At 64.2% G+C, this 229,181-nt stretch carries 206 protein-coding genes, 7 tRNA genes and 4 pseudogenes (1 of these 217 running past the window's edge); 145 read left to right on the forward strand and 72 right to left on the reverse strand.

Annotated elements, in window-relative coordinates:
• Window positions 1-122 precede the first annotated feature (122 nt).
• From IE097_RS00825 to IE097_RS00835, 3 genes are all read right to left on the reverse strand, one after another.
• Window positions 123-707: a DNA-3-methyladenine glycosylase I gene (locus tag IE097_RS00825; protein WP_308429666.1), complete on the reverse strand. Its 585-nt coding sequence runs from the start codon at window positions 705-707 to the stop codon at window positions 123-125.
• Complete coding sequence (locus tag IE097_RS00830; protein WP_189458252.1) at window positions 682-2,295, reverse strand: methyl-accepting chemotaxis protein; 1,614 nt, start codon at window positions 2,293-2,295, stop codon at window positions 682-684. Before IE097_RS00830 ends, IE097_RS00825 begins: the two co-directional genes overlap by 26 nt.
• A 78-nt stretch (window positions 2,296-2,373) precedes the next feature.
• Entirely contained in the window at window positions 2,374-2,991 is a 618-nt protein-coding gene (locus IE097_RS00835; RefSeq protein ID WP_189458253.1) for a LysE/ArgO family amino acid transporter, read from the reverse strand.
• Window positions 2,992-3,131: 140 nt separating this feature from the next.
• Here IE097_RS00835 and IE097_RS00840 point away from each other — a divergent pair, with 140 nt between their 5' ends.
• From IE097_RS00840 to IE097_RS00870, 7 genes are all read left to right on the forward strand, one after another.
• Window positions 3,132-3,833: an energy transducer TonB gene (locus tag IE097_RS00840; protein WP_189458254.1), complete on the forward strand. Its 702-nt coding sequence runs from the start codon at window positions 3,132-3,134 to the stop codon at window positions 3,831-3,833.
• A 150-nt stretch (window positions 3,834-3,983) separates the two neighbouring features.
• Window positions 3,984-6,158, forward strand: coding sequence for a TonB-dependent receptor (locus tag IE097_RS00845; RefSeq protein ID WP_189458255.1), 2,175 nt, complete (start codon window positions 3,984-3,986; stop codon window positions 6,156-6,158).
• An 81-nt stretch (window positions 6,159-6,239) separates the two neighbouring features.
• Window positions 6,240-6,920, forward strand: coding sequence for a Fe2+-dependent dioxygenase (locus tag IE097_RS00850; protein WP_189458256.1), 681 nt, complete (start codon window positions 6,240-6,242; stop codon window positions 6,918-6,920).
• A gap of 114 nt (window positions 6,921-7,034) precedes the next feature.
• The gene (locus IE097_RS00855; protein ID WP_189458257.1) at window positions 7,035-7,277 is read left to right on the forward strand and encodes an FmdB family zinc ribbon protein; all 243 of its coding nucleotides are present in this window, start codon (window positions 7,035-7,037) and stop codon (window positions 7,275-7,277) included.
• 11 nt (window positions 7,278-7,288) lie between these two features.
• A complete protein-coding gene (locus tag IE097_RS00860; protein WP_229797345.1) occupies window positions 7,289-7,969 on the forward strand; it encodes a DUF502 domain-containing protein in 681 nt (226 codons plus the stop codon).
• A gap of 27 nt (window positions 7,970-7,996) precedes the next feature.
• Window positions 7,997-9,799, forward strand: coding sequence for an aspartate--tRNA ligase (gene aspS / locus IE097_RS00865; protein ID WP_189458258.1), 1,803 nt, complete (start codon window positions 7,997-7,999; stop codon window positions 9,797-9,799).
• A gap of 166 nt (window positions 9,800-9,965) precedes the next feature.
• Window positions 9,966-10,391 (forward strand): hypothetical protein, encoded by a 426-nt coding sequence (locus tag IE097_RS00870; RefSeq protein WP_189458259.1) that lies wholly within the window; start codon window positions 9,966-9,968, stop codon window positions 10,389-10,391.
• 45 nt (window positions 10,392-10,436) lie between these two features.
• Here the strand turns inward: IE097_RS00870 and glnE are convergent, their stop codons facing one another.
• On the reverse strand, window positions 10,437-13,121 hold the full coding sequence (gene glnE, locus IE097_RS00875) for a bifunctional [glutamate--ammonia ligase]-adenylyl-L-tyrosine phosphorylase/[glutamate--ammonia-ligase] adenylyltransferase (RefSeq protein WP_189458260.1): 2,685 nt from the start codon (window positions 13,119-13,121) through the stop codon (window positions 10,437-10,439).
• A 156-nt stretch (window positions 13,122-13,277) separates the two neighbouring features.
• On the opposite strand from glnE, the gene IE097_RS00880 reads away from it, so the two are divergent.
• The 8 genes from IE097_RS00880 to IE097_RS00915 all read left to right on the forward strand — a co-directional run bounded on the left by IE097_RS00880 (window position 13,278) and on the right by IE097_RS00915 (window position 24,845).
• Window positions 13,278-17,111 (forward strand): YhdP family protein, encoded by a 3,834-nt coding sequence (locus IE097_RS00880; protein ID WP_189458261.1) that lies wholly within the window; start codon window positions 13,278-13,280, stop codon window positions 17,109-17,111.
• A complete protein-coding gene (locus tag IE097_RS00885) occupies window positions 17,108-17,911 on the forward strand; it encodes a carbon-nitrogen hydrolase family protein (RefSeq protein ID WP_189458262.1) in 804 nt (267 codons plus the stop codon). The genes IE097_RS00880 and IE097_RS00885 overlap by 4 nt, the downstream gene beginning before the upstream one ends.
• Before the next feature lie 144 nt (window positions 17,912-18,055).
• Complete coding sequence (gene tldD / locus IE097_RS00890) at window positions 18,056-19,492, forward strand: metalloprotease TldD (protein WP_229797347.1); 1,437 nt, start codon at window positions 18,056-18,058, stop codon at window positions 19,490-19,492.
• Window positions 19,492-19,842, forward strand: coding sequence for a DUF3088 family protein (locus IE097_RS00895; RefSeq protein WP_189458263.1), 351 nt, complete (start codon window positions 19,492-19,494; stop codon window positions 19,840-19,842). Before tldD ends, IE097_RS00895 begins: the two co-directional genes overlap by 1 nt.
• Window positions 19,843-19,923: 81 nt before the next feature.
• Window positions 19,924-20,979 (forward strand): enoyl-CoA hydratase/isomerase family protein, encoded by a 1,056-nt coding sequence (locus tag IE097_RS00900; protein WP_189458264.1) that lies wholly within the window; start codon window positions 19,924-19,926, stop codon window positions 20,977-20,979.
• 135 nt (window positions 20,980-21,114) lie between these two features.
• The gene (locus IE097_RS00905) at window positions 21,115-21,795 is read left to right on the forward strand and encodes a Bax inhibitor-1/YccA family protein (RefSeq protein WP_189458265.1); all 681 of its coding nucleotides are present in this window, start codon (window positions 21,115-21,117) and stop codon (window positions 21,793-21,795) included.
• Between the two features lie 108 nt (window positions 21,796-21,903).
• A complete protein-coding gene (locus IE097_RS00910) occupies window positions 21,904-24,207 on the forward strand; it encodes a PAS domain S-box protein (RefSeq protein ID WP_189458266.1) in 2,304 nt (767 codons plus the stop codon).
• The gene (locus IE097_RS00915; protein ID WP_189458267.1) at window positions 24,207-24,845 is read left to right on the forward strand and encodes a response regulator transcription factor; all 639 of its coding nucleotides are present in this window, start codon (window positions 24,207-24,209) and stop codon (window positions 24,843-24,845) included. Before IE097_RS00910 ends, IE097_RS00915 begins: the two co-directional genes overlap by 1 nt.
• 69 nt (window positions 24,846-24,914) lie before the next feature.
• Here the strand turns inward: IE097_RS00915 and IE097_RS00920 are convergent, their stop codons facing one another.
• Window positions 24,915-25,304 (reverse strand): ComEA family DNA-binding protein, encoded by a 390-nt coding sequence (locus tag IE097_RS00920; protein WP_189458268.1) that lies wholly within the window; start codon window positions 25,302-25,304, stop codon window positions 24,915-24,917.
• A 94-nt stretch (window positions 25,305-25,398) separates the two neighbouring features.
• Between IE097_RS00920 and hpnC the strand changes: the two genes are divergently transcribed.
• Together hpnC and IE097_RS00930 are read left to right on the forward strand one after the other, a co-directional pair.
• On the forward strand, window positions 25,399-26,232 hold the full coding sequence (hpnC, locus tag IE097_RS00925) for a squalene synthase HpnC (protein ID WP_189458269.1): 834 nt from the start codon (window positions 25,399-25,401) through the stop codon (window positions 26,230-26,232).
• Entirely contained in the window at window positions 26,232-26,828 is a 597-nt protein-coding gene (locus IE097_RS00930) for a thermonuclease family protein (protein WP_229797349.1), read from the forward strand. The genes hpnC and IE097_RS00930 overlap by 1 nt, the downstream gene beginning before the upstream one ends.
• On the opposite strand, the gene lptM is transcribed toward IE097_RS00930, so the two are convergent.
• Window positions 26,829-27,041, reverse strand: a complete 213-nt coding sequence (gene lptM / locus IE097_RS00935) for an LPS translocon maturation chaperone LptM (RefSeq protein WP_189458270.1) — start codon at window positions 27,039-27,041, stop codon at window positions 26,829-26,831.
• A 55-nt stretch (window positions 27,042-27,096) separates the two neighbouring features.
• Between lptM and cyaY the strand changes: the two genes are divergently transcribed.
• Genes cyaY through IE097_RS00950 form a run of 3 tightly spaced genes read left to right on the forward strand, consistent with a single transcriptional unit; the run spans window position 27,097 to window position 29,348 of the window.
• The gene (gene cyaY / locus IE097_RS00940) at window positions 27,097-27,411 is read left to right on the forward strand and encodes an iron donor protein CyaY (protein WP_189458271.1); all 315 of its coding nucleotides are present in this window, start codon (window positions 27,097-27,099) and stop codon (window positions 27,409-27,411) included.
• A 13-nt stretch (window positions 27,412-27,424) separates the two neighbouring features.
• The gene (locus IE097_RS00945; RefSeq protein ID WP_189458272.1) at window positions 27,425-27,832 is read left to right on the forward strand and encodes a YqaA family protein; all 408 of its coding nucleotides are present in this window, start codon (window positions 27,425-27,427) and stop codon (window positions 27,830-27,832) included.
• Between the two features lie 16 nt (window positions 27,833-27,848).
• Entirely contained in the window at window positions 27,849-29,348 is a 1,500-nt protein-coding gene (locus tag IE097_RS00950) for a beta-barrel assembly-enhancing protease (protein ID WP_189458273.1), read from the forward strand.
• Between the two features lie 20 nt (window positions 29,349-29,368).
• Here the strand turns inward: IE097_RS00950 and IE097_RS00955 are convergent, their stop codons facing one another.
• Window positions 29,369-29,812: a DUF1841 family protein gene (locus IE097_RS00955; RefSeq protein ID WP_229797351.1), complete on the reverse strand. Its 444-nt coding sequence runs from the start codon at window positions 29,810-29,812 to the stop codon at window positions 29,369-29,371.
• A 105-nt stretch (window positions 29,813-29,917) separates the two neighbouring features.
• Here IE097_RS00955 and IE097_RS00960 point away from each other — a divergent pair, with 105 nt between their 5' ends.
• From IE097_RS00960 to IE097_RS00985, 6 genes are all read left to right on the forward strand, one after another.
• On the forward strand, window positions 29,918-30,397 hold the full coding sequence (locus IE097_RS00960; protein ID WP_189458274.1) for a glutathione peroxidase: 480 nt from the start codon (window positions 29,918-29,920) through the stop codon (window positions 30,395-30,397).
• 2 nt (window positions 30,398-30,399) lie between these two features.
• The gene (locus IE097_RS00965) at window positions 30,400-31,788 is read left to right on the forward strand and encodes a C13 family peptidase (RefSeq protein WP_189458275.1); all 1,389 of its coding nucleotides are present in this window, start codon (window positions 30,400-30,402) and stop codon (window positions 31,786-31,788) included.
• A gap of 186 nt (window positions 31,789-31,974) precedes the next feature.
• Entirely contained in the window at window positions 31,975-33,102 is a 1,128-nt protein-coding gene (gene carA / locus IE097_RS00970; protein WP_189458276.1) for a glutamine-hydrolyzing carbamoyl-phosphate synthase small subunit, read from the forward strand.
• Between the two features lie 17 nt (window positions 33,103-33,119).
• Window positions 33,120-36,341: a carbamoyl-phosphate synthase large subunit gene (gene carB / locus IE097_RS00975; RefSeq protein WP_189458277.1), complete on the forward strand. Its 3,222-nt coding sequence runs from the start codon at window positions 33,120-33,122 to the stop codon at window positions 36,339-36,341.
• Window positions 36,342-36,466: 125 nt separating this feature from the next.
• Entirely contained in the window at window positions 36,467-36,949 is a 483-nt protein-coding gene (gene greA / locus IE097_RS00980; protein ID WP_189458278.1) for a transcription elongation factor GreA, read from the forward strand.
• 71 nt (window positions 36,950-37,020) lie between these two features.
• Window positions 37,021-37,464 (forward strand): DUF4149 domain-containing protein, encoded by a 444-nt coding sequence (locus tag IE097_RS00985; protein WP_189458279.1) that lies wholly within the window; start codon window positions 37,021-37,023, stop codon window positions 37,462-37,464.
• 58 nt (window positions 37,465-37,522) lie between these two features.
• Here the strand turns inward: IE097_RS00985 and yhbY are convergent, their stop codons facing one another.
• Complete coding sequence (yhbY, locus tag IE097_RS00990; RefSeq protein WP_189458280.1) at window positions 37,523-37,837, reverse strand: ribosome assembly RNA-binding protein YhbY; 315 nt, start codon at window positions 37,835-37,837, stop codon at window positions 37,523-37,525.
• Between the two features lie 36 nt (window positions 37,838-37,873).
• Between yhbY and IE097_RS00995 the strand changes: the two genes are divergently transcribed.
• From IE097_RS00995 to glmM, 4 genes are all read left to right on the forward strand, one after another.
• The gene (locus IE097_RS00995; RefSeq protein ID WP_189458281.1) at window positions 37,874-38,494 is read left to right on the forward strand and encodes an RlmE family RNA methyltransferase; all 621 of its coding nucleotides are present in this window, start codon (window positions 37,874-37,876) and stop codon (window positions 38,492-38,494) included.
• Between the two features lie 60 nt (window positions 38,495-38,554).
• Window positions 38,555-40,468: an ATP-dependent zinc metalloprotease FtsH gene (gene ftsH / locus IE097_RS01000; protein WP_189458282.1), complete on the forward strand. Its 1,914-nt coding sequence runs from the start codon at window positions 38,555-38,557 to the stop codon at window positions 40,466-40,468.
• Window positions 40,469-40,533: 65 nt separating this feature from the next.
• Window positions 40,534-41,361, forward strand: a complete 828-nt coding sequence (gene folP / locus IE097_RS01005) for a dihydropteroate synthase (RefSeq protein WP_189458283.1) — start codon at window positions 40,534-40,536, stop codon at window positions 41,359-41,361.
• Window positions 41,362-41,446: 85 nt separating this feature from the next.
• Window positions 41,447-42,808 (forward strand): phosphoglucosamine mutase, encoded by a 1,362-nt coding sequence (glmM, locus tag IE097_RS01010; RefSeq protein ID WP_189458284.1) that lies wholly within the window; start codon window positions 41,447-41,449, stop codon window positions 42,806-42,808.
• Window positions 42,809-42,869: 61 nt separating this feature from the next.
• On the opposite strand, the gene pstB is transcribed toward glmM, so the two are convergent.
• From pstB to pstS, 4 genes are all read right to left on the reverse strand, one after another.
• The gene (pstB, locus tag IE097_RS01015; RefSeq protein ID WP_189458285.1) at window positions 42,870-43,637 is read right to left on the reverse strand and encodes a phosphate ABC transporter ATP-binding protein PstB; all 768 of its coding nucleotides are present in this window, start codon (window positions 43,635-43,637) and stop codon (window positions 42,870-42,872) included.
• Window positions 43,638-43,669: 32 nt separating this feature from the next.
• A complete protein-coding gene (gene pstA, locus IE097_RS01020; RefSeq protein WP_189458286.1) occupies window positions 43,670-44,506 on the reverse strand; it encodes a phosphate ABC transporter permease PstA in 837 nt (278 codons plus the stop codon).
• A 15-nt stretch (window positions 44,507-44,521) separates the two neighbouring features.
• Window positions 44,522-45,478, reverse strand: a complete 957-nt coding sequence (pstC, locus tag IE097_RS01025; RefSeq protein ID WP_189458287.1) for a phosphate ABC transporter permease subunit PstC — start codon at window positions 45,476-45,478, stop codon at window positions 44,522-44,524.
• A gap of 102 nt (window positions 45,479-45,580) precedes the next feature.
• Entirely contained in the window at window positions 45,581-46,621 is a 1,041-nt protein-coding gene (gene pstS, locus IE097_RS01030; RefSeq protein ID WP_189458288.1) for a phosphate ABC transporter substrate-binding protein PstS, read from the reverse strand.
• Window positions 46,622-46,788: 167 nt separating this feature from the next.
• Between pstS and tpiA the strand changes: the two genes are divergently transcribed.
• The 29 genes from tpiA (at window position 46,789) to dbpA (ending at window position 72,340) form a co-directional block, all read left to right on the forward strand.
• The gene (gene tpiA, locus IE097_RS01035) at window positions 46,789-47,544 is read left to right on the forward strand and encodes a triose-phosphate isomerase (protein ID WP_229797353.1); all 756 of its coding nucleotides are present in this window, start codon (window positions 46,789-46,791) and stop codon (window positions 47,542-47,544) included.
• A 53-nt stretch (window positions 47,545-47,597) separates the two neighbouring features.
• A complete protein-coding gene (gene secG, locus IE097_RS01040) occupies window positions 47,598-47,927 on the forward strand; it encodes a preprotein translocase subunit SecG (RefSeq protein ID WP_189458289.1) in 330 nt (109 codons plus the stop codon).
• A gap of 36 nt (window positions 47,928-47,963) precedes the next feature.
• Window positions 47,964-48,048 (forward strand) — tRNA-Leu (locus IE097_RS01045).
• A 118-nt stretch (window positions 48,049-48,166) separates the two neighbouring features.
• Complete coding sequence (gene ndhC / locus IE097_RS01050) at window positions 48,167-48,535, forward strand: NADH-quinone oxidoreductase subunit A (protein ID WP_189458290.1); 369 nt, start codon at window positions 48,167-48,169, stop codon at window positions 48,533-48,535.
• 4 nt (window positions 48,536-48,539) lie between these two features.
• On the forward strand, window positions 48,540-49,016 hold the full coding sequence (locus IE097_RS01055; RefSeq protein ID WP_189458291.1) for a NuoB/complex I 20 kDa subunit family protein: 477 nt from the start codon (window positions 48,540-48,542) through the stop codon (window positions 49,014-49,016).
• Window positions 49,017-49,020: 4 nt separating this feature from the next.
• Entirely contained in the window at window positions 49,021-49,614 is a 594-nt protein-coding gene (locus IE097_RS01060) for an NADH-quinone oxidoreductase subunit C (RefSeq protein ID WP_189458292.1), read from the forward strand.
• Complete coding sequence (locus tag IE097_RS01065; RefSeq protein ID WP_189458293.1) at window positions 49,604-50,860, forward strand: NADH-quinone oxidoreductase subunit D; 1,257 nt, start codon at window positions 49,604-49,606, stop codon at window positions 50,858-50,860. Before IE097_RS01060 ends, IE097_RS01065 begins: the two co-directional genes overlap by 11 nt.
• Entirely contained in the window at window positions 50,860-51,357 is a 498-nt protein-coding gene (nuoE, locus tag IE097_RS01070; RefSeq protein ID WP_189458294.1) for an NADH-quinone oxidoreductase subunit NuoE, read from the forward strand. The genes IE097_RS01065 and nuoE overlap by 1 nt, the downstream gene beginning before the upstream one ends.
• 1 nt (window position 51,358) lies before the next feature.
• Window positions 51,359-52,648: an NADH-quinone oxidoreductase subunit NuoF gene (nuoF, locus tag IE097_RS01075; protein WP_189458295.1), complete on the forward strand. Its 1,290-nt coding sequence runs from the start codon at window positions 51,359-51,361 to the stop codon at window positions 52,646-52,648.
• 40 nt (window positions 52,649-52,688) lie between these two features.
• The gene (gene nuoG, locus IE097_RS01080; RefSeq protein ID WP_189458296.1) at window positions 52,689-54,980 is read left to right on the forward strand and encodes an NADH-quinone oxidoreductase subunit NuoG; all 2,292 of its coding nucleotides are present in this window, start codon (window positions 52,689-52,691) and stop codon (window positions 54,978-54,980) included.
• Between the two features lie 13 nt (window positions 54,981-54,993).
• Window positions 54,994-56,046 carry an NADH-quinone oxidoreductase subunit NuoH gene (gene nuoH / locus IE097_RS01085; RefSeq protein WP_189458297.1) on the forward strand — a complete coding sequence of 351 codons (1,053 nt, stop codon included), beginning with the start codon at window positions 54,994-54,996 and terminating at the stop codon, window positions 56,044-56,046.
• A 13-nt stretch (window positions 56,047-56,059) separates the two neighbouring features.
• Window positions 56,060-56,551, forward strand: a complete 492-nt coding sequence (gene nuoI, locus IE097_RS01090; RefSeq protein ID WP_189458298.1) for an NADH-quinone oxidoreductase subunit NuoI — start codon at window positions 56,060-56,062, stop codon at window positions 56,549-56,551.
• A gap of 15 nt (window positions 56,552-56,566) precedes the next feature.
• Window positions 56,567-57,199 carry an NADH-quinone oxidoreductase subunit J gene (locus IE097_RS01095; protein WP_189458299.1) on the forward strand — a complete coding sequence of 211 codons (633 nt, stop codon included), beginning with the start codon at window positions 56,567-56,569 and terminating at the stop codon, window positions 57,197-57,199.
• 21 nt (window positions 57,200-57,220) lie between these two features.
• On the forward strand, window positions 57,221-57,526 hold the full coding sequence (gene nuoK, locus IE097_RS01100) for an NADH-quinone oxidoreductase subunit NuoK (protein ID WP_189458300.1): 306 nt from the start codon (window positions 57,221-57,223) through the stop codon (window positions 57,524-57,526).
• A 34-nt stretch (window positions 57,527-57,560) separates the two neighbouring features.
• Window positions 57,561-59,606, forward strand: a complete 2,046-nt coding sequence (gene nuoL, locus IE097_RS01105) for an NADH-quinone oxidoreductase subunit L (protein WP_189458301.1) — start codon at window positions 57,561-57,563, stop codon at window positions 59,604-59,606.
• A 33-nt stretch (window positions 59,607-59,639) separates the two neighbouring features.
• Complete coding sequence (locus tag IE097_RS01110; RefSeq protein ID WP_189458302.1) at window positions 59,640-61,139, forward strand: NADH-quinone oxidoreductase subunit M; 1,500 nt, start codon at window positions 59,640-59,642, stop codon at window positions 61,137-61,139.
• 19 nt (window positions 61,140-61,158) lie between these two features.
• Window positions 61,159-62,616: an NADH-quinone oxidoreductase subunit NuoN gene (gene nuoN, locus IE097_RS01115; RefSeq protein ID WP_189458303.1), complete on the forward strand. Its 1,458-nt coding sequence runs from the start codon at window positions 61,159-61,161 to the stop codon at window positions 62,614-62,616.
• Window positions 62,617-62,910, forward strand: a complete 294-nt coding sequence (locus IE097_RS01120) for a DUF2818 family protein (protein WP_189458304.1) — start codon at window positions 62,617-62,619, stop codon at window positions 62,908-62,910. It abuts the gene before it with no gap.
• 111 nt (window positions 62,911-63,021) lie between these two features.
• A tRNA-Val gene (locus IE097_RS01125) sits at window positions 63,022-63,098 on the forward strand.
• A 174-nt stretch (window positions 63,099-63,272) separates the two neighbouring features.
• A complete protein-coding gene (gene thrS / locus IE097_RS01130; RefSeq protein ID WP_189458305.1) occupies window positions 63,273-65,171 on the forward strand; it encodes a threonine--tRNA ligase in 1,899 nt (632 codons plus the stop codon).
• A gap of 53 nt (window positions 65,172-65,224) precedes the next feature.
• Window positions 65,225-65,746 carry a translation initiation factor IF-3 gene (infC, locus tag IE097_RS01135; RefSeq protein ID WP_203538601.1) on the forward strand — a complete coding sequence of 174 codons (522 nt, stop codon included), beginning with the start codon at window positions 65,225-65,227 and terminating at the stop codon, window positions 65,744-65,746.
• Window positions 65,747-65,893: 147 nt separating this feature from the next.
• Complete coding sequence (gene rpmI, locus IE097_RS01140) at window positions 65,894-66,091, forward strand: 50S ribosomal protein L35 (RefSeq protein ID WP_018748785.1); 198 nt, start codon at window positions 65,894-65,896, stop codon at window positions 66,089-66,091.
• A gap of 16 nt (window positions 66,092-66,107) precedes the next feature.
• Window positions 66,108-66,467 (forward strand): 50S ribosomal protein L20, encoded by a 360-nt coding sequence (gene rplT, locus IE097_RS01145; protein ID WP_070531169.1) that lies wholly within the window; start codon window positions 66,108-66,110, stop codon window positions 66,465-66,467.
• Between the two features lie 157 nt (window positions 66,468-66,624).
• On the forward strand, window positions 66,625-67,626 hold the full coding sequence (gene pheS / locus IE097_RS01150; protein ID WP_189458306.1) for a phenylalanine--tRNA ligase subunit alpha: 1,002 nt from the start codon (window positions 66,625-66,627) through the stop codon (window positions 67,624-67,626).
• Between the two features lie 88 nt (window positions 67,627-67,714).
• The gene (gene pheT, locus IE097_RS01155; RefSeq protein ID WP_189458307.1) at window positions 67,715-70,069 is read left to right on the forward strand and encodes a phenylalanine--tRNA ligase subunit beta; all 2,355 of its coding nucleotides are present in this window, start codon (window positions 67,715-67,717) and stop codon (window positions 70,067-70,069) included.
• A gap of 20 nt (window positions 70,070-70,089) precedes the next feature.
• On the forward strand, window positions 70,090-70,407 hold the full coding sequence (locus tag IE097_RS01160; RefSeq protein ID WP_189458308.1) for an integration host factor subunit alpha: 318 nt from the start codon (window positions 70,090-70,092) through the stop codon (window positions 70,405-70,407).
• Window positions 70,373-70,732 carry a MerR family transcriptional regulator gene (locus IE097_RS01165; protein ID WP_189458309.1) on the forward strand — a complete coding sequence of 120 codons (360 nt, stop codon included), beginning with the start codon at window positions 70,373-70,375 and terminating at the stop codon, window positions 70,730-70,732. The genes IE097_RS01160 and IE097_RS01165 overlap by 35 nt, the downstream gene beginning before the upstream one ends.
• A 36-nt stretch (window positions 70,733-70,768) precedes the next feature.
• Window positions 70,769-70,845 (forward strand) — tRNA-Pro (locus IE097_RS01170).
• A gap of 106 nt (window positions 70,846-70,951) precedes the next feature.
• Window positions 70,952-72,340 carry an ATP-dependent RNA helicase DbpA gene (gene dbpA / locus IE097_RS01175; RefSeq protein WP_189458310.1) on the forward strand — a complete coding sequence of 463 codons (1,389 nt, stop codon included), beginning with the start codon at window positions 70,952-70,954 and terminating at the stop codon, window positions 72,338-72,340.
• On the opposite strand, the gene IE097_RS01180 is transcribed toward dbpA, so the two are convergent.
• Window positions 72,341-73,861, reverse strand: a complete 1,521-nt coding sequence (locus tag IE097_RS01180; protein ID WP_189458311.1) for an MFS transporter — start codon at window positions 73,859-73,861, stop codon at window positions 72,341-72,343.
• Between the two features lie 63 nt (window positions 73,862-73,924).
• Here IE097_RS01180 and IE097_RS01185 point away from each other — a divergent pair, with 63 nt between their 5' ends.
• The 10 genes from IE097_RS01185 to mltG all read left to right on the forward strand — a co-directional run bounded on the left by IE097_RS01185 (window position 73,925) and on the right by mltG (window position 83,953).
• Window positions 73,925-74,815 carry a LysR family transcriptional regulator gene (locus tag IE097_RS01185; RefSeq protein WP_189458312.1) on the forward strand — a complete coding sequence of 297 codons (891 nt, stop codon included), beginning with the start codon at window positions 73,925-73,927 and terminating at the stop codon, window positions 74,813-74,815.
• A gap of 79 nt (window positions 74,816-74,894) precedes the next feature.
• Entirely contained in the window at window positions 74,895-75,998 is a 1,104-nt protein-coding gene (aroC, locus tag IE097_RS01190; RefSeq protein WP_189458313.1) for a chorismate synthase, read from the forward strand.
• Between the two features lie 5 nt (window positions 75,999-76,003).
• A complete protein-coding gene (locus IE097_RS01195; RefSeq protein WP_189458314.1) occupies window positions 76,004-76,645 on the forward strand; it encodes a DUF4136 domain-containing protein in 642 nt (213 codons plus the stop codon).
• Between the two features lie 57 nt (window positions 76,646-76,702).
• Complete coding sequence (locus tag IE097_RS01200; protein ID WP_189458315.1) at window positions 76,703-77,251, forward strand: hypothetical protein; 549 nt, start codon at window positions 76,703-76,705, stop codon at window positions 77,249-77,251.
• Between the two features lie 9 nt (window positions 77,252-77,260).
• Window positions 77,261-78,097, forward strand: coding sequence for a presqualene diphosphate synthase HpnD (gene hpnD, locus IE097_RS01205; protein WP_189458316.1), 837 nt, complete (start codon window positions 77,261-77,263; stop codon window positions 78,095-78,097).
• Window positions 78,098-78,289: 192 nt separating this feature from the next.
• Window positions 78,290-79,612, forward strand: a complete 1,323-nt coding sequence (gene hpnE / locus IE097_RS01210) for a hydroxysqualene dehydroxylase HpnE (RefSeq protein ID WP_189458317.1) — start codon at window positions 78,290-78,292, stop codon at window positions 79,610-79,612.
• Window positions 79,609-80,361: an SDR family NAD(P)-dependent oxidoreductase gene (locus IE097_RS01215; protein WP_189458318.1), complete on the forward strand. Its 753-nt coding sequence runs from the start codon at window positions 79,609-79,611 to the stop codon at window positions 80,359-80,361. Before hpnE ends, IE097_RS01215 begins: the two co-directional genes overlap by 4 nt.
• Before the next feature lie 222 nt (window positions 80,362-80,583).
• On the forward strand, window positions 80,584-80,910 hold the full coding sequence (locus IE097_RS01220; RefSeq protein ID WP_189458319.1) for a tetratricopeptide repeat protein: 327 nt from the start codon (window positions 80,584-80,586) through the stop codon (window positions 80,908-80,910).
• An 84-nt stretch (window positions 80,911-80,994) separates the two neighbouring features.
• Window positions 80,995-82,950: a DNA repair helicase YoaA gene (yoaA, locus tag IE097_RS01225; protein WP_189458320.1), complete on the forward strand. Its 1,956-nt coding sequence runs from the start codon at window positions 80,995-80,997 to the stop codon at window positions 82,948-82,950.
• The gene (gene mltG / locus IE097_RS01230) at window positions 82,925-83,953 is read left to right on the forward strand and encodes an endolytic transglycosylase MltG (protein ID WP_189458321.1); all 1,029 of its coding nucleotides are present in this window, start codon (window positions 82,925-82,927) and stop codon (window positions 83,951-83,953) included. The genes yoaA and mltG overlap by 26 nt, the downstream gene beginning before the upstream one ends.
• Here the strand turns inward: mltG and hemG are convergent.
• The 4 genes from hemG to IE097_RS01250 form a co-directional block, all read right to left on the reverse strand.
• Window positions 83,935-84,483 (reverse strand): menaquinone-dependent protoporphyrinogen IX dehydrogenase, encoded by a 549-nt coding sequence (gene hemG, locus IE097_RS01235; protein ID WP_189458322.1) that lies wholly within the window; start codon window positions 84,481-84,483, stop codon window positions 83,935-83,937. The genes mltG and hemG overlap by 19 nt on opposite strands.
• A gap of 748 nt (window positions 84,484-85,231) precedes the next feature.
• Window positions 85,232-86,032, reverse strand: a complete 801-nt coding sequence (locus IE097_RS01240) for an amino acid ABC transporter permease (protein WP_229797354.1) — start codon at window positions 86,030-86,032, stop codon at window positions 85,232-85,234.
• Window positions 86,033-86,120: 88 nt separating this feature from the next.
• The gene (locus tag IE097_RS01245; RefSeq protein ID WP_189458323.1) at window positions 86,121-86,876 is read right to left on the reverse strand and encodes a basic amino acid ABC transporter substrate-binding protein; all 756 of its coding nucleotides are present in this window, start codon (window positions 86,874-86,876) and stop codon (window positions 86,121-86,123) included.
• Window positions 86,877-87,147: 271 nt separating this feature from the next.
• Window positions 87,148-90,147, reverse strand: coding sequence for an Rne/Rng family ribonuclease (locus tag IE097_RS01250; protein WP_189458324.1), 3,000 nt, complete (start codon window positions 90,145-90,147; stop codon window positions 87,148-87,150).
• Between the two features lie 551 nt (window positions 90,148-90,698).
• On the opposite strand from IE097_RS01250, the gene IE097_RS01255 reads away from it, so the two are divergent.
• From IE097_RS01255 to motD, 5 genes are read left to right on the forward strand one after another with little or no spacing between them, the layout of a single operon-like run.
• Window positions 90,699-91,646 (forward strand): RluA family pseudouridine synthase, encoded by a 948-nt coding sequence (locus IE097_RS01255; RefSeq protein ID WP_189458325.1) that lies wholly within the window; start codon window positions 90,699-90,701, stop codon window positions 91,644-91,646.
• Complete coding sequence (locus IE097_RS01260; RefSeq protein ID WP_189458326.1) at window positions 91,643-92,299, forward strand: HAD-IA family hydrolase; 657 nt, start codon at window positions 91,643-91,645, stop codon at window positions 92,297-92,299. The genes IE097_RS01255 and IE097_RS01260 overlap by 4 nt, the downstream gene beginning before the upstream one ends.
• Complete coding sequence (locus tag IE097_RS01265) at window positions 92,292-92,660, forward strand: Rieske (2Fe-2S) protein (protein WP_189458327.1); 369 nt, start codon at window positions 92,292-92,294, stop codon at window positions 92,658-92,660. The genes IE097_RS01260 and IE097_RS01265 overlap by 8 nt, the downstream gene beginning before the upstream one ends.
• 20 nt (window positions 92,661-92,680) lie before the next feature.
• Window positions 92,681-93,622: a S49 family peptidase gene (locus IE097_RS01270; protein WP_189458328.1), complete on the forward strand. Its 942-nt coding sequence runs from the start codon at window positions 92,681-92,683 to the stop codon at window positions 93,620-93,622.
• A gap of 2 nt (window positions 93,623-93,624) precedes the next feature.
• Window positions 93,625-94,416 (forward strand): flagellar motor protein MotD, encoded by a 792-nt coding sequence (gene motD, locus IE097_RS01275; RefSeq protein ID WP_189458329.1) that lies wholly within the window; start codon window positions 93,625-93,627, stop codon window positions 94,414-94,416.
• A gap of 51 nt (window positions 94,417-94,467) precedes the next feature.
• Here the strand turns inward: motD and IE097_RS01280 are convergent, their stop codons facing one another.
• From IE097_RS01280 to IE097_RS01290, 3 genes are all read right to left on the reverse strand, one after another.
• Window positions 94,468-94,899, reverse strand: a complete 432-nt coding sequence (locus IE097_RS01280; protein ID WP_189458330.1) for a DUF411 domain-containing protein — start codon at window positions 94,897-94,899, stop codon at window positions 94,468-94,470.
• 79 nt (window positions 94,900-94,978) lie between these two features.
• Window positions 94,979-95,446 carry a cupredoxin domain-containing protein gene (locus tag IE097_RS01285; protein ID WP_189458331.1) on the reverse strand — a complete coding sequence of 156 codons (468 nt, stop codon included), beginning with the start codon at window positions 95,444-95,446 and terminating at the stop codon, window positions 94,979-94,981.
• A gap of 112 nt (window positions 95,447-95,558) precedes the next feature.
• On the reverse strand, window positions 95,559-95,900 hold the full coding sequence (locus IE097_RS01290) for a hypothetical protein (protein ID WP_189458332.1): 342 nt from the start codon (window positions 95,898-95,900) through the stop codon (window positions 95,559-95,561).
• Between the two features lie 117 nt (window positions 95,901-96,017).
• On the opposite strand from IE097_RS01290, the gene IE097_RS01295 reads away from it, so the two are divergent.
• The 3 genes from IE097_RS01295 to IE097_RS01305 all read left to right on the forward strand — a co-directional run bounded on the left by IE097_RS01295 (window position 96,018) and on the right by IE097_RS01305 (window position 100,879).
• Complete coding sequence (locus IE097_RS01295) at window positions 96,018-97,784, forward strand: ATP-binding protein (RefSeq protein WP_189458333.1); 1,767 nt, start codon at window positions 96,018-96,020, stop codon at window positions 97,782-97,784.
• A 113-nt stretch (window positions 97,785-97,897) separates the two neighbouring features.
• Window positions 97,898-99,187 (forward strand): hemolysin family protein, encoded by a 1,290-nt coding sequence (locus IE097_RS01300; protein WP_229797355.1) that lies wholly within the window; start codon window positions 97,898-97,900, stop codon window positions 99,185-99,187.
• Between the two features lie 60 nt (window positions 99,188-99,247).
• Window positions 99,248-100,879, forward strand: coding sequence for a tannase/feruloyl esterase family alpha/beta hydrolase (locus IE097_RS01305; RefSeq protein WP_189458335.1), 1,632 nt, complete (start codon window positions 99,248-99,250; stop codon window positions 100,877-100,879).
• Between the two features lie 3 nt (window positions 100,880-100,882).
• On the opposite strand, the gene lplT is transcribed toward IE097_RS01305, so the two are convergent.
• Window positions 100,883-102,175, reverse strand: coding sequence for a lysophospholipid transporter LplT (gene lplT, locus IE097_RS01310; protein WP_189458336.1), 1,293 nt, complete (start codon window positions 102,173-102,175; stop codon window positions 100,883-100,885).
• A gap of 170 nt (window positions 102,176-102,345) precedes the next feature.
• On the opposite strand from lplT, the gene IE097_RS01315 reads away from it, so the two are divergent.
• The 7 genes from IE097_RS01315 to IE097_RS01345 all read left to right on the forward strand — a co-directional run bounded on the left by IE097_RS01315 (window position 102,346) and on the right by IE097_RS01345 (window position 106,202).
• Window positions 102,346-102,981 (forward strand): DedA family protein, encoded by a 636-nt coding sequence (locus IE097_RS01315; RefSeq protein ID WP_189458337.1) that lies wholly within the window; start codon window positions 102,346-102,348, stop codon window positions 102,979-102,981.
• A gap of 33 nt (window positions 102,982-103,014) precedes the next feature.
• Window positions 103,015-104,085: an alanine racemase gene (gene alr, locus IE097_RS01320; RefSeq protein ID WP_189458338.1), complete on the forward strand. Its 1,071-nt coding sequence runs from the start codon at window positions 103,015-103,017 to the stop codon at window positions 104,083-104,085.
• A gap of 147 nt (window positions 104,086-104,232) precedes the next feature.
• Window positions 104,233-105,456 carry an aspartate kinase gene (locus IE097_RS01325; protein ID WP_189458339.1) on the forward strand — a complete coding sequence of 408 codons (1,224 nt, stop codon included), beginning with the start codon at window positions 104,233-104,235 and terminating at the stop codon, window positions 105,454-105,456.
• A 69-nt stretch (window positions 105,457-105,525) separates the two neighbouring features.
• A tRNA-Ser gene (locus IE097_RS01330) sits at window positions 105,526-105,619 on the forward strand.
• A gap of 39 nt (window positions 105,620-105,658) precedes the next feature.
• A tRNA-Arg gene (locus tag IE097_RS01335) sits at window positions 105,659-105,735 on the forward strand.
• A 16-nt stretch (window positions 105,736-105,751) separates the two neighbouring features.
• A tRNA-Glu gene (locus IE097_RS01340) sits at window positions 105,752-105,827 on the forward strand.
• A gap of 237 nt (window positions 105,828-106,064) precedes the next feature.
• Window positions 106,065-106,202 carry a hypothetical protein gene (locus IE097_RS01345; protein WP_189458340.1) on the forward strand — a complete coding sequence of 46 codons (138 nt, stop codon included), beginning with the start codon at window positions 106,065-106,067 and terminating at the stop codon, window positions 106,200-106,202.
• 131 nt (window positions 106,203-106,333) lie between these two features.
• On the opposite strand, the gene IE097_RS01350 is transcribed toward IE097_RS01345, so the two are convergent.
• Window positions 106,334-106,603, reverse strand: coding sequence for a hypothetical protein (locus IE097_RS01350; RefSeq protein ID WP_189458341.1), 270 nt, complete (start codon window positions 106,601-106,603; stop codon window positions 106,334-106,336).
• A 154-nt stretch (window positions 106,604-106,757) separates the two neighbouring features.
• On the opposite strand from IE097_RS01350, the pseudogene IE097_RS01355 reads away from it, so the two are divergent.
• Window positions 106,758-107,374 (forward strand): annotated as a pseudogene (locus IE097_RS01355) (transposase).
• A gap of 46 nt (window positions 107,375-107,420) precedes the next feature.
• Window positions 107,421-107,855 (forward strand): annotated as a pseudogene (locus tag IE097_RS01360) (IS3 family transposase); the annotation flags it as partial.
• Window positions 107,856-107,868: 13 nt separating this feature from the next.
• On the opposite strand, the gene IE097_RS01365 reads toward IE097_RS01360, so the two are convergent.
• The 3 genes from IE097_RS01365 to IE097_RS01375 are packed head-to-tail and all read right to left on the reverse strand — an operon-like array spanning window position 107,869 to window position 108,788.
• Window positions 107,869-108,252: a DDE-type integrase/transposase/recombinase gene (locus IE097_RS01365; protein ID WP_268247073.1), complete on the reverse strand. Its 384-nt coding sequence runs from the start codon at window positions 108,250-108,252 to the stop codon at window positions 107,869-107,871.
• Between the two features lie 24 nt (window positions 108,253-108,276).
• Window positions 108,277-108,489, reverse strand: a complete 213-nt coding sequence (locus tag IE097_RS19565; RefSeq protein WP_373295728.1) for an IS3 family transposase — start codon at window positions 108,487-108,489, stop codon at window positions 108,277-108,279.
• Between the two features lie 35 nt (window positions 108,490-108,524).
• Window positions 108,525-108,788, reverse strand: a complete 264-nt coding sequence (locus IE097_RS01375) for a transposase (RefSeq protein WP_189458344.1) — start codon at window positions 108,786-108,788, stop codon at window positions 108,525-108,527.
• A 260-nt stretch (window positions 108,789-109,048) separates the two neighbouring features.
• On the opposite strand from IE097_RS01375, the gene IE097_RS01380 reads away from it, so the two are divergent.
• The 4 genes and pseudogenes from IE097_RS01380 to IE097_RS19205 all read left to right on the forward strand — a co-directional run.
• Complete coding sequence (locus tag IE097_RS01380) at window positions 109,049-110,026, forward strand: DUF1852 domain-containing protein (protein WP_189458345.1); 978 nt, start codon at window positions 109,049-109,051, stop codon at window positions 110,024-110,026.
• Between the two features lie 27 nt (window positions 110,027-110,053).
• The gene (locus IE097_RS01385; RefSeq protein ID WP_189458346.1) at window positions 110,054-111,082 is read left to right on the forward strand and encodes a methionine synthase; all 1,029 of its coding nucleotides are present in this window, start codon (window positions 110,054-110,056) and stop codon (window positions 111,080-111,082) included.
• 114 nt (window positions 111,083-111,196) lie between these two features.
• Complete coding sequence (locus IE097_RS01390; RefSeq protein ID WP_189458347.1) at window positions 111,197-111,706, forward strand: flavin reductase family protein; 510 nt, start codon at window positions 111,197-111,199, stop codon at window positions 111,704-111,706.
• A gap of 119 nt (window positions 111,707-111,825) precedes the next feature.
• A pseudogene (locus IE097_RS19205) lies at window positions 111,826-112,710 on the forward strand (transposase); the annotation flags it as partial.
• Window positions 112,711-113,175: 465 nt separating this feature from the next.
• On the opposite strand, the gene IE097_RS01405 reads toward IE097_RS19205, so the two are convergent.
• Entirely contained in the window at window positions 113,176-115,812 is a 2,637-nt protein-coding gene (locus IE097_RS01405; RefSeq protein WP_189458350.1) for an ImpA family metalloprotease, read from the reverse strand.
• A 446-nt stretch (window positions 115,813-116,258) separates the two neighbouring features.
• On the opposite strand from IE097_RS01405, the gene IE097_RS01410 reads away from it, so the two are divergent.
• Complete coding sequence (locus IE097_RS01410; RefSeq protein WP_189458351.1) at window positions 116,259-116,654, forward strand: DUF4280 domain-containing protein; 396 nt, start codon at window positions 116,259-116,261, stop codon at window positions 116,652-116,654.
• A 4-nt stretch (window positions 116,655-116,658) separates the two neighbouring features.
• Here the strand turns inward: IE097_RS01410 and IE097_RS01415 are convergent, their stop codons facing one another.
• From IE097_RS01415 to tssB, 13 genes are all read right to left on the reverse strand, one after another.
• Window positions 116,659-117,198, reverse strand: coding sequence for a toxin-antitoxin system YwqK family antitoxin (locus IE097_RS01415; RefSeq protein ID WP_229797356.1), 540 nt, complete (start codon window positions 117,196-117,198; stop codon window positions 116,659-116,661).
• Window positions 117,199-117,212: 14 nt separating this feature from the next.
• Entirely contained in the window at window positions 117,213-119,228 is a 2,016-nt protein-coding gene (locus IE097_RS01420) for a type VI secretion system Vgr family protein (RefSeq protein WP_189458353.1), read from the reverse strand.
• Window positions 119,229-119,265: 37 nt separating this feature from the next.
• Window positions 119,266-119,904, reverse strand: a complete 639-nt coding sequence (locus IE097_RS01425; RefSeq protein WP_189458354.1) for a hypothetical protein — start codon at window positions 119,902-119,904, stop codon at window positions 119,266-119,268.
• A gap of 46 nt (window positions 119,905-119,950) precedes the next feature.
• Complete coding sequence (locus IE097_RS01430; protein WP_189458355.1) at window positions 119,951-120,442, reverse strand: hypothetical protein; 492 nt, start codon at window positions 120,440-120,442, stop codon at window positions 119,951-119,953.
• A gap of 30 nt (window positions 120,443-120,472) precedes the next feature.
• Window positions 120,473-120,988 (reverse strand): hypothetical protein, encoded by a 516-nt coding sequence (locus IE097_RS01435; RefSeq protein ID WP_189458356.1) that lies wholly within the window; start codon window positions 120,986-120,988, stop codon window positions 120,473-120,475.
• Between the two features lie 59 nt (window positions 120,989-121,047).
• Window positions 121,048-121,605, reverse strand: coding sequence for a hypothetical protein (locus IE097_RS01440; RefSeq protein ID WP_189458357.1), 558 nt, complete (start codon window positions 121,603-121,605; stop codon window positions 121,048-121,050).
• 43 nt (window positions 121,606-121,648) lie between these two features.
• Complete coding sequence (tssH, locus tag IE097_RS01445) at window positions 121,649-124,138, reverse strand: type VI secretion system ATPase TssH (RefSeq protein WP_189458358.1); 2,490 nt, start codon at window positions 124,136-124,138, stop codon at window positions 121,649-121,651.
• Window positions 124,125-125,162, reverse strand: a complete 1,038-nt coding sequence (gene tssG, locus IE097_RS01450) for a type VI secretion system baseplate subunit TssG (RefSeq protein ID WP_268247074.1) — start codon at window positions 125,160-125,162, stop codon at window positions 124,125-124,127. Before tssG ends, tssH begins: the two co-directional genes overlap by 14 nt.
• On the reverse strand, window positions 125,126-126,922 hold the full coding sequence (tssF, locus tag IE097_RS01455; RefSeq protein ID WP_189458360.1) for a type VI secretion system baseplate subunit TssF: 1,797 nt from the start codon (window positions 126,920-126,922) through the stop codon (window positions 125,126-125,128). Before tssF ends, tssG begins: the two co-directional genes overlap by 37 nt.
• Window positions 126,919-127,356: a type VI secretion system baseplate subunit TssE gene (gene tssE / locus IE097_RS01460; protein ID WP_189458361.1), complete on the reverse strand. Its 438-nt coding sequence runs from the start codon at window positions 127,354-127,356 to the stop codon at window positions 126,919-126,921. Before tssE ends, tssF begins: the two co-directional genes overlap by 4 nt.
• Before the next feature lie 24 nt (window positions 127,357-127,380).
• On the reverse strand, window positions 127,381-127,878 hold the full coding sequence (locus tag IE097_RS01465; protein ID WP_189458362.1) for an Hcp family type VI secretion system effector: 498 nt from the start codon (window positions 127,876-127,878) through the stop codon (window positions 127,381-127,383).
• A 71-nt stretch (window positions 127,879-127,949) separates the two neighbouring features.
• On the reverse strand, window positions 127,950-129,431 hold the full coding sequence (gene tssC / locus IE097_RS01470) for a type VI secretion system contractile sheath large subunit (protein WP_189458363.1): 1,482 nt from the start codon (window positions 129,429-129,431) through the stop codon (window positions 127,950-127,952).
• A 12-nt stretch (window positions 129,432-129,443) separates the two neighbouring features.
• Window positions 129,444-130,016, reverse strand: coding sequence for a type VI secretion system contractile sheath small subunit (tssB, locus tag IE097_RS01475; RefSeq protein WP_189458364.1), 573 nt, complete (start codon window positions 130,014-130,016; stop codon window positions 129,444-129,446).
• 275 nt (window positions 130,017-130,291) lie between these two features.
• Here tssB and IE097_RS01480 point away from each other — a divergent pair, with 275 nt between their 5' ends.
• From IE097_RS01480 to tssA, 5 genes are read left to right on the forward strand one after another with little or no spacing between them, the layout of a single operon-like run.
• Window positions 130,292-130,750: a type VI secretion protein gene (locus tag IE097_RS01480; protein WP_189458365.1), complete on the forward strand. Its 459-nt coding sequence runs from the start codon at window positions 130,292-130,294 to the stop codon at window positions 130,748-130,750.
• A 46-nt stretch (window positions 130,751-130,796) separates the two neighbouring features.
• Window positions 130,797-132,122 (forward strand): type VI secretion system baseplate subunit TssK, encoded by a 1,326-nt coding sequence (gene tssK, locus IE097_RS01485; protein WP_189458366.1) that lies wholly within the window; start codon window positions 130,797-130,799, stop codon window positions 132,120-132,122.
• On the forward strand, window positions 132,122-132,880 hold the full coding sequence (locus IE097_RS01490; protein ID WP_189458367.1) for a DotU/TssL family secretion system protein: 759 nt from the start codon (window positions 132,122-132,124) through the stop codon (window positions 132,878-132,880). Before tssK ends, IE097_RS01490 begins: the two co-directional genes overlap by 1 nt.
• The gene (locus tag IE097_RS01495) at window positions 132,877-136,644 is read left to right on the forward strand and encodes a type VI secretion protein IcmF/TssM N-terminal domain-containing protein (protein WP_189458368.1); all 3,768 of its coding nucleotides are present in this window, start codon (window positions 132,877-132,879) and stop codon (window positions 136,642-136,644) included. The genes IE097_RS01490 and IE097_RS01495 overlap by 4 nt, the downstream gene beginning before the upstream one ends.
• 11 nt (window positions 136,645-136,655) lie before the next feature.
• Window positions 136,656-137,735 carry a type VI secretion system protein TssA gene (gene tssA, locus IE097_RS01500; RefSeq protein ID WP_189458369.1) on the forward strand — a complete coding sequence of 360 codons (1,080 nt, stop codon included), beginning with the start codon at window positions 136,656-136,658 and terminating at the stop codon, window positions 137,733-137,735.
• Window positions 137,736-137,815: 80 nt separating this feature from the next.
• Here tssA and IE097_RS01505 read toward each other — a convergent pair whose 3' ends face one another.
• A complete protein-coding gene (locus tag IE097_RS01505) occupies window positions 137,816-138,310 on the reverse strand; it encodes a methylated-DNA--[protein]-cysteine S-methyltransferase (protein ID WP_189458370.1) in 495 nt (164 codons plus the stop codon).
• 172 nt (window positions 138,311-138,482) lie between these two features.
• Between IE097_RS01505 and IE097_RS01510 the strand changes: the two genes are divergently transcribed.
• Together IE097_RS01510 and IE097_RS01515 are read left to right on the forward strand one after the other, a co-directional pair.
• The gene (locus IE097_RS01510) at window positions 138,483-139,214 is read left to right on the forward strand and encodes a helix-turn-helix domain-containing protein (RefSeq protein ID WP_189458371.1); all 732 of its coding nucleotides are present in this window, start codon (window positions 138,483-138,485) and stop codon (window positions 139,212-139,214) included.
• 81 nt (window positions 139,215-139,295) lie between these two features.
• Window positions 139,296-140,216, forward strand: coding sequence for a DMT family transporter (locus IE097_RS01515; protein WP_189458372.1), 921 nt, complete (start codon window positions 139,296-139,298; stop codon window positions 140,214-140,216).
• Window positions 140,217-140,229: 13 nt separating this feature from the next.
• On the opposite strand, the gene IE097_RS01520 is transcribed toward IE097_RS01515, so the two are convergent.
• From IE097_RS01520 to IE097_RS01535, 4 genes are all read right to left on the reverse strand, one after another.
• Window positions 140,230-140,586, reverse strand: a complete 357-nt coding sequence (locus IE097_RS01520) for a RidA family protein (RefSeq protein WP_189458373.1) — start codon at window positions 140,584-140,586, stop codon at window positions 140,230-140,232.
• Window positions 140,587-140,651: 65 nt separating this feature from the next.
• Window positions 140,652-141,776: a Card1-like endonuclease domain-containing protein gene (locus IE097_RS01525; RefSeq protein WP_189458374.1), complete on the reverse strand. Its 1,125-nt coding sequence runs from the start codon at window positions 141,774-141,776 to the stop codon at window positions 140,652-140,654.
• A gap of 100 nt (window positions 141,777-141,876) precedes the next feature.
• Complete coding sequence (locus IE097_RS01530) at window positions 141,877-142,977, reverse strand: patatin-like phospholipase family protein (protein WP_189458375.1); 1,101 nt, start codon at window positions 142,975-142,977, stop codon at window positions 141,877-141,879.
• A 29-nt stretch (window positions 142,978-143,006) separates the two neighbouring features.
• Window positions 143,007-143,789 (reverse strand): 3-hydroxybutyrate dehydrogenase, encoded by a 783-nt coding sequence (locus tag IE097_RS01535; protein WP_189458376.1) that lies wholly within the window; start codon window positions 143,787-143,789, stop codon window positions 143,007-143,009.
• 152 nt (window positions 143,790-143,941) lie between these two features.
• On the opposite strand from IE097_RS01535, the gene IE097_RS01540 reads away from it, so the two are divergent.
• Genes IE097_RS01540 through def form a run of 3 tightly spaced genes read left to right on the forward strand, consistent with a single transcriptional unit; the run spans window position 143,942 to window position 146,851 of the window.
• The gene (locus tag IE097_RS01540) at window positions 143,942-145,237 is read left to right on the forward strand and encodes a DUF445 domain-containing protein (protein ID WP_189458377.1); all 1,296 of its coding nucleotides are present in this window, start codon (window positions 143,942-143,944) and stop codon (window positions 145,235-145,237) included.
• Window positions 145,238-145,263: 26 nt separating this feature from the next.
• Window positions 145,264-146,283 carry a threonine aldolase family protein gene (locus tag IE097_RS01545; protein WP_189458378.1) on the forward strand — a complete coding sequence of 340 codons (1,020 nt, stop codon included), beginning with the start codon at window positions 145,264-145,266 and terminating at the stop codon, window positions 146,281-146,283.
• Between the two features lie 31 nt (window positions 146,284-146,314).
• A complete protein-coding gene (gene def, locus IE097_RS01550) occupies window positions 146,315-146,851 on the forward strand; it encodes a peptide deformylase (protein ID WP_189458379.1) in 537 nt (178 codons plus the stop codon).
• Window positions 146,852-146,908: 57 nt separating this feature from the next.
• Here the strand turns inward: def and IE097_RS01555 are convergent, their stop codons facing one another.
• The 13 genes from IE097_RS01555 to zwf form a co-directional block, all read right to left on the reverse strand.
• On the reverse strand, window positions 146,909-147,466 hold the full coding sequence (locus IE097_RS01555; RefSeq protein WP_189458380.1) for an NADPH-dependent FMN reductase: 558 nt from the start codon (window positions 147,464-147,466) through the stop codon (window positions 146,909-146,911).
• Window positions 147,466-147,981, reverse strand: a complete 516-nt coding sequence (locus tag IE097_RS01560) for a GNAT family N-acetyltransferase (protein WP_189458381.1) — start codon at window positions 147,979-147,981, stop codon at window positions 147,466-147,468. The genes IE097_RS01555 and IE097_RS01560 overlap by 1 nt, the downstream gene beginning before the upstream one ends.
• Before the next feature lie 56 nt (window positions 147,982-148,037).
• The gene (locus tag IE097_RS01565) at window positions 148,038-148,418 is read right to left on the reverse strand and encodes a VOC family protein (RefSeq protein ID WP_189458382.1); all 381 of its coding nucleotides are present in this window, start codon (window positions 148,416-148,418) and stop codon (window positions 148,038-148,040) included.
• A 44-nt stretch (window positions 148,419-148,462) separates the two neighbouring features.
• Window positions 148,463-148,987, reverse strand: coding sequence for a glutathione peroxidase (locus IE097_RS01570; protein WP_189458383.1), 525 nt, complete (start codon window positions 148,985-148,987; stop codon window positions 148,463-148,465).
• A 143-nt stretch (window positions 148,988-149,130) separates the two neighbouring features.
• Entirely contained in the window at window positions 149,131-150,423 is a 1,293-nt protein-coding gene (locus tag IE097_RS01575; RefSeq protein ID WP_189458384.1) for an ABC transporter ATP-binding protein, read from the reverse strand.
• Between the two features lie 12 nt (window positions 150,424-150,435).
• Window positions 150,436-152,163, reverse strand: coding sequence for an ABC transporter permease (locus IE097_RS01580; RefSeq protein WP_189458385.1), 1,728 nt, complete (start codon window positions 152,161-152,163; stop codon window positions 150,436-150,438).
• Between the two features lie 250 nt (window positions 152,164-152,413).
• Window positions 152,414-154,210, reverse strand: a complete 1,797-nt coding sequence (lpdA, locus tag IE097_RS01585; RefSeq protein ID WP_189458386.1) for a dihydrolipoyl dehydrogenase — start codon at window positions 154,208-154,210, stop codon at window positions 152,414-152,416.
• Window positions 154,211-154,301: 91 nt separating this feature from the next.
• Window positions 154,302-155,939, reverse strand: a complete 1,638-nt coding sequence (gene aceF / locus IE097_RS01590; protein ID WP_189458387.1) for a dihydrolipoyllysine-residue acetyltransferase — start codon at window positions 155,937-155,939, stop codon at window positions 154,302-154,304.
• A gap of 92 nt (window positions 155,940-156,031) precedes the next feature.
• Window positions 156,032-158,689, reverse strand: coding sequence for a pyruvate dehydrogenase (acetyl-transferring), homodimeric type (gene aceE / locus IE097_RS01595; protein WP_189458388.1), 2,658 nt, complete (start codon window positions 158,687-158,689; stop codon window positions 156,032-156,034).
• A gap of 72 nt (window positions 158,690-158,761) precedes the next feature.
• Window positions 158,762-160,408, reverse strand: coding sequence for a glucose-6-phosphate isomerase (pgi, locus tag IE097_RS01600; protein ID WP_189458389.1), 1,647 nt, complete (start codon window positions 160,406-160,408; stop codon window positions 158,762-158,764).
• Window positions 160,409-160,481: 73 nt separating this feature from the next.
• Window positions 160,482-161,327, reverse strand: coding sequence for a transcriptional regulator HexR (gene hexR, locus IE097_RS01605; RefSeq protein WP_189458390.1), 846 nt, complete (start codon window positions 161,325-161,327; stop codon window positions 160,482-160,484).
• 123 nt (window positions 161,328-161,450) lie between these two features.
• Window positions 161,451-162,149, reverse strand: coding sequence for a 6-phosphogluconolactonase (pgl, locus tag IE097_RS01610; RefSeq protein WP_189458391.1), 699 nt, complete (start codon window positions 162,147-162,149; stop codon window positions 161,451-161,453).
• 98 nt (window positions 162,150-162,247) lie between these two features.
• The gene (gene zwf / locus IE097_RS01615) at window positions 162,248-163,699 is read right to left on the reverse strand and encodes a glucose-6-phosphate dehydrogenase (RefSeq protein ID WP_189458392.1); all 1,452 of its coding nucleotides are present in this window, start codon (window positions 163,697-163,699) and stop codon (window positions 162,248-162,250) included.
• 372 nt (window positions 163,700-164,071) lie between these two features.
• Between zwf and edd the strand changes: the two genes are divergently transcribed.
• From edd to IE097_RS01655, 8 genes are all read left to right on the forward strand, one after another.
• The gene (edd, locus tag IE097_RS01620) at window positions 164,072-165,898 is read left to right on the forward strand and encodes a phosphogluconate dehydratase (RefSeq protein ID WP_189458393.1); all 1,827 of its coding nucleotides are present in this window, start codon (window positions 164,072-164,074) and stop codon (window positions 165,896-165,898) included.
• A 68-nt stretch (window positions 165,899-165,966) separates the two neighbouring features.
• Window positions 165,967-166,590: a bifunctional 4-hydroxy-2-oxoglutarate aldolase/2-dehydro-3-deoxy-phosphogluconate aldolase gene (gene eda / locus IE097_RS01625; RefSeq protein WP_189458394.1), complete on the forward strand. Its 624-nt coding sequence runs from the start codon at window positions 165,967-165,969 to the stop codon at window positions 166,588-166,590.
• 211 nt (window positions 166,591-166,801) lie between these two features.
• The gene (gap, locus tag IE097_RS01630; protein ID WP_189458395.1) at window positions 166,802-167,806 is read left to right on the forward strand and encodes a type I glyceraldehyde-3-phosphate dehydrogenase; all 1,005 of its coding nucleotides are present in this window, start codon (window positions 166,802-166,804) and stop codon (window positions 167,804-167,806) included.
• Window positions 167,807-168,195: 389 nt separating this feature from the next.
• Complete coding sequence (locus tag IE097_RS01635; RefSeq protein WP_189458396.1) at window positions 168,196-169,332, forward strand: porin; 1,137 nt, start codon at window positions 168,196-168,198, stop codon at window positions 169,330-169,332.
• 244 nt (window positions 169,333-169,576) lie between these two features.
• Complete coding sequence (locus tag IE097_RS01640; RefSeq protein WP_189458397.1) at window positions 169,577-170,821, forward strand: ABC transporter substrate-binding protein; 1,245 nt, start codon at window positions 169,577-169,579, stop codon at window positions 170,819-170,821.
• A gap of 99 nt (window positions 170,822-170,920) precedes the next feature.
• Window positions 170,921-171,820, forward strand: a complete 900-nt coding sequence (locus IE097_RS01645) for a carbohydrate ABC transporter permease (RefSeq protein ID WP_189458398.1) — start codon at window positions 170,921-170,923, stop codon at window positions 171,818-171,820.
• Window positions 171,813-172,661 carry a carbohydrate ABC transporter permease gene (locus IE097_RS01650; protein ID WP_189458399.1) on the forward strand — a complete coding sequence of 283 codons (849 nt, stop codon included), beginning with the start codon at window positions 171,813-171,815 and terminating at the stop codon, window positions 172,659-172,661. Before IE097_RS01645 ends, IE097_RS01650 begins: the two co-directional genes overlap by 8 nt.
• An 11-nt stretch (window positions 172,662-172,672) precedes the next feature.
• The gene (locus IE097_RS01655; RefSeq protein WP_189458400.1) at window positions 172,673-173,761 is read left to right on the forward strand and encodes an ABC transporter ATP-binding protein; all 1,089 of its coding nucleotides are present in this window, start codon (window positions 172,673-172,675) and stop codon (window positions 173,759-173,761) included.
• Window positions 173,762-173,834: 73 nt separating this feature from the next.
• Here IE097_RS01655 and recR read toward each other — a convergent pair whose 3' ends face one another.
• The 3 genes from recR to dnaX form a co-directional block, all read right to left on the reverse strand.
• Entirely contained in the window at window positions 173,835-174,431 is a 597-nt protein-coding gene (recR, locus tag IE097_RS01660; RefSeq protein ID WP_189458401.1) for a recombination mediator RecR, read from the reverse strand.
• A gap of 74 nt (window positions 174,432-174,505) precedes the next feature.
• Window positions 174,506-174,835 carry a YbaB/EbfC family nucleoid-associated protein gene (locus IE097_RS01665; RefSeq protein WP_070531394.1) on the reverse strand — a complete coding sequence of 110 codons (330 nt, stop codon included), beginning with the start codon at window positions 174,833-174,835 and terminating at the stop codon, window positions 174,506-174,508.
• Window positions 174,836-174,871: 36 nt separating this feature from the next.
• Entirely contained in the window at window positions 174,872-176,668 is a 1,797-nt protein-coding gene (gene dnaX, locus IE097_RS01670) for a DNA polymerase III subunit gamma/tau (protein ID WP_189458402.1), read from the reverse strand.
• 16 nt (window positions 176,669-176,684) lie between these two features.
• Here dnaX and IE097_RS01675 point away from each other — a divergent pair, with 16 nt between their 5' ends.
• The 21 genes and pseudogenes from IE097_RS01675 (at window position 176,685) to IE097_RS01775 (ending at window position 197,920) form a co-directional block, all read left to right on the forward strand.
• The gene (locus IE097_RS01675; protein WP_189458403.1) at window positions 176,685-176,927 is read left to right on the forward strand and encodes an oxidoreductase-like domain-containing protein; all 243 of its coding nucleotides are present in this window, start codon (window positions 176,685-176,687) and stop codon (window positions 176,925-176,927) included.
• The gene (gene dacB / locus IE097_RS01680; RefSeq protein WP_189458404.1) at window positions 176,924-178,363 is read left to right on the forward strand and encodes a D-alanyl-D-alanine carboxypeptidase/D-alanyl-D-alanine endopeptidase; all 1,440 of its coding nucleotides are present in this window, start codon (window positions 176,924-176,926) and stop codon (window positions 178,361-178,363) included. Before IE097_RS01675 ends, dacB begins: the two co-directional genes overlap by 4 nt.
• 884 nt (window positions 178,364-179,247) lie before the next feature.
• Window positions 179,248-179,361, forward strand: a pseudogene (locus IE097_RS19570) (PEP-CTERM sorting domain-containing protein); the annotation flags it as partial.
• 170 nt (window positions 179,362-179,531) lie between these two features.
• The gene (locus IE097_RS01690) at window positions 179,532-180,674 is read left to right on the forward strand and encodes a porin family protein (protein ID WP_189458406.1); all 1,143 of its coding nucleotides are present in this window, start codon (window positions 179,532-179,534) and stop codon (window positions 180,672-180,674) included.
• Between the two features lie 40 nt (window positions 180,675-180,714).
• Complete coding sequence (locus IE097_RS01695; RefSeq protein ID WP_229797357.1) at window positions 180,715-182,196, forward strand: undecaprenyl-phosphate glucose phosphotransferase; 1,482 nt, start codon at window positions 180,715-180,717, stop codon at window positions 182,194-182,196.
• 15 nt (window positions 182,197-182,211) lie between these two features.
• Window positions 182,212-183,105 (forward strand): EpsD family peptidyl-prolyl cis-trans isomerase, encoded by an 894-nt coding sequence (locus IE097_RS01700; RefSeq protein WP_189458407.1) that lies wholly within the window; start codon window positions 182,212-182,214, stop codon window positions 183,103-183,105.
• 11 nt (window positions 183,106-183,116) lie between these two features.
• Window positions 183,117-183,881 carry a polysaccharide export protein EpsE gene (gene epsE / locus IE097_RS01705; RefSeq protein WP_229797358.1) on the forward strand — a complete coding sequence of 255 codons (765 nt, stop codon included), beginning with the start codon at window positions 183,117-183,119 and terminating at the stop codon, window positions 183,879-183,881.
• 24 nt (window positions 183,882-183,905) lie between these two features.
• Window positions 183,906-185,285 (forward strand): chain length determinant protein EpsF, encoded by a 1,380-nt coding sequence (gene epsF / locus IE097_RS01710; RefSeq protein ID WP_189458409.1) that lies wholly within the window; start codon window positions 183,906-183,908, stop codon window positions 185,283-185,285.
• A 10-nt stretch (window positions 185,286-185,295) separates the two neighbouring features.
• Window positions 185,296-186,159: a chain length determinant protein tyrosine kinase EpsG gene (epsG, locus tag IE097_RS01715; protein WP_189458410.1), complete on the forward strand. Its 864-nt coding sequence runs from the start codon at window positions 185,296-185,298 to the stop codon at window positions 186,157-186,159.
• Window positions 186,156-187,028, forward strand: coding sequence for an exosortase B (gene xrtB, locus IE097_RS01720; protein ID WP_229797359.1), 873 nt, complete (start codon window positions 186,156-186,158; stop codon window positions 187,026-187,028). Before epsG ends, xrtB begins: the two co-directional genes overlap by 4 nt.
• Entirely contained in the window at window positions 187,025-187,702 is a 678-nt protein-coding gene (epsI, locus tag IE097_RS01725) for an exosortase-associated protein EpsI, B-type (RefSeq protein WP_189458411.1), read from the forward strand. The genes xrtB and epsI overlap by 4 nt, the downstream gene beginning before the upstream one ends.
• Window positions 187,699-189,159: a hypothetical protein gene (locus tag IE097_RS01730; protein WP_189458412.1), complete on the forward strand. Its 1,461-nt coding sequence runs from the start codon at window positions 187,699-187,701 to the stop codon at window positions 189,157-189,159. Before epsI ends, IE097_RS01730 begins: the two co-directional genes overlap by 4 nt.
• Window positions 189,160-189,164: 5 nt before the next feature.
• Window positions 189,165-190,154, forward strand: coding sequence for a glycosyltransferase family 2 protein (locus IE097_RS01735; RefSeq protein ID WP_189458413.1), 990 nt, complete (start codon window positions 189,165-189,167; stop codon window positions 190,152-190,154).
• Between the two features lie 4 nt (window positions 190,155-190,158).
• Window positions 190,159-191,685, forward strand: coding sequence for a lipopolysaccharide biosynthesis protein (locus IE097_RS01740; protein ID WP_189458414.1), 1,527 nt, complete (start codon window positions 190,159-190,161; stop codon window positions 191,683-191,685).
• Window positions 191,686-191,694: 9 nt separating this feature from the next.
• Window positions 191,695-192,726, forward strand: coding sequence for a nitroreductase family protein (locus IE097_RS19210; RefSeq protein WP_229797360.1), 1,032 nt, complete (start codon window positions 191,695-191,697; stop codon window positions 192,724-192,726).
• Between the two features lie 27 nt (window positions 192,727-192,753).
• Window positions 192,754-194,013: a polysaccharide pyruvyl transferase family protein gene (locus IE097_RS01750; protein ID WP_189458415.1), complete on the forward strand. Its 1,260-nt coding sequence runs from the start codon at window positions 192,754-192,756 to the stop codon at window positions 194,011-194,013.
• Window positions 194,006-194,461, forward strand: coding sequence for a serine O-acetyltransferase (locus IE097_RS01755; protein WP_189458416.1), 456 nt, complete (start codon window positions 194,006-194,008; stop codon window positions 194,459-194,461). The genes IE097_RS01750 and IE097_RS01755 overlap by 8 nt, the downstream gene beginning before the upstream one ends.
• A 5-nt stretch (window positions 194,462-194,466) precedes the next feature.
• Window positions 194,467-195,546: a glycosyltransferase family 4 protein gene (locus IE097_RS01760; protein WP_189458417.1), complete on the forward strand. Its 1,080-nt coding sequence runs from the start codon at window positions 194,467-194,469 to the stop codon at window positions 195,544-195,546.
• 14 nt (window positions 195,547-195,560) lie between these two features.
• Window positions 195,561-195,998 carry a glycosyltransferase family protein gene (locus tag IE097_RS01765; protein ID WP_229797361.1) on the forward strand — a complete coding sequence of 146 codons (438 nt, stop codon included), beginning with the start codon at window positions 195,561-195,563 and terminating at the stop codon, window positions 195,996-195,998.
• A 23-nt stretch (window positions 195,999-196,021) separates the two neighbouring features.
• Window positions 196,022-196,471, forward strand: a complete 450-nt coding sequence (locus tag IE097_RS01770) for a glycosyltransferase (RefSeq protein WP_189458419.1) — start codon at window positions 196,022-196,024, stop codon at window positions 196,469-196,471.
• Window positions 196,472-196,576: 105 nt separating this feature from the next.
• Complete coding sequence (locus IE097_RS01775) at window positions 196,577-197,920, forward strand: hypothetical protein (RefSeq protein WP_229797362.1); 1,344 nt, start codon at window positions 196,577-196,579, stop codon at window positions 197,918-197,920.
• 235 nt (window positions 197,921-198,155) lie between these two features.
• Here the strand turns inward: IE097_RS01775 and IE097_RS01780 are convergent.
• The 3 genes from IE097_RS01780 to IE097_RS01790 form a co-directional block, all read right to left on the reverse strand.
• A tRNA-Ser gene (locus IE097_RS01780) sits at window positions 198,156-198,245 on the reverse strand.
• A gap of 44 nt (window positions 198,246-198,289) precedes the next feature.
• Entirely contained in the window at window positions 198,290-199,804 is a 1,515-nt protein-coding gene (locus IE097_RS01785) for a cyclic-di-GMP receptor FimW-related protein (RefSeq protein ID WP_189458421.1), read from the reverse strand.
• 60 nt (window positions 199,805-199,864) lie between these two features.
• Window positions 199,865-201,043, reverse strand: a complete 1,179-nt coding sequence (locus IE097_RS01790) for a pyridoxal phosphate-dependent aminotransferase (protein WP_189458422.1) — start codon at window positions 201,041-201,043, stop codon at window positions 199,865-199,867.
• 127 nt (window positions 201,044-201,170) lie between these two features.
• Between IE097_RS01790 and IE097_RS01795 the strand changes: the two genes are divergently transcribed.
• The 5 genes from IE097_RS01795 (at window position 201,171) to IE097_RS01815 (ending at window position 207,363) form a co-directional block, all read left to right on the forward strand.
• Entirely contained in the window at window positions 201,171-202,775 is a 1,605-nt protein-coding gene (locus IE097_RS01795; protein ID WP_189458423.1) for an ABC-F family ATPase, read from the forward strand.
• A 221-nt stretch (window positions 202,776-202,996) separates the two neighbouring features.
• On the forward strand, window positions 202,997-203,995 hold the full coding sequence (locus IE097_RS01800) for a YheT family hydrolase (RefSeq protein ID WP_189458424.1): 999 nt from the start codon (window positions 202,997-202,999) through the stop codon (window positions 203,993-203,995).
• A gap of 78 nt (window positions 203,996-204,073) precedes the next feature.
• Window positions 204,074-205,435, forward strand: a complete 1,362-nt coding sequence (locus IE097_RS01805) for a phosphomannomutase/phosphoglucomutase (protein WP_189458425.1) — start codon at window positions 204,074-204,076, stop codon at window positions 205,433-205,435.
• Window positions 205,436-205,547: 112 nt separating this feature from the next.
• A complete protein-coding gene (gene nadC / locus IE097_RS01810) occupies window positions 205,548-206,393 on the forward strand; it encodes a carboxylating nicotinate-nucleotide diphosphorylase (protein ID WP_189458426.1) in 846 nt (281 codons plus the stop codon).
• 4 nt (window positions 206,394-206,397) lie between these two features.
• Window positions 206,398-207,363, forward strand: a complete 966-nt coding sequence (locus tag IE097_RS01815; protein ID WP_189458427.1) for a DMT family transporter — start codon at window positions 206,398-206,400, stop codon at window positions 207,361-207,363.
• Here IE097_RS01815 and IE097_RS01820 read toward each other — a convergent pair.
• From IE097_RS01820 to IE097_RS01830, 3 genes are all read right to left on the reverse strand, one after another.
• A complete protein-coding gene (locus IE097_RS01820) occupies window positions 207,294-209,285 on the reverse strand; it encodes a putative bifunctional diguanylate cyclase/phosphodiesterase (RefSeq protein WP_229797363.1) in 1,992 nt (663 codons plus the stop codon). The two genes, IE097_RS01815 and IE097_RS01820, sit on opposite strands and share 70 nt — an antisense overlap.
• A gap of 241 nt (window positions 209,286-209,526) precedes the next feature.
• Window positions 209,527-211,107, reverse strand: a complete 1,581-nt coding sequence (locus IE097_RS01825) for a methyl-accepting chemotaxis protein (protein WP_189458429.1) — start codon at window positions 211,105-211,107, stop codon at window positions 209,527-209,529.
• Between the two features lie 151 nt (window positions 211,108-211,258).
• Entirely contained in the window at window positions 211,259-211,636 is a 378-nt protein-coding gene (locus IE097_RS01830) for a hypothetical protein (RefSeq protein WP_189458430.1), read from the reverse strand.
• A 173-nt stretch (window positions 211,637-211,809) separates the two neighbouring features.
• Between IE097_RS01830 and IE097_RS01835 the strand changes: the two genes are divergently transcribed.
• The gene (locus tag IE097_RS01835; protein ID WP_189458431.1) at window positions 211,810-213,240 is read left to right on the forward strand and encodes an aminotransferase-like domain-containing protein; all 1,431 of its coding nucleotides are present in this window, start codon (window positions 211,810-211,812) and stop codon (window positions 213,238-213,240) included.
• A 3-nt stretch (window positions 213,241-213,243) separates the two neighbouring features.
• On the opposite strand, the gene glmS is transcribed toward IE097_RS01835, so the two are convergent.
• Window positions 213,244-215,043: a glutamine--fructose-6-phosphate transaminase (isomerizing) gene (gene glmS / locus IE097_RS01840; RefSeq protein WP_189458432.1), complete on the reverse strand. Its 1,800-nt coding sequence runs from the start codon at window positions 215,041-215,043 to the stop codon at window positions 213,244-213,246.
• Window positions 215,044-215,240: 197 nt separating this feature from the next.
• Here glmS and IE097_RS01845 point away from each other — a divergent pair, with 197 nt between their 5' ends.
• The 7 genes from IE097_RS01845 to fusA all read left to right on the forward strand — a co-directional run bounded on the left by IE097_RS01845 (window position 215,241) and on the right by fusA (window position 222,965).
• Window positions 215,241-216,254, forward strand: a complete 1,014-nt coding sequence (locus IE097_RS01845; protein ID WP_189458433.1) for a cupin-like domain-containing protein — start codon at window positions 215,241-215,243, stop codon at window positions 216,252-216,254.
• Window positions 216,255-216,284: 30 nt separating this feature from the next.
• Window positions 216,285-217,058, forward strand: coding sequence for a hypothetical protein (locus IE097_RS01850; protein ID WP_189458434.1), 774 nt, complete (start codon window positions 216,285-216,287; stop codon window positions 217,056-217,058).
• An 83-nt stretch (window positions 217,059-217,141) separates the two neighbouring features.
• Entirely contained in the window at window positions 217,142-217,384 is a 243-nt protein-coding gene (locus IE097_RS01855) for an exodeoxyribonuclease VII small subunit (protein WP_189458435.1), read from the forward strand.
• Complete coding sequence (locus IE097_RS01860; protein WP_189458436.1) at window positions 217,381-218,289, forward strand: polyprenyl synthetase family protein; 909 nt, start codon at window positions 217,381-217,383, stop codon at window positions 218,287-218,289. Before IE097_RS01855 ends, IE097_RS01860 begins: the two co-directional genes overlap by 4 nt.
• A 3-nt stretch (window positions 218,290-218,292) precedes the next feature.
• Window positions 218,293-220,134, forward strand: coding sequence for a 1-deoxy-D-xylulose-5-phosphate synthase (dxs, locus tag IE097_RS01865; protein WP_189458437.1), 1,842 nt, complete (start codon window positions 218,293-218,295; stop codon window positions 220,132-220,134).
• A 357-nt stretch (window positions 220,135-220,491) separates the two neighbouring features.
• On the forward strand, window positions 220,492-220,746 hold the full coding sequence (locus tag IE097_RS01870) for a hypothetical protein (RefSeq protein ID WP_189458438.1): 255 nt from the start codon (window positions 220,492-220,494) through the stop codon (window positions 220,744-220,746).
• 182 nt (window positions 220,747-220,928) lie between these two features.
• Window positions 220,929-222,965 carry an elongation factor G gene (fusA, locus tag IE097_RS01875; protein WP_189458439.1) on the forward strand — a complete coding sequence of 679 codons (2,037 nt, stop codon included), beginning with the start codon at window positions 220,929-220,931 and terminating at the stop codon, window positions 222,963-222,965.
• 15 nt (window positions 222,966-222,980) lie between these two features.
• On the opposite strand, the gene IE097_RS01880 is transcribed toward fusA, so the two are convergent.
• Window positions 222,981-223,835, reverse strand: a complete 855-nt coding sequence (locus tag IE097_RS01880) for an alpha/beta hydrolase (RefSeq protein WP_189458440.1) — start codon at window positions 223,833-223,835, stop codon at window positions 222,981-222,983.
• 233 nt (window positions 223,836-224,068) lie between these two features.
• On the opposite strand from IE097_RS01880, the gene IE097_RS01885 reads away from it, so the two are divergent.
• Window positions 224,069-224,890 carry a MipA/OmpV family protein gene (locus IE097_RS01885; protein ID WP_189458441.1) on the forward strand — a complete coding sequence of 274 codons (822 nt, stop codon included), beginning with the start codon at window positions 224,069-224,071 and terminating at the stop codon, window positions 224,888-224,890.
• 48 nt (window positions 224,891-224,938) lie between these two features.
• On the opposite strand, the gene IE097_RS01890 is transcribed toward IE097_RS01885, so the two are convergent.
• The 3 genes from IE097_RS01890 to IE097_RS01900 form a co-directional block, all read right to left on the reverse strand.
• On the reverse strand, window positions 224,939-226,222 hold the full coding sequence (locus tag IE097_RS01890) for an ATP-binding protein (protein ID WP_189458442.1): 1,284 nt from the start codon (window positions 226,220-226,222) through the stop codon (window positions 224,939-224,941).
• Between the two features lies 1 nt (window position 226,223).
• Window positions 226,224-226,916 carry a response regulator gene (locus tag IE097_RS01895; protein ID WP_189458443.1) on the reverse strand — a complete coding sequence of 231 codons (693 nt, stop codon included), beginning with the start codon at window positions 226,914-226,916 and terminating at the stop codon, window positions 226,224-226,226.
• Between the two features lie 105 nt (window positions 226,917-227,021).
• Window positions 227,022-228,038: a GlxA family transcriptional regulator gene (locus IE097_RS01900; protein ID WP_189458444.1), complete on the reverse strand. Its 1,017-nt coding sequence runs from the start codon at window positions 228,036-228,038 to the stop codon at window positions 227,022-227,024.
• A 91-nt stretch (window positions 228,039-228,129) separates the two neighbouring features.
• On the opposite strand from IE097_RS01900, the gene IE097_RS01905 reads away from it, so the two are divergent.
• The gene (locus IE097_RS01905; protein ID WP_189458445.1) at window positions 228,130-228,909 is read left to right on the forward strand and encodes an MBL fold metallo-hydrolase; all 780 of its coding nucleotides are present in this window, start codon (window positions 228,130-228,132) and stop codon (window positions 228,907-228,909) included.
• A gap of 36 nt (window positions 228,910-228,945) precedes the next feature.
• On the opposite strand, the gene IE097_RS01910 is transcribed toward IE097_RS01905, so the two are convergent.
• A protein-coding gene (locus tag IE097_RS01910; protein ID WP_189458446.1) for a pseudouridine synthase crosses the window boundary here: on the reverse strand, window positions 228,946-229,181 show its final stretch. The gene runs 499 nt beyond the window's last position; 236 of the gene's 735 nt are visible here — the last part of the coding sequence; its start codon lies off the right edge, out of view — the gene reads right to left on this strand; it ends in the stop codon at window positions 228,946-228,948.

Here is a 229,181-nt window from a genome sequence, read left to right on the forward strand (position 1 = left end):
CTTACTTTTGTCATTCCGTGTTTGAAATGATCTAAACGACGGATCTGCTGGTGAAACTCGCCAACGGTCTAGTGAAATTACCTACGCCGGTGCCGCAGCGTCTCCCGCGAAGGGGCGCCCGATCAGCGGTGTTTGCAGCAACCGGCGACGTGATCGTCGACGAGGCCGCACGCCTGCATGAAAGCGTAGCAGGTGGTGCTGCCGACAAAACGAAAACCGAGCTTTTTCAGCCGCTTCGACAGCAGGTCCGACTCCATCGTACTGGCCGGCACGTCGGCCAGCGACGCCGGCGCATTGATTTTCGGCGCGCCGCCGACGACGTCCCAGACGGTCCGGGCCAGCGTGTCGCCGCGTGCGTGCAGCTCCAGCAAGGCGCGGGCGTTGCCGACGATGGCCTCGATCTTGCCGCGGTGGCGGATGATGCCCGGATCGAGCACCAGCCGTTCGATGTCATCGGCGCCGAACGCGGCGATGGCGGCAGGATCGAAACCGCAAAAAGCGCGACGGTAGCCGTCGCGCTTTTTCAGTACCGTCAGCCATGACAGCCCCGCCTGCATGCCCTCGAGGCAGAGCATTTCGAACAGCGTGCGTTCGTCATGACACGGCACGCCCCATTCGTCGTCGTGGTAGGCGAGATAGAGCGGGTCGTTCGACAGCCAGCCGCAGCGCGGCAGGCCGTCGTTACAGACGATAACGCTCGACTTCACGGTTCATTTCCCCGGCCAGCCGGTCGAGTTCGCGCGCCGAGTTGGCCGTCTGCTGAGCGGCGCTGCTGCTGGCTTCGGACATCTGCGCGATGCGTTCGACCAGTTGGGCGATGTTGTTGCTCGCCGCGCTCTGCTCGCGGATTGCGCCGCTGATGTCCGCCACGTGTTCGACCACGGCGGTCGAGCCGTTGCGGATTGCGCCGATCGCCGAGCCGGCTTCGCGGGCTTGCGCGACGGCACCTTCGACCTCGGTCACCACGTCGCGCATCCGTTCGACCGCGGCCAGCGCGCCCTGCTGGATGGCGGCCACGGTGCCGGAAATCTCCTGCGTCGATACCGCGGTGCGTTCGGCCAGCTTGCGCACCTCGTCGGCGACGACGGCGAAGCCGCGGCCGGTTTCGCCGGCGCGGGCCGCTTCGATCGCGGCGTTCAGCGCCAGCAGGTTGGTCTGGTCGGCGATGTCCTTGATCACGCCGACGACGGCGTTGATGTCGGCGCTCTTCTCCTTCAGCGCATCGATCTCGCCGGCGGCTTCGCGCACCGTGCCCGAAATGGCATCGATGCGGGTGACGCTGGTGTCGATCACCTGTGCGCCGGTGCTCGCCTGGCGGCCCGATTCGCGCGAAATCTGGTCGGCTTCGGACGCGCGGTCGGCAATGTGGCTGATGCTGACGGTCACTTCCTCGACCGTTGCCGCCATGCTGGTCGCCGCTTCGCTGGTGCTGCCGGCGTTCTGCGACATGCTGCCGGCGGCACGGGCGACTTCGCCGGTGGCGCCGCCGATCGTGCGGATATGGTCCGACATGTCCTTCAGGCTCTGGCGGGTACGGTCGAGCAGGCGGTTGAATGCGGTGACGGTCTGGGCGATTTCGTCATTGCCGCGCACCGGCACACGGCGGGTGAAGTCGAGGCTGGCCTCGATTTCGCCGACGGTCTGCTGCATCGCCAGCAGCGGCTGGCGGATCGAACGGTAGAGCAGGGTGCCGAAGACGGCGAGCGCGATCGCGGCCAGCGCCACGGCGCCGGCGATCACGTTGCGGGCGCTGGCTTCGGCGGAGAGGATCGCGTCCTGCTGCACCTTGGCTTCGTGCTGGTTGTGCGCCTGCATGTCGTCCAGGGCCTTTTCGGTGGCAATGGCGGCGTCACGGCCCTGGTGGGCGATCAGCGTCTGCGCGCCGGCCACGTCGCCGGCCTTGGCCTTGGCGACGATGTCGTCGTAGATCGTGTGAAACGACTGCAGGCTGGTCTTGAACGCGTTGAAGCGCCGCCGGTCTTCGTCGTCGCTGTGGCCTTTCGCATAGTCGGCATTGATCTGCTCGATCGCGGCGCGGCGGCGGGCGATTTCTTCGGTCAGCCCGGCACGGGCATCGGGGTTCTGTTCGACGATGTATTGCGCGACGAGGATCTGTTCGATCTTGTAATTGTTGTTGATGTCGTTGCCCTTGTTCAGCCCGTCGAAAGCGTCATCGACAAGCAGGGCAACACTGGTTTCGACCTGCTTGAACATGACCCCGCCGGCAATGCCGACGACGACGAGCGCTGCGATGGCGGCGACGATCAGGGCGATCAGCCTCTGTCCGATATTCATGGTTTGTATCCTTGGCGTGATTGCAGCTGCTGCGATCCCTTATCGGCACAAATGTGCCGAAATTGAGACCGGGGCGTGTCAGAACGCCGAACGGACGAGCGACAGGGCGATCGCGAACATCATCAGCGCGATCAGCAGGTCAAGGATGCGCCAGGCGCGCGGATCGCGAAACAGCGGCGTGAGCCGTGTTGCGGCGAAGGTCAGGCTGAAGAACCAGATGAAGGAAAAGCCGGCGGCGCCGAGCAGGAACCACGGTCGTGCGTCGGCTGGCTGTTGTGCGCCGATGCCGCCCACCAGCACGATGGTGTCGAGCAGGGCGTGCGGGTTGAGGAAGGAGAACCCCAGCGTCGCCATGAAGACCGCGCGCGGTGTGGCGATGCCGCGGGCCACGTCGGGCGCCAGCGTCGTCGGTCGCAACGCCTTGCGCAGGGCGCCAAGGCCGTACCAGAACACGAATGCCGCACCGAACAGCGCCATCCAGCGTTGCAATCCCGGGGCCGCCGCGAGCAGCGTACCCATGCCGAGAATGCCGGCCCCCATCATCACCAGATCCCAGAGGCCGCAACAGAACGCCGTCAGGAACAGCTGTTGCCGGGCGATGCCCTGCCGAAGCACGAAGGCGTTCTGCGCACCGATCGCCATGATGAGGCTGGCGGACAGCATCAGGCCGTTCAGGGTGGCGGAAAGCGGGGACATGGCGGGAGTTCCGGGGGCAAACGGCCGACGCTATCGCCGTGCGCCGGCGGGCGCCATTGCGGACTTCCCCTGTTGTTTCAGGGTGTAAGGATGTCCCGCATGGCCTTGAAAATGATACCGTTTCTCAATATCATGCGCGAATGGTTCTCAATAACGATTTCAACTGGCGTGCCAGCCCGGTTCTGGTCGGTGTGGCCGGCGTACACCTGCTGGCGCTCTATCTCGTCGTCCGTACATTCGTGGCGACGACGCCACCGCAGATCATTCAGCCGTCGCTGATGTTCGCGACGCTGAGCGAGCCGGCGCCGGTTGCAACGCCACAGCCGGCGCCGCAACCCAAGCCGCAACCGGCCAGACCCAAAGCCGAGCCCGTCAAGCAGCCGGCGGCCAAGCCCGCGCCCAAGCCGGTCGCGAAAACGACGACCAGCGACAAGGCGCTGCACGACAACCGTCCGGCCGATCCGGAGCCCGCTGCCGAGCAGGCCGCGCCTGCTGCGCCGGCCGCCCCCGCCGCACCCGCAGCGGAAAAACCGGCTGCCGCGGCGCCGGTGGCCGAGAGCGCGCCGTCATTCCACGCCAATTACCTGGCCAATCCGCGTCCGCCGTATCCGCCGCAGTCGCGCGCCCTCGGCGAAGAGGGCGCGGTCACGCTGCGCGTGAAAGTCGGCGAGAACGGCATGCCGGTCTCGGTCGAAGTCGCCAAGTCGAGCGGCTTCCCGCGGCTCGACGAAGTGGCGAAGAACACGGTGAAGAACCGCTGGAAGTTCGTTCCCGCCAAGCGCGGCAACGAGGCTGTCGTCGGCACGGTGCTGGTGCCGATCGAGTTCAAGCTCAACAACTAGTTTCCGTTTCCGCAAAGCCCCGTCCTTCCGGGCGGGGCTTTGCTTTGCCCGTGGCGCAGGACGTTGTCCTGAAGCGCGGGCTGGCCGGTGCTCTCGTACCGGTCACGACATCACCAAAACCATAAATCGATACCAGTGGGGCAATACGAAATGAGGGAAATCAACCGCAGCAAGAGCCCGGTGCGGCATCTTGCCAAAGTGCCGGTCGCGGCCGCGTTCGTGTCGGTCGTCGGCGCTGCCGGCCTGGCACAGGCTGCCGACGACGCGACGCTGTCGACCGTACAGGTGACTGCCGATCGCAAGGGCGATCCGAAGGGCACCGCCGATACCTACAACGCACCGGTGACCACGGTCGGCCGCACCGCCCAGGCCGCGCGCGACATTCCGCAGTCGACGACCAGTGTGACGCGCGAGATCATGAACGACCAGGGCGCAAACAACCTCAAGGACGCGCTGCGCAACGTTGCCGGCGTGACCTTCACCGCCGGTGAAAACGGCCGCTCGGGCGACGCGATCTCGCTGCGCGGCTTCTCGGCGACGACGGACCTCTTCCTCGACAACATCCGCGACACCGGCCAGTACAACCGCGACACCTTCAACATCGACCGCGTCGAAGTGCTGCGCGGCCCGTCGTCGATGATCTACGGCCGCGGTTCGACCGGCGGCGTGATCAACCAGGTCAGCAAGACGCCGTTCCAGAGCGATGCCAGCTCGGTGACGCTGGGTATCGGTACCGAGGATTACTACCGCTTCGAAGGCGACATCAACAAGGGTCTGAGCGATACCGCCGGCCTGCGCATCAACCTGATGGGCCAGGACAGCGAATCGACCCGCGACGGTGGCGAAGCCAAGCGCTGGGGCGTGGCGCCGTCGGTCACGTTCGGCATCGGCGAACCGACCGAAGTGACGTTCTCGTATTTCCACATGCAGGAAAACAACATCCCGGACTACGGCGTGCCGTTCCTGCGCGGTACCGACGGCATCAGCCGGCCGTTGCCGGTCGACCCGAAGACCTACTACGGCCTGCCGGAATGGGACTACGAAGACACCAAGACCGACATCCTGTCCGCCAAGGTCTCGCATCAGTTCACCCCGGACATCAAGGTCACCAACAACACCCGTTACGGCCGTTACTGGCGTGAAATCTGGCCGAGCCCGCCGCGCATGGGCGCCGGCGTGACGTCCGCCAACCTGACCGACAATTCGCAGGTCACGCGTTCGCGCAACGGTGGCCGTGAAGGTCTGGACGAGATCCTCACCAACGTGACCGACGCAACGTTCAACTTCGATACCGGCACGATCCGCCACCAGGTGCTCGCCGGGCTGGAGCTGACGCGCGAAACGTCGGACACCACGCGCTGGGGCAACGTCGTGGCGCCGCCGCCTGCGACCGTCGGCAACCCGAACAACAACCCGGCCATGCCGGCGCCGATCAAGAACTACACGACCAACGTGCAGTTCGACTCGAACAACGTCGCCGTCTACCTGCAGGACTTCATCGCATTCACGCCGCAGTGGAAGTTCCTGATCGGCGCGCGCTGGGATTATCTGGATGCCGATTACGACACCAAGACCTTCGCGACCAATACCACGACCAACGTCCAGCGCACCGACAGCGAGTGGAGCTGGCGGACCGGCCTCGTCTACCAGCCGGACGCGATCCAGTCGTACTACGTGTCGTACGGCACCTCGTTCAACCCGTCGGCCGAGGCGTATTCGCTCGATCCGAAGGGCGCGAACACGCCGCCGGAAAGCAACCGCAACTACGAAATCGGCGCCAAGTGGGATCTGTTCGAGGGCGACCTGAGCCTGCGCACCGCGCTGTTCCGCACCGAAAAGTACAACGAGCGCAACACCGACCCGCTGGTCAGCGACCGCTACGTGCTGTCGGGCAAGCGCAAGACCGACGGCCTCGAGATCGAAGTCGCCGGCCGGATCACCGAGAGCTGGAACGTGTTCGCCGGCTGGGCGTGGATGGATGCCGAGATCGTCGAGACCAAGATCGCGGCCGAGAAGGGCAAGGTGCCGCTGAACACGCCGGACTACACCGCCAGCCTGTGGACGACCTACCAGATCGACCAGTTCTGGAAGGCCGGCTTCGGTGCCAACGCGATCGGCGAGCGCTACGCCAACAACACCAACACCACGGTGGTGCCGAGCTATGTGCGCTGGGATGCGATGGTCGAGTGGAACTACCGTGACTACAGCGTGCAGCTGAACGTCTACAACCTGTTCGACAAGACCTACTACGACAGCGTCTACGCCGGCCACGTCGTACCGGGCAACACCCGCTACGCGCACCTGAGCGGTACTTACCGCTTCTGAGCGAACTGCGCTTGATATAAGCGCCGCCAATTGCCGCCGCGCTCGCAAGGGCGCGGCGGTTTTTACATTCAAGGATTTTCCATGCTGCTGCACATCCCGAACGTACTCGACCGCGAAACCGCACTTGCCTGCCGAGAACGGCTGGCCGGCGCCGGCTGGGTCGACGGCCGCATCACCTCGGGCACGCAGTCGGCACAGGTCAAGCGCAACCTGCAGCTGCCGACCGAAGACCCGGTGTCGCAGGACGTGGCCAGCGTGATCCTGCGGGCGCTCGAACAGAACGGCGTGTTCTTTTCGGCTGCGCTGCCGAAGAAAGTCGTGCCGCCGCAGTTCAACTACCACGAAGGCGGCATGCATTTTGGCAATCATGTCGACAATGCCGTCCGGACGATGCCGAGCAGCGGCGAATGGGTGCGCACCGATTTGTCGGCAACGCTGTTCTTCACCGATCCCGACGAGTACGACGGCGGCGATCTGGTGATCGAGGACACCTATGGCCTGCACGCAGTCAAGCTCGAAGCCGGCGACCTGATCCTCTATCCGTCGACCAGCCTGCACCGGGTCGAGCCGGTGACGCGCGGCGCACGGATGGTGGCGTTTTTCTGGATCCAGAGCATGGTGCGCGACGACGCTCAGCGCAGCCTGCTGTTCGATCTCGACACCAACATCCGCGACATTCGCAACCGCCACGGCGAGGATGCGGCAGCGGTCGGCCTGACCAACGTCTATCACAACCTGCTGCGCCAGTGGGTCGAGGTCTGAGCGAACGGCTCGCGGCGACGCTAAGCACTTGATGCCGCAGGCTTAGCGCGCCGTCGCGTCCGCCATCGGCCGCGCTTGCGGTATACTCTCCGGTTTGTTTGCGGAGGGCAGACCATGCCGATTTATGCTTACCGCTGCTCGTCCTGTGGTCACGACGGCGAACACATGCAAAAAATGGCCGATGCGCCGCTCGAGCAATGCCCGAGCTGCCACGCCCAGACTTATCAGAAACAGGTAACCGCCGCGGGCTTCCAGCTCAAGGGTTCGGGTTACTACGTGACCGACTTCAAGAACGGCAGCAGCCCGGCACCGTCCGGCGGCGCCTGCGGTTCGGGCAACTGCGGTCACGCCCACTGACACGGACACCCATGGCCAGCCTGAAAAAATACCTGCTGACCGGCCTCCTGATCTGGGTGCCGCTCGCGATCACCCTCTGGGTGCTCAATCTGATCATCGGAACGATGGATCAGATCGGCGAGCTGTTGCCGACGCCGATGCGCCCGGACTACTGGCTGCTGCAGCGCTTGTCGAACGATCTGCCGTGGCTGGCCGACAAGCAGGCGATTCCGGGTTTCGGTGTGGTGCTGACCGCGGTCGTGCTGCTGATCACCGGGCTGATCGCCCACAACATCATCGGCCGGCAGCTGCTGCTGCTTGGCGAATGGGTGCTCAACCGCATTCCGATCGTCCGTTCGATCTATTCGAGCGTGAAGCAGGTGTCGGACACGCTGTTCTCCGACTCCGGCCAGGCGTTCCGGACCGCGGTGCTGGTGCAGTTTCCGCATCAGGGCACGTGGGCCGTCGGCTTCGTGACCAGCCAGGTCGGCGGCGAAATCGCCGACAAGCTCGGCCACGAGATGATCTCGGTGTTCGTTCCGACGACACCGAACCCGACGTCGGGCTTTCTGTTCATGGCGCAGAAATCCGCCGTGCACGAGCTCGACATGAGCGTCGACGAAGCGCTCAAGTATGTGATTTCCCTCGGCGTGGTGTCTCCCAACGGCAAGCCCGTCGCCGCGCCGACCGCCGCAGCCCAGCCTGCGGCCTGACTCAATACCATCAAGGACTAGACTTCAATGCGTACCGATTACTGCGGCTTGATCGACCAGCGTTACCTTGGCCAGACGATCGTCATTCAGGGCTGGGCCCACCGTCGTCGTGACCACGGCGGCGTGATCTTCATCGACCTGCGCGACCGCGAGGGCATCGTCCAGGTCGTGATCGACCCGGATACCCCGGAAGCGTTCAAGCTGGCCGATTCGTCGCGCAGCGAGTACGTATTGCAGATCACCGGCCTCGTCCGTGCCCGTCCGGAAGGCACGACCAACGCCAAGATGATCTCGGGCCAGATCGAAGTGCTGGCCAAGGACATCGTGATCCTCAACAAGGCCGAGACGCCGCCGTTCCAGATCGACGACGAAAACCTGTCGGAAAACGTCCGCCTGACCAACCGCGTGATCGACCTGCGCCGTCCGGCCATGCAGAAGAACCTGCGCCTGCGCTACAAGGTGGCACTGCTGGTGCGCAACTTCCTCGACAGCAAGGGCTTCATCGATATCGAAACGCCGATGCTGACCCGCTCGACGCCCGAAGGCGCGCGCGACTACCTGGTGCCGAGCCGCGTGCACGACGGCCAGTTCTTCGCGCTGCCGCAATCGCCGCAGCTGTTCAAGCAACTGCTGATGGTGGCCGGCTTCGACCGCTACTACCAGATTACCAAGTGCTTCCGCGACGAAGACCTGCGCGCCGACCGCCAGCCCGAATTCACCCAGATCGATATCGAGACCTCGTTCCTGAACGAGGACGAGATCATGAGCATCACCGAGGAAATGGCGCGGCACGTCTTCCAGGAGGCGATCGGCGTCGACCTTGGCGAATTCCCGCGCATGCAGTACGACGACGCGATGTACTACTACGGCTCGGACAAGCCGGACCTGCGCGTCGACCTCAAGTTCACCGAACTGACCGACGTGATGAAGACCGAAGAGTTCAAGGTCTTCCGCGGTGCCGCCGACATGGACGGCGGCCGCGTCGTCGGCCTGCGCATTCCGGGCGGTGCGACGTTCAGCCGTTCGGAAATCGATGCCTACACCCAGTTCGTCGGCATCTACGGCGCCAAGGGTCTGGCCTACATCAAGGTCAACGACGTCTCGAACATCAGCAACGATCCGGACAACTCGGGTCTGCAGGCGCCGATCGTCAAGTTCCTTTCGAACGATGCGCTGAAGGCGATCATCGAACGTACCGGCGCGCAGAACGGCGACCTGATCTTCTTCGGCGCCGACAAGCGCAAGGTTGTCGACGAGGCGATCGGCGCGCTGCGCATCAAGATCGGTCACGAGAAGGGCGAGGCCGGCGGTTACTTCACCAAGTCGTGGAAGCCGCTGTGGGTCGTCGATTTCCCGATGTTCGAATACGACGAAGACGGCAAGCGCTGGAACGCCTGCCACCACCCGTTCACCTCGCCGAAGGCCGAACACCTCGAACTGCTGAAGACCGATCCGGGTGCGTGCAAGGCGCGTGCCTACGACATGGTGCTGAACGGCTGGGAAATGGGCGGCGGTTCGGTGCGTATCCACCAGGCCGACGTGCAGTCGACCGTGTTCGACGCACTCGGCATCGGCGAGGAAGAAGCGCAGAACAAGTTCGGCTTCCTGATGGACAACCTCAAGTTCGGCGCGCCGCCGCACGGTGGCCTGGCCTTCGGCCTCGACCGTCTGGTCACGCTGATGACCGGCGCCGAGTCGATCCGCGACGTGATCGCCTTCCCGAAGACCCAGCGTGCGCAGTGCCTGCTGACCAACGCACCGAACGCGGTCGACGAGAAGCAATTGCGCGAACTGCACATCCGTTTGCGCAATCCGGTGCAAACCGCCTGATGCCAACGGCATTTGCAACACAAGATCAGGCGCCCGTCGGGCGCCTTTTCTTTGGGAACCATTTTCCTGTAAATTAACCCAACATTACTTGTTTGTTGGGTTGGTGCGACTGATGGACCGATTGAATAGTCGAATGACTTACCGGTGCGGTCATGTTTTGCGGCCGATGTCGAGCTCGTTCGAGCAGAACGAGGCTTACCTGATCCGGGTGGCTTTCACCTGCCCGGAATGCGTGGCCGAGGTGACCCGGCGTGCCGGGCTCGACACCCGCGCCTACGTCAACATGCAGCAGATTTCACCGGGCATGGCCGCTTTCGTCATCGAAGTGAGCCAGACGCACGACGAACTCGGCAAACTGCTGGCCGCCATCGGCTATGCACGACGCGGCAAATCGCTCGACGAGCTGACTCCGGGAATCGAGGTCCTTGAAGACGACGGTTGCGTCTGGCGCAAGGAGCTGTGGTTCGCAACCAATACCGACCCGCGCCACGTCGTTGCGCTGATCCAGCACATCAAGCTCGAGGCCGCCTGGCTGGGCAGTTACCTGCCGCGCGAAATGGCTGCGGTGCAGTACTTCGCCTTCCCCGACTGACTCGGGTTTGGCGGAAGAAAAAACCGGGCCAAGGCCCGGTTTTTTTCATGGTGTCGAGCCGAACAGTCCGGCCCACAGCTCCCGTACCGCAGCGATCGAATCGGCGATGGTCGCCAGTGTCGCCGGGCACGGTCGGGTGCCGTTGAGCCGGCTGGCGTGCTGCAGTCGTCGCAGCTCCCGATAGGCGGTCTGAGCATGGGTTGCCAGCCCGGCGTCGATCAGGCCGTCGCGCGCGGCAAAGCCGAGCAGCGCGATATTGCCGAGATTGCCGGTCAGGTCGGCAAAGCGATGCGCATGCGCCAGGATCAGGTACTGGACGATGAACTCGATATCGACGATGCCACCGCGACAATGCTTGACGTCATCCGCCTTGGCCGGATGCGTTTCGAGCATGCGCTCGCGCATCTTCACCACCTCGTCGCGCAGCGCCACGGTGTCGCGTTCGGTGCGCAGGATGTCGTTCTTGATCGCGTCGAACGCGGCGCCGATCACGGCTTCGCCACAGACGAAGCGCGCACGGGTCAGCGCCTGGTGTTCCCAGACCCAGGCCGATTTGCGCTGGTACTCGGCAAAGGCCTCGACACTCGACACCAGCAGGCCCGAGGTACCATTCGGCCGCAGCCGCAGGTCGATGTCGTAGAGCATGCCGGCCGATGTCAGCGTCGTCAGCCAGGTGACGATTTTCTTGGCCAGCCGTGCATAGTTTTCCGGTGCATCCGGGTGCGGATCGTCGTACAGGTAGACGAGGTCGAGGTCGGAGCCGTAACCGAGCTCCTTGCCGCCAAGCTTGCCGTAGCCGATCGCGGCAAAGCGCGGCACCTCGCAGTGGCGCTTGGGCAACTCGCGCCAGACTTCGGCGATGGTGACCGTCAGCAGCAGGTCGGCGAGTGCCGAGAGATGGTCGGACACGGTTTCGAGCGGCAGCAGGCCGGCGAGATCCTGGGCGACGATGCGGAACACCTGCGTGTGCTGGAAGTGCCTCAGGCAGTCCATCTTCGCCTCGGTATCGTCGCCGAGTTCGGCAATTTCCTGGCGCAGGATCCGGCCGAGGCGTACCCAGTCGGGCGCCTGGTACAGCAGGCGTGCGTCGAGCAGCTCGTCGAGCAGGATGGGGTGGCGGGTCAGGTACTCCGAAACCCACGGGCTGGCACTGTAGAGTTCGGCCAACCGGTTCAGCGTCTGCGGGTGTTCGGCGAGCAGCGCCAGATAGGATTCGCGCCGGCCGATCGCCTCGAGCAGGCCGAGCAAGCGGGACAGCGTGTCGTCCGGATTCGGGTAGCCGGCAGCGACGCCGATCAGCGCCGGCAGGATGTGGTCGACGCGCTGGCGGCAGCGATCGGGCATCTGCTGGTAGCGGTTGCCGCTGGCGAAGGCCGCCAGCTTGCGCGCCATCTCGGTCGCATCACGGTAGCCCTTGGCGGCGAGTGCGTCGGGCGCCTGTTCGCCGTCACGGGCCTGCTGCCATGCGCCGTCATCGGCGCCGCCGGTGGCTTCCTGCGGCAGGCCGAAAATCTGCTCGAACTGCAGCGTCACGCGTTCGCGGTGATGGGCAAGCGCGGCACTGAACGCCGCCCAGTCGGCAAAGCCCATGCTCGTGGCAATCCGGGCCTTGTCGTCGTCATTGCCGGGCAATGTCTGGGTCTGCGCGTCGTCGATGTACATCAGCCGGTGCTCGACGTTGCGCAGGAAGGCGTACGCGGTTTGCAGCTCGGCGACGGTGTCGGCCGGCAGTAGCGCCTGCTGGCCGAGCTCGTCGAGAATGGCGCGGGTGGACCGCTGCGTCAGGGACTTGACCCGGCCGCCACGGATCAGCTGGAACACCTGACCGATGAATTCGATTTCGCGGATGCCGCCGGGTCCGAGCTTGATGTTGTCGATCCGGTCCCGGCGCTGCACCTCGCGGCGGATCTGGCTGTGCAGCTCGCGCATCGACTGGTAGGCGCCATAGTCGAGGTATTTGCGGTAGACGAAGGGCCGGATCAGCTGCATCAGTGCCTCGCCGTCGCCGGTCATCGCGCGGCCCTTGATCCACGCGTAGCGCTCCCATTCGCGTCCCTGGGTGATCAGGTAGTTTTCCAGCGCGGCAAACGAGCAGACCAGCGGGCCCGAGTCGCCGAACGGCCGCAAACGCATGTCGACGCGGAAGACGATGCCGTCTTCGGTCGGGTCGTCGATCAACTGGATCAGTTTCTTGCCGATGCGGGTGAAATATTCGTGGTTGGTCAGCCGGTGATCGCCGTCGGTGTTGCCGTCCTCCGGATAGACGAAAATCAGGTCGATGTCGCTCGAAACGTTGAGCTCGCGCCCGCCAAGCTTGCCCATGCCGACGACGATCAGCTCCTGCACGTCGCCGCTTTCCTCGCCGATCGGCCGGCCGGCACGGGTTTCGTTGCGCGTGGCAAAGGCGAGCCCCTGCTGGACGGCCAGCTCGGCCAGGTCCGACACCGTATGCACCGCTTCGTCGAGATCGGCCAGTCCCTCGAGCTCGCGGGCGATCAGCCGGGCCATGACCGCCTGGCGCAGACGGCGCAGCGTTCGCTTGAAGCCGGCTTCGTCGTCGGCGGGCGCGTTCAGCAGGCGGAGGGACATCTCGGCCCGGCTGAACGGCTGGTACAGGTGGGTGGCGGTCTCGTCGGCGAGATCGGGGTGACGGGTGAAGAGGCGTTGCAGGTAGCGGCTGTGGGCCAGCGCCGGGGCCAGTGTGCTCGATGTCACAGTTTCGCTGCTCATGAGGCGGGTCTGTTCGCGTTAGAATCGACGACTGTTTACGCTAGCACAATCGGCCTGCCAAAAGCGCCCGGCACTCTCCATGTCTGTTGATTTTCGTCATTTCCCGTCCGGCGCCCGTCTTCGCTGTGTACCTGACCGTTCCGCGGGCCGTCGCCGGTGCTGAAACGCCTGCCTGAAGGTCTGTGCCGCGCTGGCCGGCTGTTGCGGCGGGTGCTTCGCTGGCACGGCCGGCTGCTGTTGTGGCTGCTCGGCATTGCCACGGCACTGCTGCTGCTGGCTGCCGCGGCGTGGCAGTTCTATTTCGTGCCGCGGCTTGACCAGTTCCGGCCGCAGATCGTTGCTGCGCTGTCGAGCGCCAGCGGTGTGCCGCTGACGCTGGAGCACATCGAAGGCGGCTGGCGCGGCGGCCGGCCGCGGCTGACGATGGACGGCGTCAGCGTGCTCGACGCCTCGCAGGCACTGGCGTTGCGGCTGGCGCGGCTCGACGTCGACCTGACGTGGTGGTCCTTGTTCGTCGGCAAACTGCATTTCAAGAGCCTGCGGCTCGACGCGCCGCGCATGGTGCTGTCGCGCGACGCCGAAGGCCGGCTGCATCTCGGCAGCCTGGTCCTGCATACCGGACAGGCCGGTCGCGACAACCGTTTTGTCGACTGGCTGCTCGAGCAGGGCGAGGTCCGGCTGAACGGCGGCGAACTGCTCTGGAACGATGCGCTGACGCAGGCCGGTCCGCAACGCTTCAGCGACGTGAGTTTCGTGCTGACGAACTGGTTCGGCCAGCACAAGATCCGGCTGTCGCTGACCCCTCCGGCGGCGATGGCTGAACCGGTCGTGCTCAGCGGCCGGTTCAGCGGGCAGCATCTTTCCCGGCTGGCGAGCTGGCGTGGCACGCTGGATTTGCGGCTGGCCGATGCCGATCTGGCGCAGGTCTGGGCGCAGTTGCCCGAGGCGCAACGGCCGTTTCCGGTGCTGTCCGGCCGGGCCGGCGGGCGTCTGTCGTTCGACTTTGCCGACGGCCGGATCGGTTCGGCGCAGATGAGCCTGAAGGGGCGCGACTGGCGAGCGCAGGTCGGCGGCTCGCCGCTGGAGCTGGCGAGTTTCGACGGGCGCCTCGCGTTCGAGCACAACGCCAGGCTGCGGCGTCTCGACGTCAACATTGCCCGTGCCGACGGTCGGAACGGCCTGCTGTGCAGCGGCTGCAGCCTGAGCTACAGCGAAACGGCCGGGGCGCAACACAGGCTGAACGCACGCGGCTGGCGGCTGGAAACACTGCCCGCCTATCTGCCGATGCTGCCCAAGGCCTGGGCCGAACAGTGGTCGTCGTTGCGGCTGGCCGGCGTGCTCAAGGAGGGCGAGCTGGCCTGGGTCGGCAGCACGCCGCGCGATTACAACGGCCGGATGGTCTTCGGCGACGCGACCGTTGCCGGTGTCGCAGGCTGGCCCGGCTTCAGCGGGGCGGATGTCTGGTTGCAGTTCGACGCGCACCGCGGCGAACTGCAACTGACCAGCCAGCACCTCGGTCTCGACTGGCCGAACGAGTTTGCCGAGCCGCTCGCATTCGACAGGGCTGCGGTCGAGGCCAGCTGGCAGCGGCAAGGCGACCGCTGGCAGATTGATCTGCCCAAACTGGTGTTCGAGAACCGCGATGTTGCACTCGATCTGAAAGCCGGTTACCGCTACCGCACGGCCGACGACGACCTGCTGGAGGTGAACGGCCGGATCGGGCGGCTGGCAGCGCAGCGTGCCTACGCCTATCTGCCGCATTCGGCCGGCGCCGAGACGCTGGAGTGGCTGAAGCACTCGCTCAAGGCCGGGCAGGGGCTCGACGGCAAGGTGACCGTACGCGGGCCACTGGCGAAGTTCCCGTATCCGGACGACAAGGACGGCCGCTTCCAGATCACTGCGCTTGCCCGTGGCGTGACGCTCGACTTTGCCGACGGCTGGCCGCCGATCAGCAATATCGACGGCATCCTCGACTTCCACGGCAACCGGATGGACATCCGTGCCGACCGTGGCGCAAAGGTACTGGAAACCACACTGGCGCCGGTGCACGTCGCGATCGCCGATCTGGCGCACCGGCCGTTGCTCGAGATCGACGGCAGCGCCGAAGGCACAACGTCGGCCTTCCTCGACTTCCTGCGCCAGAGTCCGCTACATGCGCACACGGCGGCGTACATCGACACGCTGAAGGCCGAAGGCAACGGGACGCTGTTGCTCAAGCTGGGGGTACCGCTGGAAAACCCCGACGCGACGAAGGTGGATGGCCGCTACCGCTTTGGCGAGAACCGGCTCGATTTTGGCGCCGGCGTGCCGGTGCTCGGCCGTGCAAGCGGCGAACTCGGGTTTACCGAGCAGCGTTTCGACTTGCGCAATGCCACGGCGCAGGTCCTCGGCGGCGAAAGCCGCATCTCCGGCGCAAGTGGTGCCGATGGCAAGCTGCGGCTGCAGCTGGCCGGCCAGGTGCAACTCGCCGACGTGATGCGCCGTTATCCGTTCCCGCTGGGCCAGGGCATCAAGGGCCAGATCGGCTATCGGGGCCAGCTCGAACTCGGCGAGGACGGCTACGCACTGAATCTGCAGTCACCGCTCGCGCAGGCGACAGTCGACCTGCCGGCCCCCCTGGGCAAGCGCATCGGCGAATCGCGCCCCTTGCGCCTGCTGCTGGCCGGCGACAAGACCGGCAGCCGGATCGAGTTCGGTTACGGCAACCTGCTGGCCGGCGCGCTACGTCTGCCCGATTCGGGGGCGGCAGCCGGGCAGATCGTGCTGGGCAGTGCAACCGCACCGGCACCGGTGAAGCCGGGCTTTGTCGTCAGCGGCGGCTGGCCGGCACTCGACTTGCAGGATTGGGCCAAGCTGATTCCCGCCGGTGGCGGGGACGGGGGTGCGCCGCAGTCGCTGTCCGGCGACCTTGCCTTTGGTCAGTTGAGCGGCTGGGGGCGACAGCTCAACGCCACCCGACTGCGCTTTGGCGGCGACGGCCGCAACTGGCAGATCGACGTCAGTGCCCGCGAACTGGCGGGCAAATTCGGCTGGGATGACCGCGGCAACGGCAAGTTGAGCGCACAGCTGCAGCGACTGGTTCTGCCGCTGGCCGAGGCGCCGCCGGGGTCGGCCGCGCAGGAGCCGGTGCACGTGGTGGCGGCGGGCGTCCGCAAGCTGCCGGCGCTGGACATCTCGGTAGCCGATCTGCGCTACAGGTCGATGGAACTGGGACGGATGGCGGTGCTGGCGACGCAGCAGGGTGATGAATGGCGGCTCGACAAGGTCGAACTCGTCAATCCGGACCTGAATCTGAGCATGAGCGGCAGCTGGAAACAGGGCAGTCACGTCAGTGGCCGGATCGAGGCCAGCACGCCGAGCGCCGGCAACCTGCTGGGCCGGCTCGGTTATCCGGATACGGTCCGGCGTGCGCCGGCCAAATTCAGCGGCGAGCTCGGCTGGGACGGTGCGCTGTTTCCGCCGGACCTGAACACGATGCGCGGGACGATGTCGCTCGACGTCGGCGCAGGCCAGTTCGCCAAGGTTGACCCCGGCGTCGCCCGCTTCCTGTCGGTGCTGAGCCTGCAGGCGCTATCACGGCGGGTGCAGCTCGATTTCCGCGACGTGTTCTCCAGCGGCTTCGAATTCGACGCCATCACCGGTCAGGCGAAAATCGACAAGGGTATCGCGCAGACCGACGACCTGATCATCGCCGGACCGGCCGCGCAGGTGCTGTTCCGCGGCAATGCCAACTTCGTTGCCGGCACCCAGAACCTGCGCGTGCGCATCGTGCCGGTGATCGGCGATACCGTTGCGATCGCGACCGGCATCATCAATCCGGTGATCGGTGTTGCGGCATTTTTGCTACAGCGCGCACTCCGTGACCCGCTCGGCCAACTGGTTGCCTATGAATACGATATCAGCGGCTCGATGAGCGACCCGCAGGTTCGCCCGGCCCGGCAAAACCCCGCTGACCGCTTGCGCAACGTAGAACAGGGGATGCGACGATGAAGACCTTTTCCGCAACGGCCGTCCAGATGGTGTCGACCCCCGATGTGGCCGACAACCTCAAGACCGCCACCGCACTGATCGAGCGTGCCGTCGATGCCGGTTCGGCGCTGGTGGTGCTGCCCGAATACTTCGCGATCATGGGCCTGCGCGATACCGACAAGCTCGCCGTGGCCGAAGCCTTCGGCAGCGGACTGATCCAGGATTTTCTGGCTGCACAGGCCGAGCGGCACGGCATCTGGCTGGTCGGCGGTACCGTGCCGCTCGCGGCGCCAGGCGCCAGACGCATCCGCAACGCCAGTCTGGTGTTCGATCCATCCGGCAGCTGCGCCGGCCGTTACGACAAGATCCACCTGTTCGGTTTCGACAACGGCAACGAGCATTACGCCGAAGCCGACACGATCGAGGCGGGCGAGACCCCGCTCGTGCTCGACACGTCATTCGGCCGGCTCGGCGTTGCCGTGTGCTACGACCTGCGCTTTCCGGAGCTGTTCCGTCAGGCCGGACACGTCGATGTCTGGGCGCTGCCGGCGGCGTTTACCGCAACCACCGGCAGGGCGCACTGGGAGGTGTTGCTGCGGTCCCGGGCGATCGAAAACCAGTGCTTCGTCGTCGCTTCGGCGCAGGGGGGCGTGCACCGGAGCGGCCGGGAAACCTGGGGGCACAGCATGATCGTCGACCCTTGGGGGCAGGTTCTCGCCAGCCATGATGTTGGTGCCGGCCTTGCCAGTGCCGAACTCAAGGCCAGCCAGCTCGAGCGCGTGCGCAAGGTGCTGCCGGCACTGTCGCACCGCCGGCTGTAAACGGACCGCCGTGCCGGCTGGCCGGTGCCCGGGACGGGCGGGAACCGACGCATCGATCCGTGGCCCAACCGGCAAGCGGCATCGTCGCCTTGCTTTGCAACGGCGCTTGACGGATGCTTGAGCCCTTTTTCGCAGGGGATGCCCATGACCGCGCTCCAGACCGCACACAGCATGCTGCTTTCACCGTTCGGCCTCGACGATTCGCGGCTCGATCAGGTGTTCGGTGCGCTGATGCACCACGACCTCGACTATGCCGACCTCTACTTCCAGTACAGCCGCGCCGAGGCGTGGAGCCTGGACGAAGGCATCGTCAAGTCCGGCAGTTTCCACATCGACCAGGGCGTCGGCGTGCGTGCGGTCTCGGGCGAGAAAACCGCATTTGCCTATTCGGACGACATCGGTCTGCAGCCGCTGCTCGACGCCGCCGGCGCAACCCGGGCGATCGGCCGGCAAGGCGGGAACGGTGTCGCCGTGCGCCATCTGCCCGTGGCCGGACACGCGCTGTACCGGCCGGTCGATCCGCTGGCCAGCCTGAACGAGGTTGCCAAGGTGGCGCTGCTGGAAAAACTCGAACGCATCGCCCGGGCGATCGACCCGCGCGTGGTCCAGGTGATGGCCAGTCTGGCGTCCGAGTACGAAGTGGTTTTCGTTGCACGCCATGACGGCCATCGTGCCGCCGACGTGCGTCCGCTGGTGCGTCTGAGCCTGCAGGTGATCGTCGAGCAGGACGGCCGGCGCGAGCAGGGTGGTGCCGGGGGCGGGGGCCGTTTCGATTACGCCCATTTCAGCGACGACGTGCTCGCCGATTACGCCAAGAAGGCGGTCGACCAGGCGCTGCTCAATCTCGAGGCCCGACCGGCGCCGGCCGGCGAGATGACCGTCGTGCTCGGCAACGGCTGGCCCGGCATCCTGCTGCACGAAGCGATCGGCCACGGTCTTGAGGGTGACTTCAACCGCAAGGGCAGCTCGGCGTTCTCGGGCAAGATCGGCCAGCGCGTCGCCGCAGCGGGCGTGACGGTGATCGATGACGGTACGATTCCGGACCGCCGCGGCTCGCTCAACGTCGACGACGAGGGCAACCCGACCAGCCGCACCGTGCTGATCGAGGACGGCATCCTCAAGGGCTATATGCAGGATAGCCTGAACGCTAGGCTGATGGGCATGCCGCTGACCGGTAACGGCCGGCGCGAGAGCTACGCCCACCTGCCGATGCCGCGGATGACCAACACCATCATGCTCGGCGGCGACAAGGACCCGGGCGAGATTCTTGCATCGGTCAAGCGCGGCCTGTACGCGGCCAACTTCGGCGGCGGCCAGGTCGACATCACCAGCGGCAAGTTCGTGTTCTCCGCCGCCGAGGCGTGGTATGTCGAGGACGGCAAGCTGCTGTATCCGGTCAAGGGCGCGACGCTGATCGGCAACGGTCCGGATGTCCTGACCCGGGTGTCGATGATCGGCAACGACATGGCGCTCGATCCGGGTGTCGGTACCTGCGGCAAGGAAGGCCAGAGCGTGCCGGTCGGCGTCGGCCAGCCGACGCTGCGGGTCGATGGCGGCCTGACCGTCGGTGGTACAGCCTGATGCCGATCGCGCAGGACACGCTCTACCTGCTGACGCCGGGTTATGCCGTTGACGATCATGGGCCGCATTTCTGTGCCGATTGCGCGACCGTCGAGGGCTTCCTCGCCTATTACCCGCAACTGGCCGGGCGGTTCGCCATCGAACGGATCGGCTTTTCGCGGCCGCGCCCCGAGCTCGTGCCGCTGCTCGGCGACGACCACCAGGGCTGCCCCGTGCTGATTCTGGCCGCGGCCAGTGAAGCCGGTGCGGACCTGCCGCTGCAGACTGCAAACGGCCTGCGCTTCATCGACGAGCCGAAGGCGATCCTGCGCTATCTCGGTCGCAAACACGGCGTCGGCACGCCCTCCTGAAACGGCAGCTTGCGGACTTTCCCGATGCGGCAGGCAACGACGGCGGCGTAAGCTGCCGTTGTCGTTTTCAGGGAAAGAGGCATGGTCCGTTTTGACAGTATCCGCGCCCGCAACGGTGCACGGATCGGTACGCTGACGCTTGACGCGCCGGCCCGGCTCAACGCCCAGACGCTCGCCATGGTCGATGCAATGCTGGCGCAGCTCGACGCCTGGCAGGCCGACCCCGAGGTCGTCGCGGTGCTGGTCTCGGCCAGCGGCGAGCGGGCATTCTGTGCCGGCGGTGACATCCGTGCGCTGTACGACGCGATGGTCACGCCGGGGCACATCGATCGTGGCGACCGCTTTTTCGCCCGCGAATACCTGCTCTGCCACCGGGTACGACACTTTTCCAAACCGGTCATCGCCTTCGGCTTCGGCGCGATCATGGGGGGCGGCTGGGGACTGTACTCTGCGGCGAGCCATCGTTTGCTCCGCGCCGATGCCCAGCTGGCGATGCCCGAAATTGCCATCGGCCTGTTCCCCGATGTCGGCGCCAGCCGCTGGCTGCATGCCTTGCCGGACGGTTTGGGGCGATTCCTGGCGCTGACCGGCAGCCGCATCAATGCCTGCGATGCGCTGGCCAGCGGGGTGGCGCACGGCCTGACCGGCGCCGTGGGACGGGACGAGTTCACGCACGCGCTTGCCGGACTGCACTGGCAGGGGGCACGCAATCATGACGACGAGATGCTATCCGACTGGCTTGCCGGTTTCGCCCGGCAGCACCGGGCGGAAGGACCCGCATCGCGCTGGTCGCACGAGCGGCATCACGTCGAAGATCTTGTCGGCGGCGACAGCCTCGACGACATTGCGATGCGGCTGCATCGCAGCGCCAAAGGCGACGACTGGCTGGCCCACGGTTGCGCACAGTTCGCCGCCGGCTCGCCGACGTCGGCGACGCTGATCTGGCGCATGGCCGAGCGTGCGCTGCGGATCGACGACGATGCGCTGCTGGCACTCGAAACCGGTGTCGCCTCGTTCTGTCTGCGCCATGGCGACTTCCGCGAAGGCGTTCGTGCCAAGCTCGTCGACCGCGATGGCCTGCCGCGCTGGCAGGCGACGACGCTGGCCGAGGCGGAACGGCAGGCACTGCCGCTCTAGGAGATCCACCACAAAGGCATATTGGTCGCGGCGCGGCGTGCCGGCATACAATTGCTGCCAGGCTTGAAACTTTTTGCCGCCGCATCCATCTTATCGGAGCGGCGTGGCCGCATATCACACATCCGGAGAGACCTCATGCAACTCAACACCGCCCGTTACGGCGGCGAATCGCTCGCCGTTGAGCGTAACCGAGTCCTGCGCAATACCTATTTCCTGCTGGCGCTGTCGATGCTGCCCACCGCGCTGGGTGCGCTGGTTGGCGTGTCGATGCAGTTCGCCATGTCGCCGCTGATGGGGGCCGTGGTGTTCCTCGGCATCAGCTTCGGCGCGTTCTTTGCCATCGAGAAAACCAAGAACAGCGGCATGGGGGTCGTGCTGCTGCTGGCGTATACCGGCTTCATGGGCCTGTGGCTGTCGCAGATCCTTCAGGTTGCGCTGCGCTTTTCCAACGGCGCGCAACTGATCGGTACGGCCGCCGTCGGGACTGCCGCGATCTTCTTCACGCTGTCGGCGATCGCCACGGTGACGAAGAAGGATTTCAGCTTCATGGGCAAGTTCCTGATGATCGGTGTCGTCATGCTGATCCTGGCGTCGCTCGGCAATCTGTTCTTCCAGATTCCGGCGCTGTCGCTGGCGATCTCGGCGATCGCCGTGCTGATCTTCTCGGCCTTCATTCTTGTCGACACCAGCCGCATCGTGAACGGCGGCGAGACCAACTATGTCAGCGCGACGCTGCAGCTGTACCTGAACATCTACAACCTGTTCATCAGCCTGCTGAACATCCTGATGGCCTTCTCAGGCAATAACCGCAACTGACCGTCGTTTTGCCTCAGAACAACGGCGCCCCGGGGCGCCGTTGTTTTTTGCGCGCTGTGGGTTTGGCCCTATGGGGAGCGCACGGCCGGCACGCTATGCTTGGGCGTGATGCGCATTTTTCCCCACCGCGACCGTGGCCAGTGGCCATGGCTTCTTGCCTATCTGGCGATCGGCCTGACGCTGGCCGTGCTGCTCGGCTACGCCGCCTACGATGCGCGGCAGACGCGGCTCGCGCGCGTCAGCACGCTGGCGCAGGACCTGCTTTGGCAGGAACAGGCCATCCGGCTGCATCTGCAGACCAACCAGAACGTCATCGAGAACCTCGCCTACAGTCTGGCTGCGGACGCAATCCGGCCCGCCGATTTTTCGGCGCGTGCCGATGCCCTGATGAAGGCCAACCCGGAAATCATCGCCGTCGAGTACATCAGTCGCGAAGGCAAGCGCCTCGGTGGTCTGCCGGTATACAGCGACCGCCCCAACAGCCTGCCGCCACTGAACGACCCCGCGCTGATCGACGCGCTGGAAGGCGCGGCATCGCTCGGACGGCCGACGTATTCGGCGGTGATCTACCGCAACATTCCGCAAATCGTCCTCGTCGTTCCGTACTTCCGCAGCACGGTGTACGAGGGCGCGGTGCTCGCCAGCTATTCGCTGCCGCAACTGATGCAGCTGCAGGTGCCGTGGTGGATGGTGCAACGCTACGACCTCGTGCTGCTCGATCAGGACGGTCAGGCGCTGGTACCGGCCGACTACACCGGGCCGCAGGACAGACTGAGCAAGGAAGTCGGCTTTGCCTCGCCGGGCAACGGCCTCAAGCTGCGCGCCAGCGTCCGCAGCGAGCCGAGTCCGGCACGCCGGCAGCTGGCGATGCTGGTGGCCAGCGTCGTATTGCTGCTGACGATGCTGGTCTGGGCCCTGACGCTGGTGAAGAAACGCATGAGCGAACGCCAGCGGGCCGAAGATGCGCTGCGCGACGAGATCGGGTTCCGCTCGGCAATGGAAGACTCGCTGACGACCGGCTTGCTGGCAATCGGTCGCGAGGGGGAGCTGATCTACGTGAACCCCGGTTTCTGCCAACTGGTCGGCTGGCGGGCCGACGAGCTGGTCGGACTGGTGCCGCCCATGCCGTTCTGGCCCCCCGAGCGTCTGTCGCATTGCGCGAGCGCCTTTCAGGCGATCCGGATGGGCAACTCGCCGGCAGGCGGGATGCAGCTGCGTTTCATGCGCCGCGACGGCGAACGTTTCGATGTACGCCTGTACGCGTCGCGGTTGATCGACGGCCGCGGCGAACATCGCGGCTGGATGGCTTCGCTGTACGATACGACCGAAATCCGCCGCGAACGCGAGGCGCTGGCGACGTCGCGGATGCAGTTGCGCACGGTGCTCGAAGGGCTGGATGCGTCGGTGTCGGTGACCGATGCACGGACCGGCGCGCTGCTGTACCGGAACCGCGGCCATGCCAGCCGTTTTTCGCTGAATGCCGACGCCGAATGCTGTCTGGTGCCGCTGGGATCGCAACCGCTGCACGATGGCCAGGTCGAGGAGTGCCTCGACACCATCAGCGGCCGCTGGTTTGCCGTGCAGCGGCGTTCGCTCGACTGGGTGGACGGCCGACCGGTCTGGCTGGAGATTGCCACCGACATCACTGCGCGCCGCCAAGCGGCCGAAGAGGCGCGTCTGCGCGACGAGCGGCTGCAGCATACGGCGCGACTGGTCAGCATGGGTGAAATGGCGTCCAGCCTCGCACATGAACTCAACCAGCCGCTGGCGGCGATCGCCGGCTATGCCGCTGCCGGCGACAGCCTGCTCGAGATCGAACCGCCGGCACTCAAGCGCGCACGCGAAACGCTGGGCAAGATCGGCGATCAGGCTGCACGGGCCGGGCAGATCATCCGCGGTATCCGCAACTTCGTCGCCAAGCGGGCGCCGCGCGAGGACGAGTGCCGGATCGACGCGCTGCTCGCCGTGCCGATGGAGCTGCTGGCGCCGCTGGCGCGCAAGGCCCAGGTCCAGATCGTGGTCGAGGTGCCTAGCGGGTTGCCGAGCTTCCGGGGCGACGGGGTGATGCTCGAGCAGGTACTCTTCAATCTGATGAAGAACGGCATCGAGGCGATGGCCACCTTGCCACCGGCACCGCGCCGGCTGACCGTGCACGCCGGCGTGGTCGACGGCGCGCTGGAAGTCAGCGTGAGTGATCAGGGCGTCGGATTCAGCAGTCCGAACAGCCTGTTTCAGCCGTTTTTCAGTACCAAACCCGATGGAATGGGGATGGGGCTCAATATTTGCCGTTCGGTGATGGAACAGCACCGCGGCCATTTGCGGGTGGAAAACCCGCCCGAGGGCGGCTGCCGCTTTGTCTGCCGCTTGCCCCTGACCGATACAAGAACCGATATGACCGAGGAGAACGCCTGATGCGCCCGATTGCGATCATCGATGACGACATCGCCGTGCGCGATGCGCTGTCGCTGCTGTTTGAAACCCGCGAGTGGCCCAGTGCCGGCTTCGAGTCGGCCGAGCACTTTCTCGCCGCCGCCAATGTTGCCGATTACGCCTGTCTGGTCATCGACGTGCGGATGACCGGGATGACCGGGCTCGAACTGTTCGCCGAACTGCAAGGCGCGCCCTATCTGCCGCCGGTGATTTTCCTGACCGGCCATGGCGACGTGCCGATGGCGGTGTCCGCGGTCAAGGGCGGCGCCAGCGATTTCCTCGAAAAACCGTACGACCACAAGGTGCTGCTTTCCAAGGTCGAGGAATACCTGCAGAACGACGTGGCCGCGCGCAGCAGCTGGGAAACCCGGCAAACGCTGTCGGAACGGCTGGCCAGCCTGACACCGCGTGAACGCGAGGTGCTGCGCGAGCTGCTTGCCGGCAAGCTCAACAAGCAGATCGCCGATGCGCTCGACATCAGCATCAAGACCGTGGAAGTCCACCGCGCGCGCATCTATGCCAAGCTGCGGGTGCGGTCGGCGGTCGAGCTGGCGGCGCAGCTGAAGGCGGTACCGATTGCCGAAATCGTCGGCGAGGCCGCGGCGGGCGGCGACAGCTGAACCTGCGGGTTGCCTCAGTACAATCAGCAACGGCGCCGCAGGGCGCCGTTGTCGTTGGGTCGTACCGGATTACTTCTTGGCCGGTGCGCTGGCCTTGGTCTTGCTCTCCTTGGCCGCCGGCGCGCTCGCCTTGGCCTTGGTTTCCTTGGCGGACGGGGCACTGGCTTTCTGTGTCTTGCTGCCGGCGGCTGCCGGTGCTGCAACCTTGCCGCCGACGCTGATGTCGCCCTTGATCTTGTTGAAGGTACCTTCCTTGATTCCCGGCACCTTCATGATGTCTTCCGGCGACTTGAACGCGCCGTTCTTGGTGCGGTAGTCGACGATGGCCTTGGCCTTGGTCGGGCCGATGCCGTTCAGGCCTTCGAGTTGTTGTTCGGTCGCGGTGTTAAGATCGACGGCCGCGAAGACCGAGGCGCACAGCAGGAACATGCCGACGAAAGCGGCGAGCCATTTTTTCATTGCTATCTCCCTTGAGTTGGTCAGGTGGGGCAAACCCACTTGCTGACTATAGCACGCAAAAATCACAACATTTGTCAGTCTGGATTCAGCATTCATGATCAGCGTGACCCCGCAACAATCGGTCGAACATTACGAGAATTTCCCGGTGGCTTCGGTCCTGTTGCCGCGGCGTTTTCGCAAGCCGGTTGCGGCCGTCTACCATTTTGCCCGCCATGCCGATGACCTGGCCGATGAGGGCGAGGCGGGGCCGGCCGAGCGTCTGGCTGCGCTGGCCGATTGCAGCGCCGAGCTGGCCCGGATCGACGCCGGCGACACTCCCGAAACCGCACGCTACCAGGCGCTGGCGGCGGTGGTTCGCGAGTACGGCGTACCGGTATCGCTGTGCGAGGACCTGCTGTCGGCATTTCGCCAGGACGTGACCCAGAGCCGCTATGCCGATTTCGGCGAGCTGATCCAGTACTGCCGGCGCTCGGCCAATCCGGTCGGACGCATCCTGCTGCACATTTTCGGCGAAGTCAGTCCGCGACATCTGGCGATGTCGGACGGCATCTGCACTGCGCTTCAGCTGGTCAATTTCTGGCAGGACGTCGCAATCGACTGGACCAAGGACCGCGTCTATCTGCCGCAGGACGAACTGCAGCGCTTCGGCGTGACCGAGGCGCAGATTGCCGCCGGCAAGGTCGATGCCGGGTGGCAGCGGTTGATGCGTTTCCAGGTCGACCGCACGCGCCGGATGCTCAAGGCCGGGGCGCCGCTGGCCGGTGCATTGCCCGGACGGATCGGATTCGAATTGCGACTGACGGTGCTCGGCGCGGCGACGGTGCTCGACAAGCTCGATGCCGGCGGCTACGACGTGTTCCGTCACCGGCCGGTACTGGGCAAGGGTGACTGGCCGCGCATCGTCTGGCGTGCCTGGCGGCGAAAGTGATGGCCAGGCGCATCGGCCAGCGGGAAGTCCGCGCACTGACGACCTTACTCACCGCACGTACCTGGCCGGCGCGGATCGGTGCGCTGCTGGTCCTCGCCGTCGCGGCGTGGGCGTGGTGGAACGAGGGCAGGGCGGCGCCGGGCATGCTGGCCGCCGGTCAGGCAATCCGCGGCACCGTGGTCGGCATTGCCGATGGCGACACGCTGACGCTGCTCGATGCCGAGCGGCGCGAGTACCGGCTGCGCTTGGCGTTCATCGATGCGCCGGAAAAGGCGCAGCCCTATGGCAATGTCGCCAAGCAGGCCCTGTCGGACCGGATTTACCGCAAGGTGGTCGATGCCGAGGTGATCGATGTCGACCGCTACCAGCGCGGCGTGGCGGTGATCCGCCTCGACGGCGAGGACATCAATTACGCGCAGGTGAAGGCCGGACTGGCCTGGCACTACACGCGCTACGCCGGCAAGCAGACGCAGGGCGATTTTGCAGCCTACGAGGCGGCGTTACAGGCGGCGCGTGCCGGCCGCCTGGGGCTGTGGCAGCAGCCCGGTGCCGAGCCGCCGTGGGACTTCCGCCGCAACAAACGTGCGGCGGAGTGACTACTGCTGTGCCGCCGGTGCGCTGGCCGTTTCGGCGGCCGGCGCCGATGCCGCGGCTTTCGCAGCGGCGGCAGCGCTGGCTTCGGCAGCCTTGCGCTTGTTGTAGTCGGTGCGGGTTTCCGGTGGCGTCCAGCCCGGCGGCGGCAGGTAAAGCGGGCCCTTGAAGCCGCAGGCGGCGAGCATCAGGACAAGGAGCGGGGCAAGTGCGCGCATGGCATGCTTTGGTGGCAAAATCGCTATCTTAACCGACTTGCCGCTGCGACTTGCCATGACCGAATCCGAATTCCTCTCCGAAACCGACCGCATTTTCAGCCGCATCGAGACGGCGCTCGACGATGTCGATTTCGACATCGACGCGTTGCGCACCGGCAATGTGCTCGAAATCGAGTTCGAAGACGGCAGCAAGGTCATCGTCAACCGGCATGTCTTCAACCAGGAAGTCTGGATTGCGGCCAGAAGCGGCGGCTACCACTATCGCCACGATGGCCAGCACTGGAGCAATACCCGCGGCGACGGCGAGTTCTTTGCCGATCTGGCCGCAGCGATCAGTCTGCATGCCGGTGAGGCATTCGCTTTCGGCTGAGACGCGGACTTCGATGGATGCATTGTGGCTGCCGGGGCTGTTTGCCTCGGCCTTCCTCTCGGCGACACTATTGCCGGGGAACTCCGAGCTGGCGCTGGCGGCCTACCTGTATCACGCACCGCAGCACTGGTTGCTGGCGGTGCTGGTGGCGACGCTCGGCAACACGCTGGGCGGTCTGCTGACGGTCTGGATGGGGCGGCGTCTGCCGCGCAAGGAAATGTCCCCGCGTACTGCCTGGCTCACGCGCTGGGGACCGCTGTCACTGAGCCTGAGCTGGGTGCCGGTGGTCGGCGACGCGCTGTGCGCTGCTGCCGGCTGGTTGCGCTGGCCCTGGCGCCAGGTCGTTCCGTGGCTGATCGTCGGCAAGCTGTTGCGCTATCTTGCCCTTGTCCCCCTCGCCCGCGCCGCTGCGGGCGGCTGATGCTGGAGTCGCCTGCTTGTCCGTTCGCCGGTTCAAACGTTCGCTGATCACTGCCCTGATGCTGTGTCTGGCTTCGCCGGCGGGGCTGGCCGACATCACCTATAGCGACCTGCCCGATCTCGGTGCGGCTTCGCGCGAGAGCATGTCGCCGACGCAGGAGCGCGAGCTGGGCGAGGGCGCGATCCGCGAAATCCGTCGCAGTGGCGTGCTGGTCGACGATCCGGAGGTCAACGACTATATCCGCCGGATCGGCGGCAAGCTGGTCGACGCGACCGGCGAAGTCGGCATCGGATTCAACTTCTACGTCCTGCTCGACAAGACGGTCAACGCGTTTGCGATGCCGGGCGGTTTCGTCGTCATCCACAGCGGCCTGCTGGCTGCGACGCAGAGCGAATCCGAACTGGCCAGCGTCATGGCGCACGAAGTCGCCCACGTGACCCAGCACCATCTGGCGCGACTGGTCGATTCGCAAAAGATGACGCCGTGGATGCTGCTCGGCGCGCTCGGGCTGGCGATCATCGCCGCCAAGGCCGGCAACAGCGGGGCGGGCATGGCGGCGGTCGTCGGCAGTCAGGGCTACGCGATCCAGCGGCAGCTCGACTTCACCTACGCCTTCGAGCAGGAGGCCGACCGGATCGGCATGCAGACGCTGCAGAAGTCCGGCTTCGACCCTGCGGCCATGCCGCTGTTCTTCCAGCGGCTGCAGAAGGAAAACCGCCTGGTCGAGGGCGGCGCGCCCGAGTTCCTGCGGACCCACCCGGTGACCTACAAGCGGATTGCCGATGCCGAGGCCCGGCTCAAGGGCGGCAGCTACAAGCAGTATCCGGACTCGAGCGACTACCGTTTCGTCCGCGAAAAACTGCGCGTGCTGCAGATGGGCACCAAGGAAGCGGTCAGCTATTACCGTACCACCCTTGAGCAGAAGCGTTACGCCAGCCTGGCGATGCAGCAGTACGGCTATGCACTGGCGCAATGGCGTGACGGCCAGTTCGACGGCGCCTGGAAGTCGCTGGCCGATGCGCGCAGCGCCTATGGCAAGGCCGATGCGGCGCTGGACTACCTCGGCGGGCAAATCCGCCTGTCGCAACAGAAGTACGATGCCGCGCTGGCGATCTTCCATGACGGGGCACAGCATTTTCCGGCCAGCCGCGGGCTGATCTATGGCGAGATCGATGCTCTGGCGGCGGCGGGGCGCAACGACGAGGCGCTGGCGCACATCCATTCGGCGCAGGAGCTGTATGCCAGCGACGCCAACCTGTACCAGCGCGAGTCCAGGGTCTACGCGGCGATGGGGCAGGTCCAGCGGCAGTACAAGGCCCAGGCCGAATACTATGCGCGGATTCTCGAGTACGGCCCGGCAATCGAGCAGCTGCAACTGGCGCAGCGCAGCCCGGGCAACGATTTCTATCTGCAGTCGGAAATCGATGCGCGTCTGCAGGACATGATGCAGCTGGCCGGGCGCAACGACAAAAAGGGCGAAGCAAGCAAACTCGACGCGTCGGCGCCGCGGTTCTGAGCTGTACGGGTTGACCGGCGCTAGGTCTTGCCGCCGAACTGTCTGACCTTGGTGCGCAGAATGTCGAGGTAGATGGCCGGGTCCGGTGCGCTCTGGCTGCGCTGGGCGTGCCAGATCATCTCGCCGAGGCCATCCATCATCTGGTGTTGTGCCGAGTGCTCGTCGCCACAGGCCGCGCACAGCGCCGTGTACTGCGCCTTGACGCCGAGCGGCTGGTCGATCGACAACTGTTCCTCGATCGCCAGATGCATCGACAGGTGCAGGAAGGGATTGGTCTCGCCGACTTCGGGCGGCCAGTCGCGGTCGAGGTAATCCTCGCTCAGGTAGCGGTGATATTCGGGGTGACGCAACAGCACGGCGACGACGATCCTCTCGAGATCGGCCAGTGGCGCGCCGGCCGTGTGCTTCTGCCAGCTCTGGATGAAAAAGCGCCGGGCTTCGTCGCGCGACGGATTGAACAGCATGGTGAACTCCTGGAACTGTCGGTTCGCTGACACGGAATGCCGTGGACGGGCGAACCATCGTGTACATTGCGATTGTCCCTCAACCCGCCACGCCAAGGAAACGCCATGAGCTCCATCTACGACTTCACGCCCGACAGTCTTGCCGGTCAGCCGCAGGCACTTGCCGACTACCGCGGGCAGGTGGCGCTGATCGTCAACGTCGCCAGCAAGTGCGGTTTCACGCCGCAGTACGCCGGCCTGCAGGCGCTGTACGCGCGCTTCAAGGACCGTGGTTTCGTCGTGCTCGGCTTTCCGTGCAACCAGTTCGGCAGCCAGGAGCCCGGTGATGCGACCGAGATCGCCAGTTTCTGCTCGACCAGCTATGGCGTCGATTTTCCGATGTTCGCCAAGATCGACGTCAACGGCGATGGTGCGCATCCGCTGTACCAGTTCCTCAAGAAGGCCGAGCCGGGCATCCTCGGTACCGAGGCAATCAAGTGGAACTTCACCAAATTCCTGATCGACCGCGAAGGGCGGGTGGTCGAGCGCTTTGCGCCGACGACGTCGCCGGAGGATCTGGTCGAACGGATCGAGAAGCTGCTCTGAGCGTGGCAACGTCCGTTCGCAGCGGGATGATCGCTGCCGGTTCCATGCTGGCGCCGTTGTGGCAGTCGTTGTGCGCGCTGGTGTTCTGTCCGCCGAAGGCGAGTCGTCGCTGGTCGCCCGGAGGTCTGCTGCCGGTCGTCGTCGTCGCGCTGCTGGTCGACATCGCCGGCGGCTACTGGCTGGCCGGCGGTGGCGTGTTCAATCCGGATGCCTTGCCCGGCTGGGGCTGGGTTGGCCTGCTGTTGTTCGTTGCCGGTGCGGCAATCGATCGGCGGGGCAGGCTGGCGTGGCAAGCGGCGACGCTGTTCTTCGGCATCGGGGTCTGGCTGAACCTGCTGTTCTTGCTGGCCTGGTCCGGCGCGATGCACTGGCTCAAGCCGTCCTTGCTCTACCGTTTCGGCTGGGTGATGTTCGCGATCTTGCCGGTGTGGCAGGCACTGGCGCTGGTCCACGCGGTCGTTCGCTCGCGCGGCGGCTGGACCCGCAAGGTGGTCGCAGTCGCAGTGGTGCTTGCGGTCTGCCTGTTTGCCGAGCGCTACTACTTCGCCGACGCAGGGCAATTCTGGTTGCCCGAGCCTGACGAGGAAAATGCGGCAACGCAGCCGGCACCGAAGCTCGCCGACGAAAGCGTGCTCTACACCGAAGCCGACCGGCTCGACGACGCGCTGGCTGCCGTGGTGCCGGGCAAGCCCGGCGTGGTCGAACACTTCGCGCTCATTGTCGGTGGCGATGCGGGGCAAGGCGTGTTCGTGCGCGAGGCGACGTCGATCCGAGACCGCTTCGATGCACGTTTCGGTACCCGCGGACATTCGATTCTGCTGGCGAATCATGACAGCGCGACCGGCGAGCTGCCGATTGCAACGCAAACCAGCATCGCCGCGGCGCTCGACACGCTCGGCGAGCGGATGAACCGTGACGAAGACGTGCTGCTGCTGTATCTGACTTCGCACGGCAGCCGCGATCACGAGTTCGCGCTGGCAAATCCGCCGCTCGAACTGCCCGGCATCACGCCGGCGTGGCTGGCTGAAGCGCTGGCCGAGGCGAAGATCCGCTGGCGGATCGTCATCGTGTCGGCGTGTTACTCGGGCGGTTTTGTCCCGGCACTGGCGGGTCCGGACACGCTGGTCATGACCGCGGCGGCGGCCGACCGGACCTCGTTCGGCTGCGCCGATGAAAACGACTTCACCTACTTCGGCAAGGCGTTGTACGACGCGCTGGGGCGCGAAAGCGACTGGCGCGCGATCTGGACGCAGACGCGCTATGCGGTGGCCCGGCGCGAGGCGGCCGAGCACTTCGAGCCGTCAAACCCGCAGTTTTCCTTCGGTGCGGCGATTGCCGCCAGACTGGCCGGAGACGGCGAGCAGGGGGCGAAACAGCGGCCAAGTCCCTGATGCCAATGGCGAATTCGTCGGGTTGGCAGGGTGGCCGTCAGCGGTCAACCTTGAAGCGATAGGCGATTCAAGGTAAAATTTCAACAATTTTGCACACGCGAAACGGGATAGGGACCACCTGTCCCGTTTTTGTACGTGTAGCGCCGGAAATCCCCATCTTGTGGGCGCAACGCCCAGGAGCCGCCAGTGTCAAAACCCGCCCTTCTTGCGCTCGCCGACGGCACGCTGTTTCACGGTATTTCGATTGGCGCCGATGGTGAAACCATCGGCGAAGTCGTCTTCAATACCTCGATCACCGGCTATCAGGAAATCCTGACCGACCCGTCGTACAACAAGCAGATCGTCACGCTGACCTACCCGCACATCGGCAACTACGGTGTGAACCCGGAGGATGCCGAAAGTCGTGCCGTGTTTGCATCGGGCCTGATCATCCGTGATCTGCCGCTGCTGCATTCGAACTTCCGGGCCTCGATGAGCCTGGGCGAGTATCTCGTCAAGCACGGCGTCGTCGCCATTGCCGATATCGATACCCGCAAGCTCACCCGCATCCTGCGCGAAAAGGGCGCCCAGCCCGGCTGTATCGTTACCGGCGACAACATCGATGCCAAGGCGGCAGTCGAAAAGGCGATTTCCTTCGGCTCGATGGCCGGCCAGGATCTGGCCAGGGTCGTCAGCGCGACCGAGAAGTACGAGTGGAACACCGCCGAGTGGAAGCTCGGCGTCGGTTACACCGTGCAGTCCAACCCGAAATTCCACGTCGTTGCCTACGACTTCGGCGTCAAGCAGAACATCCTGCGCATGCTCGCCGAGCGTGGCTGCCAGCTGACCGTGGTGCCGGCGCAGACGCCGGCCGCCGAGGTGCTGGCGCTGAATCCGGACGGCATCTTCCTGTCGAACGGCCCCGGTGATCCGGAACCGTGCGATTACGCGATCGAAGCGATCCGCGCTTTCCTCAAGACGGACATCCCGGTGTTCGGCATCTGCCTGGGTCACCAGCTGCTCGGTCTGGCGACCGGCGGTGCGACCAGCAAGATGAAGTTCGGCCACCACGGCGGCAATCACCCGGTGCAGGACCTCGATACCGGTCGGGTGATGATCACCAGCCAGAACCACGGTTTCCAGGTCGACGAAACCAGCCTGCCGGCCAACGTGCGCATCACCCACCGTTCGCTGTTCGACGGTACCGTGCAGGGCATCGCGCTGACCGACAAGCCGGCGTTCTCGTTCCAGGGGCACCCGGAAGCCAGTCCGGGCCCGCACGACGTGGCGTATCTCTTCGACAAGTTCATCGCACTGATGGCCGAACGCAAGTAAGGATCAGGTAGACCGCAATGCCAAAACGTACAGACATCAAGAGCATCCTCATCATTGGCGCCGGCCCCATCGTCATCGGCCAGGCGTGCGAATTCGACTACTCGGGCGCGCAGGCGTGCAAGGCGCTGCGTGAAGAGGGTTACAAGGTCATCCTCGTCAACAGCAATCCGGCGACGATCATGACCGACCCGAACATGGCCGATGTGACCTACATCGAGCCGATCACCTGGCAGGTGGTCGAGAAGATCATCGCCAAGGAAAGCCCGGACGCGATCCTGCCGACCATGGGCGGCCAGACGGCACTGAACTGTGCGCTGGACCTGTGGCGCCACGGCGTGCTCGACAAGTACAAGGTCGAGCTGATCGGTGCGACGCCGGAAGCGATCGACAAGGCCGAGGACCGCCAGAAGTTCAAGGCCGCGATGGACAAGATCGGCCTCGGTTCGGCCAAGTCGGCGATTGCCCACACGCTGGAAGAGGCGCTCGCCGCGCAGGCCAACGTCGGCTTCCCGGCGATCATCCGTCCGTCGTTCACCATGGGCGGCTCGGGCGGCGGCATCGCCTACAACATCCAGGAATTCATCGAGATCTGCACCCGCGGTCTCGACCTTTCGCCGACCAAGGAACTCCTGATCGAAGAGTCGCTGCTCGGCTGGAAGGAATACGAGATGGAAGTCGTGCGCGACAGCGCCGACAACTGCATCATCGTCTGTTCGATCGAAAACCTCGATCCGATGGGCGTGCACACCGGTGACTCGATCACCGTCGCACCGGCGCAGACGCTGACCGACAAGGAATACCAGATCATGCGCAACGCCTCGCTGGCGGTGCTGCGTGAAATCGGTGTCGACACCGGCGGCTCGAACGTCCAGTTCTCTGTCAATCCGAAGGACGGCCGGCTGATCGTCATCGAAATGAACCCGCGCGTATCGCGCTCGTCGGCGCTGGCGTCGAAGGCCACCGGCTTCCCGATCGCCAAGATCGCCGCCAAGCTGGCCGTCGGCTACACGCTCGACGAACTGAAGAACGAAATCACCGGCGGCAAGACCCCGGCGTCGTTCGAACCGTCGATCGACTACGTCGTCACCAAGGTGCCGCGTTTCGCGTTCGAGAAATTCCCGCAGGCCAACAGCCGCCTGACCACGCAGATGAAGTCGGTCGGCGAAGTCATGGCCATCGGCCGCACGCTGCAGGAGTCACTGCAAAAGGCGCTGCGCGGTCTGGAAACCGGCATGTCGGGTTTCGACGAAGTCACGACCGACCGCCAGGCGATCGAGTCCGAACTTGCGGCACCGGGGCCGGAACGGCTGTGGTATGTCGCCGACGCTTTCCGCATCGGCCTGAACCAGCAGGAAGTCTTCAACCTGTCGAAGATCGATCCGTGGTTCCTTGCCCAGATCGAAGAAATCGTCCAGCTCGAGAACGGCCTGCGCGGTCGCAGCGTCGACAGCCTCGAGTACACCGAACTGCGCAAGCTCAAGCGCAAGGGCTTCTCGGATCGTCGTCTGGGCGCGCTGCTCGGTTGTGACCAGAACGCGGTTCGCCGTCACCGCCACGGCCTGGGCATCCGCCCGGTCTACAAGCGCGTCGACACCTGCGCGGCCGAATTCGCCACCGATACCGCCTACATGTATTCGACCTACGAGGACGAGTGCGAGTCGCTGCCGACCGACGCCAAGAAGATCATGGTGCTCGGCGGTGGCCCGAACCGCATCGGCCAAGGCATCGAGTTCGACTACTGCTGCGTCCACGCCGCCCTCGCGCTGCGCGAAGATGGCTACGAAACCATCATGGTCAACTGCAACCCGGAAACCGTGTCGACCGACTACGACACTTCGGACCGCCTGTACTTCGAATCGCTGACGCTCGAGGACGTGCTCGAAATCGTCGCGGTCGAGAAGCCGGTCGGCGTCATCGTCCAGTACGGCGGCCAGACGCCGCTGAAGCTGGCGCGTGCGCTCGAAGCCAATGGTGTGCCCATCATCGGTACCAGCCCGGACATGATCGACGCGGCCGAAGACCGCGAGCGCTTCCAGCAACTGCTGAAGGACCTCGGCCTGCGCCAGCCGCCGAACGCCACCGCGCGCACCGAGCAGGATGCGCTGCATCTGGCGCGCGAACTCGGTTATCCGCTGGTGGTGCGCCCGTCCTACGTGCTCGGCGGTCGTGCAATGCAGATCGTCCACAGCGAGGACGACCTGGCCCGCTACATGCGTGAAGCCGTGAAGGTGTCGAACGACAGCCCGGTGCTGCTCGACCGCTTCCTCAACGACGCGATCGAAGTCGACGTCGACGCAATCTGCGACGGCGAAGACGTGCTGGTCGCCGGCATCATGGAACACATCGAACAGGCCGGCGTGCACTCGGGCGACTCGGCCTGCTCGCTGCCGCCGTATTCGCTGTCCGAGTCGCTGCAGAACGAACTGCGCCGCCAGACGGTGGCCATGGCCAAGGCACTCAACGTGGTCGGCCTGATGAACGTGCAGTTCGCGATCCAGGGCCGTGGCGACGATGCCGTGGTGTTCGTGCTCGAAGTGAATCCGCGCGCCTCGCGCACCGTGCCGTACGTCTCCAAGGCCACCGGCATCTCGGTAGCCAAGGTCGCGGCACGCTGCATGGCCGGCCAGTCGCTGAAGTCGCAGGGCGTGACCAAGGAAGTGATTCCGCCGTACTACTCGGTCAAGGAAGCGGTGTTCCCGTTCGCCAAGTTCCCGGGTGTCGACACCATCCTCAGTCCGGAAATGAAGTCGACCGGCGAAGTCATGGGCGTCGGTGATACCTTCGCCGAAGCCTTCGTGAAATCGCAGCTGGCGGCCGGCGTGGTGCTGCCGAGCTCGGGCAACGTGTTCATCTCGGTGCGCGATGCCGACAAGCCGGTCGCGATCGAATGCGCGCGGGCGCTGTCGCAAATCGGCTTCAAGCTGATCGCGACCAAGGGCACCGCTGCGTCGCTCGTAGAAGCCGGTCTCGAGGTGACGGCGGTGAACAAGGTGACCGAGGGCCGTCCGCACGTGGTCGACATGATCGTCAACGGCGAGATCGCAATGATCTTCAACACCGTCGACGAGCGTCGCCAGGCGATCCAGGACAGCTACTCGATCCGTCACGAAGCACTGAAGGCCAAGCTGCCGGTGTACACGACCATCGCCGGCGCGCGCGCCGCGTGCATCGGTCTGCGCGACCTCAAGGAAATGCGCGTCTACGACGTGCAGGGCTTGCACCGGTCGCTGAAAGCCTGATAACGTAAAGCGAAATCGGCCGCCGTCATTCGTGACGGCGGCTGTGCATTTGTATCGTGGCCAAGCCCAGCTTGGCCCTTTGTTTTGTTGGGCGCGCCACGAACCGCGCCGTGGAGAAGAGCATCATGATCAAAGTCCCGCTGACCGTTGTCGGTGCGGAAAAGCTCAAGGCCGAGCTGCAGCGCCTCAAGAGTGTCGAGCGTCCGGAGGTGATCCAGGCGATCGCCGAAGCGCGCGCGCAGGGCGATCTGTCGGAAAACGCCGAGTACGAAGCTGCCAAGGAAAAACAGGGTTTTGTCGAGGGCCGCATCGCCGAGCTCGAAGGCAAACTGTCGAACGCGCAGATCATCGATCCCAAGGATCTGGCCGGCGCGGCCGAAGGCCGTGTTGTTTTTGGCGCAACGATTGCACTCGAAGACCTCGAGGGCGGCAAGCAGGTGACCTACCAGATCGTCGGCGACGACGAGGCCGATCTCAAGGACGGCAAGATTTCGGTCTCGAGCCCGATCGCGCGCGCCCTGATCGGCAAGTACGCCGGCGATGTGGCCGAGGTGGTTGCGCCGGGCGGCATCCGCGAGTACGAAGTCCTCGACGTCCAGTACCTGTAAACCGCGCTGGACTCGCCGTCGCGGCCGATTTCGCGCACAATGCCGGCGGTCTGAACGCGTAGATGGGCATCATGAATCTGGGTACCGGCATCAGGAACATCCTCGCCACGTTGTGGATCGGCGGGATTTGGGTCATCGGCCTTATCGTCGCACCGACCTTGTTCAGGTCGCTCGATACCGCGGTCGCCGGCATGGTGGCGGGGCGCCTGTTCAGTGCGATTGGCTGGGTCGGCATCGTTGCCGGAGCCTATCTGCTCATCTACTGGATCTGGGTCGACGGCCTCTCGGCCTTCCGGACCGGCCGGCTGTGGCTGGTGATCGGCATGCTGGCCTGCACGCTGATCAATCAGTTCGCGCTTTTTCCGCTGATCGCCGCGGTCAAGACCGGGGTCAGCAGCGCTGCGACCGGTGTGTTCGGTGGCGGACTGGCACAGTGGCACACGATTTCCAGCCTGATCTATCTGGTCCAGGCGCTCTTCGGTCTGGCCTACGTCTGGCAAGGGGATTCGCGCTGATCGGCGCCCAGCAAAAAGGCCGGCTTGCATGCCGGCCTTTGCATTTTCGCCGAGGAGTTCAGCCTTTTTTCTTGGCTTTCGGCAGATCGATTTTCGGCTTGTCGCCGTCGCTGGCACGATAGATCAGCAGCAGCTTGCCGATGTGCTGGACTGCCGAAGCGCCAAGCTCGCGGCAGATGGTCTGCAGGAATTCTTCGCGCAGTGCGCGGTCGTCGCCGAGGACGCGGATCTTGATCAGCTCGTGCGCGTCGAGGTTGACGGCAATTTCGCGCAGCACCGCATCGGTCAGGCCTTGGTTGCCGATCATCACCACCGGATTCAGGTGATGCGCGAGGCCGCGCAGGTGGCGGCGTTGATCCGCAGTGAGTTCCATGCTTCAATTCCTTGATTAAACAGGCAAGTTTACCCGATGGCACGTAGCAAGACCAGTAACGCATGGCTGCAGGAACATGTGAACGATCACTATGTTCATCAGGCGCAGAAGGATGGCTATCGCGCCCGCGCCGCCTACAAGCTCATCGAAATCAACGACAAGGACCGGCTGGTCCGTCCCGGCATGTGGGTTGCCGACCTCGGCGCCGCGCCCGGCAGCTGGTCGCAGGTTGCGGCGCGGCTCGTTGGCGACAAGGGCCGGGTGTTTGCGCTCGACATCCTCGAGATGGCCTTCATTCCCGGCGTCGAGTTCATCCAGGGCGATTTCCGCGAGGACGCGGTGCTTGACCAGTACCTGGCGCTGCTTGATGGCCGACAGGTAGACCTTGTGATCTGCGACATCGCCCCCAATATCACCGGTAATGCCGTCACCGACCAGGCGCGCTCGATGCATCTGTGCGAGCTGGCGCTGCAATTTGCCCAGGAGCACCTGAAACCTGGCGGCGATTTTCTGGTCAAGGTATTTCAGGGCTACGGCTATAACGAGTACATGGCCGAAATGCGCACCACTTTTACCCAGGTCCTCACCCGCAAACCCAAGGCGTCGCGGGACCGCAGCACGGAAATGTATCTACTTGGCAAGCAGAAGAAAGCATGAGCGGAGTAGAATCCGCAATGACATCGTCGACCCGGCGCGCATGCAGCAAGGAGTAAGGCCGTGAACAATCTCGGCAAGAACATCGCCATCTGGCTGATCATCGGTCTCGTGCTGATGACGGTCTTCAACCAATTCACCAAGCGGCAGGAAACGTCGAACCAGGTTGCGTACTCGCAATTCATGGCCGACGTCGAAGGCAATCGCATTGCATCGGTCGAGATCGAAGGCAACCCGCTGCGTGGCCAGTGGATCCGCGGCCAGCGTACCGACGGCAGCAAGTTCTCGACGCTGGCGCCGTTCGATTTCCGCTTGGTCGATACCCTGATCAAGCACGACGTCAAGTTCGCAGCCAAGGCGGAAGAAGAACCGAGCCTCCTGATGAGCATCTTCATCAACTGGTTCCCGATGCTGCTGCTGATCGGTGTGTGGATTTTTTTCATGCGGCAGATGCAAGGTGGCGGCAAGGGCGGGGCGTTCAGCTTCGGCAAGAGCCGTGCCCGCATGCTCGACGAAGGCACCAATGCGGTGACCTTTGCCGATGTGGCCGGCTGCGATGAAGCCAAGCAGGATGTCGCCGAAATCGTCGACTACCTCCGTGACCCGAGCAAGTACCAGAGCCTAGGCGGCCGCATGCCGCGCGGCATCCTGATGGTCGGTTCGCCCGGTACCGGCAAGACGCTGCTGGCCAAGGCCATCGCCGGTGAAGCCAAGGTCCCGTTCTTCTCGATCTCCGGCTCGGACTTCGTCGAAATGTTCGTCGGCGTCGGCGCTGCACGCGTTCGCGACATGTTCGAAAACGCCAAGAAGAATGCGCCGTGCATCATCTTCATCGACGAAATCGATGCGGTCGGCCGTCAGCGTGGTGCCGGTCTCGGCGGTGGTAATGACGAGCGCGAACAGACGCTGAACCAGATGCTGGTCGAGATGGACGGCTTCGAAGGCAATTCGGGCATCATCGTCATCGCCGCGACCAACCGTCCGGACGTGCTCGACCCGGCGCTGCTGCGTCCGGGCCGTTTCGACCGCCAGGTGGTCGTGCCGCTGCCGGACATTCGCGGTCGCGAACAGATCCTTGGCGTGCACATGCGCAAGGTGCCGATCGCCAACGACGTCGATGCGTCGGTGCTGGCACGCGGTACACCGGGCTTCTCCGGTGCCGATCTGGCCAACCTCGTCAACGAAGCGGCACTGTTTGCCGCGCGCCGCAGCAAGCGTCTGGTCGACATGGACGATTTCGAATCGGCCAAGGACAAGATCATGATGGGCGCCGAGCGTCGCAATATGGCGATGAGCGAGGACGAGAAAAAGAACACCGCCTACCACGAGTCCGGTCATGCCGTGGTTGCCAAGCTGCTGCCGAAGTCCGATCCGGTCCACAAGGTAACGATCATTCCGCGCGGTCGCGCGCTGGGCGTGACGATGCAATTGCCGGAAGAGGACCGCTACGCCTATGACCGTGGTTACCTGCTGGACCGTATCGCGATCCTGTTTGGTGGCCGCATCGCCGAAGAGCTGTTCATGAACCAGATGACTACTGGTGCGAGCAACGACTTCGAACGCGCGACGCAGATGGCCCGCGACATGGTTACCCGTTACGGCATGAGCGATCGACTTGGCCCGATGGTGTATGGCGAGAACGAGGGCGAGGTCTTCCTCGGCCGTTCGGTCACGACGCACAAGAACCTGTCGGAAACGACGATGCAGCAGGTCGACGGCGAGATCCGCCGCATCATCGACGAACAGTATGCGCTGGCGCGCCGTCTGCTCGACGAGAACCGCGACAAGGTCGAAGCAATGACCAAGGCGCTGCTCGAATGGGAAACCATCGACGCCGAACAGATCAACGACATCATGGATGGTCGTGAGCCGCGCCCGCCGAAGAACCCGCCTGCACCCAAGCTGGCGCTGCCGTCGGACGAAAAGCCGAGCGGCGACGCACCAGCCGCCACCACCACCCCGGCCGCCGAAAGCTGAGCACGCCGGAGTGATCGAGAGGGCGACGCCACGGCGTCGCCTTTTTACTTGCCGAGAATCAACGAATGTCCGAACTGCTGTGTGGCCGCTTCCGGCTCTCCCTTGATCGTCCGCTGGTGATGGGCATCGTCAATGTCACCCCCGATTCGTTTTCCGATGGCGGTCGCTACGACTCTGTTGCCAAGGCGGTGGTACAGGCCGAGCGGCTCGTCAACGACGGCGCCGATATTCTGGACATCGGCGGCGAGTCGACCCGGCCGGGAGCCCTGCGGGTGCCCGACGAGGAAGAGATCCGCCGTGTGGTACCAGTCCTGCAGGCTTTGCAGAGCCTCAACGTGCCCCTGTCGATCGATACCTGCAAAACCGCGGTGATGCAGGCCGCACTCGATGCCGGCGTCGATCTGGTCAACGACATCGCAGCGCTCGAAAATGAAGGTGCGCTGGGCATCGTTGCCCGTTCGCAAGCTGCGGTTTGCCTGATGCACAAACAGGGCGAACCGCAGAGCATGCAGGCCGCACCGCACTATGACGATGTGGTTGGCGAAGTCGAGGCGTATCTGATCGGCCGTCGTGATGCCGCGCTGGCCGCCGGCATTGATGCTCGGCGACTGCTGCTCGATCCGGGCTTCGGCTTCGGCAAGGCCTTCGAGCACAATGTCGCGCTGTTCCGGGCTATGGGGGGGCAATCGGAACGTCTGGGCGCGCCGTTGCTGATCGGCGTGTCGCGCAAGACCATGCTGGGCACGATCTCCGGCCGAAGCGTGCCCGCCGATCGCGTCAGCGCCAGTGTCGCGGCGGCGCTGCTCGCAGCGCAGGCCGGCGCCGCCGTGATCCGGGTTCACGACGTCAGGGAAACAGTGGATGCAATCAAGGTGTGGCGCGCCCTAAAATGAAACCCAAATCGTTCATGCTGCCCCACAGCAACGGACGCCGGCACCGTACCGGATAAACCAACAACATCACAAAAGAGAAACCGCAATGCCCAGAAAATATTTTGGTACCGACGGCGTACGTGGCCTGGTCGGCGAATATCCGATCACGCCGGATTTTGCGATGAAGCTCGGCTATGCGGCCGGCAAGGTGCTGGCCGCGGCCGAAAAACGCCAGCCCGGCGACCACGCCGCCGTGCTGATCGGCAAGGACACCCGCGTGTCGGGTTACATGCTCGAGGCCGCGCTGCAGGCCGGTCTGAATGCTGCCGGAGTCGATGTCTACCTGACCGGGCCGCTGCCGACACCGGGCGTCGCCTATCTGACCCGTGCGTTGCGTCTGTCGGCTGGCGTCGTGATTTCCGCTTCGCACAATCCGTACTACGACAACGGGATCAAGTTCTTCGGGGCTGGCGGCAAGAAGCTGGCCGATGAAGTCGAGCTGGCGATCGAGGCGGCGATCGACGAGATCCAGCCCTGCGTCGGCCCCAAGGCGCTGGGCAAGGCCAAGCGCGTCGGCGATGCGGTCGGTCGGTACGTCGAGTTCTGTAAGTCGACTTTTCCCAACGAATTCGATCTGCGCGGGCTCAAGCTCGTTGTCGACTGCGCGCACGGGGCGACCTACCAGGTTGCGCCGCTGGTCTTCCACGAACTCGGTGCCGAGGTGATCACGATCGGCGACAAGCCGAACGGTTACAACATCAATGAGGACGTCGGCGCGACCCACGTCGAGGCGATCCGCAAGAAGGTGCTCGCCGAAGGCGCAGACTACGGGATCGCGCTCGACGGCGACGGCGACCGCCTGATCATGATCGACGGCGACGGTTCGATCATCGACGGCGACATGCTGCTGTACGTGCTGGCGCGCTACCGCCAGGACCGCGGCACGCTGGGCGGTGGCGTTGTCGGCACGCTGATGACCAATCTCGGTGTCGAGAACGCACTGGTCGAACGCGGCATTCCCTTCGTGCGTGCCAAGGTCGGCGACCGGTACGTGCTCGAACAGCTGGCCGAACACGGCTGGCTGCTCGGCGGCGAAGGTTCGGGCCATTTGCTCAGTCTCGACCGGCATTCGACCGGTGACGGCATCGTCTCGGCGCTGCAGGTGCTCGAGGCGCTGATTGAGCAGGGCAAGCCGCTGTCGGCGATCCGTGCCGAACTGACGCTTTCGGGGCAGGTGCTCAAGAACGTCCGCATTGCCAAGGGGTTCGATCTGGCCGGCTCGACCAAGATCAAGGCCAAGGTTGGCGAGGCCGAAGAGGCGATGGGCCGGGCGGGGCGCGTACTGTTGCGCGCCTCGGGCACCGAGCCGCTGATCAGGGTAATGGTCGAGCATACCCAGGCTGCAGTCGCCACCGACTGGGCCGAGCGGATCGCCGCCGTCGTGGCTGCCGAGGCGGCCGAGGACTGAGTGGCGAAACCCAACAAAAAAGCCACGGCATGCCGTGGCTTTTTCGTTGTGCCCGCTAGGGTCAGCCGAACTTGCCGGTGATGTAGTCTTCGGTCGCTTTCTTCTTCGGCGTGGTGAAGATGCTGTCGGTTTCGCCGACCTCGATCAGCTCGCCCAGATACATGTAGGCGGTGTAGTCGGAGACCCGCGCGGCCTGTTGCATGTTGTGGGTCACAATGGCGATCGTATAGTCCTGCTTCAGCTCGTGCACCAGTTCCTCGATGTGCGCGGTCGAGATCGGGTCGAGGGCCGACGTCGGTTCGTCGAGCAGGAGCACTTCCGGCTTGACCGCGACCGCGCGGGCGATGCACAGCCGCTGTTGCTGACCGCCGGACAGGCCGAGGCCGGACTGCTTGAGCTTGTCCTTCACTTCCTTCCACAGCGCGGCCTTCTGCAGCGCCCACTCGACCCGGTCGTCCATCTCGGACTTGCTCAGGCTTTCGTACAGTTTCACGCCGAAGGCGATGTTGTCGTAGATCGACATCGGGAACGGCGTCGGCTTCTGGAACACCATGCCGACCTTGGCGCGCAGCATGTTCAAGTCGACGTTCGGGTCGAGCACGTTGCGGCCGTTCATGATGATCTCGCCTTCGGCGCGCAGCTTCGGGTAGAGCCCGTACATGCGGTTGAAGGTGCGCAACAGCGTCGACTTGCCGCAGCCCGACGGGCCGATGAAGGCGGTGACTTTGCCTTCGCGGATGTCGAGGTTGATGTTCTTCAGCGCGTGGAAGTTGCCGTAGTAGAAGTTGAGGTTCTTGACGGCCAGTTTCGGATTCAGTGCTTGGGTCATGTCGGATCTCGGTATGGCTGGATTCGGTGCGGTCAGTGCGACTTCGCCGGACGGATGAGGACGCGGGCAATGATGTTGAGCGTAAGCACGAACAGGCCGATCAACAGGGCGCCTGCCCAGGCCAGCGTATGCCAGTCGTCGTACGGGCTCATCGCGAACTGGAAGATCACCACCGGCAGGTTGGCCATCGGCTGGTTCATGTTCGAGAAGAACTGGTTGTTCAGTGCGGTGAACAGCAGCGGTGCCGTTTCGCCGACGATGCGCGCCACGGCAAGCAGGATGCCGGTCACGACGCCGGCCTTCGCCGCACGCAGGCTGACCTGCAGCACCATCTTCCACTGCGGTGCGCCGAGTGCGTAGGCAGCTTCGCGCATGCTGTTCGGTACCAGTCGCAGCATGTTCTCGGTCGTACGGACGACGACCGGAATCACCAGCAGCGACAGCGCCAGTGCACCCGCCCAGCCGGAGAAATGGCCGACTTGCGCGACGTAGACGTCGTAGATGAACAGGCCGATGACGATCGACGGGGCCGACAGCAGGATGTCGTTGATGAAGCGCGTGGCCGGTGCCAGCCAGCCGCGCTCGCCGAACTCGGCCAGATAGGTGCCGGCGAGGATGCCGATCGGCGTGCCGATGGCGACCCCGACCGACGACATGGCCAGGCTGCCGACGATGGCGTTTGCAAGGCCGCCCGTGCTGCCCGGGGCTGGGGTATTCTGCGTGAACAGGGCCATGCCGAGACCGGGCAGGCCGTTGCTGAACAGCGTGTAGAGGATCCAGAGAAGCCAGAACAGGCCGAAAGCCATCGCGGCCAGCGACAGCGTCAGGCTCAGGGCATTGATCAGGCGGCGGCGGAAATAGAGAGTCATGTCGGTGCCCGCGTATCAGGAATGAGCGCCTTCGCCCTTCTGCAGCTTCAGCAGCAGAAGCTTGGAGAGGACGAGAACGACGAAGGTGATCAGGAACAGCAGCAGGCCGAGGTTGATCAGCGAGGCGGTATGCAGCGTGCCGGTGGCTTCGGTGAATTCGTTGGCCAGCGTTGCGGCAATCGAGGTACCGGGATCGAACAGCGATTCGATGGCCTTGTGCGAGTTGCCGATCACGAAGGTGACCGCCATCGTCTCGCCGAGTGCACGGCCGAGGCCGAGCATCACGCCGCCGATCACGCCGTGGCGGGTGTACGGCAGCACGACGTTCCAGACGACTTCCCAGGTGGTGCAGCCGAGGCCGTAAGCCGATTCCTTCAGCATTGGCGGAACGACTTCGAACACGTCGCGCATTACCGAAGCGATGTAGGGAATGATCATCACCGACAGGATCAGCCCGGCGGTGAACATGCCGATGCCCATCGGCGGGCCCTGGAACAGCCAGCCGATCATCGGGATGCCGGCGGTATGCTCGGTCAGCCAGGGCTGGATGTTGTCGGCAAACCACGGGGCGAAGATGAACAGGCCCCACATGCCGAAGATGATCGACGGCACGCCGGCGAGCAGTTCGATGGCGATGCCGAGCGGGCGGCGCAACCAGGTCGGCGAGAGTTCGGTCAGGAAGATGGCGATGCCGAAGCTGACCGGGATGCCGATCAGCAGGGCGATGAACGACGACAGCAGCGTGCCTCGGATCGAGTTCCAGCCCCCGAACTGTTCGGTGACCGGGTTCCAGTCGCTGCCGGTAATGAAGCCGATGCCGAAGGCCTGAATGCTGGGCCAGGCGCCGTGGATCAGCGACAGGATGATCGCAGCCAGCAGGGCCAGGACCATGAAGGCGAAAAAGCGGGTCGAGCCGCGAAAAAACATGTCCTGCAGCGCTTGCCGCTTCAGCCGTAACTCTTGGGGCGTCATGAACGTCTCCGGTTCCAATCAATGCAACAGGAGCCTCGCGGGCTCCTGTCGCTGTTCGGTAGCGGCGGCATTCTATCCGAAGCGCCGGCTACCGTTTGCTGCTTACTTCCAGATCGGCGCGTTGCTGGCGTCGGAAATCTGCTTCCACGAACCGCGGATGACATCCTTGACCGATGCCGGCATCGGCACGTAGTCCATGTCGGCCGACATCTTGTCGCCGTCCTTGTATGCCCAGTCGAAGAACTTCAGCACTTCGGCGCCATTGACCGGCTTGTCCTGCTTCTTCTGCATCAGGATGAAGGTCGCGCCGGTGATCGGCCACGAGTCCTTGCCGGCCTGGTCGGTCAGGACCACGCCGAAGCCCGGCGTACCCTTCCAGTCGGCGCTGGCCGCCGCGGCCTTGAAGGTTGCATCATCCGGCTGCACGAAGCTGCCCGACTTGTTCTGCAGCTGGGTGTAGCCCATCTTGTTCTGCTTGGCGTAGGCATACTCGACGTAGCCGATCGCGCCCTTGATGCGCTGGACGTACTGGGCGACGCCTTCGTTGCCCTTGCCGCCGACACCGGCCGGCCACTGGACCGAAGCGTCGTTGCCGACCTTGTCCTTCCAGTCGGTCGAAACCTTGGTCAGGTAGTTGGTGAAGATCCAGGTCGTGCCCGAGCCGTCGGCGCGATGGACGATGGTGACGCCCAGATCCGGCAGCTTCACGCCCGGGTTCAGCTTGGCGATCGCCGGGTCATTCCACTTCTTGATCTTGCCGAGGAACAGGTCGGCCAGCACGGTCGGGGTCAGCTTCAGTTCGCCACCCTTGACGCCTTCGATGTTGACGACCGGTACAACGCCGCCCATCACGGTCGGGAACTGCACCAGACCCGACTTTTCCAGCTCTTCGGCCTTGAGCGGCTTGTCCGACGCGCCGAAGTCCACGGTCTTGGCCTGGATCTGTTTGATGCCACCACCCGAACCGATCGATTGATAGTTCATGCCGACGCCGGTCTTGGCCTTGTACTGCTCGGCCCACTTCGCATACAGCGGGTACGGGAAAGTCGCACCGGCGCCGGTAATGTCGGCGGCGCTAGCATACGCCGTGAACAGGCCGGCCGCGATGCCGAAGCCGACGAGCAGTTTGCGCCCAAACGTCATGATCGAATCTCCTGAGGATTTTTGGTTGGTGGATCGGTTGACGGGATGCATCGTAGAACGTTCATGTTTCCGAAATATTACAAGTCGGTCACACGGGCGCAGGGCCATTCACAAGCGCCGCGACGAGCGGCATTTCAGGATTTGACGTGGTTTGACGGGGGTAGGGCATGAGCTTAGAATCGAGGGCTTTTCCGGCAGGTGCTGCAACGCGTATGGCCAGGAAGCAAGTCATCGGCAACTGGAAGATGCACGGCAGCATCGGGCAGATCCGGTCTGTTTTGTCTGAAGTTGCCCGGGCCGAGCTGGGTGCCAACGTGTCGGTGTGCGTTGCCTACCCGTATCTGGGTTTGGCCAAGTCCTTGCTGAAGGACACGGCGGTCCAGGTCGGTGCGCAGGATGTGTGCGAGTTCCACATCGGTGCCTATACCGGCGAAGTATCGGCGGCGATGCTGGCCGATGTCGGTTGCGAGCTGGTGATTGTCGGGCACTCTGAGCGGCGTCGCTATTTCGGCGAAACCAGCGAAACGGCGGCGCGGAAGGTGAGGGCGACGCTGGATGCGGGGCTGTTGCCGGTATACTGCGTCGGCGAAACGGCCGAGCAGCGCGAAAGCGGAATCGCCCACCAGGTGATTGCGGAAGAATTGCAGGTGCTGGCCGGCGTGCCGACCAGTCTCTATGCGGTGGCTTACGAGCCGTCGTGGGCGGTCGGAACCGGGGTGATTGCCACGCCGGAGCAGATCGCGGAAATGCACGCGTTCATCAAGCAGACGCTCGATGTGCGTACCCGGGTGTTGTACGGGGGAAGTGTCAAGGCGTCGAATACGGCGCAGGTGTTGGCAGTCGACGGGGTCGACGGGGTGCTCGTAGGTGGGGCTGCACTGTCGGCAAGCGAGTTTCTCGAGATCTGTCGTATCGCTGGCTGATTGCAAAATTCACACTGCGGCGCTACAATTTTCGCCGCGTTAATAGAGCAAATATGGAACTTATCAAGACTCTGGTGCTGATCGTGAACGCGCTCTCCGCGATTGCGGTGATCGTTCTCGTGCTGATGCAGCATGGCAAGGGAGCCGACATGGGTGCGGCTTTCGGTAGCGGCTCGGCCGGCAGCCTGTTCGGTTCGTCGGGCTCCGCCAACTTCCTCAGCCGCAGCACGGCCGTTTGCGCCACTGTCTTCTTCGCTTCCTGCCTTGCGCTGGTGCTGGTGATGACCCCGTCGACCAAGAAGGATTCGCTTGGTGTGATGAGCGGCGTCAAGCCGGTGGCCAGTCAGCCTGCTCAATCCACGCAGAACAAGATTCCGGAATAAGCGTCCGCGCCCGCGACTGCTTCTTCCTTGTGATTGGCCGACATGGTGAAATTGGTAGACACGCTATCTTGAGGGGGTAGTGGCTGCGGCTGTGTGAGTTCGAGTCTCACTGTCGGCACCATCATTTTTGAAAAAACCGGGGGCAACCCGGTTTTTTTTCGAGCGTGGTAACAGTAAACCGGACGTCATAGTCCGGTGTTGTCGTTAGTCAAAATCGTTCAAGAAAAACGGGGATCCGCATGCTAGAGAACTACTTCCCCATTTTGCTGTTCCTGATCATCGGCCTGCTGGTCGGTGTCGCCCCGATGTGTCTGGGGTGGGGGGTCGGCAAAGTGCTGGGGACCAACAAACCCGACGCCGAGAAGCTTCTGCCGTATGAATGCGGCTTCGATGCTTTCGAGGATGCCCGCATGCAGTTCGACGTGCGTTACTACCTCGTCGCCATTCTGTTCATCTTGTTCGACCTCGAAGTGGCCTTCCTGGTTCCTTGGGCGCTGGTGCTCAAGGACATCGGCAGCTTCGGCTTCTTCTCCATGATGATTTTCCTGGCCATTCTGGTTGTCGGCTTCATCTACGAGTGGATGAAGGGCGCCCTGGAGTGGGAGTGATCTGATGCAAGCACAAAACCTTGAGAAGGGCTTCCTGACGACCACGGTTGATACCGTCGTCAACTGGACCCGTACCGGCTCGCTGTGGCCGATGACCTTCGGTCTCGCCTGTTGCGCGGTCGAGATGATGCACGCCGGTGCGGCGCGCTATGACCTCGACCGTTTCGGCATCGTGTTCCGCCCGTCGCCGCGTCAGTCCGACCTGATGATCGTCGCCGGCACCCTGTGCAACAAGATGGCGCCGGCGCTGCGCCGCGTCTACGACCAGATGCCCGAACCGCGCTGGGTGCTGTCGATGGGCTCGTGCGCCAATGGCGGTGGCTACTACCACTACTCGTACTCGGTCGTGCGTGGTTGCGACCGCATCGTCCCGGTTGACGTCTATGTGCCGGGCTGTCCGCCGACGGCCGAGGCATTGCTGTATGGCCTGATCCAGCTGCAGAACAAGATCAAGCGCACCAATACGATCGCGCGGAGCTGACCCGATGGCCACCCTGAATACCCTGATGGAAAGCCTCGAGCGTGTGCTCGGCGACAAGCTCGCCAGCATCAAGTGCGCGCTTGATGAAGTAACGATCGAAATCAAACCGGCCGATTTCATCGCCGCGGCCACGCTGCTGCGCGATCACGCCGAGTTGCGTTTCGAATCCTGTGTCGACGTCTGCGGCGTCGACTACAGCGCGTACAAGGACAGCGTGTGGGAAGGTTCGCGCTTTGCCGCGGTCTACCACCTCAACTCCTACGCCAACAACCAGCGCCTGCGCGTACGCATGTTCGCGCTGGATGACGACTTCCCGGTCGTGCCGACCTCGGTCGACATCTGGCCGGGCAACAACTGGTTCGAGCGCGAAGCGTTCGACCTGTACGGCATCGTCTTCGAAGGCCACCCGGACCTGCGCCGCATCCTGACCGACTACGGTTTTGTCGGTCATCCGTTCCGCAAGGACTTCCCGACCTCGGGTTATGTCGAAATGCGTTACGACCCCGAGCAGGGCCGCGTGATCTACCAGCCCGTCACCATCGATCCGCGCGAAATCACCCCGCGCATCATTCGCGAGGAGAACTACGGTGGCGTCTGAAATCCGTAACTACACCCTCAACTTCGGTCCGCAGCATCCGGCCGCGCACGGCGTGCTGCGCCTCGTGCTCGAACTCGACGGCGAAGTCGTCGAGCGTGCCGACCCGCACATCGGCCTGCTGCATCGCGCGACCGAAAAACTGGCCGAATCCAAGACCTACATCCAGTCGCTGCCGTACATGGACCGTCTCGACTACGTGTCGATGATGTCCAACGAACATGCCTACTGCATGGCGATCGAGAAGCTGCTGCAGCTCGACGTGCCGGTGCGTGCGCAGTACATCCGCGTGATGTTCGACGAGATCACCCGCATCCTGAACCACCTGATGTGGATCGGTGCGCACGGGCTCGACTGCGGTGCGATGACGATCTTCCTGTATGCGTTCCGCGAGCGCGAGGACCTGATGGACGTCTACGAGGCGGTGTCGGGCGCGCGCATGCACGCGGCCTACTACCGCCCGGGTGGCGTGTATCGCGACCTGCCGGACACGATGCCGCAATACCAGGCGTCGAAAGTGCGTAATGCGGCAGCGATCAGGAAGCTCAACGAAAACCGTCAGGGGTCGATGCTCGATTTCATCGAGGACTTCACCAACCGTTTCCCGACCTATGTCGACGAATACGAGACCCTGCTGACCGACAACCGGATCTGGAAGCAGCGGACCGTCGGTATCGGCGTGCTGTCGCCGGAACGTGCGATGGCGCTGGGGCTGACCGGCCCGATGCTGCGTGGCTCGGGCGTCGCCTGGGACTTGCGCAAGAAGCAGCCGTACGAAGTCTACGACAAGCTCGATTTCGACATCCCGGTCGGTGTCAACGGCGACTGCTACGACCGCTATCTGGTCCGCATGGAAGAGATGCGCCAGTCGAACCGCATCATCAGGCAGTGCGTGAAGTGGCTGCGCGAGAATCCGGGTCCGGTCATCACCGACAACAACAAGGTTGCGCCGCCGTCGCGTGAAAGCATGAAGACCAACATGGAGGATCTGATCCACCACTTCAAGCTGTTCACCGAAGGCATGCACGTGCCCGAAGGCGAGGCATACGCCGCCGTCGAGCACCCGAAGGGCGAGTTCGGCATCTACATGGTGTCCGACGGCGCCAACAAGCCGTACCGGCTGAAGATCCGCGCGCCGGGCTTTGCCCATTTGGCCGCACTCGACGAAATGGCGCGTGGTCACATGCTGTCCGACGTCGTCGCCATCATCGGTACGCAAGACATCGTATTCGGGGAGATTGACCGCTAATGGTTACCAGCAATCAGGCACCGACGCTGAGTGCCGAATCGCAGGCGCAGATCGATCGCGAACTGGCCAAGTACCCGGCCGACCAGCGTCGCTCGGCGCTGATGAGCGCGCTGCGCATCGCCCAGGTCGAGCACCGCTGGCTGAGCAACGAGCTGATCGCCGTCGTCGCCGACTATGTCGGCGTGCCGCCGATCGCCGCGATGGAAGTCGCGACCTTCTACAACATGTTCGACCGCGCACCGGTCGGCCGTCACAAGATCACCGTCTGTACCAACCTGCCCTGTGCCTTGTCGGGTGGCTACAAGGCGGCCGACTACCTGAAGCAGAAGCTCGGGATCGGTTTCAACGAAACCACGGCCGACGGCAAGTTCACGCTGAAGGAAGGCGAATGCATGGGCGCGTGCGGTTATGCGCCGGTCCTGCTGGTGAACAACCACAGCATGTGCAACCACATGACGCCGGACGCGATCGACAAGAAACTGGCGGAGCTCGAATAAGATGACCGTTTATGTGAAAGGCGTCGTGTTCGAGGGCGTTGATTTCGACGATCCGAAGCACTGGGGCATTGAAGCCTACATGGCGCGCGGCGGTTACACCGCACTGAAGAAGATCCTCTCGACCGGCATGACGCAGGACGAGATCATCGCCGAGATGAAGACGTCGGGCCTGCGTGGCCGCGGCGGCGCGGGTTTCCCGACCGGGTTGAAGTGGTCGTTCATGCCGCGCAGCTTCCCGGGCCAGAAGTACCTCGTCTGCAACACCGACGAAGGCGAGCCGGGCACCTTCAAGGACCTCGACATCATCGTCGACAATCCGCACGCGCTGATCGAAGGCATGATCATCGGCGGTTTCGCGATGGGCATCACCGTCGGTTACAACTACATCCACGGTGAAGTGTTCGAGGCGTACGAGCGTTTCGAAGCCGCACTGGAAGAGGCGCGCGCCGCCGGTTTCCTCGGCGACAACATCCTCGGCACCAGTTTCTGCTTCCAGCTGCACGGCCACCACGGTTACGGCGCCTACATCTGTGGCGAAGAAACCGCGCTGCTCGAATCGCTCGAAGGCAAGAAGGGCCAGCCACGCTTCAAGCCGCCGTTCCCGGCGAGCTTCGGCCTCTATGGCAAGCCGACGACGATCAACAACACCGAGACGTTCGCGTCGGTGCCGTACATCATCCGCGAAGGCGGGCAGAAGTTCCTCGAGCTCGGCAAGCCGAACAACGGCGGCACCAAGCTGTTCTCGGTGTCGGGCCACGTGAACCGCCCGGGCAACTACGAGATTCCGCTCGGCACGCCGTTCAGCGAACTGCTGGAAATGTGCGGCGGGATGCGCGACGGCAAGAAGCTCAAGGCGGTGATCCCGGGCGGCTCGTCCGCTCCGGTGCTGCCGGCCGACATCATGATGCAGTGCACGATGGATTACGATTCGATCTCCAAGGCGGGATCGATGCTCGGTTCGGGTGCGGTCATCGTCATGGACGAGACCACCTGCATGGTCAAGGCGCTCGAGCGGCTGTCGTACTTCTACTTCGAAGAGTCGTGCGGCCAGTGCACGCCGTGCCGTGAAGGCACCGGCTGGCTGTACCGCGTCGTGCACCGGATCGAACAGGGCCTCGGTCGTCCCGAAGACCTCGATCTGCTGCTCTCGGTCGGCGGCAACATCGCCGGCCGGACGATCTGCGCGCTCGGCGACGCAGCGGTGATGCCGGTGCAGGGGATGCTCAAGCATTTCCGCAGCGAATTCGAACACCACATCGAACACAAGCAGTGCCTGGTTCCGGGCTTCTGATTGGGTTTGGTTAAAAATTTGCCATTGAATCGAGTCGATCATGCTGGAAATTGAAATCGACGGTAAGAAACTGACAGTCCCCACTGGAAGCACCGTGATGGACGCCGCCAATTCGATTGGCGTGCATATCCCGCACTTCTGCTACCACAAGAAGCTGTCGATTGCCGCGAACTGCCGGATGTGCCTGGTCCAGGTCGAGAAAGCGCCGAAACCGCTGCCCGCCTGTGCTACCCCCGTTACCGACGGGATGAAGGTCTATACCCACTCCGACATGGCCGTGAAGGCCCAGAAAGGGGTGATGGAATTCCTGCTGATCAACCACCCGCTCGACTGCCCGATCTGCGATCAGGGCGGCGAATGCCAGCTGCAGGATCTGGCCGTGGGTTACGGTCAGTCGGGCTCGCGCTACGAGGAAGAAAAGCGCGTTGTCGCCAACAAGAACCTCGGTCCGCTGATCTCGACCGACATGACGCGCTGCATCCACTGCAGCCGCTGCGTGCGCTTTACCGAAGAGATCGCCGGCTACCAGGAACTTGGCATGCCGGGTCGTGGCGAGCACACCGAGGTGATGAGCTTCATCGGCAAGACCGTGAACTCGGAAATCTCCGGCAACGTGATCGATCTGTGCCCGGTCGGTGCGCTGACCAGCAAGCCGTTCCGCTACAGCGCCCGAACCTGGGAGCTGTCGCGTCGCAAGAGCGTTGGTGCGCATGACGGTCTCGGTGCCAACCTCGTGGTTCAGGTCAAGAACAACCAGGTGATGCGTGTTCTGCCGCTCGAGAACGAAGCCATCAACGAATGCTGGCTGTCGGACCGCGACCGTTTCAGCTACGAAGCGCTGAACAGCGCAGCGCGTCTGACCCAGCCGATGGTCAAGGACGGCGGTCAGTGGAAGGTCGTTGGCTGGCAGGAAGCGCTCGAGCTGGTTGCGACCAAGCTCAAGGGCATCACCGCCAGCCATGGCGCCGACAGTGTTGCCGCGATCGCTTCGCCGAACAGCACGCTCGAAGAACTCTATCTGCTGCGCAAGTCGCTGGCCGGTCTGGACATCCGCAATCTGGAAGCACGTACCCGCCTTGGCGACGTGCGTTTCGAGACCAAGGCTGCCGGCTGGCTCGGCCAGAGCATCGTCGATCTCGCCGCAAGCGAATCGCTGCTGCTGATCGGCTCGACGCTGCGCAAGGAACAGCCGCTGCTGGCGCAACGTCTGCGCCAGTCGGTGAAGAAGGGCCTGAAGCTCGCACTGATCAACCCGCACGACGACGAGCTGCTGTGCGCGGTTGCCGGCAAGCTGGTCGTGCGTCCGGACCAGTTGGTCGAAGGCGTACTGGCCGTGCTCAAGGCTGCGGCCGACATCACCGGCAAGGCCGTGCCGGCCGACATCGATCTGGCAGGTGTTGAAGTTTCGACCGAGGCGCGTGCGCTGGCCGAACTGATTGTCGCCGGCGAGAAGAAGTCGCTGGTGCTCGGCAATATCGCGCTGCAACACGAACGTGCGGCCGAACTGCACGCTGCTGCGGCTGCGCTGGCCGAGATCGCCGGTGCGACGCTGGGCCTGCTGCGCGACGGCGCCAACAGCGTCGGTGCCGACATCGTCGGTTTCGCCACGAACAAGGATCTGATCACCGCGAACAAGAAGGCCTACGTGCTGCTGCACAGCGAACTGGCCGACCTGAAGCAGGGCGCCAAGGCGGCCTTCGAAGGTGCGGAGTTCGTCGTCGCGATGACGTCGTTCGCCGACGAAGCGCGCGACTACGCCGACGTGCTGCTGCCGGTGTCGCCGTTCTCGGAAACCTCGGGCACCTTCGTCAACATGGAAGGCAAACCGCAGAGTTTCAACGGCGTTGTCCGCCCGCTGGGCGAAACCCGTCCGGCGTGGAAGGTGTTGCGCGTACTCGGCAACATCCTCGGCCTCAACGGTTTCGACTACGACAGCTCGGAAGCAGTCCGTGGCGACGTGCTGAACGGCGATATCGCCAAGGTGCTCGACAACACGCCGGCCAAGGCCGTTGCGGTCAAAGCGCAGGCCACTGCCGGCCTGGTCCGTCTGGCTGAAGTGCCGCTGTACGAAACCGACGCACTGGTCCGCCGCGCACCGAGCCTGCAGGCAACGGTGGATGCCGAATCGGCTGCGCAGCTGCGTGCCAACGCAGCCACGCTGGCGTCGTTCGGTCTGGTTGCCGGCGGCAATGCTTGCGTCCAGCAGGGCGGGGCGTCGGTGACGCTGGCCGTTGCCGAAGATGCGGGCCTGCCTGACCAGGTGGTGCGCGTGCCGTTCGGCCGTGCAACGCTGGCGCTCGGTTCGGGTGCAATCGAAGTGATCAAGGCATAAGGGGGGGACGAGCATGGAATTTCTGCAAACCACGCTGGGCCTCAACGCCAGCCTTGCTTTCTTCCTCTGGACGCTGGCCAAGATCCTCTGCATCGTCGCGCCGCTGATGGGGGCAGTTGCCTATGCCACCTACGCCGAACGCAAGGTCATCGGCTACATGCAGATCCGGATCGGCCCGAACCGGGTTGGCCCGTTCGGCCTGCTGCAGCCGATCGCCGACGGCGTGAAGCTCCTGCTGAAGGAAATCATTGCGCCGAGCGCCGCGAGCAAGGGGCTGTATTTCCTGGCGCCGGTCATGGTGCTGGTGCCGGCACTGGCCGCCTGGGCGGTCGTGCCGTTCTATCCGGGCTTCGTCGTCGCCGATGTCAACGTCGGCTTGCTGTACGTGATGGCGATCACCTCGATGGGCATCTACGGCGTGATCATCGCCGGCTGGGCGTCGAACTCGAAGTACGCCTTCCTCGGCGGCCTGCGTGCCGCTGCGCAGGTCGTGTCATACGAGCTGGCGATGGGCTTTGCGCTGGTCGGCGTGATCATGGTGTCGGGTTCGCTGAACCTCACCGAGATCGTCAACCAGCAGGGTCACGGTATCGGCGGGGGCTCGATCCTGTCGTGGAACCTGATTCCGCTGCTGCCGCTGTTCGTCGTCTACTTCATCTCGGGTGTCGCCGAAACCAACCGCGCGCCGTTCGACGTGGTCGAAGGCGAGTCGGAGATCGTGGCCGGCCACATGGTCGAGTACTCGGGCATGAGCTTCGCGCTGTTCTTCCTCGCCGAATACGCGAACATGTGGCTGATCGCCGCGATGGCGTCGGTGATGTTCCTCGGCGGCTGGCTGTCGCCGTTCCCGGAAAGCTGGCCGATCCTCGGCGCGCCGTCCTTCCTGTGGTGGGTGCTCAAGGTCTTCTTCATGATGTTCCTCTTCCTGTGGTTCCGTGCCACGTTCCCGCGCTATCGCTACGACCAGTTGATGCGCCTGGGCTGGAAGGTGTTCATCCCGGTGACGCTGGTCTGGATCGTGGTGGTCGGCGCGTGGATGCAAACCCCGCTGTCGCTGTGGAAGTAAGCAGGGGATAGACATGGAAAAAATTGCTCATTTCTTCAAGACCTTCCTGCTGGTCGAACTGGTCAAGGGGCTGATGCTCACGGGCCGGCACTTCTTCCAGCGCAAGATCACGGTGCAGTTCCCCGAGGAAAAAACGCCGTACAGTCCGCGTTTCCGCGGCCTGCACGCCCAGCGTCGCTATGCCAACGGCGAAGAGCGCTGCATTGCCTGCAAACTGTGCGAAGCGGTTTGCCCGGCAATGGCGATCACGATCGAATCGGAGCAGCGCCCGGACGACAACACCCGTCGCACCACGCGTTACGACATCGACCTGACCAAGTGCATTTTCTGCGGTTTCTGCGAAGAAGCCTGTCCGGTTGACGCGATCGTCGAAACGCACATTCTCGAGTATCACGGCGAGAAACGCGGCGACCTGTACTACACCAAGCCGATGTTGCTGGCGGTGGGTGACAAGTACGAAGCGCAGATCGCCGCCAACAAGGCGGCAGACGCCAAATACCGTTAACAGGGCCGATTCGCTATGACCGAAGTGATTTTCTATGTGTTCGCCGCCATCCTGCTGTTCGCAGGTTTGCGCGTGGTCACCGCCAAGAACCCGGTGCACGCGGCGCTGTATCTGGTGCTGTCGTTCTTCAATGGTGCGGCGCTGTGGATGCTGATGCAGGCCGAGTTCCTCGCGGTGTCGCTGATCGTCGTCTATGTCGGCGCGGTGATGGTGCTTTTCCTCTTCGTGGTGATGATGCTCGACATCAACTTCGAGGAGCTGCGCAAGGGCTTCTGGAAGTACGTGCCCGTCGCCGGGACCGTGGCCGTGGTGATGGCCGTCGAGATGGCGCTGATCCTGTCGCACCGTGCGGCACAGATCGAAGGTGCGGGGCTGGTCGACCATCCGGCCGGCTACAACAACGCCAAGGTGCTGGGCCAGCTGATCTACACCGAGTACTTCCTGCCGTTCCAGCTCGCTGCGGTGCTGCTGCTCGTCGGCATGATCGCCGCGATCGCGCTGACGCTGCGCAAGCGCAAGAACACCAAGTACATCAACCCGGCCAACCAGATCCAGGTCAAGCGGAACGATCGCGTGAAGATCGTTTCGATGCCGGCCGAAGAACGTCCGAGCGTCGAGGCCCCCAAGGCCGACGACGGTCAGGCGTAAGCGGCGGGAGAGGACAACAACGTGATCACACTCACTCACTACCTTGTGCTGGCGGCAATCCTGTTTGCGATTTCCGTATTCGGCATCTTCATGAACCGCAAGAACCTGATCGTGCTGCTGATGGCGATCGAGTTGATGTTGCTGGCGGTGAACATGAACTTCATCGCCTTCTCGCAGTTCCTTGGCGATACCGCGGGGCAGGTCTTCGTCTTCTTCATCCTGACCGTGGCGGCGGCCGAATCGGCCATCGGCCTTGCGATCCTCGTGGTGCTGTTCCGCGGCCTGCGTTCGATCGACGTCGAAGACCTCGACAGCCTCAAGGGCTGACCCGATAACAAGATCGACATAACAGGTATTGCCAATGGACATGAAAACGATCTACCTGCTCATCCCGCTCGCGCCGCTGTTCGGCGCGCTGGTGGCAGGTCTCTTCGGCTGGGCGATCAGTCGCCGCGCCGCGCACTGTGTGACGATCGCCGGCGTTGCGGTATCGTTCCTGCTTTCGGCCTTCGTGCTGAAAGGCATCGTGCTGGACGGCGTCGAGCCGTTCAACGGCACGGTCTACACCTGGCTGACCGTGAACGGCATCGAGTTCAACGTCGGCTTCCTCGTCGACAGCCTGACCGCGATGATGATGTGCGTGGTGACCTTCGTGTCGCTGATGGTGCACATCTACACGATCGGCTACATGGAAGAAGACCCGGGCTACAACCGTTTCTTCAGCTACATCTCGCTGTTCACCTTCTCGATGCTGATGCTGGTGATGGCCAACAACTTCGTCCAGCTGTTCTTCGGCTGGGAAGCGGTCGGTCTGGTGTCGTACCTGCTGATCGGCTTCTGGTTCAAGCGCCCGACGGCGACGTTCGCCAACCTCAAGGCCTTCCTGGTCAACCGCGTCGGTGACTTCGGTTTCCTGCTCGGGATCGGCCTTGTCCTCGCTTACTTCGGCACGCTCGACTACGCCGCCGTGTTCGCGCAGGCTCCCGCACTGAAGGATGCGACCGTCACGCTGTTCCCGGGCGCAACCTGGTCGCTGCTGACCGTGACCTGCATCCTGCTGTTCATCGGCGCCATGGGCAAGTCCGCCCAGTTCCCGCTGCACGTGTGGCTGCCGGATTCGATGGAAGGTCCGACCCCGATTTCGGCGCTGATCCACGCCGCAACGATGGTGACCGCCGGCATCTTCATGGTGTCGCGCATGTCGCCGCTGTTCGAGCTGTCGGATACCGCGCTGAACTTCGTGCTGGTGATCGGCGCGATCACCGCGCTGTTCATGGGTTTCCTCGGCATCATCCAGAACGACATCAAGCGCGTCGTCGCATACTCGACGCTGTCGCAGCTCGGTTACATGACGGTCGCGCTCGGCGCCTCGGCCTACTCGGTCGCCGTGTTCCACCTGATGACGCACGCGTTCTTCAAGGCGCTGCTGTTCCTTGGCGCGGGTTCGGTGATCATGGGCATGCACCACGATCAGGACATCCGCAACATGGGCGGCCTGCGCAAGTACATGCCGATCACCTGGATCACCTCGCTGGTCGGTTCGCTGGCGCTGATCGGTACGCCGTTCTTCTCGGGCTTCTACTCGAAGGATTCGATCATCGAGGCCGTTGCCGAGTCGCACCTGCCGGGTGCGAGCTTTGCGTACTTCGCCGTCGTCGCCGGTGTCTTCATCACGGCGTTCTACTCGTTCCGGATGTACTTCCTTGTGTTCCACGGCAAGGAGCGCTGGATGGCCAAGGATCATCATGCGCATCACGAAGCGGACGCGCACGACGAGGACGAACACCATCACGGTCTCGGCCCGAACGACAAGCCGCACGAGTCGCCGTGGGTGGTGACCCTGCCGCTGGTACTGCTGGCGATTCCGTCGGTACTGATCGGCTACTTCGCGATCGAACCGATGCTGTACGGCAAGTTCTTCGAAGGGGTGATCTTCTTCAACCACGAAGCCCATCCGGCAATGGAAATGCTCAAGGAAGAGTTCCATGGTCCGGTAGCGATGGCACTGCATTCGCTGCAGACGCCGGTGCTGTGGCTGGCCATCGGTGGTGTCGTGGCGTCCTACGTGTTCTACATGGTGGCGCCGGCCATTCCGGCTGCGATCGACCGCTTCTTCACGGCCATCGGCGTACGCAAGCTGCTGGAAGAGAAGTACTACATGGACCACCTCTACATCGACGGTTTCGCCCGTTTCGGCCGTGTGCTCGGTACGGTGTTCTGGAAGGTCGGTGACGTGCTGATGATCGACGGCCTGATGGTCAACGGCACGGCCAAGGTGGTTGGCTTCTTCTCGAAGGTCACCCGCCGTCTGCAAACGGGTTACATCTACCACTACGCGTTCGCGATGATTCTCGGCGCGCTGGTGCTGATGACCTGGTGGCTCGGTGGCGTGCTGGTCAGCCAGTAAGCTCGGTTTGAATTGATAACAAGTAGGTAAACTATGACGGGTAATCTTCTGAGCCTGACGATCTGGGTGCCGATCGTCGCCGGCCTCGTCGTGCTCGCTACCGGGGGAGACCGCAACGCCAACGCCGCGCGCTGGCTTGCCGTCCTCGGTGCACTGGCCGGCTTCCTGGTGTCGGTCCCGCTCTACACCGGCTTCGACACGCTGCATGGCGGCATACAGTTCGTCGAGTCGACACCGTGGATCTCGACCTTCAACATCAACTACGCGCTCGGCGTCGACGGGCTGTCGGTGCTGTTCGTGATCCTGAACAGCTTCACGACGCTGATGGTCGTGATCGCCGGCTGGCAGGTGATCCAGAGCCGCGTGGCGCAATACATGGCCGCCTTCCTGATCATGTCGGGCCTGATCAACGGTGCGTTTGCCGCGACCGATGCGATCCTGTTCTACGTGTTCTTCGAAGCGATGCTGATCCCGATGTACCTGATCATCGGTGTCTGGGGCGGCCCGAACCGGATCTACGCGTCGGTGAAGTTCTTCCTGTACACGCTGCTCGGCTCGCTGCTGACGCTGGTGGCCTTTGTTTACCTGTACATGCAGGCTGGCGGCAGCTTCGTCATCGCCGACTTCCAGCGCCTGCCGCTGGGCATGGGCGCGCAGGCCATGCTGCTGATCGCGTTCTTCTTCGCGTTTGCCGTCAAGGTGCCGATGTGGCCGGTGCACACCTGGCTGCCGGACGCCCACGTCGAAGCGCCAACGGGCGGTTCGATGGTGCTGGCTGCGATCACGCTGAAGCTCGGCGCCTACGGCTTCCTGCGGTTTGCGTTGCCGATCGCGCCGGATGCCGCACGCGAGTATGCCTGGGTCTTCATCCTGTTCTCGCTGATTGCCGTCGTCTACATCGGTCTCGTTGCATTGGTGCAGACCGACATGAAGAAGCTGGTGGCTTATTCGTCGATCTCGCACATGGGCTTCGTTACCCTGGGCTTCTTCATGTTCGCCGGTGGTACCCAGCTGAATCCGTACGCAGTTGAAGGTGCGATCGTGCAGATGGTCAGCCACGGCTTCGTTTCGGCGGCAATGTTCTTCTGCATCGGCGTGATGTACGACCGCGTGCACAGCCGCAAGATCGCCGACTACGGTGGCGTTGCCAACAAGATGCCGATCTTTGCCGCGTTCATGATGCTGTTCGCGATGGCCAACTCGGGCCTGCCGGGTACGTCGGGATTCGTCGGCGAGTTCATGGTCATCCTCGGTGCGGTGCAAGTGAACTTCTGGTACGCGTTCGCCGCCGCCACCACGCTGATCTTCGGCGCCGGTTACACGCTGTGGATGTACAAGCGGGTGATCTTCGGCGATGTTGCCAACGATCACGTCGCCGAACTCAAGGATGTGAACAAGCGCGAATTTCTCGTCCTCGCCGTGCTGGCCATTGCCGTTCTCGGCATGGGCCTGTATCCGAAGCCGTTTACCGAAGTGATGCACGTGTCGGTCAACGACCTGATCTGGCACGTCTCGCAGTCCAAGCTCCAATAAAGAGTCACCGATGAATATCATGACCTGGTCCAGTCTCAACGCTGGCGTCGCGACCCCGGAGATCTTCCTGCTCTGTGCGACCTGCGCCATCCTGTTGATCGATGTGTTTCTCAGCGATGCAAAGCGCCACATCAGCTACGTGCTGACCCTGGCGGCGCTGGTCGCTACCGGCTGCCTGCTGGTGGCCGGCTACTCGCTCCAACCGCAACTTGCCTTCAACGGCATGTTCATCGCCGACCCGCTGGCATCGCTGTCCAAACTCGGCATGGTGGTGGGCGTGATCCTGATGCTCGTTTACGGTCGCGGTTATGCGGCAGTGCGCGGCCTGTTCCGCGGCGAGCTGTTCACGCTGACGCTGTGTGCGTTGCTCGGGATGATGGTGATGGCGTCTGCCGTCAACTTCGTCGTGCTCTACGTCGGCCTTGAACTGCTGTCGCTGTCGTTGTACGCGCTGGTTGCACTGCAGCGGACGTCGAGCCGTTCGACCGAAGCGGCGATGAAGTATTTCATCCTCGGTGCACTGGCTTCGGGCCTGCTGCTGTACGGCATGTCGATGGTGTATGGCGCAACCCAGAGCCTCGACGTCTTCGTCATCGCGCAAAAGATCGCCCATGACGAAGCCAACCGTTTGCTCACGGTATTCGGCATCGTGTTCATCGTCACCGGTCTGGGCTTCAAGCTCGGTGCCGTGCCGTTCCACATGTGGGCACCGGACGTTTACGACGGTGCACCGACGCTGGTGTCGCAACTGATCGGTTCGGCGCCGAAGGTTGCCGCGTTCGCCTTCATCATGCGCATCCTGGCGCAGGCGCTCGAAGGTTTCGCCTTCGACTGGCGCTCGATGCTGATGGTGCTGGCGGTGCTGTCGCTGGTGATCGGCAACGTGACCGCGATTGCGCAGGTCAACATCAAGCGGATGTTCGCCTACTCGACGATCTCGCACATGGGTTTCCTGCTGCTCGGCATCATGGCGGCGACCCCGGGTGGCTACGCCGCCGCGTTCTTCTACGCGATGACGTACATGCTCACCGCCGCCGCAGGTTTCGGCCTCATCATGCTGCTGTCGCGTGAAGGTTTCGAGGCCGACCAGATCGCCGACTTCCGTGGCCTGAACAAGCGCAGCCCCTGGTTTGCCGCAATGATGCTGATCGTGATGTTCTCGATGGCCGGCATCCCGGTGTTCATCGGCTTCTTCGCCAAGCTGGCGATCATCCAGGCGCTGGTCGGTCTGGGGCTGGTCTGGCTGGCGGTGATTGCCGTGCTGATGTCGGTGATCGGGGCGTTCTACTACCTGCGCGTGGTCAAGGTCATGTACTTCGAAGACCCGACCGACACCGCGCCGATCGCGGCCGGTGCCGATGCCAAGCTGGTGCTGTCGGTCAACTGCCTGCTGCTGCTGGTGCTCGGCATGGCGCCGGATCGCCTGCTGACCGCACTGACCACCGCACTGCAGTTTTCGCTGCATCCCGGCCTGTAAATGCTGGAAGTCATCCTTCTGGGCACGTTGGCGGCGCTGGCCGCCAATGTGCCTTTTGTTTCGGGGCGCCTGTTCGGCGTGCTGCGCGTCGCCAACAAGCACTTCGGCTGGCAGCTGCTCGAATGGGCCGCGTACTACTTTGCGATCGGTGGCGCAGCCTGGTTGCTGGAGTCGCGGTTGGCGACGCCGCATTCACAGAACTGGCAGTTTTTCGTCACCACGCTGGCGCTGTTTGCCGTGCTGTCGTGGCCGGGCTTCGTCTGGCGCTTCTTCTGGCGCAAGCCGGGGCTGTAAAGGTCAGGGTAAAGACCTAGTTGAATCAACGATTTATCGACTTGGTCATGAATTTTCTGCAGGAAGGGCTTGCGGAGTTCCGGTAGCAACGCTAATATGCAGTCCTTCGTTAGGCACGTAGCTCAGCTGGTTAGAGCACCACCTTGACATGGTGGGGGTCGTTGGTTCGAGTCCAATCGTGCCTACCAACGAATTCTGGAGATCAAGTCATGTTGCGAACTCGCACTACTATCCAACACTAAACGGATAGCCGTGCTGGCAAATTGATTTGATCGAGTAAAAAAGTGCGGCCTGGCCGCACTTTTTTTTTGTCCTCACGTATCGTTAACGACCTGTTCCGGTCCAGCTCAAAGGCGCTCACCATGCCCGTCGTCACGCTCCCTGATGGTTCCCAACGCCAGTTCGATGCACCGCTGCGTGTGCATGACGTCGCTGCCAGCATCGGCGCCGGTCTGGCCCGTGCCGCACTGGCTGGCAAGGTCGATGGCCAGCTGGTCGATACCAGCTACCTGATCGACCGCGACGTACAGCTGGCGATCATCACCGACCGCGATGCCGAAGGGCTGGAAGTCATCCGCCATTCGACCGCCCACTTGCTCGCGTATGCGGTGAAGACCTTGTTCCCGGATGCGCAGGTGACGATCGGTCCCGTCATCGACGACGGCTTCTATTACGACTTCAGCTACAAGCGCCCGTTTACGCCGGAAGATCTGGCGCTGATCGAAAAGAAGATGGTCGAGCTGGCCAAGCAGGATTTGCCGGTCGAGCGCTACGAGTTGAGCCGCGACGAGGCGGTGGCCTACTTCAAGGGCATCGGCGAAGCGTACAAGGCCGAGATCATCGAAAGCATTCCGGCCGATCAGGTGCTGAGCCTGTATCGCGAAGGCGAGTTCACCGACCTGTGTCGTGGCCCGCACGTGCCGTCGACCGGCAAGCTCAAGGTGTTCAAGCTGATGAAGGTCGCCGGTGCTTACTGGCGCGGCGACTCGAAGAACGAAATGCTCACGCGCGTCTACGGTACGGCGTGGACCAAGAAGGAAGACCTCGAGGCCTATCTGCACCGTCTGGAAGAGGCCGAGAAGCGCGATCACCGCAAGATCGGCAAGGCGCTCGACCTGTTCCACCTGCAGGACGAGGCGCCGGGCATGGTGTTCTGGCATCCGAAAGGCTGGGCAGTGTGGCAGGCGATCGAGCAGTACATGCGTCGCAAACTCGACCAGCACGGCTACCAGGAAATCCGTACGCCCATGGTGATGGACCGTACGTTGTGGGAGAAGTCCGGTCACTGGGGCAACTACCGCGACAACATGTTCACGACCGAGTCGGAAAAGCGCGACTACGCCGTCAAGCCGATGAACTGCCCGGGCCACATCCAGGTGTTCAATCAGGGGCTGCGCTCCTATCGTGACCTGCCGCTGCGCTATGCCGAATTCGGCTCCTGCCACCGCAACGAGCCCTCCGGCTCGCTGCACGGCATCATGCGCGTGCGCGGCTTCGTCCAGGACGACGCGCACATCTTCTGTACCGAAGAACAGGTGCAGCAGGAAGCTGCAGCCTTCATCGACCTGCTGAAGGAGGTTTACGCCGACTTCGGTTTCGACGAGATCCTCGTCAAGCTGTCGACCCGGCCGGAAAAGCGCATCGGTACCGAAGAGGCGTGGGACCGCGCTGAAGCCGCACTGGCGGCTGCACTTGACTCCAAGGGGCTGGCATTCGAGTACCTGCCGGGCGAGGGGGCGTTCTACGGTCCGAAGATCGAGTTCACGCTGAAAGACTGCCTTGGCCGACTGTGGCAGTGCGGTACGCTGCAGATTGACCCGAACCTGCCTGAGCGTCTCGGTGCCGAGTACGTCGGCGAGGACAACGCCAAACATCGGCCGATCATGCTGCACCGTGCCGTGCTCGGTTCGCTCGAGCGTTTCATCGGTATCCTGATCGAAAACTTTGCCGGTGCGTTCCCCTTGTGGCTGGCGCCGACGCAGTTCGTCGTCATGAATATTTCCGAATCTCAGCGTGAGTATGCCGAGTCCGTCGCAAAAACCCTGCGCGCCAAGGGCTTCCGTGGTGAAGCCGACTTGAGAAACGAGAAAATAACCTATAAAATTCGCGAACATAGCTTGCAGCGCTTGCCTTATCAACTCATCGTGGGTGACAAGGAGAAGGAAGCAGGCTTGGTAGCCGTGCGTAGCCGCAGTGGCGAGGACCTCGGGCAAGTGACGCTGGAGGCGCTGATCGAGCGCTTCAATGGCGAACTGCTCTGAGGTAAATCCCCCGAGACGCACGGTTTTTCTTTTTCCGGATTTGGAGAACTGCAATAGCTGCGCAAGACAAAGAACCGCGGATCAACGGTGAAATCACCGGCCGCGAAGTGCGACTGCAAGGGGCCGAGGGTGAACAACTCGGTATCGTAAGCCTGTTCCAGGCGATGTCGATGGCTGAAGAGGCCGAACTCGACCTGGTTGAAATCGCCCCGAACGCGCAGCCGCCGGTTTGCCGTCTGATGGACTATGGCAAGTTCAAGTTCCAAGAGTCCAAGAAGAAGGCTGCGGCCAAGGCGAAGCAGAAGCAGATCCAGGTCAAGGAAGTCAAGTTCCGCCCGGGGACCGACGAGAACGATTACCAGGTCAAACTGCGCAATCTGGTTCGTTTCCTCGAGGAAGGCGACAAGGCGAAGATCACCCTGCGCTTCCGTGGTCGCGAAATGGCCCACCAGGAAATCGGCATGGCACAGCTCAAGCGTGTCGAAGCCGACCTGACCGAGCTGGCCGTGGTCGAGCAGTATCCGCGCCTTGAAGGCCGGCAAATGGTGATGATGCTCGCGCCGAAGAAGAAGTAGGCGCTAGCAGCACAGAATAACGGCGTGGCGACAGCCGCCGTCGAGTTCCGGAAACGGGATCGTTGTCGCAACAAAAGCGGGGTGGCGGGCTTTAAGTCTCTTTGGAGCGCCTGTTGCCTGATCCAACACAACTTGGAGTGCATATTCATGCCCAAGATGAAAACCAAGAGCAGCGCCAAGAAGCGCTTCAAGGTTCTTGGCGGTGGCGGCGTCAAGCGCAGCCATGCGTTCAAGCGCCACATCCTTACCAAGAAAACCACCAAAAACAAGCGCCAACTGCGCGGCACCTCGATGGTCGATGCGACCAACATGGGCCACGTACGTGCGATGTTGCCCTACGCGTAACTAAAGGAGAAGAAACATGCCTCGCGTTAAACGTGGTGTAACCGCCCGCGCTCGTCACAAGAAGATCCTGAATCTGGCGAAGGGCTATCGCGGCCGTCGCAAGAACGTATACCGCATTGCCAAGCAAGCGGTTATGAAGGCTGGCCAATACGCTTACCGTGACCGTCGTCAAAGGAAGCGTCAGTTCCGTCAGCTGTGGATCACCCGTATCAATGCAGCAGCGCGCGAATGCGGTCTGGCCTACAGCCGCTTCATGAACGGCCTGAAAAAGGCCGGCATCGAAGTGGACCGCAAGGTGCTGGCTGACCTCGCCGTGTTCGACAAGCCGGCTTTTGCCAAGTTTGTCGAGCAAGCCAAGGCTGGCCTCGCTGCCTGATCGGTAAGTGCTTGAAAAGGGAGGCTTTCCGGCCTCCCTTTTTTATTCCTGTCGTTTGGGCGTGTTTTGCCACAGCGACGTTGACGAGACGTGATTCCCGAGCATTCCGACCAGAATTTTCGTGAATCGTTTTTCCTGACCCATCCGGGACCCGACCATGGTTGCGAACGTACAAACCCTTCTTGACGAAGGCCTGGCCGCTCTGGCGGCGACGAGCGACGCGCAAGAGCTGGAGAACGCCAAGGCGCGTTACATTGGCAAGGAAGGTGCGATCACCGCCTTGCTGCGCCAGCTGGGCGCCTTGCCGCCGGAAGAAAAGAAAACCTTTGGCGCGACCGTCAATCAGGCCAAGCAGGCCTTCGAAGCCGCACTGCAGGCGCGTCGCGACGCGCTGACCGCGGACAAGCTCGCAAAACAGCTGGCTGCCGAAGCGCTCGACGTCACCCTGCCGGGCCGCGGCCAGCCTTCCGGTGGCCTGCACCCGGTGACGCTGGTGCAGCAGCGCATCGAGGCGCTGTTCCGTTCGATCGGTTTCGACGTCGCCGACGGGCCGGAAATCGAGAACGATTTCCACAATTTCGAAGCGCTGAACATTCCCAAGGATCACCCGGCGCGGGCGATGGCCGACACCTTCTATATCGAAGGCGAGGCTGGCGGCGAGCCGCTGGTGCTGCGCACCCACACCAGTCCGATCCAGGTCCGCTACATGCTGAACAACCAGCCGCCGATCAAGATCGTCGCGCCGGGGCGCGTGTACCGCGTCGATTCGGATGCGACCCATTCGCCGATGTTCCACCAGATGGAAGGGCTGTGGGTTGACGAGGGCGTATCGTTTGCCGACCTCAAGAGCGTCATCGTCGACTTCCTGCGCCGTTTCTTCGAGCGTGACGACCTGCAGGTGCGCTTCCGTCCGTCCTTTTTCCCGTTCACCGAGCCGTCGGCCGAGATCGATGTGCTGGGCGAGCGCGGCTGGCTCGAAGTCGGTGGCTGCGGCATGGTGCATCCGAACGTGCTGAAGAACGTCGGCATCGATGCCGAGAAGTACACCGGCTTTGCCTTCGGCATCGGCCTCGACCGCTTCGCGATGCTGTATTACGGCGTCAACGACCTCCGTCTGTTCTTCGAGAACGATCTGTCGTTCCTCGGGCAGTTCGAGTAAACCCGGACGGTCCGCCGAACCCCGAATTCCTTTTCCCATGCCTGAATGCAACCGTCGCCCGGCGACGGCTGCACCTTGGAGCCAAGCGATGAAATTTTCCGAACAATGGCTGCGCAGCTGGGTCGACCCCCAGCTCGATTCCGAGCAGTTGGCACACCTGCTGACGATGGCCGGCCTCGAGGTTGAAGAGAACGAACCGGCAGCGCCGGCATTCGACAACGTCTTCGTGGCCGAAGTGCTGTCGATCGCCAAGCACCCGGACGCCGACCGTCTGAACGTTTGCAGTGTCAATGTCGGTGAAGCCGAACCGATCACCATTGTGTGTGGCGCACCGAACGTGGCCGTCGGCCTGAAAGTGCCGTGCGCCCGTATCGGTGCGACGCTGCCCGGCGATTTCAAGATCAAGCGCGCCAAGGTGCGCGGCGTCGAATCGTCCGGCATGTTGTGCTCGGGCGACGAGTTGGGGATTCCTGATGGCGTTGACGGCCTGCTGCTGCTGCCGGCCGATGCGCCGGTCGGCACCCCGATCCGCGACTACCTGCAGCTCGATGACCGGTTGCTGACGCTCAAGCTCACGCCGAATCGTGCCGACTGCCTGTCAATCAAGGGTATTGCCCGCGAAGTCGCCGCGCTGACCGGCGCTGCAGCCAGCCCGGTGCTGCCGCAGGCCGTCGCGCCGTCGATCGACGACGCACGTACCGTTACGCTGCATGCCGCCGATGCCTGCCCGCGCTACATCGGCCGCGTGCTGCGCAACGTCGATACCCGCGCCGCCACGCCGGACTGGATGAAGCAGCGTCTGGCACGCTCGGGCATCCGTTCGATCTCGGCCGTGGTCGATGTCACCAATTACGTGCTGCTCGAGCAGGGGCAACCGATGCATGCGTTCGACCTGGCCAGGATCGAAGGCGGCGTGCAGGCGCGCTTTGCCAAGCCGGGTGAAAAGCTCGTGCTGCTGAACGAGAAGGAAGTTGCCCTGGATTCCGACATGCTCGTCATTGCCGACGACGTGAAGGCGCTGGCACTGGCCGGCATCATGGGAGGGCTGGAGTCGTCGGTTGGCGATGCAACCCGCGATCTGTTCCTCGAGTCTGCCTACTTCGCGCCGGGCGTGATTGCCGGCAAGGGGCGTCGCCTGGGATTCAGCTCGGACAGCTCGCACCGCTTCGAGCGCGGTGTCGATTTCGGCGCCAGTCGTGCCGCGCTGGAGCGCGCCACGCAGCTGATCCTCGATATCTGCGGCGGTCAGGCCGGACCGGCGAGCGAAGCCGTCGGCACGCTGCCGGCGCGTCCGCCGGTGACGCTGCGCGTCTCGCGCGTCGCCAGGGTGCTTGGCGTGCAATTGAGTGCCGAAGAGATTGTCGCGATTCTGGGTCGGATCGGTCTGCCGGCCGAACTTGCCGGTGATGCGATCACCGTCACGCCGCCGAGTTTCCGTTTCGACATCGAAATCGAGGAAGACCTGATCGAGGAAGTGGCACGCGTTTACGGCTACGAAAATATCCCGGTGTCGGCATCGAACGCCAAACTGGCGATGCTGCCGCTGCCGGGCGACGCACGTGGCCGGATGGCGCTGAAGCAGCTGCTGGTGGCGCGCGATTACCGCGAAGCGATCAACTACGCTTTCGTCGAGGCGAAATGGGAAGCCGACTTTGCCGGCAATACCGCGCCAGTGAAACTGATCAATCCGATCGCCAGCCAGATGAGCGTGATGCGCTCGACGCTGATCGGTGGTCTGATCGCCGGTCTCAAGCACAACCTGAACCGCAAGCAGGAGCGCGTCCGTCTGTTCGAAGTGGCACGGGTGTTCAACGGTGTGGCCGCCGATGTCCAGCCGGAACGCATTGCCGCGCTGGCCTGGGGGGCGCGTGCCCCCGAACAGTGGGGTGCCGGCAAGGACAAGGTCGATTTTTTCGACATCAAGGCCGACGTCGAGGCGCTGATCGCACCGCGCGTGGCCGAGTTCCGCCGCGCCAGCCACCCTGCGTTGCACCCCGGACGCTCGGCCGAGGTCGTGCTTGACGGCGTCGCGATCGGTGTTGTCGGTGAACTGCATCCGCAGTGGGTGCAGGCCTACGAAATCGGCCAGGCCCCGGTGTTGTTCGAGCTGGATGTCGCTGCGCTGTTGTCGGTGTCCCGGATCAAGGCCGAGCCGGTGTCGAAGTTCCAGCCGGTCCGTCGCGATCTGGCGCTGGTCGTCGACGAAGCCGTTTCGGTGGCCGAGTTGCAGGCCGCCTTCGCGACCGTGAAGAACCCGCTGGTGAGCAGCGTGGCGCTGTTTGACGTCTACCGTGGCAAGGGTGTCGAGGAAGGGAAAAAGAGCCTTGCTTTCAAGGTGTTAATCCAAGATACTCGGAAAACTTTGACCGATGAAGAGGTCGATGCCGCCGTCAATCAGCTGCTGCGCAAAGCAGAAACGTGCGGCGCGATGTTGAGGGCGTAATGCAGTACGGAACCACCACAATGACGCTGACCAAGGCCGACCTTGCCGACATGCTGTTCGACAAGGTAGGCCTCAACAAGCGCGAAGCAAAAGACATGGTCGAGGCGTTTTTCGAAGAGATCCGCCTCTCACTGGCCGACGGGGATGTCGTGAAGTTGTCCGGATTCGGCAACTTCCAGCTGCGCGACAAGCCGCAGCGCCCCGGGCGCAACCCCAAGACCGGGGAAGAAATCCCGATTTCCGCCCGCCGGGTGGTGACCTTTCACGCCAGCCAGAAGCTCAAGGGCTTAGTCGAAATCCACTATGCAAAGCACCAGCAACGTCGTTCCGACCAATGAGCTGCCGCCGATTCCGGCGAAGCGCTACTTCACCATCGGTGAGGTCAGCGAGCTGTGCGGCGTCAAGCCGCACGTACTGCGCTACTGGGAGCAGGAGTTCACGCAGCTCAAGCCGGTGAAGCGCCGGGGTAACCGCCGCTACTACCAGCACCATGAAGTGCTGCTGGTGCGACGGATCCGCTCGTTGCTGTACGAGCAGGGTTTCACCATCAGCGGTGCGCGCAACCAGCTTGCGCATCTGGGCGAGGGTACTGCCGGCAGCAACGAAGTGACCGCGTCGGTACGGCAGGAGCTGCAGGCCCTGCTCGACTGGCTCAAGCTCTAGCGCAGTCGCTGCGAAGCCGTTATACTTCGCAGCTCTCGGAATGTAGCGCAGCCTGGTAGCGCACTTGCATGGGGTGCAAGGGGTCGCGAGTTCGAATCCCGCCATTCCGACCAGTACAGATAAGGGCTTAGACTTCACGGTCTAAGCCCTTATTGCATTTGCACTCGTCAAGGCCGGCCTGGCTGTGTTGCTGATGGTCGCCAACCTCCGGAGCCCGTCATGAGTTCGACCGCCGCATTCTCCCTGCTGTCCCTGTCGCCCGCTTTCCTGCAGAACCTCGACAGTCTCGGTTACCAGCACATGACGCCGATCCAGTCGCAGGCGCTGCCGGTGATTCTGAACGGTCATGACCTGATCGCGCAGGCCAAGACCGGCAGCGGCAAGACCGCGGCGTTCGGCATCGGCATCCTCAATGCGCTGAATCCGCGCTTTTTCGGTATCCAGGCACTGGTCCTGTGCCCGACGCGCGAACTCGCCGATCAGGTGGCCAAGGAACTGCGCCGGCTGGCGCGGCACGTCGACAACGTCAAGATCATCGCCCTGTGCGGCGGCACGCCGATGGGCCCGCAGATCGGTTCGCTCGAGCATGGCGCGCACATCGTCGTCGGTACGCCGGGACGGATCCGCGATCACCTCGGTCGTGGCACGGTCGACCTGTCGACGATCAGCACGCTGGTGCTTGATGAGGCCGACCGCATGGTCGACATGGGTTTCTACGAAGACATCATGGGCATCGCCAGCGCCTGCCCGAAAAAGCGCCAGACGCTGCTGTTTTCGGCGACCTACCCGGACACGATCCGCAAGGAGAGTGCGCGCCTGCTGCGTCTGCCGGTCGAGATCAAGGTCGAGTCGCTGCACGACGCCAGCCGGATCGAACAGCGCTTCTACGAAGTCGAGCACGAGGATCGCAACGCTGCGGTGGCGATGCTGCTCGACCATTACCGGCCGAAGTCGGCGCTGGCGTTCTGCAACACCAAGATCCACTGCCGCGAGCTGGTCGACGAACTGCGCGAGCGCGGCTTCTCGGCGCTGGCGCTGTACGGCGATCTTGAGCAGCGTGACCGCGACGAGATCCTGCTGCAGTTCGCCAACGGCAGCTGCACCGTGCTGGCCGCGACCGATGTTGCTGCGCGCGGGCTCGACATCACCACACTCGATTACGTGATCAACGTCGATGTCTCGCGCGACACCGAAGTGCACATCCACCGGATCGGCCGCACCGGGCGCGGCAAGGAACGCGGCATCGCGCTGAGCCTCGCTTCGCCGCAAGAGAAGAAATGGGTCAAGCTGATCGAGGAGTATCAGGGCGGCCCGGTGCGCTGGTTCGGCCTCGATACGCTGGCGCCGGCCAGCGAGGCGCCGCTGCTGCCGCAGATGGTGACCCTGTGCATCGCCGGCGGCAAGAAGGACAAGCTGCGCCCCGGCGACCTGCTTGGCGCGTTGACCGGCGATGCGGGCATCAGCGGTGAATTCGTCGGCAAGATCAATGTGTTCGACCACGCGACCTATGTCGCGCTCGACCGCCGGGTTGCCGACAAGGCGTTCAAGCGGCTCGCGCACGGCAAGATCAAGGGCCGCGCGTTCAAGATGCGCTTCATCGAAGGCTGATCAGGCCAGCGCACGCTGCGCGAGTACCACGCCGGCCGCGGCGACGCAGATCACGGCCAGCGCCACGAACAGGTGGTCGCAGGCGATTAGCGTCGCCTGCTGGTCGATCTGCAGCGACAGGCGTGCCAGCATGTCGGGTGTACGGGGCAGGTCGGGCGCCAGTGCTTGCAGGTCGAACACGTTGATCCTGCCAACCAGATCGGTGCGGGCGATGGCCCGGTCGGTCTGCAGCCACTGGCTGGTCATGCCGGTGCCCAGCGCGGTCGCGACCTCGCGCATGATGTTCTTCAGCTGGTAGGCGTGGACGAAGTCCTCGGGTTCGAAGTCGAGATAGGTCATCGACGCGACCTGCACCATGATCAGTGCGGTGGTCAGGCTCTGCAGCATCATCGCCGGCATCAGGGCCGGAATCGACGCACCGGGCATCGCGCCGACCGACAGTAGTGTCGCCGCCAGTGCGAACACGATGAAGCCGGCGGTGATGACCCGTCGACGGCGGAAGATGCGGCGGAAGCTGAAGGTGTGCAGCATCACGCCGATCAGGCCGATCCCGCCGGCCAGACTCAGCACCATCCCGGTCGTCTGGAAGTTGAAACCCAGCCCCGCCTGCAGGAAGGACGGCACCAGATAGTTCCAGCCGCCCGAGATCAGGTAGTAGAGCGAATAAAAGCCCAGCCCGACCAGATAGCGACGGCTACCAAGGCGGCGGACGTCCAGCCACGGATCCGGGTGGTTGTGCAGCCAGCGGAACGCGAACACCAGCAGGCCTGCGCCGGCGAGCAATGCGGCCGTCTCGCCGCCGGACAGGCCGATCCGTGCCAGGCGGAAATCCTCGACGCCATGCAGCAGCAGCAGCGCGCCGAAGCCGAAGGCCAGCGCCGCAGGCCAGCCGAGCGTGCCCATCTGCGCCGTGGTCGGCTGTTCACGGCGCCGCGGGAACAGCGTCAGCACCATCGCGAACAGCGGCACGGTCACCAGTGCCTGCACCAGAAAGATCGCGCGCCAGCCGAGGTTCAGTGCCAGCTCGGCCGAAACCCACGGTGCCAGTGCGGTCAGGGCAAAGCTGCCCAAGCCGAAGCCGACGAAGATCGGCAGGCGCTCGTGCGGTTCGCTGACGAGCTGCGCGATGATGCGTGCAGCGGCAAACAGCCCGCCGCCGCCCAGCCCCTGCACGGCGCGTGCGAGCACCAGCTCGCTGATGTTGTTGGCCGATGCGCACAGCAGGGCACCGGCGCAGAACACCAGCAGCGACAGCAGGATGTAACGGCGGAAGGTGATCCGCGTGCCGATGCGGCCGAGTACGAGGTTGGCGACGACCGCAGCGGCGGCGTAGACGGTGATGGCCCACAGGTATTCTTCGGGCGCGGCATTCACGCCGCCCTGGATGTGTGCGCCGGCAATGCCGATCATCGACGAGGCGACGAAATCGACACCGGTCACGCAGCCGGCGGTCAGGCCGAACAGATAGACCCGGGCCCGGCCGAGCTCGGGGTGTCTGGAAAGCAGGGGGAGGGTATTCATCGCCCAAGCGTACGCAGTTCACCGGGCTGGAAAAATACCGGCAAATGGATTTATTGTTCATCCATGCAAACAAAAGACTGGAACGACTGGTACCGATTCGTGCTGGTGGCACAACTGGGCAGCTTCACCCGCGCTGCCGAGCGGCTGGGAATGCCGAAATCGTCACTGAGCCTTGCGATCAGCCGACTGGAGAAGCGCACCGGCGTGCGGCTGTTCGAGCGCAGCACGCGCCGGCTGCGGCTGACCGAAGAGGGAGGGCAGCTCTTGCAAGCCGTTCAGCCGTTGTTCACCCAGCTGGACGACATTGCCGATCACCTGCATGCGGCCGATGACCGGCTGCGGGGCGTGCTGCGGATTGCCGCACCGTACGAGTTCGGTACGCAGCAGCTTGGCGACGTCATCTGCAACGTGCTGGCCGACCATCCCGAACTCGACATCCACGTCGACGTGAGCGCCAGACGTGTCGATCCGCTCGCCGACGGTTACGACATCGTGTTCGTCGTCACCGTCGATGCCCTGCCCGATTCAAGTCAGGTGATGCGGCGCGTTGTCAGTGTCGAGCGCGGATTGTATGCATCGCCGGCTTTGTTGAAAGCGTCGCCGCCATTGATGTCGCCGGCGGCGCTCGGCGGCTGGCCGCTGGTGGCGTCGCCGAACGAGCAGCAGTGGCAGTTTGCCTCGCCACACGGCGAGCCCTTGCTGTTGCCGCTGTCGCCGCGGCTGCGCACGCAGAATGCCGCACTGCGGCTGCGCGCGGCGGTCGAAGGGCTCGGCGTGGCCATGCTGGCAACGACGTTCTGCGAGCAGGAGGTGGCCCGTGGCGAACTGGTCCGACTGTTGCCGGACTGGCCCACCGATCCTTTGCAGATCTATGCCCTGCTGCCGGCCCGGCGGCTGATGCCGGCGCGGACCCGGCATTTCCTCGAAAGGCTGGGCTCGCTGCTGCAGCGCTGACTGCCACCCGGGGTCGCGGGATCGGGGGCCATGGTAGAATTGCCGATCAACTCAAATACTGCGCCTCGGGGAGTCTTTCATGTCCGGCAATTCGCTCGGTTTGTTGTTCACCGTTACCTCGTTCGGCGAATCGCACGGGCCGGGCATCGGCTGCATCGTCGACGGTTGCCCGCCGGGGCTGGCACTCTCGCTCGAGGACATCCAGCTCGAACTCGATCGCCGCAAGCCGGGCACCAGCCGCCACGTCACGCAGCGCAAGGAGCCCGATACTGTCGAAATCCTCTCGGGCGTGTTCGAAGGCAAGACCACCGGTACGCCGATCGCGCTGCTGATCCGCAACCAGGACCAGCGCAGCCAGGATTACGGCAAGATCGTCGAAACGTTCCGCCCGGGCCACGCCGACTACACCTACTGGCACAAGTACGGCATCCGCGACTACCGCGGCGGCGGTCGCAGCTCGGCGCGCGAAACCGCGGTGCGTGTCGCCGCCGGCGCGATCGCCAAAAAGTGGCTGTCCGAGAAGTTCGGCATCGTCATCCGCGGCTACATGAGCCAGCTCGGCGAGATCGAGATCCCGTTCGAAAGCTGGGACCAGGTCGGCGACAACGCCTTCTTCGCGCCGAACAACGCCATCGTGCCGCAGCTCGAGGACTACATGGACCTCGTCCGCAGCGAACGCGATTCGGTCGGCGCCAGGATCACCGTCGTCGCCGAGAACGTGCCGGTCGGTTGGGGCGAGCCGGTGTACGACCGCCTCGACGCCGATATCGCCTACAACATGATGAACATCAACGCGGTGAAGGGCGTCGAGATCGGCGCCGGTTTCGCCAGCGTCGCCCAGCGCGGCTCGGTGCACTGCGACGAACTGACGCCGCAGGGCTTTGCCACCAACCACGCCGGTGGCGTGCTCGGCGGCATTTCCAGCGGCCAGGACATCGTCGTCAATCTCGCGGTCAAACCGACGTCGAGCATCGCGCAGGAACGCCGGTCGATCGACAAGCAGGGCAACCCGGTGATGATGGCCACGACCGGCCGCCACGATCCGTGCGTCGGCATCCGCGCGACGCCGATCGCCGAGGCGATGCTGGCGCTGACGCTGATCGACCACGCGCTGCGCCACCGCGCCCAGTGCGGTGACGTCGTCGTCGATACGCCGCGCATTCCCGGCAAGATCGCCAAGTGAGCGCGATGCGCACGCTGGTTCTGCTGGCCATTCTGGCGCTGCTCGGCGGCTGCGCAACGTCGCCGCCGACGTTCAAGGCCGAGGTCAGCGTGCGTCACCAGATCGCGTCCGATGTCGCCGGCAAGCGGTTCGCGTTCAAGCGCGACGCCAGCCAGGCGCAGAGCCTGCTGCAGCGCGACGTCGAGCACGATGTCGCCGTTGCGCTCGAGGGTTACGGGCTGACGCAGGAAAGCAATCCGGGCCGCGCCGACTGGCTGGTCGAACTCGCTTACGGCGTCGACGACGGCAAGACCGTCACCTACAACCAGCCGGTGTGGGGCACGACGTATTACACCTATTACCGGCGTGTCTACAGCGGCAACAGCTACGTCATCGTGCCGTACTACTATCCGAGCACCGAAGTCGTCGGCAGTCAGCCGGTGTCCGAAACGGTGTATACGCGCTACCTGGCCATCGACATCTACGACCGCAGGGCGCTGGCGCGCAACGACTTCGCCAAGCTGTACGAGGGCGAGGCGAAGAACCGCAGCGGCAGCAGCAAGTTCGACAACGCGTTGCCCTACCTGACCCGCGCGCTGTTCCAGACTTTCCCCGGCACGGCCGGGACGCGCACGGTCCAGTTGCCGCTGCCGCCGGTCCAACCCTGAGCGCATGACGCCGTCGCTGGGTGAGCGCGCTGTGCCGTACCCGTTCGGGAGCTGCTGATGCCACTGCAGCATCGGGTCATGGACGACGGCACCGGCGCATGGAAACCGGTGCCGATGTCGTCGGTGGCCATGGTGCTGCTGCTCACCGTATGGCTCCTGTATTTCGCACTGAGCGGTGACCGCTGGGTGCCGCTGCTGGACGGGGCCAACCTGCTGATTCACGAAGCAGGCCACCCGGTTTTCGGGGTGCTGTCCGAGCGCCTGATGGTTTACGGCGGCACGCTGGGGCAACTGGTGTTCCCGCTGGCGGCGCTGTACCAGTTCCGTCGTCAGCGCGATGCGGTCGGCAGTACGGTGGCCGTCATCTGGCTGGGGGAGAACGGTTTGAACATCGGCCGTTACATGGCCGATGCACGTGCACAGCTGTTGCTGCTGGTGGGCAATGGCGACCGATTGCACGACTGGACGGACATCCTCTCGCGCTGGGGATTGTTGCGTTTCGATACCATGCTCGGTAGCCTGCTTCGGCTGCTGGGCGTGCTGCTGATTCTGGCGGCGCTGGTCTGGTTGTTCCAGCAGGCCCGGCGCGCCAAACCGATGGATTGAAGACTGACTGTGACACCGGATCAATACTGCGAAGACAAGGCCGCCCAGAGCGGTTCCAGCTTCTACTACAGCTTCCGCTTCCTGCCCGAAGAGAAACGCCGCGCGATCACCGCGCTGTATGCGTTCTGTCGCGAGGTCGACGACGTGGTCGACGAGACGCACGACGAGGGCGTCGCGCGCACCACGCTGAACTGGTGGCGCGGCGAGGTCGACCAGCTCTACGCGGGCAGCCCGCAGCATCCGGTGACACGCGCGCTGCTGCCGGTGCTCAAGACCTTCAACCTGAGCCGCGAGCATTTCCTCGAAATCATCGACGGCATGGAAATGGATCTCGATCAGGCGCGCTATGCCAGCTTCAAGGACCTGCAGCTCTATTGCTACCGGGTCGCCTCGGTCGTCGGACTGATGGCCGCCGAAATCTTCGGCTACACCGACCGCAAGACACTGAAGTACGCGCACGATCTCGGCATCGCCTTCCAGCTGACCAACATCATCCGCGATGTCGGCGAAGACGCGCGTCGCGGCCGGCTCTATCTGCCGGTCGACGAGCTGCAGCGTTTCAACGTGCCTGCTGCCGACGTGTTCAACTTCCGCCAGACCGCCGAGTTCAAGTCGCTGATGGCGTTCCAGATCGACCGCGCCGAACAGTACTACCGTCAGGCGTTCGAGCTGCTGCCCAAGGCCGACCGCAAGGCGCAGCGCCCGGGCCTGCTGATGGCGGCGATCTACCGCGCGACGCTCGACGAAATCCGCCGCGACGGCGCCGACAAGGTGCTGAACCAGCGCTTGAGCCTGACGCCGATCCGCAAGCTGTGGCTGGCGTGGCGCACCTGGTGGTTCGGCTGAAAATCCGCGCATGAACCTGCTGCGCACACGCAGGATTGCGTTGTGCGCTTCTCGCCATCCTCATGGGCCACATGCCCATTCCGGTGGCTGCGATGCTGACGCCTTGTCCTGCCCGTGCTCGCGACGGTTCCTGTGCGGATTCGGTTTTTGCCGCGCATCGCGTCACGCCTTGATACGAGCAGCCACTGCATCATGACGACCACCATTCAATGCGCCCGGGGCGCAGCAAAACACATCGCCGTCCTCGGTGGCGGCTACGCCGGCATGGCCGCAGCGGTCGAGCTGGCCGACGCCGGCCTGCGGGTGACGGTATTCGAAGCCGGCCCGGTGCTCGGCGGCCGGGCGCGGCGGGTCACCATCGACGATCGCGAGATCGACAACGGCCAGCACCTGCTGATTGGCGCATATTCCGAACTGCTGGGCCTGATGCGCCGCGTCGGTGTCGATCCGGACGCGGCCTTCCTGCGCACGCCGCTCGATCTGGCCGTTGTGCCCGGATTCCGGCTGCGCGCGCCGCGTCTGCCGGCGCCACTGCACCTGGCCGCAGCGCTGATTGGTGCGCAAGGCCTGAGCTGGCCCGAGCGCTGGGCGCTGATCCGGGCGATGCGTGCAGCCGAGGGCGCGCGCTGGCGGCTGGGTACAGATCTGCCGGTCAGCGACTGGCTGAACACGCAGCGGCAGCCCGAGCGGCTGGTCGAGGCATTCTGGCGGCCGCTGACCGTCGCCGCGCTGAACACGCCCCTGGAAACCGCGTCGACGCAGGTGCTGTTCAATGTGCTGCGCGACAGCCTGGGCGGATCGCGTTCGGCGTCCGATCTGCTGTTTCCGAAACTCGATTTCTCCGCACTGTTTCCCGATGCCGCTGCCGCCTACGTGGCGGCGCGTGGTGGCCAAGTCCGTCTGGGCACGTCGGCCAGGCAGATCGAGCGTGACGGCGACGGCTGGCGGGTCAATGGCGAAGCCTTCGACGGCGTGATCTGCGCCTTGCCGCCACACCGTGCCGGCATGGTGCTGGCCGGCGTCGATGCGGCGCTGGTCGCGCGACTGGCTGCGTGGGACTACCAGCCCATCGTCACCGTCTATCTGCAGTACCCGGCTTCGGTGACCCTGCCACAGCCGATGCTCGGCATCGCAGCCGGCATCAGCCAGTGGATCTTCGATCGCGGCCGGACGCACGACCAGCCGGGGCTGATTGCCGTGGTGCTGTCGGCACGTGGCGCGCATTCGTCATGGACACAGGCGCAACTGGTTGCCGAAGTCGTCCCCGAGCTGGATGCGCACTTCGGCTGGGGCGAGCCGGGCTGGCGGCGGGTGATCGCCGAAAAGCGCGCCACCTTCGCCGCGACGCCGGATCTCTGGCGGCCGACGAATGCGACCGGCGAGCCGACCCTGTGGCTGGCCGGTGACTACACCGCCGGCGACTATCCGGCGACGCTCGAAGGCGCAATCCGCAGCGGCCGGACGGCGAGCCGTGGGATAATCGCTGCATTCACGAAAGCGGAAACAACGACATGAGCGAGTGGAAAGACTACCAGGTGCCCGCCGACGCCTTTACCGGCCGGGTCATTCTCGTCACCGGTGCCGGTCAGGGGGTGGGCGCCGCAGCGGCGCGCGCGCTGGCGCGGCAGGGGGCAACGGTCATCCTGCTCGGCCGCAGCGAAAAGAAACTGACCCGCGTCTACGACGACATCGTCGCCGCCGGCGGACCCGAGCCGGCGGCGGTGCCGATGGATCTGGCGAAGATCGGCGAATCCGAAATCGCCCAGCTCGGTGTACTGATCAACAAGGAATTCGGCCGGCTCGACGGCATCCTGCATGCCGCCAACGGTTTCACCTTCCTGTCGCCGCTGTCGAACCAGAAGCTCGACGAATGGGTCGAGCAGTTCCGCGTCAACGTTGCGGCGCCGTTCGCGATCACCCGTGGGCTGATGCCGCTGCTGACGCAGGCGCCCGACGCCGCCGTACTGGTAATCGGCGAGGAGCACGCGCTCGATGCCAAGGCCTACTGGGGCGGTTTCAGCGTGTCGAAGATCGGCCAGCAGAACTGGGTCAAAATCGCTGCCGACGAGTGGGAGGCATATCCGCAACTGCGAATCAACTGGCTGATCCCGGGGGCGATCCATTCGCCGTTCCGCACCAAGTCGCATCCGGGCGAGTCGCCGGACACGCTGCCGGGCATCGAAGCCCTTGTTCCATCACTGCTTTACTGGCTCGGGCCGGCCAGTCACGGTCAGAGCGGACAGACGTTGTTGTTCAGGAATTAAGCATTCCTCATGTCAATAGTTACTATGAACTTATTGCGAAAATGAGACACTTACACGTGTGACTCGGGCGCAAGCCCGGAGCAAATCGGTTTGAGCGAAGCCGTTTTGCTTGAGCGTCTCATCTCTCCCTGTAGCAAGTTCCACCCCGCCGCGTGCGGGGTGTTTTTTTGTCCGTGCACCGCGCAAGGCCATGCTAGCCTCGGGGCAACAGGAGGAGTCGGGATGAACAGGGACGCATTGCTGAACATGCTGGCGAGCGGGCGCGACAATCCCATGCTGCGGTTGTCGCTCGGCACGCTGTATCTGGGCGAGGGCGACGCGGTCACCGCGGCCGAACACCTGCGCAAGGCCATCGAACTCGATCCGGCGTACTCGGCCGCGTACAAGCTGCTCGGCAAGGCGCTGCTGCAGGCAGGCCGGAGCGATGACGCCGAGGTCGCGTGGCAGGACGGACTGGCGGTGGCCGAGCGCCGTGGCGACATGCAGACCGTGCGAGAAATCACAGTCTTCCTCAAGCGCATCGCCAAGGCGCGCAGCGCACCCGACTGAGCCGCACCGGCGGGCCATTTTGCCGGGATGCGGCACGGCGTTGCCGGTACAATTCGGCATGCGATTCTTTCCCCGTTTTCCGTCATGACGCTTGCCGAGCTTTTCGCCGACAACGGCCCGCTGGCCGAGGCTTTTCCCGGCTACAAGCTGCGCCCGCAACAGCTGCAGATGGCCGAGGCTGTCGAGTCCACACTGAACGAGCGCGGCCAGCTGATCGCCGAGGCTGGCACCGGCACCGGCAAAACCTTTGCCTACCTCGTGCCGGCGCTGCTGTCCGGCGGCAAGGTCATCGTTTCGACCGGTACCAAGACACTGCAGGACCAGCTGTTCGCGCGCGACATTCCGACCGTGCGCGACATCCTCAAGGTGCCGGTGACGATCGCGCTCCTGAAGGGGCGTGCCAACTACGTCTGCCATTACCACCTCGAGCAGGCGCGGCACAACGGCCGCTTCCGCAGTCGCGAGGACATCGTCGACCTGCAGAAGATCGAGCACTACGCAAAGCTGACCCAGTCCGGCGACAAGGCCGGCTGTACCGGCGTCGCGGAAAATGCGGCGATCTGGTCGCAGGTGACCAGCACGCGCGACAACTGCCTCGGCCAGGACTGCCCGCACCACAAGGACTGCTTCGTGCTCAAGGCGCGCAAGGACGCGCAGGAGGCCGACGTCGTTGTCGTCAACCATCACCTGTTCTTCGCCGACGTCTGGCTGCGCGACGAAGGCGCGGGCGAGCTGCTGCCGGCATGCAACGCGGTGATCTTCGACGAGGCGCACCAGCTGCCCGAAGTCGCCAGCCTGTTCTTCGGCGAAACCGTCGCATCTGGCCAGCTGGTCGAGCTGGCGCGCGATGCACGCGCCGAGGCCCTGGTCGTGGCCAAGGATTACGTCCATCTGCCGCAGGCGGCCGAAGCGCTGGAGAAGGTCGTCCGCGACTTCCGGCTTGCGTTCAAGCCCGAGCCGGCCAAGCATCCGCAGCACGAGCTGGCCGACAAGTACCCGAAGTACGCCGAAGCACTCGACGCGCTGGTGCTCAAGCTGACCGAACTCGCGGGCCAGCTGGAAAAGCAGGCCGAGCGTGGCGAATCGCTGGCCAAATGCTTCGAGCGTGCCAAGACGCTGCGCGAAACGCTGGCGCTGTGGTGCGAGCCCGACGACAAGGACGCGGTGCACTGGATCGACATCACGCCGAACGGCTTCCTGCTACACGCGACGCCGCTGAACATCGCCGAGCTGTTCCGCAAGCAGCTCTACGCCGGCCAGAAGGCGTGGGTGTTCGCGTCGGCGACGCTGGCGGTCAACAACAGCTTCAAGCACTTCCAGCACGAGCTGGGCCTGTGGGATGCGCGCTGCGAAACCTGGGACAGCCCGTTCGACTACAAGCAGCAGGCCGCGCTCTACGTGCCGCGTGACATGCCGCAAGCCAACTCGCCCGAGTTCACCGCCAAGGTGGTCGAGCGCGCCTGGCCACTGCTGCAACTGACGCAAGGCCACGCCTTTCTGCTGTTCACGTCGCTGCGGGCCATGCGCGAGGCGCACGAACTGGTGACGCAAAGGCTCAAGGATGCCGGGCTCGACTGGCCGGTCTTGCTGCAGGGGCAGGGCAGCCGGACCGAACTTCTCGACAAGTTCCGTGCCTCACCGAATGCCGTTCTGGTGGCCAGCCAGACGTTCTGGGAAGGCATCGACGTGCGCGGCGAACAACTGTCGCTGGTGGTGATCGACAAGCTGCCGTTCTCGCCGCCCGATGATCCGGTGCTGTCGGCGCGGGTGGAGCAGCTGGCCAAGGAAGGCCGCAACGCCTTCATCGACTACCAGCTGCCGCATGCGGCGATCACGCTCAAGCAGGGGGCCGGACGGCTGATCCGCGACGAGACCGACACCGGCATCCTGATGATTGCCGACAACCGGCTGGTCGACAAACCCTACGGCAAGGTGCTGTGGAAGAGCCTGCCGCCGATGTTCCGCACCCGCGAACTCGATACCGTTCAACGCTTCTTCGAGGCAAAGCGCCAGCATGGCCGCGAAACGCAAGACAACTAGAAAACAGGGCGGCTTCCTCCGCCGTCTCAGGCAGCTGCTGGTGCTGGCGCTCGTGCTGGCCATCGCTGCCGCGGGTGGCCTGTACTGGTACGCTACGACGCCGCAATCGCAGCCGGTGCCGCTGACCTTCAACGTCGGTCCGGGCAGTGTCACCCGGATTGCCGATCAGCTGGAGAAGCAGGGGGCGACCGATTCGGCCCTGCTGTTCCGTGTGCTGGCGCGGGTGTCGGGCAAGGAGACCAGACTCAAGGCCGGCGTCTACCGGATCGATGCGCCGACCAGCCCTTGGGCGCTGATCGACAAGCTGGCGCGCGGCGACGTGATCGAAGTCGCGTTCACCATCGTCGAGGGCTGGGGCTGGCGCGATGTCCGCCGTGCACTGGTCGCCGAAACGCAACTCGGCAACGATCTGGCGCCGCTCGACGACACTGCCTTGCTGAAGGCGCTGAAGATCGACGCCAGCAGCCCGGAAGGACAGTTCTTCCCCGACACCTACCACGTGAATCCGGGTAGCTCGGAGCTTGCGCTGCTCGAGCGCGCGCATGCGCGGATGAAGACCAAGCTCAATGCGGCCTGGGCGCAGCGCGCACCGGATCTGCCGCTCAAGTCGCCACAGGACGCGCTGATCATGGCGTCGCTGGTCGAAAAGGAAACCGGCCACGGCGGCGACAGGCCGATGATTGCCGGGGTGTTCGCCAACCGGCTGAAGATCGGCATGCGGTTGCAGACCGATCCGACGGTGATTTACGGCATGGGTGAGGCGTACGCGGGCAAGCTGCGCAAGGTCGACCTGCAGACCGATACGCCGTACAACACCTACACCCGTGCGGGCCTGCCACCGACACCGATCGCCATGCCCGGCGAAGCCGCGCTGGTTGCGGCAGTCCGGCCGGCGACGACGTCGGCACTGTATTTCGTCTCGCGCGGCGACGGCACCTCGCAGTTCTCGACCAGCCTCGAGGAGCACAACAGCGCGGTCGACCGCTACATCCGCGGGCGCTGAGCGCCGAGCCGCCCCACCAGGGTGGCAAATCGGTCGACGGCCGTCCAGTCGGTGTATTCGACCACGGTGGCCGGATCGGTCGGGCCGCCGCTCATGGCCATGATCATCCGGATCATCAGCCGGTCGAACCAGCGGTAGCGCGGATAGTCGAGCCTGCCGGCAAAGGCTGCGGCCAGCGCGGGTTGCAGCCGGTGCCGGGCCAGCCACTTGCCGAGGTAGACATTGCCGCCGGCGTTGTCCTTGCCCGGCTTGCGGGCACTGAGATTGACCGAGACCAGCGCCAGCGGCTTGCGTTGCAGCATGGCGGCCTCCCGCTGCAGGAGGTGTTCGGCCTCGGGCAGGTGCCGGCCGTAACGGACGGCGGCAATGACCACAATGGCGCTGGCATTGGCCAGTTCGGCGGCATCGGGCTGGTGTCGGCGCAGGTCGCAGCGCAATACCACGCCCCCTGTACATCCTGCCGCAACGCGTTCGGCGATTTTCGCCGCCTGGCCGTCACGACTGGCATAACAGATCAGCAATGTTTCCATGTCCGCCAGCATACCGTCCGGACCGCACGTGCATCTTGCGCCGGGTCATGTCGGATGATTGGTAGTCTCAGGGAAAGTCACTACACAAAAATGCTTGATGCAAATGTTGCGCTGCGTAAAATCAAATTACGGTTTCGCCTTGGCAGAGGATCTGCCCGCATCGAAACACGATGTGCCGGACGAACCGAGAATGAGCATCCCCGGGTAGAGCAACGGGGGTGATGGGCGCCAGAATCAAGGCGTTGACTGGGCTGCCAGACCATGGTGGCATCGGATCGTGGTGACCTACCCACAATCGCCGACGATCAAGACTCGTTCGACCCCCGGGCGGGGGAAGCAAGGCTTGCCCTGCCTGCCGAAGAGGTGGTTATTGCACTGCGGCGTAGTCTGCCAACGGCAATTACAAGGAGGTCGTCATGAATGGACAAGAGAGCAGGGCAGAGGTACGCAGCCGGGGTCACGAAGTGGTCCGCTGCCGCGATTGCGGCATCACCCATCAGCGTGTCAATGCCCTTGGCGTATGCACGGCCTGCATGACCATGCGGGCACTCGATTACGCGGCCCGACGCCACAGCACCGAAGTGGCGTGCCGCAACTGAACATCGGTCCGGCTTCGGCCGGAACGTTGTAGCACGGCAATCATCACGGCAACTTGAACCGCGCCCTTCGGCGCGGTTTTTTTTCGGGCGTGCGGCTTGCTGCGCGCAAAAGAAAACGGGCCTTGCGGCCCGTCGTCTGCATAGCGGCTTCAGTGAATGCCGCCGCTTTCCTTGTAGCGGTTTTCCAGCCAGTTCACCCCGGCTGCCATGACGAGGGTCATGATCAGGTAGGCAAACGAAATCACCAGATACGGCTCCATATAGCGCGAGTAGGCGCCGGCGACGGTGCGTGCGGCATAGGCCAGTTCGGCGAGGCCGATGGCCGAGACCAGCGAGCTGTCCTTGAGCAGCATGATCGCCTCGTTGCCCAGCGGTGGCAGCATCCGGCGGAAGGCCTGCGGGATGATGATGAAGCGCATCGTCTGCCAGTAGTTCATTCCCAGCGAACGGCTGGCTTCGAACTGGCCCTTGGCGATCGACTGGATGCCGGCGCGGAAGATTTCGGTGATGTAGGCCCCCGAGTTGAGCGTCAGCGCAACCAGGCCCGACATGAAGGCACCGTGTTCCTGGCGGAGGTCGGCGGCAAGATCGCCGTTGATCAGGATGCCGTCCACCGGATGGACCAGTATGGGCATCACGGCGAAGTGGATCAGCAGGATCTGCACGAACAGCGGTGTACCGCGGAAGAACGTGACATAGGCGTTGGCCGGCCAGCGGACGAAGAAGCGGAGTACATACTTCCACGGTCCGTGCTTGACCTCGGCCAGCCTCGCCATGCCGGTAAACAGGCCGATCAGCGTGCCGAGCACCACGGCGATCAGCGTGATCCAGAGGGTCATCTTGATCCCGTCGACGAACAGCGCACGGTATTCCCAGATGATCTGAAGCTGGACGTGCTGCATCAACGGCACGCTCTGCTGCACTTGTGTCCAGAATTGGTCGAAATTCATAAGGCCGGATTCATCTCTGCAATAAAAGAAGCGCAACCCGTGATCGCGAGCTGCGCTTTGTCGGACGCGATTTTACCGCGGCGGCTGCTTACTTGCCGAAGTACTTTTTATAGATTGCGTCGTAGCTGCCGTCTGCCTTGATGGCCGCCAAACCCTTGTTGATTTGCTGCAGCATTTCCTTGTTGCCCTTTTTTACCGCAAAGCCGTAGTACTCCTTGGCAAAGCTGCTGTCATCGATCACCTTGAGCTTCTCGCTTTTGTTGTTGGTGATGAAGTTGACCACGACGCCGTTGTCGGCGACCACGGCGTCGACGCCGCCGTTGAGCAGCTCCTTCAGGGCCAGCGGCGTCGATTCGAAACGCTTGATGTTCGGATTGGTCTTGCCGACCAGCTTCTGTACGACCTCGTCACCGGTCGTGCCGGTCTGGACGCCGATCTTCCTGGTTTTCAGGTCGGCAAACTTGGTGATCTTGCTGCCCGGACCGACGGCAATCAGCTGCTTGGCCTCGAAGTACGGATCGGAGAAATCCATGGTCTGCTTGCGTTCCGGCGTGATCGTGACTGCCGACGCAACGATATCGCGGTCGCCGGTCGACAGCGTGGCGAAAATGCCTTCCCACGGGGTATTGATGAACTTGACCTTGAAACCGGCCTTGGCCGCGACTGCACTGAGCACGTCGATATCGAAACCGACGGCTTGCTGTCTGTCGTTCAGCGACTCGAACGGTGCGTAAGCGGCATCGGTCGCAACCTGGAACGTCTTGTCGGCAGCGCGGCCCGGTGTGGCGGCGAACAGGCTGGCAACGGCCAGTGCGGCAAACAGTGCGGAGGTGGTCAGCTTCATTGAGGCGTCCTTTTCTTTCGATGGCGAGATGCCGGAGTGAGGGTCCAAGGCTGGGTTCGCCTCTTTTTCTGAGCCTAGAGGTCGGGTTCGGGAGGAAGTATAGGGAGATTCCCTGGGGCCGGTGCTGCCCGCTGGCGGCGGTTTCCCGACGGTGCCGGTTCGGCTTCACCGTGCTTTCCATCAGATGATTTGTTCGTAAGAAATGCCGGCTTTCGACCCCGGAGCGAAAAAAAACCGCCCCGAAGGGCGGTTTTCATTCCGGTGACATCGGTCAGACATCACGGGTTTCGATTTGCACCAGTGGTGCGTTCTCCGCTGCGACTGTTGCGTCGGCGTGACGGCGCGGGGCGCGGGCTGCCGGTGCAGGGGCTGCCGCTTCCGTGGCGACCGCTGCATCCTGGACCGTTTCGACCTGTTGCAGTGCGACGGCTTCGACCGCAGCAGCCGTCTTGGGGGCATCGCTGCGACGGCGACGACGCGGTTTGGCCTCTGCTTCGACGGTTTCCGGTGCCGGGGTAACGTCATTGCGGGTCGAGACCATCACCAGACCTGCGGCTTCGGGCGTTGCCACTTCGATGACCGGGGAGGGGGCCACGACCGGCGCAGGCACGGCTTCTTCCGGCGCTGCGGCGGCCTCGAACGGCAGTCCGGCCTGACTCGGTGCGGCGGCCGGTTCGGCGGCAACCGTTTCGACGGCTGCCGGCTCTGCAACGGATGCCGGTTCGACAACCACAGCCGTTTCGACGCTGGTGGCGACTTCGACGACCGGTTCGACATGGGCCGTCTGCGGCGCAGCCGGCGATACTTCTTCGGCAGCCGCTTCAGCCGAAACCGGTGCTGCTTCGGCTTGGGCAGGCGCCGGCGCGGCCTCGGCTGCGACAGCCGCTGCAGCGGCAACGACTGCTGCTGCCGGTGCTGCTTCGGCCGGCGCCACGACGTCGGTCGCCGGCTCGATCGTTGCTGCGTCGGTACCGTCGGTTTGTCCTTCGGTCTGCTCGGCACGTTCGCGGTTGCCGCCACGACGGCCACGACGGCGACGGCTGCGGCCTTCGCCTTCAACCGGTGCGGCTGGCGCTGCATCGGCCGGCGCTGCAACGGCGACCAGGTTTTCGACCTCGGCGGCTTCGTCCTTCACCGGTGCCGGCTGCGGTGCACGTTCGGCACGCGGCGCACGCGGTTCGCGCGGCTGACGCGGTTCGCGTTGTTCACGCGGCTCGCGCTGTTCGCGCGTTTCGGTGCTGCGCTCGTTGCGGCCTTCGCCCCGTTCGCCACGCTCCGAACGCTGCTGTTCGCGGGCTTCGTTGCGCTGCTGGCGGGCGTTCAGATCTTCCTCGATCCGCGGTTGTTTGCTGCGGCGTTCCTTGTCGTTCCGCTGCTCGTTACGGCTTTCGTTGCGCTCGCTGCGTTCACCGCGATCGTTACGGCCCTCACCGCGTTCGCGGCGGTCGCCGCGATCACCACGACGGTCGCCACGCTCGCTGCGTTCGCCGCGGCGGTTGCCGTTCTGCGACTGGCCGCGCTTGGCCGGTTCGGCCGGCGCTGCCGGTGCGACTGCCGCTTCGGGTTCGCCACGGAACCAGCCGACGATGCGGGTCCACAGCGACGGACCGGTGCTGACTGCCGGCGCGACTTCAGGCTTGAGGATGTCCTGCTTCGACACCGGCGCCGGTTGCGCCGGGGTAATGCCCTTGACGGCCGCTTCCGGACGCTTGGCTTGTTCTTCCTTGGCGCGACCCGGCTGATAAGCTTCCTCGCTCGGCGCTTCGACCATCTTGTACGACGGACGCGAGTCGTCGAGCTGGTTCAGGTCGTCGTGACGCAGGCGAACGATGTCGTAGTTCGGCGTTTCCAGATGCATGTTCGGGATCAGCACGACGCCGACCTTGAGGCGGGCTTCGACCGCAAACAGCTCGCTGCGCTTTTCGTTCAGCAGGAAGGTAGCGACGTCGACCGGCACCTGCGCGTGGATCGCGCCGGTGTTGTCCTTCATTGCCTCCTCCTGAATGATGCGCAGGATGTGCAGCGCCGACGATTCGGTGCCGCGAATGAAACCGGTGCCGTGGCAGCGCGGGCAGGCGATGTGGGTGGTTTCCTCGAGCGACGGCTGCAGGCGCTGGCGCGAGAGTTCCATCAGGCCGAAGCGGCTGATCTTGCCGGTCTGGACGCGGGCGCGGTCGTGATGCAGCGCATCGCGCAGGCGGTTTTCGACCTCGCGCTGGTTCTTCGGGTTTTCCATGTCGATGAAGTCGATGACGATCAGGCCGCCGACGTCGCGCAGGCGCATCTGGCGGGCGATTTCGTCGGCCGCTTCGAGGTTGGTCCGCGCGGCGGTTTCCTCGATGTCCGAACCCTTGGTTGCACGCGCCGAGTTGACGTCGATCGAGTACAGCGCCTCGGTCTTGTCGATGACGATGGCGCCGCCGGACGGCAGTGAGACTTCGCGTGCAAATGCGGTTTCGATCTGGTGTTCGATCTGGAAGCGCGAGAACAGCGGTACGTCGTCCTGGTACAGCTTGACCCGGTTGACGTTGCCCGGCATCACGTGGCTCATGAACTGGCGGGCCTGCTCGAAAATGTCGGCCTTGTCGATGAGGATTTCGCCGATTTCAGGCTGGAAATAGTCGCGGATGGCGCGGATGACGAGGCTCGATTCCTGATAGATCAGGAAGGCGCCGTTCTGCGAAGTCGCTGCGCCTTCGATCGCGTGCCACAGTTGCAGCAGGTAGTTCAGGTCCCATTGCAGCTCTTCTGCGGCACGGCCGATGGCGGCGGTACGGGCAATCAGGCTCATGCCTTGCGGCGTTTCGAGCTGGTCCATGGCCGCGCGCAGCTCCTGGCGCTCGTCACCCTCGATGCGGCGCGACACGCCACCGCCACGCGGGTTGTTCGGCATCAGGACCAGATAACGGCCGGCGAGGCTGATGTAGGTGGTCAGCGCCGCGCCCTTGTTGCCGCGTTCGTCCTTTTCGACCTGGACGATCAGCTCCTGGCCTTCGCGCAGCTGATCGGCGACGCGGCCGCGGCCGCCGTCGTCGGACATGTACGAACGGGCGATTTCCTTGAACGGCAGGAAGCCGTGACGATCGCAGCCGTAGTCGACGAAGCACGCTTCGAGACTCGGTTCGATCCGGGTGATGACACCCTTGTAGATGTTCGATTTCCGTTGTTCCTTGCCAACGGTCTCGATGTCGAGGTCGATCAGTTTCTGACCGTCGACGATCGCAACGCGCAGCTCTTCGGCCTGCGTTGCGTTGAACAGCATGCGTTTCATGTGGGCTCCTGCACGCACTGACGGCAGGGATGCCCGGCTACGCCAGCCGCCCGGCTAGCGGGATGTCGCGGGACGCCATTGGGGCGACCGGCACATCTTGCGGAAAAGACTGTTGCGGGGCGACGGGAGGTGTTCTGGCTCCAGAATCTGACTATTTGAGGGTCAATGTCGGGGCCGGCTTGGCCGGGCTGGCCGACGCCGTAAAGGGGGCGCCGGCGGGAATCCGATGAGTGCGTGAATGGTATGAATCAATTACCATCGCTACTTATTTTGCGGTGAGCGAAATTAACCGCAACCCGGGACTTGGCCCCCGAAACAGGACGTCTGGCGATGCCCGCGCTCGCAGCTCCGGGCCCGATGAAAGATCGGGGTGGAGGGGTACAGCATGCTGTACGGCGGGAAGGGAGTCGCCGGCGTATCCGGACGAAGGGGCAAAGAACGGGATGAAAAACGGGCCGGATTTCATGGCCGGCGCTGACCGGATGGCGACGCAGCGATTTCGCCTGCGAGGCCTGCAAAAACGGGCAGCGTGCCAACGAGTATAAGTCAATATGTCTGAAACGAGCAAAGCGTCTGTCACATTCGTTGAGATCGGTCCGGAAGAGGCCGGGCAGCGCCTCGACAACTACCTGATCCGCCGTCTCAAGGGCGTGCCCAAGAGTCATATCTACCGCATCGTTCGCGGCGGCGAAGTCCGGGTCAACAAGGGTCGGACCGACGTCACGTACCGGCTTGCGGAAGGCGACGTGCTGCGGATTCCGCCGGTGCGTGTGGCCGAAAAGCCGGCCAGCACGGCGGTGCAGGCGGCCAGCGGCCAGCTCGAGCTGGAAATCCTGTTCGAGGACGACGCGCTGATCGCGATCAACAAGCCGTCCGGCGTGGCCGTGCACGGCGGGTCCGGCATCAGTTTCGGCGTGATCGAACTGCTGCGTGCGCAGCGACCGCAGGCAAAATTCCTCGAGCTGGTACACCGGCTCGATCGCGAAACCTCGGGCCTGCTGCTGATCGCGAAGAAGCGTTCGGCACTGGTCAAGCTGCACGAGATGCTGCGCGACAACCACCAGATCGACAAACGCTATCTGGCGCTGGTGCAGGGTGTCTGGCCCGAGCCGCGCAGCCACGTGCGCTTCAAGTTGCTGAAGTACGAAACGCCCGGGGGCGAGCGCCGGGTGAAAAAATCCGCCGATGGCCTGACCTCGCACACCGTCGTCAACCGCAAGGCGAAATTCGCCGATGCGTCGCTGCTCGAGTGCGAACTGAAAACCGGCCGGACCCACCAGATCCGCGTGCATCTGGCCGAGAGCGGGCATCCCATTCTCGGGGACGACAAGTACGGCGATCCGGCGTTGAACCGGCTGTTGCCGCGTGCCGGCCTCAAGCGCATGTTCCTGCATGCATGGCGCCTGACGCTGAGTCATCCGCTGACGGCGGAGAAACTGACCCTGGAAGCGCCGCTGCCCGGGGAACTGCAAACCTATTTGGATACCCTTGCCGAATGAGTAGACGTTTCGACCTGCTGGTTTTTGACTGGGACGGCACGCTGATGGATTCGACCGGCACCATCGCCCGGTCGATCCAGGCGGCCTTTGCCGATGCGGGGCTGCCGATCCCGGCCGATCGGGATGCGCGCTACGTGATCGGTTATGGTCTGAACGAGGCGATGCAGCACCTGGCGCCCGGTGTCGACGATGCCACGATCAAACGCATCGTCGATGCCTACCGGCACCACTATCTGTCCGGCGATCACGCCTTGCTGCTCTACGATGGCGTGCGGGAAGGCCTGGATGCCTTTGCCGAAGCGGGTTTTGAAATGGCAGTCGCGACCGGCAAGTCGCGTGCCGGGCTTGATCGTGTACTGGCCTCGACCGGGCTGGACCGTTACTTCGTCGCGACGCGAACCGCCGACGAGACATTTTCCAAACCGCATCCGGCCATGCTCGAACAACTGCTCGACGTGACGTTCACCGGGGCCGAGCGCGCGGTGATGATCGGCGATACCACGCACGACCTGCAACTGGCGATCAATGCCGGCTGCGCGAGCCTCGGCATGAGTTACGGTGCGCATCCGGTCGACCAGCTGCTGACCTGCACGCCGCTGGCGATTTTCGACGACTTTCCGGCGCTGACGCGCTGGGTGCTGGCTCATGGGTGAGCAGGCTGCGGCACCGATCTGCCGGAGCGACGAGCTGGTCGATGGCGGTCTTGGTGTTCGTTTCAGTCTCGACCGTGACGGGGCGACGCGGTCGGCCTTCGTCGTGCGCCACGACGGCAAGGTCTACGCCTACGAAAATGCCTGCGCACACATTCCGGTCGAACTCGACTATCGGGACGGCGAATTCTTCGATCTATCAAGGCGCTATCTTGTCTGCGCCACCCACGGCGCCTACTATGCGCCAGAGACCGGGGTCTGTCTCGGCGGGCCGTGTCCCGGGCGCCGGCTGAACGCGATTGCCGTGAACGAACGCGACGGCGCCGTCTGGCTGAGTGCAAGCGATCCCGCAAACCACCATTGAACCGACAGGGCATCGAATCCATGCAAGAACCGTGGGAGCGCCAGGCGCTGACCGACCTGCTGCAGGCAGGGATCAAGGAGCAGCGCAGCGCGCGTCGCTGGGGCATTTTCTTCAAGCTGCTGGGCTTTGCCGTCCTGCTGCTGGTGTTGGCCGGGCTGTTCGGCTGGTTCGGACAGAAAGAGCTCGACAGCGTTTCCAACGGCCCGCACACCGCGCTGGTCCGCCTTGACGGCGAGATCGCCGCGGGTGGCGAAGGGGATGTTACGCCGGTGATCGACGGCCTCAAGGCGGCGTTCGATGACCGCAATACCAAGGCCGTCGTGCTTGAAGTGAACAGCCCCGGCGGCAGCCCGGTGCAGGCCGGTCAGCTCAACGATGCGATGCGCGCACTGCGCAAGCAGCATCCGAAGGTGCCGCTCTATGTGGTGGTCGACGACATCTGTGCATCGGGTTGCTATTACGCCGCGGTCGCCGCCGACAGGATTTTTGCCGACAAGGCGTCGATCGTCGGCTCGATCGGCGTGCTGATGGACGGCTTCGGCTTTACCGGTGCGATGGACAAGGTCGGCGTCGAACGCCGTCTGGTCACCGCAGGCAAGAACAAGGGGTTCATGGACCCGTTCTCGCCGCTGAATGCAGAGCAGCGCGGCAAGGCGCAGGCCATGGTTGACGAGATCCATCAGCAGTTCATCGATACGGTCAAGGCCGGTCGCGGCAAGAAACTGGCGCAGGACGAGCCGGACCTGTTCTCCGGACTGGTCTGGAGCGGTGCGACCAGCATCAAGCTCGGGCTTGTCGATGCGCTGGGCTCGGTCGACAGCGTCGCGCGTGATGTCGTCAAGGCCGACAACATCGTCGACTTCACGACGCAGCCGAGCTATCTGGACCGCTTCGCCAAGCGGGTGGGCGTCAGCGCTGCCGCGCATCTGGGTACGCAGCTGTTCGGCTATTCGGTCAGGTAAGCATGGCAAGACGCAAACACGACGAAGAACACGAGAGCCACGAGCGCTGGCTGGTCTCGTATGCGGATTTCATCACGCTGCTGTTTGCGTTCTTCGTGGTGATGTACGCGATTTCGTCGGTCAACGAAGGCAAGTACCGGGTGCTGTCGGACGCGCTTGTCAGCGCGTTCCGCAATGAAGTGCCGTCGAGCATCAGCGTCATCCAGTTGCCGAACCAGGCTCAGGCCGGCGCGAAGCCGAAGGTGAGCCCGTCGGCGCCGCCGCGTGCACCGGAGCTCGAAGCACAGGCGAAGAAGATGCGCGGCATGGCCGGCGACATCCGCGGCGCACTCGGGCCGCTGATCGAGCAGGGCAAGGTCCGGGTGACGCAGTCCAAGCGCGGTATCGCCGTCGAGATCAGCGACAGCGTGCTGTTCGACCTGGGACGCGCCGAGCTGCAAGCGGCGTCGGTCACCATGCTCAAAACGGTGGCCGAACTGGTGCGCGACAACGACAACCTGATTCAGGTCGAAGGCCATACCGACAATCAGCCGATCCGCTCGACGCAGTATCCGTCGAACTGGGAACTGTCGGCGGCACGTGCGGCCAGCGTCGTCCGCCTGTTCGCCGAGAACGGCATTGTCCCCAAGCGGATGGTGGCGATCGGCTATGCCGAGTTCCGCCCGGTCGAGCAGAACGAGACCGTCGAGGGCCGTGCCCGCAATCGCCGGGTCACGCTGAACATTCTCGCCGACAACAAGGACGAGGTCGCGGTACTGCCGCCGGCCGATACGCCAAGACCGAACGGCCAGTAAGCATTGTCCCGGGACGTCGGTGCGCCCGAACGGGCGCACCGACAACACTACTTAGAACTTGCCCCAGGGTTTGACCTTGCCGGCCGCGTCGACGGCGACGACGTCGATCGTTCCCGGCGTATACGGTCCCATGCCCGGGCTGTTGGCCGGCATGCCGGGGGCTGCAATTGCCCTGACGTTCTTCGGCTGCTGCTTCATCAGCTTGTCGATTGCCGTGACCGGGACGTGGCCTTCGATCGCATACTTGCCGACCACCAGCGTATGGCACGACGGTGCCGCCGCCGTGCCGTAGCGCGTCTTGATCGCCGACATGTCGTTGCTTTCGATCTGCTTGATCTGCCAGCCCTGCTGTTCGAGATAACGTGCGTGCTCGCCGCAGCAGCCGCAACCCGGCGATTTGTACAGCGTGCCCTGAGGGGCAGCCCACGTCGTTGCCGACAGGGCGATCAAGGCGGCACCGAACAGGCGGGTGCGATTCGTCATCGTGCTTTTCATTCCGGAATCCTTGTTGGCGGCCGCGCCCCATGGGCGCGGCTGGTAGGTCGAAGATGTGCTGGCGGGTTTATTTCAGGTCGACCTTGGTGTGCATGCCGGCTTCGTAATGCCCGGCGACGTGGCAGGCGAGGATGATGCCGCCGGTTACCGCCCGGTCGAACTTCCAGATCAGCGTTTTGCTCTGGCCCGGGGCCAGCGATACCGTGCCCGGATCACCGTCGTGCTGCATGCCGGGCATCTTCTGCATCATTTGCGCATGGGCTTGCTGGCTTGCGGCATCGCCGATGGCGAATTCGTGCGTCAACTGGCCCGGATTGCTGACGACGAAGCGGATGGTTTCGCCCTTGCGAATCTTGCCGACGGCGGGCTCGAATTCGAACTTCATGGTGTCGAGGGTACGGACCTTGACCGTGCGGGTGACGTCCGGGGCACGGCCGGGCTGGCCGAAGCTGTCATGACCGCCGGCGTGGCTGCCGCTGGCGAAGGCCGGCGAAATGGCGAGGGCGGCCAGCATGGCGAGAACGCGGGATTTCATCGTGGGTAATCCTTGTCTGCGACCGGCGTGATCGTGCGCGAGGCGCACGCATGCGTTGCGCCGGTCGGAATGTCCGGGGGAGAGCGCGTGCGCCGAAGGGCGCGAGTACGGATCAGCGCCTGGGCGGCTTCAGCGCCGGCGCCGGCACGATGTCGAGCGGGGTCGGCAACGCCGTGGCGACGCGAACCGGGACAAGGGTGGGGAGGGTCATCGTTTGCCGATGGATGATCGGCGGAGTACATGCCGCGCAATGCACGCTGTCGCAATCGGCCTTGGCGGCCTTGTCCGCCGTGCCATGGCAGTCGCTGTTTTGTGCCACTTCTGCATGCGCCATCGCCGTGACGTGCATCGGCGCAGCCGAGGCATACAGTGACTGCCACGGCAACAGGCACATCAGCGCCAGCAGCAGCCAGCGACCCGGGCGAGGGCGAAGGGCGACGGAAAACTTGAACATACCCCGCCAGTGTATTTCGGGTCACCGGTGTTGGCAAACGGCCCGGCCCGGCGCGGCGTCACCGAAGCCGCGCACCTGCTGCACTATACTGGCCACCCTTGGTTCCGAATTCGCAGCATGTTTTTCTCCCCCTGCCAACATCCGGACGTGCTGATCCGCACCACCCGCCTGCTGTACTGCAACGCCGTCATCGGCCAGGTGATGAGTATGGTGATCGCCTCGCTGCTGTGTTTCGGCCTGCGCGATGCACTGCCCGGAGCCGAACTGCTGGGCTGGTTGTTGCCGGTGCTGCTGATGTCGGCGCTGCGTATCGGGCTCGCGATCGGTTATCGCCGGGCGCCGGTCGATTTGCCGAGGGCGCTGCTCTGGCGCAGGCGCTACCTGATCGGCACCGTGCTGGTGGCGCTGTGGTGGGGCGGCGGGGCGCTGGCGTTCATGTTCGGCATGCCGCCTGCACCACGGCTGATCGTCTCGCTGGTGGTCTGCGGCATGGTCGCCGGTGCGGTGCCCATTCTGTCGCCGGTGCTGCCGGCCTTGCGCTTCTACGCCATCATGCTGGTGCTGCCGGTCACGATTACCGCCCTCGCCAACGGCGAAGCCTATGATCCGCTGATCGCCGTCATGTCCCTGCTGTTCCTCTACACCGTGCTGCGCAGCGCCGGCTTCTACAACCGGATGCTCGCCGAGGCCATCGAGCTGGAGATCGAAAAGGGCGGCCTGATCGACGAGCTGCGCGTCGCCACGCACGAAGCCGAGGCGGCGAGTCGTGCAAAAAGCGAGTTCCTGGCCAATATCAGTCACGAAATCCGCACGCCAATGAACGGCATCGTCGGCATGGCGCAACTGCTCGAGCATCAGTCGCTGGATGCGGCCAGTCGCGAGCAGGTTACGGTGATCCGGTCATCAACCGATGCGCTGCTGACGCTGGTCAACGACGTGCTCGACCTGTCGCGGATCGAAGCCGGTCATTTCAATCTGTCGCCGCAGCCCTTCTCGCCGCAGGAAATGATCGATGCGCTGGCGCGGATGTTCGGCCCGCAGGCACAGCTGCGCGGACTGGAACTGCAGTGGCCGGACGTCCCGCTGCTGTCGGCGTTGTACGGCGACCCGGTGCGGCTGAAGCAGATCTTCGTCAACCTGATCGGCAATGCCCTCAAGTTCACGCCGCAGGGACGGATCGACGTGCGGATTGCGCTGCATCCGCGCGAAGCCGACATCGTCGAATGGCATGCCAGCGTTGCCGATACCGGCATCGGCATACCGTCGGCACAGGTCGGACGGATTTTCGAGGCCTTTTCGCAAGCCGACAGTTCGATTTCTCGCCAGTACGGCGGTACCGGCCTCGGGCTGTCGATTTCACGCCGTCTGGTGCGGATGATGCAGGGCGAGCTGTGGGTCGAGGCCAACCCCGGCGGTGGCAGCGTGTTCCATTTCACCGCGATGCTGCAGGCGTGCGATGCCAGCGCGTTGCCGAGCCGGCCACCTGCGGCGCGGCCGCTGTCGGTGCTGGTCGCGGAGGACAACCCGGTCAACCGGCTGGTGGCCGAGCGGCTGTTGCAGGCGCAGGGACACCGGGTCTGCCTGGCCGGGAACGGCCAGCAGGCAATCGAGGCCGCACGTGCCGGCGGGCTGGACCTGATCCTGATGGACCTGCAGATGCCCGAGCTCGACGGCCTTGCCGCAACGCGCTGCATCCGCAGCGCCGAGGATGTGACCGGCCGGCCGCGTATACCGATCGTCGCACTGTCGGCCAACGGTATCGTCGAGGAAAAGACCGCCTGCCTGATCGCCGGCATGGACGATTTCCTCGAAAAACCGTTGCAACAGGAAGCACTGGCACGACTGCTGTCGCGTGTGGCAGCGGGTGAGCTGGCGGGGCGCTGAGCGGGCGCCTCCGGCGCGACAATCCGCGGGTCATCGTGTACATTCGGTAACCGTTTTCGTCAGCCACGAGGCCCCGCCTCGATCACATGGACCCTGCACTTAGTCAGTTCCTCATGCTTGCCGGAGCGCTGCTCCTGGTCTTCCTCAACGGCTTCTTCGTTGCCGCCGAATTCAGTCTCGTCAAATTGCGCCCCACCCGGGTCAAGGCCATTGCCAAGACCTGGGGCCTGCGTGGCCGCATGCTCTCCCGGGTCCATCACGACCTCGATGCCTATCTCTCTGCCTGCCAGCTCGGCATCACGCTGGCCTCGCTCGGTCTCGGCTGGGTCGGCGAGCCGGTATTCGCAGCCCTGTTGCAACCGGTATTCGCCTGGCTGGGGGTCGGCAGTCCGAAGCTGATCCATACCGTCTCCTTCGTGTTTGCGTTCAGCACGATCTCCTTCCTGCACATTGTCGTCGGCGAACTTGCGCCGAAGTCGATGGCCATCCGCATGGCCGAAAAAGTCGGCCTGTGGACCGCGGCACCGCTGTTTGCGTTCTACTGGGGGATGTATCCGGCGATCTGGCTGCTCAACAAGAGCGCGTTCTGGGTGCTGAAACTGATCCGGCTTGATGTCGGTCACGGTCACGAAAGCCATTATTCGGCCGAGGAACTCAAGCTGATCCTGCGTGCCAATCGCGACGATCCGTCGTACAACAGCGACGCGATGCGCGTGCTGGCGCATTCGCTGGACTTCGGCAAGCTCACCGTGGCCGACCTGATGCGTCCGTTCTCGGAGGCGGTGACGCTGCAGTTCGACGCGCCGTGGGCCAAGCAGCTCGAGACCATTCGTGCACACCGTTTCAGCCGCTATCCGGTCGTCGGTGAGGACGACCACGTGCTCGGCATGGTCCACGTCAAGGACCTGTTGCTGCTGAGCAATGACGAAGACGAGCCCGAACTCGACGCCCATTTGCGCCCGGCGCTGCGCGTCAGCGAGGATCTGCCGGCGGACGAGCTGCTGCGGCGTTTCCGCGGTGGTGCGGTGCACTTCGCCGTGGTAGGCCCGAAAGGCGAACCGCCGTACGGCTTCATTACGCTCGACAACCTGCTCGGCGTGCTGGTCGGCGAAATCCGTGACGAATTCCGCCAGACCCACAACGACTGGCTGTGGCTGGACGACGGCAGCCTGATCGGCAAGGGCTCGCTGCCGCTGTTCACGCTGTCGCGCGCGCTCGGCATCGATGTCGACAGCCCGGAAGTCGAATCGGTTGGCGGACTGATTCAGGAAAAGCTCGGACGGCTGCCCGAAGAGGGCGAGCGGCTGTCATTCGACGGCTTCGACGTCGTCGTCAAGAAAATGCACGGTCCGCGCATCGTCAGCGTTCGGGTGATGCCGACGAGTATTTCGCGCGGCGATTAGCCGCTGACAGATTTCGACAGTGTTGCCTATGCTGAACCGTCTTGAAGCGGAGCATTGGCAATGCGAATGTTGTGGATCTGCGCGCTGGCGGGCGGTCTGGCCGGCTGTGCCCAATTACCGTCCCGAACCCCGGTCAAACCCGAGGGCGAGGCCTGCGAAGCGCTCAAGGGCCGGCAACTGGCGGCCTCGGCCATCGCGCTGCCGACCCGGGGCGCCGTGGTCGACGGTGCAGCGTGGCTTCCGGTGCCGGGCAGTACCGTCGAGTACTGCCGCGTTCAGGGCCGGATCGATCCGGTCGACCCGGATGCGCCGCCGATCCGCTTCGAGCTGGGATTGCCGTCGAACTGGAACGGCAAGTCGCTGCACCTCGGGGGCGGGGGGTACAACGGCACTGTTGTTGCCGCGACCGGTAACGTGCCGGCACCGCCGCTGAACGTGCCAGTGCCGCTGGCACGCGGATATGCGACGTTTGGCAGCGACAGCGGCCATGAAGCCGCGCCCCCGTACAGCGACGATCCGGCAACGCGTTCGCTCGACGGCCGATTCCTGCAGAACGACGAGGCGCTACACAACTTTGCCGGTGATGCGCTGAAGAAGACGCACGACGTGGCGACGCAGCTGCTGACGACCTACTACGGCCGCGCACCGGTGCAGCGCTACTTTGCCGGTGGTTCGACCGGCGGGCGCGAGGCATTCGCCGTCGTGCAGCGCTGGCCGGACGATTACGATGGCGTGATTTCGGCGTATCCGGCCTGGAATGCCGCGACCCTGGATCTTGCCTTCGGCCGGATTGCGCGTGCGCTGGCGCAGCCCGGCGCCTATCTTGATCCGGCCAAACAGACCTTGTTGTACCAGGCGCAAATCGCCGCCTGCGACGCCAATGACGGCGCACGAGACGGGCTGATCAGCCGGCCGGATGCCTGCCGCTTTACGGCAAAGTCGCTGCGTTGCGCCAAGGGCCGCGATCTCGGTGATCACTGTCTGTCCGACGCGCAGATCGCCGCGGTATCGACGATGGCGACGCCGATGCGCCTGCATTATCCGGTGGCCAGTGGCGAAACCGGCTATCCCGGCTTCAATGTGCTCAGCGGTGCCGACCTGCGCGGCTTCCTCGGCTGGGGGAGCCAGGCACCGACAAGCCCGGCGCAACTTGGGCAACCGTACCTGTCCCAGTTCTGGGATCACTGGGTTCGCTTTGGCGTCACCCGCGATCCGGCCTTCGATTCGCGCAAGCTCGACCCCGAGCGGGCCGGGCCGGAAGCGGGGCGGATCAGCGTGCTGACCGCTCTGCAGGACGTCAACCGGACGGACCTGGGCCGTTTTGCCGGTCGTGGCGGCAAGCTGATCGTGCTGCACGGTGCGGCCGATGCCCTGGTCAGCACGCGGGCGACGATCGATTACATGGAGCGGGTCAGGGCAGGTATGGGCAGTGCGGCGACCGACGCATTCACGCGCTTCTACGTGATTCCGGGGTACGGCCACGTCAACGGCGCGTTCAAGGCATCGTGGGATTCGCTGGCCGCGCTGGATCGCTGGGTCGTCGATGGGGTGGCGCCGGGGGCGGAGGTCGTCGCGGATGCCAATGCCGGCACGCTCGGCCGGACCCGGCCGTTGTGCCGGTATCCGGCGTGGCCGCGCTACCGCTCGGGCGATGTCAACGTTGCGGCCAGCTTCGAATGCGTGAAGGACTAGCCCTCAGTCGTGCATCACGCCGGCGCGCAGGCCGCGCCGGTAGCTGACGGTGATCAGTACCATCATCAGGGCCACGAACAGTCCGAAGCCGAGCACGATGAGCGTCATCGGCGGCAGGCCGCTGCTGCCGAAGTGCCGGACCTGCAGCGCCGAAGCGTCCGCCGGCAGCGGCGTGCTCAGGTATTTCACCAGCAACGCGTGAATGCCGACCATGGCGAGAATGCCAAGGTTTTCGTTGAAGTTCTGCACCGCGATCGAATGGCCGGCGCCCATCAGCAGGTAGCCGCGGTGCTGGAGCATGGCGTTGAGCGGTACGACGAAAAATCCGGAGAGTGCACCGACGATGAACATCAGCGTCGCGGCGACGGTGCCGTCGTAGACCAGCAGCATGCTCATCACCAGCATGCCCATGGCGATGCCGGCCGGCAGCACCGAGAATGCGCGCTTGAGCGGCACAAAGCGGCCGGCAATCACGGCACCGAAGGCCGTGCCGAAGGCGACGACGGCAATCAGCATCGTCGCCTTTTCCATGCTGTACGCCAGCCAGATCACGGCCCAGTTGAGCACCACCAGCCGCATTGTCGCGCCGGCGCCCCAGAACAGCGTGGTCACCGCCAGCGACAATTGCCCCTGCGGGTCGAGCCAGAGGCGGCGTGCACAGCCGATGAAATCCCGGGTCATCTGCACCGGGCCGTGGATCATCGGCTTGAGCTGGACGTTGAGCCGAGGAATGTAGTGGTTCAGCCACGCGGCGGCGAGATAGATGGCGACGATGACGACGATGGCGAGTTCGGCCGTCGTCGCAGGCCAGGGCAGGTGCAGCTTGTGCAGGAAGCCTGCCATCTGCGCGCCGGTCAGGAAGCCGCCGAGCACCGTGCCGAAAATGATGGCGGCGACCGTTGCGCCTTCGAGCCAGCCGTTGGCTTCGACGAGCTTGTCGTGGGGCAGGTACTCGGTGATCAGCCCGTATTTGGCGGGGCTGTAGGCCGCGGCGCCGAAGCCGACCACGGCATAGGCAAAGATCGGCGGGAGGCCGACCAGCATGCCGACGCCGCCGGCGAGCTTGATGCCGTTGCAGATCATCATCGCCCGGCCCTTGTGCATCGAATCGGCAAAGGAGCCGGCAAATGGCGCCAGCACGACGTAGGACACGGTAAAGCACCACAGCAGCATCGACAGATGCCATTCGGGTGCAAGCTGTTCCCTGAGCAGCGCCAGCGCGGCAATGAACAGCGCGTTGTCGGCGAGTGCGGACAGGAACTGCGCGCCCAGTATCAGGAAAAATCCACGGTCCATGCGGTGATCGTACCGGTGCGGAGACGTCCGGTTTATAACACGTTTGCCTTGCCCGGCGCCTTGTTCCGATCGGTGCCGGCTGGCGGGGGCTGTCCGGAGACTATGGCCGGCTGGCTGTACTCGCGTGCTAAGATGGGGACCGTTTCTGCTCCCGCTCCCGCGCGCCGATAATGGATTCACTGTCACTGCTGGTGAGCGTCTTCACCGACTACGGCTATCTGGCCGTTTTCCTTGTCCTGCTGGCCTGCGGTTTTGGCGTGCCGATTCCCGAGGACATCACCCTCGTTGCCGGCGGCATCATCGCCGGGCTCGGCTATGCCGACGTGCACACCATGTTTTTCGTCGGCATGGCCGGCGTGCTGGTTGGCGACTCGGTCATGTTCCTGCTCGGCCGCTATTACGGTGCCCGCGTACTGAAGTGGCGCTGGGTGGCGCGGATCATGACTCCCGAGCGTTATGCGGCGGTCCAGGACAAGTTTTCCCGTTACGGCAACCGGGTGCTCTTCGTCGCCCGCTTCCTGCCCGGCCTGCGTTCGCCGATCTTCCTTTCCGCCGGCATGAGCCACTGTGTTTCGTACTGGCGCTTCCTGTTGCTCGACGGTTTTGCCGCGCTGATCAGCGTGCCCGTGTGGGTCTATCTCGGCTACTACGGTGCCTACAACCACGAGTGGCTGCTGCTGTGGCTGAAACGCGGACAGGCCGGCATCATGGTCCTGGTCGCGCTGGTCGCCGTCATCGTCGGTGTCTGGTACTGGCGGCACCGCCGCTGCAGCCGCGCCGCGCAGACCGCTCAAGACCGCCCCTGACGTTCCGTTTTCCACCCGATCCGCCCGTTCGCCATGTCCCGCCCCATTCAGGTCCTGATCGACCCCGCTGCCATTGCCCACAACTATCACCGGATGAAGGCGCTGGCGCCCAGTTCGAAGGTCTACGCGGTGACCAAGGCCAACGGCTACGGCCACGGGCTGGAGCGTGTTGCCGCGGCCCTGCCGGACGCCGACGGTTTTGCGCTGCTCGAGTTCGATCGCGCCGTGGCCTTGCGTGAGGCCGGTGTCGCTCAGCCCATCCTGCTGCTGGAGGGCGTGTTCAGCGCCGGCGAGCTGCTGCTGGCGTCGCAGCATGCGCTGACCGTCGCCGTGCACGAGGAGCAGGCGCTGCAATGGCTGGAAACGCTGGCGTTACCCCGGCCACTGGACATCTACCTCAAACTCAATACCGGCATGAACCGGCTCGGTTTCGTGGCCGAAACCGCGCCGGCCGTCGTCGCCCGGCTGCAGGCCTGTGCCAATGTCGCCAGCGTCACGCTGATGACGCACTTCGCGACCGCCGACAATCCCGAACAGGGCATCACGTCGCAATTGGCGCGTTTCGACGCCGTGGCCGGCGGGCTCGGTCTGCCGATGACGCTCGCCAACTCGGCCGCGACCTTCGACTTTCCTCAGGTTCACCGGGACTGGGTCCGTCCCGGCGTGGCGCTCTACGGGGCAACGCCGTTCGCGCACCGCAGTGCCGCATCGCTGGGCCTGGTGGCAGCAATGAGTCTGGAAAGCGAAATCATCGGTGTGCAGTGCCTCAAGGCCGGTGACTCCGTCGGCTACGGCGCGGCATTTACCGCGGCCGGGCCGATGCGGGTCGGGATCGTTGCCTGCGGCTATGCCGACGGCTATCCGCGGCATGCCCCGACCGGTACGCCGGTGCTCGTCGGTGGAGTGCGTACCCGGCTGCTCGGCCGTGTCTCGATGGACATGCTCGCTGTCGATCTGAGCGGGCTGCCCGAGGCGCGGACCGGTTCGCCGGTGGAGTTATGGGGCAAGCGGCTGCCGATCGACGAGGTGGCGACCGCAGCCGGCACCATCGGCTACGAGCTGATGTGTGCGGTCGCGCCGCGGGTGCCGGTCCGGACGCTGTAACGGCTGGTCGATCGGTCTCGTAAACCCCGACGGCTTTCATTACAATCTTTCGTTTTGGCACTTTTCCCACCGGAATCTGTCGTGTATTGCTGACGGCCCGGTGGTTCGGGCCAGATTCCTCATTTCATTCAACCTGCAGGTTGCATCATGGCATTGATCGTCCAGAAGTACGGCGGCACCTCGGTTGGCACGCCCGAGCGCATCAAGAATGTCGCGCGGCGCGTCGCCAAGTTCAAGGCCCAGGGCCACGACATCGTCGTCGTCGTTTCCGCAATGAGCGGTGAAACCAACCGGCTGATCGCGCTCGCCAAGGAAATCCAGGCGAACCCCGATCCGCGCGAACTCGACGTGATCGTCTCGACCGGCGAACAGGTCACCATCGGTCTGCTGGCGATGGCGCTGAAAGAGCAGGGCGTCGACGCCAAGTCGTACACCGGTGGCCAGGTCAAGATCCTGACCGACTCCACCCATACCAAGGCCCGCATCCAGTCGATCGACGACGAGGCGATGCGTGCCGACCTGAACGCCGGCCGCGTCGTCATCGTCGCCGGGTTCCAGGGCGTGGATCCGGAAGGCAACATCACCACGCTGGGGCGCGGTGGCTCGGACACCTCGGGCGTGGCGCTGGCCGCGGCGCTGAAGGCTGACGAGTGCCAGATCTATACCGACGTCGACGGCGTGTACACCACCGACCCGCGCGTCGTGCCCGAAGCCAAGAAGCTCAAGACCATCACCTTCGAGGAAATGCTCGAGATGGCCAGCCTCGGCTCCAAGGTGCTGCAAATCCGCTCGGTGGAGTTCGCCGGCAAGTACAACGTGAAACTGCGCGTGCTGTCCTCGTTCCAGGAAGAGGGTGAGGGCACGCTGATTACCTTCGAGGAAGACCCGAACATGGAAAAGCCCGTCGTCTCCGGCATCGCCTTCAACCGTGACGAAGCCCGCATCAACGTGACCGGCGTGCCGGACAAGCCCGGTATCGCCTACCAGATCCTCGGCCCGGTTTCGGATGCCAACATCGACGTCGACATGATCATCCAGAACGTCGGCAAGGACGGTACCACCGACTTCAGCTTCACCGTGCCGAAGCCGGATCTGGCGCGCACGATCAAGGTGCTCGAAGGCGTGCAGGCGCACATCGGCGCGGCGCAGATCGACGGTGACGACAAGATCTGCAAGATCTCGATCGTCGGTGTCGGCATGCGCTCGCACGTCGGCGTTGCGGCGACGATGTTCCGCACGCTGGCCGAAGAGGGCATCAACATCCAGATGATTTCGACCTCGGAAATCAAGATCTCGGTCATTGTCGACGAGAAGTACCTCGAGCTGGCCGTGCGCGTGCTGCACAAGGCATTCGGCCTCGACAAGGGCTGATTTGGCAAAAAGTCCGCCAAGGCGGTTGACGGGTTTTCGGACCACAGGTAATATCCAGCCTCCCTTGACGGAGACGTGGATGAGTGGCTGAAATCACTCCCCTGCTAAGGGAGCATAGGGGCCAAAACCTCTATCGAGGGTTCGAATCCCTCCGTCTCCGCCAGCGGACCTCGCAGTACCGCAGTAAATGGAAAGTAAGCGTGCACCCGTAGCTCAGTTGGATAGAGTATCTGGCTACGAACCAGAGGGTCGGGCGTTCGAATCGCTCCGGGTGCACCATTTCTTCTCCTGCCTCGTCCCCATCGTCTAGAGGCCTAGGACACCACCCTTTCACGGTGACTACCGGGGTTCGAATCCCCGTGGGGACGCCATCTTGACCCCGGTTAAGAGCTTCCATCGGTATACAGTAGATCTCGCCTGCCGACACCGTTGCACGGCATACAGTCGCCCGCAGCAACGCCTTCCTTGTTTCTGTTTCCCCATCATTCGAATCAATACACAGCTGCTGCACAAAGCGCCGAACTGCCGCGTCGTCGACGTTGCCGATCTTGGGCCGTTGGTGCGTTGTAGCGCCTGTTCCAGCTGCGCGATTTCTTCTCTGAGCGGATGTGCTGTTCAAGGCGCTGCCGGATGCGCTTGGTCTGCGCCGGATCGTTCTCGCTGCGTTCGGCGAGCTGCGCCAATTGCCGGATGACCATACCAACCGTTTACCGGATCGCTTCGTCGCTGAGTACTTGAGTCAGTAAAGTGGTCAGCGTCGCTTGTTCAAGCTGGTTCTGGCAGTGCGCCGCTCGCCACGCTTGCCATTGTCGCGGTAGAAGCCGGCACTGCCGTAAACCGGCTGGCCGCATCCGCAATACAGCAGACCGCTGAACAGCTAGGGGCTCAGTCTGCTTCGCCTGCCTTTGGTGCGGCGCTGTTGTCGGCGCGACAGAATCAGCTTGGCTTCTGCGTCGCTGACCATTGCTGGATGCGCATCTCGCTGGATCGGCCACTCCGAACGTGGTCGATACTCGCATCCTTCGATATAGGCACCATCGATTCGCTCGTTGACCCGCTTCCAGACCAGATGTCCGGCGTAGTACAAGGCATTGCCCTCAGGCAGATCGATTATGCCGATCGGCTGGGGCAATCCCAAGCGTTGCATCGGGCCGACTCTGGCTTCGCACGGCCGCCCGTCCATGCAAGGACTGTTGCACCGGCACGAACCACTTCGAGTTCGGTTCGAGGTGCTGACCTGCTCCCCGATTTCAGGGCCAGGCCGAACTTAGTAGAGTCCGTTTTCCGACTAGGAGACGGCAGTGAAGAAGCGCTTTACCGACGAACAGATTCTCGATTTCCTCAAACAGGCCGAAGCCGGCGTACCGGTGAAGGAACTGTGCCGGCGGCACGGCTTTAGCGACGCGTCGTTCTACACCTGGCGCAGCAAATTCGGCGGCATGACTACGCCCGAGATCCGTCGGCTGAAGGACCTGGAGCTGGAGAACAGCCGGCTGAAGAAGCTGCTGGCCGAAGCGCATCTGGATACCACGGCATCAGCGGCGGCCGGGTGATCCGGGCGCTCGACGAGATGGCCCGGTTTCGTGGCTATCCTGCGGCAATCCGGGCGGATCAGGGGCCGGAATTTACCGGCAAGGTGCTGGATCAGCGGGCGTATCAGCGCGGGATCAGGTTGAAACTGATCCAACCGGGCAAGCCGACGCAGAACGCCTTCATCGAATCCTTCAACGGCAAGTTCAGAGATGAATGCCTGAACGAACACTGGTTCTGTTCGCTTATGGAGGCCAGAATCCGGATTGCAGCTTGGCGAAGGGATTGCAACGAGTGCCGACCGCACAGCAGTATTGGCAACCAGACGCCGGCCGAGTTTGCCGCTGGCTGGCGTGCGGGCCAGCCACGAATGAAGCAAGAAAAGTAATCATCAACCCCCGGACCGGCTAAGCCACGATTGGCCCTGAAACTGGGGGCAGGTCAACTTGGCCGTGGTGATTGACCTGTATTCCCGCAAAGTCGTTGGCTGGTCGATGAAACCGACCATAACCCGGGAGCTGGCGATCGATGCCTTGCTGATGGCGGTCTGGTGGCGCAAGCCGATTGGCCGTGTGCTGATCCACTCCGACCAAGGCTCGCAATATGGCAGCGACGACTGGCGCCGTTTCTGCGCCGCCAACAAGCTGGAACCGAGCATGAGCCGACGCGGCAACTGCCGGGATAATGCAGTGGCGGAATCGTTTTTCAGCAGCCTGAAGAAGGAACGCATTCGCAAGCGGATTTACAAGACCCGCGATCTGGCCAAGTCCGACGTGTTCGATTACATCGAAGCGTTTTACAACCGAAACCGCCGCCACAGCCATCTGGGCGGCGTCAGTCCCGAGGCCTTTGAACGGGCTGTGGCGTGAGGCTGGGATTTGTCTACTGAACCCGGGGCAGTCCATTTTCCACCGGCTTGCCGGGCTGGATGAACGACAGTGTCGAGCTGGCCTGATAAGCCCAAGCATCCAGCGCAAGCCCGGCAAATTCCGGGCTATTGTCGACGGTGATCGGCGCCGGTAATCCCCGTATCTCCCGCAAGCGTTCCAGTACATGCACCACCCGTACACCGTGTAGCAAGGTGTCGACCTCGATGGCCACACACTCACGGGTGAAGTCATCGACGATATTCAGACTGTGGAACCGCTGACCATAGGCCGGATCATTGCTGATGAAGTCCATCGACCAGCTCTGGTTCGGTCTGCTCGGTGGGATACGTGGTGTGCGCTCGACGCCGGCAATCCGTTTGCGCTTGCGTCGCCGCACACTCAGGTCTTCCGCCCGATACAGCTACCAGATGCGCTTGTGATTGACGTGCCAGCCTTCGCGCTGCAACAGCACGTGCAAGCGGCGATAGCCAAAGCGGCGCCTTTGTCTTGCCAATTTGATCAACCAGCCGCGCAACTGGTGATCGCCAGAACAACTGGGCTGATAGCGAAAAAGCGAACGGGAAACTCCGACTAGCCCACAGGCACGAGTGACGCCCATTGCGCGCTCACCCATCCGGATGGCCACTGCGTCACGCCGTGTCTGCGGGCTTACCACTTTCGGCCGATCAGATCCTTCAACGCCGCGTTATCGAGCATCGATTCGGCCAGTAATCGCTTGAGGCGATCGTTCTCCTGTTCGAGCTCCTTGAGCCGCTGCGCTTCGGCAACAGTCATGCCTGCGTACCTAGCCTTCCAGTGGTACCAAGTTGCCTCGGCGATGCCGTATCTGCGGCATAGTTCAGCCGGTTTCGCGCCAGCTTCGCCTTTCTTGAGGATGCCGATGATCTGTTCGTCGGTGAATCGTTTCTTCATTACCGTTCCCTTTTTCTTGGAGCGGACTCTACATCGTCACCGGACTAAATGCGGGGGGGCTGGTCAACACACCAGACCATGACTAAAACTAATGCTTCAATGAAGTTAGATCATTTTTATTCATTGAGCACCTGGCATAAAATGCGTGCAGCCACTTGACTGTGGGCAATATAAGACTGCCGATCAAGACCGCCGGAATAAGCTGGAAACACCGGAAAGTGAGCCCGGGTTTTTCTCGGGAATCAGGGTGCAAATTTGCAATGAGTAAAGCGTTTACATTCGCCATCAAGCGCATTCGTTTCGATGAAAACTATCATCCATCGGACAGTACGCGCATCACGACCAATTTTGCGAATCTGGCCAGAGGGGAGAGGCGTCAAGAGAACCTGCGCAACGCCTTGAGGATGATTGACAGTCGCTTCAATGCCCAGGCGCATTGGGATAATCCCAGTGGGGATCGTTACTCGGTGGAGCTTGAAATCATTTCCGTCGAAATGAACCTCGAGAACGATGGTAATGCCTTCCCTGCGATTGAAATACTGAAGACAAATATTGTTGATCGCAAGACCAACAGGTGCATCGAAGGCATCGTAGGAAACAATTTCTCTTCTTATGTGCGGGATTATGATTTCAGCGTATTGCTGCTGGAGCACAACAAAAACCAACCCAGATTCAGTATTCCGGATGATTTTGGCGATCTGCACGGAAAGTTATTTCAGTCTTTCGTGAGTTCGGATGCATACAAGCAGAATTTTGCCAAGCCGCCGGTCATTTGCCTCAGCGTTTCCGAAAGCAAGACTTACCATCGCACAGGAAATCAGCACCCGGTGCTTGGTTTTGAGTATCAGCCCAATGAGTCATCGTTAACGGAAAGCTATTTCAAGAAAATGGGCTTGCAGGTTCGTTGCTTCATGCCACCCAATAGCGTTGCGCCGCTGACGTTCTACTTCTTTGGTGATTTGCTGAACGACTATAGCAATCTCGAACTGGTCAGCACCATCAGTACGATGGAAACATTCCAGAAAATTTACCGGCCCGAAATTTACAATGCCAATGCAGCAGCGGGGGCATGCTACAAGCCCGATCTGAAAAACCCCGATCATTCGGTTACACAGATCATTTATGATCGTGAAGAGCGGAGCCGGCTGGCAATTGAGCAGGGAAAATTTGCCGAAGAGTGCTTCGTCAAGCCGCATCGCGCCGTTCTTGAGAAGTGGGCTGCCAACTACGCGCATTGATCCAGAAAATACACAAGGTTGCCCATCATGAAAAAATTGCTGCCTACTTCGACTGCCGGCAGTCTGCCCAAACCCTCGTGGCTTGCACAGTCTGAGACACTGTGGTCGCCTTGGAAATTGCAGGACGAAGAATTGACTGACGGCAAACAGGATGCCTTGCGTTTGTCGTTGCAGGAGCAACTACAAGCCGGTATCGATATCGTCAGCGATGGCGAGCAAACGCGCCAACACTTTGTCACTACGTTTATCGAACACCTCGATGGCGTTGATTTCCAGAAACGTGAAACCGTCAGGATTCGAGATCGCTACGATGCGAGCGTGCCGACGGTGGTGGGGGCTGTCAGTCGTCAGAAGCCGGTATTTGTCGAAGACGCCCGGTTCTTGCGTCAGCAAACCAGTCAGCCGATCAAATGGGCACTGCCAGGCCCGATGACTATGATCGATACGCTTTATGATGCGCACTATAAAAGCCGGGAAAAACTGGCTTGGGAATTCGCCAGAACCCTCAACCAGGAAGCCAAAGAACTGGAGGCGGCCGGTGTTGACATCATTCAGTTTGACGAGCCTGCATTCAATGTGTTCTTTGACGAGGTGAATGACTGGGGGATTGCCGCTCTGGAAAGGGCGGTTGAAGGGCTCAAGTGCGAAACCGCCGTGCATATTTGCTATGGCTATGGCATCAAGGCCAATACCGACTGGAAAAAAACGCTGGGATCGGAGTGGCGGCAATACGAAGAAATCTTCCCTAAGCTGCAAGCCTCCAGTCTCGACATCATCTCCCTGGAGTGCCACAACTCCCGCGTGCCCATGGAGCTGATGGAGCTCATTCGCGGCAAAAAAGTGATGGTGGGGGCCATTGATGTGGCCAGCAATACCGTTGAGACTCCGGAGGAAGTGGCCAATACGCTGCGGAAGGCACTTCAGTTTGTCGACGCCGACAAGCTCTGTCCTTGCACCAATTGCGGGATGGCTCCCTTGTCACGTCGCGTCGCAAGAGCCAAGCTGAATGCGTTGAGCGCAGGCGCAGAGATCGTCCGTAGGGAGCTTTCGATCTAGCGCCAGGCTGCATCAGAAAGTGCTGTATGGGAAGGATGAGGTCGACCTGAATGATAGGGGTGTTTCTGACCTTCCCGAGCACTTTCGAGTCGGACCCAATATTCAGGATCTGCCATGTCACATCTTAGTCCTGCCATCGAGCCGCTACGCTTTCGCGAAGCGCTCGGGCACTACGCATCCGGCATCACGGTGATTACATCATGCATTGATGATGAGCCGATTGGTTTCACCTGCCAGTCGTTCCATAGTGTGTCGATGAGCCCGCCGCTTGTGTCATTTAGCGTGATGTCCAATTCGTACAGCTACCCGAAAATTCGCCGGGCAGGCCGATTCGCAGTCAATATACTGTCGGGTGAGCAAGTCGGGATTTCCAACCAGTTCGCCCGGCAGGGGGCTGACAAGTGGCATGGCGTCGAATGCCAGGAGTCGCCGCTGGGTAATCCTATCATTGCCGGTAGCCTGCATTGGCTTGATTGCGAAATTCACACCGAACATGCCGCAGGTGATCACTTGATCGTCATTGGTGAGGTGAAAGCACTGAACTTGCAAGAAGCCACCGCTACGCAACCATTGCTTTATTTCAAGGGTCGGTATTGCAACCTCGCTGTGCATAACGCAGTTTGATCATTTATCCCCGCAGCCCTCCTTTACTCTTCAGTCATTAGAGCGCCTTGCCGACGCCCCCCCAGGTTTGAGTGGCGCGCAGCTTTAGAGTCCAATCCCTTACATCAAGGAGAGTGGACGTGAAGAAACGCTTTTCCGAAGAACAGATCATCGGCTTCCTGCGTGAAGCCGAAGCAGGCCTGCCGATCAAGGAACCGTGCCGCGGGCACGGTTTCTCCGAAGCCGGCTACTACCTGTGGCGTAGCAAGTTCGGCGGCATGAGTGTGTCGGATGCCAAACGGCTCAAGGAACTCGGGGCCGAGAACGCCCGCCTCAAGCGCCTGCTGGCCAATGCCATGCTCGAGAACGAGATCGCCAAGGAAGCGTAGCAAAAGAAGTGGTGATCGCGCCGGCTCGGCGCGAGCTGGTGCGGTTCCTGCCCGGGCGAGGCCTGAGCGAGCGCTGGGCGCTGCGCATCGCCCGGATGAGTCCGAGCGCTTTTCGCTACCAGCCCAGCCCAGCCCAGCCCAGCCCAGCCCAGGCCGGGCCGGATCGGAACGGTACGTTGCGACAACGGGATCATCGAGCTGGCGCAGCGCCATCGCCGCTGCGGTACCGGAATGATCTACCAGAAGCTGCGCCGGAGCGGCTGGGCGGTGAACCATGGGCGGGGCGAACGGCTGTACGCGCTGGCGGGGTTGCAGGTACGGCGACGCAAACGCAAGAAGGTGCCGCCGGCCGAGCGACAGCCGCTGCTGCGGCCACTGGCTGCCAACGAGGTTTGGTCGATGGACTTCGTGTTCGACCGCTCCGCCGAAGGCCGGGTGATCAAATGCCTGACCATCGTCGGCGACGCGCCTCACGAAGCGGTGGCGGTGATTCCGGAAGGAGCCATCAGTGGCGAAGTGCTGACACGGCAACCGGATCGGCTGGGATTCTGGCGTGGCTTGCCACGGATCATTCGCACCGATAACGGCAAGGCGTGCTGCGGTCGGGCGATGCTGAGCTGGGCGCATCGGCGTGGACGCCGAGGTTAAGCGCGATCACCCGTGGGGACGCCATCTTGATGCTTTTCAAGCACAGGCTTTCGGCAGTCAAACGTCTCCTTCCTGCCTTTCTGTTACGCCGCGATCCACTTTGCGAAGTCACCCTGCTGTTTTCCGCATTCCCCGTTCCAGATATTCACGTTTCACCAGCTCTCCGTTGCCTTGGGTACTCGACCGAGCCGGACTGCGGGCGCACGTTCCGCCGGTACGGGTACGGATTCGAACCCGATTCGGGCCGGCGTGGCCGGACCTTCCGGTGGATGCGCCAGTGACAGGACGTGCCCGTTGCGCTTTGTGACCAGGCTGATGTGGGCGCGGGCGGCGATGCGGGCGAATCGGGCCGGTTAGCGGGCACCGTCCGGTTCAAGCGAGTGTGATCCGGTATCGGCGAGGGCGGCGCATCGGGTGATGCTCCGCCTCGTTCATTCAGGACGTACCTGCAGTTCAGAACGGCCAGACTGGCGATGCGGTCGTCATGTCCACCTTGCGCACCGTGCCGTAGTTGTTGGTGCTGGTGTTGGCATAAAAGAAGGCCGGTTCCTGGGCAAAACCGTAGCCGGCGACCTGGCTGGCGGCGCCGGCCGAGTACTTGATTCCCCAGAGATCGAAGGTCGGCCGCTGGTCGCGCTGCGTGATCCAGGACAGCGCGATCAGCATGTTGTCGTTGCCGTCCACGCCCGGGCGGGTGGCGTACCGGCTGTAGCCGAGCCGGTCCTTGTTGCTGTCCCAGTCGGCCTTGGCCGTCAGGCGTGCATGCAGGTACAGCAGGGTATAGATGTCCCAGGCCTGTGCGGCGTTGCCGGTCCGTTCCTGCCAGTAATGGGCCCACTGCACGTAGAACGCCATGCGGATGCCGTTTTGCGCCGCATAGCTGGTGTCGCCCCAGATCGCCTGGTAGGCGGCGTCGACCGGACCGGAGCGGGCTTTGGCGGCCACGAGCAGGTTGAAGGCGTCGCGATACTGCACGCGGCTGGCATTCAGGTCGACGGCCATTTCACGGTACATGCGCCACATCTTGTGCAGCGGAAAAATGTTGTTCGAGACCTCGCCGCTGCTGGCGCTGCCGTAAATGCTCAACACGCCCAGCTGCAGGTTGTGACCCAGCTCGTGGCTTTCGCCCCAGCCGCGCGGCGTCAGCCCCCAGGTCTGGTCGTACGGGTTACCGGAACACCCGGCGCCGCACTGCGCATAGACGTCGATATTGATGTGCTGCGTGCCCGGCACCCGGTGCATGGTTGTGTCGGCGCAATCCCATCCCTTGCCGCTGCAGAACGCCGTGACGGCGGCCGGCAGCGTCTTGCCGCCACGTGCGAATCCGGCAAAGCCGTAAGCATCGTCGAAGAACAGGTTGACCATTTCGTCCAGATACTGGTTCATGTTCCCCTTGTAGTCGCTGCCGTTGACGACGTCGCGCAGCTTGTCGACGCGCGCGTGCGCCTCCATGCCCGGCATCTTGATTTCGGTCCAGTCGGACTGCGTATTGCCCAGCGCCGTGACAAAGGCAGTGCGATCGCCATTGACCGTGGTGTCGAGGAAAGGCTGGCGGGCCACGCCACGCAGCCTGAGCTTGACCACCTGGCCCGGCGTTGCGCCGCTGTACTGCAACTGCAGCAGACCGCCGTACGGGGTGACGACCGGAACGGTACTGCCGACGGCGAGGTTCATGGCGGGGGCTGCCAGATAGCGGGGACGTGTATAACCGTTGCCGACCTTGGTCGAGCCGCTCCGTTGGGTATTGATGCGCAATGCGACGGTTGCAGTGCCCGGATCGAGCAGAGTGACCTGCAGGGGCTGCCCCGGTACGGCAAAACGGCCGATGGCGGTGAAACCGCTGCCATCACTCAAGGTGACGCTGACGGTCTCGTCGCTGCTGGTGACCGGCAGCCCCGCGCTGGTTGCACTCTGGTACGAGCCCAGATCGTTCTGCCGACCGCCGGCGGTGCGGACATAGGTCACCCACGCGTCGGCCACGACGGCCCGCTGGAACGCGGCCGGATTTTTCTGCTTGTCGAGCGGATAGACGATCTGTTTGCGGGTCACGTCCGCCCACAGCGTCAGCAAGCGCAGCAGCGTGGTGTTCGGTGTCGCGAACAGTTGCCGGGCGTTGCCGTTGTAATTGTTCAGCCGGGCGCGGATCTGCTCGGCCGGATCGATGATCTCGTTGTTGAAGCCCGGCGCATCGCCACAACCGGTGTCGCTGCATTTGCTCCAGTCGTAGTCGGCACGCAGCGTATTGCCCGCCAGCCGGCCCAGTAGCGGCAGCATGCCGTTGAACTGTGCTGTAGCCCGGATGTTGTCCGCCTCGTTGCGCCCGGCCGCGACCTTGTCGTTGGCCCAGTAGTTGCCGCCATAGCCACCCAGGTCCATGCCCATGGCCCCAAGAATCTGCCGGCCGGAGGCACTGTCACCCCATGCGCCGTTGTGCAGGTAAAGCACCGGCTTTCCCGCCTTCAGCAAGACCCGGACGCGTTCGGACAGGGTTGCGTCGGCCGGCACGTCCGAACTGACGATCACGAGCGAGACCCGATCGGCGCAGGCCTGGTCCGTCAGCGCATTGCATCCGGCGTCCCTGGCCGCAACGCCGGCCTTGGCCAGACCGCTGACGGTACCGGCGCCGGTCATGCCGGCCATGCTGATGTCGAGTGATGCCGGCAGCACGCTGGCGGCATCGCCGACGACCAGCCAGGACAGCAGTCGCCGGAATGCCGGTGCATGGACGAGATTGCCGTCCTTGCGAAACAGTTCGACCACATTCGTGCCGTAACCGGCGCTGCGGCCGCCTTCGGCGATGCTGATTCCGGCCAGCGTCTGGCCGCCATCACCGACGATCAACGGCTGTGCCACTTCGGGCGAGGCCGACAGCACGAACTGGCTTTGTGGCGTCGGCAGGTATTCGCTGCTGACTCCTTTGAAGAGGAGTCCAAGACGTTCGGCTTGCGTCTGCGACAGCGACAGCGCCCGGTTGTAGGCCAGAACGATCAGCGGCAGCGGATCATTCAGCGCGGCGGGATCGCCACTGGCGACAGCAGCGTCGATGGTGCTGACCACGGCCGGTGGCGGTTCCGGAATCGGCGTCGGCACGGACGTGGGAGCCGGGGTGGGCGTCGGATTGCTTGTGCTACCCGTTCCGCCGTCCGAATCGCCGCTGCTACTTTCGCCGCCGCCGCACGCTGTCAGTAGTGCTGCAGCCAGCACTATCCCCCAAAGTCTGCCCCGCACCATTGTTCAATTCCTCTAGATGATTTGATTATCAAAATCTAATATTCATGCGCGGCGCATGGTATCAGCAGATCCTTACATGACCGTTCGTTCCTGACAGGGCGCCGGGTACGCTAGGCAAGCGACGGCACAAACCGGTGCGTCCGGCGGGGGCAAGCAGTCCGGGTCGCCGCCGGGTGCGCGGAACGATGTGGTGAGGTGGGGGGGCGGGGCGGCGGGGCGGTGGAAAGCCCGCACGGTTCGGACCGAGGGAGATAGAATCAAGCCGGAGGAATGTCCGATCGGCCTTCCGTCAGGAGCCAGCCCCGATGTCCATGCCCCATGTCTGTACCGGCGCGACCCTGCAGTGCAGTTTCGGCGTCGCGCCGGCTACATTGAATGTACTGCCGGTCAACCGGGTCCTGCTCGGCGGCTTGCCGGCGGCGACCCTGATGGACCACATCCCCATTCTCAACATCACGCCGTTCGCGATGTGCCAGAGCATGGCCAACCCGACCGTGGCGGCGGCAACGGCGGCCAAACTCGGCGTGTTCACGCCGATGCCCTGTGTGCCGGTGACCGCCGCACCGTGGATTCCCGGCGGCGCGACGACGGTGATGGTCGGGAACATGCCGGCCCTCAATGCGGGCGGGACGCTGATGTGCAACTGGGGCGGCGTCATCAAGGTGGTATCGCCGGGACAGGCGACGGTGATGCTGCCGTAGCGCCTCAGTCGTGTCCCCGCCAGCGTCGCCACCACCATGCCAGGCGGGAAATGGGCTGCTGGTCGGCGTTCAGCGGCCGGCCGTCGGTGTGGAAGGCATCGGTCGGACCGGCTGGCTTGCCGTCGACAAAGCGGCTGCGTTCGGCCAGTTGGCCGTTGGGATGGAAGCGTTGTTGCAGGCCGTGCAAACGGCCTTTGCGGTACTGACCGTGCTGGAGCAGACGGCCGTCCGGGTGGTAGGTCTTGGCGTCACCATCCGGCATGCCGCGCCGGTAGGCGGCGGTGTGCAGCAGCTTGCCTTCCGGATCGAAAAAGCTCGCCGGGCCATGCAGGACGTTGTCGGCATAATGCATGCGTGCCGCCAGCCGTCCGTTGGGGTGCATCAGCTGCATCGGGCCATGCAGCGCGCCCTGTTCGTAACCGAGTTGCGCCAGTGGTTTGCCGGCGTCCCGAATCTGCAGCGGGCCCTGCAGGGCGCCGGCGGCCAGCATGCCGGTCAGCCGGATCGCGCCGCGCTCGAGGTCCAGCGGCTGTTCATCATTCACGGTCTGTTCGTCCATCAATTGAGTTTGACGATGCCACCCTTGACGGTGAGCATGCCGCCGCCGTCGACGGTCTGCTCGGCGGCGGCCTTGTTCATCAGGCTGATGCCGGCGTCGTTGGTCAGCGTCGTGCCGGCCTTGTTGTCGAGCGAGGTGCCGGCCTGATTGGTCAGTGCGGTGCCGGCCTTGTTGGTCAGCGCCATGCCGGCCTGATTGGTCAGCGCGCCGTCGCTCTTGGCGGTGTAGTCGCCAGTGCTCTGCAGCGTCAGCGTGCCACCGACCTTGATCGTCAGGTTGCCGTCGACCGTCAGCGTGTAGTCGCCGGTGATCTTGTGCTCGAACTTGCCGCCGGTGGTGTGGCTCTGGTCGCCGTCGACCTTGAGCGTGCGCTTGCCCTTGACCTCGAGCGATTCGGTCCCGGTCTTGATCGTCGTCGTCCGGTTGCCTTTCTCGATCGTCGTGCTGTCGTTGCCCTCGCTGACGGTGCGCGTCCGGTCATTCTTCACCGTGGTCTTTTCATCGTGGCCGACGGTGGTCGTGCTGTCGTTGAGGATGTTGGCGTTGAAGTCCTTCTGTGCCTGCAGGAACACCTCCTCGCCGTCCTTCTTGTCTTCGAAGCGCAGCTCGTTGAAGCCGCCGCCGCCCTTGCTCGAATTGGTCTTGATGCCGCTCTGCGTCTGGTTGGCCGGCAGCGCGTACGGCAGCGTGTTGTCGCCGTTGTAGACGCAGCCGGTCACCAGCGGCCGGTCCGGATCGCCGTCGATGAAGGTGATGATGACCTCCTGGCCGATGCGCGGAATGAACTGGGTGCCGAAGCCCTTGCCCGTCCACGCCTGTGCCACGCGCACCCAGCACGAGCTGTTCTCGTCGTTCTTGCCGTCGCGGTCCCATGGAAACTGCACCTTGATCCGGCCGTACTGGTCGGTCCAGATTTCCTCACCGGCCTTGCCGACGACCAGTGCCGTCTGCGTATGCATGTAGGGTTTCGGCGTGCGTTGCAGGGGCCGGAACGGCGTTGCCTTGGGAATGGCCTCGAAGCGGTTGGCGTAATGCTGGTGATCGCCCTCGTGCGTGACCACGGTGACCAGCCAGTCGATATTGGCGGCGGCGTTGTCGTGATCGGTCAGCGTGAACGTATGCCCCGGCACCAGCCAGCGACAGTCGCTTCCACCGACGAAGCGCAGCGCCTGGCTGCGCAGCGCGTCGACGCGCTGCTTGGCCAGCGTATCGCCGGTCGCCTTTTCCGTATAACCGCCCGGGTGCTCGTACCGGCTCAGCGGGCCGTCCTTGGCCTGCGCCTGCGTATACAACGCGGTGGTCGGCGTCGTGAATTCGTAATCGGTGGTGCGATGGCCGGTGCTCACCGCCTGCTGCATCAGCTGGCCGCTGCGGATGGCGTGCAGCACGCGTCCGCCCATGTCGTCTGACCGGAACGCGATGCAGGCCGCGTTCGGACAAGCCGGGAAGGCATCGTTGTTGTCGGCCAGCACCAGCGTGTGCTTGCCGTCAGTGTGGGTGTGGAAGTAGAAAATGCCTTCGCTTTCCAGCAATCGCGACACGAAGGCAAAATCGCTCTCGCCGTACTGGACGCAATACTCGCGCGCCGAATAGCTGGCGTTGAGCTTGAGCTGGAAATCGCTGAAGCCGTGTACCGCAAACACGGCCTTGACGATGTCCGGCACGCTCTTGTTCTGGAACACCCGGTTGTTGCTTGCCAGCGTCAGCCACCACAGCCACGGCCGCAGCGTCAGCGCATAGCGCTCGTAGCCGCCGCTGCCGTCGAGCGGCAGCTGGCCGATCTCTGCGCACATGCCGTCGAGCGGGCGTTTGTCGGCATCGTTGTTCAGGCTCAGCGTGACGTGCTTGGCGATCGCGTCGCTCAGTGTCAGTGCGCTGCTGCCGACGCACTGCGCGTTGATCTCGCCAAGCCCGTTCAGTGCCTCGTGGCCGCTGAAGGCGTTGGCGTACAGTACGTCGAGCGGCGCGGTCGCGGTCAGGCTGAGCGAGGTGTTGGTGTCGATGGGGCGATTCATGTTCGGGTTTCCGCGGAGCCGGTGTCCGGCAGGATGGCTAGACGATGAGCTTGCTTTCGACGCCCGCGACACCCTGCGCCGGGCCGGGCGGGCGGACCAGCCGGTCCCCCTGCATGCCCGGGCCGATGCCGGTCAGACCCTGCAGCCAGAAATGCCAGTGGCCGCCACTGTAACGCAGCAGCACATTGGCACGGATCGATGCGATGCGGTTCGGCAGTGGGTTGGCCGCGATCGCCAGCCCATAGTCGCTATCGTCGATCGTGGCCAGCCGGTTGCCACGCAGCGCCAGCGTGTATTCCCGCGCTTCGTGCGGGCACTGGATATGGAACACCCGCATCGTGTTGTGGCCAATGTCGTCGGTGTAGATTTTGCAGCCCGACAGCTCGGGAGTAAAAATGTAGTTGGCCAGTGGCGCGTTGATCGGCACGTCGATGTAGCCGCCCTGCGGCAACCAGTAGGCCGTGATCAGCGGATCGATATTGCCGCCGATTGGCGGCGAGTGATACAGCGTCACCGAGGTGTCGTTGGCGACGTCGCTGCGCAGAAAATCATAGCGCGCGGAGACGCCGAGCGGCGGCGCGTAGTGTTGTGACGACATCATCGCCGAGGTGAATGCATGGGCCTGCAAAAAGGCCTGGATGTTGTTGGTGAACGCGGTGTTCAATCCAAACGACATGGTATGTCTCTCGCTGAAAGGTGAACGTGAGCGGCCGACGGCCGAATCACATGGTTCTCGCCGGCTGGCCGTGTTCGGTCACCAGGCTGTAATTGGCGTAATGGTCCGGCGTGTAGATGACGAGATCGCGCGCATACTCGAGCATGATGCGTCCGCCGCCGGTGCCGCTGAATTCGATCAAGGTCGGAATCGCGCCGCCGGCGTGGCCGGTTGCGGCGGCCTCGGCGTAACTCATCCAGCACAGCTTGACCTTTTTCCTCGCCAGCGACGCGGCGACATACAGCCCGCCGATATCAGGCCGGGATCGGTACAGCGTACGGACAAAGCCGATATTGCCGAAGCTGATCGTCATATTGGCGATGCCGTGCGCGCTGCGAATACCGTCGAAGCCATACGCCGCGGTCGCGCCCGGGTAGGAGAAATCGATCTTGCCGACCTCGGTCGCGATGCGGGCGTTGGTATTGCGGATCTGGGTGATGACCGACTGTTCCTTGACGGGCAGTGCAGAAAGCAGGGTGTTGGTAGCGACGGCGACCATGGGTTCTTCCTTGGTGGGTGGCGGCAGTGATCAGTGGTACCAATTGCCGCGGTGTACTTCGTGCTTGCACGGCAGGGTGAAATGCAGTTGAAGGCCGGCGTAGTCGTACTCCAGCGTCATCGCGTTCGGGTCGGTGTTGTGGATCACGCCGACCAGTGTTTGGCGCGACGCGGTCGGTAAATACGACAGGTCGAAAAGGCAGACATTGCCCTGCTTGGCTTCCTTGGCAAGCTCGCGATCGATCAGGTCGAGCAGGTCCTGGTTCAGCGCGACGTGGCCATGCCGCGCCTCGTAACTGGGATACAAGGTCTTGATGTCGGCGCGGTAGCGTTGTCCGGCAATCGTGACGCCGACGTCGTAGCTGTGATGAGTCGGCGCGCTGCAGATCAATTTGGCTTCAATCAGCTTGGCAACGGCAACGCATTCGCGCTGTTTTGGGGGGGTAGTTGGATTGCCGAGCAGGGCGACGGCCTGGCTCCAGGCAACGGCACCAACTTCGACGCCGGCGACGATGGCGCCGTCGAAGGTAATGGTTTTAGCTGGCATGGCTGGCGAATTCCGGGATGGTCAAAATGGATGCATCCGGTCGTTGGCGGGACGGGGCATTACCAACGTCGTTGATTGAACGTCTGGTAATCGGCGGATTCGATGAAACTCAACCCGCTGGCATGGATGTCGCCCGCCTGCACCGGGTAAAAGGTGACGATCGGATAGACCGCGTGACCGCTGTCTGTGTGGGCGAGCGGATCGAAAACGATATCGGCGTATTGCGTGTACGCGTACCAGAGGCCGCGGATGTTCCAGTTCAGGGCGCGGTCACTTTCGATATCGGCAATGCCGACATGTGCGTCGGTCGACAGCCGTACCCGGTAGTAATAGCGGCCGTTGGTCTGATTGATGGTCTGGGTCACCCTGCTGCTGACGCTATTGATACGCCGAACGCATTTGGCGGCGTAGGCCCAGATCATTTCGTCGAGACTGGAATAGTGATAATCGCGTATCCACATGCCGTGGGGCTGCACGCCTTGCCGGTTCGGATCCATGATCGTATGCAGCAGGATGTGGTGGGCACGGTAGGAGGTCATGAACGCGTTCTGATAGCGCCAGCCCTGTTCGCCGTTCAGCGTGTCCATTTCCCACTCGACTACCTTGGCCCGTGACATTGCTCGTTTCCTTTGCCGCGTCCGATGGCGGCGTTACTCGGATTCATGCCGCCGTCCATGTCGACAGCAGCTCGTTCATCAGTAAGGGTTCGATCTCGCGTGCCCCCGCGCCGCAGCACCGGCTCAGCACGGTGGCCAGCAGATCGTCCGGCAGTCGGCGATCGGTGCCGGCGCGCTGACGGAGTGTTTCGAGCTTGATTCGGGCAATTTCGTACAAGGTGTCGTCGCCGAGCGGGTAGAGCGGCACGACGGTCGAACGGGTCAGCAGCGTAGATCGGAAGCGGTGGCGCAGCGTCAGAAGCAGTGCATTGCCGCTAAGGTTGTCGGCTTCGGCTTCGCAGGTGGCGAGCAAGATCGTGTTGCGAAAGTCGATCTGCAAACCGGAACCGTCCTCGAGCACGCCCTTGTCAAAAACGGCTGATAGGGTTTCGAGCACGTCCGGGTGCGCCTTGTCGATGTCGTCGAGCAGCACCACGCTGAACGGTTTGCGCCGCACCGCTTCGGTCAGCACGCCGCCTGTGCCGTGGCCGACGTAGCCGGGCGGGGCGCCCTTGAGCAGGCTGACGCTGTGCGCTTCCTGGTATTCGGCGAGATTGATCGTGATCAGGTTGCGCTCGCCGCCGTACAGCGCGTCGGCCAAGGCGTAAGCGGTTTCGGTCTTGCCGACGCCGGATGGCCCGACCAGCAGGAAGGCGCCGATCGGTTTCTGCGGGTCGGTCAGTCCGGCACGCCAGGCCTGGATGCGCAGGGCGATGGTGTTCAGCGCCGCTTCCTGGCCGAGTACGCGCTGGCCCATCCGCTGCGCCAGCGTACGGATCGCTTGGGCTTCGTCGTCGAGCATCCGGCCGACCGGCACGCCGGTCCAGTCGGCGATCACGGCGGCGACGTCGCGGACGTCGACATGTTCGGGCACCATTGGTTCGCCGTCGCGAATGTGGTGCAGCTCGCGCTCGAGCCTCGCCTGCTCGGCTGCGGTGGTTTCCAGCCGTTGGTCGAGCTCGGGCGGTACCGCGTCGCCCAGTTCGCGCGCTTCGTCGGCGAGCGCTTCGAATGCAGCGCGGACCTGAAGCAGTGCCTGCACGGTGGCGAGTTCGTGCTGCCAGCGGCTTTGCAGTGTGGTCAGCCGGTCTTGCTGCACAGTGACTTCGGCTTCGAGCAGCAGGATGCGTTCGGTGTGGTCGTGGTCGCCGGCCTGTTCGCGTAGCAAGCGGTTCAGTTCGGTGTGGATCGCAGCCAGACTGCGCTGCGTCGCTTCGACCGGTTGCGGTGTGTCGTACTGGGCCAGCGCGACCCGGGCACAGGCGGTGTCGAGCACCGAGATCGCCTTGTCTGGCAACTGCCGGCTCGACAGATAGCGGTGTGACAGCCGCACCGCGTCGCGGATCGCCGCGTCGAGTACGCGCACGCCGTGGTGCTGTTCGAGCCGGGTTGCGACGGCGCGCAGCATTTCGGTGGCGACCGCTTCGCTCGGTTCGTCGATCCGGATCAGCTGGAAGCGTCGCGCCAGCGCGGCGTCGCGCTCGAAGTACTGCTTGTATTCGCGCCAGGTCGTTGCGGCGACGGTGCGCAACAGCCCGCGCGCCAGTGCCGGCTTGAGCAGGTTGGCGGCGTCGCTCTGGCCTTCGCCGGCGCCGGCACCGATCAGCGTATGTGCTTCGTCGATGAACAGGATGACGTTGGCGGCACGCTGTACCGCGTCGATCACCCGCTTGAGCCGCAGCTCGAACTCGCCCTTGACGCCGGCACCGGCCTGCAACAGCCCGAGGTCGAGCGTGCGTACCGAGACGTCGCGCAACGGCGGTGGCACGTCGCCGCCGGCAACGCGCAGCGCCAGTCCTTCGACGATGGCGGTCTTGCCGACGCCGGGCTCGCCGACGAGGATGGGGTTGTTCTGGCGCCGTCGCAGCAGGATGTCGATGCACTGGCGGATTTCCGCATCGCGGCCGATGATCGGATCGATCAGCCCGGCGCGTGCGTCGGCGGTCAGATCCTGGGTGAACTGCGCAAGTGCAGGGTCGGTCTCGCGGGAGGCGGTTGCGTGCATCGGCGCTTGCTCAGGCGGAACAAAGCCCGCCGGTGCTTCGCTTGAGGCGGCGGCCCAGTGTTGCCATTGATCCCGCAATGACTCGGCGGAAATCGGGCTCAGGCTTGATCCGGGCGCGAGGTGCTGGCGGAAGTCCGAATCGAGCAGCGCAACCATCAGGTCGCCCGAGCGGACGGGCCAGGCGGTATCCGAGCAAAGGGCGGCATGCTGCAGCAGGGCCACGACCGGTTTCGACAGCGCCGGTGTGTAGGTGGTGCCACGCTCGAAGCGCTGGCCGGACCGGTGCAGCTCGTTTGCCAACGTCGTTGGCGCGATGCCAAGCCGGGGCAGAATGGCTGCCAGATCGCCCGATTCGATCGCCATCAGTTCCAGCAGCAGGTGATCGATTTCGACGTGGTACTGGGTCAGTTGCAGGCTGCGCTGCGCCGCGCGTTCGAGCGCGGCGCGGCACGGTGTGTTCAGCCGGTCGATCAGGCTAGTCAGGTCCATGGGGGCTCGTGGCCGTTGGCAGAATGCAGCGACGGGGGCTGGCGTTGCCCTTGTCAGCCAGCCAGGAGGTCCAGCCAAGCCGGACCGGCTCATGCCTGTTCAGGCAAGGGTTCGGGGTCTGGGCCGGCGTGAGGTGCAGAATCACGCGGCAGGCCATGTCGATGCCGAAGTAGAAGCGGGCCAGCGCCATCAGTTCGCGATGCCGTTCGCCGCCGGGAAGGAACGCGGTGTAGATCGGCAGCGGCATCGGGCCGAGGTGAAGGCGGATGCCTGCCTGTTCGTCCCAGATGCGCGAGCCGGCCAGTGCGCCCTGTCCCAGCCGGTTGTTGCTGCCTTGTTGTCCAAGGCGCGTTCTGGCCGAATCGGGGAGCGGGCTCCAGGCGCCATCGAATTGTTCGATGCGGGCCGTGATGCCGAAATGGCCGCGCACGATGGACTGGAAGCCGCTGGCCGAGCGGCGCCGGTTGGCCACGATGGCGGTACGGGCGAGCAGTGCGGCATCGGGGACCTGCTGGCGTCCATGCAGTGCCTTCGGGAGCAGGCCGGCCAGCGCCCGCATGATCTGGTGTGCGGCACTGTGGCTGGGCGCGTCGAACGGCGCAGCAAGGCGGTGCTTTTTCAACGTGCGGTACAGCTGGCCGAGAAGGCGCTGATGGAACAGGTCGAGAAAGGCGGCCGGTGCGTGATCTTTGCGGGCTCGGCGGGCCTGCAACCATTCCTGGTACGCATACGGCAAGGGACCGTCGGGGCCGCCGAGACCAAACAGATGGACCGGCAGGACCGGGCGACTGCCGCCGCCGGCCTGGCCACGCAAGGGACCGAGCGCGCTTGACGGCAGCGACGGCGTCAGCGGTCCGCTGAGTCGGACCGACTCCTGACGTGGGTCGGCACCGTATCCGGGGGGCGTCGATCCGGGGGCCGCACGTTGCAGGATCGCCACCGCCTGCGTGAACTCGAACGCATGCGTTTCATTACGAAGGCGGTCCGCTACAGAATCAGCGGGTCGCCGACCAGCGGTTGCCATGTCTTGATGTCCCTGTCGCGTTCGACCAGCACCGTGCGGACGAAGCGGTTGATGCTGGCGTACTGGGCAAGAAAATGCGCAACGACGCCGGAAAACAGCACCCGGCTTGCGCCGGTGAAATGAACTTCGTCCAGCGTCAATCTCACTTCGAGCCCGTTGCGCCACCCGCGCCAGGCCTGGCGGCCGACGTGGGCCACGGCGCGCCGGGTTTCGAGGTGGGTGATGCCGGCAATCTGGCGTCGTGCGGTCTGACTGTCGTTCAGGTTGTAGAGCGCAAGGATCTCCTGCAGCGCCGCGAGCGGCTGGGTGTCCTCGACCAGCGACAGGTGGTTGAGTGACAGTTGAGAGACCAGCCGCCAGCGCGATGCGCCGGCCAGCGGTGCGCTGGTTTGCGCGCTCGGTTTGGTCAGCAGTCTTGCGCGGGCTACCGGACCGGAACGCTGGAACGAGAGCGGTGTGCCGGCAGGTACGCCTTCAGCCAGCCCGCGGTTGGTGCACAGCAGCTCGGCGGTCAGCGTCCGGTCCGGCGCCTGCTCTGGGGCGAAGTTTGCATCGACCCAGGACAGCAGCATTTCGCTGCCGGAGCGATCGTAGGCGAAGTTGCCGACGCGCCGGGCGTGCCACCACGTTCCCTGATTCTGGGTGCCGTGACTGAATTCGAAATAGGCAGGAATGACCGTGGCGCCGTCGTGCGTGCCGGCACGCACCTGCCGGACCGAATAGATCTCGTGGCTGCGCTCGCGATGGCTGTCGGCTACCAGCCGGTACTCGCTGCGGGTGCTGTCGGGACGAAGCGGTTCTGACGTGCGTGGAAACAGGTTGATGCCCGGGGTGCAACCGAGCGCGATATCGCCTGCGCCGAGATGCAGTCTTTGCGGCGGTGCGCGATCAAAGGCGATGATCAGTTCGAGCTGCTCGGCGGCACGGTCGGGAATCCGGATCGGCAGGTCGAAGAACAGGAATTTGGCCGGGGCGGCGAAGTACTCCAGCAGCAGCCGATAGGCCGGCAGTACGCCATCCTCCAGCGGAAGCAAGGCTTCATCGGCATCGAAGCCGACCGGTCGTGGCGTGCAGCCCGGCAACACCCGGGCAGGCTGGTTCGGGAGCGCGGCAAACATGCCGATCACGTGCGCGCCAAGGAGGTCGTAAAGCGCGGCGGCGTTCATTGGCGTGCCTGCCAGATGAATGCGCAGTGTCTGCAGGGGCAGGGCTGCCCAACTGTGCGGTGCCTGACAGGCGAGCCGCAGGCGGAGTGCCGATCGCGCTTCTGCCAGACCCGTGACCGACTGGGCTTCCTCGGCCGGCAGCAGCATGACATCGGCGACCTCGATCGGCCAGAGCGTGATCGGTGCGGTGCTGCGGAAGTGCAGGCTCTCACCGGCATCGGTCGTGGTGAACAGCGCGGTATCACGCTCGATGACATAACCCTCGGCCAGGTTGCCCTTGGTCGGATCGGGTTCGAACCGGACGATGGCGGTCGAAGGCATCGGCCGCAGTGCGTACGGATACAGCTGTTCCAGCAGCGCATCGGTGAGCTGGGAAAAATCGTCGTCCAGCCGACGCTGCAACCGGGCATTCAGGAAGGCAAAGCCTTCCAGCAGTCGTTCGACGTGCGGATCGGCGCTTTCTTCGGCAGAGACGTCCAGCCGGTGAGCGATTTTCGGATAGCGTGCGGCAAAGTCGCTGCCGGCGTTGCGCAGCCACGCCAGCTCGCGCTGGTAGTAATCCAGCAACAGCGGATCGAGCGAGTCGCTGCTCATGGTGCGGGTGCCACTTCGGGATTGATGAGAATGATCGGCAGCATCTCCGGATGCCCGACCACGCCGCCACTGACCTGCACGCCGAGTCGATGGGCCTGTCCGGCCAGCGGAACCAGCCGGACCTGAGGATCGCGGATGCGAGGCTCGAAACGACGGATCGCTTCGGTCAGCTGGCGTTCGGTGTGCCGTTGTTGTTGTGGCGCCGTCGTGGCAAAAGCGCTCCAGTCGTCGACACCGTAGTCGATCACACTCAAGGCCCCGGTGTTCTGGAGTACTTCGCGGCGGGTGTTCAGCAGACGCGACAACTCTTCGCGGATCGAGCGAACGACGTCATCGACATCGTAGTGCCAGTGCGGCGTGAGATCGTTGTCCTGGTCCGGCGCATCGTCGGACAGGCGCTCGAACAGCGGGGCGCGAAACGGTTTTGCGTGCATCTCGGTCGCGCCCCGTGGAACCGCTTACTTGCCGGCCTTGTTGGCCGCCAGATCCCAGGTCGTTGCCGCCGAGCCTTCCTTGGTGCCGTCGACCTTCTGTGCGGTCAGATCCCACTTGATCTTGGTGAAGTTGATCGACAGCGTTTCCACCGGCTTGCCGCCCGCACCGCCACTGACGCTGACGTTCGAAAGGATCACGTTGTCCAGCGTGTAGGTGATGAACGGCATGATCTTGCCGCTGCTGTCTGCCGCATTGCGGCCGATCGTGATCGTTGCGGTCGCCAGCGGCTTGCCCGAGCAGCAGTACTGGTTCAGCGACGGGGTCGAGCCGTCGACGAATTTGGTGAGCGTGAACTCGCCGATATGCGGTTTGCCCGAGGTCCGTTCGGTATTGCTGACGTCGTTGGTGACCTGCATCGCCACGTTGTGGCTGTAGGACATGACTTCGATCTTGTCCTTGTAGCCTTCGAGTTCGCAGTCGCCCTTGATGTCGCTACCGAGGTCGAGAATGATGGCATCCATTGGAACTTGCTCCGGTTTTGGTATGAGGGCGTGACCCCGAGCGGGTCACGCGGATTCAACAGCGAGGCGCCTTATGCGGCGGCCGGCGGCGGCAGCGATGCCACCAGACGGAGCGACGCGGTCAGTTCTTCGAGCTGGAAATGGGGCCGCAGGAACACGGTAGCCCGGTACGAGCCCGGCTTGCCGGCGACCTCGGTGACATCGACACGTGCCTCACGGAGCGGGTACTGCGCCTTGATTTCCTGCGGGGCGTTGTCGTTGACCAGCACGTAGTCGGCAATCCAGTTGTTCAGGTAGGACTGGACGTTGTCGCGGGTCGCGAAGCTGCCGATCTTGTCGCGCATGATGACCTTGATGTAGTGCGCGAACCGCGAGGCAGCGAGCACATAGGGCAGCATGCCGGAGATGCGGGCGTTGGCGTTGGCTTCCGGCAGGTTGTACAGCTTGGGCTGGTTGGTCGTCTGGCCGCCGAAGAACACCGCGAGGTCGGTGTTCTTCTTGTGGCACAGCGCGATGAAGCCGAGACCGTCGAGTTCCTTTTCGCGGCGGTCGGTGATCGGTACTTCGGTCGGGCATTTCAGCGCCAGGTCGCCGGCTGCAGTCGCGAACGTGTGGGCCGGCAGTCCTTCGACCGCACCGCCGCCTTCGACGCCGCGGATCGCTGCGCACCAGCCGTAGCGGGCATAGGCTTCGGTGATCCGCTGACCCAGCGCCCAGGCCGCGTTGCCCCACAGGTACTGCTTGTTTTCGCTGCCGTTGACGCCTTCGGCGTAATTGATGCCTTCGACCGGTTTGGTGTCCGGGCCGTATGGCAGGCGCAGCAGCACGTGCGGCAGGACCAGCGACACGTAGCGCGAGTCTTCACTGGCACGGAACGAGCGCCACTTGATCAGCTCGGTGCTTTCGAACACCTTGGCCAGATCGCGCGGTTGCGCCAGTTCGGCGAAGCTGCCCATGTCGAACAGACGGGGGCTGGCCGCGGCAACGAACGGTGCGTGCGCCGCAGCGGCGACATTCGAGAGCTTTTCGAGCAGGGCGATGTCCTGCGGATTGCGGCCGAACTCGAAGTCGCCGATCAGCACGCTGAACGGATGGCCGCCGAAGGTGCCGTACTCTTCTTCGTAGATTTTCTTGAACAGTGCGCTCTGGTCGAATTCGACCGCCTTCTCGAGGTCGTTCTGCAGTTCCTTGCGCGAAACGTCGAGCAGGCGCAGTTTCAGCCGCGTGCTGGTTTCGGTGTTCATCACCAGATAGTGCAGGCCGCGCCACGACGCTTCCAGCTGCTGTACGGCCGGGTGATGCAGGATTTCGTCGAGCTGTTTGCCGATCAGGGCATCGATCTGGTCGATGCGGTGATTGATCATGGCCACGGTATCGCCGTCGAGCGCCATGCCTTCGTCGAGGACCTGGGTCGCAAATTCGGCGAGCAGGTTCTTGGCGTAGGCTTTCTGCGTGTCGTCGTGGGCCATCCGGCCATCGGCGATGATCTTGTCGAGCAGCGACAGGGAAACGTTTTGTGCAGCGCTGCCGCTGCTGGCTTGTGCTTCGGGCATGGGCGCGCTCCGTCAGGCTTGCGGTTCAGGGGTGACGTTGGTGTTGTCGACCGGGGTATCGGGCTGGCTCGGCGTGGCGTTGTCCTGTGCCGGCGTAGCGCCGCTGGCCTTGATTTCCTGTAGCCCTTCGGAATTGGCGACCACGTTCTGCAGCAACTGGTCGAGCTGGTCGTTGCCGTCGAGCTTGGTCAGCAGGTCGCGCAGCTTCTGCCGGGCTTCATACAGACGACGCAGCGGTTCGACCTGCTTGACGATGTTGACCGGATCGAAGTCGTCGAAGTGCTTGAACTTGAGCTCGAGGTTGAGTTTGCTGTCGTCGCCGGCAATGGCGTTGTTCACCTGGATGGCCAGGCGCGGCGTGATGGCGTCCAGCACGCCGTTGAAATTGTCGCGGTCGATGTCGACGAAGCGGCGTTCGCCCAGCTTGGCGGGCGCGGTGGCCGGATTGCCGGCCAGATCCGCAAGAATGCCGACAACCAGCGGCAGTTCCTTCTTTTCGATGGCGTTGCCAATTTCCACGTCGTAGGTTATCTGGACGCGTGGCGGGCGGACGCGGTCCAGCTTGTGCTGAGTGCTCTCGGCCATGGTTTCCTCTCGGGTCTGCACAACGTCCGTATCGGAAGGCGTTGTACCTGGGTGATTGCTCGATGTGACATCACGCAATGCCGTGAAATGCAAACGTCATCGACGGCGATTCGTCGGGCGAGCTTAGCCTATGTATCATTGTTTGCAAGTTGTGTTTGGTTTTTGTTGTAAGTGCACTGAATGCAATATGTCGTTGTCTGTGTTTCATCCGCAACGCAGCGCTTGGAGTCATGACATTGGTGTTATAGAGTTGGCGCCAAACAAGAGGCCGATCCATGTTGCGCATTCGGGCTGCGTGCCGTTTTTTCCTGCTTTTGCTGCTGATTGCCGGCCTTTCGGCCTGCGCACTGATGCATCCTGACGTGGCGATGCGCAGTGCCGTCATCGAGGTGGCGCCCGGCGCCAATGACGACACGCCGATTGCTGTCGACTTTCTGGCCGTCGACGATCCTGACTTGTTGAAGACGTTGCTTACGATTTCGTCGTCGCAGTGGTTTGCGGCACGCGAGCAGTACCGGCGTGACTATCCGCAGGCATTGCAGGTCTGGGGACTCGAGGTTGTTCCGGGGCAGCGGCTGGTATTCGAGCGTGTGCCGATTGCCGGCGTGCCGGCGCTGTCGGTGCTGGTGTTTGCCAGTTACGACGCACCGGGTGCGCACCGGCTGCGGCTGGAAGGCGAGCGCGATGTGCGGCTGCGCCTCGATAGTCGCAGCCTGCAGCTGGCCGGCCAGTAACACGCCTCTGACAGTACCGGTGACATGAATCCAACGGGAGTGCCGCTTGAACGAAGTACCTGAAGCCATCTGCTGGCACGAGGGCATGCAGCTGCTGCCGCAGCATTTCCAGCAACAGTCGCTGCGGGCCGAATCGCTGGCTGCGCGTCACGCCGCGTCGGCGCATCCGTGGTTCTGGGGCGTGCATGCCGTCGAGATCGACGAGTCCGCGCTGCGGGCGGGCGTCGTGCGCATCCTGGCACTCGAGGCGGTATTGCCCGACGGGCTGCTGATCGGTTTCGATGCCGGTTCGCGCCCGTCGCTCGAACTCGATGTCGGCGCGTTGATCGCGGCATCGTCCCGTCACGCCGAAATGGTCTTTGTCGCCGTTGCACCGCTCTGGCGCGGTGGCCGCCTGGACCCGCGCGGGAGCCGTTTCGTGTCGGTGCATGGCGAAGCAGTGCCCGATCTGGCCGGCGGTGAATCACCGGAGGCGCTGATGCTGTGGCGGCCCGATGTCAGACTGGTGACCGAAGATACGCGCGCCGATCTCGTCTGCATTCCGCTGTTGCGGATCGAGCAGCAGGGAGGCGGTTTTGCCAGCTTGCCGTACGTTGCGCCCACGCCGAGGCTGCTGCCCGAGTCGCTGCTGGGCCGCAAGGTGGCGGGCCTGTGCGCACGTGTCCGAGAGAAGTGCGTCTACCTTTCCGGGCGGGTCCGTGCCGCGCAGCAGGCCGGGCGTGACGAGGAGCTGCCGGAGCTGAGCCGGCAACTGCGTTCGCTCTGGTCGCGCCTGCCGGAAATCGAAGCCGCGTTGTCGAGCCGGATCGCCCATCCTGCACAGCTTCATCAGTTGCTGGCCGGCATGGCGGGTGCCGTTGCGACGCTTGATCCCGCCGCCGGGGTGCCTGCGTTCCGGCCGCTGGATTACTGCGAACTGCTTGGGTGTTTTGAGGAACTTACCAATTGGCTTGAATCGGCACTCGATCGGGTCAAGACGGGCTACCGGACGATTCCGTTCGCCCGGGACGCCGTCGGCTTCTGGCTTGATCTGGCCGAATGGCCGCTTGCGGCGAAGCCGATCATCGGTCTGCGCATGCCGAATGGCAGCGGCGAGCACGATGCCAGCGCCTGGCTGCAGCAGTCGATCGTGGCTTCGGATGCCTACGTTGCTACGCTGTTCAAGCAGCGCATGCGGGGGCTGGCTTGGCAGCCGATGGACCAGTCCGCCGCGTCGTCGTACAGCGTACCCGGCGACATGCGACTGGTGGTGCTGGATACAGACAGCGAATGGTTCGACCGGGGCGCACGCCTTCGCCTGACCGGGCCCGCCGGCAATGCGATTCCGGCACCCTGGGAAGTCGTGCTGTTTGTGCCGGCCGAGGAGCAGTGATGCGCGATGCCGTTCGCCTGCCACCGGCCCTGCTCCGGGACGCGCCACTGAGCCCGGTGTTCGAGTCGAGCTGGAGCGAGTGGCTGGAACAATGGCAAGAGATCCGCATGCGCGCGCAGCCGGGAGAGCTGCTCGCCGCCGAAGCGGTCGAGATTGCCAGTGCGCTGACGCGCCGTCTTGCCCGGGTGGCGTTGTCCAGAACCGGCAATGCCGGTCAGCGGCAGGTCGACATCATGCAGTTTGCCTTTGTCGCGCTGATCGACGAATCGTTGCTGTTCGACGACTGGCCGGGGCAGGCCGCCTGGCAGTCGGCACCGCTCGAGTTGCGCCTGTTCGGTTCGCGGACCGCCGGCGAACAGGTGCCTGCGGAGATTGGGCAACTGTTGCAGGAGCGCGATCCGGCCACGCGCGATTTGGCCAATGTGCTGCTGCAGGTCCTGCTGTTGGGGTTCTACGGCCGCCTGCGCAGCGGCGAGGGCAGGGCCGTTCACGAGAGCTGGCGGCGGTCGCTGTTCGAGTTTGCCTGGGGGCGTCCGCCGGACGAACTGGCCATGGCAGCCGATCTGGAAAGACCGGCCGCGGTCACGCCGTTGCGGATTGCGGCCCGGCGCATGCTGCCGGACGGGGCACGTCTCGGACTGATTTGCGCGGGGCTGTTTGCGACGATGCTGCTGGTCGGTCATCTGTTCTGGATGAGCATTTCGGCGGGTGTTGAAGCGGGGTTACCCGCGGCGCCGGCGGCGGAGGGACAGCCGTGAGTATCGTCTGGCTGTTGCTTGTGCTCGGCCTGCTGGCGATGGTAGCGCTGGCATGGTGGTTGTGGCGGCAGCGCGACAGCGCCATCGGCGGCTTTCGCAGCATCCTGGCGCGGATCGAAACCGAGATGGGCTGGCGCGACCGCTACCAGACGCCGTGGGTCCTGCTGGCGGGGGCGGATGCGGAAACCGAACAGGCATTGTGTGCCGCTTGGGGCCTGCGCGCCGGTAGCGAACGTCGCTGGTATGGCCGCTGGTGGTCCGGCACCGACGGACTGGTGCTAGCGGCACCGGAAGGTGTCATCGACGCTGCCGATGGCCCGGTCTCGGTGCTCGGCGTGTGGCACCGGCTTGCCGGCGCCCTGTTGCGTGCCCGTGGTGGCCGTCCGCTGGACGCCGTGATCTGGGCCGTTCCGCTGGAGACCCTGCTGTCGCCCGAGGTGGCAGCACGGTCCGCGGCGAACGCTACGCAACGCCTGACCGATTTGCAGCAGCGATTGGGGCTGAGCCTGCCGGTATACCTGCTGGTCACCGGTATCGAACGTCTCCCCGGCATGCTCGAACTGGCCGACCGTCTGCCGCCCCAGAGCAGGGAGGTGATGCTCGGCTGGTCATCGCCGTTTGCACTGGGTACGGCATGGAATGGCGACTGGACCGAGATGGCGCTGGAGCGGGTTCGGGCGACGCTGACAGCGGCGGTCGCCGAAGCCGGTGCGCTTGGTGCAACCGTCGAGCCTGCACTGTTCCTGCTTCCTGGTCAGATCGACGCGATGCGCGACGCCTTGCGCACGCTGTGCGATCCGGTTTTCCGTGGCAATGCCAGCGGTGAAGCGGCCGTTTTTCGCGGTGTCTATCTGGCGGGTGCCATCCGGCACGGCCCGGTCGACGATTTCGCCGAAGCACAGGGCGATGCAGACACAGCGACGCCGCTGTTTGCCGCACGTCTGTTGCGGCAGCGCGTACTGGCCGAGCAGGGTCTGGCCCGAACCTTGCCGCGTGCGCTGGTTTTGCGGCAGCGCGGCCATCGCATCGTCAAGATCGTGGCCATGCTGGTGGCGCTGATCTGGTTCGGCGGCATGGTGTGGGTCTGGCATGGCGCGCAGCGCGATCTGCTCCGCTTGTCCGGATTCGACGCGCGGATGGCGGCGGCCGCCGCCGGCAAGCTGGCCGGCAGCGAGGACGATCTGGCCCGCCAGCGCATCGGTGCGTGGTGGCAGGTTTCTGCTGCCGTCCCGCGCTGGCATTTCGAGACCGCCTGGTTGCCGACATCGCTGCTGTCGGGGCTGGACGGGACGGTTTCTGCCGCCGTCAACCGGACTGCGAACCGCTACCTGATCACCCCCTTGCAGGCCGGTCTGCAGCGGCAGTCGCAAAAGCTGCTGGTTACGCCGGAGCTCGCTGATGCCGGCGGGGTGTCGCCGGAAGGCTGGACCGAATACCTGCAGGCACAACGTCTGGTCCGGCAAATGACCCGACTCGAGCGCGAGACGGCTCGCTATGCCGGGCTGCGCGGACCGGCGCCGCTGGATAGCGCCGCTGCGCTCTCGGAGATGCTTTTCCAGCTGAAACCGGTCGAAAAAGTCCCGACCCGGCTTGAGCTTGACCGCATCCTTGCCGGCGGCGCCGCGCTGCCTCCGGCCCGGATTGCGAACCTCAAGCCGGCCGCCGGGCGCCTGTTTGCCGCGCAGATCACCGCCTGGCTGGACCGGCTGTACGATGACGAGAGCTTCGGCCAGGCGGCTGCCGCGGTACAACTCAAGCTGCAAAGGCTGGCTGCCGGGCAAGCATTGCCGGTGGCGGAGCTCGCCTCGCTGAGCGACCGCATCGCCCTGCTCAAGCGCCTGGTATCGACCAGCGACGTTGCCTGGCGGCCGGGCGGGCGGCAGGAGCCGGTCCCCGGCTACGGTGCGCTGATGAACGAGGCACAACATGCCGGGCTGATCGACGCCGCCGGCATCGCCACGCTGGCGCGTTACGCCGATACCGCCCGGACTGGTTTTACCTCGCGCTGGCTTTCCGGCGGGCAGGGTGACAACGAGCTGCTGCAGCAAACCGCCAAGTCCTTGCAGGTGTCGGCCGATGCAGCTCAGACCGGTGACGTGCTCGCATTGCTGCTGGCACAGGATTTCGTTGCCCTGCCGCGTGCCGCCGGCACGGTCGTTTCTCCCGGCAGTCGCGGTCCGGTGGCCGCACTGGCCTACTACGCCTCCTATCAGGTCTTTCAGCCGCAGAGTACCAAGACACCGCCACGTTACTTGGCGGGGGTGCAGGCCTCGACCAGGCAGGCTGCGGCACAGGCGATGTGGGATGCCGTGTCGACGGTCAGCGACAGCGTGGACGGCGGGTTCGCGTTGCGTACCGGTGCGCAGTCGGCAGCCGACCTTGCCGCCGCGTTCGACACGCTGGGCCGGCATGATCTGGCGACCGGGTGGATGGCCAGGGTCGACAAGGTGGCGTTGACCGAATTGCGCCGCGCCAATGCGCGCGTCGACGATCTGGCGCTGTATCAACCCCTGCATGGCACCTTTTCGTGGTGGGACGGTAGCAGGAACGCCAGCCTCAAGGCGTGGCGGGTGTCGTCGCCTCAGGATCTGCAGCAGTACCTCGACGGCCAGCTCGAGGCTCTGGCAGGCATTTCGGCCGGCGTGGCGCCGGCGGTCGGCTGGCTGGACGCGCATGCCGATCAGCTGTCGATGTCCGACGCGCAATTGCTGGCACGCTGGCGCAGCCTGGCGTTGCAGTTGCAGCAATACAAGGAAAAGAACAGCACCAGTGCACCGGCACTGCTGAACCAGCTGATCGGCAAGGATCTCAACGAGATGGATGTCGGCAACTGCGCCAGCGTGCTGGCCAATGCCGGCATTCCGCGTGGCGACAACCTGCTGACCGATCGCGCGCGTGCCCTGGTTCGGGTCGCCGGAGACCGTTGCAACGGCTTGCGGACCCAGGCCGCCGCAACGGCGTGGGAGAAGCTCAGCAACTACTATCTGCAATATCTCGCCGGCCGCTTCCCGTTTGCCGACCTGTCGGCCAGGGCCGACGCCGATCCGGAGCGTGTGGGAGACCTGTTCCGGCTGTTCGACGAAAACCAGGCGATCATCAATGCCGGCCTGCAGGGCAATGACGCACAGTCGGCGCCGGCCGCCCGTGCCTTCATGCTGCGGATGCAGGCCGCCCGCGGCTGGTTGCAGCCCTTGCTGGCCAGAGAGCCCGGCAGCGGTGCGTCGGGCCTCGAAGTCGACGTGACGTGGCGGACCGACCGCAACCTGGAGTCCGGTGCCGATCAGGTCATCGACTGGAGCCTGAGCAGCGGTACCTTGCGTTTGCGTTACCCGAGCGCCGACAAGACCCGCCTGCGCTGGCGCACCGGCCAGCCCGCAACGCTGGCCCTGCGCTGGGCCAAGGATGCGCCGGACTCGCCGCAAGGAGACGTACATCAATCTGCACTGGCGGTCGGTGATCGCGTGGTGCAGTGGGATTACACCGGCACCTGGTCGCTGTTGCGTCTGCTGCGGGCCCATGCGGCGTCGGCCCCCACCGTGGGCGATGACGACCCGTCGCTGCCGCTGCTGCTGACCGTACCGGTGGCGTCGGAGCAGGGCAAGCTCAGCCGGGCAAAGCTGTTTGTCCGCGTCTCGCTGCTGACGCTTGGCGGCAAGACGCCGCTGCTGGTATCGCCGCTGCCGGTCAGCGTGCCGCCGTCGCCGTTCCGCGCCATCACGCTGTCGCAGTCCGAACCGAAATCGCAGCAACTTGCACTTCAATGAGCCCGCAGAACATGCCGATCACGACCGATTTCGATGCGCTGATTCCGACCCTGCTGCAAGCCGTGTCGGCCGACCAGCCTTGCGGCATTTCGCTGCGGCACGAGCCCGAGTACGACCTGATCCTGGAAGCCCGCCGGCAGGACGACCCGAGTCTGCCGGTCGGCATCTGGCAGAGCGGAATCAAGAGCGCCGACTGGCAGCGGGTCGAACAGCTGTGTTGCGAGGCATTGCAGCAGCGCAGCAAGGACCTGATGCTGGTGGCGTGGCTGAGCGAGGCCTGGATTGGCCGCTACGGTTTGCCCGGCTGGATCAAGGGAATCGAGCTCCTGAATGCGTTGTGCGACCGCTACTGGCCGGACCTGTATCCGCTGGCGGTCGACGGCGACGAGTCGTGGCGGACGGCGCCGCTCGAGCTGATGCTGCGTACGCTGGCCGAATCGTTGCGCTTTCGCGTACCGCTGCTCGACAGCGAGCCGGAAGTCACGCTCGGCAGCTATCAGGGGTGGTTGCGTCAGAGCGTGAGCGGCGGCGACAGCCGTCCGGGCAAGGAGTCCGCCGCACTCGCCGCCAAAGCCCTTGAACGCTTTCACGGTGCCGTGCGATCGGGCTCGCCGGCCCGGCTGCGGCGTCTGGCGCAGGACCTGACCGGTGCGAAGGTGACACTGGGGGCACTTGAAGCTGCGTGTGACCTGCGCATGCGCAACGATGCACCGTCCTTCGGCGCGACCGTGCGGACGCTGGACGACGTGCTGCAGGTGCTGAATTCGCTGGACGACGTGTTGCCGTGGAAGACCGGTGCCGTAAACGAGGAGATGGCTGTGGCCGATCAAACCCCAATGGATCCGGCGCATCCGGCCGAAGTGTCGATCGCGACCGCCCAGGGCGTGGTCAACGGTCGCGAGGATGCGTATCGGCAATTGCAGCAGATCGCCGCCTATCTGGCCAGGGTGGAGCCGCACAGCCCGGTGCCCTACCTGATCAACCGGGCCGTCGAGTGGGGCAAGCGCCCGCTGCCGGACCTGTTGACCGAACTGATTGCCGGCGATGCCGAGGCGCGGCGGGTCTGGTCGCTGATCGGCGTGCTGCCCTGACCGCACCTGCGGATTTGTCGGTTTTCGCGATGCGGCTTGCCGGCCGGAAGCCGCATTGATCAGCCCGCTGGGCCGGATGATCAGGGGAAGAGCCTGCCGGCGGACTCGAGATCCAGCAGGAACCGTTTTGCCCGGAGCCCGCCGGCGAAACCGGTCAGCTGTCCCGAAGTGGCAATCACCCGGTGGCAGGGCGCGACGATAGACAGCGGATTGCGGCCGTTGGCCGCACCGACCGCGCGCACCGCCCGCACGTTGCCGATCTGTGTGGCAATGTCGAGATAGCTTCGGGTTTCGCCGAAGGGAATCGTCAGCAAGGCGGCCCAGACCTGCTGCTGGAATGCCGTGCCTGCGAAACGCAGCGGCAACGCGAACCGGGTGCGCTGACCGGCAAAGTACTCGCCGAGCTGGCGTGCGGTCTCCATCAGGATGGCGTTGCCCGCCGATTCGCTCATGGCACCAGGCGAGACCCGGCCGGGCCTGTCGTTTTCCCACAGGATGGCAACGAGGGCCGCGTCGTCGGCAACGAGCTTGAGCTTGCCGAGTGGCGAGTCGAAGTTGGCGTACTGGTTCGGCATGGGCATTCCGGTGAGGTCGATGTTCGTCAGCGCGAGCGATCCGCTGACGCGCCGGTTATGACTGGCGCGAGGCATGCATGGACTTTACCGCAGCAGGCCCGGTGTCGTGGTGCCTGCCGCAATGCCCTGCAACGATTCGACGACCTCATGCGGCTGGCGTATGGTGCGAATCATGGATGGCCTGTTTCCCCTGAGTCTGCGCAGTTACGGTGCCGGTGGCGCTTCGCACCAGCACGCGCACGTCCAGCTCGTTCTGCCGGTGCTGGGCCGGCTTGAAATCGAAGTCGGCGGTGTGGGCGGACGGCTGGATATCGCCAAAGGCGCTTTTGTAGCGCCCGAAACCGCGCATGCACAATCGGCCGATGGCCAGAACCGCTTTTTGATCCTCGATTGCGACGTGACCGATCTGGGGGACGACGCGGTCGAACGGCTGCGGCGACAGACCTTCATCCCCATTTCGACCGCGATGCGAAGGCTGATCGAGTTCATTGATCTGGCCAGTCATGACCGGCACGTGCCGGCGGCCGTGGCCCGGCACGGCCTGCCCCTGCTGCTGGCATCGCTGGCGCCGGCGGATTCGTCACCGCGCCGTTTCGATGCCTTGCGGAGCCGGGTGGAATCGGCCCCGGGCGAGGAGTGGAGCGTGGCGCGGATGGCGGCAGAGGCGAACCTGAGTGCGAGCCGGCTGCATGCGCTGTTCCGTGCCGAGACCGGAGAGACGCCACAGGCCTGGCTGTCCGGGGTGCGTCTGCGGGCGGTGCAGGACGCGCTGATCGGCACCAGCCGGCCGATTGCGGTGCTGGCGCAGGAGGCCGGCTATGCCGATCAGAGTGCATTGACGCGGGCGATGCGTCTGGCCACCGGTGAAACCCCCGCCGCCTACCGAAAACGCTACCGGAAGTAGTTCCGGTACAAAATACGCGATTTCCTGTCAAGACCGCCGTCGTGCACCTGCCTATCCTTGCCGGCATCGAAGGAGAACGGAATGCGCGGGCAAATGGCGATCGGCGTCGGCAATGGCGTCGTGGCGGGGGCGTTGTGGGGCGGGGTCTTTCTCGCGCCGCAGGTACTGGCGGGTTTTTCGGCGCTGCAGCTGTCGGCGGCGCGTTATCTGGTTTACGGTGCGGCGGCGGCGGCACTGTTGCTGCCACGCTGGCGCGCGCTGGTGCTCGGCCGCAACGAGTGGCTGGCCCTGCTCGGGCTCAGTCTGCTGGGCAACATTGCCTATTACATCATGCTGTCCAATGCGGTCCGCTGGGCCGGCGGCGCCGCAACCTCGCTGATCATCGGCCTGCTGCCGGTGCTGGTCACGCTCGTCGGGACGCGTGACGACGGGGCGATCCGCCTCGGCCGGCTGCTCGCCCCGCTGGCGCTGTGTCTGCTGGGCGTAACACTGGTCGGTATCGACGCACTGCTGACGCAGCGTGCCGACGCGAGCCCGGGGCTTCGTGCTGCCGGATTGCTGTGTGCATTCGGGGCCCTCGCGTCGTGGACGACGTATTCGGTCGTCAACCAGCGCTGGCTGGCAAGGCGGCCGGACCTGTCCGGTCACGACTGGTCGTTGCTGACCGGCGTTGCCACCGGCGGTTTGGCGCTATTGCTGGTGGTGCCGGCTTTTGCCGGTCAGCAGGCGGAGCGCCCGGCCGCAGACTGGCTGCAGTTCTGGCTGATCGCCGCGGCCGTAGCGATCTTTGCCTCCATCCTCGGCAACGGTTTCTGGAACCGCGCCAGCCGGCTGCTGCCGCTGACGCTGAGCGGCCAGATGATCATCTTCGAGACGGTATTCGCGCTGCTGTACGGCTTTCTGTGGGCGCACCGGCTGCCGAGCATGCTGGAAGCCGCCGCCATCGTCTGCCTGATTGCCGGCGTCGTCTGGTGCACCTTCGCCCACCGGGCGCCGGCGTGAGGGCTTGAGCGGCTCAGCCGCGTGTTGCGGCGGTAAAGGCGATTTCGATCTGCAGGTCCGGCGATGCGAGCTCGGCACGCACGCAGGCACGCGCCGGCGCACAGCCCTCGGGCAACCATTCGGCCCAGATCTCGTTCAGCGCCTTGCGGTTGGCCAGATTGGGCAGATAGATCGTGACCATCATCAGCCGGCTTTTGTCGGAGCCGATGGCGGCGAGCGTACGGTCGGCCTGGGCCAGCAGCGCACGGGTCTGGTCGGCAAAGCTGTTGCCGCTTTCGGGGACTTCGACGAAGCAGGCGATCCGGTTGAAGACGACCGCGTCCGACCACAGCGGGGTCGGATTGTGGCGATGAATGTCGTTGTTGCTCATGGGCGGGTCCAATCGATGACGGGCTGCCGGCTGGCCGGCGAGCCGCCATTATGCGCCAGTCGCGGTCAGTTGCTCTTGAGCCAGTCGCGCAGCCGTTCACGCAGGTTGACGAGGTCATGGCCGCAGACGATCTCGATGTGCTGTTCGTCGGCGCGGTGGATTTCATGCTCGGTCGGGCGGCTGACGCTGACCAGCATGGCGCGGGCGTCGAGCTCGGACAGGTGCGACACGCTGTCGAGCTTGAACAGCACGTCGTTGCCGACGCCGCGGCCAGTCTGGCGGTTTTCCGGCTGCTGGGTCTTGCATTCGACCAGGTAGAGCTGGTTGTTGCACAGGATGGCCAGGTCGTATTCGTTCTTCACACCGTCGTGGGTGACGATCTGCACGCCGCAGGCCAGGTCGTGGATCGGGCACTGTCCGATCAGGCTGGCCGCTTCGGCAAACAGCCAGTATTCGAGCCAGCCGCCGTTGAGGAAACGCAGGGCCTGCGCATCACGCAGCTTGAGTTCGCCGCCGTGCAGCAGCGTGATCAGCCCGGCTTGTTCGATCGGCATCAGATACGGCTGCAGCTCGCGCGGCAGCGGCGCGGTCAGGCCGTTTTCGTCGGCACGGACCACATGCTGCATCAGCGAATAGAGCTGGCGCGAGTCGCGGCTGGCAAACCAGGCCATGTGGCGGGCGAGCTTTTCCAGCGACGGGTTCCGGTGTTTCAGGTCGACCGAGACTTCGACGATTTCGCAGCCGAACAGGCCGAAGTAGCCGTCGAGCGTCAGCCGGTCGGCCACGTTGTAGCCCTGCGCCGGCACGACATTGGGCAGATGGTTGAGCCAGACCAGCGTGTCACGCTCGGGATGGATCACGAAACTGGGCACCTGACGCAACAGCGCCACTTCCTGCGCGAGCGCGGCGAGGATCGGACTGGCGCCGCTGAGGTTGATCAGCGTCGGCAGCTCGGTATCGCTGATGATCTGCGCCAGGGTGCCGCGCAGTTGCGACGGCGAATCCTCGCCGGTCAGCTCGATGATGTCGCAACTGATCTGGGCGGCCACGGCGATCTCGGCGATGTCGGCGGCGGCACCCAGCCGATGGCTGTGTGCGGCCACCGTCATGTGCCGGATGCCGAAGACGCGATCGAGCGCCGGCGTGAGGATGTCGGAGTGGACGGTGTCGATCGGGCAGAGCAGGTGCATGGCCGTTCCAGGCGGGGTGGGTGGTCGAGTCTAGCAGCGCACCGCAGCGGGGCGCGTGCGCGGGCATGACATTGTTGTGTCGCCGTCATGCCCGTGCACATCAGGCGGCTTGCAGTGCCGCAATGCGTCCGGCGAGGAACTGCTTCGCCTGAGACTCGCCGTCGCGGATCAGCCGGCCGAGATTTTCCGGGCTGCGGTCGATCTTGGTCTCGTAGTCGAGGTCGTCCTGTAGCGGCTGCGACATTTCGATGAACGGAATGTGGTAGGGCTGGGCCGGTTCGTTGTCGAAGCAGCGGGGGATCAGCACCGGCTCGGAGATGTGGAACTGGTCTAGGAAGTCGGTGTTGAAAGCGCCGCGCAGCAGCAGGTTGTTGAGGAAGCCGATGTTCGTCAGCTGGTGGAACAGCGACATGTTGCCGACCATCTCGTTGCGACGATCGGCGATCTGTTCCGGCGCCCGCGGCACCTGCCTGCATCCGGTCGGGTTGATCTTGATGACCCAGATTTCCTCCGGCAGGTTGTCGGCACCGACATAGACGGCCTTGGCCAGCTCGTCGACCGGCGGGTTGTCCGAGAACAGCCCGTCCCAGTAGGCTCCGCCGTCGAACTCGACTGCCGGAAAGATGTTCGGCACCGCGCACGACGACAGCAGGTGCTCGATGCGGATGGCCTGTTCACGCGAGTTGAACTTGACCAGTTGCCCGGACAGGACCTCGGCCGCGCCAAGCAGCAGCGCCGGCAGATCGGGGCGCGGGCCGGTGGCGGCGAGTTCCTCGAAGTCGATGTGCTTGGTCAGCAGTGCATGAAAATCGGTGAAGTGCGGCCGCAGCGTCGATGTCGTCAGGCTCATCATCGTCTGGATCAGCGGCGAGTACGGGCTGAAGTTGAACTGCGGCAGCTGTCCCTTGTTGGTGGCGCGCAGCGATTCGGTCACGTAGCGGTTGAAGTGCTCCTCGGCCTGCGTCTGCGCGGTGTTGTCGGCCCAGAAGTCCATCAGTCGTGCGGGGATGTCGGTGTCGCCCTTGAGCAGCGCATACCACACCAGCGTGGCGCACAGCGCGCCGCCCGAGGTGCCGCTGATGCTGGTCAGGCGGAAGTGCTCGTCGAATCCGCCGTCGTACAGCGCCTTCAGCGCGCCGGCGGTGAACGCGGTCTGGCTGCCGCCGCCCTGGCAGGCGATGGCAATGCGTCGTTTGCTCATTGTTGTGGTTTCTCCCTGGTGAAACGTGATCAGTGTGCGGTCCAGCCTCCGTCGACCGGCAAGGCGGTGCCGGTGATCGACGCGGCGCCATCGGTACACAGAAAGGCCGCGAGTGCGCCGAGTTCGTCGACTTCGACGAAACGTTTGGTCGCCTGCGAGGCCAGCAGCACGTCGCGGACGACTTCCTCCTCCGAAATGCCCCGCGCCTTTGCGGTATCGGGGATCTGTTTCTGCACCAGCGGCGTCATCACGTAGCCGGGGCAGATGGCGTTGGCGGTGACGCCGTGCTCGGCCAGTTCGAGCGCCACGGTCTTGGTCAGCCCGAGCACGCCGTGCTTCGACGCGACATAGGCCGACTTGAACGGCGACGCGACAAGGGCGTGGGCCGAGGCGACATTGATGATCCGGCCCCAGCCGCGCTGCTTCATTCCCGGCACGGCGAGCCGGATCGCATGGAAGGCCGCGCCAAGATTCAGCGCGATGATCAGGTCCCATTTCTCCGGCGGAAAATCCTCGATCGGCGAAACGTGCTGTACGCCGGCATTGTTGACGAGGATGTCGAGCCGGCCGTGCTCGGCCTCGATTTTGGCGATCAGTTCGGCCACCGCGTCGGCACGGCTGAGGTCGGCGCCGATGAAGCCGATTTCGGCGCCGGTGTCCGCCGCCAGCTGTGCACGGGTGGCCTCGATTTCGTCGGCCTTGCCGAGGCCGTTGAGCACGACCGTGGCGCCTTCGCGCGCCAGGGCATGGGCGATGCCGAGGCCGATCCCGCTGGTCGAGCCGGTGACCAGGGCGACTTTTCCTTTGAGCATGGTGTTCCTCGATCGATATAGGGGCATCGCTGAGGTATAGCACCGAATCATGTCGTCCGGATGGCGCGGGCTTGGCAGTCTGGCAAAGCTGGCGTTGGTGCGGGGAGCCGCCGCTGTTATCGTTACGGCTGACGCCATATTGACGAGCTGCAATGTCCCCGGACGAATCCGCTACCGATCTTTACGCTGCCCGCGAGGCGGAGAAGCGCCGGCGCCTGCGCCGGGCGCGCACCGGTGCGACCGGGCTGCTCTTGCTGATGGCGTCGCTGGCATTGTTTGCGCTGTTCGTCGGGCACGGCCGCGGTGGCTGGGGTTATCTGGCCGCGTTTGCCGAGGCCGCGGTCGTCGGTGCGCTGGCCGACTGGTTCGCGATTACCGCACTGTTCAAGCACCCGATGGGCGTGCCGATTCCGCACACGGCAATCGTGCCGCAGAACAAGGTGCGCATCGCCGACAGTCTCGGCCAGTTCATCGAAACGCATTTCCTGCTGCCCGACGTACTGGCCAAGCGCATCGACGCGTTCAACCCGGCGCGACGGCTGGCGGTGTGGCTGGCGCGCCCGGCCAATGCGCGCCAGCTCACCGAGCAGGGCACGCAGCTGTTCCGCTTCCTGCTCGACATGCTGGACGACCCGAAGCTCGCGCATCTGGTGCGCGATCTGGCCGTCAAGCGGCTGGGGCAGCTCGATCTGGGCAGTCGCGGTGCGGCGTTGCTGCAGCTGGTCCGCCATGCCGGCCAGCACCAGAAAGTGTTCGACGGTGTCGTCAGGGCGGCCATCTCGCGACTGGATACGCCGAATGCGCACGATTATCTGGCCGGCGTGATCGCCAACGAATTCAACGTGCTGCGCTGGGTTGCACTGGACGAGGCCGGCGGACGTTATCTGGCGCGCAAGCTGATCGGGGCAACGTCGCAGGCGCTCGAACGCTCGCTCGCCGAGCCGGACCATCCGCTGCGGCAGGCGTTCGACCGGCAGTTCGGCGACTGGATCGATGCGCTCGGCCACGATCCGGAGACGCGGGAGCAGCTGGCGCAATGGCAGCGCAGGCTGCTCGACGACGAGGGCCTGCAGCAGGGGCTCGAACGGATGTGGCGCGATGCGCTGGGCTGGCTGCGTCACGACCTCGAACGCGACGATTCGCAGATCCGCGCCAAAGTCGGTGCGGCGGTGAAGCAGTTCGGGCTGCGGTTGCGCGACGACACGGTCTTCGTCGACTGGCTGAATGCGCGGCTCCGGACGTTTGCGGCGCAATCGCTGGCGCGTTATCGCGGCGAGATCGGCGTGTTCATCGCCGACCAGCTCAAGGGCTGGGACGACAAGGTGCTGGTCGACCGGCTCGAACTCAACGTCGGCATCGACCTGCAGTTCATCCGGGTCAACGGCACTCTGGTCGGCGGGCTGATCGGGCTGCTGATCTATACCGCGCGACAGTTCGCCGGTGTTTAACGATTCAAGAAACAGGGGAAGTGGTGATGGAGTGGATCGACGTACGCAGTGATACCGTGACCCAGCCGACGCCAGCGATGCGTACGGCCATGGCCGACGCCGCGGTCGGCGACGACGTCTACGGTGACGATCCGACAGTCGTCGCGCTCGAGGCCGCGGCGGCGGAACGGCTCGGCAAGGCGGCGGCGTTGTTCGTGCCGACCGGCACTTTCGGCAACCAGCTGGCGCTGTTCACGCACTGCGAGCGCGGCGACGAGGTGATCGTCGCGGAAGACAGCCACATCGTCTGGCACGAGGTCGGCGGCGCGGCGATCATCGCCGGCGTCAACCTGCGGCCGGTACCGGTGCTGAACGGCGACGCGGTCCGCACCCGCATCCGTCCTGCCGGCGACATCCACCTGCCGCGTACCGGCCTCGTCTGTGTCGAGAACGCCCGCGGGGCCGGCAGCGTGATGCCGCTGGCGACGATGCGCGAGATCCGCGATGTGGCCCGGGCGGCCGGGATTCCGGTCCACCTCGACGGTGCGCGGCTGTTCAATGCCGCCACGGCGCTTGGTGTCGAAGCCAGCGAACTGGCGCAGTACGCCGACACCGTGATGTTCTGTCTGTCCAAAGGGCTGGCGGCACCGGTCGGCTCGATTCTTGCCGGTCCGTCCGGGTTCATCGAACGGGCGCGCAAGAAGCGCAAACTGATGGGCGGCGGTCTGCGTCAGGCCGGCGTGCTCGCTGCGCCCGGGTTGATTGCGCTGGACGAAATGAGCGCACGCCTGGGCGACGACCACGTCAACGCCAAACGCCTGGCCGAACTGCTCGAACGCCTGCCCGGCGTGGTCGTCCATCGCGACCAGCTCGACATCAACATGGTGTTCTTCGAGCTGCTCGACATCCACCAGAATCCGGACGATCTGGTCGCCAAACTGCTCGCACAGGGCATCAAGGCGAATCCGCCCGAGGCCGGACTGTGGCGCTTCGTCACCCACTGGCAGGTCGGAGCGGCCGAGGTCGAACGGATCGCCAGTGCTTTCGGTCAGGCGCTGCTGCGCTGAGCCGGTCAACGTCAATCCACCGGAGCCCGCGATGGCCGTCCGTCCTGTGCTGAAAATGGGGACCCCCAGCCTGCTGCAACGCTCGGAGCCGGTGGTCGAGTTCGACACGCCCGAGCTGCACGCGCTGGTGCAGGATCTGTTCGATACGATGCAGGCAACCGGTGGCGTCGGCATCGCCGCGCCGCAGATCGGCGTCAACCTGCAGGTGGTGATCTTCGGCTTCGACGCCAGTTCCCGTTATCCGGACGCCGAACCGGTGCCGCAGACGGTGCTGCTCAATCCGGAGATCATCCCGCTCGGACACGATGAAGTGCTGGGCTGGGAGGGCTGCCTGTCGGTGCCCGGCCTGCGGGGCGAGGTACCGCGCTACCAGCGCATCCGCTACCGTGGTTTCGATCAGCACGGCGAGCCGATCGCCCGCGAAGTCGGCGGCTTCCATGCCCGCGTCGTCCAGCACGAGTGCGACCATTTGTGGGGCGTGCTGTATCCGCAGCGCATCCGCGACATGACGCGCTTCGGGTTTACCGAGGTGCTGTTTCCGGGCTTGCACGACGCGCCCGACGAGTGAGCCGCGACGCGCGTCGGGCGTTCGTGACGCTGCCGTAAACATCCGGCTGTGCCGGACTCAGCGGGCGTCGAGCTGCGCAGCGGCGGAAACGGTTTCCGGCCGGACGGCCTGACGTAGCGCGTGCAAAGCGGTGACGAGCGAAGCAGCCATCTCCGGGTGACCGACGATACCGTCCTCGTCCAGCTTCGCACCGAGTAGCGGAACGCCGATCGACGCGGCGTCGACCAGCTGCGCGGACATCGTGACGAGGATTTCACGCAATGCGGCTTGGGCATGCACGGCGCGCGGGGAGGCGTTGAAGAGCGCGACGGGCTTGTTCACGAAGGCTTCGCAGCCCACCATCCAGTCGAGTGCGTTCTTCATCACCCCCGATACCCCGTGTGCGTACTCGGGGCTGGCGATGATCAGCGCGTCGGCGGCAATGATGCGCCGGCGCAGCGCGGCAACGGGCATGGGGTCGCTGGCTTCCTGATCGGGATTGAACAGCGGCAGATCACCGATGCCGTGATCGCAGATCACCTCGATGCCGTCGGGGGCCAGACGGGCCGTTGCACGAAGCAGCGCAGCATTGTGTGACGCAGCACGAAGGCTGCCGCAGAGGGCGAGAATTCGCATCAGTGGTGACCTGGCCGTTCGGCCTGCAGTTGGCACGAATCACCCGCTTCGTGCGACGGTGCCGCCAGGACGTACAGGATGTCCGGGCAGCGTTCCTCGTTGTTCCGGCCATCGCTGAAAACGGTTGCCACGAAGCCGAAGCGTTCGTAGAAGCGGCGTGCACCGAGATTGGCCTGAAAGGTGTGCAGGCGGATCGGGCGGGGCAGGGTGCGCAGGGCGTGAGCAAGGAGTTCGCTGCCGACGCCGTGACCGACCTGCGCCGGGTTGACGGCCATTTGCGTGATCCAGGCGCCGTCGTGCCCGATCCCGGTCGCCATGGCGCCGACGATGCGGCCGTCCCGTTCCGCCACGATCAAGCCGCCGCCCGGTACGAGGCCGTGCGCCACCCACTCGCGGATTTCATCGTCGGAATGCGCCGCCGGTGCGTATGGCATGAAGGCGGCTCGGGTGTCGATGAGGATGCGGGCGACCGCCGAAGCATCCTGCGCGCCTGCGGCACGAAGCGTCGTGACCATGACCGGGTCTGTTCGTGTGGCACCACACGGGCTACCGAGAATGACGGGGGTCGCGCTCATTCGGCGGGGGCGGCCGGCTGGAAGGGGCCGCGCAGACCGATGTAATTGCCCCACGGGACCTTGACCTGACAGATGCCCAAGCCCAGTTCGATTGGAATCGGCCCGCGATACAGCGTTGCGCCGAGGGCGGTGAAATGGCGCATCGCCTCGCCGAGGTCGCGCATCTGCCAGTAGACGACCGAACCGGCGGCGCCGGAGGCCACTTTTTCGTCCGCGGGCACGATTTCCAGCTGCACCGCACCCAGACGCAGGCACTCGAAGCCGGTGCCGGGGGCGATCATGCGTTCGGCCGACGGAAAGGCACGCAGGTACCATTCCTGCGCCTGCCCGACGTGGGCAACGTGGATCATGACGGCGGCGACGGGGTTGCTGGGCATGTAATTCGGTTTGGTCTCGGTATGAACGGACGTGTCGGGCCGGACTAGCGGAGCCAGCCTTCGATCTTGCCGACGATTTCCTTGTCGTCCGGCTTGGTCATCGGCGTATAGGCGGTCACGGTCTTGCCGTCCGGGGCGATCAGGTACTTGTAGAAGTTCCACTTCGGGGTGGTGCCGCTGGCCTTGATCAGGTCGCGATAGAACGGATTGACGTCGTCACCGCGCACGGCGGACTTTTCCATCATCGGGAACTGCACCATATAGGTCAGCCGGCAGAAATCGCCGATTTCCTTGTTGGTATCGAGCTCCTGCTTGAAGTCGTTCGACGGAAAACCGACGACCAGCAGCCCCTTGTCCTTGTACTTGGCGTAGAGCTTTTCCAGCGCGTCGAACTGCGGCGCGAAGCCGCACTTGCTGGCGGTGTTGACCACCAGCACCGGCTTGCCGGCGGCCTGGCACAGGTCGAACGGTTGGCCCTGCAGCGTTTTGAACTGGTGGTCGAGCAGCGGCGGGCAGGCCGCCCGGGCGACACCGGTGGCGAACAGCAGTGCGAAGGCGAAACGCAGCATGGTGCGGACTCCGTGAACGGTGAAACCAGCCTACGCCAGCGTCATGTCCGCTGCAACGGGTACCCGAAAAGCGCCCGTGCGGCGCAGGGGACTACCGCCGGATGGCGGGTTGCGGCGTCGCAACCGGAGATGGCTGGCGGGGCTCAAACCGCGTCGATGTCGGGCAGCTGGATCATCCCGTTGTGGAAGTTGTACTCGTAGACCTCGCCGTAGCGGCCCCATTCGATGACGGTTTTGAGTACCTGTTCGGCTTCTTCGGCGTGCAGCGATTCGCGCAGCAGCTTGAGGAACGGCTCTTCCGGCAGTTCGCCGTCGTTTTCCTGCAGCAGGCTGTGGCGGATGTGCGCGGCCAGCGGGACCTGGGCAAGCAGCTGCTCGCCGAACAGCCGCTGGCGTTCGGTGTTGTCGGCGTCGACGTAGCTGTGGCCCAGCGGCGTAACGACGATGTCGCCGTGCGCCAGTTGTGCCAGCCCGAACAGGTGCAGCGCTTCGGTGACCGGCAGCAGTTCGTCGTCGGTCAGCTCGGTTTCCTCGGCCAGCTTCGGCAGGTCGGCGCGGCCGTGGAACGGCGGTTCCATCAGGAGTTCGAGCACGCCCTCCATCCGGTAGACGTCGGCCTCCGGCAGGCGGCTTGCCAGCGTCAGGCGGGTTTCTTCTGCGGCGCGGCGCGGCGCCTTGGCGGTCATCAGCGCGTAGATCTGGTCGATCAGCGAGCGCACCTGCGGACTGTCGGCGTCGCGCGGGCGCGGCAGCGGAATGCGCAGCTCGGCGCGGACCCGGCCGGGGTCGCTCGCAAAGATCAGCACGCGGTCGGCCATCATCACCGCCTCCTCGATGTTGTGCGACACGACGAGGATGCCCTTCATCGGCGTGGTCTTGCCCTCCCACAGCTCGAGCATGTCGTCGCGCAACTGCTCGCCGGTCAGCACGTCGAGCGCCGAGAACGCCTCGTCCATCAGCAGGACGTCGGGCTCCATCACCAGCGCGCGGGCGATGCCGACACGCTGGCGCATGCCGCCCGACAGCTCGCGGGGCAGCGCACCTTCGAAGCCGGACAGGCCGATCATGTCGATCGCCGCCTCGGCGCGTCGGGCGCGTTCGGTCGGGGCGATGCCCTGCGCCTCGAGGCCGAGCTCGACGTTCTGCTGTACGGTGAGCCACGGAAACAGCGCGAACGACTGGAACACCATGGCGATGCCGCGCGCCGGGCCGTACAGCGGCTGACCGCGATAGTTGACGTCGCCGCCGTCGGCATTGATCAGCCCGGCCATGATCCGCAGCAGCGTCGATTTGCCCGAGCCGGACTGGCCGAGCAGGGCGACGATCTCGCCGTCGGCGAGCGCAAAGTCGACACCGGCCAGCACGGTGCGTGCGGCGCCATCGGCCGAGCGGAACGATTTGCCGACGTTTTTCAGTTCGATGAGTTTTTCGGTCATGGTCGCGCTGTCTTAAAAGTGCATTTTCGATTCGGCCAGCCGGTACAGCCGGCGCCAGACGAAGTGGTTGAGGCTCATCACGAAGACGCACATCACGCCGATGCCGAGCGCGATGCGCGGGAAATCGCCGGTGGCGGTCATCTGCGCGATGTAGCTGCCGAGGCCCTCGGCCTTCAGCGTGGTCGGCCCCCAGGACACGAACTCGGCAACGATGCTGGCGTTCCACGAGCCGCCGCTGGCGGTGATCGCGCCGGTGACGAAGCTCGGGAACACCGCCGGCAGCAGATAGCGCTTCCACTTCAGCCAGCCGGTGAGGCCGAGATTCTGCGCCGCGTAGCGCAGTTCGGTCGGTACCGTCGACGCACCGGCGATCACGTTGAACAGGATGTACCACTGCGTGCCCAGTACCATCAGCGGTGACAGCCAGACGTTCGGGTTCAATCCGAAGTGGACGATGATCATGACCGCAATCGGGAACATCAGGTTGGCCGGAAAGGCGGCGAGGAACTGGGCGATGGCTTGCAGCCGGTCGGCCCAGCGCGGGTTCAGTCCGATCCAGATGCCGATCGGCACCCAGAACAGCGCGGCAAGCCCGATCAGCAGCAGCACGCGCACCAGCGTGTAGAAGCCGAGCACGAAGACGTGGCCGGCTTCGGCCCAGCCCACTTCGGCATGGACGAAGGCGAACAGCTGATAGGCCGCGATCAGCACCAGTGCCGTGATCACCGCATCGGTGGCACGCGATTGCCAGGCCGGCGTGGGCGCCGGTTTGGCGAGAATCGACGTGCCGTCGTGCGACTTGCGGAACCAGGTAAAGCTGCGCTCGAACACGGCAATGCCGGACAGTGCGACCTTCTGCATCACCTCGGTCCGGCGCGCCAGCGTCAGCAGCCACGAGGATTGCGCGGCATCGCTGCCGGTGGCTTCGAAGCGGAACTTGTCGGCCCAGGCCAGGAGCGGGCGGAAGAACAGCTGGTCATACAACAGGATGCCGATGCCCATGGCCGCAATCGCCCAGCCGATCGCGCCGAGGTCGCGGGCGTCAATCGCCGCGGCGATGTAGGAGCCGATGCCGGGCAGCTTGATGTCCTGACCCGAAACCGAGATGGCCTCGGAGGCGACAACGAAAAACCAGCCGCCCGACATCGACATCATCATGTTCCACAGCAGCTGCGGCATCGCGAACGGCAGCTCCAGCCGCCAGAAGCGCTGCCAGCCCGAGAGCTGGAAGACGCGTGCGGCCTCCTGCAGTTCGTTCGGCACCGTGCGCATCGACTGGTACAGCGAGAACGCCATGTTCCAGGCCTGCGACGTGAAGATTGCGAAGATCGCCGCGCACTCGACCCCGAACAGGTTGCCGGGGAACAGCGCGATGAAGCCGGTCACGGTGATCGACAGGAAACCCAGGACCGGGATCGACTGCAGGATGTCGAGCATCGGCACCAGCACCTTCTCGCAGGCGCGGATCTTGGCGGCGAGCGCGGCGAACACGAAGCTGAACAGCAGCGAGGCCGCCAGTGCGATGAACATGCGCAAGGTCGTGCGCAGCAGGTAGTAGGGCAGTGACGCCGGGTCGAGCGAGATCGGCAGGACCGCACCGATCTGATAGGGCGCGACCATCTGCCGCGCGCCGTAGGCAAGCAGGACCAGCGTGGCCAGAACCAGCGGCAACAGCGCCCAGTCCCAGCGGTTGCCGCCGGCGTCGACGACCTGACGGGGAAAATATTGGAAACGGATCATTCGCAATCAAGGCTGAAGGGCTAAGACGAGTATCGGCATTTTCTGCCGTCTTGCACCGGCGCAATCGCGGCAAGCGCACGGCGGTGTGCAGGTGTGCTTAACGCCGGAGGCGCATTACGGTTGGCATCCCGGTAAAAAATCGCTGCGCGACACTGCCGTCATCGTGCCCGCCCCGGATTGCAATCGTGCGAACGGCGGAAAACAAAACGCCGCATCCCGAGGGATGCGGCGTTCCGGTCCGGCTGCGCGTTCAGCGCTTGCGCTGCGGCGGCAGGTCGGTGCAGACGCCCTTGGCGACTTCGGCGGCCATGCCGATCGATTCGCCCATGGTCGGATGCGGGTGGATGGTCTTGCCGATGTCCACGGCATCCGCGCCCATCTCGATCGCCAGGCAGATTTCGCCGATCATGTCGCCGGCGTGCGGCCCGACGATGGCGCCGCCGATGATCTGGCCGTTGTCGGCGTCGAAAATCAGCTTGGTGAAGCCTTCGTCACGACCGTTGGCAATCGCGCGGCCCGAAGCGGCCCACGGGAACACGCCCTTGAGAATGGCCTTGCCGTCCTTCTTGGCCTGGTCTTCGGTGATGCCGACCCATGCCACTTCCGGGTCGGTATACGCGACGCCCGGAATCACGCGCGCGTCGAAGTAGGCCTTCTCGCCGAAGGCATTCTCGGCAGCGACGTGGGCTTCGTGCACGGCCTTGTGGGCCAGCATCGGCTGGCCGACAAGGTCGCCGATCGCGAAGATGTGCGGCACGTTGGTGCGCTGCTGGCTGTCGACGTTGATGAAGCCGCGCGGATCGACGATCACGCCGGCGTTCTCGGCGCCGATCTTCTTGCCGTTCGGCACGCGGCCGGTCGCGTGCAGCACCAGGTCGTAACGGACCGGCTCTTTCGGCGCTTTTTCACCTTCGAACGTCGCCCAGATGCCGTCGTCCTTGGCTTCGAGCGCCACGGTCTTGGTATTGAGCATGATGTTGTCGAAGCGGTGGGCGTTCCACTTTTCCCAGACCTTGACGAGGTCGCGGTCGGCGCCCTGCATCAGGCCGTCGGTCATTTCGACCACGTCCAGACGCGAGCCCAGCGTCGAGTAAACCGTACCCATTTCCAGACCGATGATGCCGCCGCCGAGGATGAGCATCTTGCCCGGCACCGACTTCAGTTCGAGTGCGCCGGTCGAGTCGACCACGCGCGGATCGTCCGGCACGAAGGGCAGCTTGAATACCGACGAGCCGGCGGCAATGATCGCCTTGTTGAACTTGACGATCTTCTTCTCGCCGGTCAGCTCCTTGCCCGAACCCGAAGTCAGTTGCACTTCGATGTGATGCGGGTCGATGAAGGTGCCGACGCCGCGGACGGTCTCGACCTTGCGGGCCTTGGCCATGCCGGCGAGGCCGCCGGTCAGCTTGCCGATGACCTTTTCCTTGTAGCCGCGCAGCGCGTCGATATCGATTTCGGGCGCGCCGAACTTGATGCCGTTGGTGGCGAGGTGTGCGACTTCGTCGATGACGAAGGCGTTGTGCAGCAGGGCCTTGGACGGAATGCAGCCGACATTGAGGCAGACGCCGCCGAGGGTGGCGAAGCGCTCGATGATGACGGTCTTCATGCCGAGGTCGGCCGAGCGGAATGCGGCGGAATAACCGCCGGGACCGCCGCCGAGGACCATCATGTCGCATTCGATGTCGGCACCGCCGCTGTGGCTGCCGGCTTGCGGTGCGGCGACCGGGGCCGCTGCGGGCGCCGGTGCTGCCGCGGCGGGCGCCGGCGCCGGCGCGGGTGACGGTGCGGGTGACGGTGCGGCTGCGCCAGCCGAGACTTCGACCACGGCGATCAGGCCGCCTTCGGATATCTTGTCGCCGACCTTGACCTTGACTTCGGTGACGACGCCGGCGTGGGTCGCCGGGACTTCCATCGTCGCCTTGTCGGTTTCCAGCGTGATCAGGCTGTCTTCGACGGCGACGGTGTCGCCGACCTTGACGAAGACTTCGATGATGTCGACGTTGTCGTGGCCGCCGATATCCGGAACCTTGAGTTCAATCGTGCTCATGGTTGCTTCCAATTCAGTTGCTTGGGGCGGCCGCGGTCAGGCGGCCGCCGCTGGACGAGCGGTGCGGTCTTGTGGACGCGCACCACCGGCTTTAGAGGACCAGGCGACGGATGTCCGCCAGCAGCTTGCCCAGATGTACGGTGAAGCGACCGGCTTGTGCGCCGTCGATCACGCGGTGATCGAAGGACAGCGACAGCGGGCACATCAGGCGCGGCGCGAATTCCTTGCCGTTCCAGACCGGCTTGATCTGGCTCTTGCAGACGCCGAGGATCGCGACTTCCGGTGCATTGACGATCGGCGTGAAGCTGGTGCCGCCGATGCCGCCGAGCGAGCTGATCGTGAACGTCGCACCCTGCATGTCGGTCGGCTTGAGCTTGCCTTCGCGCGCCAGCGCCGACAGGTCGGTCAGTTCCTTGGTGATCTGCTTCAGACCCTTCTGGTCGACGTTCTTGATGACCGGAACGACGAGACCGTTCGGCGTGTCGGCGGCAAAACCGATGTTGTAGTACTGCTTCAGCACCAGATTGTCACCGTCGAGCGACGAGTTCATTTCCGGGAACGCCTTCAGCGCTTCGGCGGCGGCCTTGATGATGAAGGCCAGCGGCGAGAGCTTCAGGCCGGCCTTTTCCCATTCCTTGCCGATGGTCTTGCGGAAGTCTTCCAGCTCGGTGATGTCGCACTCGTCGTTGAACGTGACGTGCGGAATGATCACCCAGTTGCGGTGCAGGTTGGCACCGGAGATCTTCTTGATCTTCGACAGCGGCTTGGTCTCGACCGGGCCGAACTTGGCGAAGTCGACCTTCGGCCACGGCAGCAGGTCCAGACCCGCACCCGAACCGCCGGTAGCGGCGGCAACCGGGGCTGCTGTCGCGCCCGACATCACCGACTTGACGAAGTTCTGCACGTCTTCGTGCAGGATGCGGCCCTTCGGACCCGAACCGCTGACGCGCGACAGGTCGACGCCGAGGTCACGGGCGAAACGGCGCACCGACGGGCTGGCGTGAGCTTTCCTGAAGCTCGCGTCGTCGATCTTCGCGGCCGGCGCGGCAACGGCTGCAGCCGTCGGCGCTGGGGCAGGTGCGGCGACCGGTGCCGGTGCAGCAGCGACAGGTGCCGGTGCGGCCGCAGCCGGAGCGGCTACCGCTGCGGCTGCGCCCTTGACGGTGACGATCAGTGCGCCCTGGGCGACCTTGTCGCCGACCTTGATGGCGACCGATTCGACCACACCCGCGGCGGTCGACGGCACTTCCATCGAGGCCTTGTCCGATTCGAGCGTGACGAGGCTGTCGTCGACGGCGATGGTGTCGCCGACCTTGACTGTGACCTCGATCACTTCGACGGCGTCGAAGTTGCCGATGTCCGGAACGCGGACTTCGATGGACTGCGCTGCTGCTGGCGCAGCGGCCGGTGCCGCCGCCGGAGCGGCTACCGGTGCAGGTGCTGCAGCCTGGGCCGGTGCGGCAGCCGGTGCAGGTGCCGAAGCGGCGGCAGCGGCCTCGAGGACCAGCACGACGCTGCCTTCGGAAACCTTGTCGCCGACCTTGATCTTCATTTCCTTGACGACACCGGCGTGGGTCGCCGGTACTTCCATCGTCGCCTTGTCGGTTTCCAGCGTGATCAGCGATTGTTCGACGTCGACGGTATCGCCGACGTTGACCAGCACTTCGATGACGTCGACGTTGTCGTGGCCACCGATATCGGGGACTTTCAGTTCAATGATGTTGCTCATTGTTGTTCCCTGTGAGGGGTTGGGGACAGGGCGCAGGCCCTGCCTCGGATCAATCACGTCCGGCCACGGGGCCGGACGCCTCACTCATGCAATCAGACGGTCCAGGGTGCCGGACGGTCCGCGTTGATGCCGTACTTGGCAATCGCTTCGGCAACCTTGTCGAAGCCGATCTTGCCGTCGTCGGCCAGTGCTTTCAGTGCGGCGACGGCAACGTGGAAGCGGTCGACTTCGAAGAAGCTGCGCAGCGCGTCGCGGCTGTCCGAGCGGCCGTAGCCGTCGGTGCCGAGCACGACGTAGCGGTTCGGTACGTATTCGCGGATCTGGTCGGCGAAGGTGCGCTTGTAGTCGGTCGCGGCGATCACCGGGCCTTCCGCGCCCTTCAGGCACTGGGTCACGTACGGCACGTGCTGCTCGGCGGTCGGATGCAGCAGGTTGTAGCGCGACGCGTTGACCCCGTCGCGGCGCAGCTCGTTGAAGCTGGTGGCGGACCAGATGTCGGCGTCGACGCCGAAGTCGGCCTTGAGCAGGTCGGCCGCGGCGATGACTTCGCGGAAGATCGTGCCCGAACCCATCAGCTGGACCTTGAGCTTGCCGGCGTCGCCCTGGCGGAACTTGTACAGACCCTTGAGGATGCCGGCCTCCGCGCCTTCCGGCATGGCCGGGTGCGCGTAGTTCTCGTTCATCAGCGTCAGGTAGTAGTAGATGTTTTCCTGGTCCTGATACATCCGCTTCATGCCGTCCTGAACGATCACGGCCAGCTCGTAGGCGAAGGTCGGGTCGTACGAGACGCAGTTCGGGATGTACTCGGCGAACAGCTGGGTGTGGCCGTCCTGGTGCTGCAGGCCTTCGCCGTTCAGCGTGGTCCGGCCGGCGGTACCGCCGAGCAGGAAGCCGCGCGCGCGCAGGTCGCCGGCCGCCCAGGCCAGGTCACCGATACGCTGGAAGCCGAACATCGAGTAGTAGATGTAGAACGGAATCATCGTCACGCCGTGGTTGGCGTAGGCGGTGGCCGCGGCGATCCAGTCGCTCATCGCGCCGGCTTCGTTGATGCCTTCCTGCAGGATCTGGCCGGTGGTCGATTCCTTGTAGAACATCAGCTGGTCGGCGTCTTCCGGTGCGTACAGCTGGCCGACGTGCGACCAGATGCCGAGCTGGCGGAACATGCCTTCCATGCCGAAGGTACGCGACTCGTCCGGCACGATCGGCACGACGCGCTTGCCGATGTTCTTGTCCTTGACCAGCGTGCCGAGCAGACGCACGAACGCCATCGTGGTCGAGCTTTCACGCTCGCCCGACGAGTCGAGCAGTGCCTTGAAGGCGTCGAGGCCCGGGACCTGCAGCGGCTCGTCGACCGGCTTGCGTGCCGGCAGGTAGCCGCCGAGCGCCGCGCGGCGTTCGTGCATGTACTTGAGTTCCGGCGCATCGGCCGGCGGTGCGTAGAACTTGCACGCCTTGGCTTCTTCGTCGGTGAGCGGAATCTTGAAACGGTCGCGCAGGTGAAGCAGGTCGTCTTCCGACAGCTTCTTGGTCTGGTGGGCGACGTTCTGCGATTCGCCCGCCGCGCCCATGCCGTAGCCCTTGACGGTCTTGACCAGCAGCAGCGTCGGCTGGCCCTTGTGTTCGACGGCGGCCTTGTAGCCGGCGTAGACCTTGTGCGGATCGTTGCCGCCGCGGGTCAGACGCCAGATGTCGTCGTCGGACATGTTCGAGACCAGGGCCTTCAGCTCCGGGGAGTTGAAGAAGTGCTCGCGCACGTAGGCGCCGTCCTTCGACTTGTAGGTCTGGTATTCGCCGTCGACGACTTCCATCATCCGGCGCTGGAGCAGGCCCTTCTCGTCCTTGGCCAGCAGGGCATCCCAGCCCGAGCCCCAGACGACCTTGATGACGTTCCAGCCCGAACCGCGGAAATCGCCTTCGAGTTCCTGGATGATCTTGCTGTTGCCGCGGACCGGACCGTCGAGACGCTGCAGGTTGCAGTTGATCACGAAGATCAGGTTGTCGAGGTTTTCACGGCCGGCCAGCGAAATCGCGCCGAGCGATTCCGGTTCGTCCATTTCGCCGTCGCCGCAGAAACACCAGACCTTGCGGTCACCCTTCTGTTCGAAGCCGCGGTCGCCGAGGTACTTCATGAAGCGGGCCTGGTAGATCGCCATGATCGGGCCGAGGCCCATCGACACGGTCGGGAACTGCCAGAAATTCGGCATCAGCCACGGGTGCGGGTACGACGACAGACCGCCGCCGTCGACTTCCTTGCGGAACTTGTCGAGCTGGTCTTCGGTGATGCGGCCTTCGAGGAAGGCACGCGAGTACATGCCCGGGGCGCAGTGGCCCTGGAAGTAGACGAGGTCGCCGCCGTGGTTGTCGCTCGGCGCATGCCAGAAGTGGTTCCAGCCCACGTCGTACAGCGTGGCCGCCGACGCGAACGAGGTGATGTGGCCGCCCGGATCGCCCTTGCCCGGCTTGTTGGCCTTGACGACCATCGCCGCCGCGTTCCAGCGGGTGTACGAACGGATGCGTTCTTCGAACGCGTGGTTGCCCGGGCTCTTGGCTTCCAGATGCGCCGGCACCGTGTTGATGTAGGCGGTGGTGGCGGTGTAGGGAATGTTCACGCCATCCTGACGGGCGTGATCGACAAGCTGCTCGACGAGGAAATGCGCGCGTTCGGCGCCTTCGTTGGCCAGGACGCCGTCAAGCGCCTCCAGCCATTCCCGTGTTTCCTGCGGATCGAGATCGTGATGCTGCTCTGCCATTTATGTCTCTACCTTTATAACTAAAGAGGTTAGTAGTGGTGAGTCGCGGTTAGGCGCCTGCGCTGAGAGCGATCAGCGCGGCACGTTCCGCTTGTAATAGTTGATTAATCCGTTGGTCGACGCGTCGTGGCTCGAAGTCAGCCCCGGCGTGACCAGATCGCTTTCGATCTTCTTCGCCAGCTGCTTGCCGAGTTCGACACCCCACTGGTCGTACGAGTTGACGTTCCAGATCGTCCCCTGCACGAAGACCTTGTGCTCGTACAGCGCGATCAGCGCGCCGAGACGACGCGGCGTCAGCCGCTGCATCAGGATCGAATTGGTCGGACGGTTGCCTTCGAAAATCTTGTGCGGCGCCAGCTCGTCCTGCGCGTCGCCGGTGATGCCGGCCTTGGCGAGTTCGGCGCGCACTTCGGCGTCGTTCTTGCCGCGCATGAAGGCTTCGGTCTGGGCGAAGAAGTTCGCCATCAGGATGGTGCTGTGCGGTTCCGGAATTTCCGGATGCTCGATGCTGGCGATGAAGTCGATCGGCACCAGCTGCGAGCCCTGGTGCAGCATCTGGTAGTAGGCGTGCTGGCCGTTGATGCCGGCATCACCCCAGACGACCGGACCGGTGTGGTAGTCGACGCGATTGCCGTCGAGGTCGACGGTCTTGCCGTTCGACTCCATGTCCAGCTGCTGCAGGTAGGCCGGGAAGCGCTGCAGCGACTGGTTGTACGGCGAGATCAGCTGGGTGTTGGCACCGAAGAAGTTCACGTACCAGATGCCGAGCATGCCCATGATCACCGGCAGGTTCTGCTCGAGCGGCTTGTTCTTGAAGTGCTCGTCCATGGTGTAGGCACCGTGGAGCAGGTCCTGGTAATCGTGCTTGCCGAGGTAGATGGCGATGGGCAGGCCGATGGCCGACCACAGCGAGTAGCGGCCGCCGACCCAGTCCCAGAACTCGAACATGTTGTTGAGGTCGATGCCGAACTCGGCGACGGCCTTGGCATTGGTCGACACGGCGACGAAATGCTTGGCGATGTGGGCCTCGTTGCCGACGCGGTCGATGAACCATTTGCGCGCTGTGCGGGCGTTGGTGATGGTTTCCTGAGTCGTGAACGTCTTGGAGGCGACGATGAACAGCGTCGTTTCCGGGTTCAGCTTCTTCAGCGTCGAGACGATCTGGTCGCCGTCGACGGTCGAGACGAAGTGCATCGTCAGGCGCTGGTGACCGAAGTCCTTCAGCGCATTGCAGACCATGACCGGACCGAGGTCGGAACCGCCGATGCCGATGTTGACGATGTCGGTGAACGCCTTGCCGGTGTAACCGGTGCGCTCGCCCGAGCGGATCTCGTCGGAGAACTGGAACATCTTCTCCTTGACCGCGTTGACCTTGGGCATCACGTCTTCGCCGTCGACCCGGATCGGGTTCTTGTCGAGGTTGCGCAGCGCGACATGCAGGACGGCGCGGTTTTCGGTGATGTTGATCTTTTCACCGGAAAACATTTTCTCGATCCGCGCCTTCAGCCCCGATTGCTCGGCCAGCTTGAACAGCAGCGACATGGTTTCTTCGGTGATGCGGTTCTTCGAGTAATCGAAGAACAGCCCGCCCGATTCGATCGAGAACTTCTCGAAGCGCTGCGGATCCTTTTCGAACAGCTCGCGCATGTGCAGCGGAGCCACTTCCTGGTAGTGCGCGGCAAGCGCCAGCCACGCCGGCGACTGGGTCAACTTCGACATCGACTCTTTCCTTCTCACGTTTTTTTTCACGGTACGTTTGCCGCGGTGGGCCGCGGTCTTGGCTACTGCTTGTTCAGTTGTCATGCCCGCGAACCCGTTTTTCCTTCAGGTTGCGTTTCATTTTTTCGAGCTGGTCGATCAGTTCCGGGCCGCGCTTGAGCGCGACGCCGACCGCGAGCACGTCGATGATCACCAGGTGGACGATGCGGGTGATCATCGGGGTATACAGGTCCGGGTCTTCCATCGTGTCGGCGAACAGACAGATGTTGCAGCGCTTGGCCAGCGGCGACTTCGAATGGGTGATGCCGATGACGTCGGCCCCAGCGTCGCGGGCGATCTCGACCGAGCGGATCATGTCCAGCGTGCGGCCCGAGTTCGACACGGCGACGACGGCGTCACCGGGTTTGAGCATCGACGCGCTCATGCCGTGCATGTGCGGGTCGGTATAGGCAACGGTCGGTACACCGAGACGGAAGAACTTGTTCTGCGCGTCGATGGCGACGGCACCGGACTGGCCCTGACCCCAGACCTCGATCTTGTGGGTGTTGGCCAGGACCTTGATCGCGCGTTCGAGTGCCTCGGTGTCGAGCTCGTTGCGGCAGCGCAGCAGGTGCGAAATGTTGTTGTCGAACAGCTTCTTGGCCAGATCGTGTGCCGAATCGTCGGCCGAGACCATCGAATGGACATAGGGGACGCCCGACACCAGGCTGCGCGTCAGCCGGAGCTTGAAGTCCTGCAGGCCCGAGCAGTTGAGGCTGCGGCAGAAGCGGATCACCGTAGGCTGCGACACGCCGGCGAGGTCGGCAATTTGCGCGATCGGCGCATTGGCGACCAGATTGGGCTGAGCCAGTACCAGTTCGGCGACTTTGCGCTCGGACTTGCTCAGGGTGTCGATCACGGTCTTGATACGTTCGAGCATGGTCGGTGGGTCTCACTCAAACGGCGCTCCGGCGGCATTGTGCGGGCCGGCGGCCGGGGTCTCTGTCAAACGTGGTTAAAGTCGCGGGGCCCAGTCGGCCCCGCGGATTCCGGTCGTGACGGCTCAGGCCGTCCAGAACACCGATTTGTCCGTGCCGACACGGTCGAGCACGCGGCGGATCGGATATTGCAGCGGCACCGGCTTGTCTTCGCCGAGTGCGGTCTGCAGCAGCGCCTTCTTGCCTTCGCCGGTGATGTGGACGATGACATCGCGCGCCCTGGCAATGGTCGGCAGCGTCAGGGTGATGCGCGGGTGCGGTGCAACCGGCGGGGTGACCGCGGCCAGCAGCGCATCCGATGCGCAGGCGGCTTCGAGTTCGGCAGCATTCGGGAACAGCGATGCGGTATGACCGTCGTCGCCCATGCCGAGAATCAGTACGTCGATCGGCGAGGGGAAAATCGCCAGTCGGGCTTCGATCGCGGTCAGCGCTTCGTGCGGTGTCGCCGCACCGTTGACCAGCGAAATGAAGTGGGCTTTGGCCGCGGGGCCCTGCAACAGGTGCTCGCGCACGCTGCGCTCGTTGCTGTCGGCATGGTCGGGCTGAACCCAGCGCTCGTCGACCAGTGTGATGTTGACGCGACGCCAGTCGATGGCGGCCTGCGACAATGCAGCGAACATGCCCGCCGGCGTGCGACCGCCCGAGACGGCCAGGCTGGCCGCGCCGCGAGCGTCGATTGCGGCTTTCAGCCGCTCGGCGATATGGGTGGCGAGCGCCGTATCGAGTTGTGCTTTCGATGCGAATTCATGCCATTGCAGGGACATCGAGACCTCGGTTTCTTGTATTCGGTGGTTGCCACGCAGGGCGTGGCGATCGGGGACGCCGATTCGGACAGGCCCCCGCCGAAGCGGGGGCGCAATGATCAGCTTTCTTCGTGCCAGCACAGGCCGTCACGCGACAGCAGTGCCGACGAAGCGGCCGGACCCCAGGTGCCTGCGGTGTAGGCCTTGGGCGCGTCGGTGCTGGCTTCCCAGGTGTCGATGATCGGCTCGACCCACTTCCAGGCGGCGCGTTGCTCGTCGCGACGGACGAACAGCGACAGGTCGCCGCGGATCACGTCCATCAGCAGGCGCTCGTAGGCTTCCGGGCTGCGGGTGGTGAAGGTTTCCTTGAAGTCGAGGTCGAGGTGGACCGGACGCAGGCGGACCTGGTTGCCCGGCTCCTTGGCCATCAGGTAGAGGCGGACCGATTCGTCCGGCTGCAGCTGGATCACCAGACGGTTCGGTGTGCCCATCTTGCCGAAGATCGAATGCGGCGCTTCGCGGAAGTTGATGACGATTTCGGCCAGACGTTCCTGCAGGCGTTTGCCGGTACGCAGGAAGAACGGTACGCCGGCCCAGCGCCAGGTCTGGATCTCGGCCTTGAGTGCGACGAAGGTCTCGGTCTTGGAGCCGGCCGGGACATCCGGTTCGTCCAGGTAACCCGGGACCGGCTGGCCGCCGACGGCGCCGGCACGGTACTGGCCGCGGACGACCTTGGTGTGGACGTCTTCGACGGTCAGCGGCTTGAGCGCGCGCAGCACCTTGAGCTTCTCGTCACGCACCGCGTCGGCGTCGTACGAGGCCGGCGGCTCCATCGCGACGATGGTCAGCAGCTGCAGCAGGTGGTTCTGGATCATGTCGCGCAGGGCGCCGGTCTTGTCGTAGAAATCCGCACGGGTTTCCACGCCGACCTGTTCGGTGACGGTGATCTGTACGTCGCGGATCCATTCGCGGCGCCACAGCGGCTCGAGCAAGGTGTTGGCAAAGCGCAGTGCGATCAGGTTCAGCACCGGTTCCTTGCCGAGGTAATGGTCGATCCGGTAGATCTGGTGCTCTTCGAAGTATTCGCCGACTTCGTCGTTGATCTTGTTCGACGACGCAAGGTCATGACCGAGCGGCTTTTCCAGTACGACGCGGGCGTTGCCCTTGGTCAGGCCGACGCCGGCCAGACTCTTGGAAATGGGCGCGAACAGGTCCGGGGCGGTCGAGAGATAGAAGACGCGGGCGCGCTTGGGGAACTCGTTCAGTGCGTCGGCCAGCAGGCCGAATTCTTCCGGCTTGTTCGCGTCGATCTTCAGGTACTGGATGCGGGTCGCGAACGAGGCCCAGTCGGCGTCGTTGTAATGCTTGCCGAGATAACCCTTGGCCAGTGCGTGGGCCTTGTCGAGATAGGCCGCGGTGTCGGGCACGCTGCGCCCCAGACAGACGATGCGACCTTCGGCGGGCAGGTTGCCGTCCTGATGTTGGTGGTACAGCGCCGGCAACAACTTGCGCATCACGAGGTCACCGGTGCCGCCAAACAGCACCATGTCGAACGCGTCGATCTGGGTCATAGCATCCTTCCTGAGTTATTCGTTGAACTCGGCTGCGTGCACGTTCTTGAATCGGCTGTGCGCCTGTTGGGCGAGGCCGGCGTACGCGCCGAGGTCTGGGCGTAGTAAGACTTCGTAATGTTACTACACGCCCAAAAAACGGCGCAAACGCTTTTGGCCGTCTGCGGGATTTCCCGAACTCCGATCGCTGAAAAATCCAGCAAACCCGCGCGGTTGAACGAAAATGGTGCGTTGCGGTAATGCTGCCCCGTGAGCAGTTGTGGTTGAGTTTGGTAGGGGGTTGTAGTAAAACTACGCCGTAATTCTTGCGGCATTTACTACCGTGTTCTATGCAGTCGTGTGCATCGAGGTGCGGTCAACCCGGAGTTCGTCATGGCTTTACATCCCCGTCTTACCGAAGTTACGGCCCGCATCGTCGAACGCAGCCGTGAATCCCGTACCCGCTACCTGCAGCGACTGGAAGCCGCGGCCAAGAAGGAGCCGATCCGCAAGGGCCTGGCCTGTACCAACCAGGCGCATGCTTGGGCCGCAGCCCCGGAAGGCGACAAGATCATGATGCGCGAGATGCGTCAGCCGAACATCGCGATCATCTCGTCGTACAACGACATGCTGTCGGCGCACCAGCCGCTCGAAACCTATCCGGCGATCATCAAGGCCGCCGTGCACGAAGTTGGTGCGACCGCGCAGTTTGCCGGTGGTACCCCGGCAATGTGCGACGGCGTGACCCAGGGACAGCCGGGCATGGAGCTGTCGCTGTTCAGCCGCGACGTCATCGCGATGTCGCTGGCCGTCGGCCTGTCGCACAACGTGTTCGACGGCATGCTCTGTCTGGGCGTGTGCGACAAGATCGTTCCGGGCCTCTTGATCGGCGCGCTGCAGTTCGGTCACCTGCCGGCGATCTTCGTGCCGGCCGGCCCGATGACCTCGGGCATCTCGAACAAGGACAAGGCCAAGGTTCGCCAGCTGTTCGCCGAAGGCAAGTGCGGTCGGGACGAACTGCTGGCGTCGGAAGAGGGCAGCTACCACGGTCCGGGCACGTGCACCTTCTTCGGGACCGCCAACTCCAACCAGATGCTGATGGAAGTGATGGGCCTGCACCTGCCGGGCGCCGCTTTCGTCAATCCGAATACCCCGCTGCGCGATGCGCTGACCGCTGCCGCTGCGCGCCGCGTCGCGCAGATCACCGCACTCGGCAACGAATTCCTGCCGGTCGGCAAGGTCATCGATGAAAAGGCCGTCGTCAACGGCATTGTCGGCCTGCTGGCCACCGGTGGCTCGACCAACCATACGATCCACCTCGTCGCGATCGCCAAGGCGGCCGGCATCAACATCAACTGGGACGATTTCCACGACCTGTCCGAGGTCGTGCCGCTGCTGGCCCGGGTTTACCCGAACGGTTCGGCCGACGTAAACCATTTCCACGCTGCCGGCGGCATGGGCTACCTGATCCGGGAACTGATCGACGGCGGCTTCCTGCACGACGACGTTCTCACCTGCACCGGTCAGGGTCTGCGCACGCATTCGCAGGAGCCGTTCCTCGGCGACGACGGCAGGGCCGTCTGGCGCGAGTCGCCACAGCAGTCGGGCGACGACACCGTACTGCGTCCGCATACCAATCCGTTCAGCAAGGACGGTGGTCTCAAGGTGCTCGAGGGCAACATCGGTCGTGCCGTGATCAAGGTGTCGGCTGTGGCCGAAGAGCACCGCGTGGTTGAAGCGCCGGCCATCGTCTTCGATGATCAGGATGATGTGCTGGCCGCTTTCCAGCGCGGCGAACTCGAGAAGGACTTCATCGCCGTGCTGCGCTTCCAGGGGCCGCGTGCCAACGGGATGCCGGAGCTGCACAAGCTGACGCCGGCACTCGGCGTGTTGCAGGACCGCGGCTTCAAGGTCGCGCTGGTGACCGACGGCCGCATGTCGGGCGCGTCGGGCAAGGTGCCGGCGGCGATCCACATCACCCCTGAAGTCGTGTCGGGCGGCCCGCTCGGCAAGGTCCGGACCGGCGACGTCATCCGGCTGGATGCGGTGACCGGTGATCTGGTTGCCAAGGTCGACGCGGCCGAATGGGCCAAGCGCGAATGCGCAACTGCCGATCTGGCGCGGAACGGTCATGGCATGGGCCGCGAACTGTTTGCCGGTTTCCGCCTGCAGGCGACCGGTGCCGAGGAAGGTGCGCTGAGCCTCGGTCTCGCGCACTGATGCCATCGTCAGCCGGCCCGTTACCGGGCCGGCATTTACTTATCGCTTAACTTCTTAGGAATCCTGCCATGCAAATTCGTGAAATCATGCGTTCCTGCTCGGTCATGCCGGTGCTGGTGATCGAGAAAGTCGAACATGCCGTGCCGCTGGCCAAGGCGCTGGTCGAAGGCGGTATTCGCGTGCTGGAAGTGACCCTGCGGACCGACGCGGCGCTTGAAGCCGTGAAGGCGATCGCGGACAACGTCCCGGGCGCCATCGTCGGCGTCGGTACCGTCGTGCGCCCGGAACAGTTTGCCCAGGCACAGGCGGCCGGCGCGCAGTTTGCCGTGACGCCGGGCCTGACCCCGAAACTGGCTGCCGCCGCACGCGAGGCGGGCATCCAGCTGCTGCCGGGCGTGATGACGCCGTCCGAAGCCATCGCAGCCCTCGAAGAAGGTTTCGATGCGCTCAAGCTGTTCCCGGCCGAACAGGCTGGCAGCCTCGGCATGCTCAAGGCCATGGGTGGCCCGCTGCCGCAAATCCTGTTCTGCCCGACCGGCGGCGTGTCGCTGGAGTCGGCGGCCAAGTTGCTGGCGCTGCCGAACGTCGGTTGTGTGGGCGGTTCGTGGCTCGCGCCGAAAGACATGGTCGCCAGGGGTGACTGGGCCGGTATTACCCAGCTCGCCCGCGAGGCGGCCGCACTGCGTCCCTGATCGCCGCAGGTCACCGGAAGGGGCGGCAAGTGCCTTGTCCGTCCCCTCCGGCTGATAAACTGGGGCTTGCGCAATGATCCATCTGCCTATGACGGTCGCGTAAGTCCCTAATGTACGTACGATGCTTGTCATGGCACAAAGGCACCCTATGCCGGTGCTTGTATGCTCTGACCGTCCAATCTGTTCCATCCTCTATTTCTGGAGATGATCCATGGCTATCAAAGTAGGTATCAATGGTTTCGGCCGTATCGGCCGCATGGTATTCCGTGCTGCTGTCTACAACTTTGCGGACGACATCGAAATCGTCGGTATCAACGACCTGTTGGAGCCGGATTACCTCGCCTACATGCTCAAGTACGACTCGGTGCATGGCAAGTTCAAGGGTGACGTGAAGGTCGAAGGCGGTCATCTGGTCGTCAACGGCAAGACCATCCGCCTGACCGCAGTCAAGGATCCGGCCGAGCTGAAGTGGGGCGAGATCGGTGCGGACGTCGTCGTCGAATCGACCGGTCTGTTCCTGACCAAGGAAACCGCCGAGAAACACATTGCTGCGGGCGCCAAGAAGGTCATCATGTCGGCACCGTCGAAGGACGACACGCCGATGTTCGTTTACGGCGTGAACGACAGCACCTACGCTGGCCAGAACATCATCTCCAACGCCTCGTGCACCACCAACTGCCTGGCACCGATCGCCAAGGTCATCAACGACAACTTCGGCATCAAGCGTGGCCTGATGACCACCGTCCATGCGGCAACTGCAACGCAGAAGACCGTCGACGGCCCGTCGAACAAGGACTGGCGCGGTGGCCGCGGCATCCTGGAAAACATCATTCCGTCGAGCACCGGCGCCGCCAAGGCCGTCGGCGTGGTGATTCCGGAAGTGAAGGGCAAGCTGACCGGCATGTCGTTCCGCGTACCGACCTCGGACGTTTCGGTCGTCGACCTGACCGTCGAGCTGAACAAGGAAGCCAGCTACGAAGAAATCTGCGCCGCTGTGAAGGCCGCGTCGGAAGGCCCGATGAAGGGCGTGCTGGGTTACACCACCGAGAAGGTCGTTTCGACCGACTTCCGCGGCGAAGCCTGCACCTCGACCTTCGATGCCGATGCCGGTATTGCGCTCGACAAGACCTTCGTGAAGCTGGTTGCGTGGTATGACAACGAATGGGGCTATTCCAGCAAGGTGCTGGAAATGGTTCGCGTCATGGCATCCAAGTAATTGCATGCCTTACCGGAAAAAACCCGCTTCGGCGGGTTTTTTCTTGGTCGGACCGGGGGCGTGGCTGTCTCTGCATGACAACGAGCTTGGTTTTCCGACCCATCGTTGCGACAGCGGGCCGGGCGTTGACGGGCTGCGGAAAACGCGTGCGATCTGTTCAGAAAGTGCTTAAAAAACCGTTACTTACTGGCGGTTTTTTATTTGCCGTGTTGTATGTGGGCAACGGTTTGCAGGAGTAAGCGCAGACGGGTTTGCCCCTGGCAAGTCGATTCTTTTATTCTGGCTCCGTAGAGCAAGGTTGCGTCAGACGTACTGCCAATCGTGCTGTTACGGCTGGTTCTTCATCTAATTAGAAAGAAACCACACTCTCGTATCTAGGAGACCTATAAATGTTCAAACGTGCTCTGGTTGCTGCTTCCCTGGCAGCTGCTTTCGCGGCTCCGGCTTTCGCCGAAGTCACCATCGGCGGTTCGATTGAAGCCGACGTCTATGTTCACGGTTCCAGCGCGAACGGCTTCCGCGACGAAGTCGAACTCGACGTCGAACCGCGTCTGTTCTTCTCGGGCAGCGACAAGCTGGACAACGGCTCCAAGGTCATCTGGAAGATCTGGACCGGCGCAGAAAACTACCGCTCGGATACTTGCCCGGGTGCTGCAGGCGGCCCTGGCTACTGCAACCCGCAAAACGCAGCTAACACCGGTAGCAGCGCCCGCACTTGGGGCAACCGTGAAGCTTGGGGCGGCTGGCAAGGCGACTGGGGTACCCTGCGTTTCGGTAAGATCTACAGCCCGTCGTACCTGAAGCTGGACTGGCCGTACGGTAACCTCGGTGGTTCGATGCACGTTGCTGAAGTTGGCCTGATCAGCTTCAACCCGCAAAACTCGATCGTCTATGATTCGCCGAGCTTCGGTGGCTTCACGTTCTCGGGTCTGTACTCGTTCCGTGATCAAACCAACCAGAACGAAGGTACTTCGCAACGTTACACTTACGACCTGACCGCTGGTTACTCGGGTGGCGGTTTCATGATCGATGCTGGTTACCAGCAATCGCGTCCGGAAACCGTTGGTTACGATGCGGTTACCGGTTATGTGCCTAACTCCGACAACAAGAAAGACCAATTCGCGTTTGTCGCTGGCGGCTACAACTTCGGCGCCTTCACCGTGAAGGGCGGCTACAAGTGGTGGAAGACTGAAGCGGGTGGTCAAGGTACCAACTCGTTCAGCGGCCCGGAACAAGACCAAATCTTCGTTCAAGGTATCTACTCGGCTGGCAAGAACACCGTTGGCCTGACCTACAACTACTTCGGCGACGCCAAGAACATCAACGGTGACAAGATCGACAGCTCGTCGAGCCAAGTTCTGTACGGTCAGTGGGCTTACGCTCTGTCGAACAACACCTCGGCTTACGTTCAAGGTCGTTTCGCTTGGAACGACAAGAACGGTGGTATCGGTGCTGACTATCAAACGTCGTACGCAACCGACACCAACAGCTACCGTCTGCTGGTTGGTACCTGGACCGGCTTCTAATCGATTCGTTTGATTCGATTTGCTGGACTAAAAAAGGGCGACTTCGGTCGCCCTTTTTCTATTACCGTTATTTGCAAAGGAACGGCGCACCCGATCGGAGCGCCGTTCGATTTTGTAGTCTACGGTGTTCGCCCTACATTCAGTACCTGATCGGCGATCACCTGATATCAGCGACACCTTATGTTGCCTACGCTTAGCTTGCGAGGCTGCCAAGGGGCGGCCTGCCATGAGGAGAGATAAAAGAATGCAAGCTGTGCGTATGTCGATGGGGGTTGCGGTACTGTCAATGGCGTTTGCGGCGAATGCGGCCGACGTCGAGGTGTTGCACTGGTGGACCTCTGGTGGCGAAGCTAAGGCCGCGGGCGAGCTCAAGAAGATGCTCGAAACCAAGGGCGACAAGTGGAAGGATTTCGCCGTTGCCGGTGGTGCAGGCGAAAACGCGATGACGGCGCTGAAGGCACGCGTCGTATCCGGCAATCCGCCGGCAGCGGCACAGATCAAGGGCCCTGCCATCCAGGAATGGGGTGCCGAGGGCGTGCTGGCGTCGATCGACGATGTGGCGAAGAAGGACGGCTGGGACAAGGTGCTGCCACCGGCCGTGTCCAATGTGATGAAGTACAAGGGCCAGTACGTGGCTGCTCCGGTCAACGTGCACCGGGTCAACTGGTTGTGGGTCAATCCGCTGCTGCTGAAGAAGGCCAACGTCAAGGCGCCGACAACGTGGGACGAGTTCTTCAAGGCGGCCGATGCCCTGAAGAAGGCGGGCATCCAGCCGGTCGCTTACGGCGGTCAGCCGTGGCAGGACGCGACGGTGTTCGAAACCGTTGCGCTTGGCGTCGGCGGTGCGGATTTCTACAAGAAGGCCTTTGTGCAGCTCGATCAGGCCACGCTGAAGGGCCCGACCATGGTCAAGGTGCTCGAGACCTACAAGCGCATCAAGCCGTACACCGACAAGGCCAGTGCGGGCCGCGAGTGGAACCTGGTGACGTCGATGGTCATCAACGGCACTGCTGCGATGCAGTTCATGGGTGACTGGGCCAAGGGCGAGTTCCTCGCTGCCGGCAAGGTCCCGGGCAAGGACTTCCTGTGTGTACCGGCACCGGGTACTGCGAATGCCTACACCTTCAACATCGACAGCTTCGTGATGTTCAAGCTGCCGAACAAGGATGCGGTCAAGGGGCAGAAGGATCTGGCCGAAACGCTGATGAGCCCGCAGTTCCAGGAACTGTTCAACCTCAACAAGGGATCGATCCCGGCACGCATGGGCATGGACATGTCCAAGTTCGACGATTGCGGCAAGAAGTCCGCGGAAGACTTCAAGGCCGATGCGGCCAAGGGCACGCTGCTGCCGTCGTTCGCCCACGGCATGGCGATGTACTCGGCCACGCAAGGCGCGATGTACGACGTGATTTCGCAGTTCTGGAATGACGACGCCGCCAGCGCCCAGAAGACCGCCGAGAAACTGGCCACGGCCGCCAAGGTTCGCTGACCCGGAAGGTGAGTGCCGCGCTGCGCGCAGACGCAGCCGGCTGCCGTCTCTGCCGGCCGGGCATCGCCCGGCCGGAACTTGCCTGTCCTGGAGGTTCACATGTCCGTGACGTCGCGCCCTGCGCACTACGGTTTTGCCGAGCACTGGTTGCCTCGGCTGGTACTGGCGCCGTCTTTTCTGCTGGTCCTGGTTTTTCTGTACGGTTTCATCGCTTGGAACGGCGCACTGTCCTTCACTGCATCGCGGCTGCTGCCCAACTACGAGTGGGTCGGCCTTGCGCAGTATGAGGCGCTGTTCGCCAGCGAACGCTGGTGGGTGGCGGTTCACAACCTGTTCATTTTCGGTGTGCTTTTCATTGGCGGCGCGATGGCCGTCGGCATCGTGCTCGCCATCCTGCTTGATCAGAAGATCAGGCTCGAAGGTGCGCTGCGGACGATCTATCTTTATCCGCTGGCCTTGTCCTTCATCGTCACCGGTACCGCCTGGGGCTGGATGCTCAACCCGGGGCTGGGGCTGGAAAAGCTGATGCACGACTGGGGCTACGCCGGCTTCAGCTTCGACTGGCTGGTCAATCCGGACCGGTCGATCTACACGATCGTCATTGCCGGGATCTGGCAATCGTCGGGTTTCGTGATGGCGCTGTTCCTTGCCGGTTTGCGCGGCATCGATGATTCGATCATCAAGGCCGCACAGATCGACGGTGCCAGCCTGCCGCGCATCTACTGGCGCATCATCCTGCCGGCCATGCGCCCGGTGTTTTTTTCGACGCTGATGATTCTTGCGCACATCGCGATCAAGAGTTTCGACCTGGTCATGGCACTGACCGGCGGCGGTCCGGGGTTCTCGTCCGACCTGCCGGCCACGTTCATGTACCAGATGGCGTTCACCCGCGGCCAGATGGGCTTGGGCGCCGCGAGCGCGATGATGATGCTGGTGACGGTGTCGGCCGTTGTCGTGCCTTACCTGTATTCCGAGCTGCGGAGGAGCCGCCATGTCTAAACCCTGGCGAGGCGTCCTGTACGCCGTGCTGCTGATTGCAGCGCTGTACTACCTGCTGCCGCTCTACGTGATGCTGTCGACCTCGTTGAAGACGATGGACGAAATCCGTGCCGGCAACCTGCTGTCGCTGCCCGGTGCCATCAGCTTCGACGCGTGGCACAAGGCCTGGGGCACGGCGTGCACCGGCATCGAGTGTTCGGGCCTGTCGGGCTATTTCTGGAACTCGGTACGGATGGTGATTCCGGCTGTGCTGATCTCGACCGCGCTCGGCGCGCTCAACGGCTATGTACTGTCGAAATGGCGTTTTCGCGGCTCGGAGCTGGCGTTCGCGATGCTGCTGTTCGGGCTTTACATCCCGTTCCAGGTGTTGCTGCTGCCGATGGCGCAGACGCTCGGCTGGTTCGGGCTGGCACGGTCGATGGCCGGGCTGGTGTTCGTTCACGTGGTCTGCGGCATTGCCGGTACCACGCTGTTCTTCCGCAACTTCTACGTCGGCATTCCGGACGAGCTGATCAAGGCGGCCCGGCTCGACGGCGCGGGTTTCTGGCGCATCTTCCTGCGCATCGTGCTGCCGATGTCGCTGCCGATCCTGATGGTGACGCTGATCTGGCAGTTCACGCAGATCTGGAACGACTTCCTGTTCGGCCTGGTGTTTTCCAGCGGCGAGAGCCAGCCGATCACCGTCGGCCTGAACAACCTCGCGAACACGTCGACCTCGGTCAAGGAATACAACGTCAACATGGCAGCAGCGCTGATCGCTGCATTGCCGACCATCGCTGTCTATGTGCTGGCGGGCAAATACTTCGTGCGCGGCCTCGCGGCCGGCGCGGTCAAGGGATAAGGGGAAAACCGATGGGTGCATTGGCCATCAAGAACGTCACCAAGCGTTTCGGTGACACACACATCCTCAAGGGCATCGACATCCATGTCGATTCGGGCGAGTTCCTGATTCTGGTCGGGCCGTCGGGCTGCGGCAAGTCGACGCTGATGAACATCATCGCCGGACTCGAGTCGCCAAGCGGTGGTGAAGTCCACATTGCCGACCGCATCGTCAATGACGTGGCGCCGAAGGACCGGGACATCGCCATGGTGTTCCAGAGCTATGCGCTGTATCCGACGATGAACGTGCGGCAGAACATCGCTTTCGGTCTGGAAACCCGCGGTGTGCCGAAGAAGGAGCAGGACGAGGTCATCGCACGGGTGGCGAAAATGCTGCAGATGGATCACCTGCTCGACCGCAAGCCGGGGCAGCTTTCCGGGGGGCAGCGGCAGCGTGTGGCCATGGGCCGGGCGCTGGCGCGCAACCCCAAGCTCTTCCTGTTCGACGAGCCGCTGTCCAACCTCGATGCGAAGCTGCGCGTCGAGATGCGCACCGAGATCAAGCAGCTGCACCACCGGCTGAAAACGACGATCGTCTACGTCACCCATGACCAGATCGAAGCCATGACGCTTGGCGACAAGATCGCGGTGATGAAGGACGGTGTCATCCAGCAGTTCGGCAGCCCCCAGCAGATTTATGACACGCCGGCCAACCTGTTCGTCGCCGGCTTCATCGGCTCGCCGTCGATGAACTTCATTCCGGCGCACCTTGCCAGCGAGGGCGGGGTGATCGGGGTCAGCCTGCAAAGCGGCGATGCCGCCTGCTTTGCCCCCCTGCTCGACAGTCAGCGCTACGCCGCTTATGTCGGCAAGCGGGTGATCGTCGGTGTTCGGCCCGAGCAATGGGACCTTGCGGCCGATGGCGGCGGACTGGCGTGCAAGATCAACCTGACCGAACCCACCGGGCCGGATACCATCGTGTTCACGCAGATCAACGGCATCGAAGTGCAGGCCCGCCTGCACCCGCGCGATGCCAGATCGCCCGGATCGGTGCTGCATCTGCGGCCGGACATGAGCAAGGCCGTACTGTTCGACCCGGAAACCGAAATCCGGATCGGCTGACTTCCTCTGCCGGGGCGATGCCCCGGTACATCGACAGCCCCGCCTGGTGCGGGGCTTTTTTTGTCGGGGCGGACTACAGGCCGCGTCGCTCGACCAGCGCTTGCGCCAGCGTGCTCGGGTCGACATGTTCCAGTTCGCCACCGACCGGCAGGCCGCGGGCGATGCGCGAGACCTTGAGGCCACGGGCACGCAGGGTTTCGGCCAGGTAGTGTGCGGTGGCTTCGCCTTCGACGGTGAAGTTGGTCGCAAGGATGACTTCCTCGACTTCACCGTCGCTGGCGCGTTCGAGCAGGCGTTCGAAGGCGATGTCCTTGGTGCCGATGCCGTCGAGCGGGCTCAGCCTGCCCATCAGCACGAAATACAGCCCCTGATAGGCGAGGGTCTGCTCGATCATCAACAGATCGGTCGGCATCTCGACGACACACAGCTGGCGGCGACTGCGCTCGTCGTCGGCACAGATGTCGCACACTTCGGCTTCGGTAAACGTATTGCAATGGCGGCAATGGCTGAGCGTCGCCATCGCGTATTCGATGGCGTGCGCAAGATTGGCGGCGCCGGCCTGATCGCGCTGCAACAGGTGATAGGCCATGCGGCTGGCGGATTTGGGCCCGACGCCGGGGAGTACCTTGAGCGCCTGGATCAGTTGCTGGAGCGAGGAGGGAACGGTCATGGCGATCGATCGCTAGGGCATGGCGGCGTGAAAAAAGGGCGCGACCCGCGCGCCCCGTTTGCGTCCGGTCCGGATCAGAACGGCAGCTTGAAGCCCGGAGGCAGCGGCAGACCTGCCGTCATGCCGGCCATGCGTTCCTGGCTGGTGGCTTCGGCCTTGCGCTGTGCATCGTTGAACGCCGCGGCGATCAGGTCCTCGAGCATTTCCTTGTCGTCGGACAGCAGCGAGTCGTCGATCGACACGCGCTTCACCGCATGGCTGCAGGTCATGACGATCTTGACCATGCCGGCGCCAGCCTGGCCTTCGACTTCGACGTTGGCGAGTTCTTCCTGCGCTTTCTGCATTTTTTCCTGCATTTTCTGCGCTTGTTGCATCAGTTGGCCAATGCCACCCTTGTTGAACATGATGTGCTCCTGAGATGAATACCGACAGCTTATCTGTCAGAGTGGTTTGATCGAATCGGGCAGGACGGTGGCGTCGAAATCGCGCACCAGCGTCTGTACGAACGGGTCGTTCTGGATTTCGGCCTCCGCCTCGCCCTGACGTTGCTCCTTCTCGCGCAACAGCTGTGCGGCCGGCGTATCGCCGCCGGCGTCGCCGAGCTGAACGTGCAACTGGATCGGACGGTCGAAGTGCTGTGACAGTGCATCGCGCAGCTTGTCCTGGAAGTCGCGGGTCGCGACCGCGCGGTGGGCGTCGGCGACCAGCAGCTCGAAGTGGTCCTTGCTCCAGTTCGTCAGTTCGGCATTCTGCGCCAGCATGCCGGCGGCGCCGAGCTTGAGTTGCACCACCAGCGCGCGCCAGTCGCCGTCGAACAGGGCGACGGTGATGGGGGCGGGTGGCTCTGCGGATGCGGTTTCGTCCGGGTAGGGCGCCCGTGGTGCAGGTTCGGTCGCCGGTTGTGCTTCTTCCCAAGGGGGGACGTCCTGCGGGAGTGACGCCACACTCGTTGCAGGTACAGGTACAGGTACAGGTACAGGTACAGGTACAGGTACAGGTACAGGTACAGGTACAGGTACAGGTGCAGCAACGGCTGCCGCTGTAACTACCGGCTGCGGTGCAGCAGCTTGCGGTGCAACGTGACGCGACGAAGGCGCCGGCGTGCCGGTGTCGCCCGCGGCGGGCTTGGGGAGTTGTGCCAGCGTGACCGCGTCGCTCGGTGCGAACGCGAGCATGCGCAGCAAGGTCATCGTGAAGCCGGCGTATTCGTCCGGTGCCAGGGGCAGGTCGCGACGGCCATGCAGGGTGATCTGGTAGTAAAGCTGGGCGTCCTCGGGCGACATGGCCGCGGCCAGCACCATGATCGCCTCGCGCGCGGGAAGGTCGTCGGCCAGCGCGCCGGGAACCATTTGCGCCACGGCGATCTGCTGCAGCAGATGCGACAACTCACCGAGCGCCGCTTCGAACGACAGGCCGCGACCGGCAATGCTGTCGGCGGTGGCGAGCAGTGCCGCACCGTCGCGCGCGAGCAGCGCGTTCAGCAATTCGAACAGGTAGCCCTGATCGACGGCGCCGAGCATCGCCCGGACGCCGGCCTCCTCGACCTTGCCGGCACCGTAGGCGATCGCCTGGTCGAGCAGCGACAGCGCATCGCGCATCGAGCCGTTGGCGGCATGTCCGAGAATCGGCAGCGCGCCGGGTTCGAAGGCGATCTGTTCGGCGTCGAGTACCTTGTGCAGATGGCCGGAGACCTGTTGCGGCGTCATCTGCCGCAGCGAGAACTGCAGACAGCGGCTCAGCACCGTGATCGGCACCTTCTGCGGATCGGTAGTCGCGAGGATGAACTTGACGTGGCCCGGCGGTTCTTCCAGCGTTTTCAGCATCGCGTTGAACGCGCTCTTCGAGAGCATGTGCACTTCGTCGATGATGTACACTTTGAACCGCCCGGCGGTCGGTGCGTACTGGGCGTTGTCGAGCACTTCGCGGATGTTGTCGATGCCGGTGTTCGACGCCGCGTCGATCTCCAGCAGGTCGACGAAACGCCCCGCATCGATCTGCGTACACGCCGCACACACGCCGCACGGTTCGGCGGTGATGCCGGTCTCGCAATTGAGCGCCTTGGCCATGATCCGCGCGATGGTCGTCTTGCCGACGCCGCGCGTACCGGTGAGCAGGTAAGCGTGATGCAGGCGCTCGTTCGCAAACGCGTTCGACAGTGCCTTGATCACGTGTTCCTGGCCCACGAGCTGGGCAAAGGTCTTGGGGCGCCACTTGCGGGCGAGAACTTGATAAGCCATGCCCGGATTCTAACAGATGCCTACTCCGTCCAATCAGCTCGCAGACAATCAGCCCGCAGACAATCAACACGTCCCCGATTTTCCCGCCGACGATCCGCCGCCCGAGCCACCGTTCGAACCGGCGCTGGAAGAGTGTTGCGGCAGCGGCTGCGAGCCCTGCATTTTCGATACCTATACCGAAGCGCTGCACGCGTATCGCCGCGACTACGCGGCGTGGCTGCAACGCCACCCCGAGTTCAAGGACCTGCCACGCCGATGACATCGACAATCAAATACCTGCTGCTGTCGTTCTCGCTATCGGCCGGTGCGGTTCAGGCCGCATTGCCGCCCGAGGTCGATGCCGCGCTGGCCAAGGCCGGCGTGCCGGCATCGGCACTGGGTGTCGCGATTCTGCCGGTCGACGGCGGTCCGGCCGTGCTGCTCGAGAATGCCAGACGGCCGATGAATCCCGCATCGACGATGAAACTGGTCACGACGTGGTCGGCGCTGAACCTGCTCGGCCCGGCCTACAGCTGGAAGACGCAGCTGCTTGCCGATGCACCGGTCGCGAACGGCGTGCTCAACGGACCGCTGTACCTGAAGGGCAGCGGCGATCCGAAGCTGACGTTCGAGCGGATGTGGCTGCTGGTGCGCGAGCTGCGTGCCGCCGGTGTGACCGACTTGCGCGACGGGCTGGTGCTCGATCGCAGCGCGTTCCGGTTGCCGGCCACCACATCGCCATTTGACGACGACAGCGACGAAGGCGGCCAGCCCTATCTGGTGACGCCGGATGCGCTGGTCAGCAACTTCGGCAGTGCGCGGCTGATGCTGCGCAGCGACGGAAACAGCGTGCGGGCCACGCTCGAACCGGCACTCGACAAGGTCAGGCTGGACGGTGCGGTGAAGCTCGCGCCGAACGCCAGTTGTTCGGCGTGGAAGGACGGTGTCCAGCTCCGGCTCGACGATGCTGGGCAGACCGCCAGCGTGCATCTGGCTGGCCGCTTCCCGCCCGATTGCGCCGGTGATCGCTACTTTGCGGTGCTCGACGCCCGAAGCTATACCGCCAGCCTGTTCCGCAGCCTGTGGCAGGAGCAGGGCGGGCGTTTCTCCGGCCAGGTGCGCGAAGGCGTGACGCCGCCGCAGGCGAAGGTGCTGGCGACCAGCATCTCGCCGCCGCTGACCGAAATGGTTCGGGACATCAACAAGTTCAGCAACAACCTGATGGCCCGACAACTGTTCCTCACCGTGGGTGCGACGTCGTCCGAGGTGGCGACCGATACCGTGGCCGCGGCCGATGCGCACGTTCGCGGCTGGTTGCAGCAGCAGGGGCTGGCCATGAGCGAGCTGCATCTGGAGAACGGTGCCGGCCTGTCCCGGGTCGAGCGCATCAGCGCCGAGCATCTCGGGCAGATGCTGGTCTCGGCCTACCGGAGCCCGCTGGCTGCCGAGTTCATTTCCTCGTTGCCCATCGTCGGTATCGACGGCACGATGAAAAAGCGGCTCAAGAGCGAAGCCGGTGCCGCGCATATTAAGACGGGGACGCTCAAGGATGTACGTGCCGTTGCCGGCTATGTCAGGGATTCGCAAGGCAGCGACTGGGTCGTGGTGGCCTTGCTCAACCATCCCAGGGCCCCGCTGGCCATGCCGGTACTCGATACCTTGTTGCGCTGGGTGACGACGCGTTCCAGCGCCGAATTGGCCTCCTTGCGTCGCTGAGATTTTCTCGGCGTCGTTCCGACGCCATTGTCTGCAATTTGTTCGTTCGGCATATCGCCAATTCGCGCATTGAATCCAAAGATTCGATGCGCTTTTTTTTCGCCAATTCTTCGAGCGGCAGTTGCAAGCCGGCATTTCTCGCGCCAGCCACGCTCCCGCCAAGGTGCCGGCTTGTCTTACGTGTCAGCGCGATGCTGCGCGTCGTGCGATCGAATTGAATCGCTCATTGCGGTCGGTGATTCAGCGTCAGTGAGCGGTTCGGTACGAATCCTATTCCGGCCAGGGCAATTCGCATTTCGTAGTGATTATTTTTTCATTACGAGATGACTGCGACTCTCCCGCCAGGCCAGGCAATCCGCGACTCCCTGGTTGAATTCTAATATAAGCCAATGTTGATTTATTGATTCGTCATTGAATTGAAATCGGGCTCATGGCATTCTGCGCCGCACAAGAGCAAGAAACTTAAGCTTTAAATCAGGCGTATGTAATTAATATTTTCCTTATATAAGGAGTTTGTCATGAAAAGTTTGAAAGCCGTTGCCGCGGTGACGATGTTTCTTGCTGCCGGCCTGAGCCACGCTGCGTTCAGCAAGACCTACACGGTCGGTGCTGCGCCGCTGTCGGTGCAGGACACGTTCTCGGTGACCGGGCCGTCCAAGCTCACCTTCGATCTGACCCCGGTCAGCGCGACGGGCAGCCTGGCCAACCTGTTTGCGGTGAACTACCAGCTGGCCCCCATCGGTCAACTGCTGGGTCTCCAGCAACTGATCTTCAACCCGGGTACACGCAGCTACTCCGGCAGCTTCAACCTGCCGACCGCCGGCACCTACTCGTCGTTCTTCGCCGTGACCAAGGATGCCAACTGGCTGGGCACGCTGAAGCTCAACGTCGCGCCGGTGCCGGAACCCGAAACCTATGCACTGATGGGCGCTGGCCTGCTGGGCGTGCTGCTGTCGCGCCGTCGCAAGCAGCGCAGCGCAGCCGCACTCGCAGCTTGATGTTCGCCTAGCGGGCGGTGCGGGTCGGGAACGGCCCGCACTGCCTTCTCGGCATGGTCTGGTTTGGCAAGGCGTGCAACGGCACGCAAGAACGGGTTTCAGGGGACGGTGGCATTTTGGGCGTAGCGAGGTTCGAGCGTCGGCGGTACGCGACCGGCCGCATCGCCGTGATGTCCGCCGGTGTGATGCTGGTATCGGGCGCGGTGGCCTTTGGGGCTGTCGACGAGACCGATCCGCTGATCCTCTATGCCGACGTTTCCACCTTGTTTGACAGCAACGTGTTCCGGCTGGCCGACAGTGCGCCGGCCGAAGCGTACGGCGGCAGCAAGTCGGACGTGATCGTCGATCCGAGCATCGGCATGCGGGTGAACTGGCCGGTTTCGCGGCAGCAGTTGCTGCTCGATGCGCAACTGTCGCGACCGACATATGTGCGGCACCGTCAGCTCGATTACGTCGGCTGGCAGGGTCAGCTGGGCTGGGATTGGCAGTGGGGCAATGCGTGGTCGGGACGCCTGGGCTACAGCGATTCGCGCACGCTGTCCGAATTCGAAGACGTGATGTTGGGCATCAAGGATCTGGTACGGCAGCAGGGCGGGGATCTGGCCGCGACGTATGCGCTGACCTCGGACTGGGCACTGCTGGGCTCGCTGGCGAGCAGTCAGCAACACCACGACCAGCGGCGATACCTCGATCTGCAGCAGGACAGCGCCGGCGGTGGCGTGCGCTACCGAAGCGGGCTGGGCAGCGAAGTGACGGCGCGGGCCGACTTTACGCGGATCACCTATCGCGAGGACCTGCTGATACCGGCCGACGAACGTGGATACCGGCAGTGGGTGACCCAGCTCGCTGTGGTCTGGCCCGTCAGCGCCAAGACCCGCCTGCAGGGGGGCTACGGCTGGACGAGCTGGAAATATCAGGCGGAAGCCGACTGGCAGCGCAGCCCGACCGGCAACCTGGCGCTGTCGTGGCAGGCAAGCGGGAAAACCAGGCTGTACGCCGACTACCGGCGTGCATTCGAGTCGCCGGGCCAGAACATCGGTCGCAACCTGATCGAGGGGTATGGCGTCGGCGCGGAGTGGCAGGCCAGTGAACGGATCGGTATCGATGCGTCGTGGCGACGCGAGGACAAGCAGGTGCGGCAGGTGCTGGCGTACAGCCAGACAACCGACTACTTGCGACTTGGTTTGAAGTACCAGCCGGACCCGGCACTGCAGTTGTCGGTGTACGGCCAGCATCAGGCGCGCGATTCGCAGTTGCCGCTGAACGATTATCGCGCGGCACAGGCCGGGATCGACCTGAGGCTGCAGTTTTGAAGGCAAGAGGGTGGGACGTGGGACTGACGGGGGTGGATGCATGAGCCATTTGGATCCGCAATTGCAGCAGGTCGGGGGCGCGGCAATGGACGACGCGCCGATGCCGCCGCGCGTGTCGTCGCTGAACAACCGCTTCAGCGAGTTCGTCAACGCGGCGCCGCTGGTGAGCGTGTTCAAGTCCTTCGTCGATCCGGTCGTGGTCGTCGCGGTGCTGTACCTGCTGTCGATTCCGTTCCAGGTCGCGTTCGACGGCTACACCTGCGTGCTGGCCGCGTTCGGTTTCCTGCTGTCGGCCCATGTGCTCGACGGCCTGTTCCTGTTCGTGCCCGGACACGAGCGCCCCTTGCTCGGGCTGGGACGCTTCACCGTGCAGTGGCTGTTCATCTGCGTGACGCTGATGCTGCTCGGCTGGGTGTCCGGTTTTGCTGCCTATTTCCACCCGCCGTTCATCCTCGCCTGGTTCGTGCTCGCGCCGGCGGCACTGATCGGTGTGCACGCGCTGTTCCGGCCGATCTTCTTCCTGCCGCGCGAGTCGGTCGAGACGCAGCGACGCGCGGTCGTCATCGGCGCCAACCGCCCCGGCGTGGCGCTGGCCGAGGCGCTGCAGACCGATCCGCTGCACCGGATCAACTGGCTCGGTTACTTCGACGATCGCGAGCTGTCCCGCCTGCCCGGCGTCCAGCCGTCGCGACTGCTCGGCACGCTGCGCGACCTGCCGAGCTACGTTCGCAGCCACAGCGTGCACAACATCTACATTTCGCTGCCGATGACCTCGCAACCGCGCGTACTGGCGATGCTGGATGCGCTCAGCGATTCGACGGCATCGATCTATTTCGTGCCGGACCTGTTCGTGTTCGACCTGATCCAGGCGCGCTTCGACCACGTTGCCGGCATCCCGGTGGTTGCCGTTTGCGAGAGCCCGTTCATGGGGTTGCGCGGCGTGCTCAAGCGCCTTTCCGACATCGTGCTGGCCACACTGATCCTGGCCCTGATCTGGCCGGTGATGCTCGGCGTCGCGATTGCCGTGAAACTGACCTCGCCCGGGCCGGTGCTGTTCAAGCAGCGCCGCTACGGCGCCGATGGCGAGAGCATCCTCGTCTACAAGTTTCGTTCGATGACGGTGATGGAAGACGGCGACAGGGTCGTGCAGGCGACCAAGCAGGACCAGCGCTTCACGCCGATCGGCGGCTTCCTGCGCCGCAGCTCGCTCGACGAGCTGCCGCAGTTCATCAATGTGCTGCAGGGACGGATGAGTGTGGTCGGACCACGCCCGCATGCCAACGCCCACAACGAGCAATACCGGTCGCTGATCAAGGGTTACATGATGCGCCACAAGGTCAAGCCGGGCATCACCGGCTGGGCGCAGGTCAACGGCTTCCGTGGCGAGACCGACACGCTGGAAAAGATGCAGCGCCGCATCGAGTTCGACCTCGACTACCTGCGCAACTGGTCGATCTGGCTCGACCTCAAGATCGTCGCGAAAACGGCCTCGTCGATGGCCGGCGACAAGAACGCCTACTGACAAAGAGACCGACAGATGAAAACGCTGTACAGGAATACCGCGGTGCTGGCCGCAATCGTGCTCGGGCTGGCTGCGTGCAAGGACGACGGCGAGAAGAAATCGCCCAGTCAGGTCCTCGCCCGTGTCGGTGATGCGGAAATTACCGTGCATCAGCTCAATTTTCTACTGTCGCAACAGCCTGGGCCGGTTGACGCTCAAGGCAAGCAGTTGGTGCTTGACCGGCTGATCGACCAGGAAGTGCTGGTACAGAAGGCTGTTGCGCTCAAGCTCGACCGGGACCCGAGTGTCGTCCAGGCAATCGAAGCCGCGAAGCGCCAGATACTGGCGCAAGCGGCTGCCGAGCGCGAGATCGGCAAACCTGCCAAGCCGACCGATGCACAGATTGAGGCGTTTGCGCTGGCAAACCCTCTACTGTTTGCCGAACGCAAGCGCTTCGATTTCGACGTTTTCCGTGTCAGCGAGTCCGCGTTGACATCGCCGGTCGAAGCCGCGCTGAACAGCGCCAAATCGGCGCACGACATTGCAGCTGCGCTGAAGAGCAATCAGATCGTTTTTGATCAAACCGTGGCGCAGAAAGCGGCCGACGAATTGCCGATGACTTTGCTGCCGCAAATTTCAGCGATGAAGGTTGGCGACGTTGTTGCCGTGCCGGAGGCCGGTCAGGTGATGTTGCTGCAGCTAAAGTCTTCGGTCGCCGAACCTCGCACAGCGAGCGATGCGGCTGCTGCGATTCGCCAACATTTGCAGGCTGCTCAACTCGACAACTTGGCCAGCAGCAAGATCAGGTCCTTGCGGCAGACGACCCAGGTCGAATACCTGCAGCGTTTTGCAACCGCCGAGACCAAGCCCGCCGAAGTTCCGGTCGATGCAAAGCAACATCTTGAGGCTGGTGTGAAGGGGCTGAAATGAAACGCTGGATTGTGGCGATTTGCCTGCTCGTCGGTGCGGCCGGCGCGCTTGCTGATACCGGGGGCGACTACAGACTCGGGCCGGGCGATGTTGTAAAGATTTCGGTTTACGACCATCCGGATCTTGGCAGTGAAATCCAGATGAATCGCGACGGTGTGATCACTTTTCCACTGATCGGCAAGGTGGATCTGAACGGGCTGTCGTTCGCGCAAGCCGAGGCTGCCATTGCGCAGGCGCTCAAAAGCGGCGGCTTCATCCGGCAGCCCAACGTCAACGTGCTGGTGGCGCAGTATCGCAGCCAGCGTGTCGCCGTGCTCGGCGAAGTCAATCGGCCCGGGCGGTACGCGCTTGAAGGAGGCGCCTCGTTGGTGGACTTGCTGGCCCAGGCTGGCGGGGCCTCGGCTACCGGAGGCGACAAGCTCGTGCTGGTGCGCGGCACTTCGCGGCGTGACTTCCTGTTGAGCCAGTTGCTGGGTAACGAGGATCCGGCGATCCGTGAGGTTCGGGTTCAGGCCGGCGACGTGATCTTCGTGCCGCGAATGCAGCAGGTCTTCGTTTACGGCGAGGTGAACCGTCCCGGCAACTTTCGCCTCGAACAGAACATGACGGTGATGCAGGCGCTGTCGGTGGCTGGCGGCTTCAACCCCCGCGCGTCCAAGCGCAGCCTTGAAGTACACCGGACCCGGGCCGACGGCAGTGTCGAGGAGATCGACGTCAAGCCGAGCGACCGGCTGCAGGACAACGACGTCCTGTATGTGCAGGAAAGCCTGTTCTAAACGGCGACCACGACGGATAACACAATGAATTTCCAACAGTTCCTTCATGTCCTCCTAGCACGAAAATGGATTGCGCTGTCGGTGCTGGCGACCGTGGTGCTCAGTGCCGCGGCGGTCAGCGTGCTGATGCCCAAGCAATACACTGCGGATGCTGCGCTCACGATCGATGTCAAAGCCAGCGATCCGATCACCGGCATGCCGGTACAGGGCTACCTTGCCAACGGTTTCATGGCGACGCAGGTCGACATCATCGCCAGCCAGAATGGCGCCTTGCGCGTCGTCACCGCGTTGGACCTGCTGGACCGTCCGGAAGTGCGCGAGCGCTGGCTTGCAGCCACCAACGGTCGCGGCGAGATGCGCGACTGGCTGGCGGCGGCCTTGCTCAAGGGGCTGGAGGTCAAACCGAGCCGCGAGAGCAATACCATCGGGCTCGAATATACCGCTGCCGACCCCAAGTTCGCGGCCATCCTTGCCAACGAGTTTGCCGCCGCGTACATCCGCGGGGTAGCAGACATGCGCGCTGCCGCTGCGCAGCAGAACAATGCCTTCTTCGAGCAGCAGCTCAAGTTGCTCAAGGGCAATCTGGAGAAGGCACAGCAGCAGTTGTCGAGCTACCAGCAGGCACAAGGCATCGTTGCCAGCGACGAACGCCTGGACGTCGAAACGCAGCGGTTGAACGAGCTGGGTAGTCAGGCCGCGCAGGCGCAAGGTGCCGCGCTGGATGCGCAATCGCGGACCAAGGGCGGCGCGCAGGCGCCCGATGTGCTGAACAACCCGCTGATCCAGCAACTGAAGAACCAGCTGGCGATCCAGCAAGGCAAGCTTGACGAGGCTGCGCAGAAGTACGGGCCGAACCATCCGCATTACCTGCAGGCCAAGGCCGAACTCGACGCGACCCGATCGCAGTTGAACCAGCTGCTGGCGCAATATGCCGGCGGGTTGCACAGCGCCGCCGGCAACGCCGATTCGCGCCAGGCGGCGATGGTTGCTGCGTTGCAGGCACAAAAGGCGAGAGTGCTCGAACTCAAGTCGCAGCGCTCGCATCTGGACGTGCTGCAGCGCGAGGTCGACAGCGCCCAGCGTGCCTACGATCAGGCTTTGCAGCGTTTGTCGCAGACGGCGCTCGAAAGCCGCGCAACCCAGACCAACATCGCGATGCTCAAGACCGCGGTCGAGCCGCTGCGACCGTCGAGCCCGAAGTTGCTGCTCAACCTGTTGCTGGCGCTGTTCGTCGGCAGCGTGCTCGGCATCGCGTTCGCAATGCTGGCCGAGCTGTTCGACCGCCGCGTACGGTCTGCGACCGATGTCGAAACACTGCTTGATCTGCCGGTGCTGGCGGTGCTCGGTCAGGCGCCCGTCAAGCGCGGCCGCTTCGGTTTCCGCAAGCTTGCCACTGCCGCATAAGGAGGCCGAAATGATCGCCGAAGAATTCCAGCTCCCCGTCGCCGGCCACATCGGCAAGCTGCTGCTCGAGAGCGGCAAGATCAACCCGCAACAGGCCGAGCAGATTCTGCTGTTGCAGAAGGAGCGTAGCCTGCGCTTTGGCGAGGCGGCGATCCTGCTTGGTTTCATCGATGAAGGCGACATTCAGCAGGCGTTGGCGGCTCAGTTCGCCTACCCCTACTTGCTGCCGGGCGAAGGGGGCCTCGATCCGGCACTGGTTGCCGCCTACAAGCCGTTCCAACCGCAGGTCGAAGCGCTGCGCAGCCTGCGCAGCCAGTTGCTGCTGCGCTGGATGAGCGTCGGCCAGAAGTGCATTGCCTTGGTCGAGCCCGAGGCCGGCCAAGGCGCAAGCCTGACGGCCGCCAATCTGGCCATCGTGTTCTCGCAGCTCGGTGAACGGACCTTGCTGATCGATGCCAATCTGCGCCAACCGCGCCAGCACGCCTTGTTTGGCCTGAACAACCGTCTTGGCCTGAGCGACCTGCTCGCCGGCCGGGCCGATCTGGCTGCGATTCAGCGTGTTGACAAGCTGCGTGATCTGTCGGTACTGACTGCCGGCACACAGGCACCCAATCCGCAGGAACTGCTGTCGCGCGATGGGTTTGGCGCGCTGCTGACTACGTTCCAACTGCACTACGACGTGATCCTGCTCGACGCCCATCCGGCACACGGCGCAGCTGATGCGCAACTGATCGCGGCCAGGGCGCACGGCGTCGTTCTCGTCGGACAGCAGCACCGTACCTCGCTGAAAAGCCTGCAGCGCAGCCGCGACCAGTTGAACACAGCCGGAGCCCAGGTGCTCGGCGTCGTGCTGACAACCGGGGATCGCATGTGACCGCAACCGTGCGATCGCTGACGTTCTGGGCCGGCCACCTTTCGCGCAACGTGCTGTTGCTGGTCGGCCTTGCTGTACTTGCGGTGCCGACCGTGGTGCGGCTCGCACTCGGGTTGTGGGAAACCCCCGAACAGGGTCACGGCCCGCTGATCCTCGCTGTCGTGCTGTGGTTGTTCTGGCATCGCTTGCCGGACTGGCTGGCTCTGCGCACACCGGGTCGGCCAGGCTGGGCACTGGTGCTGCTGGTTCCTGCGCTGGCGGCATACGCGCTGGGGCGTTCGCAAGCGATCCTGCTGCTCGAAGTCGGCAGCTTCATCCCGGTCGCTGCTGCGTTGCTGCTGGCGTGCCGTGGCTGGCAGGGCGTAAAGCTGTACTGGTTCGCGCTGATTTTCATGCTGTTTCTGGTGCCATTGCCGGCCGCGGTCGTTGACAGCCTGACCGGTGCGCTCAAGGCGCAAGTCTCGCATATCGCCGAAGTGCTGCTGTACACGATTGGCTACCCGGTAGCGCGCAACGGTGTACTGCTGACAGTCGGGCCTTACCAGTTGCTGGTGGCCGATGCGTGCTCGGGGATGAATTCGATGTTCAGCCTGCTCGCGGTCGGTTCGCTCTATGTCTACATCAGCGGCCATACCAGCGTCTGGCGTAATGCCCTGCTGGTTGCTGCGATGCTGCCGATGGCGTTCGTCGCCAACATCGTTCGGGTGATGGTGCTGATCCTCGTCACTTATCACTTTGGCGATGCGGCCGGGCAGGGTTTCGTGCACGGCTTTGCCGGTATGGTGCTGTTCGCGATCGCGCTGGCCGGCATGTTCTTGCTCGATCGTGCGCTGGGGCTGATCCGGCGCAACACCGGGAGGCTGGTATGAGTCGTGCACTGGCCGCGACCTTCGCACTGCTGATGCTCGCCACTGCGGCAGCGGCGGCATGGATGACACCCACGCTGCGCCTCGCCGAGCAACGCATTGTCGACCTCAAGGACATCGTACCAACGCAGTTCGCCGGCTGGCGTCTCGATCCAGAGCAGGGCGTGATCGAAGTCCCGGCCGAGCTGCAAGCCACGATGAGCCGGGTGTATTCGGAAACCCTGAGCCGGACCTACGTCAACGCCAACGGCGAGCGTGTGATGCTGGCGGTGGCCTATGGCAAGGACCAGAGTGACGGTAACAACAGTGTGCACCGGCCCGAGGTGTGCTACCCCGCCCAGGGGTTCGAGATCGGACGTGCCCGAGCGGGCCGCATCTACTTCGCCGACGGCGACCTCGCGGTAACCCAGCTGGTTGCCCGGTTGGAAACCCGGATCGAACCGATCAGCTACTGGATCACCGTCGGCAATCGCCTGGTCGGTAACGGGAGTGAGCAGAAGTGGGCACAGCTGCGGTACGGCCTGAACGGTGTCATACCGGACGGGCTGCTGTTCCGGGTTTCCACGATCGATGACGACAGCGCACGTGCCTATCACCTGCAATCACAGTTCGTTGATGATCTGCGTCGCGCCGTGCTGCCCCGGCATCGGGCGATCCTCTTCGGAGAGCGCGAATGATCACGGCATTCCGTGCCATTCGCTGGCCAGTGCTGGGCGCGATGACGGCGGCCCTGGGTTTTTGCGCGCTCGTCGGTGCGGCGATCGCGGTCGCCACGGTGCAGGCCACTGCGGCCGTGCTGGCGCTGGTGGTGCTGGCGGTCGCACTGGTGATGCCGGCCCGGTTGCTGTTCTGGGCGCTGGTCGTCGCGGCCTTTCTGATCGCCGGGCCGGTTCAGTATTTCGGCGGCGTCACCAAGGCGTTCTGGCTGCCGTATCTGATGGGCTGCGTGCTGTTGTTGCGCGTGGTGTTCGCCGTATTCGGCGGCGCCAGGTCGCCGACGCCGTTGGGCCTGTCCGGTTACGTGTTGCTGCTGTTCCTGGCGACGCTGGGCTTTGCCACCGTGGTCAATCTGGGCGCGCCGTTGCAGTTGCTGCTGAGCCTGAAGGAGTTCCTGTTCCTGTTGCCGCTGCTGCCGGCGTTCTATATCGGCCTGCTGCACATCGATCAGATTGACCGCTTCTGGCGCTGCGTGCCCTGGCTGGCGCTGCTGCAGTTGCCGGCAGTGCTGTACCAGTATCTGGTGATCGCACCGAGCCGGAGCGATGCGTCGCGCTGGGACTGCATCGTCGGGCTGTTCGGCGGCGACCCGATGGGTGGTGGCGCCAGTGGCGCAATGGTGCTGTTCGTCGTATTCGCCGGTTTGCTGACGCTGTCGATGTGGCGCGAAGGCCTGCTCGGTTGGCGCGTGGCGCTGCTGGTCGGCCTTGGGGCGCTGACGGTGATCATGCTCACCGAGGTCAAGGTTGCGCTGCTGATGCTGCCGTTGGGGCTGCTCTTCCTGTTTCGTAGCGAATTGATCAAAAAACCGGCGACCGGGCTGGCCATCGTCGGTGGCGGCCTGGCCGTGCTGGTCGGCATCCTGCTGGCCTATCAGGCACAGTTTTCCGGTGACGCAGGCAGCAAGGAAGCCAAGTCGATCGACCAGTACATCGCCACCTCGCTTGACCGCCAGGCCGACGCCGAAGTGAACATGCAGACCGGCGAAATGGGGCGTGGCTACGCCTTGAAGTTCTGGTTGCACGAGAACGACTGGAGCGATCCGCTGCACCTGCTTGTTGGCCACGGAGTGGGGGCTTCGCGCACTGGCGCGGTCATGGGTAGTGTCGCGCGGCTTTACCCGTTCGATCTGCAACGCAGCTCGGCTGCGGTGTTGCTGTGGGAGAGTGGGGCGATCGGCTTTGTCTGTGTCGTGCTGCTGTTGCTCACGCTGATGACCCGCGCCTGGCAGGCGGCCAATACTGCGACCGAGCCGATGCGGCGCGCTGTGCTCAACGCGCTGGTGCCGGGGGCGCTGATAACTGCGCTCGGGCTGGGCTACAACACCGACCTGTATGGTGTCGGCGCGACGCAGACGATGGTTTTACTGATGGCGGCCTACATCATGCTGGCCCGCAGGGAGTCGACTCCACGATGACGCCGATGCTGAGCATTCTGATCAAGACCTACAACGAGGAAGCCAAGATCGCCGCGACGCTGGACGCCGCCTTGGCGGCGCTGGCCGAGGTCGACGGCGAGACCGAGCTGATCGTTGCCGATTCGCGCTCGACCGACCGGACCGTCGCGATCGCTGCCGCTTACCCGGGGGTGCGCATCGTACAACTGAGCGAGCCGGCACATCGCGGTTGCGGCGCCGGCGTGCAGCTGGGCTTCCAGTTCGCCCTCGGCGAGTTTGTCTACTTGCTCGACGGCGATATGCAGTTGCAGCCTGGCTATCTGCCGCAAGCGATGGCTGCGCTGCATGCCGATCCCGGCCTGGGCGGCGTCGCCGGCTATCTTGAGGACACGACCTTTCATAGCCAGATCGACCAGATTCGCGCGCGCAACAAGCTGTCAGCCACCGAAGGCGACGTGCCCCATCTGAACGGCGGCGGCCTGTATCGGCGCACGGCGATCGTCGCGGCAGGCGGCTATGCAGGAGATCGCAACCTCAAGGCCTACGAAGAGGCCGATCTGGGCATGCGGCTGAAGGCGGCGGGTTACCGGCTGCGGCGGATCCCGGTGCCGGCGGTCCGCCACACCGGGCATGCGGTCGGCACGTTGACCTTGCTGGCACGGCACTGGCGCAGCGGGCGGGCGATGGCGGCGGGGGTATTGCTGCGCGGCGCGGTCGGCCAGCCGTGGTTTGTCGATGCCCTGCTGTCGCAGCGTTTTGCGATCGCCGTTCTGGGCATCTGGGGGGGAGGCACACTGGGGGCATTGCTGCTCGGCAGCCCGGTTCCGCTGCTGACCGCTACCGGCTTGCTGCTGGCGCTGGCGAGTGTGCTGGCGTTGAGGAAACGCAGCGTCGTACATGCGGCGATTTCACTGTCGCACTGGCATTACGCCGCGCTGGCGGTGCTGATCGGCCTCGCCTACGCTCGGGTTGCCCCGGTGTTGCCGCTGCCGGCGACCGAGTTGACGCGGAGCTAGCGCGGTGAGTGGTCATTACTCGAGCCAGCAAGCGAAGCAAAGCCTGCTGCATTTCTTTGCCGGCAAGGGGGCGTCGGCGCTACTGGGCATCGCCGGCCTGCTGCTGGCGGTCCGTTCGCTGGCACCGGCCGATTTCGGCCTGATGGTCGCGGTGCTGGCGTTCGCCGAAATCTTCTATCTGGTCAGCGGTTTCGGGCTGTCGACGCAGGCGCAGCGCTATGTCGCCGAGTACCGGATCAAGCTCACGCCCAGTGCTTTCCCGGGTTTCATCTGGCGGCTGCAATTGCGGCGGCTGCTGTACAGCGTGCTGTTCCTGATGCCGGTCGTGCTCGGTGCACGCTGGCTGCTGGCCTGGTTCGACATGCAGCCGGTGTACGCGGTCTGGCCGCTGTTTGCCGTGTTGCTGCTACTCGGCACCCAGGTACGCTTCTTCGACGAACTGTTCGGCAGCCTGCTGCTGCAGGGCGCGGTTCAGGCCAGCCTGTTGCTGCGCAATCTGCTCAAGCTGTGCGGCTATGGCGTGTTCGTGCTCAAGGCCTGGTCGATGCCGGTGGCCACGGCGCTGTGGATCGAAGTCGTGATGTACGCGGCGGCTCTGTTGCTGAGCATCTGGCAGATGGCGCGCTACCTGCGCCGAACCGCAGGCGAGCCGGCCGGCGACGGGCAGTTGCCGCACTACCGCAATCCGGAGCAGGAGGGGGTGTCGCGGCGCTTCTACCTGGTCCAGTGCCTGGGCCAGGTGTATGGCAGCAATGCGCAGGCGCTGCTGACCACCCGGCTGCTCGGTGCGGTGCAGACTGCGGCGCTGGGGTTCGCGCAATCGCTGACCGATATGGTGCGCAACTACCTGCCCGCGCAGCTGCTGCTCGGCTGGATCCGTCCGCTGATGGTGGCCCGTTACGTCGAGCACCGCGATTACGCCCAACTGCAGCGCTTCGCCAACATCATCCTCAAGGCCAATCTGCTGGCGATCATCCCGGCCTGCGTGCTGATGTTCGGCCACGGCGACACCATCGGTGCCTGGCTCAGTGGCGGCCGCTACCCCGCGCTGGGCAGCCTGCTGGCTGCGCTGTTCGTGCTGATCGCACTGCAGACCATGCATTTGGTGCTGGGCCTGGTGACGCTGACGATCGAAAAGGCCGGCGCGAACATCTGGGCGACGCTGCTCGCTTGCGCCGGACTGCCCTTGGCACTGCTGCTGGCCCCGCAGTGGGGGCTGATGGGCATCGTCGTAACCCTGTGCATCTCCGAGCTGATCTGGATCGCTACGGTGCTGCTGCTGCTGTGGCGCGCCGCGATGCCCTTTGTTGTCGAGCCCGGGCCGGTGCTGCGATTGTTGCTCGCCGGTGGCGCGCTGGCGCTGCTCGATCACTGGCTGTCTCAGCCGGTCGGCGCGGTCTGGTGGTCGCTGCTGGCGTGCGTGCTCGGCGGCTTGCTGTTTCTGCTGTTGTCGTGGTGGCTGCGGCCGTTCAACGTTGCCGAGCGCGCGATGCTGGGCAAGGTGCTGCCGGCACGACTGCGGTTTTCATGAGGTGAATGCGTGCTGAAACAATGGATCAAGCGGGGGGCCGGACTGTTCCCGGCCAGCGTTGAAACCGCGATGCGACGGCGCTATCGCGCGCTGCGCGACGACCGTGCGCTCGGGCGGGCGATCAGGGCCGACCTGAAGCGCTATCGCCAGGCCTCGGGCCTGTTGCAGCCGGGGCGGCGGCAGGTGCTGCAGGCCCACATCATCAAGAGCTACCACCGGGTCGAGAAAGCGCTGGCCTTGCCCGATCCGCGCCCCGGTTTCGGCGAGCACGCGGTGCAGCTGCTGCTGGGCGAAGTGGACGATTACCTGACGCATTACGGTGCCGACCATTGCGTCGCCGGCGCCCTGAACACGCTCGACGAGTATCTGGCCTTCAACACCAGCAAGGGCGTCGACGTGTCGGTGGTGCGCGGCCGCGTTGATGCATTGCGCTCGCGCTCTGGTCTGGCTGCCAATCCGGCGCATGGTGGTACCCGGCTGACGTCGCGCTCGGAAATTCTTGCGGCAATTCCGGTCGGGATGGACGCGTTCTTCGCCCACCGCTTCAGCGTGCGGCAGTTTGCCGAACGCACCGTGGCGCCCGAATTGCTGACCGAGGCGATCGTCATGGCACAGAAGACGCCATCGGTGTGCAACCGCGAAAGCGGCCACGTGTTCGTCGTCAAGGACAAAGCCCGCATTGCCGAGCTGCTGGCGTTCCAGAACGGGAACCGCGGTTTCGGTCATCAGGCCGACACGCTGCTGGTCGTCGCCAGCCGGCTGCCGTGCTTTCACACCGTCGGCGAGCGCTACCAGCACTGGATCGACGGCGGCATGTACGCGATGAGTCTGGTGTACGCGCTGCACGCGCTCGGGCTGGGCAGCTGCTGCCTGAACTGGAGCGTCGAACCGCACGAGGACGCGGCGTTCAAGCAGGCCGCCGGGATTGCCGACGATTACACGGTAATCATGCTGCTCGCGGTCGGCCATCTGCCCGAGCACGACTTCAAGGTGGCGCAAAGCCCGCGCCGTCCGATTGCCGAAGTCATGTCGGTGCTGTGATTTTCCTTTTTGATGAGTGCAGAACCAATGAAAACGATTTATCTCACCGGGCAGAACAACTTCGGCAATCGCGGCTGCGAAGCGCTGGTCCGCTCGACCGTCGAACTGTTGCGTGCCGAACTGGGCGACATCAGGGTGCTGGTGCCGTCGGCCGACATTGCTCGCGATTCGGCGCAATGGCCCGAGGCCGCCAGCCTCGGTGTCGAATGGGTCGAAGCGCCGACGGTGCCGAGCGGCTTCATCAACTGGGACCGGCTGTGCCGCCGACTGCCATTCCTGCTCGGCCTGCAGTGGCCTAGACTGCAGCCGGACGCCAAGCTGGCAGCGCGGATCCGCCAGTGCGACGCCGTACTGTCGATTGGCGGCGACAATTACTCGCTTGATTACGATCTGGCGTCACTGTTCTTCTTTGTCGGTATTGCCGAGCTGGCGCTGGCAGCGAACAAACCGGTAATTCTGTGGGGGGCGTCGGTCGGCCCGTTCAGTGCCAGGCCGGCGGTCGAAAAGCAGCTGATCGCTCACCTGAAACGGCTGTCGCTGATCACGATCCGCGAGAGCCACTCGATCACCTATTTGCGCGAGCGCGGTGTCAGCGCCAATGTGCAGGCCGTGACCGACTCGGCGTTCGCGATGACGCCGCAGCCACTGCCGGTCGACGGTTTCTGGCCAATGCACAGCGACGAAGGCGTCGTCGGCCTCAACGTCAGCCCGCTGGTCGAGAAGGTCCGCGCCGCGGCCGGCGAGCCGGGGGTGCTGATCCGCGAGTCGGCGGCCTTCATCCGCCGGGTGCTGGCGGAAACACGGATGAGTGTGCTGCTGGTGCCGCACGTGGCGCCGCTCGACGGTAGCGCGACCAATAACGACGAGCTTTACCTGCAACAGATCCTCGCCGCAGTCGGCGAGCACGGCGGGCGGCTGGCGCAAGTGCCGTCGGGGCTGAACGCCAGCCAGCTGAAGTATGTGATCTCGCGTTGCCGCTTCTTCATCGGCGCGCGCACGCATGCGACGATCGCCGCGATGTCGACCAGCGTGCCGTGCACGTCGATTGCCTACAGCGTCAAGGCACGGGGCATCAACCGCGACCTGTTCGGTCACGAGGACTTCGTGCTGCCGACGCCGGCGGTGTCGGACCAATCGTTGTGGGATCACTTGCAGCGGCTGGTCGTCGGCGAGCCGCAGATCAAGGCGCTGTCGGCCGAGCGGTTGCCCGAGTGGCGCCAGCGGCCGAAGCTGGCGGCGCAATGGCTGGCGCGTCACTGGCAGGCTCAGGAGGCCGTGCATGGTTAATCTTTTGCACCGCTGGTCGCGCTGGTTGTGGCAAAAGCGTGTGCCGCTCCTGCCCAAGCTGCTCAAGATCACCAATCGCGTCGCCTTTGGCGTGGTGCTGCCGCCGAGTGCTCAGGTCGGCAACAACGTGCTGTTCAGCTACCAGGGCCTGGGCACGGTGATCCACAAGCATGCGGTGATCGAGGACGACGTGGTGATTGCGACCGGCGTCACCATCGGTGGCAAGTCGGGTAACCCGACCGTGCCACTGATCAAGCAGGGTGCGTTCATCGGCACCGGCGCCAAAATTCTCGGCCCGGTGGTCATCGGTCGTTACGCCTCGGTTGGCGCCAACTCGGTCGTGCTGGCCGACGTGCCGGACTACGCGGTCGTCGTCGGCATTCCGGCGCGGGTGGTGCGGATCAACCGGCCGGATGACCTGCCGGACTACCGGGACTTTCGAGGCTGACCGAGATGAAACAGAAATCCATCGTCATGCTTGGCACCGACTGGACCTCGCTCGGCGGGATGACCGCGGTGGTGCGCAACTACCGTGATGGCGGGCTGTGGGAACGCTGGCCGATCCGCTATCTGGCGACATTCAAGCATGACAATATGACCGACAAGATCCGCATGGCGGCGCGTGCCTACCTGCTGCTGCTCTGGTGGCTGCTAAGCGGTGAAGTCGCTGCGGTGCACGCGCACTCGGCGGTCTACGCCAGCATCTGGCGCAAGTTCGGCCTGCTGTGGCTGGCACGGCTGTTCGGCGTCAAAACCGTGTTCCATCTGCACGGCGGCGAGTTCGTCCATTTTTACGAGCACAGCGGCGGTGCGGCACGCTGGCTGGTGCGTTACCTGCTGCGCATGGTCGATGCCGTGGTGGTGCTGACCGACAAGTGGGTCGAGATTCTGCAGGCGGTCGAGCCGGCGTGCGAGCCCATCGTGCTCGCCAATCCGATCGCGCTGCCGAACTCGCCGGCAACGCCGGTGCCGGGGCGGGTGCTGTTTCTCGGCCGGTTGCGTGACGTCAAGGGCGTGTTCGACCTGATCGAGGCGCTGCCGCCAGTGGTCCGGGCGTATCCCCGGCTCAAGGTGGTCTTCGGCGGAGACGGCGACCCGGCACCCTTGCTGGCGCTGGCCGAATCGCTTGGCGTACGCGAGCACATCGAGCTGGCTGGCTGGATCGACGGCGACGCCAAGGCGCAGCAATTGCGCGAGGCCGAGGTTTTCGTGCTGCCGTCGCATTTCGAGGCGCAGCCGGTGTGCATCCTCGAAGCGATGGCGCAAGGCGTGCCGGTGCTGGCGACCGCGGTCGGCGGCGTTCCCGATATGTGCGCCGACGGCAAGGAGGCGCTGATCGTGCCACCGCACCGGCCCGAGGCGTTGAGCGAGGCGCTGGTGATGCTGCTCGGTGACGCGGCGCTGCGGCAACGGCTGGTGACGGCCGCGCGTGCCCGGGTCGAGCGGCAGTACGTGCACGCGGTGGTGTTCGAACGGCTGGACGCACTGTATGCAGGGCTCGGGTTGCAGTCCTTGCGGGGGGGCATGAGATGAAAACCAGAAAAGTAATGGCAATTGCTTCGGGCGGCGGCCACTGGGTCGAGTTGCGACGGATCTTCCCGGCGTTTGCCGGTGCCGACGCGGTCTTTGCTTCGGTCCACGCTCACCTGCGCGCCGACGTGCCGGTCGGCAGCCGTTATTACACGGTGCGCGACGCAACGCGCTGGGACAAGTGGGGGCTGGTAGTCCTGCTGTGCCAAGTGCTGTGGCTGCTGTTGCGTGAGCGCCCCGACGTCATCGTCACCACCGGCGCGGCACCGGGCTATTTTGCGCTGCGTTTTGCCAAGCTGATCGGGGCGCGGACGATCTGGCTCGACAGCATCGCCAACGTTGACGAGCTGTCGCTGTCGGGCAGGAAGATCGGTCGCCATGCCGATCTGTGGCTGACCCAATGGCCGCACCTCGCCAGTCCGCAAGGGCCGCAATACTTTGGAGCGGTAATGTGATTTTTGTCACCGTAGGATCGCAAATGGGTTTCGACCGTCTCATCCAGGCTGTCGACGCCTGGGCTGGCTTGCATCCCGAAGTCGAGCTCTATTGTCAGATAGGCGATGGTCAGTACACCCCGCAAGCGATGCCGTTTGTCAGAGCGCTGACACCGGATGCGTTCAATGCCATGGTCGCCGAATGCTGCTTCATTGTGGCGCATGCGGGCACCGGGACGATTCTGGCCGCGGCTGACGCCGGCAAGCCCCTGATCGTGTTCCCGCGTCGCGGCGATCTGCGTGAAACCCGCAATGATCATCAGCTCGCGACCGCAAAATGGATGGAGGACAAGCAGGGCGTTCAGGTGGCGTGGACCGTCGACGAGCTGGCGAATAGCCTCGACGCCCACTTGCACCAAGATTCGGGGCAGACCTATGTCGCCGGCTCGCCGGACCGGCTGATCGAGACGATCAGCGGCTTCATTGCGCAATAAGCACTGGCAACTTATTAAGTGATTGCTAATTTGCTAATGCTTGCGCGTGGTTTTCGTCGTGTTCTGCCGCGTCGCATGATCCAGGTACTCGAGTGCGGGGTGAGCATGCGGAAAATCAAACTGGCGCTGGCGTGCAGCGTCCTGGTGACGGCGTGCGGACCGGGCCTGGTGCCGGCGCACAGCGCGCCGCTGGCGGTGGGCGACTACGCGGCGGCGCCCAGGCTGGCCGGGCACATCGACGTCGACCGGTTGTTGCAGCGGCTGATCGACATGAAAGCCAACACCTATATGTGGCTGGTCTGGCATAGTGCCTACGACTGGAGCGATCTGCAGTATTTTCTACCCAAGGCGCAGCAGGCAGGCATCAACGTCTGGGTCTACTTGGTTCCACATTCGGAAACGCCGTTGAACGGTTTCCGCGAATATTCCGAACCCTATCGACTCGACTATGTGCGCTGGGCACAGGAAATTGCCAGTCTTTCGCTGACCTACCCGAATCTCAAGGGGTACGTAATCGATGACTTCTGGGACAACATGATTCCCGACCGGTTCACCGATGCCTATATCGATGAAATGGTCGCAGCCGGCAAAGCGATCAATCCGACAATCAAGTTTTATCCCTTGCTCTATTTCCATGACGTCGACGAGCGTGTGGTCGATCGTCTGCTTGGCCGGGTCGACGGTGCGGTACTGGCCTATCCCCCCAATCGTGGCGAGATTCTTAACGCCAAGACGTACTTCAATGACAGCTATCAGCTGCCCGCATCAATGGAGATCGCGTCGTCCTGGGGTAGTTACAGCGTTGGTCAGCGCGGTCGTGTCTCGCAGCAGGTCACTGTTACGGACCCGGTCAATGCCAAGGTGACATTCAGCTATTGGGACAACTACAACCTGTTTCAGACCGGCCGCAAGTTTCTACAGGTTCTGGTCGATGGGCAACCTGTGTGGCGGGAAGACGTAGCGGGACTGGATCGGGGCCAGGTGACCGTCAACGTCAGTCAATGGGTCGCCGGCAAGTCCAAGGCAACACTGTCATTTGAGGTCGCCGACGCATACAGCGGCGATGCCTTTGCACTGCGCACGCGTTTTTCCAATCTATCGGCAACTGGGCTAACTTTGGCCAGCAATGACTTCTCCGCATCGACCGGATGGACGCGTGAGGCCATCGGCAAATATTACTTTCAACCGGTGAATGCTCGGCAGGGCGCCAACGCATTCAACAAACCTTTTCTGGTGATGCCGGCTGCCGATCCCGCAGAGTTCACCAAACGTTACAACCAGGCAGCGACACCAGAAGCAATCGCTGCGGTAGTCGATATGGCGACTGCTGCAGCAACTGATGGCTATGGCAATGGCGTTGTGACTTACTGCATGGAAAAGGCGGAAGGGAGCGATGTACTCGACCGTGTCGCCGAAATCTACGGCGCCGTACCGGCCACATTGCGATGAAAAGCGCGCCGGACGAACGAAACTAGATAGGGGCGGACGCGGTGAGAATCGTCCGCACATGCTCATGTCCTGAAAATGCTGGCTTCTAGGGTAGCAGGGAAAACTGGGGCAGATTTGGGGCGGTAGGGGATCAGTCAATCTGCATTGTGAGATCGGCATTGCGCCGGCAGGACTCGCCGAGAATCAAGCGATGGCTTGTGATTGGCGAGATGAGTGCAGATTGACGGGATGGGGGTGGCGGAAGCGGTGAGATTCGAACTCACGGGGGACGTAAATCCCCGACGGTTTTCAAGACCGCTGCCTTAAACCACTCAGCCACGCTTCCAGCAAGCCGGCGATTCTACCAGAGCCCGCAGTATCTGCCAGCCCTCAGGCGGCAAGCTTTTCGAGGACCGCGAAGCGGGCGATGGCGTTGTGCGGTGTTTGTTCGATGGCGTCGCCAAGGCGGATTCGGTAGCGCTTGTGCTGGGCGCCGAGCCTGAATTCGCGGTGGTCGGCATAGAAGCCGTGCGGCAGCACCAGAAATCGGCCCTGATTCATCGCCGGATTTTCCGCGGCATACAGCCCGGTGAAGCTGCGGTCGCCGAGTAACGGGGTCAGCTCCACCGCGACCGGGTTGCTGGCCAGGGTTTCGATGCCCAGATCGACGACGCCGTCGGGTTTGCGGACGATGCGCCGGATGATGCCGAGGCTGAACGCTTTCTGTTCCAGTCCTTGAATGCCGAGCAGTTCGCCGACCTGCAGCTTGTCGTCGCTGCCGCCACGACAGCGAATGCCGAAGCCGCTGGCGCTTTCGTCGAGCAGTTCCCATTGCCGCGCCTTGCCGGGCGCCGGGGCGCGCAGGGCGCGAATGGCTTCTTCTAGGCCGCGCCAGACGGCGATCGCCTGTCGGGCCGCGTGCCGTTCATGTTTGCGGATCGGCGCCGGGGCGTCGCGCGACCAGCGTTCGGCCAGGGTGTCGAGCAATTCGAGGTTGGCGGGCAGGAGGGTGTCGTCGGGCAGGCCGTGTGTTGCAGGCGCTGCGCCGGCATGCAGCGCATCGCGGACCTGGCGTATCTGCTGCAGCAGTGCTTCGGTCTGCCAGTACCGCCAGTTTTCGCCGACCATGTCGCGCCGCAACCGTTTCGGCGGCGTCGAGCCGGCCAGATTGACGGCGTACAGCTGTTGGGTCGGGTGGATCTGGGTTTCCAGCTCGATCTGGCTGCTCCAGCGCTTCAGCCATTGGGCCGTGAGTTCGACCTGCGCGGGCTGCAGTTTTTCCGGGATGGCCAGCGTCAGCATCAGGGACTGCGTGTATTCGCGGATGGCGCTGGTGATCTCGCGGTCCGGGTACGGTTGCAGCGGCGTGCGGGCGCTGCCGAGCATTTCCGCGTACTGGTAGAGCCGGTGCAGCAGGCGCCAGCTGTGCCCGTCGTTTTCCATGTAACGCAGGGCGGCCCATTTCGTCTGCTCGGCGGCGTAACTCAGCCCGCGCAGGGCAAACAGCGGAAGATCCCGGTGCTGGGCCTGTCTGGCCTGCAGCGCCTGCTTGATGCACAGGCGGTAGGCGTCGGCCATTTCGTGCCAGAACGCCAGCAGGGGCGGCAGTACCTGGTGCGGTGCGGCGCCTTCGTCGAGCAGTTCTCCGCGGTAGATGGCGACCAGATGGGCCTGCAGCGTGAGGGCTTTCTCGTCGAGATAGGGAACGGTTTTCAGCCGCTCTTTCAGGCTGATCTCGGCATTGGCATTCAGCTGGCGCAGTGCCTGGACGATTTCGATCTGGGCCTGGAGGATGTCGCTCTCGGGCAGTTCCTGCATCAGCACCGTTGCCGACTTGTAGTCGTAGACGCCCTCCCGTTCGCGACGGCCCAGCAACGCCCCGATCAGCGCCTTGAAATCGAACATGTTCTTCTCCGGAATCCCGCGTGAACCGGCCAAGGGTTACGCGTCAGTATGGTCGCAAGACTAAGGTCGGAAAACCCCGTTCTGCAAGTCTTGCTTACAAAAATGCGCCAGCCTGTCGCAGGCCTGCTCGAGCCGCGCTATCGGCTGGCTGTAGGCAAAGCGCAGCATCGTCGGTGCGTCGCCGAAGTCGAGGCCCGGCGTGACTGCGACAGCTTCATCGGCGAGCAATTGCGCGGCGAAGGCCGCCGCGTCATCGGTAAAGCGTGCCGCGTCGACCCACAGATAGAATGCACCCTCGGTAGTGGCGGCCTGTACGAAGCCGAGCTGGGTGAGCCGGGCCGACAGATAGTTGCGTCGCGCGTCCAGTTCCTGACGCCGGGCTTCCAGGATGGCCAGCGTCGCCGGTTCGAATGCGGCCAGTGCGGCATGCTGCGCCGGCGTCGGTGGCGCGAGGAACAGGTTTTGCGCCAGCTTTTCCAGATCGTCCACCGCCCAGTCGGGGGCGACCAGCCAGCCGAGGCGCCAGCCCGTCATCTGGAAGAACTTGGAGAAACTGTTGACGATGAAGACGTCGTCGGCACTTGAGAGTGCGGTTTCGTGCGGCCGGTCGTAGACCAGCCCCTGGTAGATCTCGTCGACGATCAGCGCGCCGCCGCGTTCGCGGCAAGCGCCGGCGAGCGCAGCAAGCTCGGCCGCTTCGAGCACGGTGCCGGTCGGGTTGGCCGGACTGGCGACCAGTGCCGCGACGGTGCGATCCGACCAGTGGGCGCCGAGGTGTGCCGCGAGCAGCTGGTAGCGGGTGTCCGCGCCGACCGGGACGTTGACCGCCTTGCCCTCGAACAGCCGTACCAGATGGCGGTTGCACGGATAACCCGGGTCGGCGAGCAGCACCTCGTCGTCGCGACCGACCAGCAGTGCGAGGATCAACTGCAGGGCGCCGGATGCGCCCGGGGTCACGATGATCCGCCGCGGGTCGACACGGACGCCGAAACGGCTGGCGTAAAAGCCGGCAATGGCGGCGCGCAATTGCGGCAGGCCGCAGGCGCCGGTGTAGTAGGTCCGGTGATCGGCCAGTGCGGCGATGCCGGCATCGACGATCGGTTGCGGCGTCGGAAAATCGGGTTCGCCGACCTCGAGGTGGATGACGTCGCGGCCGGCGGCCTCGAGCGCCTGCGCGTCGGCAAGGATGCGCATGACGTGAAAAGGGGCGATCTCGGCGAGGCGGGAAGCTGGGGGCATCTGTGGTAAAATCCGGCGAATTTCGCAGACCAATCAGGCACCTGGCGGTGCCGGAGACCTGGACTGCACGCAAGGATTCTAAATCGCTTCGGCCGCCGTGCGCGCGCCATGACGGATATTCACACCCATGATCAGTACCGCAAACATCACCATGCAGTTCGGCGCCAAGCCGCTGTTCGAGAAGGTCAACGTCAAGTTCGGTGACGGCAACCGCTATGGCCTGATCGGCGCCAACGGCTGCGGCAAGTCGACCTTCATGAAGATCCTTGGCGGCGACCTCGAGCCGACCGCGGGCAACGTCTCGCTCGAACCGGGCGTGCGGCTGGGCAAGCTGAAGCAGGACCAGTTCGCCTACGAAGACCAGCGCGTCATCGACGTGGTGATGCAGGGGCATGTCGAACTGTGGGCCGCGATCCACGAGCGCGACGCGATCTACGCCAACCTCGAGGCGACCGAGGACGACTACATGCGCGCTGCCGAGCTCGAAGGCAAGGTTGCCGAGTACGACGGCTACACCGCCGAAGCGCGCGCCGGTGCACTGCTGCTGGGCGCCGGCATCCCGATCGAACTGCACACCGGCCCGATGAGCGAGGTGGCACCGGGCTGGAAGCTGCGCGTGCTGCTGGCGCAGGCGCTGTTCAGCAACCCGGACGTACTGCTGCTGGACGAACCGACCAACAACCTCGACATCAACACGATCCGCTGGCTGGAAAACACGCTGAACCAGCGTGATTCGACCATGCTGATCATCTCGCACGACCGCCACTTCCTGAACCAGGTCTGCACCCACGTCGCCGACGTCGATTACGGCGAAATCCGCATTTATCCGGGCAACTACGACGACTACATGCTGGCGAGCACGCAGGCGCGCGAGCGTCTGCTGGCCGACAACGCCAAGGCCAAGGACAAGGTCATCGAGCTGCAGGCGTTTGCCCAGCGCTTTGCCGCCAACAAGTCCAAGAGCCGTCAGGCCACGTCGCGCCTGAAGCTGGCCGACAAGATCAAGGAAAACATGGTCGAGGTGAAGCCGTCCTCGCGCCAGAACCCGTACATCCGCTTCGACATCGACGACAAGCAGAAGCTGCACCGTCAGGCCTTCGAGGCGAGCAACCTGTCCAAGTCCTTCGACAAGCCGCTGATCCAGAGCCTGTCGCTGATCTTCGAAGCCGGCCAGAAACTGGCGGTCATCGGCGGCAACGGTGTCGGCAAGTCGACGCTGATGAAGCTGCTGGTCGGTGCACTCAAGCCCGATGCAGGCACCGTCAAGTGGGCCGAGAAGGCCACGATCGGCTACTTTGCGCAGGACCACGAGGAAGACTTCGAGGAAGACGTCACCGTGTTCGACTGGCTCAAGCAGTGGGGCCAGCCGGGCGACGACGACCAGGTGATCCGCGGCATTCTCGGCAAGCTGCTGTTCGGCGGCGACGACGTGAAGAAGTCGGTCAAGGTGCTGTCGGGCGGCGAGAAAGGCCGGATGCTGTACGGCAAGCTGCTGCTCGAGAAGACCAATGTGCTGGTGATGGACGAACCGACCAACCACATGGACATGGAATCGATCGAGTCGCTGAACCTGGCGCTCGACCTGTACAAGGGCACGCTGATCTTCGTCTCGCATGACCGGACTTTCGTGTCGTCGCTGGCGACGCAGATCCTTGAGCTCAACGGAGACGGTACGTTCACCCACTACCTCGGCGGCTACGAGGAGTACCTCGAAAGCCGCGGCCTCGAGTAAAACCCGCCTCGTTCGGTGGCTGCGCCTGTGCCTTGCTCCACCGTCCGATGTGCGGGTCCTCGTGGACCTGATGTCCCTTCCGGTCTCCGTGCTTCGGGCGAGTGCGGGCGGCTTTGGTCCGCTCGCCTGCTGAAGCAGGTTTCAGTCGGGTTTGTATCCAGGGCCACCATCGGTGGCCTTCCTTATTGCCGCGCCCGGCTGTCCGGCGCTAGATTGACCCGATGCAACGAGAACGCCAGCTGCAACTACCTGTCTACCGTGCGCCACGCTGGCTGCCCGGCGGGCATGCCCAGACCATCTATCCGGCCACGCTGTTGTGGCAACGTTCGCCTGCCTACCGGCGCGAAACCTGGGTGACGCCCGACCTCGACAGCATCGTCGTCGACTGGGTCGACGGCCGCGCCGGGACGCCGATCCTGGTGCTGTTCCACGGGCTGGAAGGCGGCTCGCGCAGCCATTACGCGCTGTCGCTGTTCCAGCACTTCTATCCGAAAGGCTGGCGCGGCGTCGTGCCGCATTTCCGCTCCTGCGGCAACGTCACCAACCGGCTGCCGCGGGCCTACCACGCCGGCGACTCGAACGAGATCGACTGGGTGCTGCGGCGGATTCGCAACCGCTATCCCGATGCGCCGATCTACGCGGTCGGCGTCTCGCTCGGCGGCAATGCGCTGCTGAAATGGCTGGGCGAGCAGGGCGAGGCGGCCGGCGAGGTCGTCGTTTCGGCGGCGGCGGTCTGCGCGCCGCTCGATCTGATGGTCTGCGGTGCCGCCCTCGACACCGGACTCAACCGCCGCATCTACACGCGCAATTTCCTGCGTACGCTCAAACGCAAGATGCTGGCCAAGCTCAAGATCACCGAGAACCCGTTCATCGATCAGGACAAGGTCCGTGCGGCCGAGACGCTGCGCGAGTTCGACGACCTCGTGACCGCGCCGCTGCACGGTTATCGCAACGTCGATGACTACTGGACGCGTGCGAGCAGCAAGCCGGGCCTCATGTCCGTCCGCCTGCCGACGCTGGTGATCAACGCCCGCAACGATCCTTTCGTGCCCGAGGCGGCGCTGCCTGGCGAAGAGGAGGTGTCGGCCTGGGTGACCTTGCTGCAAACCGAAGAGGGAGGGCATGTCGGCTTTCTCTCCGGTCCGCCTCCGGGAAAGCTCAACTGGCTGCCGACCACCTTGATGCGGTATTTTCAGTTTCACGCACCCGACGCGCGCTAGCTGCGCGCTCCGGTGCGGCGGCAAACCCACCGCGGCCGGCCGTCACCGGCGGCCGCAGCCCATGACCGAGACTCTGCCATGTCGACGATACCCGCCCAGATCTTCAAGGCCTATGACGTCCGCGCACGCACCGATCTGCTGACGCCGGACGCGGCGTATCTGGTCGGCCGTGCGTTCGGCGCCGAGGCCCGCGCGCAGCAGCAGTGCAAGGTGGTGGTCGGTTGCGATGGCCGGCTGTCGAGCCCGGCGCTGACCGCCGCGCTGATCCGCGGTCTGTGCGAGAGCGGGGTCGATGTGCTCGATCTCGGGCTGGTGGCCACGCCGATGATGTATTTTGCGGCGATCCGCCATGCCGGCGGTTGCGGCGCCATCGTTACCGGCAGCCACAATCCGCCCGACTACAACGGCATCAAGGTGATGCTGGCCGGTGCCACCATTGGCGGCGCGCAGCTCAAGGGGTTTTACGATCGCATCGTCCGTGACGACTTCGTCGACGGGCAGGGGGCGGCAACCGCACTCGACATTGGCGCCGAGTACCGCGATGCGATCGTCGTCGCCCAGCCGCTGGCGAGACCGCTCAAGGTCGTCGTCGATTGCGGCAACGGTGCTCCGGGTGCGTTTGTCCCGGCGCTGTACCGCGCGCTCGGCTGCGAAGTGACCGCGCTGTACTGCGACGTTGACGGCCGGTTTCCCAATCATCATCCGGACCCGCAGGTCGAGCAGAATCTCGCCGAACTCAAGCGCCTCGTGGTCGAGGCCGGCGCCGACGTCGGGCTGGCCTTCGACGGCGACGGCGACCGGGTCGGTGCGGTGACGCCGGACGGCCGCTTCATTCCGGGCGACAAACTGCTGATGCTGTTCGCTGCGGCCGAGCTTCAGCGCCAGCCGGGCGGCCACGTGCTTTACGACGTCAAGTCGACCGGCGCACTGGCGCCCTGGGTCGCGTCGCACGGCGGCAGCTGCGAGATCATCGCCACCGGCCATACCCACATGAAGCGGCGACTCAAGGAAACCGGGGCACTGGTCGCCGGCGAGCTGTCGGGCCACTATGCCTTTGCCGCATGGGGCATCGACGACGGCTTGTTCGCCGGCGTCAAACTGCTGCAACTGATTGCCGGCGGCTTGAACCTGGATGATGCGTTCTCGGCGCTGCCGTCGCGACTGTCAACGCCGGAGCTGCAACTGCCGGTGGACGGTGACGGCCATGCCGTCGTTGCCCGTGTGGCCGGCACGGCGACGTTTCCGACCGCAACGCGGGTCATCGAGCTCGATGGATTGCGCATCGAGTACGCCGATGGCTTCGGGCTGATCCGTGCGTCGAACACGACGCCGGTGCTGACCTTGCGGATCGAAGCCGATGACCGTGCGGCGGTGCGGCGCATCCGTGACGAACTGGCGGTCGCACTGGCACCGTTGCCGTTTCCGACATTCGCAATCTGAGCACAGGTTTGGCCGGTGCTGCGGCTGGCGCTGCGTCGTTCCGGCTCGGTACACTGCGTCGGGGGCCGTGCCGGCCGCTTCCTCTCATCCATTCAATCCACAGGTTTTTCGCATGTCCCACCCGCTGCCGTCCCATGAACTGATCGCCGCCAACGTCGCTGCCGCCCTAGTCGAAGACATCGGCGAACGCGACTGGACCGCCGAACTGATCGCCGCAGAGGCCAGCGGCCGCGCAACGGTCGTCGCGCGGGAGGATGCGATCGTCTGCGGCATCGCCTGGTTCGACGAAGTCTTCCGACAGCTTGATCCGGCCGTCACGGTGAACTGGCGCGTGGCCGAGGGCGAACGCGTGACCGCCGACACGCTGCTGTGCGAGCTGAGCGGTGCCGCACGCAGTCTGCTGACCGGGGAGCGCTCGGCACTCAACTTCCTCCAGCTGCTGTCGGCCGTCGCGACCGAGACGCGCCGCTATGCCGACGTCGTCGAAGGCACGCGCGCCAGGGTGCTCGACACGCGCAAGACGCTGCCGGGCCTGCGCCGGGCGCAGAAGTACGCGGTGCTCGTCGGTGGCGGCGCCAATCAGCGCATCGGCCTGTACGACGGCATCCTGATCAAGGAAAACCACATCATGGCGGCCGGCGGCATTGCCGAGGCGCTGGCTGCCGCACAGGCGCTGGCACCGGTGGGCGTGTCGATCCAGATCGAAGTCGAAAGCCTGCTCGAGCTCGACGCCGCACTCGCGGCCGGTGCGGCGAGCGTGCTGCTCGACAACTTCACCCTGCCGCAACTGGCCGACGCAGTGGCGCTCAACGACGGCCGGGCGCTGCTCGAGGCCTCGGGCGGCGTCGATTTCGACACGCTGCGTGCGATCGCCGAAACCGGCGTCGACCGGATCTCGGTCGGCAAGCTGACCAAGGACGTGCGCGCCATCGACCTGTCGATGCGCTTCGTACTCTGAGCCGATGAACCGCTACGCGCTGTGCCTGATCGCGGCGATGCTGATGGTCGGCAGCAATGTCGGCATCGGCAAGGCCATCGTCGCGACCGTGCCGGTGCTGCTGTTCGCGCTGATGCGGTTTGTCGTCGGCGTTTCGGTGCTGCTGCCGGTGTTCCGGCTGTCGCGTTTGCGGCAGGTCAGCCGGTCCGAGTGGCTCAACCTGTTCCTGCAGGCGCTGTTCGGCACCTTCCTGTTCACGCTGCTGATGCTATACGGCGTCCGGCATACCAGCGCGCTGGCCGCCGGCGTGATCACCAGCACGATTCCGGCCGTGGTGATCCTGCTGGCGTGGGCCTTGCTGCGCGAAACGCCGAGCCGTCGCGCACTGCTGGCGGTGGCGCTGGCGATGGGCGGCGTGCTGATCGTCAACATTGCCCGCAGCAGGGGCGACGACAGCGGCTCGCTGCTCGGCAACCTGCTGGTGCTCGGCGCGGTCTGCTGCGAATCGCTGTACGTGATCCTGTCGCGCCGGCTGACGCAGACGCTGCCGGCAATCGAGATCTGCGCCTACACGCATGCGATCGGGCTGGCGCTGATGCTGCCGCTGGGACTGTATGCGGCACAAGGGTTCGACTTTGCCGTCATCGATGCACGGACCTGGGCGCTGATCGTCTGGTACGGGCTGGCCGCGAGCGTGTTTTCGTTCTGGCTGTGGATGAAGGGCATACGCCATGTGCCGGGCCAGTTGGCCGGCGTGTTCACCGCGGTACTGCCGGTGGCCGCGGCCGGTTACGGCATCGTCTTTCTCGGCGAAGCACCGACGCTGGCGCATGGCGTGGCGCTGGCCTGCGTGCTGGCCGGCATCGTCATTGCCAGCCTGCAGTGGCCGTCGCGGCCGTTGCTGCCCGATGAAACGGCTTCTCAGCCGGCGGATTCGGTCGCGACCACGGATGGAAAGTCCGCGGCGGGCACCGGCCGTCCGAGCAGATAGCCCTGCAGCGAATCGCAGCCCAGCCGGGTGAGGAACTCCTGCTGCGCCCGCGTTTCGACCCCCTCGGCGACGATGTTCAGGTTCAGCGTCTGGCCGAGCGCGACGATGGCCGACACGATGGCGGCATCGTCGCTGTCGTGCGCCAGTTCGTTGACGAAGCCGCGGTCGATTTTCAGTTCATTGGCCGGTAGCCGTTTCAGGTACAGCAGGCTCGAGTAGCCGGTACCGAAATCGTCGATCGAGATGTTCACGCCGGTTGCCGCCAGCTGCCGCAGGATGATCAGGCTGGCTTCGGCGTCGCGCATGGCCGTGGTTTCGGTGATTTCCAGCGTCAGCTGCTGCGGCGCAAGACCGTGCCGCGACAGCGCGGTCTCGACCGTGGCCGGCAGGCTGGCATGAGCGAACTGCAGCGCAGAGAGGTTGACGGCAATCGACCAGGTGCAGTGCCCCTGATCGTGCCAGACGCGCATCTGCCGGCAGGCCTCGTTCAGCACCCACTCGCCGATCTGCAGGACGAGGCCCGAGCGCTCGGCATGCTCGAGAAAGCCGGCGGGGCTGATCAGCCCCTGTTTCGGGTGATGCCAGCGCAGCAGTGCTTCGGCGCCGACGACATTGCCGCCGAGTGCGTCGAACTTCGGCTGGTAATGCAGGACCAGCTCGTTGCGGCTCAGCGCCAGCCGCAGGTCGTGCAGCAGTTGCAGCTGCGCCTGCGCATTGGCGTTCATCGATGCTTCGAAGAAGCAGTAGCCGTTGCGGCCCGAATCCTTGGCGTGATACATCGCCGCATCGGCGTTGACCATCAGTTCGCGCTGGTCGCGACCGTCATCGGGGTAGATCGCAATGCCGATGCTGGCCGAGACGCTCAGTGCATGGCGCTGGACGGTGAACGGCTGGTCGATGGCTTCGACCAGTTTTTCGGCGACCGCCGCAGCGCCGTCCGGGCTGGCGGTTTCGAGCATCAGTACGAACTCGTCGCCACCGATCCGGGCAATCGTGTCCTGCGCCCGCACGCAGCGGCGGATCCGGTCGGCCACCTCGATCAGCAGCCCGTCGCCGACATGATGGCCGTAAGCGTCGTTGACGGCCTTGAAGCCATCGAGGTCCATGAACATCAGCGCGAAGCGGCCGTGATCGCGCCCGGCCTTGTGGATCGCCTGGGCCAGGCGGTCCTCGAGCAGCAGCCGGTTCGGCAGCTTGGTCAGGTTGTCGTGCAGCGCCAGATGCATCAGTTCGTGGTTGGCTTCGGCCAGCGATTCGGCCAGCACCGCGGTCCGCGCCGCCATGCGGCTGTCGAGCACCGAAACGATCAGCGCGATCGCCAGCACCGCCAGCGTGACGACGATGACCAGCAGCGCCAGCCAGTTGGTCGCGATGCCGCTGTTGGCGGCTCCGCAGAAGCTGCCGAGCGGGAATTGCGACGCGGCCATCCCGGTGTAGTGCATCCCGACGATGGCGCCGCCCATGACGATGGCGGCTCCGCAGCGGACAAGCTTGAGATGGGGCGAGCCGTAGCGCAGCCGGAAGGCGATCCACAGTGCCGCGCCCGACGCGCCGACGGCCACTGCAATCGACAGGGCGAACAGCGAAGGGTCATAGCGGATGCCGGGCAGCATGCGCATGGCCGCCATGCCGGTGTAGTGCATCGCCGCGATGCCGGAACCCATCAGCAGTGCGCCGAATACCAGACGCTGGAAGGGCAGCGTCGGCTGGCAGACCAGCCAGAGTGCGAATGCCGAGGCGATCACCGCGGCCAGCAGCGAGAGCAGCGTGATCAGCGGATCGTAGCCGAGCGGAATCGGCAGACTGAACGCCAGCATGCCGATGAAGTGCATCGACCAGATGCCCAGACCCATGGCAAACGCACCGCCGGCCAGCCACCAGCGCTTGGCGTTGCCGTGTGCGAGCGCCACGCGACCGGCCATGTCGAGCGCCGTGTACGAGGCGAGAATGGCGACCAGAAACGAACAAAGAACAAGAACCTGATTGTAGCTATTGCTTAACACCGGCACGCCCTTGTATGCGCTGAACAGCGTGTGTAAGTTTATTTCTTACAAAATGAGCCGACATTATGCACGCATCGTAGGGGCCGAACGAGTGCGCCCCCCCAAGCAATGGCATTGGGTTTTTCCCTAATGCGGCCGGTCGGGAGCGCCGGCCGGGGAGTCAGGACGCAAGGCGGAACCACGCCAGCTGGCTGTCGAGCGCATTGGCGGTATCCGTCAGGCCGCGCAATTCGTTGCGCATCGTCTCGCTGCGGCTGCGACTGTCGCGGGCGCCGTCGCCGATGTGTTCGAGCCGCTCTCGAATCGCGCTGCTGGCGCGGCCCTGTTCGTCGACGGCTTCGCTGATCGCGTCCATCATCGCGCCGACCTGCGCGGCGGCGTCACCGATGTTGGCCAGCGACGCGTTCACGGTGGCGCCATCGTCGTGGCATTCGCCGATCCGCTCGGCGGCGGCTTGCATCGCCGTCAGCGTGTCGCGGGTCCGCGCGTGGGTGGCATCGAGGATCTCGCGGATACGCTGGGTCGAGTCGGTGGTCGAGATCGACAGTTTTCTGACTTCGTCTGCCACGACCGCGAAGCCGCGTCCGGCTTCGCCGGCGCGGGCGGCTTCGATCGCGGCATTCAGCGCCAGCAGATTGGTCTGACCGGCGATCGCATCGATGCTGGCGGCGACGGTGACAATCTGCGTGACCGCCTCGGCCAGTGATTGCATTGCATGTTCGGCATGGCCGAAATCGGTCGTCAGCAGGTCGAGCCGGGACAGCGATGCGCCGCCGGCGGCACGGGCTGCGACGATGGCGTCGCGGGTCTGCAGGGCTGCGCCGGCCGCCTGCTCGGCACGCTGGCTGACCTGCTGGACAGCGGCTTCCAGGCTGGCGCTGCTGCCGGCAATGTCCTGAAGGTGGCGGGTCTGGCGGTCGGCGTCGTCGTGGACATCACCGGCGAGTCGCGCGACGTCGCCGGCATCGACCCGGGTGGTTTGCGCGGCGGCCTGCGCCTGCTGCAGCGTGGCGGTGAGCCGGTCGACGAAGTGGTTGAGCTGTCGGCCGAGCTGGCCGATCTCGTCGCCGGTCTCCTGCATGCGCTGCGTCAGTTCGCCGGTGGCAAGTCGCGAGACGTTGCCGGCCATGGCCGACAGCCGCAGGCCCAGCTTGCGGGCGAAGCAGCGCTGGCTGGCAACGATGGCCAGTGCGGTCAGCGCCAGCGGCAGCAACGTCAGCAGCAGCAGGCGCGCGGCGCGGCGGTCGATCGCCGCGGTCACCGCGTCTGCCTGGTCGCGGTTGCGTTGCGAGGCACCGTCGAGTTCGGCCAGCGTCGGTTCGAGTTCGCCGTGATAGATCGACTCCGGAATGCCGATGGCGTCTTGCGGACTGGTTGCCGAAATCGCCACCGCGCTGCGGTACTGTTTCAGGTAATTGCGCCAGCGCCCGTCCAGCAGCGCGTCGAGCCGGGTCGCGCGTTCGGCATCGAGCAAGGGGCGCAGTTTCTGCGCCGAAGTGGCGACGGCCTGTTCGGCGCGGCCGATCCTGGCCTCGGCGTCGGCTGCAAGCGGGTCGAGCCGCGACAGCGTCAGCATTTCGCCTTTCATCGCGGCAATGGCGCCAAGCGCGGTCTGGTTGTCGCGGAACTGGCCGTACTCCTGATACAGCCGGTGGTTCTGCCAGCTGATCCAGCCGGCCAGCAGGCCAAGGGCGCAGACGGTGACGATGCTGACCAGTTTGAGCTGGGTGGCGATACGCATGGCTTCTCACGGCTTGTTTTTGTAAGCCTGCGAGCGTATTGCTTGATTATGAAATCCTGATGAATGGCGGCGCAGCCGGTCCGGTGCAGCCATTTCATTGGCACGAACCGCCGTTTCGGCTTCCCGTTGGTGACGGCTGGTTCATGATTTGTCAGGTTTTTGAAAAAATTTCCGGCGTGACCGGTGCCGGCAAATCGGGATTGCCGGCTTGCACCATGCGCCGCTGCCAGCGCCGGAACGTGACGAGTCGCGGCAGGTGACGGGGTGTGGCGGCAACGGTGAAAGGGGCCTGATACGTCAGTTCGGCCCGGAGTCCGTCGGTGCGGAGCGTGATCCGGCCGTCGCGCTCGAACAGCCAGTGTTCGCCCTGACGCAGCGGGTGTTCGCCGGTGATCAGGGTTTCGGCCAGCCATTGTGGCGAAGCCAGCAGGCTGACCGCGCCGTGAACGACGTGCAGCACGCTGCCCCGGCCGACGGCGAACGAGACGGTCTGGCGTGGGGCAAGCCGGATTGGGGTGGGGGGGTTCATGGCGCTGGCTCCGCTGAATCGACACGGCCAGCTTAAAGTCGGCGACGTTGCGCTTCGAGGCATAGGCCGCGCTGCCGGAATACGGAACAGCACTGAAAAACCGGGCTTGTTGCGATGCAGATGGCGATGATCTGTATCTGTTCCGTGTGGCGCCGGCGGCGAACAATCGCGGCATGGACACACTCCCGCTTTATCGCCGGCTCGCCGCACACTATCAGCAGGTCATCGACGCCGGCACCCTGATGCCGGGCAGCCGGATGCCGTCGCTGCGGGTGCTGATGGACCGGCACGATGTCAGCCTGTCGACCGCGCTGCAGACCTGCCGGCACCTCGAGCGCTACGGCTATCTGGAAGCCCGACCGCGCTCGGGCTACTTCGTCCGCCTGCCGGGCAAGCCGGCGTGCCAGCCGGTGGCCGAGCCGGCGCACCGGCTGGCCGATCCGGCGAGTTACGTCGGCATCCACGAACGGGTGTCGGCGGTGATCGCGCAGGGACGGCAGCATCCGGTGCAGTTCAACCTGGCGGTTGCCTGCGGCGCGGCCGAGCTTTATCCGGTCGAGGCGCTGAAGCAGGCAACGATACGCGCACTGCGTCGCGATCCGACTGTTCTGACGTCGGCGGCGGTGCCCAATGGCAGCCCGGCACTGCGTACGGTACTGGCGCAACGGGCGCTGACGGCACGCATTGCCGTCAACCGCGACGAGATCATCGTCACCAACGGCTGCATCGAAGCGCTGAACCTGGCCCTGCGTGCCGTGGCCGGCCCCGGCGATGTGGTCGCGGTCGAATCGCCGACCTACTACGGCCTGCTGCAGATTCTCGAAAGCCTCGGGCTGAAGGCGCTGGAGATTCCGACCAGCGCGCAGAACGGCATTTCGGTCGAAGCGCTCGAGCTCGCGGCGCAGACTTACCGGAACATCAAGGCCGTGATCGTCGTGCCGAACTTCCAGAACCCGCTCGGTGCGGTGATGCCCGACTCGGCCAAGGTGCGGCTGGTCGAATGGTGCGAGATGCACGCGATTCCGCTGATCGAAGACGACACCTACAGTCTGCTCTCCAACAGCGACACGCCGCTGTCCGCCGCGAAGGCGTGGGACCGGACCGGCAACGTGATCCATTGTGCGTCGCTGCACAAGACGCTGGCACCGGGCATGCGGCTGGGGTGGATGACGGCCGGCAAATGGCAGGCACGGGTGGAAATGCTCAAGTACGCGCAGAGCAGGGCCAACGAGGTGCTGCCGCAACTGGCCGCGGCCGATTTCATCGCCTCGGGTGAATACGAGCGTCACCTGCGGCGCCTGCGACTGGCGCTGCGGGACCAGCGCGAGCAGATGGCCGAGGCGATCGCCACTTACTTCCCGCTCGGCACGCGGCTGACGGTGCCGCAGGGCGGGCTGAGTCTGTGGACCGAGCTGCCCGCCGGCGCCTCGTCGCAACGGCTGTTCGAGCGTGCGATGGCCGCCGGAATCGGCATCGCGCCGGGGCTGATGTTCTCGAACTCGGACCGCTTCGACGGCTTCTTCCGCGTCTCATGCGGCCTGCCGTACACGCGCGAACTCAACAGCGCGATGCGTACGCTGGGACAGCTGGCGGCAGCGCTGTAGTGCCTATTCGGTCAGCACCGTCTTGGCGAGATAACGCGGCGTGTCGATGCTGGTGCCGCGATGCAGCGCGATCCGGTACGCCAGCAGTTGGAAGGCGAGCGTATACAGCAGCGGATCGAGATCGCCGAGCGAGGCCGGCATGCGGATCACGTTCATCCGGTCATCCGATGGCAATGCCGCGTCGGTGAACACGTAGATGCGTCCCTGCCGTGCGCGGACTTCCTGCAGGTTGGCGAGCATTTTCTCGGCGAGGCGGTTCCACGGCAGGCAGGCGACTACCGGCAGGTTGCGGTCGACCACGGCGAGCGGGCCGTGCTTCAACTCGCCGCCGGCATGACCTTCGGCGCCCAGATAGGCGACTTCGCGGATTTTTTGCGCGCCCTCGAGCACGACCGGGTAGTTGCCGTGCCGGCCAACACAGAACAAGGCCTGTGCCTGCGCGATCGTGCGGGCCCAGTCGTCGACCAGGGGCTTGAGCGACAGCACGGCATGCGCGCGCAGCGGCAGTTCGGCCAGCCGGTCGCGGGCGGTGGCTTCGGCATCGGCGTCGAGCCGCCCGTGCAAACGCGCCAGCCCGAGCGCGAGCTGGTACAGCATCAGCAGCTGCGCGGTGAAGGTCTTGGTCGAAGTGACGGCGATTTCCGGGCCGGCATTGGTGGCCAGATGCCAGCGCGCCTGTCGCATCAGCGTGCTGTCGGCGGCATTCGAGATCGCCAGCGTCAGTGTCGCACCGAGCTGGCGGGCAAAGCGCAGGCTCGCCACGGTGTCGGCGGTCTCGCCGGACTGCGAGATGGCGATGACCAGCGTGCCGGGCAGCAAGGCCACGTCGCGGTAGCGGAACTCGCTGGCGAGTTCGACCAGGGTCGGGATGCCGACGCGTGCTTCGAGCCAGTAACGGGCGGTCAGCGCCGCGTGATGGCTGCTGCCGCTGGCAATCAGCGTGATCGCGCGGATGCCGGCCAGCTCGGCCACACCGTCGTCGCCGCTGAGCAACGTCTCCAGCGTCGGCACGGCGCCGCGCTGTGACAGCGCGTCGGCCAGCATCGCCGGCTGGGCGTCGATTTCCCGCTCCATGTGGTGGCCGAAGCGGTCGAGCGCTTCATCGGCATTCAGCGTCAGCGTTGCGGTACGGCGGACCGCATGACCGTCGGCGTCGGTGACTTCGACATGGGCCGGGTAGAGGCTGACGACATCGCCTTCGTGAAGGCGAAGCTGCTCGCGCCGGTCGGCGGGCAGCAGCTGCACGTTGTCGGTACATGCGGTGCCGCCGATCGACAGCCCCAGATAGAGCGGAATGCGGCTGGCGGCAAACACCAGCGGGCGGCCGTCGTCGCCGCAGCTGACGCCGATGGCGTAGATGCCCTGCAGATCCAGCCGGGTGGCCTGGACCGCGCGGGTCAGGTCGTGCAGCGACGATTCGTGCCAGTGGATCAGGTCGGCGACCAGTGCGGCCGGCCGGGCCGGATCACTCGTGTAGCCCGACTCGGCCAGCCGACGCGCCAGCGCAACGGCGTTGTCGATCTGCCCCCGCAGCACGACACCGATCCGATCCCGGCTCATCCCCACCGCATGATCGCCGTCATGCGACCAGTCGAGTCGCGCCAGCAGCCGGTCACCGTCGTGCGCGTTCAGTGCATCGGCGAGCGCGATCTGCGGACCGCTGGCCGGATCGGCCCACAGGCCGGCCTTGTTGCCACCGAGCGCAGACAAATGGCGATAGCCGAATTCCGGGTGTCGGGACAGCAGATGCGATAGCGGCGCGATCGCGTTGTTTTGACTGATAAAACCGAAAATCGTGCTCATGAACAGGGCGCGCCGGAGAGGTGGATGGACTGTCTCAAGACTAGTGCAAAAACGTCTTCAAATCTTAATGCGGGCTGAATATCCGGATAAAGTAGGCGCTGTATCCGCGGGCACAAAAACACCGGCGATCGACGTGTCGACCGGCGCGGGCGAATCGTGGCCGAAACCGGCTGCGAACAAAAAACAGGAGGAAGACGATGGACTCACTCAGCAGCATGCAGGTCGACAACGAATGGCGGCGCTGGATTGCCGAAAACCTGATTCTGGGCAGCGTGCCGCAATCGCTGTGCGACGTGATGGTCGCCGCCGGGGTCGCCGCCGACGAGGCCCGGCGCGAGGTCGAGGCCGCGCAGACCAGCCCCTATATCGCCGGCGCCACGCGGCTGAAGAACCGTCTGGCCAAGCACGACTGGATTCTGGACATCCAGCGCAAGCTCAACCGCCAGTTCGAGCTGAAAATCGAGCGCCATCACAAGCTGGGCCGCGAGCGTTTCTACCGCGAGTTCTACAGTACCGGCCGGCCGGTGATCATTACCGGCATGCTCGACGACTGGCCGGCCATGCAGAAGTGGAACCTCGACTACTTTGCCAGTGCGTACGGCGACGCCGAAGTCCAGGTGCAGTTCGGCCGTGACCGCGATGCGCAGTACGAAATCAACTCGGTCCAGCACCGGCAGACCATGCGTTTCGGCGATTACGTTGCCATGATCGGTAAGGCCGGCCGGACCAACGATTTCTACATGACGGCCAACAACACCTCGCAAAACCGCCGGGCGCTGTCCGGGCTGTGGCGCGACCTGCTGCCGCTGTCCGAGTACCAGGACGGCACTTCGCCCGATGACGGCTTTTTCTGGCTCGGCCCGGCCGGGACGATCACGCCGTTCCACCACGACCTGACCAACAACTTCATGGCGCAGGTCATCGGCCGCAAGCGCGTGCTGCTGATTCCGCCGGCCGAAGTCGCCCGGGTCTACAACCACCGGCACTGTTTCTGCGAGGTCGACGGCCGCGCGATCGACTACAACCGTTTCCCGATGATGCGTGACGTGCAGGTGCTCGAATGCATCCTCAATCCGGGCGAGATCCTGTTCCTGCCGGTCGGTTGCTGGCATTTCGTCGAGGGACTGGACGCGTCTTGTACGGTTTCATCGATCAACTTCCGCTGGGATAATGATTTCACCGGTTTCTACCCCGGCCAGCTCGATTACTAGCGCTGGAGCCTGTCCCCACCCGGAGCCTGAATGAGCCATATCCTGACCCCCGATTTCCTCGCCCAGCCGTTTCCGGCGCTGTCGCGCGAACTTGTCGAGGCTGCGCCCGGCGAGTTCCTGATCGACGAGATCCATCCCGGTGCGCCGCTGGTGATCACCTTCGCCTTCGTCGACTGGAACGGCAACCCCGGCTTCTACGGCTGGGGCCGGACGCGCAAGCTGGCCGATATCGCCGGCCGGCCGATCAACCGCATCCTGCTGCGCGATCGTCGCAGCCAGTGGTACCAGCAGGGCGTGCGGGGGCTGGGTGACAGCGTCGATGAAACGCTGGCCAGCCTGAAGACGCTGATCGAACGGATCAGGCCGTCCTATGTGGCCACGCTGGGCGAGTCGATGGGGGCCTACGGGGCGATCCACTATGGTGTACGGCTTGGCGCCGCGCGGATTGCCGCGTTCGGCCCGCTGTCGCATCTGCAGGTGGACGAGGCGCTGCGCTACAACGACCGGCGCTGGCTGCCGGTGATGCAGGCGCTGGCCGCGCAGCCGCCCGCGGACATGTGCGACGACCTGGCCGCGCTGCTGGCCGAGCGCGATTTCCGTGGCGAACTGCATCTCGGTTTCGGCACCAACGCCGGTGGCGACAACGCCGAAGCGGTCTGTCTGGACGCGGTGCACGCACTGCGGCTGGCGGCGCATCCCTCGGTGCGGCTTTACCCCTACCAGGAGGCACAGCACACGGTCACCCTGTACCTGAAGGAAAACCGCTTGCTCGACGGCTTCCTGCAGCAGGCGTTGCTGGCCTGAAATCGGCCTGAAACCCAGTCTGTGATTGACTTCCGGCGTGGCTTGGGGGTATTTTGGGCGGATTTACTGCCGCCCGCATCCCCATGCCCAAAGCCGCCAAAACGACGGCCGCCACGCCGGCCGATTTCGAGTCCGGACTGCGCGAGCTCGAAGCCCTGATCGCCGAGCTCGAAGCCGGCAACCTGCCGCTTGAAGCGGCGCTGAATGCCTATCAGCGCGGCCAGACCCTGCTCGGTTTCTGCCAGGGCAAGCTAGCCGACGCCGAACAGCAACTGAAAATCCTCGAAGCCGGCCAGCTCAAGCCCTTCCAGCCGGAGTCCGAATGACCCTGATCGAATCCAACGCCCCGTTTGCCGACTGGATGCACGCCGTGCAGTCCCGGATCGAAACCGTGCTCGAGACGCTGTTGCCACCGGCTGTCCAGCATCCGGCACGCCTGCACGAGGCGATGCGTTATGCGGTGCTCGACGGCGGCAAGCGCGTTCGTCCCTTGCTGGCGTTCGCTGCCGGCGAACTCGTCGGCGCCGATCCGGCCCGGCTCGACCATGCCGCTGGCGCGGTCGAGATGATCCACGCCTATTCGCTGGTCCATGACGACATGCCGCCGATGGACAACGACGTGCTGCGCCGCGGCAAGCCGACGGTGCACGTCAAGTATGACGAGGCAACGGCCTTGCTCGCCGGCGATGCACTACAGACCGCCGCGTTCGACGCACTCACGTCCAGACCGCTCGCCGACGATCCGGTCGTGCAGCTCGGCATGGTGCGCACGCTGGCGCGCGCCTCGGGCAGCCACGGCATGTGCGGCGGCCAGGGCATCGACCTGTACAGCGTCGGCGAAACGCTGACACTGCCGCAACTCGAACTGATGCACATCCTCAAGACCGGCGCGCTGATCCGCGCCGCGGTCGCGCTCGGTGCCGCCTGTGGCACGTCCTTGTCGGATGACGAGCGCACGCGGCTTGACCATTTCGCCAAGTGCGTCGGTCTGGCGTTCCAGGTCGTCGACGACATCCTCGACGAAGAGGCCGACACCGCCACGCTGGGCAAGACCGCCGGCAAGGACGCGGCCAACCACAAGCCGACCTATGTCGCGCTGCTCGGCCTCAAGGGCGCCAAGGACAAGGCCGCCGAATTGCTGGCCGACGCCCGCGCCGCACTCGCACCGTTCGGCGATCGCGCCCTCCGGTTGAATCAACTTGCCGACTTCATCGTCGATCGCCGGTTCTGATCCATGCTGCTTGAAACCATCAATACGCCCGCCGATCTGCGCCAGCTCGACCGCAAGCAGCTCGCGCCGCTGGCAGAAGAACTGCGCGCCTTCCTGCTCGACTCGGTCAGCCATACCGGCGGCCACTTCGCTTCGAATCTTGGCGCGGTCGAACTGACGATCGCGCTGCATTACGTGTTCAACACCCCGGAAGACCGGCTGGTGTGGGACGTCGGCCACCAGAGCTATCCGCACAAGATCCTCACCGGCCGGCGCGAACGCATGAACACGATGCGCAAGCAGGGCGGTTTGGCCGGCTTTCCGAAGCGTGACGAGAGCGAGTACGACACCTTCGGCGTCGGCCACTCGAGCACGTCGATCGGCGCGGCGCTGGGCATGGCCGAAGCGGCGCTGATCAACGGCGAGCAGCGGCATGCGATCGCGGTGATCGGCGACGGTGCGATGACCGCCGGCCAGGCGATCGAGGCGCTGTTCAACGCCGGCCACCGCCGGGACACCAACCTCCTGGTGATCCTCAACGACAACGAAATGTCGATCTCGCCCAATGTCGGCGCGTTCAACAATTATCTGGCCAAGCTGCTGTCGGGCAAGTTCTACAACGGTTTCCGCAATGCGTCCGAAAAGGTACTCGGCGCGGTGCCGCCGCTGAAGGAGCTGGCGAAGAAGGGCGAAGAGCACGTCAAGGCGTTGCTGACGCCGGCGTCGCTGTTCGAGGAGCTGGGTTTCAACTACATCGGCCCGGTCGACGGTCACAACCTCGACGCGTTGGTGACCACGTTGGCGAACATCAAGCAGCTGAAGGGCCCCCAGTTCCTGCACGTGGTGACCAAGAAAGGTCAAGGCTACAAGTTGGCCGTCGACGATCCGGTCAAGTACCACGCGGTGACGCCGTTCCAGCCCGAGAACGGCATGGCCGGCGGCAAGGCCGGCGCCAAGGTCTCGTTCACCCAGGTGTTCGGCGACTGGCTGTGCGACATGGCGGCGAAGGACGACAAGCTGGTCGGCATCACGCCGGCGATGCGCGAAGGATCGGGCCTGGTGCGTTTCGAGCAGGAATTTCCGGACCGCTATTTCGACGTCGGCATTGCCGAGCAGCACGCGGTGACCTTTGCCGCCGGTCTCGCCTGTGAAGGGCTCAAGCCGGTGGTGGCGATCTATTCGACCTTTCTGCAGCGCGCCTACGACCAGTTGATCCACGACGTTGCGCTGCAGAACCTCGACGTGACGTTTGCGATCGACCGCGCCGGTCTTGTCGGTGCCGACGGCCCGACGCACGCCGGATCGTTCGATTATTCGTTCCTGCGCTGCATTCCGAACATGGCGGTGCTGGCGCCAGCCGACGAGAACGAGTGCCGGCAGATGCTTTACAGCGCCTACCAGCATCCGGGGCCGGCGGCGGTGCGTTATCCGCGCGGTGCCGGCATGGGCGTTGCGGTTGAAGCCGGGATGACCGGCGTGTCTTGGGGCAAGGGCAGCGTCGTCCGGACCGGCAGCAAGGTCGCGATCCTGGCGTTCGGCACGCTGCTCGAATCCGCGCTGAAGGCCGGCGACGCGCTCGACGCGACGGTGGCCAACATGCGCTTCGTCAAGCCGCTCGACGACGCGCTGGTCGCTGAGCTCGTCGCTGCACACGACCTGATCGTCACGGTCGAGGAAAACGCCATCATGGGCGGCGCCGGCAGTGCGGTGCTTGAAAGCATGATGAAGCAGGGTATCGTCAAACCGGTGCTGCAGCTTGGCCTGCCAGACGATTACGTCGAGCACGGTGAGCAGAAGCAGCTGCTCGCCGATTGCGGCCTCGACGCCGCGGGGATCGAAGCTTCGATCCGGACCCGGTTGGGCTGAGCCCGCTTCGTCCGCAAAAACGCCGGCTTGTGCCGGCGTTTTTTTTTTGTGTGGCAGATGGGGCTCGGGTGAAGCACGTGCCGGACAACTATCATCAATCCGGTGCAAGACCTGACCAGAAGACCGGTGCGCGTCGCCACGGCGGCGACGGCGAAAGGCAGCCATCCACCCCTTCAAAGGAAAACCGCGATGTCCCATCCAGCGAACACGATCACGCTCGCCATCTTCGATCACGAATCCGAACTGCTGCACAAGGCCTAGCTCGTCGATCTGACCCCGAAAGGCGACGAGCTTGCCGGTGAATTCCGGATCACGCTCGATCACAAGGACTACGCCATTCCCGTCAGTGGCAAGGTTATGCAAACGCCGGGTGGTGGCACGACGCTGCTCAACGGCGCGGACGGGCGTTTCAGTGTTTCGATCAATCTGGTCATGGGGCCGTACATCCCCGGCTACACTGGCGGCATTCTGTTCGGCAACACCGTTCAGGCGAAGCAGTGCTTCTTCCTTGGCACACCGGAAGGCATGCCGGCTGCACTTGCCGGCAGCGATCTGTCGCTCGATGCTCTGGCCGCGCAGGCCCGGCAGCTCGAAACGGCGCAAGCACAGTAGAAGCGAAGGACCCGGGGGCCGCGACGAGTCCGATCCGACCCGCGCGGGCGCCGGCCGGTCGGGTGCTGCTGGCCGTTGCCGTGGCGGTGATGCCTGATCGGGTACAGGGGCCAGCCCATCCGGGATGGCGACCTTGCTGGCCGTCGCTATACTCCAAGCACCCGTAAGGTTTGGAGACGGCCATGTCCCAGGATCCGGTTGAAGCAGTTCGCACGGTGGCCCTCGTGGGCCACGGCGGCAGTGGCAAGACGACGCTGGCCGAAGCGCTGCTGTTCGGCAGTGGCGCGATCGCTTCCATGGGATCGCTGGAGCGGGGCGATACCGTCTGCGATTTCGATCCGCTCGAACGCGAATACGGTCACTCGCTGGCGTCGGCACTGGCTCGCTTCGAGCACGATGGCGTCACCGTCAACCTGATCGACACCCCGGGGTATCACGATTTCGTCGGCCAGGCGCTGGCCGCGCTGGAGGCGGTCGATACCGCGCTGGTCGTCGTCAACGCGCAGAACGGCATCGAACTGGCGACCCGGCGAATGATGAACGCGGCGGCCGAGCGCGGGCTGTGCCGGATCATCGTGGTCAACAAGATCGACGCCGAACGCATCGACCTGCCGGGCCTGCTGGCCGACCTGCGCGAAGCCTTCGGTCGCGAAGTGCTGCCGCTCAATCTGCCGGCCGATGGCGGCAGACGGGTTGCCGACTGTTTTTTTCCGCCTGACGGCGACGCCGACTTTTCGTCGGTGGCCGAGGCCCACCAGACGCTGGTCGATCAGGTGGTCGAGGTCGACGAGGCGCTGATGGCGCGCTATCTCGAGCGGGGCGAAGTGTCCCCGGCCGAACTGCATGCGCCGCTCGAGGCGGCATTGCGACAGGGGCACCTGATCCCGCTGTGCTTCGTTTCCGCACGCAGTGGCGCCGGCATGCCCGAGCTGCTCGACGTGCTTGTGCGGCTGGCGCCGAATCCGCGCGAAGGCAATCCGCCGCCGTTCATCAAGGGCGAGATCGGGACGTTTCGTGCGACGCCCGACCCGGACAAACACGTGCTCGCGCACGTATTCAAGGTGGTGATGGACCCCTTCGTCGGCAAGCTCGGCATTTTCCGCGTGCATCAGGGGACGGTGACGCGCGATTCCCAGCTGTTCATCGGCGACGGCCGCAAACCGTTCAAGGTCGGCCACCTGCTGCGCGTGCAGGGCAAGCGCTACGACGAGGTCAACCGGCTGCTGCCCGGCGAGTTCGGGGCGGTGGCCAAGGTCGACGACCTCGCGTTCGACGTCGTGCTGCACGACTCGCACGACGAAGATCACATCCGCTTGCGCCCCGGCGTATTCCCCGAACCGATGCAGGGGCTGGCGGTGACGGCGAAGCGCCACGGCGACGAGCAACGTATCGGCGATGTGCTGAACCGGCTGCAGATGGAGGATCCGTGCGTCAGGGTCGACCACGACCCGGTGACGCACGAGACGGTGCTGCGCGGCATGGGCGAGCTGCACCTGCGCTACCTGCTCGACCGGATGGCGAGTACCTACCGGCTCGAGGTGCAGACCAGCGTGCCGCGGGTACCGTACCGTGAAACGATCACCCGCCCGGCCGAGGGCCACCATCGCCACAAGAAGCAGACCGGGGGCGCCGGCCAGTTCGGCGAAGTGTTCCTGCGGATCGAACCGCAGCAGCGTGGCGCGGGCTTTGCCTTTGTCGATGCGGTCAAGGGCGGCGTGATTCCGGGGCAGTTCATCCAGTCGGTCGAGAAGGGCGTGCGTGCCGCACTGGCTGCCGGCCCGGTGGCAGGCAGTCCGGTCGAGGACATCAAGGTCACCGTGTATGACGGCAAGAGCCATTCGGTCGACTCGAAGGATGTCGCCTTCCAGGCCGCCGGGCGCAAGGCGATGCTCGACGCGCTGCAGGCCGCTGCGCCGGTGGTCCTGGAGCCGGTGGTGGCGATCGAGATTACCGCACCGGGCGAACGGCTCGGCGACCTGACCGCCGACCTTTCGGGGCGGCGTGGTCAGGTCAGCGGCACCGAACCGCTGTCGCAGCAACTGGTGCTGATCCGCGGCCAGGTGCCCTTGTCCGAGCTCGACGGCTATGCCGGCCGGCTCAAGGCGATGACCGGCGGGCAGGGGGCGTATACGCTGACGCTGAGCCATTACGATGCGGTGCCGCCGGACGTCCAGCAAAGACTGGCGGCAGGGTACAAGTCGGTGCAGGACGACGACTGATCTCCGCGAGACCGGCTACGCGGGTACCAACGCCGACGGTTGACCTGCGCCGAGGTGGTTCAGTACCTCCGCGGTGACCTGCTTGCGATCGTTGTCGACGCAGATCATGTGATAGCTGTTTTCGACGATCACGGTCCGGTTGCGGGGAATCCGGCGTGCCAGCAGCGCCGCCGAGCGCGGGCTGGTCAGTTCGTCTTCACGGGCATGGATGATCAGGGTCGGGCTGTGCACGCGGTTCAGCTCGCTGCGGACCCAGCGGCGCAGCCGGTCGACCTCGCGGATGCAGGACAGCGGCACCCACGGATAGTGAAAGGCATTGCCGTCGGTGAGCTTGGCCTTGACCACGGCACGCATCAGCTCGTTCTTGATGCCGTAGGGCTCGGCTTCGGGGATGCGCAGCAGCCGCATCAGTCCCGGGACCCGGTAGACGACGTGGCGCAGGCCGTGATACCACGGCATCGCCCAGCCGTCGATGAACACCGGTGGCGCCAGGGCGACGAGCCGGCCGTTGCGCAGGTCGAGGCGCTTGGCGGTTTCGATGGCCAGCAGCGCGCCCAGGCACATGCCCATCAGATGCAGCGTTTCGTAGCGCGCCGACAGGGCCCGGTAGTGCGCGACGACGGTATCGACCCAGTCTTCGGCCTGAATGCCGTACAGGTCCTCGGGGCGCCCGCCGTGGCCGGGCAGGGTCAGCGTGTGGGTCTCGATTCCGGCACGCTGCAGCGCCTTGCGCAGGGCGCCGAGGTCGGCCTCGGTGCCGCCGAGGCCGTGAACCAGCAGGATGCCGACCGAACCGGACGGAGCCGGGGCAAAGACGGAGCGACGTGCAACGGTTGCCGCGGCAAGCGGCGACGGAGTAAGCAAGGCCATGACGGAACCATTGAGTGATACGACAGCGGCATTGTCGAAAAACCCGCGTTCCCGCCTTTGGCGAAAGTGTGGAGAGATTGTATTGAAAGTGTTGCGTGAAACGTACGCCCGGCCACGTCTGATTTGCTTTCTTCTCGATTTCACGAATTTTTACAAGTTGCCCACAGTTCTCCGACAAGTCGATCCGATGCGGTTTGCATACTCCGGTCTGTTTTCACCGGAGCCTTCCTCACATGCGAACCGCGTTACAACGCACTACCCTGCTGTTGCTGTCCGGGCTGGCCACCGCGCCGGCACTGGCCGATCCCCGCATCGATGCGATCACCACCGGCGTCGGCGACTGGTTCACCGAGTCCGAATACACGCTCGGCGCCGGCGTGGCCTACGGACCGAAGTTCGCCGGCAGCAAGGACTATCAGTTCGGCCCCTATTTCAACATCCACATGCTGACGCCGCAGGGCATCTACTTCGATCCGCTGCAGGGTGTCGGCTGGCAGACCCAGCTTGGCGAGCGCTTCGTGCTGGCGATCGGCGTCGGTTACGACTTCGGCCGTTCGGAGAGCGACAAGGACCTCGGCGCCGGCTCGGACCGGCTCAAGGGCATGGGGGACGTCAAGGGATCGGTGCTCGGCACGACGTCGCTGGGTTTCATGATCACGCCGGTGACCATGCTGACGGTGTCGGCGGAGCAGGCGCTCAGCAACCGTGACCGCGGGCTGTCGTGGAGCGTGCAGCTGGGCCACGCGTTCGAGCTGAGCGAGACCGATACCATCGGTCTGGCCGGTTCGGTGCAACTGGGCGACAGCAAGTACAACCAGACCTATTTCGGCGTGACGCAGGCGCAGAGCAAGACCAGCCGCTTCAAGGCCTACGAGGCCGGTGCAGGCATCAACAGCTATACCGCGACGATCAACTGGACCCACAAGTGGACCAAAAACTGGAACACCGACCTGTCGGCTGGCGTGACCCGGTTCGCCGGCGAAGTCGAGAACAGTCCGCTGCTGGATACCAAGACCAATTACTCGGCGCTGCTGACGCTCAACTACACCTTCTGATTGCTCGTTCCCCGAGCACTTGGGCGCCGCATCGCGCGGCGCCCCGGTTCACCACTGCAGCACGAAGCGGGCGCCGCCGAGGGGAGAATCCTCGATATGCACCTCGCCCTGGTGCGACCGGACGATCTGCCGGACGATGGCCAGTCCGAGGCCGAATCCGCCGGTCGCGCGGTTGCGGCTTTCGTCGAGCCGCACGAAGGGGTCGAAGACGCGGTGGCGTTCGCCCTCGGGAATGCCGTTGCCGTCGTCATCGATCCACAGGGTGTAGCGCGAGCCGGTCTGCATCAGGCTGACCTCGACACGCGAGCGGGCGTGATAGACGCCGTTGCGCACCACGTTGATCAACGCCCGCGCCATCTGCCGGGCGTCGAGTGTCACCGTTTCCGGCGTACCGGTCGCGACCGCGCAGCGCACGCCGCGGACGTCGGCCTCGATCGCGACCATCGCGACGACGCTGTCGAGCCACTCGGCGGCATGGACCGGCTCCTGGATGAACGCGTTGCTGGCGTGTTCGAGCCGGGCAAAGCTCAGCAGCTCGGACGTCAGCGTTTCGAGCTCGTTCAGGTCCTGGCGCATGTTGCCGATCAGCACGCGCCACTGCGCCGGATCGTCGAGCTTGCGGGCCGCGTCGAGCTCGAACGCCAGCCGCGCCATCGGCGTGCGCAGTTCGTGCGACACCGCGTTGGTCAGGTCGCGCCGGCTGGCGACCTGTGATTCGATCTGCGTCGCCATCTGGTCGAACTGGGTCGCCAGGTCGCGGATCGACGAACGTCTCGGCAGCCCGGCACGGGCGCCGAGATCGCCGTCGCCGAAGCGCTTGGCCGCCGCTTTCAGCTGCTGCAGGTCGCGCCAGTGAGGCCGGAACCACAGGTACAGGCAGAAGGCGAACGTCAGGGCCAGCAGCAGGTAGGAGCCGATCTGGATCGACAGGATCAGCGCACGCGGCGGCGGCTTGACGTGGATTTCCAGCAGCGTCGGGTTGCGCGGCCAGTCGATCGGGACGAAGAAAAGCTGGAAATCGTCACGCCCGAAGAACTTGCCGCTGTCGAGCAGCGCGCGTTCGTCCGGATCGATCGTCATCCGTCCGCCGTCGACCAGCCGCAGGCCAAGGCCGTAGTCGGGCTGCCACTTGCGGACCTGCGCCTGCTGCTCGGCCAACGGCTTGCCGCGCAGTTCGTCGGCCAGGTAACCGAAAGAGCCGCGGGCCATTTCGTAGTTCAGGTCCTGCTGGTAGGGGCGGGTGATGTAGTCGAGGCCGTATTCGAGCGCGGTGATCGCGATGGCGAAGCCGATGATCTGGATCAGGTAGACGCGGATGAACAGACGCAGCATCTCAGCTCTCCCACTCGTCGCGGCTGAACAGATAGCCCTTGCCCCAGACCGTCTTGATCCGCCGTGGCTCGCGCGGATCGTCGCCGAGTTTCTTGCGCAGTTTGCTGACGCCGACGTCGACACTGCGGTCGATGCCGTCATAGTCGACGCCGCGCAATGCGGTGAGGATGGCGTCGCGCGACAAGACCTTGCCGGCGCTCGTCGCCAGCAGCCACAGCAGTTCGAACTCGGCGGTGCCGGTATCGACTTCTTCGCCGTCCAGTGTCACCAACCGCGTGCCGCTGTCGATGGTCAGCGCGCCGAACTGCAGCTTGTCCGGCGAGCCGGCCGGTGCATGCTGGCGGCGCATCAGTGCACGGATGCGCGCGAGCAGCACGCGCGGCTCGACCGGTTTGATCACGTAGTCGTCGGCACCGGCTTCGAGGCCGAGGATCTGGTCGATGTCTTCCTCGCGCGCCGTCAGCATCAGTACCGGCAGGTTCGACCATTCGCGCAGGTCGCGGCAGATCTGCAGCCCGTCCTTGCCCGGCAGCATCATGTCGAGCACGACCACGTCGGGCTTGACGCGCTTGACCGCGGCTACGGCAGTGTCGCCCCGGTGTTCGGTGCTGACGGCATAGCCGTGCTGTTCGAGAAAGTCGGCGATCAGCCGCGAAAGGCGCAGGTCGTCCTCGACGATCATGACCTTGTTCATCGCCGGTCACTCCGGCCTGTGGCGTGTGCGTGGGGCATTCCGGTTTTCCTGTCGTCGGTGGGCGGCCGATGCTGCCGTCATTGTGTCACCGGAATGCTGACGGATTCAGTCCTCGTGTTTGTATGATTTTTGTGCACGCGCCGTGGTGGTCGCAGCCGGCGTCCGGCCATAAAGCTGGCGGTAGGCGTTCGGTGTCAGCCCGGTCAGTTGCCGGAACATCCGCCGCATCACCGCGTCGCTGCTGAAACCCAGGTCGTCGCTGATGCTGCTGGCGGGTTTCTGCGATGCGGCCAGCCGCTCGGCAAGCTGGTGCAGCTTGACCGTGCGGATGTAGTTCGCCGCGGTGTCGCCGGTTGCTGCGGCGACCTTGCGCGCCAGCGTGCGCTCGGACACGGCCAGCCGGTCGGCCAGCGCGGCGACCGACAGCCCGCTGGCCGGCAGGCGGCGGACCCAGTGGTGCAGCTTCTGCAGCAGCGCGTCGCGCTGCGACAGCAGATCGATCCGGGTGAAGGCCGGATGGCGCCGTTCGGGTTGTGGCAGCACCATCAGCCGCGCCAGCGTCGCGTAGTGGTCGACCCCCAGCCTGTGCGCGACGACGTGCTCGGCAATCGCCAGATAGCCGTGCACCCCGGAGGCGGTGATGTGGGCGTCGCTGTTCACCAGCGGCAGATCCAGTTGCCAGTCGACCTTGGGGAAGCGCTGTTCGAACCACGGCATCATCCACCATGTGCCGGTGGCCGAGCTGCCGTTGAGACGGCCGGTGGCCGCGACAAAAGCGACGCCGTCGCAGTAGCTCCACAGCTGCACACGGGCAGGAAGCGCCGCCACGGCATCGATCAGGGCCTGGTGCTGCGTCATCGTGTGGTCGATCTGTTCGAGCGAAGTGGCCCAGAAGCCGGGCAGCAGCAGGGCGTCGACGTCCGTATTGGCGAGCCGCTGCCCCGCGTCGAGGACGAGGCCGTGGGCGCAGTGAACCGGACCGGCATCCAGGCCGACGAAACGGGTCGTCAGCTGGCCGCCCAGCAGGCTGGCGCCGTGCATCAGATCGGCAAAGGCCATCAGGCCGGCGGGCATGCAGCCGGGGTAGAGCAGCAGGCCGATCCGCATCGGGGCATGGGGCATGGCTGAATTTGCTCGCTTCATGTCTGATCCGGCCATGGTAGCGACGCGGGCCCCGGCGTGACAATGCCCCATCATCAACCGGGAGGTCGTCATGAACATTGTCCAACTGCGCAACGCCACGCTGGTGATCGAAGCGGGCCCCCATCGCGTGCTGGTCGATCCGATGCTGGCACGCCGGCATGCGCTGCCGTCGTTGCGCTGGCTCGGCGGCCATCATCAGCGCAATCCGCTGGTCGACCTGCCGGTCGAGGCGGACGAATGTCTGGATGCGGTCACCCACTGCCTGATCACGCACTGCCGCAAGGGGCATTTCGATCATCTCGACCGTGCCGGCGTGCGCTGGCTGCGCGAGCGGCAGATCCCGGTGATCTGCAATCCGGATGATACCGAGCACCTGTGGAAGCGGGGCCTGAACGTGGCGCCGCTGCAGGCAGGGACCGATCCGCAGCCCTTCCTCGGCGGGCAGATCCGGATGGTGCCGTGCCGTCACGGCCGCGGTGCGGTCGGGAAGATGATGATGCACGGCGTCGGCTATCTGATCGAATGGCCCGGCGAGCCGAGCCTTTACCTGGCCGGCGACACGATCCTGACCGACGAGGTGCGGACGCTGGTGACGACAAGGCAACCCGACGTGAGTGTGGTGCCGGCCGGCGGCGCGCGCTTCGATCTCGGTGGCGAGATCATCATGGGCATTGCCGAAGTGACCGAGTTCAGCCGGCTGGCACGCGGCATCGTGATCGCCAATCACCTCGAAGCGCTGAACCATTGCCCGGTGAAGCGCGACGAACTGGTCCATGCGATGCACTGTGCCGGTGTCGGCAACCGGGTGCGCGTTCCGGCCGACGGCGAACGCATCGTCGTGCCGGGTTGACGGCGGCGCGGCGCCCGGCGCGCGGACCTGCCGGGCTCAGAAGCGCTCGTTCTGTCCCAGGAAGCGCCACTGGCCTTCGGGCAGGTCCTTCAGGCCGATCCGCCCGATGCGCAGGCGCTTGATGCTGACGACCCGCAGTCCGACCGCCTCGCACAGCTCCTGGATCTGCTTCTTGTGCGATTCGCGCAGCACGAAGCGCAATTGCGCATCGCTCTGCTGGCTGACCTTGGCGGCCTTCCACGTCACGCCGTCGATGGTGTAGGTCCGGTTGA

Source organism: Jeongeupia chitinilytica, assembly GCF_014652315.1.
In the GTDB taxonomy this organism is placed as follows: domain Bacteria; phylum Pseudomonadota; class Gammaproteobacteria; order Burkholderiales; family Chitinibacteraceae; genus Jeongeupia; species Jeongeupia chitinilytica.

Coding starts and splice junctions, on each gene's coding strand:
- IE097_RS00830 (WP_189458252.1), bottom strand. CDS start 2,295: ATGAATATCGGACAGAGGCTGATCGCCCTGATCGTCGCCGCCATCGCA.
- IE097_RS00835 (WP_189458253.1), bottom strand. CDS start 2,991: ATGTCCCCGCTTTCCGCCACCCTGAACGGCCTGATGCTGTCCGCCAGC.
- IE097_RS00840 (WP_189458254.1), top strand. CDS start 3,132: ATGGTTCTCAATAACGATTTCAACTGGCGTGCCAGCCCGGTTCTGGTC.
- IE097_RS00845 (WP_189458255.1), top strand. CDS start 3,984: ATGAGGGAAATCAACCGCAGCAAGAGCCCGGTGCGGCATCTTGCCAAA.
- IE097_RS00850 (WP_189458256.1), top strand. CDS start 6,240: ATGCTGCTGCACATCCCGAACGTACTCGACCGCGAAACCGCACTTGCC.
- IE097_RS00855 (WP_189458257.1), top strand. CDS start 7,035: ATGCCGATTTATGCTTACCGCTGCTCGTCCTGTGGTCACGACGGCGAA.
- IE097_RS00860 (WP_229797345.1), top strand. CDS start 7,289: ATGGCCAGCCTGAAAAAATACCTGCTGACCGGCCTCCTGATCTGGGTG.
- aspS (WP_189458258.1), top strand. CDS start 7,997: ATGCGTACCGATTACTGCGGCTTGATCGACCAGCGTTACCTTGGCCAG.
- IE097_RS00870 (WP_189458259.1), top strand. CDS start 9,966: ATGTCGAGCTCGTTCGAGCAGAACGAGGCTTACCTGATCCGGGTGGCT.
- glnE (WP_189458260.1), bottom strand. CDS start 13,121: ATGAGCAGCGAAACTGTGACATCGAGCACACTGGCCCCGGCGCTGGCC.
- IE097_RS00885 (WP_189458262.1), top strand. CDS start 17,108: ATGAAGACCTTTTCCGCAACGGCCGTCCAGATGGTGTCGACCCCCGAT.
- tldD (WP_229797347.1), top strand. CDS start 18,056: ATGACCGCGCTCCAGACCGCACACAGCATGCTGCTTTCACCGTTCGGC.
- IE097_RS00895 (WP_189458263.1), top strand. CDS start 19,492: ATGCCGATCGCGCAGGACACGCTCTACCTGCTGACGCCGGGTTATGCC.
- IE097_RS00900 (WP_189458264.1), top strand. CDS start 19,924: ATGGTCCGTTTTGACAGTATCCGCGCCCGCAACGGTGCACGGATCGGT.
- IE097_RS00905 (WP_189458265.1), top strand. CDS start 21,115: ATGCAACTCAACACCGCCCGTTACGGCGGCGAATCGCTCGCCGTTGAG.
- IE097_RS00910 (WP_189458266.1), top strand. CDS start 21,904: ATGCGCATTTTTCCCCACCGCGACCGTGGCCAGTGGCCATGGCTTCTT.
- IE097_RS00915 (WP_189458267.1), top strand. CDS start 24,207: ATGCGCCCGATTGCGATCATCGATGACGACATCGCCGTGCGCGATGCG.
- IE097_RS00920 (WP_189458268.1), bottom strand. CDS start 25,304: ATGAAAAAATGGCTCGCCGCTTTCGTCGGCATGTTCCTGCTGTGCGCC.
- hpnC (WP_189458269.1), top strand. CDS start 25,399: ATGATCAGCGTGACCCCGCAACAATCGGTCGAACATTACGAGAATTTC.
- IE097_RS00930 (WP_229797349.1), top strand. CDS start 26,232: ATGGCCAGGCGCATCGGCCAGCGGGAAGTCCGCGCACTGACGACCTTA.
- lptM (WP_189458270.1), bottom strand. CDS start 27,041: ATGCGCGCACTTGCCCCGCTCCTTGTCCTGATGCTCGCCGCCTGCGGC.
- cyaY (WP_189458271.1), top strand. CDS start 27,097: ATGACCGAATCCGAATTCCTCTCCGAAACCGACCGCATTTTCAGCCGC.
- IE097_RS00945 (WP_189458272.1), top strand. CDS start 27,425: ATGGATGCATTGTGGCTGCCGGGGCTGTTTGCCTCGGCCTTCCTCTCG.
- IE097_RS00955 (WP_229797351.1), bottom strand. CDS start 29,812: ATGCTGTTCAATCCGTCGCGCGACGAAGCCCGGCGCTTTTTCATCCAG.
- IE097_RS00960 (WP_189458274.1), top strand. CDS start 29,918: ATGAGCTCCATCTACGACTTCACGCCCGACAGTCTTGCCGGTCAGCCG.
- carB (WP_189458277.1), top strand. CDS start 33,120: ATGCCAAAACGTACAGACATCAAGAGCATCCTCATCATTGGCGCCGGC.
- greA (WP_189458278.1), top strand. CDS start 36,467: ATGATCAAAGTCCCGCTGACCGTTGTCGGTGCGGAAAAGCTCAAGGCC.
- IE097_RS00985 (WP_189458279.1), top strand. CDS start 37,021: ATGAATCTGGGTACCGGCATCAGGAACATCCTCGCCACGTTGTGGATC.
- yhbY (WP_189458280.1), bottom strand. CDS start 37,837: ATGGAACTCACTGCGGATCAACGCCGCCACCTGCGCGGCCTCGCGCAT.
- IE097_RS00995 (WP_189458281.1), top strand. CDS start 37,874: ATGGCACGTAGCAAGACCAGTAACGCATGGCTGCAGGAACATGTGAAC.
- folP (WP_189458283.1), top strand. CDS start 40,534: ATGTCCGAACTGCTGTGTGGCCGCTTCCGGCTCTCCCTTGATCGTCCG.
- glmM (WP_189458284.1), top strand. CDS start 41,447: ATGCCCAGAAAATATTTTGGTACCGACGGCGTACGTGGCCTGGTCGGC.
- pstB (WP_189458285.1), bottom strand. CDS start 43,637: ATGACCCAAGCACTGAATCCGAAACTGGCCGTCAAGAACCTCAACTTC.
- pstA (WP_189458286.1), bottom strand. CDS start 44,506: ATGACTCTCTATTTCCGCCGCCGCCTGATCAATGCCCTGAGCCTGACG.
- pstC (WP_189458287.1), bottom strand. CDS start 45,478: ATGACGCCCCAAGAGTTACGGCTGAAGCGGCAAGCGCTGCAGGACATG.
- pstS (WP_189458288.1), bottom strand. CDS start 46,621: ATGACGTTTGGGCGCAAACTGCTCGTCGGCTTCGGCATCGCGGCCGGC.
- tpiA (WP_229797353.1), top strand. CDS start 46,789: ATGAGCTTAGAATCGAGGGCTTTTCCGGCAGGTGCTGCAACGCGTATG.
- secG (WP_189458289.1), top strand. CDS start 47,598: ATGGAACTTATCAAGACTCTGGTGCTGATCGTGAACGCGCTCTCCGCG.
- ndhC (WP_189458290.1), top strand. CDS start 48,167: ATGCTAGAGAACTACTTCCCCATTTTGCTGTTCCTGATCATCGGCCTG.
- IE097_RS01055 (WP_189458291.1), top strand. CDS start 48,540: ATGCAAGCACAAAACCTTGAGAAGGGCTTCCTGACGACCACGGTTGAT.
- IE097_RS01060 (WP_189458292.1), top strand. CDS start 49,021: ATGGCCACCCTGAATACCCTGATGGAAAGCCTCGAGCGTGTGCTCGGC.
- nuoE (WP_189458294.1), top strand. CDS start 50,860: ATGGTTACCAGCAATCAGGCACCGACGCTGAGTGCCGAATCGCAGGCG.
- nuoF (WP_189458295.1), top strand. CDS start 51,359: ATGACCGTTTATGTGAAAGGCGTCGTGTTCGAGGGCGTTGATTTCGAC.
- nuoG (WP_189458296.1), top strand. CDS start 52,689: ATGCTGGAAATTGAAATCGACGGTAAGAAACTGACAGTCCCCACTGGA.
- nuoH (WP_189458297.1), top strand. CDS start 54,994: ATGGAATTTCTGCAAACCACGCTGGGCCTCAACGCCAGCCTTGCTTTC.
- nuoI (WP_189458298.1), top strand. CDS start 56,060: ATGGAAAAAATTGCTCATTTCTTCAAGACCTTCCTGCTGGTCGAACTG.
- IE097_RS01095 (WP_189458299.1), top strand. CDS start 56,567: ATGACCGAAGTGATTTTCTATGTGTTCGCCGCCATCCTGCTGTTCGCA.
- nuoL (WP_189458301.1), top strand. CDS start 57,561: ATGGACATGAAAACGATCTACCTGCTCATCCCGCTCGCGCCGCTGTTC.
- IE097_RS01110 (WP_189458302.1), top strand. CDS start 59,640: ATGACGGGTAATCTTCTGAGCCTGACGATCTGGGTGCCGATCGTCGCC.
- nuoN (WP_189458303.1), top strand. CDS start 61,159: ATGACCTGGTCCAGTCTCAACGCTGGCGTCGCGACCCCGGAGATCTTC.
- IE097_RS01120 (WP_189458304.1), top strand. CDS start 62,617: ATGCTGGAAGTCATCCTTCTGGGCACGTTGGCGGCGCTGGCCGCCAAT.
- thrS (WP_189458305.1), top strand. CDS start 63,273: ATGCCCGTCGTCACGCTCCCTGATGGTTCCCAACGCCAGTTCGATGCA.
- rpmI (WP_018748785.1), top strand. CDS start 65,894: ATGCCCAAGATGAAAACCAAGAGCAGCGCCAAGAAGCGCTTCAAGGTT.
- rplT (WP_070531169.1), top strand. CDS start 66,108: ATGCCTCGCGTTAAACGTGGTGTAACCGCCCGCGCTCGTCACAAGAAG.
- pheS (WP_189458306.1), top strand. CDS start 66,625: ATGGTTGCGAACGTACAAACCCTTCTTGACGAAGGCCTGGCCGCTCTG.
- pheT (WP_189458307.1), top strand. CDS start 67,715: ATGAAATTTTCCGAACAATGGCTGCGCAGCTGGGTCGACCCCCAGCTC.
- IE097_RS01160 (WP_189458308.1), top strand. CDS start 70,090: ATGACGCTGACCAAGGCCGACCTTGCCGACATGCTGTTCGACAAGGTA.
- IE097_RS01165 (WP_189458309.1), top strand. CDS start 70,373: ATGCAAAGCACCAGCAACGTCGTTCCGACCAATGAGCTGCCGCCGATT.
- dbpA (WP_189458310.1), top strand. CDS start 70,952: ATGAGTTCGACCGCCGCATTCTCCCTGCTGTCCCTGTCGCCCGCTTTC.
- IE097_RS01180 (WP_189458311.1), bottom strand. CDS start 73,861: ATGAATACCCTCCCCCTGCTTTCCAGACACCCCGAGCTCGGCCGGGCC.
- IE097_RS01185 (WP_189458312.1), top strand. CDS start 73,925: ATGCAAACAAAAGACTGGAACGACTGGTACCGATTCGTGCTGGTGGCA.
- aroC (WP_189458313.1), top strand. CDS start 74,895: ATGTCCGGCAATTCGCTCGGTTTGTTGTTCACCGTTACCTCGTTCGGC.
- IE097_RS01195 (WP_189458314.1), top strand. CDS start 76,004: ATGCGCACGCTGGTTCTGCTGGCCATTCTGGCGCTGCTCGGCGGCTGC.
- IE097_RS01200 (WP_189458315.1), top strand. CDS start 76,703: ATGCCACTGCAGCATCGGGTCATGGACGACGGCACCGGCGCATGGAAA.
- hpnE (WP_189458317.1), top strand. CDS start 78,290: ATGACGACCACCATTCAATGCGCCCGGGGCGCAGCAAAACACATCGCC.
- IE097_RS01215 (WP_189458318.1), top strand. CDS start 79,609: ATGAGCGAGTGGAAAGACTACCAGGTGCCCGCCGACGCCTTTACCGGC.
- IE097_RS01220 (WP_189458319.1), top strand. CDS start 80,584: ATGAACAGGGACGCATTGCTGAACATGCTGGCGAGCGGGCGCGACAAT.
- yoaA (WP_189458320.1), top strand. CDS start 80,995: ATGACGCTTGCCGAGCTTTTCGCCGACAACGGCCCGCTGGCCGAGGCT.
- mltG (WP_189458321.1), top strand. CDS start 82,925: ATGGCCGCGAAACGCAAGACAACTAGAAAACAGGGCGGCTTCCTCCGC.
- hemG (WP_189458322.1), bottom strand. CDS start 84,483: ATGGAAACATTGCTGATCTGTTATGCCAGTCGTGACGGCCAGGCGGCG.
- IE097_RS01240 (WP_229797354.1), bottom strand. CDS start 86,032: ATGAATTTCGACCAATTCTGGACACAAGTGCAGCAGAGCGTGCCGTTG.
- IE097_RS01245 (WP_189458323.1), bottom strand. CDS start 86,876: ATGAAGCTGACCACCTCCGCACTGTTTGCCGCACTGGCCGTTGCCAGC.
- IE097_RS01250 (WP_189458324.1), bottom strand. CDS start 90,147: ATGAAACGCATGCTGTTCAACGCAACGCAGGCCGAAGAGCTGCGCGTT.
- IE097_RS01255 (WP_189458325.1), top strand. CDS start 90,699: ATGTCTGAAACGAGCAAAGCGTCTGTCACATTCGTTGAGATCGGTCCG.
- IE097_RS01260 (WP_189458326.1), top strand. CDS start 91,643: ATGAGTAGACGTTTCGACCTGCTGGTTTTTGACTGGGACGGCACGCTG.
- IE097_RS01265 (WP_189458327.1), top strand. CDS start 92,292: ATGGGTGAGCAGGCTGCGGCACCGATCTGCCGGAGCGACGAGCTGGTC.
- IE097_RS01270 (WP_189458328.1), top strand. CDS start 92,681: ATGCAAGAACCGTGGGAGCGCCAGGCGCTGACCGACCTGCTGCAGGCA.
- motD (WP_189458329.1), top strand. CDS start 93,625: ATGGCAAGACGCAAACACGACGAAGAACACGAGAGCCACGAGCGCTGG.
- IE097_RS01280 (WP_189458330.1), bottom strand. CDS start 94,899: ATGACGAATCGCACCCGCCTGTTCGGTGCCGCCTTGATCGCCCTGTCG.
- IE097_RS01285 (WP_189458331.1), bottom strand. CDS start 95,446: ATGAAATCCCGCGTTCTCGCCATGCTGGCCGCCCTCGCCATTTCGCCG.
- IE097_RS01290 (WP_189458332.1), bottom strand. CDS start 95,900: ATGTTCAAGTTTTCCGTCGCCCTTCGCCCTCGCCCGGGTCGCTGGCTG.
- IE097_RS01295 (WP_189458333.1), top strand. CDS start 96,018: ATGTTTTTCTCCCCCTGCCAACATCCGGACGTGCTGATCCGCACCACC.
- IE097_RS01300 (WP_229797355.1), top strand. CDS start 97,898: ATGCTTGCCGGAGCGCTGCTCCTGGTCTTCCTCAACGGCTTCTTCGTT.
- IE097_RS01305 (WP_189458335.1), top strand. CDS start 99,248: ATGCGAATGTTGTGGATCTGCGCGCTGGCGGGCGGTCTGGCCGGCTGT.
- lplT (WP_189458336.1), bottom strand. CDS start 102,175: ATGGACCGTGGATTTTTCCTGATACTGGGCGCGCAGTTCCTGTCCGCA.
- IE097_RS01315 (WP_189458337.1), top strand. CDS start 102,346: ATGGATTCACTGTCACTGCTGGTGAGCGTCTTCACCGACTACGGCTAT.
- alr (WP_189458338.1), top strand. CDS start 103,015: ATGTCCCGCCCCATTCAGGTCCTGATCGACCCCGCTGCCATTGCCCAC.
- IE097_RS01325 (WP_189458339.1), top strand. CDS start 104,233: ATGGCATTGATCGTCCAGAAGTACGGCGGCACCTCGGTTGGCACGCCC.
- IE097_RS01350 (WP_189458341.1), bottom strand. CDS start 106,603: ATGCAACGCTTGGGATTGCCCCAGCCGATCGGCATAATCGATCTGCCT.
- IE097_RS19565 (WP_373295728.1), bottom strand. CDS start 108,489: ATGGGTGAGCGCGCAATGGGCGTCACTCGTGCCTGTGGGCTAGTCGGA.
- IE097_RS01375 (WP_189458344.1), bottom strand. CDS start 108,788: ATGAAGAAACGATTCACCGACGAACAGATCATCGGCATCCTCAAGAAA.
- IE097_RS01380 (WP_189458345.1), top strand. CDS start 109,049: ATGAGTAAAGCGTTTACATTCGCCATCAAGCGCATTCGTTTCGATGAA.
- IE097_RS01385 (WP_189458346.1), top strand. CDS start 110,054: ATGAAAAAATTGCTGCCTACTTCGACTGCCGGCAGTCTGCCCAAACCC.
- IE097_RS01390 (WP_189458347.1), top strand. CDS start 111,197: ATGTCACATCTTAGTCCTGCCATCGAGCCGCTACGCTTTCGCGAAGCG.
- IE097_RS01410 (WP_189458351.1), top strand. CDS start 116,259: ATGTCCATGCCCCATGTCTGTACCGGCGCGACCCTGCAGTGCAGTTTC.
- IE097_RS01420 (WP_189458353.1), bottom strand. CDS start 119,228: ATGAATCGCCCCATCGACACCAACACCTCGCTCAGCCTGACCGCGACC.
- IE097_RS01425 (WP_189458354.1), bottom strand. CDS start 119,904: ATGTCGTTTGGATTGAACACCGCGTTCACCAACAACATCCAGGCCTTT.
- IE097_RS01430 (WP_189458355.1), bottom strand. CDS start 120,442: ATGGTCGCCGTCGCTACCAACACCCTGCTTTCTGCACTGCCCGTCAAG.
- IE097_RS01435 (WP_189458356.1), bottom strand. CDS start 120,988: ATGCCAGCTAAAACCATTACCTTCGACGGCGCCATCGTCGCCGGCGTC.
- IE097_RS01440 (WP_189458357.1), bottom strand. CDS start 121,605: ATGTCACGGGCCAAGGTAGTCGAGTGGGAAATGGACACGCTGAACGGC.
- tssH (WP_189458358.1), bottom strand. CDS start 124,138: ATGGACCTGACTAGCCTGATCGACCGGCTGAACACACCGTGCCGCGCC.
- tssG (WP_268247074.1), bottom strand. CDS start 125,162: ATGGCAACCGCTGGTCGGCGACCCGCTGATTCTGTAGCGGACCGCCTT.
- tssF (WP_189458360.1), bottom strand. CDS start 126,922: ATGAGCAGCGACTCGCTCGATCCGCTGTTGCTGGATTACTACCAGCGC.
- tssE (WP_189458361.1), bottom strand. CDS start 127,356: ATGCACGCAAAACCGTTTCGCGCCCCGCTGTTCGAGCGCCTGTCCGAC.
- IE097_RS01465 (WP_189458362.1), bottom strand. CDS start 127,878: ATGGATGCCATCATTCTCGACCTCGGTAGCGACATCAAGGGCGACTGC.
- tssC (WP_189458363.1), bottom strand. CDS start 129,431: ATGCCCGAAGCACAAGCCAGCAGCGGCAGCGCTGCACAAAACGTTTCC.
- tssB (WP_189458364.1), bottom strand. CDS start 130,016: ATGGCCGAGAGCACTCAGCACAAGCTGGACCGCGTCCGCCCGCCACGC.
- IE097_RS01480 (WP_189458365.1), top strand. CDS start 130,292: ATGTTGCGCATTCGGGCTGCGTGCCGTTTTTTCCTGCTTTTGCTGCTG.
- IE097_RS01490 (WP_189458367.1), top strand. CDS start 132,122: ATGCGCGATGCCGTTCGCCTGCCACCGGCCCTGCTCCGGGACGCGCCA.
- tssA (WP_189458369.1), top strand. CDS start 136,656: ATGCCGATCACGACCGATTTCGATGCGCTGATTCCGACCCTGCTGCAA.
- IE097_RS01505 (WP_189458370.1), bottom strand. CDS start 138,310: ATGCCGAACCAGTACGCCAACTTCGACTCGCCACTCGGCAAGCTCAAG.
- IE097_RS01510 (WP_189458371.1), top strand. CDS start 138,483: ATGGATGGCCTGTTTCCCCTGAGTCTGCGCAGTTACGGTGCCGGTGGC.
- IE097_RS01515 (WP_189458372.1), top strand. CDS start 139,296: ATGCGCGGGCAAATGGCGATCGGCGTCGGCAATGGCGTCGTGGCGGGG.
- IE097_RS01520 (WP_189458373.1), bottom strand. CDS start 140,586: ATGAGCAACAACGACATTCATCGCCACAATCCGACCCCGCTGTGGTCG.
- IE097_RS01525 (WP_189458374.1), bottom strand. CDS start 141,776: ATGCACCTGCTCTGCCCGATCGACACCGTCCACTCCGACATCCTCACG.
- IE097_RS01530 (WP_189458375.1), bottom strand. CDS start 142,977: ATGAGCAAACGACGCATTGCCATCGCCTGCCAGGGCGGCGGCAGCCAG.
- IE097_RS01535 (WP_189458376.1), bottom strand. CDS start 143,789: ATGCTCAAAGGAAAAGTCGCCCTGGTCACCGGCTCGACCAGCGGGATC.
- IE097_RS01540 (WP_189458377.1), top strand. CDS start 143,942: ATGTCCCCGGACGAATCCGCTACCGATCTTTACGCTGCCCGCGAGGCG.
- IE097_RS01545 (WP_189458378.1), top strand. CDS start 145,264: ATGGAGTGGATCGACGTACGCAGTGATACCGTGACCCAGCCGACGCCA.
- def (WP_189458379.1), top strand. CDS start 146,315: ATGGCCGTCCGTCCTGTGCTGAAAATGGGGACCCCCAGCCTGCTGCAA.
- IE097_RS01555 (WP_189458380.1), bottom strand. CDS start 147,466: ATGCGAATTCTCGCCCTCTGCGGCAGCCTTCGTGCTGCGTCACACAAT.
- IE097_RS01560 (WP_189458381.1), bottom strand. CDS start 147,981: ATGGTCACGACGCTTCGTGCCGCAGGCGCGCAGGATGCTTCGGCGGTC.
- IE097_RS01565 (WP_189458382.1), bottom strand. CDS start 148,418: ATGCCCAGCAACCCCGTCGCCGCCGTCATGATCCACGTTGCCCACGTC.
- IE097_RS01570 (WP_189458383.1), bottom strand. CDS start 148,987: ATGCTGCGTTTCGCCTTCGCACTGCTGTTCGCCACCGGTGTCGCCCGG.
- IE097_RS01575 (WP_189458384.1), bottom strand. CDS start 150,423: ATGACCGAAAAACTCATCGAACTGAAAAACGTCGGCAAATCGTTCCGC.
- IE097_RS01580 (WP_189458385.1), bottom strand. CDS start 152,163: ATGATCCGTTTCCAATATTTTCCCCGTCAGGTCGTCGACGCCGGCGGC.
- lpdA (WP_189458386.1), bottom strand. CDS start 154,210: ATGAGCACGATTGAACTCAAGGTTCCGGATATCGGCGGCCACGACAAC.
- aceF (WP_189458387.1), bottom strand. CDS start 155,939: ATGAGCAACATCATTGAACTGAAAGTCCCCGATATCGGTGGCCACGAC.
- aceE (WP_189458388.1), bottom strand. CDS start 158,689: ATGGCAGAGCAGCATCACGATCTCGATCCGCAGGAAACACGGGAATGG.
- pgi (WP_189458389.1), bottom strand. CDS start 160,408: ATGTCGAAGTTGACCCAGTCGCCGGCGTGGCTGGCGCTTGCCGCGCAC.
- hexR (WP_189458390.1), bottom strand. CDS start 161,327: ATGCTCGAACGTATCAAGACCGTGATCGACACCCTGAGCAAGTCCGAG.
- pgl (WP_189458391.1), bottom strand. CDS start 162,149: ATGTCCCTGCAATGGCATGAATTCGCATCGAAAGCACAACTCGATACG.
- zwf (WP_189458392.1), bottom strand. CDS start 163,699: ATGACCCAGATCGACGCGTTCGACATGGTGCTGTTTGGCGGCACCGGT.
- edd (WP_189458393.1), top strand. CDS start 164,072: ATGGCTTTACATCCCCGTCTTACCGAAGTTACGGCCCGCATCGTCGAA.
- eda (WP_189458394.1), top strand. CDS start 165,967: ATGCAAATTCGTGAAATCATGCGTTCCTGCTCGGTCATGCCGGTGCTG.
- gap (WP_189458395.1), top strand. CDS start 166,802: ATGGCTATCAAAGTAGGTATCAATGGTTTCGGCCGTATCGGCCGCATG.
- IE097_RS01635 (WP_189458396.1), top strand. CDS start 168,196: ATGTTCAAACGTGCTCTGGTTGCTGCTTCCCTGGCAGCTGCTTTCGCG.
- IE097_RS01640 (WP_189458397.1), top strand. CDS start 169,577: ATGCAAGCTGTGCGTATGTCGATGGGGGTTGCGGTACTGTCAATGGCG.
- IE097_RS01645 (WP_189458398.1), top strand. CDS start 170,921: ATGTCCGTGACGTCGCGCCCTGCGCACTACGGTTTTGCCGAGCACTGG.
- IE097_RS01650 (WP_189458399.1), top strand. CDS start 171,813: ATGTCTAAACCCTGGCGAGGCGTCCTGTACGCCGTGCTGCTGATTGCA.
- IE097_RS01655 (WP_189458400.1), top strand. CDS start 172,673: ATGGGTGCATTGGCCATCAAGAACGTCACCAAGCGTTTCGGTGACACA.
- recR (WP_189458401.1), bottom strand. CDS start 174,431: ATGACCGTTCCCTCCTCGCTCCAGCAACTGATCCAGGCGCTCAAGGTA.
- IE097_RS01665 (WP_070531394.1), bottom strand. CDS start 174,835: ATGTTCAACAAGGGTGGCATTGGCCAACTGATGCAACAAGCGCAGAAA.
- dnaX (WP_189458402.1), bottom strand. CDS start 176,668: ATGGCTTATCAAGTTCTCGCCCGCAAGTGGCGCCCCAAGACCTTTGCC.
- IE097_RS01675 (WP_189458403.1), top strand. CDS start 176,685: ATGCCTACTCCGTCCAATCAGCTCGCAGACAATCAGCCCGCAGACAAT.
- dacB (WP_189458404.1), top strand. CDS start 176,924: ATGACATCGACAATCAAATACCTGCTGCTGTCGTTCTCGCTATCGGCC.
- IE097_RS01690 (WP_189458406.1), top strand. CDS start 179,532: ATGTCCGCCGGTGTGATGCTGGTATCGGGCGCGGTGGCCTTTGGGGCT.
- IE097_RS01695 (WP_229797357.1), top strand. CDS start 180,715: ATGAGCCATTTGGATCCGCAATTGCAGCAGGTCGGGGGCGCGGCAATG.
- IE097_RS01700 (WP_189458407.1), top strand. CDS start 182,212: ATGAAAACGCTGTACAGGAATACCGCGGTGCTGGCCGCAATCGTGCTC.
- epsF (WP_189458409.1), top strand. CDS start 183,906: ATGAATTTCCAACAGTTCCTTCATGTCCTCCTAGCACGAAAATGGATT.
- epsG (WP_189458410.1), top strand. CDS start 185,296: ATGATCGCCGAAGAATTCCAGCTCCCCGTCGCCGGCCACATCGGCAAG.
- epsI (WP_189458411.1), top strand. CDS start 187,025: ATGAGTCGTGCACTGGCCGCGACCTTCGCACTGCTGATGCTCGCCACT.
- IE097_RS01730 (WP_189458412.1), top strand. CDS start 187,699: ATGATCACGGCATTCCGTGCCATTCGCTGGCCAGTGCTGGGCGCGATG.
- IE097_RS01735 (WP_189458413.1), top strand. CDS start 189,165: ATGCTGAGCATTCTGATCAAGACCTACAACGAGGAAGCCAAGATCGCC.
- IE097_RS01750 (WP_189458415.1), top strand. CDS start 192,754: ATGAAAACGATTTATCTCACCGGGCAGAACAACTTCGGCAATCGCGGC.
- IE097_RS01755 (WP_189458416.1), top strand. CDS start 194,006: ATGGTTAATCTTTTGCACCGCTGGTCGCGCTGGTTGTGGCAAAAGCGT.
- IE097_RS01760 (WP_189458417.1), top strand. CDS start 194,467: ATGAAACAGAAATCCATCGTCATGCTTGGCACCGACTGGACCTCGCTC.
- IE097_RS01765 (WP_229797361.1), top strand. CDS start 195,561: ATGGCAATTGCTTCGGGCGGCGGCCACTGGGTCGAGTTGCGACGGATC.
- IE097_RS01770 (WP_189458419.1), top strand. CDS start 196,022: ATGGGTTTCGACCGTCTCATCCAGGCTGTCGACGCCTGGGCTGGCTTG.
- IE097_RS01775 (WP_229797362.1), top strand. CDS start 196,577: ATGCGGAAAATCAAACTGGCGCTGGCGTGCAGCGTCCTGGTGACGGCG.
- IE097_RS01785 (WP_189458421.1), bottom strand. CDS start 199,804: ATGTTCGATTTCAAGGCGCTGATCGGGGCGTTGCTGGGCCGTCGCGAA.
- IE097_RS01790 (WP_189458422.1), bottom strand. CDS start 201,043: ATGCCCCCAGCTTCCCGCCTCGCCGAGATCGCCCCTTTTCACGTCATG.
- IE097_RS01795 (WP_189458423.1), top strand. CDS start 201,171: ATGATCAGTACCGCAAACATCACCATGCAGTTCGGCGCCAAGCCGCTG.
- IE097_RS01800 (WP_189458424.1), top strand. CDS start 202,997: ATGCAACGAGAACGCCAGCTGCAACTACCTGTCTACCGTGCGCCACGC.
- IE097_RS01805 (WP_189458425.1), top strand. CDS start 204,074: ATGTCGACGATACCCGCCCAGATCTTCAAGGCCTATGACGTCCGCGCA.
- nadC (WP_189458426.1), top strand. CDS start 205,548: ATGTCCCACCCGCTGCCGTCCCATGAACTGATCGCCGCCAACGTCGCT.
- IE097_RS01815 (WP_189458427.1), top strand. CDS start 206,398: ATGAACCGCTACGCGCTGTGCCTGATCGCGGCGATGCTGATGGTCGGC.
- IE097_RS01820 (WP_229797363.1), bottom strand. CDS start 209,285: ATGGCCGGTCGCGTGGCGCTCGCACACGGCAACGCCAAGCGCTGGTGG.
- IE097_RS01825 (WP_189458429.1), bottom strand. CDS start 211,107: ATGCGTATCGCCACCCAGCTCAAACTGGTCAGCATCGTCACCGTCTGC.
- IE097_RS01830 (WP_189458430.1), bottom strand. CDS start 211,636: ATGAACCCCCCCACCCCAATCCGGCTTGCCCCACGCCAGACCGTCTCG.
- IE097_RS01835 (WP_189458431.1), top strand. CDS start 211,810: ATGGACACACTCCCGCTTTATCGCCGGCTCGCCGCACACTATCAGCAG.
- glmS (WP_189458432.1), bottom strand. CDS start 215,043: ATGAGCACGATTTTCGGTTTTATCAGTCAAAACAACGCGATCGCGCCG.
- IE097_RS01845 (WP_189458433.1), top strand. CDS start 215,241: ATGGACTCACTCAGCAGCATGCAGGTCGACAACGAATGGCGGCGCTGG.
- IE097_RS01850 (WP_189458434.1), top strand. CDS start 216,285: ATGAGCCATATCCTGACCCCCGATTTCCTCGCCCAGCCGTTTCCGGCG.
- IE097_RS01855 (WP_189458435.1), top strand. CDS start 217,142: ATGCCCAAAGCCGCCAAAACGACGGCCGCCACGCCGGCCGATTTCGAG.
- IE097_RS01860 (WP_189458436.1), top strand. CDS start 217,381: ATGACCCTGATCGAATCCAACGCCCCGTTTGCCGACTGGATGCACGCC.
- dxs (WP_189458437.1), top strand. CDS start 218,293: ATGCTGCTTGAAACCATCAATACGCCCGCCGATCTGCGCCAGCTCGAC.
- IE097_RS01870 (WP_189458438.1), top strand. CDS start 220,492: ATGCAAACGCCGGGTGGTGGCACGACGCTGCTCAACGGCGCGGACGGG.
- fusA (WP_189458439.1), top strand. CDS start 220,929: ATGTCCCAGGATCCGGTTGAAGCAGTTCGCACGGTGGCCCTCGTGGGC.
- IE097_RS01880 (WP_189458440.1), bottom strand. CDS start 223,835: ATGGCCTTGCTTACTCCGTCGCCGCTTGCCGCGGCAACCGTTGCACGT.
- IE097_RS01885 (WP_189458441.1), top strand. CDS start 224,069: ATGCGAACCGCGTTACAACGCACTACCCTGCTGTTGCTGTCCGGGCTG.
- IE097_RS01890 (WP_189458442.1), bottom strand. CDS start 226,222: ATGCTGCGTCTGTTCATCCGCGTCTACCTGATCCAGATCATCGGCTTC.
- IE097_RS01895 (WP_189458443.1), bottom strand. CDS start 226,916: ATGAACAAGGTCATGATCGTCGAGGACGACCTGCGCCTTTCGCGGCTG.
- IE097_RS01900 (WP_189458444.1), bottom strand. CDS start 228,038: ATGCCCCATGCCCCGATGCGGATCGGCCTGCTGCTCTACCCCGGCTGC.
- IE097_RS01905 (WP_189458445.1), top strand. CDS start 228,130: ATGAACATTGTCCAACTGCGCAACGCCACGCTGGTGATCGAAGCGGGC.